The following is a 226560-nucleotide window of genomic DNA, read 5'->3' on the forward strand; positions in this document are numbered from 1 at the left end:
GTTGCTGAAACCTATCCCTTGCGCGAGCTGCGTGCCGCGCAGGAAAAGTTCCTGGAAAAAGCCTTCATCGGAAAAATCGCGATTGATGTCGGTGCGTGAGGCGCCGACATCAACATCTCATTCTCAGTCCTGGGACTGCTTGTCGTGCATGGCGTTGAACATGCGGCCGCGCTCGGCGTAGAGAATGCAGCCGATGGCACAAAGTCCATAGACTGTGTAAGCGAGGCCAAGTGGCTGGGTCGTGCCATCGAAAAGCTGCCCCATGATGTACCCCAGGATCGCGCCGCCAAGCGTCGAAATGGTGCCGATGACGGAGGAAGCGGTTCCCGCGATGGCGCCGAGCGGTTCCATGGCCATGGCATTGAAATTCGCGCCCAGGAAGCCGAAGCTGGTCATGATCAGCGTCGCCAGTATCATGAACGCCCAGAAGTTCTCCAGGCCCAGCAACGCCAGAATCCACACGACAAATCCGAGCGCGGTGTAGACGACCGCGGCCCCATGGGAGAGCCGCCGCATGCCGATGGCTTCCACCAGCTGCGCGTTGGTGAAGGACGCTCCGGCCATGGTGATGGCAATGGCAGCGAAGACGATCGGGAACAGGGTCCCAAGGCCGAAAATGTCGACAAAGATCTGCTGCGACATGGCCAGGAACGAGAACAGGCCGCCGAAAATGAAGGCAGTGCCGACGGTGTATCCAAGGCTTACGCGCGTGGTCAGTGCCGTCATGTAGGCGCTGACGATGGTGGAGACTTCCATCGGGCGGCGGTTTTCGACCGCCAGGGTTTCCGGCATCCTGAGGGCGGACCAGATCATCATCGCGACGCCGGAAATGAGCAGAAGCGCGAAGATCCAGTGCCAGCCGGCAATCAGGAGAACCGCCTGGCCGATGGAGGGCGCGACCACGGGAACGGCCATGAAGACCATCATCACCAGTGACATGACCTTGCCCATGCGCCTGCCGGTGTAGCAATCGCGCACGACGGAAAGCGCCGTGACGCGGGCAGCCGCACAGCCGATGCCCTGAAGGACGCGCGCGATCAAAAGCGTGTTGAGATCCATCGCGAAGATGGCACCGATACTGGCAAGGCTGTAAAGCGCAAGGCCGCCGACCAGGATGCCGCGCCGCCCCAGTGCATCTGTTACCGGACCGAAGAAGAGCTGCGCCCCGCCAAAACCCACCAGATAGGACAGGAGCACAAGCTGGCGGTTGTTCTCCTCAACGATGTTGAGTGCATCGCCAATCGCGGGCAGGGCCGGCAGCATGACGTCGATGGCCATGGCATTCAGTGCCATGATCATGGCGATGATGGCAACAAACTCGGCAAAGGGAATGCCTGGCTCGCGCAGAACTTCGGAAGAAGAGCCTGAAGCACCCTTTTCTGCCGCCGGCGATGCGGCGGCTGTGCCGGAGGGTTCACTGTCGTGTTTCACGGGGTCGGACCAATTCAAATGGGTGGGCTGCCGGTGCAGCCGCAAAGCTTGAGAATGGGAAAGAAGCGGCAGAGCGGCCTTGAATCAATAGCAGACTATTCGCTTGTGCAGCTCAGGTCCAGCGTGCGGCGTCCGTGTCGTCTTCGGTTTTCGCTTCCACCCAGGCTCCGGTGCCGCCTTCCGCAGGGTGTTCCTTCTTCCAGAAGGGGGCACGGGTCTTCAGGTAGTCCATCAGGAAGTCGGCAGCCTCGAACGCGGCCCGGCGGTGGGAAGAGGCAGCGATCACCAGAACGATGTTATGCCCAGGTGCGATCTTGCCGAAGCGGTGGATCACGGTAAGGCCCGTCAGCGGCCAGCGCTCTGCCGCTTCTCCGGCAATCCGGGTCAATTCGGCTTCGGCCATGCCGGGGTAGTGTTCCAGTTCCAGTGCCGCCAGGGTCCCGGCTTCATCCCGGCACAGACCTGTGAATGTAACCAGCGCACCGACGTCCTTGCGTCCTTCTGTAAGACGAAGGCTTTCGGCCTGCAGGTCGAAGTCTTCTGCCTGGACGCGGACAAGCGGGGTCGCGGACATCGTTCAGCCGCCTGTCATGGGCGGAAAGAAAGCGACTTCCCGGGCATCGCCAAGCGCAGCGTCAGTTTCCACATGCATCTGGTCAAGTGCGACGCGAATGGCGTCTTCTTCCTCGAACGCGGCGGCGTGATTGTCATCGAGTGTCTTCAGATGGGAGATCAGTTCAGCAACTGTCGCAACCGATGCCGGAACCTCGATGGTTTCCTCTTCGACGCCGACCCGTTCACGGACCCAGGCGAAATAGCGGATGTTCATGAAACCTCCAGGTGGTGTGCGGTCAGGGCCGGAATGAAGGCACCTATTCCGTTATCAGATGGCCGATGCCGGCCCGGAAATAATCGTACCCCGTATATAGGGTAAGCAGGGCGGCGAGCCAAAGTGCCACGAGGCCTGTTTGCGTCGTATAGGCGAATACGGTGTCGCCCGCCGGGCCAGCAAGCAGAAACGCGACAGCGATCAACTGGACGGTGGTCTTCCACTTGGCAAGCTTGGTAACGGGAACGCTGACCTGCAGTTCGGCCAGAAATTCGCGCAGTCCCGAGACCAGGATTTCCCGGCACAGGATGATGATTGCCGCGATCATGGTCCAGCCGTAGATGGTTCCGTCACCGGCCAGCATCAGCAGGCTGACGGACACCAGCAGCTTGTCGGCAATCGGGTCGAGCATGCGACCGAGTGCGGACTGCTGTTGCCAGGCCCGCGCCAGGTAGCCATCGAAGAAATCGGTGATAGCTGCCAGAACGAACAGCGCAAGCGCAACCCAGCGGGCTGTGTTGCCTTCGAAATAAAAACAGACCGCAACCGCAGGAACCGCCAATATGCGCCCATAGGTGAGGAGATTGGGCAGGCTCAGGACAATATTTCGTTTCATGTCGGCTTTCGGATTTCGGGCTGAACCCGGCGCTTTCGGCCCGGAATACGGGTTCCCGGCAGCACCCTGACTATTCATTTCCGGTGAAGATCCGGTCCTGGCTCAATCGAATATGCTATCGCCGACCTGGTCAATCATCAATTTGGCCTTGCGGATCATCTCGTTGGCCGCAGCTTCCTCGTCCGGCAGCGTGTCTGCACGAATGAAGGTGTGCACCTTGGTTGTCTCGCCAACCTGCTTTTCAATCCGCCCGCTGACCTGCCATTGGCCGTTCGACAGCTGGGGCTGAGCGACGATCAGGTAACCGTCATAGTCCACCGTCGTTGCCTTCGAGGCGCCTTTGTTGTCGTCTCCGGAAGAGCCGAAAAGGGATTTGAACATCTTGCCGAGCATCTGAGGCCTCAATCCGTTTCATTTGCCCCCTTTTACGAGGGGCGGGGAAGGGCTTCAAGGGGAGAGGCCGGAGAAGCTTGCGGGAATTTGCATTCTTCAGCGCAAGGTGAAGGGGCAGAGGCATCTCGTCTGGCCTGCTCACGTGTTCGGCGGCGTGACGTTCCTGCGTTGACCGGCTTGAAGACCTAGCGATCGAGTACGACGAAACCCTGACGTTCGAAGGCTTCGCGCGCGTCGGGGGCCTGGAGATAGGCTAGAAACTCTTCTTCCGCAGGTGAGTCCCGATTGGCCAGATCCGCCACCGGATACACAATCGGCGGATGGCTTTCTGCCGGAAAGGTTCCAACGACAGTCACATTGTCCTCTGCCACGGCGTCCGTGGCATAGACAATGCCGTAGGGCGCTTCGCCCGTTGCCACCAGCGCAAGCGCGGAACGAACATTGTCCGACTGCGCTACCCGTGGTTCCGCATCGTCCCACAGCCCGAGGCTTTGCAGGGCTGCCTTGCCGTAAATGCCCGCGGGAACTGCATCAACCAAAGCCATGGCAAGCCGGTTGTCGCCCAGGATTTCGGGGAGGTTCAGATCGGCCGAAATATCGAGCGGCTTTGCTTCACGGCCATGTGCAATCAGGACGAGGGAATTGTTGAGCAGGTCGAACCGGGTGCCGGCCTCAAGCTGCTCGTCCTTTTCCAGAACATCCATCCAGTCCGGATTCGCCGAGATGAAGATGTCCGCCGGTGCTCCCTGCTGGATCTGCCGCGCCAGCGCCGAAGAGCCCGCAAGTGATATCACCAGTTCGTGTCCGGTGGCTGCTTCGAAACGCTGTTCGATCTCTTCCAGGGCGTCCGCCAGGCTTGCTGCGGCAAAAACGGTGACTTCCCCTGCTGCCGCAGTGGTTGGCTGAGCCGCAAGGCCTGCAAGAAAGGCCGCGCCAGCCAGAGAGCGCAAGCAGGCGAAGAGACTGGAATTGGACATGCAGCTGGTTCCTCGAAAGTGCGATATGTTTCTTCGGGAATATCGCAGGCGAAGTTGCCAAAAGGCAAGCGTTATTTTCCGTCGGGAATATCGCTCAGCAGGGTTTTCAGCTTTTCGATGTGCGGGTCTCCGGCGGCACGCGCCTTCAGTTCAATCGCGCGATACTCCTCGAGAACGGCGAGGCCGGTCTCGGTAATCTGCGCCCCACCGCCTTTTGCGCCGCCGCGGCTGCGTTCCACGAGGGGAGAGCGGAACATGGCATTGAGGGTTTCCACAAGTTGCCAGGCCCGCTTGTAGCTCATGCCCATCTCACGGCCCGCGGCCGCTATCGATCCGGTGCGCTGAATGCGTTCCAGCAACTCGGCCTTGCCGGGGCCCATCATTTCGTCCGGGCCGAACACGAGGCGGATGCGGAACCGGGGACTGCTGTCTTCGTCTTTCATGCGCCGATATTGACCTTGCCGGCTACGCCTGGACAAGGCGCAAATTTCGGTTCCGCGGGTTTGTCCAAGTGTGCCGGCGAGGTCAGCGCCAACGGATTGGCGCAGCGTACAGTGGACCCGGGCAATCCCGGACCGGTGCGCAGGTACCGCGCGCCGGCACGTTTGGTCTACTCGGCAGCCTCTTCCACGGGGCTCTGCCGCGCTGTGGCAAGCTCGCTTGCATCTTCCCAGCCGGGCGCATCGTCGAAGGCAACAACGGGGCGCTGTTTCTTCCGGTTGAGCAACAGTCTGGTGGCGTCCCGCTTGGCATAATGACCCGCCGGATCAGCGGCTGCCTTGGCGAAGGCAATCATGCCGAGGTCGATGTCCGCAAAGACGAGGCCTTCTTCGTCCTGAGCGATCTGGGTGCCGATTTCCTGCCCGTCCGGGGCGTAGATGCGGGTATAGCCGCCGCCAAGCGGGCATAGCGCTTCCTTTTCCGGATCGCCCTGGCAGAGCGCGTCCTGGATGTCCTTGGTGACCAGCGAGCAGGGTGCGAGCACGAAACAACCGCCTTCAACCGCATAGATCATCGACGCCGCGTTGTTGACTTCGTGGCCAAGGGCGTAGGCCGTGCCCTTGTAGAGATGGAGATTGGGCCAGGCGGCACAATGGATCTGCTCGTTCTGGGCATACATGGCGTATTTCGACAGCGGTTGCAGGTGTTCCCAGCAGGCCAGCTGGCCGATGCGGCCGAGGGAGGTTTCGACTACGGCAAGATCAGAGCCGTCGCCTTCGCCATAGACCGTGCGTTCCACATGAGTGGGTTTCAGCTTGCGCCGGCGGTTCACGACCGTGCCGGTCTCGTCGAAATGCCATTGGGCGATATAAAGCGAGCCGCCGTCACGTTCCGAGCAGCCCATGGAAATCTGGATGTTGTTTTTCCGGCAGGCGTCGGCCAGGCGCTTTTCGTGGTCCGAACCGGCGACAATGGAATTTTCGAAATAGCGTCCGGCAAACTGCATCTGCCAGGCGACGGGGCCGAGCCAGATGTAGTTTGGATAACCGGGCAGCCAGGTTTCGCTGAAGGCGACCAGTCTGGCTCCGGCTGATGCAGCTTCCTCGATCAGGCGGACGGCCTTGTCGATGCCGGCATCAAGATCGAGAAAACAGGGGGCGGCCTGGACGGCTGCGACTTTGAATTGCTTGGTCATGTGATGTCCTCCTAGGCCTCCCAGCCTGCCGGAGTGACGACGAGATTACTTTTGTCCCTGAGCCAAAAAACTTGCGTTTTTGGGCAGACTGCCGAAAATCGACCAGTCGAACACGGAAAGGGATATGAGCGGCCAGGCCTCATACAGCACAGTGGACATCGCACCGCGCGATCGCTTCGCCTATTGGCGGGAAGCGGTCTGTGACTCTTATGTCCAACTGGGTTGTGAAGCCGGTGAGGGCCCCGGTTTTGTCGGCAGTCTGGATATCGAGCGCCATTCGGCCCTTTCCGTTTCCAGAGTGTCCGGGACAGCCCACAGGGTGGTACGGCGTCTCAGCGACATCCGGTCGGCGTCGGAAGCCGATTTCCTCGTCAGCCTGCAGACCGCAAACTCCTCGCGTCTGACCCAATTCGGAAAGACATCGGTGCTGCGTCCAGGCGACATGGTGGTCTATGACAGCACCCAGCCTTATTGTCTGGATCTGACGGAACCCTTCTCGCAAACGGTCCTGCAGTTTTCGAAGGCAAGCCTTCTAAGCCGCCTGCCTTTTGCCGAGACGCTTGGCGGAACCTGGATCGACGGCCAAAGCGACATCGGTCGTCTTGTGCGGGAGAGCATCCTGGCGTTTTCAGCCCACCTGAACAGCGGCTCTCCGGTGTTTGCCTCAACGCTTCAGGAAACACTTCTGGACCTGGTGGCAACCGGGCTGGCGGGCAGCCGCAAGAGCGAGCTGGCGCTTTCGTCGTTCGATCGTCAGATCCTGCTCAGGGCACGCAGCTGCATTGCGCGTCGCATTCACGATCCGGAGCTGGACCGGAACCAGGTGGCGTCGGCCACCGGACTGTCGGTACGGCGTCTCAATGCGATCTTCCAGTGCGAAGGGTCTTCGATCGCTGGCGAAATCCGGCAGAAACGGCTGGAGGTCGTTGCAGCGGCGCTGCATGACCCGAGATTTGCAGCGATGTCGATCAGTGAAATCGCGATGCGCTGCGGGTACAACAATCTGCAGCATTTCTCGACACTGTTTCGCAAGGCTTTTGGCCGTTCGCCCCGGCAGTACCGGGGCGAGGAAGAGTGCTCGCGGTAAAGGGTCCCGCGAAGGTAAGATCAGGCAGGGGACTTGGCTGACTTAAGCTCGTCGCGGATTTCGATCAGGACGTCGATTTCCGACGGGCCGGTCTTGACCTCAGGCTCGACGTCGTCCGGCTTTTCAGCCATGGACTTGATCCGGTTGACCGACTTCACAAGCATGAAGACGACAAACGCGATGATCATGAAGTTGATGCAGGACGTCAGAAAGGCGCCATAGGCGAAGACGGCGGCTCCGCTTTCACGAGCGGCGGCAAGACCGGTGCCGGCAGGAACCTCCCCGGACAGAACGACATACATAGAGGTGAAATCGATGCCGCCGATGATGAGCCCGATAATCGGGTTGATCAGGTCATTGACCAGGCTGGTGACGATGGCGGTGAATGCTGCGCCGATGATGATGCCGACGGCAAGGTCCATGACGTTGCCCTTGGCGATAAAGTCGCGAAATTCCTTGATCATATGCATACCCCAAAAGTCTTCGGATCGCTGACCAGAGTGCGCGCGGTAGCACCTTCAACGAATTGGGCTGCGGCGGGGCGTCTTGTCAGAAAAACTGATAATCCTGCTCCGGGGGGCTTTGTCCATCACAAAGTGAGGGCACTGCGACCAGTCCGAGGTGCGGTTCTGCAAGGTTCCGAACGGAAAGTGGCGATCAGCCCAGCTTCCGCTCGCTCCAGTGACGGCGGCAGAGCGAGACATACTTGTCATTGCCACCAATTACGACCTGGTCGCCTTCCTCGACGATCTTGCCGTCCGCATCCAACCGGGCAACCATGGTTGCCTTGCGTCCGCACCAGCAGATGGTCTTGATTTCCTTCAGATTATCCGCAAGCGCCAGCAAGGCGGCGCTGCCGGGGAAGAGCTTTCCCTGGAAATCCGTTCTGAGGCCGAAGCACATCACAGGAATCCGCAGCGTGTCGGCTACCCGGGCGAGCTGCCAGACCTGGTCTTCCGTCAGAAACTGGGCTTCGTCGACGAAGACCGCGTCGACCTTCTTCGCTTCGTCGGCGCGCAGTATGTGATCAAAGACGTTGTCAGCCGAGTTGAAGACATCGGCATCCGCTCCCAACCCGATACGCGATGCGATCCGGCCCTTGCCGCCGCGGTCGTCGAAGGCGGCGATCAGGAGCAACGTGTTCATCCCGCGCTCCTCGTAGTTGTAGGCGGCCTGCAACAGCACTGTCGACTTGCCGGCGTTCATCGAGGAGTAGTTGAAATAGAGTTTGGCCATGCGGAACTTTGGGAATCGGTCTTGAAGTTGCGGGCAGTTTTCAGGAAACCACCCGAAGCCTCAAACACTTTCCGGTTGAAGTCACAGCCAATGTCGCAATTTTCAGGTGCCGGGCGCAGGTCGCCGAAGTCAGTTGCTCGGCGTCTGGGCGATCTCCACGATCAGCGGCAAATGATCGGAACCGATATCGGGGCCAAGCGAAACGTTGACGATCTGGATGTCCTTTGAAACGGCGAACTGGTCGACAGGCGCACCGAGGATCCAGTGCAGGCTGTAGTCGAAGAAGAAGCGCGTCGTCTGCGGCCATCCGTCCGGATAGGCCGTCTTCAGCCCGTTTCGTGTCAGTGTCTGCTGGAACCGGGCAGACCAGGGTGAACTGTTCCAGTCGCCGATCGCCAGAATGTTGCTGCCGTTGTCGGCCTTCAAGGTATCGATGACGTTATCGGCCTCGTCGAAATATCGGCGCTTGTTCTCCCAGCGGATCTTCGAACGCGGGCTGTCGGGATGAATGACCAGGAGATGCAGCGGAGCCGAACCGGTGTCGACGGAGAGCGACAACAGTTCCCTGTCGCCATCGTAATAGACATTTGCCCCGGGAGGGACATCGCCAGAGATGACACGGGTTTCTTCCGACGTCAGCGGAAAGCGGGAATAGACCGCCAGGCCCCCCAGGTCTCCGACCTTCAGGTATTCGGGAAATCCGTTCTTGCCGGCACCGCCGGTCGGCAACCCCAAGCGTTGCCAGCGGCGTTCCTGAAGCCACCACAGCACTTCCTGAAACACCACGACATCAGGCTGCTCCTTTTCCAGAAAGGCCTGCAACACCTTGTCCCCCAGAAACAGGTGTTCAAGGTTGATGGAGACGATCTTGAGCGGACGGTCTCCCGGCGCGGCGGGACCGAGAGGCTTGGTGTTGGCAAGCGTGCGAGCTCCGGTGAACCCGGCCAGGCTGAGAAAGGCGATCACGGCCACGAACCAGGTCAACCGGTACAGCAGACGCAGCCGATGGCGAACGAGGAAACCGGCCGCACCGCCAAGACACCCTGCCAGGCCTGCGGCCAGAAACTGTCGCAGGAAGAAGCTCATGTTGTCCGCAAGCCAGACGTCCGGTGCCAGAAAGGCAAGCAGGCCGAGCACACTGACAGCAATGGCACCAAGGCTGCCGCACCAACCGATCAGGGATAATACGCTATGGATCAGGGAACGCGGTTTAGCCTGGGGCTTTCGAAACATGGCAGCCTGGGTCCGATTTCATGAGAAGGCGGCTGTGCTTAGCACGGACTGTGCGGAAGGTGCGACCTGTTTTGCCGCAAAGTCAGTTCGCCTTTGCCTCGAGCGCTGTCAGAAGCGGCTGAATAAGCCTTTCATAGGCCTTCCAGCGCCCGACGGACGAGCCATAGACCGGTCGGCGTGCCTGCTCTCGGCTGAAGGTGAAGATCTGGGTGGTCTCGTCAGGGGGCTTCAGGCAATCGTCGTCCCAGTCCAGGCCGGTATGGGCGAGCAGGGCCCGACTTTCCGTCTCATTGTCGCTGACAAGGCTTTCATAGGACTGATGCCTCAAGGCGACCGGCAGAACCTCTGACCAGTGGGCCATCAGATCACGGTAGAGATTGAAATAGCGGCCGAGTGAAGCCTGGCTCTCATTGTAGGAATGATGCGGCGGTAGCGGCGTCATGTAGATCGAAAGGCAAGTGTCTTCCGCGCTCCGCGTCACATGCACGAAACTGGCGTTGGGAAAAAGAAGGGCGAGAAGCCAGAGGTTTTCGAAGTTATGAGGCATCTTGTCGATTACACGGTGCGCTCTCTTGTCGATATCCTCCAGATGGGAGAGATAGCGGCGGCCAATGCGCTGAGCGTCCTGCCGTGTCATTTGTCGGGCTGCCTCGAAAAGGCGCGGGTCGTGTATCCGGCCGGACGCCAGAACATGAATCCGATCGGGGATGAACTGAAGCTCCCCCGCGGCCCGTGCGGCGGGGTGTCGGCCGATGATCCGCTCTACCAGGGTCGTGCCCGAGCGAGGCATGCCGAAAACGAAAACCGGCCTGTCACTTGAAAGCGCCCAGTCCTTCCGCTGTTCGAAAAACTCCCGGTCAAAGACGACCTTGCAGGTTTCCACGAAGGCTTTCTGGAGGTCCGGGTCGTGGGCGGGATAAAGACCCGTCCGGTATCCGTCGAAAAAGGAAAATGCCTTGCCGGTGTCGCCTGCAGCGTCGCAGATCTTGCCTGCGGCAAACGCAAGACGGGTGACTTCGGCGGTTGTGGCACCTTGGGGCAGGTTCGAAAGATGCCGTTCAATCCCGTCAAGGACACTCGCCTTGAGCGTTTCGTCCTGAGTTTCGGCAGCCGCGGTCAGGATTGCGGGATCGGAAGGCGCCTCGGTGAAGGCGGTGCGAATATGATTTTCAGCAAGCTCCCGATTGCCGAGCGTCATTTCCAGTTCGAAGAGGCCGAGATGAGCGCGTGGCGACCGCGGATCGGCCTTCAGAGCCTGCTCGAAGGCCTGCCGGGCAAGTCCGGAGCGCCGGAGATCGGCGTAGACTTCACCGAGGACGCGTTGCGCGTATTCAGACCCCGGGGCGAGCGACGCGCCCTTGCGCGCATGAGGCAGTGCGTCTTCGCTGCGCCTCTCGATGTTGAGCGCGCTTGCAAGTGTGGTGTGAACCACTGCTTCCTTTTTCGCGACTTTTGCGGCCTCTTCCAGATGCGGGATCGCCTGCGCGGTTCGGCCGAAGGAGAGGCAGGCGATGCCCAGGCCATACCGTGCACGGGCATTGCGCGGATCGTTCTGGAGCACTGCCTCCAGAAGCGCCTGAGCGCGGTCGAATTGCCCGGCTTGAAGAAGAGCAAAAGCTTGTTCGGTCGGATCTGGGTGCATCTTTGTCCGGTGGTCTGCACCGCACAAGCGGCTGGTCTCGCGAACACACCCGTTTCCAAATAAGGCGCGGAAGACGCGCCGGGTGCCGGTTTGTCGCTACAGCTTGTGATAAACCGGCCTGAAGATGCAACCCTCCGGTGTCAGGTTTCGATCCCTGCAAGCCCGTCGAGCAGCGGGCCAATGTGATCCCGGTACTTTTCGAAGCGGTTCATGGCCCCTGTATGAATGGGTTGCCTGACCTGGGTCATGGAGAAGGTGAAGACCTGCGCCTCATTGCTCTCGTGATGGCGGCAGGCATCGTCCCAGGCCAACCCGGCATGACTAATCAGTAGTGGGCGCTCCCTATCCGGATCGCTCACAAGGGTCTCGTAGGACTGATTGCGGATCTCAACCGGCAGCACCGTGCTCCAGTGCGTCATCAGCTTTCTGTACTGGCCATAATAATGGGCGAGCGATTGCTGGCTTTCACAGTAACCGTGCTTGCCGGGCAGGGGCGTCATGTAGATGGAGACGCAGGTGTCGGCCGGGTTGCGGCTGACATGGCAGAAATGCGCGTTTGGGAACAGGAGGGCGATCAGCCAGAGGTGCTCGAAATTCTGCGGCATCTTGTCGATCACGCGGGCACTTTTCTTGCTGAAACCGTCGAGCAGGGTCAGGTACTTGCGGCCGATGCGCTGGGCGCTCTTGCGGTCAAGGGCCAGGGCGGCGTCGAAGAAGGCATTGTCACCGGTGTGGCCTGCCGTCAGACCGTCGATCTGCTCGTCAAAGAAGCTGAGTTCGCCCGCAGCCGTTGCTTTCGGGTGGGCAGACAGGATGGCCTCCACCAGCGAGGTGCCTGATCGCGGCATGCCGAAGACGAAGACGGGCCTGTCGCTGGTGAGGGCAAAATCCTTGCGGTCTTCGAAAAACTGTTCCGAGAAGACTTCCCGGCAGGTTTCGACGTGGTGTTCCTGCCGGTCTGCATCATAGTGGCCGTAAAGGTCGTCTCGATGCAGGCCGAGGTAATGGAAGGCCTTGGGAATGTCGCCGGTGTCGTCGCAGATCTTGCCGGCGGTGAAGGCAAGCCTTGCCCGCTCGACCTTCGCCATCGGCCGGTCCGCATCGTTCAGCAGGGTCTCGATCTTTTCCAGCGCCTCTTTCTTCAGTGAAAGGTCGGAGAGGTCCCTTGCACTGATGAGCACCGAGGGTTCCTCGGGAGCCAGTTCCAGTGCGCGCCGGAAATGAGTTTCGGCCTCGTCCATCTTGCCGAGCGAGACTTTCAGCCGCGAGAGCGCCAGATGCGCGATCGCCGATGCCTCGTTGATGGCGAGCGCGTTTTGAAAGGCATGTTCGGCCATCACGGGCCGCCGCAGCCTTGCGTAGATCTCGCCCAGGGTGCGGTGGGCGAATTCGGATTTGGCGTCGAGCGCAACTGCCTTGCGCGCATATGGCAGGGCCTCCTCGAAACGGTTGTCGAGGGTGAGGGCATCTGCAAGTGTTGCGAAGATGACGGCTTCCTTCTTCGCGACCTTCGCGGCAGCTTGTAGGTGTTCGATTGCCCGGGATGCGTGACCGTGGGTCAGATAGATGACACCAAGCCAGTGATTGACCTGAGGATCGCGCGGATTGGCTGCATTGAGATCGGTCAGGATCTCCAGCGCCATGCCGTAATCCTTTGCGTCGATGCACCGAAGCGCGGCTTCCAACGGGTTTGACACTCTCAGAATTCCTTGGCTTTGGCAAAATCATTGGCCGGGAGGAAGCGTCGGCTCGACGTCCTATTCATGAAAATGGTCATAGACCAGTTTGGCAATCGCCTCGGAAATGCCGGGAACGGCGGCCAGGTCGTCGACCCCCGCCTTGGAGACGGCCTTGGCCGTGCCGAAGTGGCGCAGCAGGGCCTTCTTCCGCGTCGGACCAACACCCGCGATCTCATCCAGCGGGTTCCTGGTGATGTCCTTCTTGCGGCGAGCCCGGTGGCTGCCGATGGCAAAGCGGTGCGCTTCGTCGCGCAGACGCTGCACGAAATAGAGGACGGGGTCGCGCTCGGGCAGCATGAAGGACTGCCGGCCGGGGATGAAGAATTTCTCCCGTCCGGCATCCCGGTCGGGCCCCTTGGCGATGCCGACGAGCGGGACATCGGTGATGCCGAGGCTTTCCAGCGTTTCGCGGGCCGCTGTCAGCTGGCCCTGGCCACCGTCGATGAGCACCAGTTCCGGCCAGGCCGGTACGCCGGTATCGGCAGGGGCCGTTTCCACTTCGCCCTCATCGGTATCCTGGAGGGCTGGATCGACCGCCTCCGGTTTGCTGTCTTCGCGGGCGTGTTCCTTCAACAAACGGGAGAAGCGCCGCGTCAGCACTTCGCGCATCATGCCGTAGTCGTCGCCGGGGACGAGATCCTCCGACTTGATGTTGAACTTGCGGTACTGGCCCTTGGCGAAGCCTTCCAGGCCGGCAACGATCATGCCGCCCACCGCATTGGTGCCCATGATGTGGGAGTTGTCGTAGACCTCGATCCGGCGCGGCGCTTGGGGCAGGTCGAAAGCTTCCGCGACGCCTTTCAGCAAACGGGCCTGGCTGGAGGTTTCCGCAAGTCTGCGGCCGAGCGCCTCGCGTGCGTTGGTCAGTGCGTGGTCGACCAGCTCCTTCTTTTCCCCGCGTTTGGGGCAGGCGACGTCGACCTTTCGGCCTGTGCGTTCGGAGAGCGCCTGCGCGAGAAGGTCCTGTTCGCTCAGTTCGTGGGAGAGCAGGATCTGCCGCGGAGCGGGTTTGTCGTCATAGAACTGCGCCAGGAAGCTTTCCAGAATATCGGCTTCCTCGAAGGACTTGTCGGCCTTGGGGAAGTAGGCCCGGTTGCCCCAGTTCTGTCCGGTGCGGAAAAAGAACACCTGCACGCAGGTCTGGCCGCCTTCCTGATGGATGGCGAAAACGTCGGCTTCCTCGACCGACTGCGGATTGATGCCCTGATGCGCCTGAATGTGCGACAATGCCGACAGGCGGTCGCGGTAGATGGCGGCGCGCTCGAACTCCAGATCGGCGGATGCGGCTTCCATCTGCTTTGCAAGCTGGGTCTTGATCAACTGGCTGCGGCCGGAGAGGAAGGCCTTGGCCTCCGACACCAGGCCGGCATAATCCGCCGGATCGATTTCCCCGGTGCAGGGGCCTGCACAGCGCTTGATCTGATACTGCAGGCAGGGCCGGGAGCGGTTTTCGTAGTAGCTGTCCGAGCAGGTCCGGATCAGAAAGGCTTTCTGGAGCGCATTGATGGTGCGGTCGACCGCGCCTGCCGAGGCAAAGGGTCCGAAGTACTCGCCCTTGCGCTTGCGGGCACCGCGATGCTTGACGATCGCGGGGGATTCATGATCACCGGTCACCAGGATATAGGGAAAGGACTTGTCGTCGCGCAGCAGCACGTTGAACCGTGGTCGCAGGCGCTTGATCAGGTTGGCTTCCAGAAGCAGGGCTTCCGGCTCTGTCTGGGTGACGACGAATTCCATCGACGCCGTCGCCAGGATCATGCGCATGATCCGGTTGGACTGGCCCTGCAGGCGCGTGTAGCTGGTGACCCGTTTCTTGAGACTGCGGGCCTTGCCGACGTAGAGAACCTCGCCGTTTTCGTCCAGCATCCGGTAGACGCCCGGCCCGTTGGGCAGGCGCTTGACCTCGTCGGCAATGACCTCGACGCCCTTGCGTGCGGGGGCATTGCCGGTCTCCGGCGCGGATACGGCGCTTTTTTCAGAATCAGTATCGTCCTGCATGCCAGACATTTAAGCCGCGCAAGGCAATAGGGAAAGAGGCGGGTACGGCGAAGCGGGGCTCTGCTGCCAATCCGCGGCCAAAAGAGTCTTCAGGAGGTGTGACCCAGCACATAGACGGTGGCGATATACGCACAATAGGCCGCCGTCATGACTGCGCCGGATATACGGCCGAGACAGATGCGCATTCCAGCCAGGAATGTCAGCAGGATCGCACAGGCCAGCATTACCCAGATATCCAGCTTCAGGACTTCCTGCGGCACGTCGATGGGCACGATGACGGCGGTGATGCCGATGATGGCGAGCAGATTGAAGACGTTGGAGCCGATGACGTTGCCAATGGCGACGGCACCATGCTGGCGAATGGCGGCCATGACCGTGGTGGCAAGTTCAGGCAAGGAGGTGCCGAGGGCGATGACCGTCAGGCCGATGACGGCTTCGCTGACGCCCCAGGAGGTTGCGATCGACGTTGCTCCGCTGATGGTGAAATGCGCACCGAGCGGCAGGCCGACCAGGCCGAGAAGAATATAGGCGAGCGCGATCCAGACGGAATCGGGAACGTCCTCCACCTCGTCCAGGCCATCATCGTCTTCCATCGGGATATCGGCAGCAGCGGCACCCGCGGATGCCGCGGCGATGGCTTTCTGCTCTTTCCTGTGCTTCTGCGCCATCATGGTGGAGGCTGCAAGGAAGACACCGAGCAGTGCCAGGAGAATGAGGCCGGCGGTCAGGCCGATGGGCGTGAAGAAACAGAGCGCCATGAAAACAATGGTGACTGCGACCATGAACAGTGCGTTGCGCGTCGCGCCGGTTTCACCACACGGGGTTGCCGCGATCAGCGCGGGCATGCCCAGGACCAGAAGCACGTTGGCGATGTTGGAACCGACCACATTGCCGATGGCGATGCCGCCGGCGCCTTCCAGCGCGGCTTTAAGGGAAATGACCAGTTCGGGAGCAGAGGTGCCGAAGGCGACGATGGTCAGACCGATGACCAGATTGGGAATGCCCAGACGCTGCGCAATACCGACCGAACCCCTGACCAAGACATCGCCTGCGATAATCAGAACAACAAGTCCGCCTGCGAGGCTGATGTAGTCAAAGAGCATTTACGAATTTCCGGTTCGGGTCAGTTTCAATCTTCGAAGGCGGCTTCAATGTGGCAGCGCCAAAGTTCAACTTGGCGCCTTATACGCAATAGATCGGTGAGGGGAAAGCCGCGGACAAGGATCTTTCTACCGGCCAAATGGGGTTCCTGAATGCAAATTGCAATTGTCTTTACGGGTCTTTCATCCTGTCAGAATGTTGCCTCCATTTGTCATCAAAACTCCCCATTCTCAATCCTGATCCGCCACAAACGATCTCCATATCTATTCGTTGGGGGAGAGTGAGGACGCGGCGTTATACCCGTCCAACTCGCAACTGGCCGGCAATTTCCGGCCAACGCACTAATGGATAAAGTGGATCTGGAGTACTCAAATGAAACGTCTTGCACTTGCTGGCATGGCCCTGACAGCTGCGACGGTCGCATCGGCGCCTGTCCTGGCTGCGGATTTGCCGCAGTCGCCGGCACCGGCCTATGAGGCGGTTCCGGCTCCGCAGCAGAGCATCGACTGGACCGGCCTTTATGTCGGTGGCAATCTCGGATGGGCTTTCGGCCAGTTCGACAACAAGGCCGGCAACAACACCGGGCTTGGAGTGGACGCGAACGGCATCGCCGGCGGTCTTTACACCGGTTACAATTACCAGGTGACGCCGAACATCGTGGTCGGCGCGGAAGCCGACTTCAGCCTGACCGACCTGGAAAAGTCCAAGTCCAACGGCGGCCTGACACTGCGGTCCAAGTCTGACTGGAACTCCAACTTCCGTGGCCGTGTCGGTTACGCCTTTGACCGTTACCTGGTCTATGGTGCCGGCGGTCTGGCGATTGCCGACCTGGAAGTTTCCGGCAATGGCGACACGGACAGCAAGACCGCCCTGGGCTGGACCCTTGGCGCAGGTGGCGAAGCAGCCATTACCAACAACATCAGCGCCAAGCTGGAATACGTCTACCAGGATTTCGGCGAACAGGATTTCAACCTGAACGGAACCGGCGTGAGCTCGGATTTCAACAATTCGCAGGTTCGCATGGGTATTGGCTACAAGTTCTAAGCCAGCCTCCCGGCCGACACGGAAAACCCGGTACCGCAAGGTGCCGGGTTTTTTCATGTCTGCTTTCCGGGTCTCTTCGGTCGGCTGCGGCAAAGAGAAGCGGCTGACGGGCGAACGGGCGGCCGGCGTATACAAGACGATACAAGTCGTTACAAGCTTTTCAGAATTTCGCCCCAGTACCGTGTTACTTAAGGGACCTGACGTTAAGTGCCGGTGCCCGGGTGGTTTTCTTCCAATCCACGCCCGGCCCTTCAGGTGGAGAGGCGAATGCGGTTTCTGATGCGCGGACTTGTCGGTCTGGCATTGATGGCGATCATGATCGGGTTTGCCGGTTTTGGCGGCTACCGTCTGTATACTGCCATGACGGCAGAAGAGACCGCGCAGCGACGTCCTGCCCGCGAACGCAGCTATTCGGTCAATGTCGCCGAGCTGACATCGCAAACGGTCGCGCCTGTCACGACCGCCTACGGCCAGGTGGAAAGCTGGCGGACGCTGGAACTCAGGGCCAGCTCGGAAGGCAGGCTTGTGGAGGTTGCCTCCAAGTTTCGCGACGGTGCTGCCGTGGCAAAGGGCGAACTGCTGCTGAGGATCGATCCGGCCAATGCGGAATTCCAGGTGCTGGACGCGGAAGCGGCCCTTGCCGATGCCGAGGCCCAGAAGGCGGAAGCCGCGGAAGCCATTGTCGGTGCCGAGCAGGAACTGGAAGCAGCCCGGCGCCAGCTGGACTTGCGCAAGCAGGCGCTAGAGCGCCAGCAGCAGCTGAGGGACAAGGGTTATTCCACGGCCGTACAGGTCGAGACCGAAGAACTGGCCGTCGCCTCCCTCGAACAATCGCTCAGCAATCGTCTGCAATCGGTCATCACTGCACGCAAGCGCATCGAGCGGATGGACCTGACGGTCAAGCGAGCCCGGCTCGCTCTGGACGATGCCAGGCGTACCCTGGAGGAAGTCACTCTGACGGCCCCCTTCACCGGCTACCTGTCTGAGGTCAACGCCACGCTGGGGCGCCGCGTCAGCTCTTCGGAGACGCTGGCCCTGTTGATCGATCCGGCGGCGCTGGAAGTCCGTTTCTCATTGTCGACCGATGAATTTTCCCGGCTGCTGGATACCAGCGGAAGTCTGGTCAAGGCACCCGTCACCGCAGTCCTGCAGCTGGGAGGCCGGTCCATCGAGGTTCCAGGTACCATTGACAGGGCCGCGGCCGTTGTCTCCGAAGGCGAAGCGGGCCGGACGCTGTTTGCGACGCTGGATCTGGAGCCGGGCACAGTGCTGCGGCCGGGCGATTTCGTGAAGGTGAATGTGCTTGAGCCGGAGCTGACCCGTGTCGCGAAGGTGCCTTCGGCGGCGCTGACGGAAGACGGCCGCATGCTGATCGTTGGCGAAGGGGATCGGATCGAGGAAATCAAGGCGACGATCCTGCGCCGGATGGGCAATGAAGTCATCGTTGCCAATGTCCCCTTTGGCGCCGATTACGTGCGTGAGCGCTTGCCGCAGCTTGGCACCGGTTTGAAGGTTACTCCCCGGCGCAACACCGGTGAACAGGATGCCCCGCAACCTGACGAGCCGGCGACGGCGCAAGCGTTGGAGGCGGGCGAAGCGCGTCTTTCCGGCGACCTGGTGGCGCTGGAACCTGAACGACGCGCGGCGCTGATCGATCAGTTGAACAGGTCCGACATGCCGGAAAACCGCAAGGCCAGACTGCTTGCCCTTCTGAACAAGCCGATGGTGCCGAAAGAGCTGATCGAACGGCTGGAGCATGGCGGCGGTAACAGCGGCTGAACACCGCTGTAAACCCAGCCGTATCCGACCTGATATTCTGATTGGAGTGTCCCGACATGCGTTCTCCTGGCGGATCGCAATTTGCCTCGCTGCTGGACTACATGGTCCGGCACCGCACAGCGGCGAACCTGCTGTTGGCCATGATGCTGATCAGCGGGTTCGCGGCCTCGACGCAGATCCGGACGCAGTTCTTTCCCGATTTTGTCCGCGAGGAAGTGGACGTCGTCGTCAACTGGTCAGGCGCCGGGCCTGAGGATCTCGACCGGGCCGTTGTCGAAATCCTGGGACCGCAGCTGCTTGCCATCAACGGTGTCGACGAAGCCACATCCGTTGCGCGCGAGGGGCGGGCCAGCATCGAACTGGAGTTCGAGGACGGCTGGGACATGGGCCAGGCAACCGACGAGGTGAAGGCCGCCGTCGATCAGGCCCGTTCCAGTCTTCCCGAAGGCATCGACGAACCAGTGGTCACCCGCAGCGTCTATTCCGACCGGGTGACAGATGTCGTCATGTATGGGCCGGTCGATATCGACCAGCTTGCCCGCTTTGCCGAAGATCTCCAGACCGTCTTTTTCCGCCAGGGCGTCACGCGGGTCACCATTCGAGGACTGGAAGACCCGATCATCCGGGTGAATGTCGGCGAGAACATGCTGGTGCGGCATGGTCTGACGCTTGCCGAAATCGCTGACGTTGTTTCGGCGGAGATGGAAACGACGCCTGCAGGCGATGTCGCGGGCAGTTCCGCCCGGCTGCGCACCGGCCAGACCCGGCGCAGCGAGCAGGAACTGGGAGAGATCGTTCTGAAAGCGCCCTCCCAAGGGGAAAAGCTTGAGCTGCGGTCCGTTGCCGACATTGTCACAGAAGGGGTGGAAAGCGGCCGGGCCTATTATCACAAGGGCATGCCGGCGGTGGTTCTGCGGGTCAGCCGGAGCGCCCAGGGAGACACCATCGAGATCCAGCGGGCAGTGGAGCGGATCACGGCGGACTTCCAGCACACCCTTCCAGAGGGTGTTGTCGTTCAACTGACCAACACCCGCTCGCAGGCGATCATCGACCGGCTGGATATCCTGGTCGAAAACGGCATTTTCGGGCTGGCCCTGGTGCTGTTGTTCCTGTTTCTGTTTCTTTCAGCCAGAACAGCCTTCTGGGTGGCGGCTGGAATTCCGGTGGCGATGGCCGCCACGATCGGCCTGATGTATGTCTTCGGGATCACGCTGAACATGATCTCCGTGTTCGCGCTGATCATCTGTCTCGGCATCGTCGTGGATGACGCCATCGTGGTCGGCGAGCATGCCGACTTCCTGCACAGGCGCGGCTATTCGCCAGCGGAAGCCGCCAGCCTTGCCGCAAGGCGCATGACGGCACCGGTCTTCTGCGCCTCCATCACCACGTTGATTGCCTTTGTCGGACTGGTTGCCATCGGTGGGCGTTTCGGCAGTCTTGTCGCCGATATTCCCTTTACGGTGTCGGTGGTGCTGATTGCCAGCCTGGTGGAATCCTTTCTCATCCTGCCGGCCCACATGAACCACGCGCTGAAGGCCAGCAAGAAGAAACACTGGTTCGACCTGCCCAACCGCCTGTTCAACCGGGGCTTCGTCTGGTTCCGGGAAAAGCTGTTTCGCCGGTTCGTCGGCTGGGTTCTCGCCGTGCGGTATCCGGCTATCGGCTTTGCGCTGATGGTCCTGGCGCTGTCGCTCACCTTGGTTTTCGACAAGTCGGTTCGCTGGCGGTTTTTCAATGCGCCGGAACAAGCGGTGGTTTCCGCCAGCATTGCCATGATGCCCGGGGCAAAACGCGATGACACCAAGGCGATGATTGCGGAGATGGAACGCGCGCTTGACGTGGTCAACCAGCGATACAGCGAGCAATATGGTGCCGAACCGGTGGTCTTCGCGCTCTCCACCGTCGGTGCGACGGCGGGGCGCGGCCTCATGGGGGCAGATACAAAGGACGCCGACCAGCTTGGCGGGATTTCCATAGAACTGCTCGACCCCGACCTTCGGCCCTATTCGGCCTTTCAGTTCATCGGCGACTGGCGCGAGGAGATCGTAAATCCGCCGCTTCTGGAAACGATGGCCCTGCGCGGCGAGCGCTCAGGTCCGGGGGGCGATGCGATCGACATCAAGCTCTACGGCAACTCCACGGAAAACCTGAAGGCCGCTGCCGAAAGCCTGAAGCAGTCTCTGGCGCCTATGGAAGGCGTCAGCGCGCTGGAGGATACGCTGGCCTACGACAAGCCGGAGCTGAACCTGACGCTGACACCGCGCGGCGAAGCCCTTGGCTTCACCACGGAGGAAATCGCCCGCATTCTGCGCAACCGGCTGGAGGGCATCGAGGTTGCCGAGTTTCCGATCGGCAGGCGAACGGCGACAGTGAAAGTGCTGTTGCCGGATGAGGAAACGGATGCCGCGTTTCTCTATTCAACGCGGGTGCGCACCGAAGCGGGCACCTATGTTTCCCTGAGCGAGATTGTCAGCATCGACAGCACCTACGGCTTTGCCTCGGTCCGCCGCAGCGACGGGCTGCGCACGCTGCGGGTTTTCGGTGATGTATCGGAGGACAATCCGGCAGCCGCTGCCCGAGTGACCGACATGCTGCAGAACGAGCTTCTGCCACAGCTTGCCGCCGACTATGACGTCGAAAGCGAGATGAGCGGGCTGGCGGAGCAGGAACGCTCGTTCCTCTCCGATGCACTGATCGGCTTTGCCATGTGTCTGGCCGGCATCTACCTGGTACTCTGCTGGATCTTCGAATCCTGGACCCGGCCGCTGATGATCATGATCATCATTCCCTTCGGCTGCGTCGGCATGATCTGGGGTCACTACCTGCACGGCATTCCGCTGTCGATGTTCTCCGTGGTCGGTTTCATCGGCATGGCGGGCATCATCATCAACGACAGCATCGTGCTGGTGACCACTATCGACGAATACGCCAAGGACCATCCCTTCCGGCAGGCCGTGGTCAACGGTGTTTGCGACCGGTTGCGTGCGGTCGTGCTGACGACCGCAACGACTGTGTTCGGCCTGGCGCCGCTGCTGTTCGAGACCAGTCGCCAGGCCCAGTTCCTGCTGCCGACAGTCATCACGCTGGCCTACGGGCTGGGCGTCGGGCTGTTCCTGGTCATCCTTCTGGTGCCGGCTCTGCTGGCGGTGCAGAAGGATTTCGGTCAGGCGATCACCAGTGGCAGGCGCCTGCTCAAGGCTCGGGGCAGGGCACCGCTTTCCGGCGGACAGGTGTGACCGCAGGGGGGACGGTGCAGTGATGGACTGGAGCAAAGCCTGAAACCGGATCGAAATACCTGATCCAATCCCGACGTCTTATCGGAAAAGTATCTGATCAAGGTCAGTTCAATCAATCGTGGAAGGAGACACGCATTGGACCGTCGTTGGCTGGGCGATCGTGCCCTGTCTGTGCCCGTTCTCAGCTTGGGGACGGCGAGTTTCACGTCCGGGCCATGGTCTGGCAATGATGCGGGTGCAGCCCGGCGTTTTGTCGACATTTGTCTCGACGAGGGGCTGAACATGTTCGACACCGCGGACGTCTATTCCGGCGGAAATGCCGAAATGGTGCTCGGGCAGGCAATCAACGGGCGCCGGGACAAGGTGATCATCTCCACGAAGGCGGGTCTGCGGACCGGGCCGAGCGAACATGACGTGGGCAGTTCACGTAGCCACCTGCTGACTGCTGTCGAGGGAATGCTGAGCCGTCTGCGCACCGACTATATTGACCTGTTCCAGCTCCATGCGTTTGACGCAATGACACCGGTCGAAGAAACCATGGAGGTGTTGGATGACCTGGTGAAAGCGGGGAAGGTTCGGCAACTGGGTGTCTCGAACTATGCCGGCTGGCAGTTGATGAAGTCTCAGGCTGCGGCACGATACAACGGTTGGCAGCCGCTGGTGGCGCACCAGGTGTATTATTCGCTTATCGGTCGCGATTACGAATTGGAATTGATGCCATTGGGCCTGGATCAAGGCGTTTCAGCCCTGGTGTGGAGCCCGCTTGGGTGGGGGCGCCTGAAGGGTGGCGGGAAGCACGCTTCAGCAGGCCGGCACAAGGACGCAACCCCGAACTATGCACCGCCTCTTTACGACGAAACCCTTCTTGAGCGCGTACTTGCAGCATTGGGGGAGGTGGCTCGTGACACAGGCAAAAGCGAAGCCCAGATCGCACTGAACTGGCTTCTGCAGCGGCCGACCGTGGCTAGCCTCATCATCGGGGTTAGCAGCGAAGCTCAGTTGCGCAACAACATGGAGGCCACCGGCTGGGAGCTGGATGCCGAACATATGCGTCTGCTTGACGAAGCCAGCACCACTCCCGTTCCCTATCCGTATTGGCACCAACGCGCATTCCCGGAACGCAATCCGCAACCGGTCTGATCATCGTTCCATCCCATGCCTAAGGGGCGGGTGTGAAAGTCCTAACTGGATCAGAAGGGCCAGGCTGCGGCCAATGTCACATGCCGGTTTGCGGGAGCATGCCGAGGCCATGCCATGTGGTCTGATCCCGCTGTCGGGGGCATCAAACCTGCTGAAACGCTTGATTGGCTGGCAGCGTCTGCGAGACAAATCTGAAAGGACGGCTGCTCACGAAAGGTGATGTAACGGATTTCGGCATCGTTGAGGCCGGGCTGGCGAGCACGTTTCCCACCCTGCGGCAGCATCCAGGCATTTCGGGAGCGCCCCACACAGTCCCCGGCCTACGTTGCTTCAATGCCTCGTTGCAAGCAGCCCGGTTCGCGGCTTTGTACTTCGTTTGAGCCCTATGGCTCATGCCTCCCAGGTTATCAATCCGGGTTTACGCAGTGGATCCCTCTTTCGATTTGTGCAAAACCGCATCATGTGCTTAATTTTTACGCGAATATTAACTGGGGACTAACCCCGTCGATTTTGCTATGTATAGTACAGGTTGTTTACCTGTGTGGTTCCAAATGAGTGATCATCAGTTCAATACCTCGGTCAGGATGGGCTCCGAACGGAATTTCGGGCTGGTCTTCGCTGCGGTCTTTTTGCTGATTGGGCTGTGGCCGGTCACTGGTGGCGCCGCGCCGCGATTGCTTTTGCTATGCATTGCGGCTGTTTTTATTGCCCTCGCCATGTTTGCGCCGCAGAGCCTGCGCCTACCCAACAGGTTGTGGTTCAAACTGGGCATGCTGCTAGGTGCCGTTGTGGCGCCGATAGTGATGGCGCTTATCTTTATTTTAGTCTTCGTTCCAATCGGGCTTGCGATGCGAGCCAGTGGAAAGGATCCGCTTTCAAGGAAAGTGGATCCGAATGAAAAATCTTATTGGATTCTCAGAACCGACCAGCCGAAGTCCATGAAACTGCAATATTAGGACAAAATACCGGCACGGTTCCCAGACAAAGCAAGGAATTGCCTCTATGTCGATGATCGCCGAATTGTGGGATTTTTTACGCGAAAGGCGTAAATTCTGGCTTTTGCCGGTTTTCATTGTACTGGCGATTTTTGGTGCGCTGATCGTGCTCAGCCAGGGCTCGGCGGTCGCCCCCTTCATCTATGCGCTGTTCTAGACCAGTGACGGCGATCCTCGGAATCTCGGCGCTGTATCACGACAGCGCCGCGGCACTGCTGGTCGATGGCCGGATCGTGGCCGCCGCGCAGGAGGAGCGCTTTACCCGGCGCAAGCACGATGCAGGCTTTCCCGCCCATGCTATTGCCTATGTGCTGGATGAAGCCGGGCTGGACCTTGCCAGCGTCGATCACGTTGCCTTCTACGACAAGCCCTTCCTGAAGTTCGAGCGCTTGCTGGAGTCCTATCTGGCCTATGCCCCACGCGGTTTCAATTCGTTTCGGATGGCGATGCCGGTCTGGCTGCGCGAGAAGCTGTTCCTGAAGGACCTGCTGAAGCGAGAACTGAGCCTTTTCGACCCGCGCTTCCCCGTGGACAAGCTGCTGTTCGCCGAACATCACATCAGCCATGCCGCCAGTGCCTTCTACTCTTCACCCTTCGAAGAAGCGGTGGTGCTGACCATCGACGGGGTGGGGGAATGGGCGACGACCACGGTTGCGATCGGACGCGGCAAGGATCTGGAAATTCAGCGCGAACTGCATTTCCCGCATTCGCTGGGCCTGCTCTATTCCGCCTTCACCTATTACACCGGCTTCAAGGTGAATTCCGGCGAATACAAGGTGATGGGGCTGGCCCCCTATGGTCAACCGCGATTTCGCGACCTGATGCTGGATCGGATCGTTGATGTAAAGCCGGACGGCTCGTTCCGGCTGGATCAGCGTTATTTCAACTATGCGGCGGGTCTGACCATGACCAGCAAGGCCATGGAGGACCTGTTCGGCCACTCCGTGCGCCAGCCCGAGACGGAACCGCTGACACAGTTCCACATGGATATCGCCGCCTCGGTCCAGGCGGTGACCGAGGAGATCCTGCTGCGCATGACCCGCGCGCTGGCGCAGGAATACGGGATTCCCTCGCTGTGCCTTGCCGGCGGGGTGGCGCTGAACTGCGTGGCCAATGGCAAGATCTTGCGCGACGGCGCCTTTCGCGACATCTGGGTGCAGCCGGCGGCGGGCGATGCCGGGGGTGCGCTCGGGGCGGCGCAGGCCGCGTGGCATATGGAACTGGGCCAGCCCCGACAGGCGCAGCCCGGCGATGCCATGCGGGGTGCCTATCTGGGTCCAGCCTTCGACGACGACCGGATCGCGGCGGATCTGACAGCGGCGGGGGCCAGCTTTACCCGGCTGGACGAGGGCGAGATCCTGGCCCGCAGCGCACAGGCGCTGGCGGATGGCAAGGCCGTAGGCTGGTTTCAGGGACGGATGGAATTCGGGCCGCGCGCCCTTGGCAACCGGTCTATCCTTGGCGACCCGCGCTCGGGCTCCATGCAGAAGTTGCTGAACCTCAAGGTGAAATACCGCGAGAGCTTCCGGCCCTTTGCGCCTTCTGTCCTGCGCGAGCATGTCAGCGAGTGGTTCGATCTGGACGGGGACAGCCCTTACATGCTGCTGGTCGCCGATGTTGCCGAACGTATCCGGCGCCAGATGACGTCCGAGGAGCAGGCTCTTTTCGGCATCGACAAGCTGAACATCCGTCGCTCGGACATCCCCGCCGTGACCCATGTCGATTATTCGGCCCGCGTGCAGACCGTGCATCGCGACACCAACCCGAAATATCACGCGCTGATCTCTGCCTTTCACGACCTGACCGGCTGCCCGCTACTGGTCAATACCTCGTTCAACGTGCGCGGAGAACCGATCGTCTGCACTCCGACCGACGCCTTCCGCTGCTTCATGGGCACCGGGATCGAGATGCTGGTCGCCGGCAATTGCCTGCTGGAGAAGGAGGCGCAGGACGCCTCGCTGCATGAGAATTACGAAAACATGTACGAACTGGACTGACCGGAGGAGCCCTTGCACATCTTCGGCCGCCATCGCCGGATCGCTACCATCTTGTGCCTGATCCCGGCGGGTTACTTCCTGCTGACCGCGATCTTTGCGCTGGTGCATTTTGACGATTTCGCCTCAGACCTGCCCAGGCTGCTGCGTTATGTGCTGGGGCCGCTGGCGATTGCCGCGCTGCTGGTTGGCTGCGCCTGGCTTCTGTCGCCCGACAACGCGCTGACGGTGGGGATTACAGCTTGCTCGATCCTGGCCGGGATGTTCATGTTCGAGGGGTACATGCGCTGGCATAACCTGCCGCAGCGGATGGGGCTGGCCGGGATCGTCGATGGCGGAACCGATCTGGAGCGTTATGGCGGCGCCATGCCTCCGGCCTATACGATCAAGGCCCTGAATGCCAAGTTGGGGACCGAAACTCTGGCCGATGCGGTGCTGGCCGGGACGCCCGGAGCCGAGATGCTGCTGTGCAGCCGTATGGGCGTGCCGGTCACAACACGGATCGACAGTTACGGTTTTCGCAATCCGCAGTCGGAAACCGCCGCGCCGGTCGATCTGATGATCCTCGGCGATTCCTTTGCCGAGGGGATTTGTCTCGACGATGGCCAGCATTTCGTCGACCAGATGCGTGCGGGCGGGGCTTCGATCCTGAACACTGCCAGCCGGGGCGCAGGCCCCTTGTATGAACTGGCGGTCCTTGGCCGCTATGGCCCGCATTTTCGTCCCCGCATCACCGTTCTGGCCTTTTTCGAGGGGAACGACTGGGAAAACCTGTCCGTTGAAACAGAACAGCCGTGGCTGCACGAGGCCCTGGCGCCGGAGGCCGATTTCGGCCCGATCGAGTTGGACGCGGCGCGGCGCGCGGACGCGACCAGGATCATTGCTGGCTGGTGGCAGGGCACTGCTGCCACTCTGGAGGAATATCTGAGCCGCCGGGCCTATTTGCGCAATTTCCTCGCCCTTCAGGAAACCGCCAGCATCCTGGGCCTGCACTACCCCAAGGCGGCCAGCGACAACCCGGTTTTCGAGCAGATCCTGCATCGCATGAAGCAGATCGCGGATGGCTGGCAGGGGCGGGTGGTGGTGGTCTACATCCCCGCTCTCGACCAGTTCGGAGGGGTGTTTCCGCATGGCTTTCTCAGCGCTCCGCTACGCGAGAACGTGGCGCGCGCAGCCGAGAGCGCAGGCCTGGGTCTGATCGACCTGACCCCGACCTTTCGCGACTATCCCTCGCCGCTGGGCCTTTATGCGCCGGATGCGCATCTGAATGCCGAAGGCGCGGCGCTTGCCGCCGGCACGATCATGGCCGACCCGCTGATGGCCCTTCCCTGACGCCGCCATGCCTCCAGCGTTGGAATGCCCCGTTTCTGGCAACGGCGTTGACAGGCAGCCTCGTCATGTCTCCCGGGCTGACGACGCTGGCACGGGCATAGGATCTGAATTGGGACGGCGCGGGGGCGACAGCCCAGGGCACTGTCGAAGGCGGGTCAGGACAAGGCGGCCAGGGCTTCTGCGTGCAGTGTGGCGTTGGCCGCGGCGAGAACCTGACCTTCGGAGTGCAGGCCCAGCTTTTCACCTTTCCAGTCGGTGATCACGCCTCCCGCACCCTCGATAACCGGAATGAGGGCCATGTAATCGTAGGGATGCAGATTCATTTCGAACACCAGATCAATGTGGCCTGAAGCCAGCAGTCCGTATCCGTAGCAGTCGCCCCCGAAGCGGCGCATGGCGACCTTGCTTGAGAGGGCCTCGAACTGCGCGCGTCCCTCGGTGTCGAACGTGTCGGGCGTGGTTGTGTAAAGGATCGCGTCGGCCAGTCGGTGCCGGCCGCTGGTGCGGCAAGGTCCACCATTGAATGTTGACGGTTCACCACGCCGCCCCGTCCAGCGTTCGCCGGTCGGCGGTATCGAGATGATGCCGAGTTCCGGTGTCCCGTTGAAAAGGCAGGCAATGAGCGTGCCGAAGGTCGGCATCCCGGAAACAAAACTCTTCGTTCCGTCAATCGGGTCGAGCACCCACAGGTATTGGGCATCCAGACGTGCGTCCTCGTGCTCTTCGCCAAGAATGCCATGGGCCGGGAACTCCTTGAGGATGCTTTCACGCATCGCGGCCTCGATGGCGCGGTCAGCCTGCGTGACCGGGGAAAGGTCGGCCTTTTGTTCCACGTCCAATGGCTTGCGGAAGTAGGTCATCGCCATGGCGTCGGCCACGTTGGCGAGCCCGTCGGCAAAACGCGCCAGCATCTCCGTTTCGGGCGGCGTCGTGGAGCTTTGCATGGGTTTTCCTTGTCTGCGGGGAAGCTGGCAACGATGGTCAGCCGGCAAATTAACTCTAGACAAAATCCACAAAAATGCAAGACTACACAAATATCCCCAGAACCGCGAACAGAGGACGCGGCAATAACAAAGGGTCTCGGGAGGATCCGATCCGGGGCAGGCACTGGCACACGAACACGTGGATCAACAAGGAGAGACGACAATGAAGACCTGGACGAAATTCACCTTGGCTTCGCTGTTTGCCGTCGGCATGACGGCAACAGCCTCTGCCGACGAAATCACCGTCTACACTGCGCTTGAGGAAGAAGAGATCGCGGCTTATGTCGAGGCCGCCCAGAAGGCGATGCCCGATACCGAGATCAATGTGCTGCGCCTGTCCACCGGCAAGCTGGGCGCGCGTCTTCTGGCAGAAGCGGGCAACCCGCAGGCCGACGTGATCTGGGGATGGGCCGTCAGCGCCATGATGGACCCGCAGATCCTGGAGATGCTGGAACCCTACGCAGCCAAGGGCGTCGACGTTCTGCCTGCCTCCTTCCGTGGTGAAGACGGCAAATGGTTTGCTCCGATCGGCTACATGGGTGCGTTCTGCGTGAACACGGCACGGCTTGAGGAAAAGGGCCTGCCGATGCCCAAGAGCTGGAAGGATCTGGAGAACCCGGACTTCAAGGGCGAGATCCTGATGCCGGACCCGAATTCTTCCGGGACCGGATACCTGCACGTCAATGCGGTTCTGCAAACCATGGGTGAAGAGGCAGGCTGGGCACAGCTCGAAGCCGTCGATCCGAACATGGCACAATATACTTCATCCGGTTCCAAACCCTGCAAGTCCGCACGCGTCGGCGAATACACCGTCGGCATTTCACTGGCTTTCACCGCGATGCAGTCCATCGAGGAAGGCTATCCGCTGGCAATGGTCTTCCCCGAGGAAGGCGTTGGATATGAACTGGAAGCATCCGGCCTGATGGAAAGCTCCGACAACAAGGATGCGGCAAAGGCCTTCCTCGACTGGACGATGTCTGACGAGGCAATCGGTCTCTACCAGCAGTACAAGGCGCTGATCACGGTTCCGGGTGTCGATGCTTCGCAAGCAGCTGAAAAAGCGGGCCTGCCGGCTGATATTTCGACCGTCCTGGCGAAAATCGATTTCGTCACAGCGGCCAAGAACCAGACGGCCGTGAAGGAAACCTGGAAAGAAAAGCTGGGCCGCTGATCGTGCCCGCGGCAGCTTCGGCTGCCGCCAGAAGCGCGCGGGGCTTTACTGGAGGCCCGCGCACCTTTGACAGGAGACCGATCCGCCGTGTACTTGACCGTCCGTAACGCCACCAAGACCTTCGGGTCCTTCAAAGCGCTCGACAATGTCTCGATCGAGATCGATCGACGGGAATTCGTTTGCCTGCTGGGTCCCTCCGGCTGTGGCAAGACGACACTCCTGCGGCTGATCGCCGGGCTGACGGAGCTGAACAGCGGCGAAATCCTTCTGGAGGGGACGGCGCTTTCGAACCTTCCCGCACGCAAGCGGGGCTTCGGGATCGTGTTCCAGTCCTACTCGCTCTTTCCCAACATGACAGTGGCCGAAAACATCGGTTACGGGCAGAAGATCCGTGGCACGCCGCGGTCGGAGATTTCACGACGTGTGACCGAACTTCTGGAGCTGGTGAAATTGCCGCAAGTCGCAGGCAAGTTCCCCGGTCAGCTGTCCGGCGGACAGCAGCAGCGGATCGCGTTGGCCAGGGCAATCGCCGTCGACCCGCGCGTCTTGCTGCTGGACGAACCGCTTTCGGCGCTCGACGCGAAGGTCCGGGCCGAACTGCGAGACGAAATCCGCCATGTTCAGCGTTCGCTCGGGATTCCAACCTTGATGGTGACACATGACCAGGAAGAGGCGCTGGCGCTGGCGGACAAGATCATCTGCATGAACCATGGTGTCGTGGTGCAGGCCGGCACGCCGGAAGACCTCTACCATCGACCGGCGACGCGCTTTGTGGCGGACTTCATGGGGATCAGCAATCTCGTTTCTGCCGCCCCGATCCGGCGTGAATTCCCGGATCTTATGGCAAAGTGGCCGGGGGGAGCGGGGACGGAGCATGTTGCCTGCATTCGCCCGGAACAGATCGGCTTGACCCCGGCGCAGGACGGCAACGCCACGGTGCGCAGCATCAGTTTTCTTGGCAATCTCAGACGGCTTGAGGTCGAGAGCGCGATCGGTCCGCTGGTTGTCGAGACCCACGGGTATAATTCCTGTCACGAGGGCGAACGCGTGAACCTGAGCATTCCACCGGAAGCCTGCACCTGGGTGGCTGACGACATCACCCACAAGCCTGCCGAGAACGCCGCATGAGCGGTGTGGAAACGATGACCACGCCTGCGCGCAGGCAACTGGATGCGGACCGGCTGCTGACACTTGTTTGCGTTGGGCTGCCACTGATTGGGCTCGTCCTCTTCTTTCTCTACCCGATGGTGATCGTGTTCCTGCGTTCCCTGACGGTTGACGATGGTTACGGGCTTGCCAACTACACGAGGGTTCTGGGGTCGACGGGGTTCTGGCGCGCGACCGAACATTCCCTGATCATGGGGGCTGCCACCACAGTTCTCAGCGTCTTCCTTGGTTTCATCATCGCGCATGGGCTTTATCGCTGCGCTTTCCGGGGCAAGTGGCTGATCCGCGGCGTGATCGTCCTGCCGCTGCTGGCCCCCTCTCTCGTGCAGGCTCTTGGGCTGATCTTCCTTCTGGGACGCAACGGCGTCATCAGCCGTGCCCTGGGTGTCGAGATCGAAATCTACGGCTTCTGGGGGCTGTTGATCGCCAACACGCTTTATGCCTTGCCGCAGGCGGTGATGATTATCGGGGCGGCGCTGGTCCTGCTGGACGCGCGCGTTTACGAAGCTGCGGAAGTCATGGGCGCTTCGCCGTCGCGCCAGTTTCGCGATCTGACCTTGCCCGCGGCGCGCTTCGGGATCCTCAACGCGGCTTTCGTCTGCTTTACAATCACGATCACCGATTTCGGCAACGCGGCGGTGATCGGTGGGGACTACTCGGTTCTGGCGACCGAAATCTACTCTCAAGTGGTCGGCCAGCGGAATTTCAACATGGGAGCCGTCGTCGGCATCATGCTGTTGTTGCCGACGGTGGTTTCCTATGCCATCGAGCGTCAGGCGATGAAGCGGCAGCAGGTCGGGCAGATGGCTGGCCAGGTACCGTATCGGCCCTCCTTCGCCCCCGTGCGCGACCCGGTCATGGCGTTCCTGTCGCTTCTGGTCTGCACCGGCATCGTCGCGGTTATCGGCATTGTCGTCTACGCAAGCTTTGTCACCCTTTGGCCCTACAACATGGCGCTGTCGTTCAAGCACTACGACATCACATTGGCCGGGGGGTATTCCTCGCTCTGGATGACCATCGTGATATCGCTCATGGCGGCGTCGGGAGGCACGCTTGCTGTCTTCCTTCTGTGCCTTGGGCTGCGCCGCCTTCCGCGCAGCGTGGCCCAGCCCATCCAGATGCTGGCCGCCATGCCGGCCGCAGTACCCGGGATGGTCCTGGGGCTTGCCTATATCCTGACTTTCAATTCAACCGCGACGCCGCTCTACCTTCTCTATGGGACGGCGGCCCTCATCGCGATCATCAACTTCTACCACTACCACACACAGGGTTTTCTGACGGTGATGACCGGTTTTCGCCAATTGCCCCGGGCGCTTGAGGAAGCTGCAGACAGCCTTGGAGCTGGAATGGCAAGGACGGCCGTCGATATCGTCGCGCCGTTCATCGCCCCAATGCTCGTTTCGGTGTTCTTTTTCCTCTTCATGCGGTCCATGGTAACCCTGTCGGCAGTCGTCTTCCTCACCACGCCTGACCTGAGCGTGGCGGCTGTCACCATCATGCGGCTGGACGATGCCGGTCTGACTTCTCAGGCGGCAGCCTTTTCCACCTGCGTGATGGCAGTCGTCTGTATTGCGCTTTTGAGCATGAAGGGAACGCTGGTGCTGATGGGACGAGGCAACCGGAGCAAGGTGCGGACCTGATGTGGGCGAAAGAACGTCACCGGCTCATTCTGTCCATGCTGAGCGCCAGCCAGCAGGTGAGCGCCAACGATCTTGCGCAGATGCTGAACGTCTCTCGCGAGACGGTGCGCCGCGATTTGCTGGACCTTGAAGAGTCCGGACAGGTCAGCCGCGTCCATGGTGGCGCGGTCCTGCCCGAGCCGCGTTCCGAGGAACCCTTCCGCCAACGGATGACGACGCAGATCCGGGCAAAGTCGGAGATTGCCCGCAAGGCAGCCGGACTGATCCAGCCCGGACAGACGATCCTTGTGGACGCGGGTACCACTACAGCCCTGTTTGCCCGTGAACTGGCCAAGCTGTCGGATCTGTCGGTGATCACCAACTCGATTGATATTGCCACCACGCTGCAAGGGGCGGGCAAGGACGTGCTGCTGCTCGGTGGACGGATGGCGGCCGACGTCCCTTCGACAGTCGGCGAACTCACCCTGTCTGAAATCCGCCGTTTCCGTGTCGACCTGTGCTTTTCGGCTCCGGTCGCGGTGCATCCGGTCAAGGGTGCGTTCTTCTATGACCTGCAGGAAGCCGAAATCTCCAAAGCCATGGCGGCACAGGCGCAGCAGACGGTTATTCTGGCCGACCAGAGCAAGCTTGGAAAAACCAGCAGGGTTCAGGCCTTGGAGGTAGGAGAGATCGGCAGGCTTGTGACAAACAGGGTAGCAACTGAAGAGCACGTAGCGGCCTTCCGCCAAGCGGCCATAGACGTAATGGCTTGAGAAGCGAAAACCGCGCGATAGACGGGACCGGATTGCACAACGCGGTACAGATTTTCTGCACTCGCGCCTGGTTGGGCAAACTGAAGCGTCTATTCAATGTCGTCTTTGTTCAGCTGTTGTGGAGGGAACGGCCATGGCGACATGGGGGATCGGCACCCGTACCACGTTGCCGCTCCGCCCGATTCATCCCCAGCCTGCGTTTCTCCCGACCTGATATGGACAGCCCATGGTTTCAGCTTGCCAGCTCCAGCCATTTTCAGGCCTCATGGACGGGGGCGGAAAGTCCCAAATGGATCAGCCAGGCCGGACAACGGGCGATGTTCCATCCCGGTTTGCGGGCTTCGGACGCTTGCGACATGATACAATTGATACAAACGGCAAGGCCAAACTGAAAAGAAGCTTACGTAGAAATGAGGTCCGGCCTGCCGCCCTTGTCGAGGCGTTGATACAAAGTGAGATCCAATGTTGCTTCAAGACGGAGCGAGTGCTTCTGAAAGTGAAGCCGATAGAAACCGGATCCAGCTGCTCATGGAAGAAGCTGTCGAGGCGCTGAGCGATGGCTTCGTGCTCTACGACAGTGACAGAAGGCTCGTTTTCGCAAACAAACGCTATGCGGAGATGCTGGGTCCGCACAAGGATCTGCTTGTTCCAGGCGCGCGGCTCGACGAGATCGTCGGCAGTGCTGTCGGCAGCGGGCATATTTCATTCGTTCGCAGCCCTGAAGGCGGTTTGCCCGGTGTCCTGGAAACCCTGGCAGCCAGAGGAAAACTGAAGATCGAGATCAAGGTTGCCGACGGCAGCCAGCACAAGATCTATCTCAAGCATCTGAAAGACGGCAGCATTGTCGTGAAGGTTCGCGACATCACGGAACAGCGGACCGCAGAGGCGCGTGCAAGAGAGATCCTTTACGGCGCGGTTGATGCCGTCGACGTTGGTATCGCACTCGTCGATGATGATGATCGACTGGTGTTTGCCAACAAGAAGTTTCGGGAGATTGGCGACCCGGACGGCAGGCTTTTCGTTCCTGGCCGTGCGATGCGCGACATCCACGCCGAGGCCATAGCATGCGGCCTGATCCCGCTCCCGGGGGGCATGAAACCCGCCGAAATGCTCGATGAGCTGGATCGGCTTATACGCCTTGCCATCAAGGGGTATCCGATACCCAACAATCAGGACAGGGAACTGGTCGGCAGCGCCTACGAGACAAATCTGAAAGGGCGGCTGCTCACGATTGAAGACGTCACGGATCGTGTCAGGGCGGAGCGGCGTTTTACGACTGCGGTTGAACGGTTGCCGGTTGGTATCGCCTTTGAAGGGCCGGACGGGCAGTTCACGCATTGCAATGATGCGTTTGCAGCGCCCTTTCACCTGACCGCGGCCGAAATTCTAAAGCTGTCGGATATTGAGCGGATCGACTTGCTGGCACCGCAGATATCGATGGTTGCCGGTCAGGAAGTAGGCGACCGCGCGGCTGAGCTCTTCACCGCTGCGGTGAAGCAGCAGCGCGAGACGCTGGAACCCATGGAGGTTCGCTTCTGGGATGGCCGGCACTACCGTGTCGAGCGAGCCATCTCCGAACACAACAGCCGCGTTGTCGTGGTCACCGACATCACCGCCTTGAAAGAAACCGAGGCCAGAAGCCTGGCCACCCTGAATGATGCCATTCAATCTCTCGATGAGGGGTTGGTGCTCTTCGACAAGAGCCTCAATTTCGTGCTCGGAAACCGGCTCTGGTACGAAATGTACTTCAGTGAATTGGCGCCGCCCGTTGCCGGGGAGAACATTCTCACAATTCTGGGCCGGTTGATCGACAACGGCGTCGTTCTTGTTCCCGAGGGCGAAGACAAGACATCCTATATGTGCGAGCTGACGCTTCTGGTGAAATCCTACCAGAAGAAGCAGGCCATCCATCTTGCAGGTGGACGTATTCTGCTGGCGTCAGCCCACAGAACCGAACTGGACGGCTACCTCGTCTCCTTTATCGACGTGACAGAGCAGCGACGTGCCGAGGAAGAGCAGCGCGAGGCGGATCTGCTTCTGCACAAGATCGTCGAGGCGTGCCCGGCAAACTTTCTCGTCTCCCGCATCGAAGATGGAAAAATCATCTACTGCCCGCCTGCTTCACGGGAGCGGTTCGGCGATATCGACACGACCCTCAATTTCTTCTTGAAGCCGGAGGATCGGGAGCGGTATCTGGAAGCGCTCTTGCCGACGGGAACTCTTGATGATTACCGGGTTCAATTCCGCAGGGCCGATGGCTCAATCATGGAAGGCATCACCGCCGCCCGCGTGACCGACTACAAGGGCGAGAATGTCATCGTGTCCTCCACAAGGGACATTTCGGACCTTCTGGCCATGCAGGAGGAACTGCAGAAACAGCGTGACATTGCCCACCAGAACGAAAAACTGTCCGCCCTGGGTGAGCTTCTTGCCGGTGTCGCACACGAACTCAACAATCCCCTTTCCATCGTTACCGGTTACGCCCAGATGCTTCAGGGAAAGCTGAAGGATCCGGTTCTGGAAAAGCGCATCGACCGCATCGCGGAGGCTGCCGACAGAAGCGCGCGGATCGTCAGGGCTTTCCTGTCCATGGCGCGCCAGCGACCGGCAAATCTGGAACCGTGTACGCTGAACGAAATCGCCTCGGTTGCCCTTGATCTTGCCGGCTACGGGCTGCGTTCCAACGGAGTCAGGATTGAGACGGAGTTTGACGAGGATCTTCCGTCGATCCTCGGTGATACGGACCAGCTGGTCCAGGTCGTTACAAACCTCATTATCAATGCGGAACACGCCCTTTCGCCGCTTGGTGAGGAAGCGGTGCTTGTGTTGCGGACGTTCCACGACGGAAGAGACGGCCAGGCAGTCCTCGAAGTCCGGGACAATGGTCCGGGGATGACGAAGGAAATCAGGGACCGCATCTTCGAGCCGTTTTTCACGACCAAGGATGTTGGTGAGGGGACGGGCGTCGGCCTGGCATTCTGCCACCGGGTTGTCGACACCCATGAAGGCACTCTCGAAGTCAGTTCATCCGTTGGCAAGGGGACGAGTTTCTTCGTGCGACTGCCCGCAATGGAAACTGAGGCTTCAACTGACACCTCGCAGGCCCAGCCAGGCGGAACGCATCATCGCAAACGGGTGTTGGTCGTTGATGACGATGTCGCTGTCAGCGAGCTCGTTTGTGACCTGCTGGCAGATCTCGGATGCCAGGCAATACAGGAAACCAGCGCACGCAAGGCTCTTGCGCGCCTGTCTCACACATCCGTCGATCTGATTATCAGCGACTACAAGATGCCGGGCATGGACGGTGCCGCATTTTACAACAGCCTGGTCGGGTTATCGCCCGGATACAAGGATCGTATCGCCTTCATGACGGGCGATGCCATGGGGAAGTCCGTTCAGACATTTCTGACGGAAAGCGAGCGCCCCTACATTGAAAAGCCCATTTCCAAGAAGGATCTGGCTTGTTTGTTAAATCAACTGGACAGCAGGAAAAACACATCATGAGCGGGGCTCCGGGTGCGAAGCAAATTTTGGTCTGTGACGACGAACCTCATCTTCGCGAAATGGTTGCCGAGTATCTCGCCGAGCGCGGCTATGACGTTGTTGAAGCGCCGAACGCCAACGACATGAAACGGCTTCTGGAGAGCCTGGAGCCGGCGCTGATCATTCTGGACGTGAACATGCCTGGTACGGATGGTCTGACCGCGTTGCGTGACCTTCGAACCACCTCGACCGTGCCGGTGATCATGCTGACCGCAGCAAGTGACGTGATTGACCGCGTGGTGGGGCTGGAAATGGGAGCCGACGATTATGTCGGCAAACCTGTCGACCTGCGCGAACTGGAGGCCCGGATCAAAGCGGCACTGAGGCGCAGAAGTTTTGACGAGACGACTGCACAGCAGAAGGATCGGCAAGCAGGCACAGTTCCCTTTGGCACCTGCCGTCTGGATCTGGACGGGGCGAGGCTGATCGGTGGCGACGGTCAGGAAATAGCGATTACGTCCATGGAGTTTCAACTGCTCAGGGTGTTCGTCGAGAACCGTGGACGCGTTCTCAACCGCGACCAGTTGCTGGAACAGGCACACGACAAGGGCTGGGAACCTTTCGATCGTTCGATCGACCTGCGTATTTCAAGGCTGCGCCGCAAGATTGAACTCAATCCCACAAAACCAGAAACCATCAGAACGGTTCGTGGGTTGGGCTACGTCTTCGATTAAGTGCTCTTCCCGGCGATCCGGGAAACCCCTTAAAGCCTGTTACCTGCCTCGAATTCCAGTTCGTCGGAGCCGGAATTTGCGTCCTGTTGGTCAGCATCCAGGCTTTTTGGCGCATCAATCCTGCCTCAGATCCGCACTGTCTCCTTGTGAACGGTAACAATTGTACCTTTGGTGTGAGCAAGGGCGGGCTTTTTGATACCGGGCGGACATGGAGAAACGCTTTCCCCGGCGCGTGATCCGGCTTTTTAAACTTTTTCAAAAGATATTTTTCTTCAGTCGTTTACACAGGTCATGTCTGGGGTTTTGTCGCCCAGCTCAATGCCCGTTCAGACCTCGCATTTGAAACAATGTGTCGGATATTTCTGTGGGGCGAACGCCCGGATACAATTGAAACACCCGGTGAAACGGGGCTGAAAAGAAAGGTTCCCATCTTTGGTATGTCGGCAAGGTCGCCGACGCCAAAACCAAATGGAGAACTACTATGATGAAAACCACTTCTTTCGCACTGGCTGCTGTCATGTCCACGTTCCTGATCCAGGCAACGCCTGCTTCCGCTGGCCAGAGCTGCTGGGGACTTGAAGGACAGGCGCTTCAGGATTGCATCGACAATCTTGTCGACGAACTTGGCAAGATCGGTCACGAAAGCAATTCCGATACGCAGACAGTGAAGATCAAGAAATCTTCCCGTCAGAAATCTCGTTGAGGCCTAACCTCGACCGGAACTGACAACCAGAAACCCTCGGCGTGAACAAGACGCCATAAGGGTCACCTCTCCTGCGGTGCAATTCGACTGGCATTGATGTGTTTTGGCCTGCTTGCCAGGGTATACCCATCAATCCGTTGAATTGCCCGCAGACAGGTTTTCAAGAAGAAGACATCTAAAACGGCCGGTTGGCCCCCTTCAGGCAAGCTCTCTTCTCCAAGCGTTTTGAAATTTCTACGCCTTTTTTGAATGCCTGCTTTTGCCACTCAATCCAGATTGTTGAGCAACCGAATTCAAGGCACGGTGCTGACCGACTTGTTCGGTTTTCGGTCCGGCGCTCTGCAACAGCCGGCAGCGATCATCAAACCTGGAAAAAGGCCACCCCGTCCCGTGCATTGATGGGGCAAAAGCACTTCGCGCAGCTTCAAAGCCAAAGCCAAAGGAAGGGGCCGAGACATGACTTGGGCCCCTCCTGTTCGGTAACGGCAGGATTATGCGGGGACGGACGGGTATTTCATACCCGCGACTTCCTGCATCAGGCGGATCACCTGTGTGCTGTAGCCCGCCTCGTTGTCATACCAGACGTAAAGGACCAGCCGGTCGCCGTCGACGATGGTTGCCTGGCTGTCGACCACACCGGCATGGGTGGAACCGACGAGGTCGGAGGAGACCAGTTCGGTCGAAGCCGTGTAGTCGATCTGGTCCTGCATCGGCGACTGCACGGAAATCCCGCGCAGGTAATTGTTCATTTCCTCGGCCGTCGTCTCGCGCTTGAGGTTCAGGTTGAGGATGGCCATGGAGACGTTGGGGATCGGCACCCGCACCGCGTTGCCGGTCAGCTTGCCCTTCATTTCCGGCAGGCACTTTGCGACGGCGCTGGCCGCGCCCGTGCTTGTCAGTACCATGTTCAGGGGCGCGGACCGGCCACGGCGATCCCCGCTGTGGTAGTTGTCGATCAGGTTCTGGTCGTTGGTGAAGGCGTGGATAGTTTCCACGTGGCCGTTCTCGATCCCGAACTCGTCGTTGATCACCTTCAACACCGGCGTGATGGCGTTGGTGGTGCAGGAGGCCGCGCTCAGGATCCTGTCATCCGCCGAGATGTCGCCATGGTTTACGCCATAGACGATGTTCTTGATGCTGCCCTTGCCCGGCGCGGTCAGGATCACTTTCGCTGCACCCGGGCATTTCAGGTGCTGGCCAAGACCATCCTCGTCGCGCCAGATGCCGGTGTTGTCGACCACCAGCGCATTGCGGATGCCGTATTTGGTGTAATCGACCTCGGCAGGAGAGTTGGCGTAGATCACCTGGATGTAGTTGCCGTTGGCGATGATCGCATTCTGCTCTTCGTCAACGGTGATGGATCCGCTGAAAGCGCCGTGGACGGAGTCCCGTCGCAGCAGACTGGAGCGTTTCTTCAGGTCGCCGGCCTTGCCGCCGCGCACGACAATCGCGCGCAGGCGCATCTTGTTGCCGGCACCGACGCGTTCGATCAGCATGCGGGCAAGAAGGCGTCCAATGCGCCCGAAGCCATAGAGAACGACATCCTGCGGTTCCTGCAGGATGGATGTCTTGCCGGTGTTGATGCTGGCCAGCTGCTTCTCGAGGAAGCTCTTAACGTCACCGCCTTCTTCCATGTAGCCGTGGCACAGCTTGCCGAGGTCGACGCGTGAAGCGGCCAGGTCCATCTTCAGCATTGCCTTGACGATTTCGAGGCTCTTGGTGACGTCCAGTTCCTGCCCGGTGATCTGCAGGGCATAGCGGTGTGCCTTGAGGATTTCGATGGCGGAGTTGTTCAGAAGACGCCGACCGAAAATCCGGATGTTGATGCCGTAGTCACGGTAGAGATGCCCAACCAGCGGGATCATCTGCTCGGCAGCGGACTGTTGTTCCTTCCAGTTGTCGAAGTGGTTATCCATGGCCGCCATACACAAAACTCCCTTATGGTCTTTCCAGCGCGCTGAGTGGCAAGTCTTTGTCCTGCGCACGGTCTTTAGCTCTTGTGGAAACGTAATGTCCATAAGCAGATTGAAGACTAATCGATTGAAATTTGGGGAGGGTGCTTTTAGTCGCATCCAGGCCGCCGGAGCCGTTACATCTGGAACCTTGCAAGTGCAGATAATCAACTCGGAGAGACTTGGTCTGAACGCAGAAGCGCAGAGCAAAACCTGGCAATTCGTGCCCGTCATCGGCAATTGCGGTCGAATTCGCACTGCGGTTTCAAGCAGACATCGTACTTCAGGCAAGTCCTGCGTTGATGACGTATCGGCTTCCGGAAGTCATGGGGACGCGAAGCCTTTTCACACCCCGAGCTCGCGCAGGCCTTTCTCTATCGTTTCGCGCGCGCCGCTCTCGGCAAACGGGAAGGACGCGAAGAAGACTTCCGAACTGATTTCCGGATCTGCCTGTTTCGCCCGTGCCAGCCATTGCCGGGCTTCTGCATTCTTGCCGACCAGGTGTGATGTCAGGGCCGCGATCAGCGAGATATGCTTGTGCGCACCGGGCATCTGCGCTGCTTTCACGGCAAGCTCTTCCGCCCTCTGCCTGTCGCCCAGTTGCAATTGAACCAGAGCACGTGCCGACACCATGCCATAGGCGAGCGGGTCAAGTGGGCTGAGGTCCAGCGCCAGCGCAAGATCTGCATCGGCCTGCGCTGCCTGACCCGCCATCACGCTTACCAGCCCGCGTGTATAGACGCCCTGTGCGAAACTGGGGCTGAGGCTGGTTGCCCGGTCAAACCAGGCGATTGAATCTTCCAGCCGACCATCGAGCCAGGAGCACCGTCCGGCATTGAAGTGAGCAAAAGGATCGAGCCTGTCGGTCTCCACCGCCTGGTGCGCCAGTGCGCGGGCCTTTTCGACTTCGGCTTCGGGATCTTCCGCAAAGCGCATGAAGGCCGACTGAAAATGTGTGAAGGACAGCCCGCCCATGGCGCCGGAGAAATAGGGATCGCATTCCAGGGATCGTGTGAACAGTTCTGACGCGCGGGCGTTGTCCTGCCGATTGAACCGGTACATGTGATCCAGCCCCAGGTGAAAACAGGCCCATGCATCCAGTTCTCCCGGAGCGCGTCTGCGTGCGATGCGCACTTCGTTCTGCGGGATCTGAACTGCCAGACTGGCAACGACATGGCTTTCGATTTCCGGTCTGAGCTGGTGCAATTCGGGCAGGCTGCCACGATAGTGTTCCGCCCAGATCGTGCCGCTGCTGGTCATGTCGATCAGCGAAACGCCGATCGTGATGCTCTCACCCGCAAGTTCGACCGTGCCGGTGAGCCCATAGCGAACGCCGAGTTGACGGCCGGCGGAAAGCGGGTCCACATCGGGTCCGCGAAAGCGGAAGCTCGATCCGCGTGCGATAACGAACAGCCAGTGCAGGCGCGACAGATCCGCAATGATGTCGGCAGGCAGGGCATCGGCCACGATTTCGTGCTGACCCGGTTCGCCAAAATACTGGAAGGGCAGGACGGCGATGGAAGGCCGCCCGTCGCGCGCGGTCTTCAGCACTTCCTCAATTGCCGGGGCGGCCTGTTCCTCGGTTATCAGGCCCGAACGTGTCGGGGGTGCCTTTGCCTGGACACTGGAAACCTCGGTCTCCGCAACAAACCGGAACCCCTTGCCATGGATCGTCCGGATGACTTTCTGTGTGCTGCCGTTGTCCCCCACTGCCTTGCGCGCAGCCTTGATCCGCGCTGCCACTGCCGTTTCGGAGACGATCCGTCCGTCCCAGACATGCTCTATCAATTCGTCCTTGCTGACCATTCGGTCGCGGTTTTCGACCAGCAGCAAGAGGAGGGAGAGGACTTGCGGCTCGATCGCCACGCGTTCGCCATCACGGCGCAATTCGAAACGCGCGCCGTCCAGTTCAAATCCGTCAAAGGTGAACACCAGGGCGTCGGCTTGCGGCACACGTTCCCCTTTCCCCGAAAGTCTTCATGAAAAGGTCAGTTATATTCATGTTCCCGTCAAGCATTGCCGTAGGGGAAGGCGTATCTCTTGTTCATCGGGAGCACCCGATATTGGTTTGAAACACTGATACATGAACTAGGAGAAATGAAATGCCTCTGGTAACGATCGATGTCATCAAGAATGTTTTTACCGCCGAACAGAAGCACCAGCTGATCGAAAAGGTAACCGAAGCCATGGTCTCCGTGGAAGGCGAAGCCATGCGTCCGGTCACCTGGGTCCGCATCATGGAAGTCGAGCAGGGTGACTGGGCCATTGGCGGCCAGCGTCTGGGTGCTGCGGACGTTCATGCGATGTCGGGCAAGAAAGTCGCCTGACGCTGCCGAAAATCTGTTGCAAGAAGGGCCGTGCCTTGGGGCGCGGCCTTTTGCGTTTTGATCGGAAGATGCCGGTAGGCACTCATGCGCAATCGCGGGCTTGTTGAGGCCCTTGCTTCCATGCTGAACGCATCGCCTGCCGTCAAACCTCAAGGGAAGGGAAATCGTCCTGCAGTCTGTCGGCGTACTTGCCTTCGAAGGTGTGCAGGCCTGCGTGACGGATTTCGGTTTGATAGTCGAGCCAGATAGTGCCACCGCAACCGCGTACCCAGCGCAGGCTGAAGCTCTGGTCCTCATGCAGGAACAACCGACCGCTTGGCGTCGGAAGGTGGCCGAAGAAGTCGTAATATTCCATGTCTGCATGGGCGGGGATCAGCGACATGTCGGGGTAGTTGGTGACGACACCGCGTTCCACCATCGTTTCCGGCACCTTCCGGCTCAGCAGCGTCAGGCCCTGACCTCCGGCGGGAATGGAGATGAAACCATCCCGGTGCTCGGGGTGCCAATCCGTGTTGTCATAGTCGCGAAGCTGGTGATTGTAGGTCATGCTGCGGGAAACGAGCTGTTCCATCGGGCTTCGCTCGGCTTCCGGCAGGGCGGTTTCCGCTTCAATCAGGTGCCGGAGCAGATCCCAGTTGTAATATTTCTGCGGGTAGGACGCGCTGACGAAATCGTCGCCGAAGGCGACCAGGCGCCACACGGCCTCAGGCGTGAATTCCATGTCGGAGTCGAGCATCAGCATGTGGCTGAACTGCTTGTGGGCGAGGAATTTGCTCATAAGGTGGTTGCGGTTGATGACGAGGTTTGCGGCACCATAGGTTTCGAACGCAAACGGCAGTCCGTGGTGCTGAAACTCCTGCGTCAACGCGATGAGGGAGCGGACCGTCGGCAGTTCGACCTGGCCGCGGGTCGGCATGGCAATCATGATGATGAGCGGTGTTGCTCCGTCGGCCTCATTCGCCATTTCCTGTTGCCTCTCTGAAGGTGATGCCGGGGCATGGGTGCCGGGGGTCTCGGGGCGGACCTCGGCAGACTTTCACTGGTTTCCTAAGGTGCTTTCTTTGGAGTTACGAGTTGCGCCGGTCGCAGCTCTTCTGCTTCCTTGAACAGTGAAAAGGTTTGGTTCACGTAGCCGACGACGCCATTGATCTGCTGCAGATAGGCTTGCAGCTCCGGAGTGTGCTCCGCTTCCACCAGCTGGATGGCCCGGGACTGCGGATAGACTTCAAAAAGAACATAAAACAGCGGGTCTCCACGGCGCAGGATGAGAGGGGCGGAGATATCGTGCCATTCGAACGCCCATGTCAGCGTTCTCGGCCAGACGTTGATCGGGAACCTTCCAGGTATCATCAGGCCGGGAAGCGACGATTTCCCGACATGCTGAAACGGTGGCAGCTGCGACATGTAGGTGGGCTCGTCCGCAACGAAGATGTACGGCAGGCGCATCTGCAGGATAGGGCGGTCGGGCGAGCGCCATTCTTCGCGCGGATGAAGGATAATCAGGTGAGCGAAGACATCGTCTCGAACCGAGGACATTGGCCCGTCGGCGTTCACGACCACGGGTTCACCGAAGTCGGTTTCGGCCATCTGAAGGGAGAGGTCGCATGGGCATGGTACTTCGAAAAGCCGGCTTTCGAGCCCCAGGACCGCAGGGCAGGATGTCACGGATTTGGCATGGGTTCGCTGGCGCGGGGCTGAGGACTGTTTCAGCCTTTGCGGTGGCTTGTAGACCAGTTGGGATTCGTTGCCCGCCAGCAGCCAGCCGATCGTTGCCGGCCCGCTGCCTTCAGTGTTTCCGCCGCTTGCATCGACGGTAACGTTGAAACTCAGCACGGGAGCGCCACCCTTGTTATCGCCGGAATTGTGCACTGATCCAGGGCGGGGCTGGGAGCCAGCGATTGAGGCTCTTGTCGAGATAAAGGCCGGTGACGGTATTGTAGGAAACGGTCACGGGCTGGCGGGTAAAGGGATCCGTGACTTGCCGCGTCTGAATTTGAGACACGCCGTAGCCCGGCGAGAAGACCGTATTTGCGTTTGGTACCCGTGACCCCGCGCGCCCCCCGTAAACGGTGTTCATCACCGCGAGCCGTGAGCCGGGATGTCCCGGGTGGATGGTGTTCATTCCCGGTCGGCGGTAGCCTGCGCCACCAGCATAGACGGTCTCCATAGCTGGCTGCCGGAAGCCGGGACGGCCGGCATAGATGGTATTCATCGCAGGTCGGCGATGGCCGGGATGGCCAGCGTAGATGGTTTCCATCACCGGTCGGCGATAGCCCGGATGTCCTGCGTATATGGTGTCCATCGCCGGTCGCCGCGAGCCTGGATGTCCTGCATAAATGGTATCCATCGCCGGCCGTCCTTTGAACGGGGTATATCCTGCGGGGCCGGCGGTGAGGGTTTCGGAGTGCATCTGTCCGGGCCGACTGCCCATGGAGCTGTCGGCTGACGGTCTTCTGGCTGCGCCCAGTTTTACGAGATCTTGATCGATCCCCGGTTTCTTTCGGTCAACCAAAGCTTATCCCTCAAGAACCAAATACTATAAAAGATTTAAGTGCTAAACTGACATAAAGTTACAAAATGCCTCTGCTTTCCGCAACTCCTTTCAGAGCTTCGCCTACGTTCCTGATGACATTGCTCCAGTCACGCGGTTGCTGTTGCCGGAAAAAACGCATGCCCGGATACCAGTCCGAACGGTCTCCTTCAAAGCAGTGATACCAGTGGGGAAAAGTGTCGAGCAGCAGCCAGACCGGTGTGCCGATCGCCCCGGCAATATGTCCCACCGCACTATCGGTCATCACGATGACGTCCAGCGACTGGATCATGGCGGCGGTTTCGGCAAAATCGAAATCGTCACAATCAATGACAAGATCGCCCAAGCCGCCTTCGATGAGCTGGCGGTGGGGCGGCCCTTTCTGCAGGCTGTAGAGTTGAACGAAGGGCAGTTCGGCAAGCGGCAGAAAATCCGAGAGGTGCGCTGCCCTGTCCGCGTTGCCGCCGTAGTCGACGTTTCCAGACCAGAGGATGCCGACACGAAGTGGTGCTCTCGCCCTTGCAAGCAAGGCGTTCCGCCTTTCTGCAAACGCCGGATCGCACTTCAGGCGCGGAGGTGGGTAACGGGACGGATCATCGACACCAAGCAGATAAGGCAGTGACAGAAGCGAGATCTGAAGCTCGCAGCCATACCCAGGGAGCTCTTCAGCATTCTCGACCCAGATGTCGACACCTTGAAGGTTCTGCAGGAGGTGCGACAGGGCCGGGAGACACAGGAAATGGACGCTAGCGCCGGCAGCCTTGAGAGCGGGCAGAAACCGCGCCGCCCAGATGATGTCGCCGTGCCCACCCTCGGGCAGAACCAGGATTTTTCGCTCCGTTGGCGGAGATCCGTCCCAGAAGGGCAGGTGGTGAACGGCGGCCGGAGTGACGCCGGCACCGAAGCGATGCTCCCAAAGCGGCCAGCCACGCCGATAGTCCCTTTGCCCCAGAGCCAGCCAGGAGGCTTCGATAGCTGAACCGGCATCGTCCGGATCGTCGCGCAAGAGCTTCTGAAAGGTGTTGAATGCTTCGCCGTGCCTGCCTGATCTGGAGCGTGCAACGGCCAGGACATAGTCTATCTCAGGATCGTCCGGCTGCAGGTTTTTCAGCTGTTCCGCCACGGCCAAGGCATTTTCCGGGCGCCCGAGGCGCAGGTAGTGCGCAGCAAGGCGGTGCAGGGCGACGATGCTTGGCGGCGTGATGGATGCAGCCCGGGTGAGACAGGCGAGTGCAGCCGCATCCCGCTCCTCCAGAAGATGAACCTCCGCCTGCAGCAGCCAGGCGTCCACAAAGTCCGGAGCGAGCTTCAGGCAGGCATCGGCATAGGCAATCGCCGTGGCACATTGCTCCCGGCCGAAGCTTCGCAGCGCCATTTCGTACAAGTCATCTGCCGTCAGGGGGCCGGGGTCTCTGGTCATCTGGTCTGCTGCGCTGTCCTGTTCACGTTGCTCTGTAGACTTCGTCTATGCCGATAAACTCGATCACCTCGTATCCCTTTCCGGCCATGAAGGAGGGGATCTCGGGACTGTCGGTAATGTTCTCTATGGTCCACACTTCGACCGGGATGGTCTCGAAGGGAAACTCTTCCAGGACAGCCATCTCGCCTCCTTCAACGTCGAGAGACACATAATCGATACGCTCAATTCCCGCGTCTGCCAGTATCTCCCTGATCGAGCGAACCGGTATCTTTGCAATGCGCTCGTCGTGCTCGGGGTGCTGCCGGATCCTTTCCAGAAGGTCCGGAGCGATGTTTGCGAGCAGACCGCCGCTTTGGGTGTAGCCGGCTCGGATTTCCAGGAATTCCGCGAAAGGTGTCGGCGAGCCGACCGCAGCGTTGAGGCAGCTGCAGCCGCGAACGGACGTCGCCTTTGCAAAGTTTGCCGGTGACGGCTCAATCAAAAGCCCGGTCCAGCCAAGTTCCTTTTCGAAGAAAAGGCTGTTTGAACCAGTGAGCCCGTCATATCCGCCAAGTTCCAGGAAAACGCCGCCTGTACGGTGTTTCAGAACCTCGTCGTTCAGGAACTTGTCCTGGCCGGATTGGCTGAAATACTGCTGGTGCATGCCCAGGGCCTTTTCCACGGCCCAGATCTCGTGCCGCAAGCCGCCCCGGCTCGGCCCGAAAACATGTTTCAGCTGACCGACAAGCGTTTCCAGGAGGTCCGTCAGGGCTTGCGGGGAATACTCGCTGTAGAATTCCGGCATGGTCATGAGGCAGTGAGGTCCTGGCTGATTTGAAATTGTTTTGAATTGAATGGTTCAAATTCCTGCGAAAGTTACCTTAGGTTAGTTCAGGGTGCTGCCCAAATTCAAAGGCTTTGATGATCCCGCTGTAAGGGGGGCGCAAGGAGCACGCACTGCAGATGGCGAAAGGTGACGGCGCGAATGAAAGACCAGACATCCGCATCCAGCCTGACCGAGGCATTTCTGGAGTGGTACATCGCCAACCGGCACAGTCCGGATCTGGCCGAGCTGAACGACTATCTGTTGAATGCCGCCTTGTCGGCGCGGGGCTACAACAATCTGGAGAGCGGCGAGACGTTCTTTGTGAAAGAGATCCTGGCCGCCACTGCACCGAGGCTCTGTTTCGACATCGGTGCGAATATCGGACGATACAGTCTCGACCTGTTGAACTATACGTCCGCCAACGTCATTGCCTTCGAGCCGCTGATCTCATCGCATGGAGAACTGGTGCGAAACACGCAGGCCTATGGCGACAGGATTGTTTGCGAAAACGTCGGCGTGGGTAACTTCGACGGCGAGGGGATACTGAATTTCGATGCAACGAACCCTGTTCTTGCCTCCTTTTCTCAGGAGGTGAAGAAGGTGAGTTATGTCACAAACGGGCAAACTGTGAAGGCACGGGTGACGTCGCTCGATAACTATTGCCGGGTAGCCGGAATTACGGCGGTAGATCTTATCAAGATCGACACGGAAGGCTTTGAGACCGAAGTGTTCGAAGGGGCTACCAGGGTGTTTTCCGAAATCAGGCCGCGGTTCATCCAGATGGAGTTCAACTGGCACCAGATGTTCCGCAGCAGGACGCTGAACGACTTCGCGGAATTGCTTCCAGAATACGACGTCTATCAGTTGCTGCCGAACGGCTGGACGCGGCGAGAGCCGAGAGACCCGCTGGCGAATTTCTACCAGTTTTCAAACTTCGTGTTCGTCTTGAACTGACTAGGGGAGTTTCTGCAGACTGCTGATGGCGGTATATGATTTTATCTCGACAATACGAGACCCGAGTTCCGTATTGATCTCCTGCTTCAGTGCCGCGCGTTTGTCATTTGTCTGGTAAATGCGTCGTGCCAGATCCACGAAGCGGTCCTTGCAATCCTGGGATCGGTCGTAGTTGCGGATGTCGTCTTCGAAACTCCACAGACTTTCATTGAGGCTTTTCAGCCGGGCCTTCCAGGTGTGGACCTGGCCCGTATCAGGCATGTGCCGGTCGTAAATCTCGCTGAGCGAAGCCAATTCGAAGCGGACGTGTTCCAGTTTCTCCGGAGCGGATATGCGGTCGACCTTGATTTCAAGGATGGTGATCTTGTCGAGGAGTTCAGCCGGTGAAATCGGTATGTAGATCATCTCGACCAAGACACATGCCCTCATGTTCATCCCGCTGCTTTCAGAACTGTAGCATCAAGTCGCTGGTCCGTTAATTGGCGTGCTTGCAGAGCGGGGGGCAAAGAACCACCCGCCGAACAAAAAAGCCAGCCCTGTGTCACCAGGGCTGGCTGATTGCATGTTGCTGCAGGCAGGCGATTACTGCAGCAGGGCCGGGGCGTTGTCCGGAACGGGGGCAGGCGGCACCTTCGTGTCGGTGAAAGCAGGAACGGCTGCTTCAAAGGTGTCCAGCCAGGCCACAAGTTTCGGATGGGTCTGCCGCCATTCACCGGCAAAACGGATATCAAGGTAGCCGAGGGCGCAGGCGAGCGTCAGCGAGCCAGCGTTGACGTCTGCAGCGGATGCCGGAGCGGGCGGCGTGTTGTCTTCAAAGTGCTTCAGACCACGGTCCATCTTGGCTGCCTGATAGGCGTCCCAGGCCGGGTCGCGGTACTTCTGTTCCTTGAAGCGCTTCTCGTAGACCCGAAGGATGGCCGCATCCATGATGCCGTCAGCCAGTGTTTGGTCCCGCAGGACCGGAAACCGGGCTTCGCCTTCCGGAAACAGCTTGCCGCCGCCCGCCAGGAAGTCGAGGTATTCCAGAATGACGGAGCTGTCGTAGAGGACGTCGCCGTTTTCCAGGACCAGCGCCGGGATCTTGCCGAGCGGGTTCTGGCTGCGCAGACTGTCAGAGGGATCGGCGGTGTTGGCGTCTTCGATCTCGACCTTGCCCTTGAGGCCGAGAATGGACAGGGCGAGCTTCACCTTGCGGCCGAAAGGCGAAGGGGGAGACGAGCGAAGTTTCATCATGGGTCCGAACTCCTGAAAGAAGAAGGCGGTTGGGGTGTCTAAGACGGTCAGCGTGCACCGGGTGGCGGCACGGACAGGCTGCCGGCGCGGCAGCCGGATCTGTCGACTTCGCGGCAGGCCCGGAATTCCAGATCCCGCGTGAGGCAGATGCGCACTTCCTCAAGTTCGCCCCGGTCGCAGGTGACGGCAAGCCCGTCCTCCTTGAGGCCCGGATTGGCAAGCCGGAAGGCTTTCTCAACGGTATCGGGTGCGGCCTTGCCGCGCTTGTCGAGTGTGCGGAAGGCTCCGGGGATGGTGATCTTGTCGAAAGCCTTGCGGGTGAGATCGAAGTAGTCTTCCGGTGTCAGCCCGGAGCAGGTGCCATGCTTGCGCCACTCGTGGAAGACGAGATTGTGGCTCGGCATGATGTCTTCCATCGAAACGGCAATTTGCCGGTCGATGCGCTTTGGTGCGCCGGGGCAGCTTTCCGGGAAACCACGCTCGTATTGGGGCCACAGGCCATGCACGACGAAGCGAAAGGGCTTGGAGACATCACATTGATGCGGATTGGCATCCGCGCCCTGTTGCTTGCAGTAGGTCGGCGACCAAGACAGGGCGAGGACATAGAAATCGAATTTTCCGGACTGATCGGCCAGGGCAGGCATGCTCAGAAGTCCCGCCAGAAGGCAGGCGGACAGTCTTCCGATATGGCCGAGCAGCGCCATGGATCAACCTTCTTGGGGAGGCCGTGGCCTTAGTGCGGGCGCGCCGTGCTGCAATGGTCGCCGTAGACCCGCCACTTGTCCAGAGGAGCCAGGCAGGCTTCCACATTCCAGCTGAGCCCGACGAACCCGGCGTGCTCTTCCACCATGTAGTGGACGGATTGAATGGTGCCGTCCGACAGGCTGGCTGTGCCTTTGCAGTAGCGGCGCTCGATCGGGCTGACGTCATTGCCGCTGTTGTTGACTTCACTGATGCCGTCGATGCTCAAGATCGTGCGGCCGCCGTAATAGTCCTTGCGAGCCCGGGCGACAGTTCCGGCGACGGCGCTTTGAACGGATGCGGCCGTGCAGTCCGGTAAGCGCTTGTCGCTGCCGAACGAGAAATAGACACGGTCGTCATTCGCGGCAGCCGGCGCAGCCAAGCTTGCGCAAAAGGCCAAGGCTGACAGGGTCAAACAGACGGATCGGGCAATACGCACGGCATAAACTCCGGAAATCAAACTGTGTAGGAGACGATGGGGGAGCCGGGTCGGAAGGTCAAGGTTCGATCCCGGTAAAAGTGTCACTGTAGGGGCTTTATTCGCCGATCAGCTGCGTTACGTTCCAGCTGGTGCCGGGTCCCTGGTGCAGGAGGTCGCACAACCAGGGCAGAACCAGACGCATTTCCTCCGCAAGCGTGAAAGGGGCGTTGATCAGTGTCATGCCCGAACCGAGCATTCTGGTGTCCGGGCCGCTCTTGCCGACGTTGAGGTCGAGGCTCAGTACGTCGCGCAGGCCAGCTTCGTCGAAGTCGCCATGCATGCGCCGGATCGCTCTGACATCCTTCATCGGATACCAGAGCGCATAGGTGCCGCCTGGCCATTTCTTGTAGGCCTTCACCACGGCATCGGTCATGCGGAAGAATTCGTCCGTCACCTCGAATGCGGGGTCGATCAGCACAAGGCCGCGTTTCTCCTTGGGGGGCAGAAAACTTCCCATGGCAAGCCAGCCGTCCAGGTGGATGGTCTTGACCTGATGGTCTCCCGCGAACCGCTCCGCGAGCGTCTTGAAATCCGCCGGGTGCAGTTCCGTCAGCGTCAGGCGGTCCTGTTTGCGCATCAACTGCCGTGCGACCATGGGCGAGCCCGGATAAACCTTCAGCGTGTCGCCGTCGTTGAGCGCGCGCACTGCCGTCAGCCAGGGAGCAAGCAATTCGGCTATCTGAGGTGGAATATCGGCTTCAAGCACCTTGCCGATGCCAAGTTGCCATTCACCTGTCTTCTGCATCTCCTGCGAATTGAGATCGTACAGACCGATCCCTGCGTGGGTGTCGAGGATGCGGAAGGCTTTGTCCTTGCGCTGGAAATAGGCAATCAGGCGGGCCAGTACAACGTGTTTCAGGACGTCGCCGATGTTTCCCGCATGATAGGCATGGCGGTAGTTCATTCGGACTGGTTCCCGGAGGCAGGTTCAGCATCGCGCTTGAAGAAGATGACTGCCTTGTCGCCGTGGTCTGCCTTGCCGATTTCCGAGAAGCCGAGGCGGCTGTGGAACCGTATCGAGCCCGGGTTGGCGGGGCGTTCGTTGACTTCGCAGACGAAAACACGACCACTGCCGGCAAAACGTTCAAACAGGGCGCCATAAAGGGCGTCGCCGATCCTCTTGCCCCGAAGGCTTTCGTCGACGCAGATCCGGTCGGTGTAGGCAAAATTTGAAACGCGTTCGCTCAGCCATTGATAATTGCGGCTGTCATAGCCGGCGCCGTCGCCCAGGCACAGCAGGAAACCGGCAGGCGTGTCGTCCACGACTGCAACAAGACAGACAAGGGCGGAATTGACCAGATCGAGCAGTTCTTCGGCTGTCAGTTCGTTGACGGCCGGAACAGCAGCATTGTTCAGCGGCAACAACGCGCCGAGGTCGCCCGGCAGGAACGGTCGGATGGTCAGGGTATCGGATGAAACGGCAAGCATGGGGCACCACGGTGGATTTCGGACCCGCCTTATAGGGGCTTCGGCAGGAAGTGGAAAGATGTCCGCTGGATCCGTTGATTGCAGCTACTGCTGAGGATCAAGGGAAACCGGCACGACTCCAAGTCAGGTCGGGGGAGGCGGTGCCGGCATTGTCGGTAAAAAGAATGTGGGCGCAGCAAGGCTGCGCCCACTTGCTTCATGCTCTCAAGCCTCTGTGTGGCAGGGGCTAGGGGAGCTTATTCTTCGGCAGGTCCGCCATCGTCTTCCTGCGGTGCGTTGCCTTCTTCGAGCGCCTGCAGGTTGACCGCTTTCGGTCCCTTGCCACGACGATCCGGTTCGGTCTCGAAGGACACTCGCTGTCCACTGTCCAGGCCGGCAAAACCGGACCGCTCGACCGCGGAAATGTGCACGAACACATCCGCATCGCCTTCGTCCGGAGTGATGAAGCCAAAACCCTTGTCGTTCTTGAAGAACTTCACGGTGCCAGACTGACGCGGGCCACGCTCGACCGGGGGCATGTCACGCCGCGGGCGCTGCTGACGGAAACCGTCGCCTTCGCCGCCTTCGCGCGGGCCGCCGCCATATCCGCCGCGTCCGCCACCGCCGTAACCGCCTTCACGGCCACCGCCGCCGCCGTATCCGCCACGGCCACCGCCGCCGCCGCCATAACCGCCGCCATCGCGACCACCGCCGCCATAACCGCCGCCTTCGCGTCCGCCGCCGCCGTAGCCACCACGGCCACCGCCGCCGCCGTAACCGCCACCGCCTTCGCGGTCGCCGCCACCGCCGTAGCCACCACGGCCACCACCGCCGCCGTAACCGCCGCGGCCGCCGCCATAGCCGCCTTCTTTATTGTCGTCGCGGCCGTAGCCGCCACCAAAATCATTGTCGCGTCCGCCGCGGTAGCCGCCATCCCGGCCGCCGCCATAGAAGTCTCCACCGAACTCGCTTCCGCCAAAATCACTGCCGAAGTCTTGCGGACCGCCAAACTCGCGCTTGCCGCCGCGCCGACCACGCGACCGCCGGTCCGAATCACCATCGTGCATTACCGAATCACCTTAATTGTTGCGCCCTTTCGGCACATAACGACCAACCTCACCCGCCTTCACAGTCGAGTCACCACACTCAGGCGCACTCCGTGCGTCTGATCAACATTCTGGGATCGGGTTGAAACAATCTTGCCACATCCCTCTCCAGCCGCTGCGTTATCATCATAAGGGCGGGACAGGGAAAATCGCAAGAAAATCCTTGGTGCAGGCGCTAATTGGAAGCGTTTTTCGGAGGCCAGGTGCTTGACCAATTGGACAAGTCAGGTTCCGTACCGTCACATGTTTTCCTGGCCGCTTCTTCCAGCAGCACCAGGCCGGTGCCGTTCCACACCCATCGGTTCCACAAGCCGCATTCGCCAACTCCTGAACCCTTGAAGTAACTTACGAGCTGTTGATCGGCCGGAATCCATCTTGCGTTGTAGATGAGATCCGTTGCGACCGGACCCTTTTCCGACATGCGGGCGACATGCACCTGACGGGCTGCACCGTCCTTGCCGGAAAGGACTGCGACATAGGGGCTGTTGTAGGCGGTTGGAGCCCCACAGGGGATGATGTAGAGCGCGGCGCTGTCGGCAAGCGGCACGCGAACGGCATTCAGGCTGGCGAAGATGGTCGGGTCGATTTCAGAGCACAGGCGGTTGGCAGACCAGACGGCAGCCACTTCCGGCGGGAGCTGGTCGGCGCTCATCAGCGGAATGGCGTGCGGGGCGTCCCTGGCAGGATCGGTGCCGGGGGAGACGATGGCTGCAACGGTGCCGGTGCGGTCCTGGCGATTGTCGAGCCACAGCAGACTGGATTTGAGGCCGAGGAGGGGGACGGGTACCGCAACCGGGTCGGTTCCGGTGGTCGCAGGTACGCTGATGGTGAGTTCCTTGCCCTGGCGCATGGCGTCAAGCAGTGTCGTTGTTGCCGGGCCTGTCGGATACCAGAAGCCTTCTCCACCGAGCGGACGGAAGCCGGCCGGCGGATTGACTGCCGGCTGCATCTCGCGCAGCTGTTCGATCGGCAGGGCCTCGATCGGAATGCCGTCGACCTCGAACTTCAAGGTGCCGTCCTTGGGCAGCTCGGTGTTGGTGGTTACACGGACAAGCGGCTGGGCTTCCGCCTGCCAGTCGCGGACGATGCGCACATCGACCCAGACCGACTGGCTGCGGGTGAAGGAGGAGGCAAAGCACACGCCGGTATTGCCGCAATCGACCGTCCAGCTTTCGAAGCTGGGTGTCGTCCGGCCAGGCTGCGCCATTGTGCTCGAAGCGCCCAAAAGCGCTGCGGCAACAGTCATCAGCAATGTCAACAGTCGTGGCGTCATCAGCTCCGGCTATCCGAATGTGCTTGGCGTCTTCCAACAGGTCCATACATCTTGTACGAAATGCACGCGGCCAGGTGAAGCCGCGATTGACCAGAAACACGACACCGGATGGTGTTGTCCCGTATTTGTTACAATGGGCCGTGCGAGGCCGCTGTTGAAGGAGGCTACCATGGCGCAGGACACGACGAACTCCGGTGGGGATGAAAATCCGGACGACGGCATGCCGCCAATCCAGGTGATGGTGATTGCCGTTACGCCGTTTCAGCAGAACTGTTCGCTCATCTGGGACCCTTCATCCATGCGCGGAACGGTGGTTGATCCGGGCGGCGATGTCGACAAAATCCTGGCAGCCGTGAACAAGCAGGGCGTGAATGTCGAAAAGATCGTACTCACGCACGGCCATATCGATCACGTTGGTGGGGCGGCCGACCTGGCCGAAGCGCTGAAGGTGCCGGTGGAGGGGCCGCACGAAGCCGATCAGATGCTGATCGACAGGGTGGCAGACCAGGCGGTACAATTCGGCGTGGAAGGCGTCAAGCCCGTGATGCCGGATCGCTGGATGGTTGAAGGCGACCAGGTGGAAATCGCCGGGCGGATGTTCGATGTTCTGCATTGCCCGGGCCATTCACCCGGCCACCTGGTGTTCTTCGACAAGGAACTGCGTTTCGCGATTTCCGGCGATGTTCTGTTTGCCGGCTCCATCGGCCGCACGGATCTGCCGGGTGGCGATCATGCGACCCTGATCAAGTCGATCCGCGAAAAGCTGCTGCCGCTTGGTGACGATGTCGCCTTTCTTCCAGGTCACGGCCAGGCCTCGACGATCGGTCATGAGCGTGAGACCAATCCGTTCCTGACCTGAGGGGCGGTGATGCCTTGATCCGGCGAGGGACGGCCCGCTTCGGGCAGCCCTCGGCGGACCGGAAGACTAGATATCTGGTGCTGCCTGAGGTCCGGCTGCGCCGGTAGGGCGACGGCTGGCGACTTTACCTGTCAGAGCAGGCCTCTCAGATCGTCGATGCGATCATTGACCAGCCAGCCGTAATAGTTTTCCTGCGGCCAGCTTTGGCCGCTGCGGCGGTATTTCGCGGCCCGGCCCCAGGGATCGCCGAGATTGTAGAGCGTCGCGGTCAGGCCAGGGTTTTTCGAAATATCCACCTTGCCGACGGATTTATAGGCGGCAATGGAGTCCTGGATGATCGCGGCCATGTAGTGCAGCGAGATGTTCGGGTCCATGGTGGCCTTGTAGACCGCCTCTGAATCGGCTGCTGTCAGCTTGCGGAAGTTGCTTTGCTTGGCAACCCGGTCGGTCATCTTGAGGACCGTGAGCGGGCTCAGCTGGCCAAGGCCGAAGCTCTGGCCGGAATAGAGCGGCTGGAAGAACGCTTCGTTGAAGTTCTTTTTCGGGTAACGGACACCGTCAACCGAACGGCCGCGAAACTTGCTGTTCCAGACGTTCTCGTAACAGGACCAGCGGCGGTCCGAACTTTTCTGAATATGGTCCTTGCGGCAGCGATCGAACTGCGGGCGTTCGACGAACTTGTCGACGTGCTCTCCGTTCAGCTCGAAGTCGAAGCGGATGCCGGCATAGGCAAGAGCCTTGACGTAATAGGACTGGGCACTGTCGAGCGTGTCGTAGTTGTAGGTGTGTTCGCCGACGATGGCGCCGATGATGTGGATGGGGTCGATGCCGTAGCGGGCGGAGACGCGTTTGATGGACCCCATCAGGCGGCGATCGCGCTTCAGAACGGCCAGAACCTTGTCGAACTTGGCATCATAGGATGACTTGGAGGCGGCGGTGCGGCGCGAAGAGGCGAAGGGGATCTTCGGCTGGCTTTTGAACCGGTTGCCTTCCGGCACCACCCGCACGGATTGGGCTTGCACGGTCGTACTTGTCGCGAGGGGCAGCGCCAATGGAGTCAGGAGCAGGCCAAAAACCAGACATCCAGTCACCAGTCTGGAAATTCGGCCGAGATGACGGGTCTTCCTGCACACCATAATTTTTCTGCGCCTGGCTTTATCTTGTGTTTCTCGCCGACCAAATGCGGTCGTGCCGGCGAGCTCCAGTTGGTTCACATAGCTCGCTGGATGCGACTGTAAATAACTCATCTTGCAAAAAGCCCCCAGAAAAAACCACCGCAGCCGCGAAGATGCAACCGGTTCCTGTCTCTAGGGCAGGGACATCAACAAAGAAGTGATACCGGTCACAGCCCGGTGGATTGTTAGGAGCCGGGTGCCGAACGAAAGGCCGCGGCAGGCCCCATGCGCAGGCGGACAGCCTTTGGAACGCCCAGGAAGTCGTAGAAGGCCCGGTGCTGACGCAAGCCGCATAATTCGCGCTGGATGGTGACATGCCAGAGCGCTTCACCGGCTTCGGCAAGCCGGTTTTGCAGGGTTTCGCTATCTGTTTCGGAACCGTCTTCCGCCGATTTCAGATCGGCCAGGGCCGTCTCCAGCTTTTTGGTAAGCCGCGAAAGCGTGGATGCCTTCTCGTTGAGAATCTCGTTCTCGAGCGCTGCCGAGAGCGGATCCTTGTCGGCAGGTCTGGTCAGTTGAGGTGGGCGTACGGTCATGACGTCGGAAGCTGTTGCGGCAATCTCACGCAGGGTCACACGACGGCTCCTTTCAAGGCAAGCCTTTTTCCGCAAGAGCCGACGTCGACTGCATCGCGGTGAGGCTCGGCCTCGGTAGGGGCCGGAAGGTCGATCTGTTTCTCGGGAATTAGTCAATTCAACCGTAACTTTTAGGTGCTACCTACCCGATTACCTACGCATTTATACGGATCATTCCCGACCATGTTTAATGTGCTTGGCTGCATCTTCTATCAGCACAACATCGCGCTTGTGGGGCTCGCAGCTCTCGTTTGTCTGTTTGGATCGGCCGTCACCCTGCGGCTGTTGCGGCGTTGTGTGCGTGCGCAAGGCACGCAACGTCTCGGGTGGCAGTTTCTGGCCGCCGTTGCCGGTGGTGGCGGTGTATGGACCACGCACTTTGTTGCAATGCTGGCGTACGAGCCGACCGCTCCGGTCTCGTTTGATCCGGCTCTGACACTCATTTCGCTGGTGATCGCGATTGTCGGGCTGTTTGTCAGTTTCGTGGTCAGCGGCCTCGGTAGCGGAAAGATCCTGACCGGCATGGGTGGGGCTCTCGTCGGAATTTCGTTTGCGGCCATGCATTACACCGGGATGTTCGCCTACCGGGTCACAGGGCTCGTCGAGTGGGACTTCGGCTACATCGTCGCGTCCGTCCTTTTGTCTGTTGTCCTGTCCGCTGCCGCGATCACCTTGATCTGGCGCACCTACCTGGGCTCTCGTCGGTATTGGGTTGCCGTTGCCCTGATGGTGACCGGGATCGTAAGCCTGCATTTCACCGGCATGACCGCGTTGCGGATCATCCCGATGTCGCAGAATTTCACGGAGGTCGATAGCGGTGCTGCCCTTGCCCTTGCGTTGGCGATTGCCGTTGTCGCCCTGCTGGTTGTCGGCACCGGGCTGACGAGCTTCCTGATCGACAACAACGTGCGAGCGATATCCAGGCGGCAACTGCACCATGTTGCCGCGCATGACGCACTCACGGGCTTGCCGAACCGCACGAGCTTCCAGAGACAGCTTGCCGGAAATCTCGATGGCTATTTGAATCCCGGCAAGAAACTGGCGGTGATCGGGATCGATCTGAACCGCTTCAAGGAAATCAACGACACCTTTGGCCACGCTGCCGGTGACGAGGTTCTGCGCATCCTGGCCCGGCGCATGGAGCAGATCCTGCGCGATGATGAATTCATCGCCCGCCTCGGAGGCGACGAATTCGCAGCCATCAAGCCTTTCAGCGACAGGGATGAAATCCTGTCTTTTGCGAAACGGATAGAGAGCGTTTTCAGCCGTCCGATCGAAATAGGTGCCATGGACGGCATCGTTGGCGCGAGCCTCGGGGCCGCGATCTGGCCTGACGATGCCCAGACGCCGGACGAACTGGTCAACAATGCCGACCTTGCCATGTATCACGCCAAGCATGGGTTTCTCGAAACGATCTGTTTCTACGATGCCAACATCGGTGCAACGGTTCGAAACAGGCGGCAACTGGCAGAAGATTTGAGACGGGCGCTGGAGCGGGGCGAGCTCGAGATCCATTATCAGGTGCAGATGTCGTTGAATTCCAGTCAGGGCATCCGCGGGTATGAGGCCCTGCTTCGCTGGACCCATCCGGTAATCGGCCCGATTTCACCTTCCGAGTTCATTCCCGTTGCCGAGGAAAACGGGTTGATCGCTTCCCTTGGAGCGTGGGTACTCAACAAGGCCTGCGAGGACGCATCGCGATGGGAACCGGCTTACCGGGTTGCCGTGAACGTCTCCGCCGTACAGTTTATGGACACCAACCTGCCACGGCTGGTGCATGAAGCCCTGGTGACGACCGGACTTTCACCACACCGCCTGGAACTGGAGCTGACGGAAACCGCCCTTGTGAAAGACAAGGCCCGTTCGCTGCACATCATGCGCCAGATCAAGGATCTGGGCGTCGGTCTTGCGCTGGATGACTTCGGTACAGGCTATTCTTCCCTTGAAACCTTGCGGACCTTTCCCTTCGACAAGATCAAGCTCGACAGGGCGTTTGTTGGCGAAATGGAACAGGACCGCCAGTCCAAGGCGATCGTGCGCGCCGTTCTGGCTCTCGGAAAGAGCCTGGACATTCCAGTGCTGGCTGAGGGCATTGAGACTGAAGCGCAGATGGAGATCCTGCAACAGGAAGGCTGCGACGAAGGTCAGGGCTTTCTGCTGGGGCGTCCATCGCAGGTCGATCGCCTGATCCAGCACGGAGGACCGGTGCAAAACGAGGTGCGCAAACAGTCTCAACCATCACGCAAGGCGGCAGCGTCGAAGAGTGAAGCTGGCGACAATAAAGACGATGGCCCGGCTTCCCTTCGTTCACCTCTCGCCGCACGCAGTTGAGGCAGGCCTGCAAGCGGCATGTAGAGATGCCGGGACGTGTTACCCGGCGGTTTTTTCCTGTGTCAGGTCCTTTTCAAACGCAATCAGGCACAAGAGTGCACACAGTTTGATGAGGCAGGGCACGCCCGCATAAGTGAGGCTGAGCAGAAAGCCGAGTTGTGCGGTGAGGGCAGTTCCCGGCTGATAACCGAACAGGCCCAACAAAGGCAGCGTGAGGCCGGTGGCAAGGGCGAGACCGGACTTGGACAAGAACGCCATAATCGCAAAAAGGCGCGAAGCCTCCCCCTGTCGCCGGTCCGTGTCGATATGGTCGGCCAATATGGCGGGTGGCAAGGCAAGGTCAGCGCCTAGCGCAAGGCCGGACAGGGCACAGACAAACGCATAGGCTGTCAGATCTCCCTCTCCCAGAAGAGCGGCCCAGCAGAACGTGAAGATGGCGCCGGCCAGTGACATTTGCCACGCCCGCACCTTGCCGAAATGTCGGGCAAGCCGGGTCCAGAGCGGCATCGAGATGACGCCTGACAGGAAATAGACCAGTAGAAACAGCCCTGTGTAGCTCTCGGCTCCCAGCCTGTCGCGGATGAAGAACAGCACCAGGACGGCGGGGATCGCGCTTGCGAAAATATTGAGAAACAGCAGCCCGAAAAACAGACGTCTCCAGCGGCTCCGCAACAGGGACCACCAGCCCATTACCGGACCAACTGTTTGCGGGTTTTCAAGGGGTGCCGACCGCATCCATCGTAACAGGAGCCACAAGGAGACCGCCAAAAGTGGCAGATAGCCAAGGGTGACATAGAGAAATGCCGTTTCGATGCCGGTCCGTGTTGCCAGTGCGGCGGGCAGGACCGATGCAATGAGGAGGCCGGCAAGCCCGAACCCTTCCCGCGCTGCCGTTACGGGGGTCCTGTCGGAGGCGCTGGTTTTCCAGAGACCGCCCAGTGTCTGGTAGTTGATGGTGACGACCGAATATCCCGTGGTGCAGATGAGCACGGAGGCGGCAAACCAGACAAGCGGTGCCTCCTTCCAGGGATGAAACAGCATCCAGAAGCCTGCGCCAAGCAGGATTGCGCCAAGTGCCAGAACAGTCCCGCGCCACCGGTGAAACCGGTCGCTGAGACTGCCAATGAAAGGATCCTGGATGGCGTCGAACAGGCGCAGGGCAAGAAGAATGGCACCAAGTGTCGCGACGGGTTGCTGCAATGTAACGGCATAAAAATCCGGTGCGTGCAGATAGATCGGCAAACCGGCAAATGCCAGGGGAAACGCCATGACCCCATAGGTCGCAAGACCGGAAAGCGTCACGTTTCCTGTATTACCTGACTTTTTTGGCAGAGCCGCAGCGTCGTCCGACAGTCGTGCCGTCACGAACCGGACCCGACCAGTTGCGCGCGCAACTGAGGATCACGCGTGTTGTTGCCCAGCCAGATAGCGAAGAACTTCTTCGTGAATGCCGGATCGGAGATCGTGCCGAGCTTCTGGTTGCCGAGATAGAACTCGGCCTTGCCGCTGCTGGTGCGCACGCCTGTTATCGATTGTCCGGGGGACACATTCGGAAACAGGGCCTCCATCTGGGTTTGCCACTTGGCAAGCTGAGCATCCGAGACGCCGCCCTGCCGGCGGATTTCCTTGACCGAGCTTTCAGCGATCTGCTTGCCCTTGAAGGTGCGCAGATAGGTGAGCTTCAAGGCAAAAGGGGCAGACGGGCTATAGGTGCCCTGTGGGGCATAGAGTTCCGCGTCAAACACCTTGAAGCCGAGGAAGGTCATCCGGCCCTTGCCAACCAGCTCGGCAGACGGAAGCAGCCTGGCCGCTGAACCCAGGTCGGCGAAGGCCGCGCCGGCGGGTGCTGCAACAGCGAATGCCAGGGTGAGCGCGAAGGCGAACCTGCGCCACCGGAACCCTTGTGTCTTCAAATGAGGAAACATCGAACAACCCTCCGCAGATCCTGTCGTGTACCCAGCCTGAAAGGATCTACGGGGGAACCGAGTTGCCGGATTAGTGAAAGCAACCTTCTTTCGGAAAACCGCCACAAAGGAGACGGCCTGGTTTTCATCTCGCCGCTGTTTGGGCCAAAACGACGGCTCTATGTGCGATACGGTCTGATCATGTCTCGCCCGCTGTTTTTTCTCGAAACGGTGGCAAGATTTCCAGCTGTCATGTTTTCTTCGATTTCGCGATGCAGTATAGTGATGGAAAGCATGGGCCTGCTGCGGACGCTGCGTCACTCAAGATGACGGCATCGGGAGCGGATCGGGTCTAGCAGCATGCAGCCGGCGAAATTCTCCGGCACAATTTCCATTTCTCAGGTGAGACCGCATCGTGCGGAACCTTAGGCGTCAGCTTGGACGATTGTCATGAGTGAGATCGATTTCAAACCGAAACTGAAGCAAAAGACGAAAGTGCAGCGGCCGAAGCTCTACAAGGTGATGCTGCTGAACGACGACTATACGCCGCGGGAATTTGTCGTCCTGATCCTGAAGGCGGAGTTCCGTCTGGATGAGTCCCAGGCTGAGGTCGTGATGATGACAGCGCACCAGAAGGGGATCTGTGTCGTCTCCGTCTATCCGCGAGACGTCGCCGAAACCAAGGCTACACGCGCTATCGATGCTGCGGTTCAGCTTGGCTACCCGCTGCAGTTCACCGTTGAGCCCGAGTGAAGCTGCGGCCGGCTAAATTCCTTCGCCAATCGTCATTGACCTTGCAGGCTTAGCTGTGCGCGCTCTGCCGGCAGAGACGATCTTCTTGTGTCAGGTAACTGACAAAAAAGAACTATTTTTTTTGGGGAGACTGCCGGGGCGCAACTTGTTCTCGCCAAATACCGGTCCGGGACGCTGTGCTGCTCAGACTGTGTCTCACCCTTGCACACCGTCATGCCGGAGGTGACTGGCACGAAATCTGCTGAATATGCAATCAAACGCTGCATATATCAGGATTTGTGCCAATATGGAACATTGTGCAAAGACAGTTGCTCCGAAACAGAACATTTCCTTTCGCAAGATCGTTGTAACCGGTGGCCTGGGTTTTATCGGGTCCAAGGTTTTCAAGCGTGTTGCAAGGATGGCGAATGTCGCCGAGACGGTGATTCTGGACCGGGTCTCCTACGCGGCTGATTTTCGCCGTCTGGCACTTATCGGTGAAGCGGGAGATCTTCCCGTCATTCGCGGAGACATCCGCTCGCCGATCGACGTGGCGGCTGCGCTGCATGAATGCGACGCAGTGATCCATCTGGCGGCCGAAACCCATGTGCCGCGCTCGTTCGCCGACCCGGAACTCTTCTTCGACGTCAATGTGACCGGCACTGAAACCCTTCTGAAAGGGGCACAGGACGCCGGTGTGAAGCATTTCATTCATGTCAGCACGGACGAAGTCTACGGTCCTGCGATGGAGGAGGTTCGCGAAACGGCTCCGATGCGGCCGACGACACCCTATGCGACATCCAAGGCCATGGCAGAGGAAGCCGTCATGATGGCTGCGCAAAATGGCCTCAGGTCAACGATCCTGCGGCCGACCAATGCCGTTGGCACCGGACAGAACCCGGAAAAGCTGTTTCCGCGTTTCGTCATGCAGGCCCTGAAGGGCCAGAAGCTGACGATTGAAGGCACGGGGGCCCAGGAACGCAGTTTTCTGCCCGTCAGCGATCTTGCCGCCGCCATCGGTCTGGTGCTCAACACACAGGACGAACAGGTGCTCGAGATCTTCAACGTTTCCGGGGAAGAGGACTTGTCTGTGCTTGAGGTGGCGCGGCGGGTTTGCGAAATAACCGGCGTTTCCACCGGTCTCCATTTCATTCGGGATCGTGTAACCAACGATGCGGCCTACCGGATCGACGACAGCCGCCTGCGGTCTCTCGGGTACAGACAGAAGAGCTCAGTCGATCAGGAGCTGCGGGCGATCTACCGCGAAATGCGGGCCCGTGTCCGTCGCCTTGCCGACGAAGAAAGGTTCTGATGCTGAACCTGCCGACAGAAGCTGCGCTTCCGCCGATCCGCTTTCATGCGCCGCATATTCCACCCGCAACTTACGATGCGGTGGCATCGGCGCTGAGCAGCAAACATCTGCGCTCCGGCGGGAGCTATAGCCGGAAGGCGAAGGCGCTGGTGAGCCAGCATGTTGGCCATGACCGTGTGTTCCTGACCAATTCCTGCACGTCCGCACTTGAAATCTCGGCCCTTGCGCTGGATCTGGGGCCGGAAGACGAGGTCATCGTTCCTTCGTTCACCTTCTGCGCAACAGCGACGGCCTTTGCCCGCAAGGGAGCGCGGATCGTGCTGGCCGACATTGATCCTGCAACGATGATGGTAACGCCGGAAACACTGGAGGCACGGCTGACAAGCCGGACAAGGGCTGTCGTCGTTGTGCATTATGGCGGCGCGGCAGCTCCAATGGCGGCAATCAAGGATCTGTGCGATCGGCACGGGATCGTCATTCTGGAAGATGCTGCCCAGGCATTCGGCGCGAAGCAGGATGGCCGGGCCGTTGGCACGTGCGGTCTGTTTGCTGCCTATTCCTTCCATGAAACCAAGATAATCAGTGCCGGGCACGGCGGCGCGCTGGTGTTGAACAGCGATAATTCCCACCTGCGCGAGCGTGTTGAAGAGCTGTTGGCGCGGGGTACGAACTTTCCCGCCTTCGCAAGGGGCGAAGTCAACCACTATGAATGGACCTCGGTTTCGTCGAGCTTCGAAATGCCGGACCTGAATGCTGCCTTGCTTTACAGTCAGCTGGTGCATTCAAGAGAGATCCTCCTGAAAAGCCGCGCGATCTGGGCGTACTACGAAAAGTCTCTGCGGGATCTGCCGATCGAGATCCTGCGGCCAGGCAAGGGGACAAAGGCGAATGGCTATTCCTTTGCCTTCCTCGCAAGCGACCGGGAAACGACATACCGGATATTGCAGGGGGCTGCCCGAATGGGGCTTGGTTTGCAGTCACACTACAAGCCGTTGCATCTTTCCAGCTTTGCCGGGCGGATTCTGGCGGGCAGCTGCCTTGGTGCGGAAAACACGTGGGGCCGGCTGGTGCGTTTGCCGGTGCACATGGACTTGAGCACGGGTGATGCAGCCCGGATCTGCGAGTTCCTGAAAGCCGAACTTGGCTGAAGCGATCAGTTACTCCCGATTTTCAGCCGAAACCGCCCGGTGCAGCAGAGTGGCCAGGGTTTTCATTGCAAGCTGCAGATGGGACATGAAACCGGCCTGTTCGAAATAGGCGGTATCGCGCGCGAGCCGTTCGGGCAGGATTTCGCGTGCATAGACATCTTCGGCGTCGTTCGCGCCTTCGATCCGGTTCAAATTGGTCAGGGCCCACAGGGTGCCCGGGCTGATCAGGCCGGGCAGGAACAACAGCGATCTTCGCATCTCATCGTCATAGTAACGGGCGACAATGCCAGGGTCTTCCGGTCTCGGCCCGAAGAAGGCCATCTCCCCCGATAGGATGTTGAACAGCTGCGGCAGTTCGTCGAGCTTGGTGTTCCGCAGGAAACTGCCGATGGGGGTGATACGGTTGTCCCGCACCTCGGTGATCGCGCTTGCGTCGCTCGTGCCGGGGCGCATGGTCCGGAATTTCACCATGGCAAAGGTACCACCGCCCAGGCCGGTTCTTCTGGCGATGAAAAACGGCGCCTTCCGGTCACCAAGCCAGACGAGAACGGCGATGCCGGCCAGAAGCGGCGACAGCAGGATCAACAAAACGGCGGCGAATACCTTGCTCATCAATTCGTCATTGTACGGGGATGTCGCTGAAATACGCCCGGTGTGCCCGGACATTCTGCCGGAAACGCGTCAGGAAAACGGTCTTTGAAAAACGAGGCCCCGGACTTGGATAGCCGGGGCCTGATCTGCTCGTGTTATCTGCGGCCGGATGACGAATGCCGGACAGAGGGCTGCGTCAGTCGCGCAGCTTGACGATCTTGTCGTCGCCGCCGTTCGGGGTGTTGTCGTCCGGACCGTCGTCGTCGGATCCGTCGCCGTCAATGTCGATCGGTTCGAACTCGTTCGAAAGCGGCTCGGTAATGCCAAGCTCGGCAGCCGGATCGTAGCCTTCGGTCAGTCCGAGTTCTTCGGCCGGACCGCGGCCTTCCATTGCCATCTGATAGTTCACGATGACCGACTTCAGCTGGACGATCTGCTCGTTGGCAGTGTCGACCTGGATCTTGTAACGCTGCAGACGCTTGTTCTCTTCGATCAGGTCTTCCAGATTGTCGGCGTATTTCTGGTTCTGGTTGCGCTGGTGGTTCAGGTCCGTCAGAGCCGAGTTGTAGCGCAGGTTCAGTTCACGCAGCTTGGCGGTGGTCGCCATCAGCTCGTTGCGGTCTTTTTCGTGGTTCTTCTGTGCACTGTCGAGCAGATGTTCGATTTCCTGCATGCGCTTGAGAAGATCGCGGCTGCGTTCCTTCAGCGTGGAGTTCTCGCGCGCCATCTCCTGCAGAGACTGGGCGCCGATGCGGCGCTGGGACGAGAGGTTTTCGATTTCAGCGTTCAGCGCATAGACCTCGTTGTCGTGCTTGCGCTGTTCTTCCTCAAGCCGGCTCTTGGCGTAGGCCAGTTCCTGATTGGCAACATCCAGATGAGACTTGAGGTCGATGTTGTCGTTGCGGAATTCGCCGACTTCGCGCTTTACCGCTTCCAGCTCGCTGGTGACCTGGTTGTTCTTGCGGATTTCGTCTTCAAGCAGCTTGGCGCTTTCGGACAGGTTCTGCTGCAGTTCCTTTTCGCGGTGACGAACCGCTTCCAGATCCGAACCGAGGCTCTCGGCATGTTTTTCCAGCGTCTCGAACTTGGCCTTGAGGTCGTTGAGCTTGCCGGAGAGATCAGACACCTGGGAATTGGCTTCCACAAGCTTGGCGCTCTGCAGCCGGTATTCCTCGTTGACCTTCTTGTTGTTGTCGCGAATGGAGACGATGTCGTTACGGGCGGTTTCCAGCGCCGTGCGGGTCTCTGTTGCACGCTTGCGCAGGGAATGGACTTCGGCCTGGGCATCTTCCAGCTGGGTGGTGAGCGTCCGGACCTTGTGTTCGGCGTCAAGCAGGTCGGTGGAGATCTTGGCGTTTTCGGATTTCAGCCGGACCTCGGTTTCCACGGTCGTTCGGGAGCCTTCAAGGTATTCGGCCATCAGGCGGATCGACGTCTGGCTTTCCGCAGCGAACGCAGCCATCTGTTCGAAGGTCTGGTTCAGACCGCCGATGCGGGACTTGAGCCCGTCCAGATGGTTCATCTTTTCCTGCATTTTCAGGGCGAACGGGGAAAGATGCTCGATATTGCTCTTTTCAGGAGCCTGCGCGGTTTCCTGAATTTCGCTTGCCTCTTTCACGGTCTCGACCCGCTGCTCCTGGTCACCGCCGGGGCGCGAGGATTTCGAGAAAATGCCCATTCCTGTCTCCTGACTTTCCCGCCGGCGCCGCCCGGCGAAAGATACGCAAAACTTTAACTCTTTATTAACCCATAAGCGCTGGCGGTTTCAACGACTCAGGGCAAGCTGACCGCAGAATACAGTGTGAAGTGTTACCCTCAAAAGACAGATATCCCCGGCATTTTAACGGATTTGCACCTATGGTTAACAATTGTGGCGGGTTGCAACGGCCCGCACATGCCGCAAAGACTGATTGCGGGCCGTTCCGAAGTTGGAAGGAGAGAGGGCATGACACCTGCGTATCTGATCTTCATGACCTTCATGACGCTGGCATTTCTCCTGATGATTGCCGGCTATGTGAGCGCTCTTCTGTTCATCAAGCGTCTCAACCTTCTGGAAGAGGCTGCGTTCTCGCCGCTGAAGGGCGTTGGCATGTGGAAACGGATGTTCACGCCTGGCGGGTTTGGTGACGAGGCTGAGCCCGGACGCCGCCGCATCGCGCGGCTCTATCTACTGGCGCTGTCAGCTTTCGCGATCGCCATCGTCCTGTTTTTCGTTCTGCCGGCAGTCCCCCGTTAAATCCGGGCCGGGTTGTCTCAATCTTCACTGATTGCAGTTGACGTCACTTGCCGTATCCGCCGAAATGCCGGGGATTTCACAAGGTTTCCGCGGAGACAGATATGCGTATTTTCCAGAAGACATTCCTGTTGGGCCTTGCTCTGTTTTTCTTTTCGTACCCCCCTGCCAGTGCCTATCAGGTGTTTCACACCTACAGGATTGCGGGCAGCGATATTCTGGCCGTTGCTGAAGGCAATCATGCCGATGAAGACCCGCTTGTCCTGTCCCTGAAGCTCAACATCGGCAGTGGGGAAACAACCGATCTGGCGATCGAGACAGACGGCGACATTGAAGAATGCAAGCTCCAGCTTGAAACCATCATGGGATCGCACTCGGCCTATGCGGAAATCGTCGTCGACATGAATGCCCAGACCATGAACGGCGTCCTGATGGTCCAGTGTGCAGTCTTTCATGGGCTGTTTCCGGAAAAGCAATAGGCCCGCCCAAAGTATCAATCAGACCGCCATTCCAGACCCGCTCTCGGCTTGCGCTTCGCTTGTCCGGAATGACTGTGGTGTTTCGGGGCAAAGGTTCCTTTCAGCCCCTCCCGCGAAATCTCTAATCCCCCATCTCGTCGATCGTCCAGCGACGGATCGAAGGAAACATGGATCGCATGGCGCTGCGCGACCGCAAGTCAATCGGGGGTAAGACGGATGTACGGAAAGTCGAGGTGCCGCCAGGGCACAACCGCATCCGCGAAAATGACGTTGGAACAAAAGCCCCGGTCACTTGTTTTCCATCGAGTGTTCCAGGCCGTGATCGGTTCGGGAAAGTTCGTTGGGGGGCGAGAGGATGAAAAGAATGACGTCGAGATTGCTTCGAAATTCAACGGCCATGGCGCTTGTCCTGGCGATCGGCCTGCCGCTGCAGCCGGGCCTGCCGCGTGCACAGGAGACGACTGTCGATTGCGCGGCCAATCCGGATCAGGAGGCCTGCAAGAACCAGGAAGCCGCACCTGCGGAAGAAGCGCCGGCCACTGACGTGCCTGCCGAAGAAGCTCCCGCCGCAGAAGCACCTGCTGCGGACGCTCCTGCCGCGGAAGCTCCGGCTGAAGAAGCCCCTGCCGAGCCGGCACCTGAAGAAGGTGCGATGGAAGAAGCTGCCCCCGAAGCTGCTCAGGAAACCCAGACAGAAGAGCCGGCACCTGCCGCGACTGAGCCCGTTGCGACAGAAGATGCGCAGCCTGAGGCGAAACCGACAGTCCCCGTGGAAGAGGCAGCTCCCGCCGAAAAACCTGCCGCTCCGGTTGAAGAAACCGCACCGGTGGAAAAACCCCTGACCGCAGAAGAAACGACCGCGCCGGAGGCAAAGCCGGAAGCGCCTGTCGAAGAAGCTGCGCCCGCAGAAGAGACCTCGGCCGAGCCGGCATCCGAACAACCGGTGGAAGAGCAGCCGGCTGATGCCGGGCAGGCGGATGCCGCGGAGGGCACGGAACCGCAGGTGGAAGAACAGCCAGCGGATGCCGTTTCGACTGAAGCTCCCGCGTCCGAGGAGCCCGTCGAGCAGGAAAGCACCGAGAAGAGCGCCGAGGAAACCGCCCCAGCAGAGCCGGCAGCTGAAGAAACCGCCACCGATGAGGCTGGCGCCGATCAGAAAACCGCCGAACAGCCGCAGGCTTCTGAACAGGTAGCACCTGCTGTCGCCCCGGTCGAAGCCACCGCGGCAGATGAAACCGTAACCGAAGAGCCGGGTGAGCCGATCGCGGCCCAGGCGGCCGCACCGGCGGAAGAACCGGCGGCTGTCGTCTCGGACGACGCCACGGAAGCGCAGCGGGCCGAAATCAAGGCGAAAGAAGAACGCCGCCGTGATGAAGCTCGCGACCGCAGGCTGGAACTGCTTGGTGCCGCGGCTGTTGGTGTCGGCGTCGGCATGCTGATCCCGGCCCTTGGCGGCAAGGTGGTCGAGGATCAGGGTGACCGTATCATCGTTGAGCGGGACGGCGAATATTTCGTGCGCAAGGACGAAAGCAGCCTGCTGCGCTATGGCGATGACGAGTTCCACGCCGAACGCCTGCGTGGCGGCCGCACACGCGAGACCGTCACCCGCACCAACGGTGTGAAGATCATCACCATTCGCGACGAGGGCGGCTATGTGCTTTACCGCTCACGCCTTCTGCCGGATGGCCGCGAGTATGTGCTGATCGACAATCGCGAATACAACCACCGCCGCCGTAACTACGACCGCGAGCTGCCGCCGCTGGAAATCGGCATCCCGCGCGATCGTTACATCGTTCCGGCGGGCCGGGCGAATTATGACGAGATCTATCAGACCTTCACTGCGCCGCCGGTGGAGCAGGTGGAGCAGGCCTATTCCCTGCGCGACATTCGTGAAAATGAACGCCTGCGTGACAAGGTGCGCCGGGTGGATCTCGACACGATCACCTTCGACACCGGCAGTGCCGTGGTGCGCCAGAGCCAGGTTCCGCAACTTGAGGACATCGCCCGCGCATCCCAGGCCCTGATCGATCAGGACCCGACGACGGTGCTGTTGATCGAAGGCCACACGGATGCTGTCGGCTCGGATGTTTCCAATCTCGCCCTTTCAGACCGACGTGCTGAAACCGTCGCCCGTATTCTGGCGGACATTTATGGCGTGTCGCCGGAGAACATGGTCGTTCAGGGCTATGGCGAGGACTATCTGAAGGTCGATACGCAAGGCGCTGAAGAGCGCAATCGCCGCGTGACGATCCGCAACATCACGCCGCTGTTAAGCGCGCGCAGGTAACAGGATAGCGGCGCGGCGCCAGTTTATTGGCGCCGCGTTTCCGGCCACGAACCGGGCCCGGGACAGGAAGGCCTCGTCAGATGTGGGAAGGCACCATCCTTGCCATAACTGACATTGACAATTCCTGATGGCCCGGCTCAAGTGGCCGCACAGATCGGTCCGCGCCGGAATTCTCCGGGTGGTCCGGGATTGATACGATCCGCCTGTCCACCCCTCCATAGGCGAACGGCCCGGCAGGGCGAACGACAGAACCATTTTCGAAGGTCTTCATGCGACTGACACCCCCTTCCATTATCGTTTTCCTGATTTCTCTGGCCCTTTTCGTTGTCGCGGTGCTCCCCATGCTGGGCGTCGCCGTTCCGAGCATCGGCGTTTCCACCGTCCACCTGCTGATCGGTTCCTGGGCCGTGCTGGCTGCCGGCGTGCTGTTCAAGGGCATCTGAGCTTGACGTCTTTCGGCGGAAGGTGAGCGAGCTGCGCTCGCACTGATGCGCTGGGTTCCGGATCAGCGTGCAGCCTTGCTGCACTTGTCCGGAATGACGGTGGGGAGGAAAAGCTCGCCACACTTCTCAGGCGTCCGAGCCCTAGGGAGCGATGGGGCAGCTTTGAAAACGGATTTACCGTCAGAGTTACCCCTCCCTGACCACACCCGGCTGTCATTCCGGACAAGCGTAGCGCAGCTGCGCGCAGATCCGGAACCCAGACATATTTCATGCCAAAGGCATGACCTTGTTTCTTGCAAGGCTTGGCGATGCACGGAATAGTCGCACCATGCCTGCTGCCGTCTACATTCTCGCCTCGAACCGCAACGGCACGCTCTATATCGGCGTGACCACCAACCTGCCGCGCCGCCTCTACGAGCACCAGAACGGCCTGATCGAAGGCTTTTCGAAAACGTACGCGGTTGCCAGGCTTGTTCATGCAGAACTTTTTGAACGGATGGATGAGGCGATCCTTCGGGAAAAACAGCTGAAGAAATGGCGGCGCAGCTGGAAGATCGATCTCATTGAAAGCAGCAATCCGGAATGGCTGGACCTATCGTCGTCGGCGCTTTTGTAAAGTGCCACGCAGACTGCTCGGTTTTCCTGGATACCCGCAGCCTCAACCCCACCCATTCGTTATCCCGGACAAGTGAGGCAACGCCGAACGCAGATCCGGGATCCAGACATAATCTGCGCCAGAGGCGCTCAATTTCTAGGTAGAGAGGACTAAGGAGCAAGCTCTGCTCGCGCTGATGCTCTGGGTTCCGGATCGTCGCGCAGCTCCGCTGCGCTTGTTCGGAATGACGGAGCGGAGGAGAGGCTTCGGTCGCCTCACAGCTTCAGGCTTCCACCGTCATTGCAGGGCTCGACCCTGCAATCCATGCCGTGTCTATTCGACAAACGAAGCTTCTGTGTTGGGCTCCGTCAGGGCATGGATCCCATCGTCAAGCCATGGGATGACGACAAAGCAGGGCGATGCGATCAATCCAAGCGTCGTCATCCCGGTCCGTCGAGCCTTTGATTACCCTCCGAGATTACCCTCCAACCGGGGGATTTCTTTACCGCCCCGGACGCCCGCTTTTCTTCGGTCGTCCGCGGTTGCGTTTCTCCTCGGCCGGATCCTCGTAGGACCCCGCGCCGATCTTTGCCCGCACCAGCGGTTTGACCGGGTCTGACGAGCCGAGGGGGACTTCCGTACGGCCGACGGTCATTTCGTCGAGGGTGTTCTTGCGCACCTTGGCGCTGGGGGCGGGCAGCGCGTTCCGGTCCTTGGCGGCTTGGGCCTTGTCGCGGGCGGTCTGTTTCTTCTTGCCCGAAGCACCTTCCTTGGTGCCGCCGGCGCCGAACTTGCGGTCGCCCTTGTAGCCGCCGGTCTTGCCGTCGACGTCGGACTGGCGGGCCATGGCGTCGTCGGCGACGGCGAGTTCGGTCGCCTGCAGGCGCTTGATCTCGTCGCGCAGGCGGGCGGCGGTCTCGAAGTCGAGATCGGCCGCAGCATCGCGCATCTGCTTTTCCAGATCCTCGATATGGGCCTTGAGGTTGTGGCCGACGAGGTTACCTTCCTCCGCGAAGCCGGCGTCGATGGTGACGTGGTCCTGCTCGTAGACGCTTTCCAGAATGTCGCCGATGGAGCGGCGGACGCTTTCCGGGGTGATGCCGTTTTCCTCGTTGTAGGCGAGCTGCTTTTCGCGGCGCCGGTTGGTTTCGGCGATCGCCCGCTCCATGGAACCGGTCATATTGTCGGCGTAGAGGATCACCTTGCCGTCGACGTTACGCGCCGCGCGGCCGATGGTCTGGATCAGCGAGGTCTCGGAGCGCAGGAAGCCTTCCTTGTCCGCATCCAGGATCGCGACCAGCGCGCACTCGGGAATGTCGAGGCCTTCGCGCAGCAGGTTGATGCCGACCAGCACGTCGAAAGCGCCGAGGCGCAGGTCGCGCAGGATCTCGATGCGTTCCAGCGTGTCGATGTCGGAGTGCATGTAGCGTACGCGCACGCCGTTTTCATGCAGATATTCCGTCAGATCCTCGGCCATGCGCTTGGTGAGCGTGGTCACCAGCGTGCGGTAGCCTTTCTGGGCCACTTCGCGCACTTCACCCAGAAGGTCATCGACCTGGCTGGTAGCCGGGCGGATTTCCACCGGCGGATCGATCAGCCCGGTCGGGCGGATGACCTGCTCGGCAAAGACACCGCCGGACTGGTCCATCTCCCAGGAGCCGGGAGTTGCCGACACCGCGATGGACTGCGGCCGCATGGCGTTCCATTCCTCGAAGCGTAGCGGACGGTTGTCCATGCACGACGGCAGGCGGAAGCCGTATTCGGCCAGCGTCGCCTTGCGGCGGAAGTCGCCCCGGTACATGGCGCCGATCTGCGGGATCGTGACGTGGCTCTCGTCGGCGAAGACGATGGCGTTGTCCGGCAGATATTCGAACAGGGTGGGGGGCGGCTCGCCCGGTTTGCGGCCGGTGAGATAGCGGGAATAGTTCTCGATGCCGGCGCAGGAGCCGGTGGCTTCCAGCATTTCCAGATCGAACATGGTGCGCTGTTCCAGCCGCTGCGCCTCCAGCAGGCGGCCGTGCTGGTTCAGCTCCTCAAGCCGGTGCTTGAGTTCGTCCTTGATCGACTTGATCGCCTGGTTGAGCGTCGGCTTGGGCGTGACATAGTGCGAGTTGGCGTAGATCTTGACGCTTTTCAACTCGCCCGACTTCTGCCCGGTGAGCGGATCGAACTCGGTGATCGACTCGATCTCGTCGCCGAACATGGAAATGCGCCACGCCGTGTCCTCATAGTGGGCCGGGAACAGCTCGATGGTGTCGCCGCGCACCCGGAAGGTGCCGCGCTGGAAAGCGGCATCGTTGCGCTTGTATTGAAGGGCCACAAGATCGGCGATCAGCTGGCGCTGGTCCATGCGCTCGCCAACCTCGATGGCAAAGGTCATGGCGGTGTAGGTTTCGACCGAGCCGATACCGTAGATACAGGACACCGAGGCGACGATAATGACGTCGTCGCGCTCCAGCAGCGAGCGGGTGGCGGAGTGGCGCATCCGGTCGATCTGCTCGTTGATCGAGCTTTCCTTCTCGATATAGGTGTCCGTGCGCGGCACATAGGCTTCCGGCTGGTAGTAGTCGTAGTAGGAAACGAAATACTCGACCGCGTTGTCCGGGAAGAACGACTTGAATTCGCCGTAGAGCTGGGCCGCCAGCGTCTTGTTGGGCGCCAGGATTAGCGCAGGGCGCTGGGTGCGGGAAATCACCTGCGCCATGGTGTAGGTCTTGCCCGAGCCGGTGACACCGAGCAGAACCTGCGTTTGGTCGCCGTTTTCCATGCCTTCCACCAGGTCGGCAATGGCGGTCGGCTGGTCGCCCTTGGGCTCATAGGCGGACTTCAGGACGATCGGCACACCGCCTTCGGACTTTTCCGGACGCTCCGGCCGATGCGGCACCCAGAGCTCGCCGTTCTTGTGCAGGGGGTTACCGCTTTCGATCAACGCGGACAGCGCTTCGACGGTCGCCGTGGCACCCTGGTTGCCGGTCAGCTCACCGTACTTGCTTTCCTTGTTCTTCTTCTTGTTGTCTTTCTGGTGCTGCTTGAGCTGCTTTTCGAGGCTTTCGGCCTCTTCCAGCGACATGTCGAGACCGGCCACCGGGTTGAGGCCGCCTGCCGCGCGTTCGCGGGCGCTGTCTGCCTTGCCGATGGAGGTGCCGCGTGACGACTTGGTTGGCTTTTCCTTTTTCGCACTCACGTTGGCCCCGGCCTTGCGGCCTGACTTCCGTGACGGTGCACCGTCGTTCCGATCCTCTTTTCCCTCACCAGCGCTCCGGGGGGCTGCCTTCCTGGGCTCCGGCTTGTCTGCTTCCTGCGATATTTCCGCTGCCCAATCACTGATCGATCCGGACAGGGGCGTTCCCGAAAGTGACTTCTGGGGAGCTTCGCCGAAGCCGTCAGCAGAGGTCGTGTCGTCGGAGGAGGATTTGGTCGGGCGCTTGCTCATGGCCGCAATATGGTCCGGTTGCACGCGTGAGGAAAGGGGGTGGTTGCGGGTTTGTTCCGCTTTTTGCCACTTCCTGTCAGTCTCCTGACATAAGGCTGTCAGGAAGTCCGCCGACAGGCGGAGGTCGGTGGATGAAGATCAGAAAAAAATCGGCCCGCGAAGGGCAGGTGGTGCGGGCCGATGGAAAAGTTGGACATTGGCCGTCTGATGGGGCCCTGGCCAGTATCGGGCTGGCGTTCGCCCTGTCCGGATAGTGAGAATGACAGGGCGAGATGCCGGGCAGTTCAGTTCACGACCTGGAGTGCGGTCACCAGGCGGTCGCCGGACACTGTTGTCGTGAAGGTGATCAGGACTTCCGATCCGATCATCAGATCTTGCGAACTGAGCGTATCGGTCAGAATAAACCTGGACCCGTCTTCTAGGGAAAACAGGCCTTCGAAGGGATCGATGGACAGGATCGTACCTGCGATTTCATCTGCGAGCGCGGACCGAAGGCTGTGCGGGGGCAAAGTCAGCAACAACGGCGCCGTCGCAATCGCGATGAGCCATTTTGGCATTCACGTCTCCTTGTGCAAAAGGGGCGTCAGGATCCGGTCTCAGGGGCGTCGCGGATCCTGGAAAATGAAGGCGGCACACCGCCAGGCGCCGTCAGGTCGAGGCAAGTTCGCGTCGCTGTGGCATGACGCTGGCTTACGGTTGAACCTCTATGGAGAGGATCGAGTCGACGCCGTTTTCCGAGCCGTTGTAGAGAATGGTGACGGTCTTTCCCGCAGCCAGGGTGTCCGGCACTGCGACGGAGCTGGAAATTGTCTGGAACTGTGTCTTGTCGCTCAGAACAAGCGTACGGGTTGCCGGGTTCCAGGTCTCGACGGTAGCGGTCACGCTGTCGGCAGCTGCGGGCACCAGGCCGGCAGCAAGGAAGGCAGCACCAAGGACAAAGCCGCGAATGGCCATTGCAGATATCCTTTCAAGGACAGAGATGTTTGAAGGTGCAGTGGCTTCGCGGCCATGACGGCTTGTTGCCAATGTCATGACGGCTTGGGTTCTCTATCCATCTCATGCCTTGGGAAGTCCAAAAGCACTGCCTGGTGAGTGGCTTACGCGGGACGCGCTTGACCCTGCTGTCGTGGATTCAACGCTCGGATTGCGGCGGAAATTTGTTCGAAATCAGGGGTGCAAAAAATATTGTCTGACCAGGTTTGCGGCAGGGCTTTGGGCGTCTTTTCGGCGGGAATTTCACCACGTTTGGGCGCGTCGGAGGCCCGGGCACACGCGCCGGAAATTACAGCTTCAAAGGGGGATGTGCCCACGTGAGGCTGTTGTTTCTCTTTGTAAATCTTTTGCGTGCTGCGTAGTTTGCTGAATATTCGAGGTTTCCGTCTCGTGCTATAATCGGCTCCATCAGATCACTGGAAGACAAGCTGCATCTTGCGCGGAGGAGGCGAAAGATGAGACTGAGAACTATTGTTGAAATCACGCTGATGACCGGCATGTTTTACGCGGTAACCCCGGCAGGGGCCGATCCACTGGACCTGACCCATCAGTCGGATCTGACAGCGGCCAAGGTTGTTCTTGTAAGCCTGGATGGCGGGCTTGAGGTGCCGCCGGTGCCCAACATGTCGCCGCGCCTGTCCGGCGCCGTGGAACTGCCGGGGTCATCGACCGACAAGGGCCCGTTGATGCAGGTCGCCGGTCGTTGCGGTTCATCGGAGTATTACTGCGACTCGCCCGGTTTCCTTTATTGCTGCGGCAATTCCTCCGAAGGGTTCTACTGCGCTGCGGATGTCAACGGCTGTACGAAGTAACACCCGGTCGCGTCCGCCTGGCCACGGGCGGGCTAGCGGCAGTCGCAAACGGACATGCGACCCTGCACGGTGGTACGCCACTGGCCGCTCCAGCTAAGGCCGTTGCCAAAGCAGATGTCGGGGCATTTGCCCTGCGCATCGGCGTAGTTCCAGATCGGCCCGGCCTGGATTTCACGTCCCGGGCTGGCCTTCTCACACGAACAGACCGACATCTGCCCCTGTACCGTCGTATGCCACTGCCCATTCCAGCGCGCTCCCAGCCCGCCGCAGACACGCGGACACTTCGCCTGCGCGTCACCATTGTTCCAGATCGGCCCGGCCTCGACGTTGTAGGTCTGTGCGCTGGCGGGAAGTGCAATGAGCAGGAAGAAGAGCGCCGTGAGTAGCGTCGGCAATCGCATCGGGACCTCCGTAGACAATCGATCCACCAGAGCTTCCATTACCTCTCGCCGTGTGTCGACCGGGAAGCTCTGTGTGAACTGGTTTCTCGCACGGTGTGGCCCTGCTTCGGCAGGGCCAGGATCGGAGATCGCGGTGCCCGTGGGGGGGGTATCTGGAAAATTTTGAGGTCAGAGGATTACTGGATCCCCGCCTTCGCGGGGATGACAAGGAGGGTGTGGTGAACTCTGGGGAACAAAGGCAGGCGTGGCCGCGTCACTGATCTTTGTCATCCCGGTTTGGCGCAGCCAGGACCGGGATCCAGTATTCCGTGTTGCCGGTAAGTGGGAGCACAAGAGGTCAGGGGCTTACTGGATCCCCGCCTGCGCGGGGATGACAAGGAGGGTGTGGTGAGCTCTGGGGAACAGTGGCAGGCGTGGCCGCGACACTGATCTTTGTCATCCCGGTTTGGCGCAGCCAAGACCGGGATCCAGTAGTCCGTGTCGCTGGGAAGTGGAAACACAAGCGATCAGAGGCTTACCGGTTCACCGCCTGCGCGGGGATGACAAGGGTAAGCGAGCCGGTCCAGGAAGAAAGCGGGTTCACTCTCCCCGCGGATACCTCTGGCTTTCTTCCACGATGTTCAGGTCCATGTGGTTGCGCATGTAGCGTTCGGAGGCTTTTTGCAGGGGCTGGTAGTCCCAGGGGAAATAGGCACCGTTGCGCAGGGCTTCGTAGACGATCCAGCGGCGGGCCTGGGACTGGCGCACTTCGTCGTCGAAAGCGGCCATGTCCCATTGCTTTCCGGCGATCTCGGCAAAGCGCACGGCGGTTGCGGCATGCGCCGGGTCGGCGGCGAGGTTGGTCAGTTCGTGCGGGTCGTCCGTCACGTTGAAGAGCAACGGCGGGTCGAGTTCGCAGTGGATGTATTTCCAGTCGCCCTCCCGGATGCCGACCAGCGGGGCGTAGGAGGCTTCGGCGGCATATTCCATCAGCACCGGTGCGGTACGGGCTTCACCTTTTGCCAGCGGAACCAGGCTGGTGCCGTCGGTCCAGGGCATGATCTCGCTCATGTCGATGCCGGCGAGGTCGCAGACGGTCGGCAGAACGTCGAGCGTGCTGACCGGATCGGAAATGTGCTTCGGCGCGAGATCCGCGTCGGCAACCATCAGGGGCACGCGGGCCGAGCCTTCGAAGAAGTTCATCTTGAACCACAGGCCGCGCTCGCCCAGCATGTCGCCATGATCTGAAACGAAGAGGATAGTGGTGTCCTCGGTCAGGTCCATCGCGTCGAGCGCGTGCAGGATTTCGCCGATCTTGTCGTCCAGATAGGTGATGTTGGCGAAATAGGCCTGTCGCGAGCGGCGGATGTCTTCTTCGGTGATGTTGAAGTTGCGCCAGTCGTTGGCATCGAAGATGCGCTTTGCATGCGGGTCGTGGTCGTCGTAGTCCATCGCCGGAACCTGCGGCAGCAGGTGCTCGCAGTCCTCGTAGAGATCCCAGTACTTCTGGCGGGCGACATAAGGATCGTGCGGGTGGGTGAAGCTGACCGTCAGGCAGAACGGGCGGTCGTATTTGCCGCGGCCGTAGTCGTGGATCTTACGCACGGCCTGGAAGGCGACATCGTCGTCATATTCCATCTGGTTGGAAATCTCGGCAATGCCGGCGCCCGTGACTGACCCCATGTTGTGGTACCACCAGTCGATACGCTCGCCCGGCTTGCGGTAGTCCGGCGTCCAGCCGAAATCGGCAGGGTAGATGTCGGTGGTCAATCGTTCCTCAAAGCCGTGCATCTGATCCGGACCGACGAAATGCATCTTGCCGGACAGGCAGGTGGTGTAACCGGCGCGGCGCAGATGATGGGCATAGGTCGGGATGTCGGAGGCGAATTCGGCGGCATTGTCGTAGACGCCCGTACGGCGTGGCAGCTGGCCGGACATGAAGCTTGCGCGTGCCGGCGCACAGAGGGGCGAAGCGGTGTAGGTGTTCTCGTAGCGAATCGAACGGGCGGCAAGTTTCTTCAGGTTTGGTGCGTGCAGAAACTCCGCCGGGCCGTCCGGAAACAAGGTTCCGTTCAACTGGTCGACCATCAGGATCAGGATGTTCTTGCGCTTTCCCATGCTGCTTCTCCACCGCGGGTGAGGACCTTGCCGCAAGTGTTAGCTTTTTTTTAATTGAGCGATCAATCAAAAACGGCATAGTATGGAAAACAGGCGTCTTGGTGGCTGGCAATTCTGTCCGGGTCAAGGACGTTCAGGGCAGATTTCTTTCGCGCGGACACGTTCACGCGGCGTCATTTCCATAATGAGGACATCAAAAAGAGGGGACATGAAAATGGGAAATCTTAACAAGCACATCCTGCAGTCCGGGGTCTCCCGGCGCAGCATCCTGCAAGGTGCGGCAGCGATCGGCGGAGCGGCTGTTGCCGGTCAGTTCGCGATCGGTCCGGCAGCCGCGCAACCCAAGAAGGGCGGTACGTTCAGGGTTGGCATCGCCGCCGGCAACACCAGTGAAAACTATGATCCGGGCACCTGGGACAATGTCTTCGTGCAGGTGTTCGCCACGTCCCGTCATGGCTACCTCATCGAGATCACCGCAGATGGTACCCTGGTGGGCGAAGTGGCGGAAAGCTGGGAGCCGTCTCCCGATGCCACGGTCTGGACCTTCAAGATCCGCCCGGGGATCGAGTATCACAGCGGCGGCACGGTCAAGCCGGAAGACGTGGTGGCCTCGATCAACTATCACCGCGGCGAAAACAGCACCTCGGCGGCGAAGCCTTTCGTCGACCCCATCAAGGACATCAGCGTCGACGGCGACAGCGTCGTGTTCACGCTGGAAGCGGGCAATGCCGACTTCCCGTTCGTGGTCAGCGACTATCACTTGCCGATCATGAAATCCTCCGATGGCAAGATCGATCCGACCAGCAGCGACGGTTGCGGTCCCTACAAGGTCACCAACTACCAGCCGGGTGTCATTGCCGAGCTGACCAGGAACGAGAACTACTGGAAGACCGACCGGGCGCATTTCGACGATGTCAAGCTGCTGACCATCGTTGACCCTGCAGCGCGTCAGTCAGCACTCCTGACCGGCAATGTCGATGTCATCGATCAGGTGGACCTGAAGACCGTCGGTCTGTTCAAACGGTCGCCGAACGTCACGATCCTGTCGACCACGGGCACGCAGCACTACACGTTTGCGATGGACACGCGCACGGCGCCCTTTAGCGACAACAATGTACGTATGGCGCTGAAATATGCTGTCGACCGCCAGGAACTGGTCGACAAGATCCTGTTCGGCTACGGGGCTGTTGGGAACGATCATCCGATCAGCCCGTCAAACCGCTTCTTCGCGGACGACCTGGAACAGACCACCTACGATCCCGACAAGTCGAAATACTACCTGAAGCAGGCCGGTCTCGATTCCCTTGACGTCAGCCTTTCAGCAGCTGATGCGGCCTTCGGCGGTGCCGTCGATGCGGCCGTGCTTTATTCAAACAGCGCGAGCAAGGCCGGCATCAACATCAAGCCGACGCGCGAGCCGAATGACGGTTACTGGTCCGATGTGTGGATGAAAAAGCCGTTCTGCGCGGTCTACTGGGGCGGACGTCCGACGGAAGACTGGATGTTCTCCGTGGCCTATGCGTCAGGCGCTCCCTGGAACGATACCTACTGGGAGAACGAGCGTTTCAACCAGTTGCTGAAGACGGCACGTTCCGAGCTTGATGAAACCAAGCGCGCCGATATGTACCGCGAAATGCAGAACCTGGTGCGCACTGACGGTGGTGTGATTATTCCGATGTTCGCCAGCTATGTCATGGCGCACAACGAAAAGGTCCAGCATCCGGAAAAGGTTGCCGCCAACTGGACCCTGGACGGTTTCCGCGCCGTCGAACGCTGGTGGTTCGCTTAACAGAACCAAGACGGCACCTGCAGCCGTTAAGGCGAAGGCGGTGGAAACCGCCTCGCCGGATCGACCTTCAAAGCGCTCCTGTTTGGGGCCTTTCCAACGGCCGGCCGGGCAAGTCCCGCCGGCCGCTTTTTTTCAATTGGACTTTTCCGAAATCAATTGTTGGCGAAAGGCCTCGACGTTGACGATCAGGCCCGGCAGCAACCATTGAAACAGCCGCACCACATCGCCAACCGGCTGCGCGTTGGTGTCCCGGGCAATCGCCGCTTGCAGGATTTCCGGTGTCAGTCCGCCAGGGTTGGGCAACGTCCGGGCAAGGTTGACCGCGCAGTCGTGAACGCGTTCGCAGGCCTTGTCATAGTCGGTGGTTTCGATCTGAGGACGCAGTGCATTCCACGCGAGGCGAAAGTAGCTCGGCCAGCGGGCAAGGGCACGATAGTCGGTGTTCACGAACGGCAGGCCGAGCGTGCGCATGATGTCGTCGTAGACATCTCGTGTCTGGCTGTCGACGTGATGCATTTCCATGAGCACCGGTGCCCCCAGTCGCCGCGGCCCGTGTTCGCCATCGTGGGGTGAAATGGTGCTGTTTTCAGCAAGGTCATGGTTCTCGATCAGAAGCCGGGCAGATGTCGCTATCAGGAGATAGGGCATGTTGCCGTGGGAGAAGACCTCGATCTCGTCTCTTATCCGCTCGAGTTCCTGATCCGCATACCCGCGTTTGCGCAAATCCCTTGTAATTTCCGGAACCGAAAAGGCGGCAACTTCCTGCTCTGCACATGATCTCAGCTCGGTGCAGGCTGCAACGAATTCCCTGCTTCCGGCAAGGTCTCGCAGTCCGCCCCACAAGGTGGCGTAGAAGTTCGGATATTGTGCAAAGGCCATCGTCACCACGCCCATCCATGGCACTTGCAGCACGGCCTTGGTGTCTTCGTAGACAGCGCGCAGCGCTTCGTCGGCACGGATCTCCGGAACCGTGGTCACCTGTGGCAAGGGGGAGGGCTTGCGGCGTTGCAGGGTCTTGCCGGACTGTCCGGCAACCATCGCTGCCAGTGCCTGAAGTCCTGCTTCATAAATGCCGGCAACCACGGAACGTGCCTCATCTTCTGAAGCGCCTTCCGCATCGAACTTTCCCGACCATTCCACTTCGCAGCCGTTGCCGGTCGCAAGGATCCGGAATGTCGAAGTGTAGTCGCGCACGGGAAGGGGGCCAGAGAGTATGCGGTAGCTGTAGGTTCCGGGAACCGTTCCGTCGTCGGTCCGAGCTTCCTGGAGTATCGCGCCGTCCGGCAACGTCAGGTGGCGCACCGTTCCGGAAGGTGTTTCGCTCGTCTTGCAGTCCGCAACGGCCGGATGCCATGCACCGATCTGGTCAAAACCACCTGCAAGCTGTCGGACCAGGTCCGGATGGACCGGCAGGGCTTTTTTTCGGTGAACGTCGATCATCGTCTTCCTCCCGTTCAAGTTTGGGCAATCGTGAAGTGGCGGCTGTTCATTGGTCGGGTTTGGTCGCGTCATCGGGCTGACGCGACCGGGCCGCTTGTTCAGGCGCCCATCTGCTGTGCGTCGTATTGGGTAACCTGCGGGAAATCATGCTCCGGGTCCGCCACGTGCCGCACATACTGGATCAGGGTGTAGATCCCGATGATCCCGATGGTTTCCAGTAGGGCCTTGTCGGAAAAACCGGCCTGCCGGACCGCATCAAGCGTCTGGGCGGTCACCTGGCCGCGATTGCGGACGACTTCATTTGCGTAGTCGAGCAGGGCCTGTGTCCGCGCATCCTCCGCGCGGCCTTCCATTGCGGCCAGCATCTCGGTTTCGCTGCCGCCGTGCATCTGGCCCACTTTCATGTGAACGTTGACACAATAATCGCAGCGATTGAGTGCGGAAACGAGCATGGCTACCTGTTCGATCTCCTTGCCCGTCAGTTCTATGCCGTCGTTGACGCTGGCATTGAGCGCAAGGAAGCCCTTCAGCACATTGGGGGCATTGCCCGTGACCTTGAAGAGATTGATGACGCCGCCGAATTGCCGCTTGGCCTCGTCAAACGCCTCCTTCGTGGCTCCTGTTGCCTGGCTGGGTTCGATTTGAAGCATTTTTGGCATTTGTCGTATCCTTTCGTGTGTCAACTGACCGACCAGTCAAGTGAGGGATAAACGTGCTCGGACGTCCAGTGTTTGCCGCAACCCGCGGCGGTTAGGGTTTAAGGCTGTTCAGATGGGAGAGGGCGCCGGGGGCGAGAAGGGTGATGTGCGACGGGTCGTTCTGCGCCTTGGCCAGCAGAAGCCCACCCTGAATGAGGCCGATGACGACATCCGCTCCCCTGTCGCAATCGATCCTGGCGAGTGAACCGGCCTCGATGAGCTGGTGCAGGATATCGCGGACCGGGGCTTTCCACGTCGTCAGTGCATGTTTGATGGCCTCGCGTACAGGGATATCGACGGCCCCGAGTTCCAGGCTCATGTTTCCGACAAGGCATCCTTGTGCAAAGCCGTACCGGGCTTTCCAGTCCCGGTTTGCCCGAGCGGGAACGTCGAAGAGCTGGCGGAGCTTTTCTTCCGGTGCTGCGTCACTGTCGGCAATGTCGCGGAAAGCTTGTCCGAAAGACGTGGCATATCGCTCGATCGCCGCAGCCAGAAGATCCGACTTCGAAGGGAAGTAGTGGTACAGCGTTCCCTTGTTCACTCCGGCGCTCTTGCAGAGTTCCGTGGTGCCGACGGCACCGAAGTTGCGTCCCAGAAAGAGCTCGGTGGCCGTGTCGATGAGAGTGTCGCGTGTCGTGGTCATGCGCGATTGATATTTCTAACTGACCGATCAGTCAATTGATTGACACTCACCCCAAGTTCACGACGTCGCGAGGTGGGGTCTTGCCGTCGTCAGGTCTGGATGCCTCGAAAACGGCCGAACCGGAACGAGATTGAGCTCTGTCAGCAATGCAACTCCGTGTCGCCAGATTTGATTTAGTTGAAAAAGACGCTTGACCTGGAGTGCACTCCAACCGGTACCTGAGAGAAATCGTTCCGTTCGGAGACTGACATGCGGATTGGCGACCTGGCCGAGAAATCGGGACTTTCGACCGACACCCTGCGCTACTACGAAAAGATCGGCCTTCTGCCGCGTCCCTTGCGGGACGGTGGTGGGCGGCGGGTCTACGATGCAACGATCCTCAGGTGGATCGACTTCCTGGACCGGCTGAAATCGACCGGTATGGGCATCAAGGACCGGCTGCGTTACGCGGACCTGCGTACAAAGGGCGAAGCTTCGTTGACGGAGCGCCGGAAGCTGCTGGAAGCGCACAGGGGAAAGGTTGCCGGCGATGTTGCCCGGCTTACCGAAATGCTGGACGTCCTGGACGATAAGATTGATCGCTACAGAAGGATGGAAGCGGGCGAGACAGTTGATCCGGCCTTCGAAAGCTGCGCCCGGACCGAACACGGTGCGCCGCCAAGCAAGGAAGCTCCGAAACATGAGCACCGCCCTGGAGCGCGGCCGCGCGCTGACGCAGAAACTTAACCCCGACCTGGAAGCCATTCTCAGCGATCGTTACGACGATCTTCTGCCCGGATTTTCCGAAAGCCTGATCGAATGGGCTTACGGCCGGCACTATGCCCGTGAGGGCCTCGACCTGAAAACACGCCAGTTGTGCACGATTGCGGCCCTGACCGTGCTTGGCGGGCAGACGGCTCCGCAACTCAAGATCAACATTGAACACACGCTTGCCGCCGGTGCGGACCGGAAGGAAGTCGTCGAGGCGATCTGGCAGATGGCCGTCTACGGTGGCCTGCCGGCAGCGATCAACGGCCTCAACGCGGCCCGGGAGGTGTTTGAGGCACAGGATGCAGCGTAAGGGGACGTAGTCACACAGCGTTGCCGCCAAGATAAAACAATCCGTGGTCATCCCGGATATTCGCTGCGCTGCGTCCGGGATGACTAAAGACAGTCAGGTGCAAGGTGATTGGATACCGGTGACGCCGGTATCCAGTTTCTGCAGAACCTTCAACTCAGGCTGCTGCGACATCCTGCAGGAACCGGTCGATCCGTGTGGTGACTTCGGCAAGTTGCCGGGTGGCTGCACCGGTGATTTCTTCCACTTCACGGGCCGACAGACTGGTTTCGCTGGAGCCTCGGGAGAGATCGCCGATATTTTCCGATACGCTTGCGGTTTGGCCTGCAGCCTGGGAGACGCCGGTGGAGATTTCCGCGGTGGCACCGGCCTGCTGTTCGACGGAACTTGCCATGGCGGCTGCGGTTTCGTTGACGGACTCCATCATTTCCATGATCGCGCTGATCGCGTCCACGGCGCCGTTGGTGGCCTGCTGGATTTCGGACACCTGGCTGGAGATTTCCTCTGTTGCCTTGGCCGTCTGACCGGCCAGTGACTTGACTTCCGAGGCAACCACGGCAAACCCACGCCCGGCTTCGCCGGCGCGTGCGGCTTCGATGGTCGCATTGAGCGCCAGCAAGTTGGTCTGCTCGGCAATTTCCTGGATGAGCTGGACAACGGCACCGATGCGTTCGGCGGCCGCCGACAGGCCCTTGATCTGGTCGTTGGAAGTGCGGGTGGCTCCTGCAACTTCCTCAACGCGCACGAGGGTGTCGTTGACCTGCCGGCCGACCTCCTGAACGGAAGCGCTGAGTTCCTCGGTGGCGGCCGCGATGGTCTGGACGTTCTGGCTGGCTTGGCTGGAGGCGGTGCTGACGTCTTCGGACTTGCCTGTCGTCGTGCGGGCAATTTCGGAAAGCTGCTCGGCCGTGTTGTCGAGCTGATGCATATTGCCGGTCACCGTGGCGAGAGCCTGCTCGATATCCTGACGGAACGATGCCACAAGCGCATCGACGGTGGCCTGGCGCTGGCGGACACCTTCCTGGCTTGCAAGGGTTTCTTCTTCCAGCCGCATCCGTTCGATTTCCCGGTCACGGAAGGTTGCGACGGCCTGAGCCATGTGGCCGATTTCATCCTTGCGGTTGGCAGCCGGAAGGTCGAGAGCCGTATCGCCGTCCCTCAGTTTGAGCATCGCACCGGTCAGGCCCCGGATCGGGCGGATAATGGCAGTGGAGAGCAATACGACGAAAGCGATGCCCAGAAGCAGTGCCAGGGCAAGCGTAACGGTGATCTGCGTTTGAGCACCGACGGCGCTTGCCAATGCGGTCGCACCGGAATTGGCGCTGATGATTTCTGCCTGTTCCGTCAGGGAGGAGGCGGCGGCGGCAAAGGATTGTTCGCTTGCGCGCAGTGCCGCCGTCGAGGTGACGACTTCGGCAAAAGTGGCTTCAAGTTTCGGCAAGGCATCGCTGCCGGCGGTAACAAGTGCCTTGAGAGGACCATTGAGAAGATCATTCAGAGCCTTGTCAGACGTGTTCTTGCCGGCTGAGGTTCGCACCGTGTCCAGATTGCCCAGTTCGGTACGGGCATCGCTCAGATAGAGCTGGAATGTATCGGCGGCGTCCTGCGAGGATGTGTTCAGATAGTCTGAATAGGCGCTGCGGACGCCGAGCACGCTACGCGCCACACTCTGGGTGTAGTTCGACAGAAGCGCGATATCGGCGCTGGCCTTGTCGAAGTCCCGCAGTTCCTTCGTCAGTTCGTCAATCGGTGCTTCGGCGGCCTTGATGATCGTGTCGGCAAGGGTGATCAGTTCAAGGATGGCCGGTTCCAGTTTGTTTTTCCAGGCGTCCTCTTCCGGCGACTTCAAGTGCGCTTTCAAAAGCTTCTCAAACGACTTGGAGCTTTTGGTGAGGTCCTTGACGCTGTCCTTGATCGTGTCTGTCTTCACCGTGCGGCGAACCGCCTTCGCGTCCTTGTCGAGGGCATCCACCCGGTCCGCCAGTTTCTTTGCCAGGGTCTTGTCTGGTGTTGCCGCAAAGGTTTCGGCTTCCTGCGCCAGCACCACAGTGGTGATGCGCATGTTGCTGAGCCGGGGGCTGACGTTGGACAGGTTGGTCATCTTGCCTTCGTTGGTGATGGCAAGGGCGGATCTGTAGGCGGCAAGGGCCTTGTATTCCTCGAAGGCCTTGTTGGTGGTTGCAACCAGTTCGGAGGTGAGGGTGTCGAGGCTCGCAGCCGCTGTGTCACGGCTTTGCCGTGTGTCGCGCAGCGTCGCAAAGCCTGTCTCCAGATCGCCGACGATGCTCGCGAACTGCGTTGCCGCCTGGGGCTGGCTTTCAGACAAGGCGAGACTTTCCTGCGAAATCAAGCCAATGTCTGCAGCAACCGCTTCCGCCGTCTGGCTGCTGCCGTCGCGACTGAATGTCTGGGCGTGGGACAGCAACCGGGGGACGCTCCCCAGAAGTTCGTTGGCGGTCTTTGCCACCGTGACCGAGTTCTTGACCTCCGAGCTTGCGAACAAGCCCCCCGCACCGACCCCGATGGCGCACAAAAGCATGGCGCCGAAGCCGATCTGCAGTTGAGTCTTGATCGGCCAGTCGAAAAAGGGGCGCTGCCGTGTCGGTTGTCCGGCCCGCTCATGCCTTGTTGCTGAGGGCTCGGTTGCAGTCTTCCTGAAAGGAAGGTTCACGAACTTCATTCTTGAGCTCCGGACGTTGTCTTGCCGAAAGCATTTTGAATTGAAAGTTTTAAGAAGACCCAAAAGAGAGTTGCATTAATTATGGGCGGTCTTTTGTGTGCTTGTTGTGCAGGTAAGACTTTGGAAAGTAGTTTTTTGAAGTCATGCAACTTTTCGAGGTGGTTGCCCTGCAGCAGAGACGAATTGTCTATTGCGTCAATCGCTTGGGGTTGTTTTGTGGCGTTTTCTGAAGACGCGCGTTCAAGGCTGACTGCAGGCGGTCGGTAACGGACTGGTCGATATGTGAGTTGCAGGCCAGGGCAAGTTCGACGGTCTGCAGGGTCAGCAGTTTCTCGATCTCCACCCCTTCCTGTGCCGCAACATAGGGAGCCGAAATCAGGCCACCCAGCCAGAGCTTGGTGTGACCTGACCGCAGCATGTTCGCATTGAGCCCATCTTCATCCACCAGCACAAGATGGGGATGGCCGGCGTCCTGAAGTTCATTGGTGCTGGTCCAGCCGCCGACGGCTCCGGTCGAATAGCCGAAACTGTCTTCCACTGTCGAAAGTTCTATGGAACTGCCCTTCAAGGCAAAAAGGCCGTATCCGTCGATTTCCAAAGGTCCGACCCAGGTGAAATTCGGTTCGCGTTCCTGAGTGCGCCACAGGGCCATGAAACAATGGTTGGCGTTGCTCTCCACCGCGTTCAGCCCGCGTTTGAACGGCCGCATGTGCATCTCGACCGTTATGCCGGCCTCATCGGCGAGATCTTGTACAAGTTGGGTGACAGTTCCCGAGATTTTCCCGTCTTCACCAGGGAAATAGAGCGGTTTGTAGTCCTCGGTATAGATGACGATTTCAGGTTCGCTGGTTTCCACTGCAGAACTGGTGCTTGCTCCGGCAAGCGATAGTAGTGCCAAAAATAACAGTGATAACCTGATGTGCATGAAGGCTCCGGTTCATGCGTCCTGTCTCGAAGTTTCTTGCCGAAAGCTGCGCTTCGGATGCCATAGTATACATATTCGCGACTTCAAGAAGTCAATTCACTTGAGCGGGGCCGGCCTAGTCTATCCTGTCCTGACGGTCGCTGTGGCCGAGGTCCTTCTCCGGCCAAAGCAGGTCACGAAGCCGCTGTTTCAGCACCTTGGCCTCCGGAAAGCCGCCATCTGTCTTGCGGTCCCAGACAAGTTGACCGTCGCAGATGATTGTGAAAATGCCTCCGGTGCCCGGAACAAGGGTGACAGCGCCGGCTTCTTCCGAGAAGGTGGACAGGATTTCCTGCGCCATCCATGCGGAGCGCAACAGCCAATTGCATTGGCGGCAGTAGGTGATGATGATATGGGGCGATGGGACGTTCGTCATGGCGTCCGGCCAGCTCCTCTGTTTCGTTTGATTGTTTCTGCTTGTGCCACAGCTTTCCTCTGACGCGCCAGATACCATTTTGCCGGACATCCTGGAGGCCTTTGAACGGCATCAGGCGCTGCGTCGTGTTTGTGGCGCTCCCCTGTCAGCCCGGCCCCAGCCAGGGCTGACAAACCGTGTGTTCAGGCTGGAGGCTGAGAAGGGTACGTTCTTCCTGCGGCTTCCACGTCTGGAAGCGGCAGGCAACATCGACAGGAAGGTAGAGGCAAGAAATCTGATGCTCGCCGCTGCGACTGGAATTGCCGTGCCGCCGGTATTTTGTGATGCGGAGGCCGGTATTCTGGTGACCCGCGCCGTCGAGGTCAGCGGCAGCCCTGCCGATCTTTCGGAGCAGCCGTCTTATATCCTGGCCCGTGCACTCGGTGAGGCATTGGGGCAATTGCACGGGTCCGGTGTGGCCTTCGAAGGGCTGCTCGATCCGGACAGCGTGCTTCAGACGCAGTGGCAAGGTCTTCAGGACGCAGTTCGGTGCCGGGAGGAAATGGCCGGGCTGGAAATAGTGTTGCGACCGATCGGTGCCGGCACCGCTGGTGGTGCTGGCCCGGTACTTGTTCCGAGCCATGGCGATCCATCCCCCGGCAACTGCCTCATGACATCCGACCAGCTCTGGCTGATTGACTGGGAATTCTCAGGCATGTCGGATCCCGCCTGGGATCTTGCCTACGCCGTTCTGGAGCACGAGATGAGTGCGGATGAGGAACAGGTTTTCCTGCAAGCCTATGCAGCAACGGGCGCTGCGGTGCCCGAGGCCGATTGTCTCGGTGTCATGAAAGCCAAATGTGACGCCGTGTCGGCCCTCTGGGCGCTGGAGCAGGTGGCGGCGGGGCGAGACGAGGACGTGTTTCTTCCCTTTGCACGGCAGCGGCGGGGGCGGGCGCTCCGGCAACTGGCCCGTCTTTCCTGAGCGCCCGGAAACAGCACTGAAGGCTTGAAAGCCGGGATCAGTTGAGCGGATCCGGCCACTTTGGATCAGCCAGGCACTGGCTGTATCTGTTCGACATCCGGTTGCGCAGAGACTGGTTTTCGGGCTCCGCCAGAAGCTGGTCCCAGATGCCGTCCGATTTCAGATATTCAAGCGTACAGCCGCAAGCGGCTTCGCAGATTTCTGTCGTAGCGGTCGTGCCCTGGCAGGAAACCGTGCAATTGCGAACGAAGGCCTTGGCGGAGCGGTCCATCTCCGGACCGATCTGAGTTGCCGTCCACACAAGGCCGAACAGCAAGGGCTGATGCAGCAGATAGACTGGCAGGGAATGGCGGCCCAGGAACCGCGTCAGCCGGCCGGGACGGTCGGCGAATGTCAGTCCGGACAGCGTCTGCCACAGATTGATCTTTCGGAAAATCTTCGAGATGGCGACGCCCGCCAGCGTCACTCCGGCCCAGGGCGCCAGCGGCACATAATCGACACTGGCAAAATCCGGTGTGCCGAGCCCTGTCCACAGCCAGAGCTGGCCGTCGAGGGCGGATGAAGCTGCCCACAAGGGCAAAGAGAAAACGAACGCCGCAGCAAGCCCGGCAAAGACGAACGGAAGGCGCGTGAAGGGAAGGGCGATCACGCTGGACAAGGCAATGGAATGGAGAATGCCGAAACGGACAAAAGTATCGCCGAAAGTGAAATAGGTGACCAGCGACACGGCGGCTGCGGCTGCGACGATCACGGCAAGGCGCCGCCAGAAGGCTTGCCAACGGATGCCCAGGTGGTGGGCGAAATCCAGGCTGACGCCGGCCAGAAGCAGGAAGCTGCCGGCGATCGAGGCGGCGAACACGCGCCAGCCTGTCCCCTGGGCAACAGGCCAGTCGACATAGGCAAACCAGGAAAGGTCCCAGGAGAAATGGTAGATCGCCATGGCGACAACAGCGAGGCCGCGGGCAAGATCGAGCACGGCCAGACGCGTTGAACGCATTAAGGAACTCTCTGAACGATGACCGGTACCGGTTTCGAGCGGTAGTGCCGGTATGGATTAGCTGCTGAACGCCACGACCAGTGTCGTGATCAGGGCCGACGCAGCGAGCATTGCGCCGACATATGGCCATGGAGACGGACGATGGACGGTAAACACGTCTTGGTTCGCCGGGTCTTGCAGCATGCCCTCAACTCCCTTGTCCCACCACGAAGTGGGGCAAGAGTGGGCCAAATGTCCGGCAGCGAAAAGATAGTAAATCAATTGCTAACCGGTTTTCCCAAGGAAAACGACCTGATGTGGACGACCCGGCAAAAATGACCTAGTCGGATTGACCCGCCGAACGTCTTGAAGCCCGGGCGAAAACAGCGCTGTGTCGGCCGTCAGAGGTCAAGCGCGTCGAGACCGGCTTCCAGGTGGTCGGCCAGGAGCGGCATGCCGAGAAGATAGGTTGCTGTCGAACCGACGGCGCGCTCGCGTGCCTCGTCGACCGCTTGCTGGAAGTCTTCAGCCTCGAAATCACCGCGGCCGATCCAGGAGATGGCCACCAGTTCGGCAGCTTCATCCACGTTGAGATCCTCGATCAGCTCCCGCAGTTCCTCGTCGGAGAGATCGTCGTTTTCTTCCTCCGCAAGGCCATCGTGACCGTGACTTTGCTCCAGGGCATCGGCGTCGAATTCGACGTCGCCTTCATGGCCGTCCTCGAACGTATCCTGAAGAGACGATGCAACTGCCCGCGCCTTCTGGGCGAGCAGGCGGATCGTGTCTGCTGAAAGTGTGAGGTCGATGTCCATTGCTGCCTCCGACAAACCCTTCGTTTCTTTATCGATCCACTTTTCGCCGTTGGCAATGGTCATGATGTGAAATCCCTCACTGGCGCCGGTTGCATCGGCGTAATACTACCACTTGAGGGCAAATGCCCCGTAGCGGATTTTGTTCCACATGGCTTGCCGGAAGTTTCCGAACGCACTCGCAAAGACCTGGACTGCGGTTATCCCCGGTATTCAAGGTCGCGCCATGTGACTCTGGTTAATTTCCGATCGATGCCAGCCTTGAACCGCGTGCGGTCTTGCAGATGACATGTGATATTGCTTTACTTGGCGAACGAACAAATTCCTGTCCTTGACCGTGATCAACAGCGGATGCAACGAGCGGGTCACCTGAGGTCGGAGAGGCTGCGGGCGCGTGCACATATGCACTGCGGGGCTGTCTTGGATGAAGGTTCAAAGGGAACCGTCGTTGGGCAGGAAACGTTATCCGGGGGCGGACCGGGCACTGAGGCCCGGCACTCATGTGCCAAGCATGAGGCCGGGTCTCGGCTTTTGAAAGGTCGGTCTTCCAGGCGCTGATCTTGACTTCCTGAAACAGACGGAGCCGCCGCGGCAGCTCGTTGTATGTCAAGCTGTCAGAAGATGGCGCTTGCCGGCCGACCGGCATTTGCCGGTGCCTGGCCGGTTGCCGAGTGCGCGACGGGCTCGGTCTTCGGGACACCGTTCGTGTTGGCCGGGTTTGCCATCGCCGCTGCTGCGACCAAAGCGGTTGCCAGCAGCATGCCCAGAAAGATTGCCTGCAACAGCGGCCGGGCTTCATGCAGGTCGCTTTTGGAGGGGGCGGACTTTCTGGTTTTCTGGTTATCTACGCGTGCCATGGTGAAGATCTGTCAGGTTCGAGCGGTTGTACTTCGGTTTCTGTCAGTCTGCCTGCGCTTGAACGCCGGTCAGGTCCTGAAACAGTCGGCGGGCCAGCAGACGGGTAACGGCTGCCATGGTCAGGAACGCGACCATCGGCAGCACCAGTGACGGCTCCAGTGCGGACATCAACATCAACAGGCCTGCTGCCACTATGAACAGCAAAACCGGTGGGAAGCTTACGTTCTGCGACTTGATGGTCGCCTGTACGGTCGTTGCGTGGGCCATTGGCTCCTCCATCCGCTGGGATGAGTTCAATCTCGTTTGAAATTGCGCCGGCACGCGGACGCGATTTAGACATGCGCCGTGTGTTTTCGTGACTATTTTGCGGCAAATTCGACCTATTTGCTGCCGACTTGGCAAGGCGGCACAATAGGTAGTGTCCATGCTCCGAATGGCGCTGCATTCAAGGGGGGAGACGGTTCTGTTCCCCATTCCGGAAGACTTGATGTGCGAAGGTGGAAAGCTGTGGTTTAGGGTTCTGAATTCGGCCAATTAAGCTTTCGTAAAATTGACAATACAACTTCTCATAAAAACGTATTGCATTGTTTAATTACTGTAAAAACTGACATAACCCAGATATTTTACGATGCGATTTTAGTGTTTGTTTGCATTTCGGAAGCATGCTTGCTCGCCGGGAGATCCGATACAAACAGACCAGGCACGGAATGACGATAAACGCTGCGCAGAGCGCCACGGTGGGCAAGCCGACAGACCCAGTAACGTCGACAGAACCATCGGTCCAGAAGGCCGGGGAGCCGCCGGCCTTGTCGCTGGCGGGTATCCAGTTTTTCATCGCCGATATCAGCAAGAAAACCATTCTCTGGCACGAGATCGGTTCCCAGAGTTTCAATAGCGAAGTGCGGGATCTGCAGGAGGCGCCCTCCAACGAGGCGCTGCGCCACCTGTCGCCAGAGGATCGGAAGACCATTCTCCGCCTCGTCCAGGGTGCGATCCGGGAAGGCCAGGCCGGGCCGTTCGACGTCGGCGGCGGGCCGGACCACCGTATCCCGGGCATTCCGATCGTTGCCTATCGTTACGAGTTGCCGGACGGCAAGATCCTTGCGATCTGCTTTCCCTCCATCGGTGAGAATGACAATAATCCGGGCCGGGTCGTGCTGGGACTGGCACCGATCCTCCAGCATTTCGTTGCGTCCTCCACCCGCGTTGTGCTGCTGGTCGACAATTTCGGCTACGTGCGCTTTGCCAGCGACGGTTTCCTCAAGAGCTTCCAGATCGAGGATGCTCGCCTGATCCTGGGGCGCAACATTGCCCATATCCAGAACCGGGTCGGGCGAACGATCGTCTCCCTGACGCTTGCGGCATTGACGCGCCGGGCCAGTGCGACCGGGCGTGGCAAGTTTCTGCTGGCGTCCAACGACAGCGTCGAACTGAAATATGATGCCATGTACTTCCGTGTCGGCGGCACGGTGGGCGGGGTGCTGTTTTCGGCCGGTCATGCCGGCGGTGATGTCGACTTTGCCAGAGTCTTCGAAGCCTGCAGCGCACCGATCCTGGTGGTCAACATCAAGTCAAAGATCATCATCGCGGCGAACAACGCAGCGATGAAGACCTACCATCTGACATCGGACGTCCTCGACAGCCGCCCGATCACCGAGATGCTGCTTCATCCGAGCAATTATGCGTCCCTGTTGACGTCTGCCAAAGAAGCCTCGGAAGTTCCCCTGTCGGTGCCGGTGACGGTGCTCAATGGCCAGACCAAGAAAAAGCGCTTCAAGTGTACGATCATCGATGAGGACAAGGACGATCCGAAGCTGATCCTTGAAACGAGAAGCTGATCGCGCTCGCCCGGTAGGGGGGACCGATAGAGTATCTTCATGTCGCTGATGCGGCATTGCCGCCGTGGTGTTCCACGGTCCAGAGGAGATCTGCCCCAGGATTTACGCCAGGCTCGTGCCTATGGGAATGAAGGCACTGCGAACGTGACGATGGTGCCGTCCTCGCGGGGATCTGGCGGCGTCCGGCATTCTTCTGGGGGGAATCGCGCTGAAGGGTCGGCCCAAGCCGCCTCCCTTTGAAGAAGACCCACTTCAGGTCGCCCGTTCGCTGAAATTTCTGCTGTCCAAGGGGGCAAACCGCTTCTATCTCGGCTATGGCGGACCGCTTGATGCCGGGGTGATTGAAAGATACGCCGGCAAACTGGCGCAAGCGGCCTGAAAACTCCCGTTCTTCTCCGGATTTGGTCTTGTTTTCCGCAGCGCACGGATCTAGGGTCCGCGCGCTGTTAATCCCGTTTCCCCCTGGAGGACATTATGGGCTTTCTTGCTGACGCATTGGCGCGTGTTAAACCTTCTGCGACCATCACCGTCACCAACAAGGCACGCGAGCTTAAAGCCGCAGGCCGCGATGTAATCGGTCTCGGAGCTGGCGAGCCGGATTTCGATACCCCGGAAAACATCAAGACAGCCGCTATCAAGGCCATCACCGACGGCAAGACCAAGTACACCGCTGTCGATGGTATTCCGGAGCTGAAGGCGGCCATCGTCGAAAAGTTCAAGCGGGAAAACGGGCTTACTTACGAAACCAGCCAGATCACCGTGGGTACCGGCGGCAAGCAGGTGCTCTACAACGCGCTGATTGCAACGCTGAACCCGGGCGATGAAGTCATCATTCCGACCCCTTACTGGGTAAGTTATCCGGACATGGTGCTGCTCGCTGGCGGTGAACCGGTGATCGTGGAAGCGGACAAGTCGACCTTCAAGATCACACCGGAAGCACTCGATGCGGCGATCACATCGCGCACCAAATGGCTGATCTTCAACTCCCCGTCCAACCCGTCCGGTGCGGCCTACACGGAAGCTGAACTGAAGGCGCTCTGCGATGTGCTGATGAAGCACCCCCATGTCTGGGTCATGACCGACGACATGTATGAGCACCTCGTCTATGACGACTTCAAGTTCACCACACCCGCTCAGGTGGAGCCTGCTCTTTACGAGCGCACGCTGACCGTCAACGGCGTGTCGAAAGCCTATGCAATGACCGGCTGGCGTATCGGTTATGCCGGCGGCCCGGCAGACCTCATCAAGGCCATGGCCAAGGTACAGTCGCAGTCGACCTCCAACCCTTGCTCCATTGCCCAGTGGGCGGCGGTCGAGGCGCTGAACGGCACCCAGGACTTCATCCCGAAGAACAACGAAGTCTTCAAGGGACGCCGGGACCTGGTTGTCTCCATGCTGAACCAGGCCAACGGCATTTCGTGCCCGGTGCCGGAAGGCGCGTTCTACGTGTTCCCGTCCTGCGCCGGCACAATCGGCAAGACGGCCCCGTCCGGCAAGGTGATCGAGAGTGACGAGGACTTCGTCTCCGAGCTTCTGGAAGCTGAAGGTGTCGCCGTCGTTCACGGTTCGGCTTTCGGGCTTGGTCCGAACTTCCGCATTTCCTATGCGACCTCGACCGAAGCTCTGGAAGAAGCCTGCACGCGCATCCAGCGTTTCTGCGGGAACCTGAAATAAGCTTTTCGGGCATCGAAAGACTTTCGAATGGGCGGCCAACGGCCGCCCTTTCCTGTTGTGGGTTGCATTTTCCGGTTGAGGAATGCGCGGTTTACAACACAGTTTGAACGCTCTAGCCTTTTCCCGTCAGGTGGAGGGTGAGCGATGGCAAATTCACATCAAAAACAACTGCTTCTTGATCTGTTTGAAAGCCTGCCGTCGATTGTCTTCATTGTGCTCTGGCGACAGACAGGTGATCTGGAGCTTGCAGGCTGGAGTGGTTGCGGTCTTGCGGTTTTCGTTCTTGCCGGCTTTGTGCTGGTCAAGGCGCCCATGCACCCCGTATTGCTCGGTATCAATCTGCATATCCTGCTGGTGACACCGCTTCTGGTCGGCCTGTATCGGTTTGGTGACAGCACTCTGGCAGCATTCCTGACAGGCTATTCGTACAGCGCCGTTTTGTTGACCGTGACGCTTACTGGCGCGGTCTTGACCCTGTTCTCACGCGGTGGATTTGCCGGTGTCCCCAACTTGCCCAGATCAACGCAGTACCGACTATCGTTTCTGATGCTTGCCGTATCACTGGCTGGAACGGTCTGGGCGTTCCAGGCACCGGAAAACAGCATTCTTCCGGTGATCGTCACCTTGACCCTTCTGATTGCCGGTCGCCGGTTTCTGCTTGCCCGTGTATCGGACAGGTCGTCGAATGCTGGTGTGCTTGCCCCAGCTCTGGCGGGCGGTACCGACACTACCGACGGTTACACCTGACCCTGTTGCCATTGCCGCGATTTTGACGTCTTGGCGCGTCATATCACGGGCGTGATCCGCGCCTTTGCTAAAAGCGGATATTCGCAGCCGAACGGGAGTTCTCTACATGCGTATTTTGAAACCGGTTCTTGCCGCCGTGGCCATTGTGTTTGCCATGCCGGCCCTTGCCTCCGAAGACAGCCCAAAGGTTGAAATCGGCAAACTGAGCTGCCTGGTGGAAGGCGAGCACAGTTTCATTGTTGGCTCTACAGCAACACTCGGATGCAGCTTTTCACCGGTCGACGGCGGAGCGGTGGAAAACTACAAGGGGACCGTCCGCGATTATGGGCTGGATATCGGCAAGACCAACCAGGCCACGCTGGTCTGGGGCGTGCTCGCACCTTCCGCAAACCGGAAGCCGGGCCTTTTGGCAGGCACCTACGGCGGGCTGACCGCCGGGGCAAGTGTTGGTGCGGGGATCAAGGCGAACGCACTGCTGGGTGGTTTCGACCGGTCCATCGCGCTCAACCCTTTCAGCCTGGAAAGCCAGACAGGCACGAACCTGACACTGGGTGTCAGCAAGATGACGCTGGAACTGATCAACTAAGCCTCAGCGGCTGCCACTGTGCTGTTTCTCCGCTTTAGTCGCGGCAGCTTTCGTTCGCGCCGGCACAGGGAGTTTCTTCCTTGTCCGGCCGGGTGTTCTGCCGGTTGATCTGCTCGGTGCGGTTCAGACGCTCCGCACCGTCAATCTGTTGCCGGGTGGAGAAACCGGACTGTTGGCGGTTGAGGTTCTGGTTCAGCTGCTGACCGGCAGAAGGCAGCCGCGGCGAGGTCATCATGGGAGGACTGCGCAGCTGGGTCGACTGCGCATGCGCCGGTATTGCCGACGTGGCAGCAAGCAGGGCTGAACAGAGTATCAGGGTTTTGGTCACGCGTGCTCCTTTTGCCCGAGGCCGGTTCAAGTTGGTTACATAGGCCTCCGCGCCTCAATTTCACTATCTGCCAATTCCGGCAGGGCAAAGGCACTGTCTTGGGAAGATCTGAAGGCGGGCCTTTTTCAGTCTTCATCTCAAATTTTCTCCACCGCTTGCAGGCCTGGAGATCTCAGTCGGGAGAGCCTTTGTAAGCCTCTGGGATCGGCGGTGTTTTGGATTTTTGTGCACTTTTGTTGAACTCTCATCGGCCTGGAGACTGAGCCGATACAGAGGCAAATTGCTGCGCTGCCGCGTAAGATTCCCTTGCGTTGCCGCCGATATCGGCGCGACGATGGCTGACCGCCCCTGGTCGATCGGCCGCAGTTTGGGGCTTGGTGCTGTTGAGTACCGGGCAAATGGCCTTCGATCCCATCCGGGCGAGACGCGGCAGGCCGCGTCCCCCAGCCGGCCCTGCCGCGTTGTTACGAGATATCCTCGAACTAACGGGAGGCTCAGCATGGCAATCACTTCAAACGGAAAAGGATCTGCTGCGGGCAGCGCTCCGCGCTGTATCGCCCTAGTGGGTCCGTTCGGCAGCGGCAAGACCAGTCTTCTGGAAGCCTTGCTGGCGCGAACGGACAAGGTGGCCCGGCAAGGTTCCGTCGCGAACGGAAATACGGTGGGTGACGCTTCGCCGGAAGCGCGTGCCCACGGCATGAGTGTGGAACTGAACATTGCGGACGCGGAATTCCTGGGAGATCGCTTCGTGTTCGTCGACTGCCCTGGATCCGTGGAGTTCCTGAGCGAAATGGACGGGGCGCTTTCGGGAGTAGATCTGGCCGTTGTGGTGGCGGAGGACGACGAGCGCAAGGTTCCAGCCCTGCAGCTGATCCTGAAAGCCCTTGAAGCCCGCGCCATTCCGCGGGTTTTGTTTTTAAACAAGATCGACAAGAGCACGCGGCGGGTACGCGATGTCCTGAGCGTGCTGCAACCGGCATCCGCGGTGCCGCTGGTACTGCGACAGATCCCGATCTGGGAAGACGGCCTGGCGACTGGGTTCATCGATCTCGCGCTGGAGCGGGCGCATGTCTATCACGAGAAGGAGGAAAGCACGCAGATCGACATGTCCGATGCGGATCTCGCGCGTGAGCACGAAGCCCGTTTCACCATGCTGGAACACCTGGCCGACCACGATGACGATCTGATGGAGGCGTTGCTCGAGGATATCGCCCCCAACCGCGATCAGGTGTTCGCCGATCTGGTGAACGAAATGCAGGACGGTCTCATCTGTCCGGTTTTCTTCGGCTCCGCAGAACACGGCAACGGTGTCAGCCGGCTGCTCAAGGCCTTGCGCCACGAGGTTCCAGGTGTCGATCTGCTGTCGCGCCGGGTGCTTGGCACGACGTCGCGGGCGATGCTGCAGGTCGTCAAGACGCTGCACACCCAGCACGGGGGCAAGCAGTCGATCGCCCGTGTTCTGGAAGGCGTGGTCTCCGACGGCGATACCCTGTTCCTCAATGGCGACACCGAAATCAAGGTGTCCGGACTGTTTTCTGTCTTCGGCCAGCAGGCGAACAAGATCGCAACGGCTGGCAAGGGCGATCTGGTTGGGCTCGGCAGGCTCGATGATGTCCAGACGGGCGACCTCCTGAGTTTCGAAAACGGAAAGATCGAAAGCCTTCAGGTGCTTGAACGGCGCAATCCTGTTCTGGCGACGGCGATTTCCGCCAAACAGCGCAAGGACGAGGTCCGTCTTTCCGCGGCACTGGCGAAACTGGTTGAAGAGGACCGCTCGCTGATCGTATCGCAAAACCAGACAACAGCCGAAACGTTGCTTGCAGGGCAGGGCGAAATGCATTTGCGTGTTGCCCAGGAACGCCTTGCCGGAAAATACGGTCTGGATATCTCCGCCAATACGCCGCACGTGCCTTATGCCGAGACGATCCGGACAGGCACCAAGGTCCGTGGCCGACACAAGAAACAGTCCGGCGGGCATGGTCAGTTCGGTGATGTGGTGATCGAGATATCTCCGCTGCCACGTGGCGAGGGCGTCCAGTTTTCAGACACGATTACCGGGGGTGTCGTGCCGAAACAATATATCCCGTCCGTGCGTGACGGCGTGTTGGATGCGTTGGGGCAAGGCCCGCTGGGTTTCCCGGTGGTGGATGTGTCCGTCTGTTTGACGGACGGCTCCTATCACTCCGTGGACAGTTCCGACCAGGCCTTCAAGATGGCCGGCATACTGGCAATCCGGGAAGGCCTGCCTGAGTGCAAGCCGGTGCTGCTGGAGCCGATCCACAAGGTGGTGATTGCCTGCCCGAGCGATGCGACCGCGCGGGTGAATGCGATCGTCTCGGCACGACGCGGACAATTGCTTGGCTTCGATGCCCGTCCCGAGTGGAATGGCTGGGATGAAGTGCAGGCGTTGATGCCGGAAGCGGAAATCGGTGACCTGATCATCGAACTGCGTTCGGCAACCGCCGGGGTGGCAAGCTACACCGCCGAGTTCGACCATATGGCGGAACTTTCCGGCAAGGCGGCGGACATTGCCCTGCAGAGGTCCGGCAGACAGGCCGCATGAACGCTAGAGCACTGAAAGCAATGACAGAGGGGCCGGTTGGCCCCTCTGTTGTGTTCGCCTTACTGCGGCGCTGTACTGTTGATCACCTTGTTGTTGCGCTCAGTCACCAGGGCGTTATTTGCCATTGAAAGCCGATTCCGGTTTCCTTCGGAACAAACGGGAGACTGACAATGAATATACTGAAGAAACGCAGCTGGGAGCTTCCGGAACGGGAAGCAACACCGGAGGCCGTTTTCATGAACCGCCGGCAGATCCTTGCTGGCCTTGCCGGGGCTGGTGCGCTGATGGGTACGGGCCTCGGAATTCGCCCGGCCTTTGCGGAAGAGGACCCGAGCGCGGGCCTTTATCCGGTCAAGCGCAATGAGGCCTTTACGCTCGACAGGGACGTGACCCCGGAAGAGTTCACGGCGAAATACAACAATTTCTACGAGTTCGGCACGCACAAGCAGATCTGGCCGGCGGCACAGGAACTCAAGATCCGCCCCTGGACCGTTGTGCTGGATGGCATGATCGACAATCCGCAAGAGATCGGCATCGATGACCTTCTGGCCAAGATGCCCCTGGAAGAGCGGCTCTACCGGCATCGATGTGTCGAAGCGTGGTCGATGGCCGTGCCCTGGTCGGGATTCGCGCTTGCCGAGCTGGTGAAGCTGGCCGGGCCGCAGGCTGGTGCAAAGTACCTGCGTTTTGAAACCTTCCTCGATCCGTCGGTTGCCAGCGGGCAGAAGCAGAGCTGGTATCCCTGGCCCTATGTCGAGGGCCTGACGCTGGAAGAAGCGACCAATGAACTCGCCTTCATCGCTACCGGCGTTTACGGCAAGCCGCTTGCCAAGCAATATGGTGCACCGATCCGGCTGGTTGTCCCGTGGAAGTACGGCTTCAAGTCGATCAAGTCGATCGTGAAGATCTCCTTCACCGACGAGCGTCCGGTCAGCTTCTGGGAGGAGATCCAGTCTTCCGAATATGGATTCTGGGCGAACGTGAATCCGTCCGTGCCGCATCGCCGCTGGCCGCAGTCTTCCGAGCGGCTGCTTGGAACGGACGAGCGCCGCAACACGCTTCTCTACAACGGCTATGAGGAGCAGGTGGCAGGCCTCTACAAGGACCTGGGCAACGAACGCCTGTTCATGTGAGGTGAAGTGACATTACGTCATGCTGCGTCGCAGCATGGCCTGGGCAAAAAAAGAGCCGGGCCTTGAAAGACCCGGCAGTTTATTTTGATTCACTGAAAACAGTGGAATCACCTTCCAGAGGGGAACAGCTGGTCGGAACATCACTGGGAGGAGGACGTGATGTCCGTGTGACCAACAGTGATGCTTATATGCAGTGCACAAGCTGCGTAAACAAGAGGCAGGGGCGCAGATCTGCTATGCATTTTACGCAGAGCTTGACTGAATGGTCAAAAATCAGACCAAAACCCCTTTAATTACAACAGATTGAATTAGTCGGTTTTTGCCAGCGCCTTCAAAAAAATTTTTAATTTCGAGTGAAAAAATCGATTGGTTCACCGAAATAAATGCAAATGCTCTCCCCGTGTGCAGTAATTTTGATGCCTAAATGTTGAGCTGATTTGGCGAATGAAACCTGAGTCTGTCCAGTCCCATGCTTTCCCAGGGGAATAGGGACAATCGGGTCGCTCGGTTGCCGCCTTGCAGGCCGAGTTCCGAGACCTTTTTAGGGGAGAGTATCTGCAAAAACCCCTGTGCGGCCGCTCGTGCAGGCAAGCAGGGTTGCGTCCCGGTCAAGCCGGAGCTGCTTGGGCCAAACGCAATCGGGCAGATAGACGATAGGAGGGCAGGGTTAGAAAACCCAGCCTTCTGCATTTGCCAGCAGGAACTCGCGGAACGCGGTAACACGCGCGGTGTTCTTCAGTTCCGAAGGGTAGACAAAATAGGTGTCGAAGGAGGGCACCTTGTCGTCCTGGTCGGTCATGACAGGCGCCAGGTTCGACGACTTGTCGATGATGTAGTCCGGCAGAATGGCAATGCCCACGCCGGACTGAACTGCACGCTTGATGGCCACGATGTTGTTGGCCTTCAGGACGGACCTGCGCGGGCTTGTCGCGACGCGCCCGGCTGTTTCCAGCCAGTTCATCGAGCGGAGGTAGGCCGGAGCCTGTTCGCCGAACGTGATCAGCCGGTGCTTGTCGAGGTCGTCGATCGACACTGGTGTTCCGAACCGTTGGAGGTATTCCGGTGCCGCATAGACATGGAAATGCACTGTAAACAGCTTGCGCTGAATCAGGTCCGGCTGGGTCGGCTGGCGCAAGCGGATGGCCACATCCGCTTCGCGCATGCCGAGGTCCAGTTCGTCGTCGTCGAAGATCAGGTGCAGGTCGACATCTGGATAGAGATCGATGAAGCTTCTGATCCGTGAGGTGAGCCAGGTGGAACCCAGGCCCACCGTGGTGGTCACGCGCAGGGCTCCGGATGGCTTTTCCTTGCTGTCCGTCAGGCTCGATTGAACCGCTTCCAGCTTCATCAACACGTCGTTGGCAGTCCGATAGAGCAATTCGCCCTGTTCGGTCAGCAAGAGGCCGCGGGCGTGCCGGTGAAACAGCGGAACGCCCAGATCGTGCTCTAGCGCACTGACCTGCCGGCTGACAGCCGACTGGCTCATATGCAGGGTGTCACCTGCATGCGTGAAACTGCCAGCCTGTGCGGCCGCATGAAAAATGCGCAATTTGTCCCAATCCATGCGTGCCCCTCCGCAGGACAGTCAGGCAGCCTATTCGGCGGCCTGCTTTGTCGACGTCACTTCATGTTCGGCCAGAAACTTCTCGGCTTCAAGGGCTGCCATGCAGCCCATGCCGGCAGCGGTTACCGCCTGCCGATAAATGTCGTCGGTGACATCACCGGCCGCAAAGACGCCCGGGATGGATGTCCTGGTCGAATCCGGGGCAGTTTCCAGGTAGCCGTTGGACTTCAGCGTGAGCTGGTCCTTGAAGAGTTCGACCGACGGTGCGTGGCCGATGGCGATGAAGACACCGTCCGTGGAAATTTCCTGGAATTCGCCGGTCGCGGTGTTTTTCAACCGTACGCCGGTAACTGCTTTCGGCATGCCGCCGCCGAGGATCTCGTCGACTTGGTGGTCCCAGATGACATCGATCTTCGGATGCTGGAACAGGCGGTCCTGCAGGATCTTTTCCGCCCGCAGGCTGTCACGGCGATGAACCAGCGTCACCTTGGAGGCGAGGTTGGCGAGATACAGCGCTTCTTCCACGGCGGTGTTGCCGCCGCCAACAACCACAACTTCCTTGTTGCGGTAGAAGAAGCCGTCACAGGTCGCACAGGCGGAAACGCCGGCGCCCATGTAATCCTGTTCCGAAGACAGGCCAAGCCAGCGGGCCTGCGCGCCGGTGGCGATCACCAGGGCGTCCGCCGTGAACACCGTGCCGCTGTCGGCTTCCAGGCGGAACGGGCGCTGGGACAGGTCAGCCTTCACGATGGTGTCGTAAAGGATCTTGGTGCCGACGTTTTCGGCCTGCTTCTGCATCTGTTCCATCAGCCACGGTCCCATGATGGGATCCGCAAAGCCGGGGTAGTTCTCGACATCGGTGGTAATGGTCAGCTGGCCGCCCGGCTGAATACCGGCCACCAGCGTCGGCTCGATCATGGCGCGGGCAGCATATATGGCAGCCGTGTAACCGGCCGGGCCGGAGCCGATGATCAGAAGTTTGCTGTGTTCCGTGCTCATGGGCGCACCTTTATCCTGTTTTCATGTCCCGGCGTTTGCGTTGCCAGGTTGGCCCATCGGGGCGTTGTTCCGGGTTTGCCGTGCGGCCGAAAAATCGCTCAAGATGCGTTGAGCGATCACCGGCGTGGCATCTATCGGCTCGTAGGTAGTGGTTTTCAGCGGACCTGGAAAGGGGTGAATGACACCCATGCGTCGCAAAGTCCCCAAAAACCGGGTGATCTTGTCGTGACCGCCGCTCGGCTCGAATACATGGACCGGCTTGCCGGTGGCTGTGGCCTCACCGATCATGTTCGTGGAATCGGCAGTGGCGATGATCGCATCTGCCTTGGCGAGATAGAGGCCGTAAGGGTTGGGCTCGTCACCTGTCCAGTAGAGGTGATTTCCCGATTTGGCCAACCCTGCCAGACCATAGGCCAATCCGGCCGGCGTGCGGCGGGAGGCTGTGATCATGAAATGCACATTCGCCGCATGTGCGAGCTCGCGCAGGCCGCTCAAAAGGCGGTTCTGGTCGTCTTCGGAAAACCTGTGGTGCCGGCTGTCACCGCCGACAAGAACAGCAACACGGGGCCGTGGAAGACCATCTATCTCGGCAACCTGCCGGCTGCGGAGTTCGGCCAGTGTTGCGGCAGAGAACTTGTGTGGGGACGTCGGTGTTACAAGGACGTTCCGTCCGCGCAGCTTGTCATGCTCGGGTACCCAGATGAGATCCGCTGCATCTGGCCCTATCCGCGGGTCTTTCAGGAACACGGTAAAGGTCTTGCCTCCAGAAAGGCGCTTGACCCGGCGCAGATACGGGACCGTCCGGCGGCCGGACGCGATGGCGATATCAGGGTAGGGCGGGGCAATCGGGCTGCCGGGGCGGGTTTCCCGCTCGCGCAGATCGATCGGACCGAAGGGCATCAACCAGGTAAAGGGTGCGCGCGGCGCTATGTGGCGTTCTTCAACAGGGGCGCCGAGGGCTTCGGCAACACCGCGGCACTGGGCAACATCGCCCGCCTTTCCATCGGTGAGGATCCAGAGGGAAGAAGGGGCTTTCTCCGGCGAAAAAGGCATGTTTTGGAGAAGTTCCCCTATCGTAATCTTTCGAAATCGTGCGCAATTTTGTTATAGTCTTGCACAAACGCGCAAAAAATCATAACTCGGCACACAAATAGAGGTTAGCTTGGGATTCCGGTATCGGGCAAGGCGACAGTCTTGTGAAAGACCCGAATGCCCACAGCATGGCGCGTCATGCGAAGCGCGAAGGAGACAGGTTTGAAAGCGCGGCTCGATGCCATTGATTGGCAGATCCTGAAGGAATTGCAGGATGACGGACGGATGACCAATGTGGAATTGGCCCGTCGGGTCGGCATATCCGCTCCTCCCTGCCTGCGCCGGGTGCGCGCGCTGGAGGAAGCCGGGCTCATTCTGGGCTACCGGACCCTGCTCGACGAAAAGCAGCTCGGTTACGACGTGACAGCGTTTGCGATGGTCGGGTTGCACAGCCAGACCGAGGCGGATCTGATTGCCTTCGAACAGACGGTTCAGAACTGGCCGCTGGTGCGCGAAAGCTACATGCTTTCGGGAGAGGTCGACTTCCTGTTGAAATGCGTTTCGCCGGATCTGCAGACCTTCCAGAATTTCATCATTCGCGAATTGACCGCTGCGCCCAACGTCGACAGCGTTCGTACAGCGTTGACAATCCGCCGCACAAAAGACGAGCCTGTCGTTCCAATCGATTGAAGTCCGAACCGGCTGCAAGAAGGAACAAGACGCCATGGCTGTAAAACGTGTCGTTGCCAACATCGCATCGCCGGATACCGGCAAGGCGCAAAGCTTCTACGGCGACGTGCTGGGCATGGACCTGGCGATGGATCACGGCTGGATCGTCACCTTTGCAGGCGAACGGGGTGCAATGGCCCAGGTCAGCATTGCGGTCGAAGGTGGCGCGGGAACGCCCGTGCCCGATTTTTCGGTCGAGGTCGACAACCTTGAGGAAGTGCTGGAAAAAGTGCAGGCAAAAGGCCTCGACATCGAATACGGCCCGGCAGATGAGCCCTGGGGCGTCAGGCGCTTTTACGTGCGCGACCCCTTCGGGCGCCTGGTGAATATTTTGCAGCACGCGTGAGGCGCTGACTGCCGATGCGGCGGGCAAGGGCGCCAACAAACTCACGAAGCCAGTTTTTTCACTTTTTTCTGCAGGCGCCGGATCAGGGAGATGTCCCTGAGAGCGGCGGATACCAGAGTAAAGGCGACGGTCACAAGCAGGATGGTCGTCAGTGCCGCAACGGGCAGCATCTGGTCATAGTGGTAGCTGTCGAGCGCCTGGTCGACAGGTTCAATGCCGGAATAGAACCTGCTGCGTATCGCGTCGCTGTACGTCGTAATGCCAAAGTTGCCATTTTTCAGATAGCGCAGACCGAAGACGACGAAGAAAACGGCAACAGCCAGGGCGATCAGGTAGCCGGCCATCCGGACGGCGAACACGAAGGAGCTTTCGTGGCGTTGCGCGACGAGGCGCTTGAACATCAGGCGTTCGCGTGCCGTGAGCCTGGAAAACAGAAACCAGCGGTATATCCATAACGGCACCGACGCGATCAACAACCATACGGCAATCGCGTTAAAGACCATTGCAAATCCTCCGACACTTTCCGGTTGTCAGCTTAACGGCTGTGTCGTGGACGTCAAAGGGAAAGCGCAGCTTTTGCTGCGACTTAAGGGCAGTCGCAGAGCGCGTATACGTTGCCGGAGATCGGCGCCAGGCAGGTCCGGGTTCAAAGGGAACCCGGACGTTCAAACGGCCAGGGGCGATTTCCAGGCACGCTGAAACCGGAGTCGGCCCCTGCAAGGAGAGGCCAGACCGGGAAGGCACAACACTGAAAGGGTGGGGTCAGACGAAACGTACGTCGACGATCTCGTAAGACCGGGCACCGCCAGGGGCAGCAACTTCGACGCTGTCGCCGGTGGACTTGCCAATCAGGGCGCGGGCGATCGGAGAAGAAATAGAGACCTTGTTCTGCTTCACGTCGGATTCGACGTCGCCAACGATCATGTATTTCTTTTCTTCTTCGGTGTCCTCGTCGATGAGGGTGACGGTCGCGCCGAATTTGACGATGTCGCCGGACAGCTTGGACACATCAATGATTTCAGCGCGGGACAGCTTGTCTTCCAGTTCCGAAATACGGCCTTCGTTCAGGCTCTGGGCTTCTTTAGCCGCATGGTATTCCGCATTTTCCGACAGGTCGCCATGCGCGCGTGCTTCAGCAATCGCCTCGACGATGCGCGGGCGCTCTACCGCGGTACGTTCCTTCAGCTCATCCTGGAGCATCTTGTACCCGGCGGAGGTCATCGGAACTTTTTCCATTGGTCTCAGACCTTCAGCTTATTGGGTCCCCCTAATCTCGAGGACCGCGCTTTGACAAAAACAAACCAAGCCGGGAAAGGCGCGCTTTCCCGGCCGGTCACGAGTATAATAGCCTTAGCCGAAGTAGGATTGTAAAGGTCTTACTTCAAGGCTCCCAGCTTTATGGGCGGCAATGCCTTTCGCAGCAGCCACTGATCCTGCAAGGGTCGTGTAATACGGTACCTTGTTCAGAAGAGCCGCCCGGCGCATCGACCGGCTGTCGGAGATGGCCTGTGCGCCTTCTGTCGTGTTGAAGACGAGCTGGACCTCACCGTTCTTGATAGCATCAACGATATGAGGGCGGCCTTCAAGAACCTTGTTGATCTTCTTCACCGCAATCCCCTTGTCCTCGAGGAACTTCTGGGTGCCGCCGGTGGCGATGATCGTGAAGCCGCCGGCTTCCAGGCTGCGGACGGCGTCAAGCACGCCGGCCTTGTCTTCGTCGCGCATGGAAACGAACACGGTGCCCTTGTCCGGTACCCCAGTGCCGCAGCCGATCTGGGACTTGGCAAAGGCCTTGCCGAAGGCTGTGTCGAGGCCCATGACTTCGCCAGTCGAGCGCATTTCCGGTCCGAGGATCGTGTCGACGCCGGGGAAGCGGGCGAACGGGAAGACAGCTTCCTTGACCGCGATATGGTCGAGTTTTTTCTCGCTGAGACCGAAGGAAGCCAGGCTTTCTCCCGCCATGATACGGCTGGCGATCTTGGCGACCGGGGCACCGATCGTCTTGGCGACGAAGGGCACGGTGCGCGATGCGCGCGGGTTGACTTCCAGAACGAAGATCTCGCCGTTCTTGATGGCGTATTGCACGTTCATCAGGCCGCCGACTTCCAGTGCCAGAGCCAATGCGGTGGTCTGGCGCTTGAGTTCTTCCAGCATCTCTTCGCCGAGCGAGAACGGCGGCAGGGAGCAGGCGCTGTCGCCGGAATGGATACCGGCTTCCTCGATGTGCTCCATGATGCCGCAGACGAACACGTCCTTGCCGTCGCAAAGGGCATCGACATCCACCTCGATCGCGCCGTCGAGATAGCGGTCGAACAGAAGCGGGTTGGTGCCCAGCACGGTGTTGATCTGGCCGGTCTTGTCGTTCGGGTACTTTGCCCGCACTTCCGCCGGGACCAGCTCCGGCAGGGTGCCGAGCAGATAGGAGTTGAGGGCTTCCTCGTCGCGAATGATCTGCATGGCACGGCCACCCAGGACATAGGACGGGCGGACCACCAGAGGCAGGCCGAGCTGGCCGGCGATGAGGCGACCCTGTTCGACGGAATAAGCGATGCCGTTTTCCGGCTGCTTCATGTCGAGCTTGATCAGAAGCTTCTGGAACCGGTCACGGTCTTCGGCAAGATCGATCATGTCCGGTGACGTGCCGAGGATCGGCACGTCCGCCTTGACCAGCGCCTGCGCCAGCTTGAGCGGGGTCTGGCCGCCGAACTGGACGATGACGCCGTGCAGTGTGCCGTTCTCCTGCTCCTTGCGCATGATTTCCAGCACGTCTTCAGCGGTCAGCGGCTCGAAGTAGAGACGGTCAGACGTGTCGTAATCGGTGGAGACGGTTTCCGGGTTGCAGTTGACCATGATGGTCTCGTAGCCCGCGTCTTCCAGCGCAAAGGCGGCATGACAGCAGCAATAGTCGAACTCGATACCCTGGCCGATCCGGTTCGGGCCACCACCCAGAATCACCACCTTCTTCCGGTCGGACGGGGTCGCCTCGCACGCGGGCTGACCCATGAAGGGAGCCTCGTAGGTGGAATACATATAAGCGGTCGGGGAGGCGAACTCGGCAGCGCAGGTGTCGATGCGCTTGTAGACCGGGTGCACGTCCAGCTGCTTGCGGAGCTTGGCAACGTCCGATGCATCGAGATCGGCAAGGCTTGCCAGGCGTGCGTCGGAAAAGCCCATGGCCTTCAGTTTGCGCAGGTTCGCGGCATCCTTCGGCAGGCCGAGCTTGCGGACCTTTGCTTCCATTTCCAGGATGGCTTCGATCTGTTCCAGGAACCAGGGATTGATGCCGCTGGCCTCGTAGATTTCCTCGACCGTCATGCCAAGGCGCATGGCCTGGGCGACGTTGAGAAGCCGGGTCGGTGTCGGTGTCGAGACGGCAGCGCGCAGGGCGTTGCGGTCGTCGCCCTGATCAAGGCCCGGGATTTCGGTTTCATCAAAGCCGTTCAGGCCCGTTTCCAGACCACGCAACGCCTTCTGCAGGCTTTCGTTGAAGGTCCGGCCAATGGCCATCACTTCGCCGACCGACTTCATGGCAGTGGTCAGGGTTGCTTCGGAGCCCGGAAATTTTTCGAAGGCGAAACGCGGGATCTTGGTGACCACGTAATCGATGGTCGGTTCGAACGATGCCGGGGTCGCGCCGCCGGTGATGTCGTTCTCAAGTTCGTCCAGCGTGTAGCCGACAGCAAGCTTGGCCGCGATCTTGGCGATCGGGAAGCCGGTTGCCTTGGAGGCCAGGGCGGAAGACCGCGACACGCGCGGGTTCATTTCGATGACGACAAGGCGGCCATTGTCCGGATTGACCGCGAACTGCACGTTCGATCCGCCGGTTTCCACGCCGATCTCGCGCAGGACCGCGATCGAGGCGTCGCGCATGATCTGGTATTCCTTGTCGGTCAGCGTCAGGGCCGGGGCGACAGTGATGGAATCACCGGTATGCACGCCCATCGGATCGACGTTCTCGATGGAGCAGATGATGATGCAGTTGTCCGCCGTGTCGCGGACCACTTCCATTTCATATTCCTTCCAGCCGAGCAGGCTCTCGTCGATCAGGACCTGACCGACCGGAGATGCGTCGATGCCGGAGCGGACGATGGTTTCGAATTCTTCCCGGTTATAGGCAACGCCGCCGCCGGTGCCGCCGAGGGTGAAGGCGGGGCGGATGATGGCCGGCAGGCCGATCTCGTCGATGGCGCGCATGGCTTCAAGATAGCCGGCATTGCGGTCGTAACCGACGATCCGGCCGTTCTCGTCGTGAATTGCCGGGGAGGAGGCAATGGCCGCGCGCGGGTTTTCCAGACCGATGACGTCCATCGCAGCCCGGAACTTTTCGCGGTCTTCAGCCTTTTCGATGACATCGGCGCGGGCGCCGATCATTTCCACGCCGTATTTTTCCAGAACACCCATCTGTTCCAGATCGAGTGCGCAGTTCAGCGCGGTCTGGCCACCCATCGTCGGCAGAAGCGCGTCAGGGCGTTCCTTCTCGATGATCTTGGCCACCAGCTCGGGAGTGATCGGCTCGATGTAGGTCGCGTCAGCCAGGTCCGGGTCGGTCATGATCGTCGCCGGGTTCGAGTTGACCAGGATGATGCGATACCCTTCCTCGCGCAGCGCCTTGCAGGCCTGGGTGCCCGAATAATCGAATTCACATGCCTGGCCGATGACAATCGGACCGGCACCAATAATCAGGATGGAAGAGATATCTGTGCGTTTTGGCATCTCGGCTCGCAGCTCGCAGCGGCCTTTCCGGACAGCGGTCTCGCTATTCGGTCTGGCTCGGACATGAGGGTATGACTATGTTGGCTGAGCGCGTCTTATAGGGAAAAGCTGCGCAGGAGGGAACCCCGCCAGGGCGTGAAAGTCGACCTTTTGCGAGCTAAAATCACGACTTTATTCCGGCTTGGCAATTTCGGCGGGCAACGGGATCGTTGTCTGGCCGTCAAAGTCGCCGATCCCTTCCGACAATGCATAGCAGGCAAGGCGGATGGATTTGGGAATTTCAACGGGTCGGCCGTCGCGATTTCCCTTTTCGTAATACTGGATCATGCGCTTCTTCAGGCCCAGACGGTCTGCCGCATCCTTCTGCTTTAGCCCGAGTGCTCGCCGCCAATGGCGGAACTGCTGCGGGGTCATGCCGGGCATGGTGTCTTTGGATTTTGAGTCGGCCATTTCGTCTTATTCCAGAATACCTTGGTTGCGGGCATCCCCTTGCGGGTTCGCTCGTCCGGTACTTCTGACAAAAATAACCTTGCTCATCGCTTGTCAATCGAGAAGTGCACAATGTGCCCTTTTTGCGTCGAAGGAGGTGGTTGAATTTGATGGCAAAATTGACCGTGTGGACAAAAAATTGATATACTTGTTTGGTGCCGTAACGGTTGGTCAAATAAGTGATAAGCTTAGATTTTTCCTTACCTTTTCATAAGGAGTAAGGCTGAATTGATATTCGCGCATAGCGGGTATTGTTGCGTATGTAGCGTTCTTTTTCATCTCGTGGATCGCGATTCGTGAACTTTTTTGCCTACATAGTATCTAAGAGAATTTCACTAATTGTAATAATCCTCAGGGTTAGGAGTAAGCGAACTAAGTAATTTTCCCTTGGTCGTTGCCGTGAGGTAAAGAAAATTTATTGTGGATTTATATATTCAAGAAAAGTCTAGTTATTATATTCAGATTATCGATAATTAATATTTGTTCGTGTTTTGGCTAAAGTGCCCCTGAATAAACATTCGTAGATGCGTGTCCTTTCTCGTAGGTTTTTAGTTTTAGTTTTCGCATAACTGAAACTTCCGTAAAAACTGGGCAATATTCCTAAATTTGGCGTAGATTTTAACTGTCGATCCGGTGTATTAGACTACTGCTTAGTCTCCTATGAGTTTGGCGTTGGGAGCTTCTGAAGCGAAGAGCATTGCGCTTCAAGCTGCGGGGGCTGTACTTGCGGTGCTAGTGGGACCTGATGAACCGGAGGTGGGACCGGCGAGTCGGGAGCGCAGCAAGACCCAGCCAGACTTGGAACAAAAAAGACAAGATCGGGCTTAAAAGTATGAACAATGTAGCAACCAAGATGGTCGTGGTGCCGGATATTGCCGGGCCAGGACAAGAAGTGATGCTTGACGATCGCGCTCTCGCGATCTCGGAAATGTCCGAGCGGTTCGACGTAACCCTCAGGACGCTTCGTTTCTACGAAGAAAAGGGTCTTCTCAACCCGGTTCGCAAGGGCGCGCGCCGTTTCTACGGTCCTCGTGACGTTTCGCGGATGCGGGTAATCCTGCAGGCCAAGAAGATCGGCCTCACGCTTGCGGAAATCCGCCGGGTGATCAAGCTGGTGGAAGGCAACGGCAAACGGGAAGACCAGTTCAAGGAACTTCAGGAAATCTGCCTTGCGCAACAGGAGATCCTGGTGGAGCAGAAGCAGATGCTTGACGAGCAGATCGCAGAAGTCGGTCAGATCCTGACGGCATTTGACGAACTGATCGGATAAAGCTTCCGGCATCAGTTATCAAAAAACCCCGGCGTGCACTGCACGCCGGGGTTTTTTATTTGAGGTAACGCTGCATTCCGGTGGCGGAGAGGCGTTGGCCGGCTGGATCGTCGGCCGAACGCTTGTCTGCAATTCCCGGGGCCTGAGTAGGTCAGGCTGCCGATTTCGCGCTTTCCATCAGGTCGGTGAACCGCTTGAACAGGTAGTGGCTGTCACGCGGGCCGGGGGATGCTTCCGGGTGATACTGGACGGAAAACACGGGTTTGTCCTTCATTGCCAGACCACAGTTGGATCCGTCGAACAGGGACACATGGGTCTGCTGCACGTTGTCCGGCAGACTGTCCGCGTCCACCGCGAAACCATGGTTCATGGACGTGATTTCAACCTTGCCGGTGGTGTGGTCGAATACCGGATGATTGGCGCCATGGTGTCCCTGGTGCATCTTGAGGGTCTTGCCGCCAAGCGCCAGTGCGAGCATCTGGTGGCCAAGGCAGATCCCGAACGTGGGAACGCCCGCATCGACAACCTTCCTGATCATCGGCACTGCGTAGTCGCCCGTTGCAGCCGGATCACCGGGGCCGTTGGACAGGAACACGCCATCGGGCGCCTGGGCCAGGACGTCTTCTGCCGTCGCGGTTGCAGGAAGAACCGTGACCTCGCAGCCGGCGTCAGCCAGAAGGCGCAGGATGTTGCGCTTGATGCCGTAGTCAATGGCAACGACCTTGAACTTGCCGGCCTTTGCCTCGCCGTAGCCCTCGTCCCATTTCCAGGTCGTCTGGTGCCACTGGTGCGACTGGGTGGTGGAAGCGTCCTTGGCAAGGTCCATTCCCACCAGGCCGGGCCAGTTTCTGGCGGCCGTTTTCAGTGCATCGACATCGAAATTGCCGTCCGGCGAATGCGCGATCACGCCGTTGGGCACGCCTTTTTCACGGATCAGCGCTGTCAGCGCGCGGGTGTCGATGCCGCTGATGCCGATCAGGTTGCGGCTCTTCAACCACGCATCGAGATGTTTTGCCGCCCTGTAGTTGGCCGGATCGGTGATGGCGGCTGCCAGCACAACGCCGCGGATGCCGCTGTCTGCGGCCATGTTGACCGTCTCGATGTCTTCATCGTTGGTGCCGACATTGCCAATATGCGGAAATGTGAAGGTGATGATCTGACCGGAATAGGAAGGGTCGGTCAGGATCTCCTGGTAACCGGTCATTGCCGTATTAAAGCAAATCTCACCAACGGCTTGGCCGGTTGCGCCGAGGCCCTGTCCCTCGATTACACTGCCGTCGGAGAGCACAAGCAAGGCGGTCGCCGGGGTCTCGGACCATGCGTCTGCAGTCGTCATGTCTTGTTTCCAGATCTTGTTGGTGACATCATGCGCTGCAGGAAGGGCGTCTGCGGCGGGCTGGAAAGCCCGCAAAAGGCCGCCTGCATTAAGCGCGGGACTCTATGGGAAGCGGCTTGGATCGTCAATATTGATCCTCTGAAAAAAGATCTTTAAAATTCAATGGCTTGGCTGAGAAAATGGAATGGCGCCCCTGAGCGCCGGGCCTCAGCGCGGCAGGGGTGGGGTGAACCATGCGCGATGTGATGCGCGAAAGAATCAACGCTGCCCTGAAAGCGGCACAGGACGAAGGCGACAAGCGCAGGTGCGCGACCTTGCGTCTCGTGCAGACCGCTGTGAAGGACCGTGAGGCTGCTGCCCGTGAAAACGGCAAGGACGGCGTCAACGAAACCGAAGTGATTGAGATCCTTCAAAAAATGATCCGCCAGCGGGAAACTTCCGCGGAAGAGTTCGAAAGCAGCGGGCAGCTCGACCTGGCCGAGCAGGAGCGAGAAGAGCAGGAAATCATCCGTGAATTTCTGCCCGTTCAGCTCAGCGACGAGGAAATGCAGAAGATCTGCGAAGAGACGGTCAAGGATATCGACGCGCACGGTCTGCGTGACATCGGCCGCTGCATGAACGAACTGAAGAGCCGTTATCCCGGGAAAATGGACTTCGTGCAGGCGTCCTGCCTGGTGAAGGACATGTTGCGGGCTGACGGCGGTGAACAGGGCAGCTCCGGGACTGGTAAACAGGACTGAACCGCTGTTGCAGCCGGTGAGGCTGATGCAAAAATCGTCCAGAAGCCGGGCATGAGGCCCGGCACCACTGGAAACGACCTTCAAGACATTCTATTTTGGCGGACTGACCGGCGGCGCCCGAGTGTGCCGGTGGCAGGATGCCGTTTTCTGTAATCCGGACCCGTACACTGTTCCATGCGTTTCGAACCGCGCCTACTCGATGAAATTCGTGCCCGTCTGACCTTGTCGGATGTCGTCGGGCGGCGTGTGACCTGGGACAGGCGCAAGACGCAGCCGGGCAAGGGCGACTATTGGGCGTGTTGCCCGTTTCACCAGGAAAAGAGCCCAAGTTTTCACGTCGACGATCGCCGTAACCGATACAAATGTTTTGGCTGCGGTGCGTCCGGTGATCATTTTACGTTCCTGTGTGAAACCGAAGGGCTGAGCTTTCCGGAGGCCGTCGAGCGCCTTGCCGAACAGTCCGGCGTCGGTCTGCCAGCACCCGATCCCCAGGCGGCGCGGCGCGAGAAGAAGCGGGCAGGGCTTGCCGATATCTGCGAAATGGCGGCGCAGTTCTTTCAGGCAGAGTTCGCGGGCCCGCGTGGCGACACTGCCCGTGCCTATACGCAAAAACGCGGCCTGACGCCCGATACCCTGCGCGAGTTCCGGTTCGGGTTTGCGCCTGAAAGCCGCGATGCGCTGAAGGGATATCTTGCAGCGCGCGAGATCCCGGAAGCTGCGATGATCGAGGCTGGCCTGATCATCAAGCCGGAAGACGGGCGCCCGTCCTACGACCGGTTCCGCGGACGTTTGATGATCCCGATCCAGGACGACCGCGGCCGGGTGGTCGCCTTTGGCGGGCGGACCCTGTCTCCGGACGGACAGCCGAAATATCTGAACTCGCCGGAAACACCCCTGTTTCACAAGGGTGTCATGCTGTTCAACGCCCATCGCGCACGCGAACCCGCCTTCAAAAGCGGCGAGGCAGTGGTGGTGGAGGGCTATCTCGATGCAATCGCCCTCTGGCAGGCGGGCATCCACCATGTGGTCGCGTCCTTGGGCACGGCCTTTACCGAAGACCAGGTGGTGCGGCTCTGGAAATTCGCACCCGAACCGGTGATCTGCTTTGACGGCGATGCGGCGGGTGTTTCGGCAGCGCATCGCGCAATCGACCGGATCTTTCCGGTGCTCAAGAGCGGCTATTCGTTCCAGTTCTGCTTCCTGCCTGACGGGATGGACCCTGATGACCTCATCAAGCAGCGCGGGGTGGCAGGCTTTCATGACGAAGTCGAGCGGGCACAATCCCTGTTCGATGTGGTCTGGGATCGGGAGATTTCCGTTTCACGGCTCGATACGCCTGAGCGCAAGGCGGCACTGGAGAAGCGGTTCGATGATCTGATTGCCACCATTCGCGACGAGCGGGTGCGTCGACGGTATCAGCTCGATCTCAAGTTCAAGCTGTCGAACCTGTTCTTCGAGCAGGCACGCCAGTCCCGGCAGGGGGGCAAAGGCGGCAAGGGTGGTGGCTCCGCCGATGCGGCGTCTCCGCTCGGCACGGCACGCGAACGGGTTGCTGCCAGTCACGATTTCGGCACCGAACGGCTGGTGCTCGGTTTGAGCATGCGCTTCCCGCATCTGCTTGACAGGAACTTCGAGCGGTTTTCCAGGTTGCCTTTTGCCAATGACCTCCACAGGCAATTGCGGGACATTCTGTGCCGGATCGTCGATGATCTGGAAGCGACGCCCATTTCCGACCTGACCAGCGCATTCGAGGAACCGCTTCGGAACATCATGGGTGAAATGATGCTCGAAACCATCGGCATGCAGCAGCAACGTGGTGCGGAGTTTTCCGCGCTGACACATCGCTTCCCGCTTCTGAAATCCAATCCGCCGGAGGATTTCATCGAAGCGGCCTATCTGCACTTTCTCGATGTCCTGGAGCTCAATGCGCTGGAAGACGAACTCTCCTCCGAGCTTGCTACCGCGGACGAGCAGCTCGATGAGCATTCCTGGATGCGCATCCAGGCCCTGACGCAGGACCTCAGCCGGAGGCGAGAGGAATGTGCGCGCGATGAAGCCGACCTTGCCGAGCGCGCCAAAAAGATCCGCACGGCACCTCCTGTGGCCGTGGCAGCACATTGACGGAATGGCTTGCCGGCGGCTTAAACGAAGTTCTGCGGACCTTCAGTTGCGGAAAAGGGAACTTTTGGAGCAGCGACCCGTTTTCTGGCGACGAACCGGCATTGGGCCTGAAAATGCCCTCTTTGGTGTGCGCAGGAGCACAAAAATGGCATTTTCCAATTGACCGGTGACGAATCACACTTGCGAATCGCGTGAGCCGAGCTAAATAGAACCTTTGCAGCCCTCAAGCGCCGGAGCTTTCAAGCCTGCTCGCGGCAAAAGTCTTAATATAGCTGCAACCCGAACGAACACCTTTTACGCATCCGTTTCCGGATGCCGACAGAAAAGGCCGTGTGCTGCGTCGATGCTGAAATATGCCAATGTCGAAAAGTGTACGGTTAATTGGGACTTAAGGGACACGGCTTACAAACCTAACCGCAGTGATTCTTTCAGACGCCGCCGCACCACATGCTGGCGCGCTGGGGGTGAATTGGGTTGAAGCCAAACAAAGGGCGCGGCGTGGCCGGACCGGCCGCGAACTGGAGCACGATATGGTAGCCAAAGCGACACAAGCAGACGACACACAGGAGCAGAGCACGGACGGCCCTGACGGCCCTCTGCTGGACCTGTCGGATGCCGCTGTCAAAAAGATGATCAAAGCCGCCAAGAAACGCGGCTATGTCACCTATGATGAACTGAACGAGGTTCTGCCCTCCGAGCAGGTGTCTTCGGAAAAGATCGAAGACACCATGTCCATGCTTTCCGACATGGGCATCAACGTGATCGATTCCGACGAAGCCGAAGAAGGCCCGGAAGAAGTCGATGGTGGCGATCTGGTCGCCGCAAGCACGACGGCGCTTGCCAAGAGCACCACGAAAGAGCCCGCCGACCGCACCGACGATCCCGTGCGCATGTACCTGCGCGAGATGGGTTCGGTCGAGCTGCTGTCGCGTGAGGGCGAAATCGCGATTGCCAAGCGCATCGAGGCTGGCCGCGAGGCGATGATTGCGGGTCTTTGCGAAAGCCCGCTGACCTTCCAGGCCATCATCATCTGGCGTGACGAGTTGAACGAAGCCCAGGTCCTTCTGCGCGACATTATCGATCTGGAAGCAACCTATGCCGGCCCTGATGCCAAGGCCGGCCCGGCCGTTGCCAATGACGATGTGGCGCCGAGCGAAGGCAATTCGGAAAATTCGGGTGGTGCGTCTGAAGACACCGAAAACGAAAGCGAAGACGGTGACGGTGAGGATGACGACGACGAGTTTGAATCCAACGTTTCCCTGTCCGCGATGGAAGCCGAGCTGAAGCCGGGCGTCCTGGAAACCTTCGACAACATCGCCGACAACTACAAGAAGCTTCGCCGCCTGCAGGATCAGCTGGTGGAAAACAAGCTGGCCAACAAGACCCTGTCGCCAAGCCAGGAGCGCCGCTACAAGAAGCTGAAAGAAGACATCATCGTTGATGTTAAGAGCCTGTCGCTCAACCAGAACCGTATCGACGCCCTGGTTGCCCAGCTCTATGACATCAACAAGCGCCTGATGGGCTATGAAGGCCGTCTGCTGCGTCTGGCCGACAGCTACAATGTCGACCGCACGGACTTCCTGAAACAGTATCAGGGTGCCGAGCTCGACCCGAACTGGCTGCGCAAGGTTGCCAATCTTTCCACGCGCGGCTGGAAAAACTTCATCGCGAAGGAAAAGGAAACCGTTCGCGAGCTGCGTCAGGACATCCAGACGCTGGCCACCGAAACCGGGCTCGAAATCACCGAATTCCGCCGCATCGTTGCGATGGTCCAGAAGGGCGAACGCGAAGCACGTATCGCGAAGAAGGAAATGGTCGAGGCGAACTTGCGTCTCGTGATCTCCATCGCGAAGAAATACACCAACCGCGGCCTGCAGTTCCTGGATCTGATCCAGGAAGGCAACATCGGCCTGATGAAGGCGGTGGACAAGTTCGAATACCGGCGCGGCTACAAGTTCTCCACCTATGCGACATGGTGGATCCGGCAGGCGATCACCCGTTCGATCGCCGACCAGGCCCGTACCATCCGTATTCCGGTGCACATGATCGAAACGATCAACAAGATCGTGCGTACGTCGCGCCAGATGCTACATGAAATCGGACGCGAGCCGACCCCGGAAGAGCTGGCAGAAAAGCTGCAGATGCCGCTGGAGAAGGTTCGCAAGGTTCTGAAGATCGCCAAGGAACCGATCTCGCTCGAAACACCGATTGGTGACGAGGAAGATTCGCACCTGGGCGATTTCATCGAGGACAAGAACGCGGTTCTGCCCATCGATGCGGCCATCCAGTCGAACCTGCGCGAAACGACCACCCGCGTGCTCGCCTCGCTCACTCCGCGTGAGGAACGCGTGCTGCGCATGCGCTTCGGTATCGGCATGAACACCGACCACACTCTGGAAGAAGTCGGGCAGCAGTTCTCGGTTACCCGTGAACGTATCCGCCAGATCGAAGCGAAGGCGCTGCGCAAGCTGAAGCACCCGAGCCGGTCTCGCAAGCTGCGGTCGTTCCTGGACAGCTAAGCTGCCGGGAAGAGCTTGAAACATCGAAGAACCCGGCGGAGACGCCGGGTTTTTTTGAAACTTCGAACCTGAAATCAACCGGCAACTTTGCTGTAAGGGCGCTCTATTGGCCATCACCGCCGACATGGACCGGAACATGGTCGGGATTGAGCCTGCGGACCGGCGGCTTTTCCTGTGGGGGCTTGTGGTCTCCGCCGTGCTGCACGCGCTTGTGGCCTTGATGCTGCTGGAAGGCGTATCCGGCTATACGACCCAGCCCCTACAGGACGTGGTTGAAGTCGAACTGCTGCCCCCGCCGCCGCAGGAGGAAGAGACGCCACCTGCGGAACTTGAGCAACCTGAACCGGAGCAACCGGAGCAGGAAGAGGTGGAAACACCCGAACAACCCTAGCCGCCGGAACAGGAGCAGGCCGAGGAAGCCCCGCCGCCGCCTCCACCACCGCCAGCGTCCGCTCGCGAAGACCTTGCCGAGACGCCCGAACAACCGCCAGAGCCGTCCGTTCTCCAGGAAGTGACCGAGTTCGGCGAAGAAGACACGGGCCTGCAAGGGGAAGAGGAAACGCCGCCGGCATCCGCTGAAAGCGCTTCCACGGAGAGCGAGCAGCAGGCGGAAACCGACGCGCAGACGGATGAGGCCCAGGCGGGCGAAACGGACGCCGGCGAAGGGGAAGGTGAGGGCGAAGGTCAGGAGACCGAGGCTGCCGAAACCGAAGCGCCGCAGGAGGAGGCTCCGGAAGAAGCACAGGATACCGCCGCTGAAGACACCGCTGATGATAGCGAAGCTCCTGACGAGGAGGCCTCAGACGTTGCCGAAACACCCGAACAGCCGGAGGCCCTGCCAGAGGAGACCGTTGGAACCGGCGCGGAAACGGACACGGCTGAAACCGGAGAGCAGCCCGCCGAAGACTTCGGAATTGTCGGACCGATCGCAACAAACAAGACGCCCGCTCCCAAACCACCGAAACCGGTGGCTTCGCCTCAACGCGACCAGGCAGGAGGAAAGCGGGCATCAGGCGGCTCGGAAGGACCTCCAGCCGGAATGATTGCAGCTCGGGAACTTTATTCCCGCGATATTCTGGATGATCCGCAGGCGCGCACGGCCATGCGCGGCATGACCGAGGGCCAGCGGCTGAACCTCTTGTGCATGACCGAGTTGAGAGAGCAGATTGCTTCCGTCAGTTCCTTGCCGCCGGAACTGCTGCCGTCTTTCCGGCCTCGTGGCGGCAACGTTCTGCAGCCGCGTATCGCGGCATTCCGCAGTCTTGGCCGCTGGTTCGACGTTGCTTTCCGCTGCGAGACGGACAGCGGCGTGACGCGTGTGGAGCGGTTCTCCTTCAAGATCGGCAAGGAGATACCGCAAAGTCAGTGGCTGGAACGGGGACTGACGGGGTTCTGACCCCGCCAGTTTGACTGACCTCAGGACTGACGCTTGAATTGCAGCGACGCGTTGGCGATTTCGTGCGCGCGCATGTTCACCGCCCAATTGTAGAACGAAGTCTTGCGAGAGGGGCCGAGTATGGAACTGATGATCACGTGCGACGGGGTCTTCATCGCCAGCGCGGTGAATTCCAGCGGATCATTGCTTTCACTCGTACGGGCACCGACGGTCACTTCGGTGGCTTCGATAAACGGCGGGTCGAGCGTCACCGCTTTCGACGTCGCACCCGCGTCGAAAATGATGTCGGAACCTTCGAACTCCCGTCTGGTCTTGCCCAGTTCCTGAACAAGGTCTACCGGCTGCTGTGCGCTGATCGCCTTCAGTCTGGCAAACCCGAGGATCTCGCCATTGGAGCCCGTGCGGGCAAAGTCGATGGCCATGCGATCGGCCAGACCGGATTGCGGCTGGTTGACATGCCAGGACGCGGGAAAGAAGAAGCCGATGTCCTGGAACAGGGAAAAGTTGCTCCAGTCCTCGATCACGTTCGGCTGCCTGACCTGTTCGGTGCGGAACGACCTGACGGCCATGTTGACGATGTCCGAAAGGGCAGCAAACTCGCTGGAAGGAACAAAGGCCTGGATCAGGATCAGCGTATTGCCATTCACCGTGACGGTGACGAGGCCGCGCAGTTCGTGGCCTTCGGCCCTGACAAAGCAGCTTGCGCGTGCGCGGCGAGCATCGATCGGCTGCAGGGTGTCGACATGCCAGGACGACAGGGAGCAGTAGTATTCGAGCCAGTGTGCGGCCGAGATCTCGTTGTTGAGGAGAATGCCGATCACCTGGACGGAGATATTCGTCGCCTGGGGAGGCTCGAAAACCGCAATGATGGTGGGGCTGTCCACCGTGAGGGGCTGCTCGTTGGCCTGCTTTACCTCCCAGCTTCCGGGAAGCAGAAGCTGGAACGCAAAAGGTGCCGGGCTGATTGCGGTCAGTTCGGCGGCGACATAGTCCTCAGTGGTCATTCCGATTATCACCCTTGGGTGTTCCTGCCGGCGGTCTCGAGTGCAAAACCACCTGTCTAATAAACTCCGACAAAGACCTTGAAGCCCGCCATCGGACCAGCCCCTGCCTTGGCTTCAGCAGTCACGCCATAGGCGTCACCGATTTTTCCTGCCTGCGCGCTGGCCCCGGCTGCAGCCCCGACACCGGCTTCTCCGCGGCCTCCGATTCGAAGGCCGTGGTCATAGGCGCTGTCGAGCGTTCGTTTCGCCGGATCTCCGCTCACCCAGCTCAAAAACGGGCCAAGGGTGTTGTCGTACAGGGTTTTGGGACTGATGTTAATGGTGCCTTCGGCGCTGGCCTGTACCAGAACGAGTTCACCTCCGATTTTGCCTTCCACTCCCGCAAAATCTTCGGATTTTCTGAAGCCGAGACCGCCTTCGGCTGAAGCGGACAGGGCTTCGCCTTCCACCTTGCCACCGACAAGCCCGTTGAGTGTCTTGCCTTCGGCCTTCCCGGTGATGGCGGCAACCTTCGCATTTGCATAAGCTCCAGCGGCATAGTCCCCGTTGATATCGCCGGATATGCCGAGCTTTGCCTCCGCGCTCGCCTCGGTCTTGAAATGACCGCCTTCCGATTCCCAGAAGGTCTTTTCCTTGCTGAAAAGCTCATACTCGTATTCGGCGCTGGCTTCAGCGTTCTCCTTCAGCTGGTCCTTGAGCGACCGCTTCTCGGTTTCCGGCTTCTTGATGCCGTTCGAGTTGTATCGTTCCTTGTAGGGCTTCTCGATACCCGTCTCCGCACCGGCAGAGAACTTGTGCGGACTTTTTGCCGGAGGCGCTGCGCCGCCTGCTCCTCCGCCACCGCCTCCACCACTACCGCCTTGCGTTCCGATCAGAACCGTTGGCAGGCCGGTTATGATTGTTCCGGCCTTTGCGGTCAGATCTGTCATTCGCGCAGCAGGGCTGCCTTCGACCAGAACCGTCCACGCACCCGTAATGATGGGGTCACCACCGGCTGGTGGCGGCGGGCCGACGCAAACGCACATGTCGCCAACACGTGCCTGCGGCAGCTTGCCGGTAAGCACGGTAAAGGCGCCTTTCCATACGATTGGCGCGGGAACGCCCATGCACATGGGGCAGGTATGCAGGTCGGTGAGACGAGCGGCAGGAAAACCCATAAATGAACCGGTCTTAATAAAAACTGCCGGATCATCGGAAAGTTGTTTCACACTGTCAATACTGCTTATCGCGACCAGGAGACGGTTCGTGCATGAAGAAGACCTTCGTTGCTGCAGAACAGGCAAAGGTCACCCGAGTTGAAGCGGCAGTTTTCTTCGAGTGAAAGTTTACGTAACGACAATCACCAGAATTTCATAACCGTCAGTCTATCCTTCTCCTGCTTTCCCGAATGGCAATCGGAGGGATTTCATGAGCGACGTCCAGCAGACCTTCTCCACCGCATCAGTTGCAAGCCTCGATAGTCCGCAGGCCTATATCGAGGAGACACCGATCTGGCGCGATGGTACGGACGTCGACAGTTCCATCCTGACCGGCATGCAGTGGCGTATCTGGTGGCTGGCCTGCGCCGGCAAGTTCTTTGAAGGCATGGTTGTCTTCATGACCGGCATCGCACTGCCGCTGATCGGGCGGGAATTCAAATTGACAGCGGTGGAGCACGGGCTTGTCAGTTCGGCGATCCTGTTCGGCATCCTGATCGGGGCGACAGCACTGGGCGGGCTTGCGGACCGGTTTGGACGAAGGGCGATGTTCATCGTCGAGATGGCGCTCTTCATCGCCTTTCTGCTGGTGCTTTCGATAGCACCGAACCTTTCGATTACCCTGATAGCCCTCTTTGGTGTGGGCCTGGCGCTCGGCTGTGACTATCCGACGGCGCATATGGTGATCTCGGAGAACATTCCGGCGCGGGCGCGTGGACGGATGGTTCTGGGAGCTTTCAGTTTTCAAGCTGTCGGGGCATTGTCGGGTACAGGTCTTGCCTTTCTGACGCTCACCTGGTTTCCGGACCCCGAAGCCTGGCGCTGGATGTATCTGACGGCCGTTCCGCCTGCTCTTCTGATCCTGGCCGGCCGCTTCTTTGTTCCGGAAAGCTCCAACTGGCTGATCGTGAGGGGACGGGTGGCAGAAGCGGAAACCGCACTGCTGAGATTGCTGAACCGGCGCCCCAGATATCCGAGTGAAATTTCACTGAAGGCTGAAACAGCCGGTTCGCCGCATGCGCACAAGGTCAAGTGGAGCCGGTTTTTGACAGACCGGAAACTGCGCAAGGCGACGATCTTTGCGTCGGTTCCCTGGTTCTTGCAGGATCTCGGGACATATGGCATCGGCATTTTCACGCCGGTCATCCTGGCCAGTTCAATTGGCAACAAGCGCGAGCACGCACAGTCGCTCTCAGATCTGGTCTACAACGATCTGCTTGCAGCGAAAGGTGCCGCTCTGATCGACGTCCTGCTGATTGTCGGCATTGTCTTTGCCGTGATGTTCACTGACCGGATCGGCCGTGTCCGCCTTCAGGTGATCGGTTTCATCGGCTGCGCCGTTGGTCTGGCGATTGCGGCTTCAGGCAACCATGCAGGGCCTGTATGGGACGTCCCCCTGATCTTTGCAGGCTTCATGCTGTTCAACTTCATGACCAACATGGGTCCGAATGCGCAGACCTACCTGATTGCCGGCGAGGTGTTTCCTGTCGCCTATCGCGGCACGGGGGCGGGCCTTGCGGCGTCCTTCGCCAAGATAGGCGCGGTTCTGACTGCCTTCCTGTTTCCGATTCTGCTCAAGGACCTGGGAACGGACGTGCTGCTGGCCGGCCTCGTGGTTACCTCGCTGCTGGGAGCGGTGGTGACGTGGGTCTACCGGATCGAGACGCGCGGTGCCGACCTCGGGTGAGGGGGGCGGCTATTCGCTTGCGATGGCGCTTTCCCGTGCAGTCAATCTGTGACGTAGCACCAGCATCGCCAGGGCTGGAACCAGTGTCAGGCCCGCATTGATGTAGAAGACGGAAGCGCCGGACCGCGCGACGGCTTCCCGGGTGAGCAGTTCTTCCGATCCCGGAGCAACAAGACCGGTGACAATTGCGATCAGTCCGGTAAGGCCGCCGCCGATGGCGATACCGGCAGAGGAAATGGTCGGCAGGATGCTGGAGACCAGGTTCTGGTCTTCGCCCTCGGCGATGTACATCAGCGAACGCATCAGGATCTGGTTGCACAGCCCGTGGCCGGCACCGGCAACCACGGCAGCGAGCGCAAACAAAGGCAGCGACGCGGTCGTGATCGCAAGAGCTGTCAGGGTCAAGCCGCCGGCGATCAGGAATGGACCGGTCGTCAGATAGGTCAGTTCGCGCTGCCGCGACGGTGCACGGGAAGAGATGACGGCGAAGATCGACCAGGAGAAGGCGAGCCCGGCGGCAACATAACTTGCCTGCGTCACGCTGAGACCCCAGTAGACCTGGCCGACCGTCGTCACGAAAACCGCCCGCACCGCAGCGGCAGCGGAAATGAGGAACACGATCCAGGTGCCGAGGCCGATCAGGGTCTGCGCCCGGAAGGCATCGCGCGGGAAAAGGCGATGCGGGCTTGCGGCGTCAAAGGTCAGCAGCAGCGCTGCGGTTGCCAGACCGGCTGCAATCGTCAGCGCAAGCGGCAGGGGCGCATGCAGCTCGCCTATCACGGTCAGGAGAAAGATGCTTGCTGCCAGCAGGGCAAGGCGAACCAGTAAACGGACCGGCAAACTTCTGGCCGTGGGGCCGCTTGCGGTGGCCGGGCGGACTGCGTGCGCAGGCAAGGCCGTGTTCATCAGGACGAACAGCAGCAGCACGAAGGGTATGTTGATCAGGAAGGCGGCGCGCCACGACCAGAGTTCGGACAGCAAGCCGGCCGAAACCGGCCCGATACCCGCTGCAACGGCCCAGACCCCTGCCAGCAAGGCAAAGACACGCGGGGCGATGTTGCTGGGGAAGAGATCCGGGATCAGCGAATAGCACAGTGCGATGATCATGCCTTCGCCGAAGCCCTGCAGGGCGCGTCCGGCAATCAGCCCTTCCAGAGATGTCGAGAGACCCGCGAGCACCGATCCACCCGCAAGCAGGAGGGACGCCAGCAGGAAGGGACTGCGGGCACCGAAACGAACCTTTGCTGCGCCAGTGAGGCAGCCCGCCAGGATTGCCATCATTTCAAAGGAGGAAAATACCCAGAAGGCACGGTCCTGCCCGCCAAGATCGCGGATGATGTCCGGCAGGACAGCGGTGGTAACAAAGCCATTGATGGCGTGAGATCCTACCCCGAGTACCAGCGCCAGTGTGCCGGCCGCACGGTCCGGTGAAAAGAGTGACGGGCTGACGGGCGGGAGCGCTGGCGAGCTGATGGACATGGCAACCTCGATAAAGAAAGTATTTTCTTTATATATTCAGCTTCGGAAATAAAGAAAGAGATATATTTTTTTATCTTGGTGCCGGTATGCGTGAGGGGGGAGTCATTGAAGGCCCTTGGTTCATGCCGGTCCAGACCATGTAACCAGGAATGCCGAATTCGCGAAGAGGCCTACTTTGGACGGGCTTCGTTCAGTGCCAGAAAATGTGCGGGAACTGCATCCGTCAGCCAGACGCCGTTCTCCGTTCTGTAAAACGTGTGCCCCTTCGTCTGCATTGCGCTGGCCGCGACCTGAAGAATTGCAGGTTTGCCGTGTCGGCTTCCGACCTTGTGCGCGGTGTCGCGATCCGGTGACAGATGCACATGGTGCCGGGCCATAGGTTTCAGGCCTTCGGCCAGAATGGGCGGCAGAAAACGTGTTGCCGTTCCGTGGAACAGGAACTCCGGAGGCTGTAAAGCGGTGAGGCCCAGTTCAATGTCAATCGAATGCCCCTGACGTGCGCGAATGTGTTTGCCGTCTTTGGAGAACTCGAAGCGTTTCTTGTCGTTGGTCGCGACCACTCTTTCCAGCTGATCCCTTTTGCAATCAAGGCCGAGGGCTCTTAAGGCGTCAAGGACATCAGCTACGGCAGCCCAACCGCCGTCTGACAGGATCAAACCGGCGTCTTCCGGTTTGTGCCTTAGCCAGAAAGACAGGCGTTTCGAGATCTTTGTGTCTGTTTTCATTGTCTTTTTCTTTAAATTATACTGTTTTCAAATTCTGCGATCCCTGCGAAAGCGGGCGAGCGCACCCTCAATCGAGGTGACCTGGTGACAGGACCTGGACAGCCATGGTCTGGAAGGGCCGCGCTGAAACAGAAACGGCGCAGGTTGCCCCGCGCCGTTCTGGCTCATGCCGCGTTGTCGTCCCGAAGCCGGACGAGGTCGTTCATAAGGCCTCCGGTTCCGTTGTGGACCGTGAGCCGGTCGACCTTGCCGGCAATGGCTTCGAGCGCTTCGAGCTCCTTGAGCCGAAGCATGACCGGGTTTTCAGCCATGACCTTGGCCGTGTTGAGAAGCGAACGGGTTGCGTTCGTTTCTTCACGACGCCGGATCACGTTGGCTTCGGCTTCCTTTTCGGCAGCCACCACCTTGTTGAGGATCTCGCGCATTTCGCCTGGAAGGATCACGTCCTTGAGGACGATGTCGGAGACCTCGACACCGATTTCAGCCATGTCGGCCTTGATCTTGGCGGCCGCTTCCGCGTTGACCTCCCCCTTCTTTTCAAGGATCTGGTCGAGCTTGAGCGCGCCGAGCTGCTTGCGGAACACAAGCTGCAAAGCCCGGTAGAGCGTGTCGGTGAAGTCCTTCACCTCGGTTGCGGCCTTCACCGGGTCAACCACACGGTAATCCGCGGAGAGGTTGATCCGGATGGTAACGCGGTCGAGGGTCAAGACTTCCTGACCGGTGACGTCGAGAGCCTGACGCTTGAGGTCGATGACCTTCTGCGTCACGGTTCGGCCTGCCTTCCAGAAGGCATGCACCCCGGCTTCAAGCACCTTGGTGAGCACGCCATCCATGAAGAGGAGGGCGACGCTGCCGTCGGTCACCGGCACGATCACGAACTGCTGCGTCTGACGGGCATCCCCGAGCCGGCGCATGAGCTTCTGCGTGAGGGCCGGGTCGGCAGCTGTGTCGATGACCTCGAAGGTCCACGGGCCGGCATCCGTCCACAGGACAAGCCGCTCGTCCGGACCAAGCACGGTGTGGATACGGTTGTCCCGTTCCACAATCGCCACTTCACCCGGTCCGGTCCGGATAACGGTCAAGTGCTCTTCGGCAACTTGCGGAAGCTTATCGAAGAGCGCCTTCTCGTAGGCCGACCGGAACTGGGGCATTGCCATCGACTGGCGCTCGATCACCAGGGTGCCACGGCCATTCTCGAGGCTGTGTTCACCGGGTCCGAGAATACCCTGGAGCTCTCCCTTGCAGATGTGGAGGGCCCGTTCCGTTTCAGAAATCACTACGCGGGTTCGCCCGCGGATCTTGTCGAGAAAAGTCGTCATTTCGATAATCCTTCCAATGCGCTAAGGCACGTGGTTGTCCTTTCCGGTGTTGAAGATGGTTGGAGGTTGAGGAAACCGGTCGCTCGTCATGAGGCGTCCGGGGTGAAACGATGAGACCCGAAGAGAGCACGAGGTCTCCCGGCGGGCCCGTGGCGAGAGGGCGTAGCAGCGGCAATGCGGGTTCCACCCGTTCGAAAACAGGCGGTTCCGGCAAAGCGGCGGCAGAGCCTTCGCCAAAGGCCGGGCGAAGCGACCTGGCGTCGGCGGTCAGGACACTTTCACCCGAAGGCAAAAGGGCCAGTCCGCGTTCGCAAGACCTCTCCAGGTCCCCTATGGAACAGCTTGCATAGCTGCTGGCGTGACAGGCCAGTTCGGCGTTGGAGGCCGTGTTTTTGGAGAGGGATTCGAACCCCCGTTTAGCGGAAACTAAATCCGGTGCCTTTACCAATTGGCTATCCAAAACTCACAAGACAGGATTCGAACCTGTGACTTTCAGGCAACTTGCCTGACGCTCTAACCCCTGAGCTACATGTGATGGTACCTGATCCACCAGAACAGCATCCGTACATGAGTGGGCAGGGCCTGATCATGCGGGTGGCGAAAAATGGCCGAACCGTTGATGTCTGTGCCAGTATGATGACCGGTGATGAGTTGATACTTCGAGAGCGGGTGCCAATGCAACCGGCAATTTCAAGAGAAGTGATGTTTGTTGCTAATGTGATACAGTATGTAGCATTTTTATCACTTCAACATCGGGCGCCGGCTGTCGCCCTGGGCGGGGACTTTGGTTGGTTTGAAGCGGTTTCGGTGAAGAACCGTAAACCGCAATCTCCTCGACCTCTTGCGCCGGGAAGGCGGCGAAGGCAAACTCCCGGCCAGATTGTGTTTCCGCCCCTGCGAGGACCTATGGCCAACAAACAGTCCCGGTTTCTGATCGATACCTATTTTGCTGCCTTCAATGCAGGCGATACCAAGAAAATGGAAAGCCTGGTTGCCGACGACCTGATCCATGACGTCAACCAGGGCGAACGCCGTGTCGGCAAGGACAAGTTCTGGTCCTTCAACGTTCACATGACGCGCTGCTACAAGGAGCGGCTCAGCGACATCGTTCTGTTCGTCAGTGAAGACGGGACACGGGCTGCTGCCGAGTTCATCGTCCATGGCAGCTATATCGGCACCGATAGCGGATTGCCGCCCGCGAACGGTCAGACCTACAAGCTGCCGGCGGGCAGCTTTTTCGAGATCCGCAATGGTCAAATTGCCCGCATCACCACCTATTACAACCTTCAGGACTGGATCGACCAGGTGACGGAAGGCGCGGGTGAAAAAGTGCCGGAAGAGGCTTGAGCCAAAACCCCGCTTCTGTGTGAGCAGAGCCGGACCGGCGAAATTCATTTGATCAATCAGCTCTCCGTGGTCATTCGCGGGGAGCTTTTTTGTTTCTGAGAAGGGCGATCTCCTCATTGATCGTCGCACACACGCAACCGTGAAGTTCGTTTCATTGACGATTATTATTAGACCAGTCTATTTCTAATTCAACGAACGCCACTGACAATGCGCTGCATCAGCCGGATTAGCGGTGTCAGAAGTCCCTGACGAAAGGAATCCCCTTGGCCAGAATACGCAACGAAGCTGCCTACGAGACCGCGAAGACCCGTCTTCTGGATGTCGGTATGACGCTTATCCGGGAAAACAGCTTCGACGGCATCGGGATCAATGACGTGTTGCGGGAAAGTGGCGTGCCGAAGGGGTCTTTCTACCACTACTTCGACACCAAGGAAGACTTCGGTCTCGAGGTGGCGCGTCACTACCACCGGGATCAGCTCGCTTTTGCAAAGGCCTGCCTTTCGGATCGCAAACGCTCGCCGGTAGAGCGGCTGGAAGCATTTTTCTCCGGTGCCCGGGAAGGGATGAAAGACCGTGGCTACGCCCAGGGATGCCTGATGTGCAACCTGTCGACGGAGCTGGCTGACCAGAAACCGGTCTTTCAGGCGGAACTGGACCGTCATTGGCAGGCACTGACCGGTGAACTTGAGATCTGCCTGCGGGAGACGGACCTCTCCCGGATCGGACTGTCTCATCTCTCCCCGGCACAGGCTGCCGACTGGTTGATGAATTCGTGGAGCGGCGCGCTGACGAGAATGAAGGCAAGCCGCAGCGACGAACCCCTGGCGCTGTTCATGCGCACAATCTTCAAGAAGGAAGGGAAATGAAAATGACCACCCAAAAGACAATCCTGATTACCGGTGCAAGCCGGGGTATCGGGTTTCTGACCGCCCAGAAACTCGTGCAGGAAGGCCATATCGTTTATGCGGGCATGCGGGATCTGGACGGCAGAAACGCGGAAGCGGCCAAGGCGCTCAAGCTTTTTGCCGAAGGTCTTCCGGGCAAGCTTGTTACGGTCGATCTGGATGTCGCTGACGAGAAAGGTGTCGAACGGACCGTCGCGGCGGTCGAGGCAGAGCAGCCGATAGATGTTCTGGTCAATAACGCAGGCGTCATGCCTGTTGGTTTGACGGAAGGCTTCACCATGGAGCAGGCAAAGGATCTGTTCGACGTCAATGTCTATGGTGTCATGCATCTGACGCGGGCGGTGCTTCCAGCGATGCGGGCGCGGAAGTCCGGTCTCGTGATCAGTCTCAGTTCGGTTGCAGGCCGGTTCGGCATGCCTTTCTTCGGCCTGTACTGCGCCAGCAAATGGGCGATGGAGGCTTACTGCGAGTCGCTGCATTACGAACTGGAACCGTTCGGGGTCGAGTCCGTTCTGGTTGAGCCGAGTGGCCATGGCACTGACCTGGTGACCTCCGCGCCGGCTCCGGGCGATGCGGTACGGGTTGGGCAATATGGCGACTATTCCAAGGGACGCGACAGGTTGCTTGGCATGTTCCAGGGCATGTTCGATCAGGGCGAAGCCATCACCGATGCGGGCAACGTCGCGACCAAGATCCTTGAACTGATCGCAATGGATGGATCGCGGCCGATCCGCACCCAGGTCGGGCAGGATATGGGTGTCACCGCCATCAACGAGGCAACCGCACCGATCCAGGCGCAGCTGGTGAGCGGATTGAAGCCGGTCTATCTGGGAGCCGCATCGTGAGCGGCAATGCCCTGATCGTCGGTGCCGGGCCTGGCCTCAGCGCGTCTCTGGCACGGACGTTTGCCAAGGAAGGCTACAGGGTGTCACTGGCTGCCAGAACTCCCGGGAAGCTGGAAGGGCTTTGCGCTGAAACCGGAGCAAACGCCCATGCCTGCAATGCTGCCGACGCGGCCAGTGTGGCGCGCCTGTTCCAGGACCTCGACGAGGCGGGGACAACGCCGGACCTCGTCGTCTACAACGCCAGTGGCCGCGTCCGCGGACCGGTTGCCGAACTCGATCTTGAGGACGTGCATGCCGCACTGGATGTGACCGCCTTCGGTGCGCTGGCCGTTGCACATGAAGCGGCAAAGCGGATGGTGCCAAAAGGGAAGGGCGTGATGCTGTTCACCGGTGCTTCCGCCGGCATCAAGGGCTTCCCGCAATCAGCGCCCTTTGCCATGGGCAAGTTCGCCTTGCGTGGCTTGTGCCAGTCACTTGCCCGGGAATTGTCGCCCCAAAACATCCACGTGGTTCATTTCGTCATCGACGGGGTGATCTACAATCCGGATCGTGGCGCGCCTTATGACGACCCGGACAAGACCCTTCATCCGGATGCAATCGCACGGACGTATCTGGAGATCTCGCGCCAGGACAAAAGCGCCTGGACATCCGAGTTGGAGCTGCGGCCGAGCGTCGAAAAGTTCTGATCCGGTAAACCGAAAGCCCCGGCGCGGCGGATGCCGTGCCGGGGCTTCGCTGTTTTCTTACTCTGCCGCATCCGCACGAGCGCCGAAGTGCCGTGCAAGCTCGTCGGCAAGATCGGTTCTCTCCCAGCCGAAACCGCCGTCTTCTTCCGGTGCGCGGCCGAAGTGGCCGTAAGCAGCAGTGCGCGCGTAGATCGGCTTCGACAGTCCGAGACGCTCGCGAATTCCCCGCGGTGTCAGACGCACCATTTCGCGCAAGGTCTTGCCCAGAGCCACTTCATCCACCTTGCCGGTTCCCTGTGTGTCGACGTAAACGGCGACCGGCTCCGGCACGCCGATGGCATAGGCGAGCTGGATCAGGCATTTGTCGGCAAGGCCGGCGGCGACCACGTTCTTGGCGAGATAGCGCGAGGCATAGGCAGCCGACCGGTCGACCTTGGTCGGGTCCTTGCCGGAAAAGGCGCCGCCACCATGGGGAGCTGCACCGCCGTAGGTGTCGACGATAATCTTGCGCCCCGTGAGGCCGGCATCGCCATCCGGTCCGCCAATCACGAAGCGGCCAGTCGGGTTGATGTAGATCCGGTTATCGGGAACGGTCCAGCCGACGGGCAAGGCATGCAGGATGAACGGCAAAACCGCTTCGCGCACTTCTTCCTGGCTGACATTTTCGCCGTGCTGAGTGGAAACGACCACGGCATCGATGCCGGTCGGACGGCCGTTTTCATAGCGAAGCGTCACCTGGCTCTTGGAGTCCGGGCCAAGGCGCGGTTCGCGCCCGGATTTCCGGGCTTCGGCCATGGTGCGCAGGATCTTGTGCGACAACAGGATCGGCGCAGGCATCAGCTCCTCGGTCTCGTTGCAGGCATAGCCGAACATGATGCCCTGGTCGCCGGCTCCTTCCTCGCCCTTGTCGCCTTCATCGACGCCCATGGCGATGTCGGCCGACTGACGGTGCAGGCGGTTGACCACTTCCAGCGTCTGCCAGTGGAAACCTTCCTGTTCGTAGCCGATGTCGCGGACGGCTTCACGCACCAGGCTCTCAACGGTATCGAGGACCTGGTCGGGGCCACGAACTTCCCCGGCGATGGTGACGTGATTGGTGGTGGTCAGCGTTTCACAGGCAACGCGGGCGTCAGGGTCCTGTTCCAGGAAAGCGTCCAGAATGGTGTCGGATATCCGGTCGCAGACCTTGTCCGGGTGTCCCTCGGAAACGGATTCACTGGTGAATAGCCAGGATCTTTGCGTCATTGCGCGCTCCTTGTCGTTTTGGAAAGGATAGTCCTGCCCGGGGCGGTGTATGGCGCCCGGGCAGGGAGATCGGGAAGGAAGGGGATCAGACAGGCTTGCGGAACAGCTGGATGCCCCAGGCCAGCTGGCCGGCGTCCGCAGCATCGACCCAGTTCATGAGCCCAAGCGCCATCTTGTCGAGATAGTCGGCGGAAGCGCCTTCGTTGCGCAGCTTGTCGTAGTTGGCGAGAAGCTCCTCGCGTACCCGGAAATAGTGATTGCGCAGCTGCTGCGTCATGTCCCGTTGTTCGACGGTTTCAAAGCCCAGTGCTTCTGCCGTCTCGCGGTAGAAGCGCATCGACCCCAGGCTGTTGAGCTGCAGGCGGTCATAAACCGGCTGGAGGGCTTTCGGGTCGGCATCATCGGCCTGCATCGGGTCAGTGAAGATGAAATAGCCGCCCGGCTTCAGCACCCGGTGGACTTCCTGCAGCACCTTGTGGCGCTGGTCGGAGTGCAGGATCGCATCCTGGCTCCAGACAATGTCGAAGCTTTCCGGCTGCTCAGGAATATCCTCGAAGACGCCGTGCTCGACGCGGATCTTGTCCTTGAAACCCTGCTGGATGTTGCGGTGCCGGTTGGTGTCGTTCTGGACATCGGAAATGTTCAGGCAGACCGCGCTGCAGTCACTGGCCTTGACCAGCTTGCGCATCGCGCCGCCATAACCGGAGCCGATGTCGAGAACCTTCGCATCCGCACCAAGATTGGGCAGCATGCCGGCCATCTCGTCGATGGTGAGGTCCGACGCTTCGCGAATGTTGCTGGTGTTGTCATAAAGACCGATGTGAAGGTCCTGGCCGCCCCAGACAAGGCTGTAGAAGGTGTCGGCGTCGTCGCTGTCGTAGTAGCTTTCGGCAACTTCGCGGATATCCGTTTTGCCGTCTTCAGGGCGCGCGCCACCCCAGCGAACCAGGTGCAGGCTGGATTTTTCGGCAATGTGGATGAAGAAATCCGGATCGTTTTCCGCAAAGGTCTCCTGGAAGTCACCATAGGTGCGGACGCGCTCGAAGCCTGCCTCCGACAGGAGGCGGCGCATGTAGTTCTTGCGGATGGGGCACATGTTGAGCGTGTACTCGGCCCCATCGGGAAAACTGTATTTGAAGCGGGCGAGGCCTTCGTCCATATGCACCGGTTCGGCCTTCACCTTCTTTCCGGCATAATAGTATTTGTGCTTGTTGGAATAGCCCTGATCTAGCATCGCATCGTAGTTGCGCTGATCGATGATCAGGATGCCGTCGTGTTTGAGCGCGGCATAGAATTCGGCAAGCGCCCGGCGGCGGTCCAGTTCGTCGTGCAAGTGGGTGAAGGAGTTGCCGAGGCAGATGATGGCGTCGTATTTGCCCTGAATGTCCCGGTTCAGCCAACGCCAGTCAGCCTGTACCGTCTTCAGGATCATGCCGCGTTTCTGGCCGTTCTGGAACGCCTTTGCCAGCATGGCAGCAGAGCCGTCGGCCGAGGTCACGTTGAAGCCTGCGCGCGTCAGCCTTACGGAGTGGAAGCCGGTTCCGGTTGCGACATCAAGCACGGTTTCCTTGCCGCGGGCGCGCAGCACGTCCATGAAGAACTGTCCCTCGCTGTCGGCGCGCGCGTCCCAGTCGATCAACTCGTCCCACTTTTCCACGAACGACATGATGTATTCGCCGCGGTAGAGATCCGTTTCCCGGTCTGCGATCGGATCCCGGCCATAAGCCTGCTCGTCCAGTTGCAATTCGGCATTGGCGGACAGCTGTTGAGCCTGCATGGATAGCGTCTCCTTTTTAAGGCGCGCGATGCCGCACGGAACGGGCCGCAGCGTGCACGCGCTCATGCACCGCCCGGAGGTCGGGCAGCGAGCGTCGGAATGGTTCTGTTACAAGCCCGGCGGGAGGTGCATAGGTGCACTGGACGGAATTTAGCCGATCCTTTGCGCGAAGGATCGAGTGCCGGACTTTTCAGGAAGGCGCACAATGCAGCAAAAGGATGCTGCAGGTGCGGAAGATGGGCTGTTGGAAGCCCTGTCCATCCGCTGGTGAAGCGGTGTGCGCCTTTCGGTCATTGGATGCCGGGACCTTAACAAACACCGGTTTCATTACAACAGCCGGTCTTGGAAAAATCGGGAATGAACCGAAAATTGCTGGTTAAGTCTCTGTAATTAAATAATTCTTTTTTTGTAAAACTTTTCTGACACATCCGTCGGCAGCACACTTCAGGCGTGCTGCCCCCTGTTTTTTTGGCTGGCTTCAGGCGCCCTGATAGTCCGGCATGCGCCGCTCGATCCAGCCCGTGAGGCCCTCGTGAACGTCCCGTGTGGCGGCCATGCGTGCAAACTGCTCCTGTTCGATCCGCAGGCCTTCGGAAATGGTCGTGTTGAGCCCGCGCGTGACGGCGGTCAGGATCCTGGAAGCAGCCAGTGGGGAGTGACGCAGGATGCGCTCTGCGAGGGCAAAGGCCGCCTCCAGTTCGCTGCCGTCGGTGACGACCTGGTTGACCAGTCCGAGCTCATGAGCTCTGTGCGCGGAAAAGCTGTCACCGGTGAGAAGCAGTTCCAGGGCCCGTTTGCGGCCTGCAAGGCGCGGCAGACGCTGCGTGCCGCCGAAGGTCGGCGGGATGCCGATATTGATTTCCGGTTTGGCAAAGAGCGCGCTTTCGCAGGCGACGGCAAGATGAACCGCTTCGGTGATTTCGCAACCGCCGCCGTAGGCCAGACCGTTGACGGCGGCAATGACCGGCTTGGGAAAGTTTTCCAGGCGCGCGGTCATGCGCTGGCCCCGCTGGCAAAAATCGCGCACCGCGACGTCGATGCCCTCCGCGATGGTGCGCGAAAACTCGTGAATGTCTCCACCTGCCGAAAAGGCGCGCCTGCCTGCGCCGGTGATGACGACAACACGAGTGCTCTCGTCCGCTTCCAATTCGTTCAGATGAGCCAGGATGAGGTCGTTCGTAGCGTAGTTGAGCGCGTTCAGCTTCTCGGGCCTGTTGAGGGTAAGCAACGCGATGGGGCCGTGGCGGTCCAGAAGAACAGGGGCAGTCATGGGCTTCGTCCTTGGTTGAAAGTCGATAGAAGGACGCTAGCGACGGTGCGCATTGAAGTATATTCACTGGTGAGTATACTTGATCGATGATCAAACCTGCCGAAACAGCCAGAGAGCGGATCCTGACCGCTGCCAACAAGCTCTTCTATGCGGAGGGAATCCGTGCCGTTAGTCTCGACACGATCGCGGAGAAGGCAGGTATCACCAAGAAGACGGTCTATTACCATTTCAAAAGCAAGGACGACCTGATCGAAGCTTATCTGGCGTCACGTGATCAGCCCAACCTCAATCAGTTCCGGAAATGGTTTGGGAAGGCCGAAGGTGATCTGCCGGACAAGGTGGAGGCAATCTTCCGCCAGATAGCGGTTGCTGCAAGGCACCCGAAATGGAAAGGCTGCGGCTTCCTGCGAACAGCGGCGGAACTTGCCAATATGCCCGGGCATCCGGCGATGAAGGTTGGTGCCGGTCACAAGAAGAAATTCGAGGCGTGGATGGCGGAAGAATTCGAGGCTGCAGGTATCGGCGGAGCACCGCACTTGGCCCGCCATATCGTGCTGCTCCTGGACGGCGCGTTTTCAACCATCCTGGTTCACCGCGATCCTGCCTATGCGGAAGCTGCAGGAGAGGCGGCGCGGGCACTGGTTGCATCGGCGATGCTTGATCGGGCTACCTGACGATCAGCCCCGTCCCCATGAAAGCCTGGTACTGCAAGTCTTGCTGGGGCGGTGGGCTTTCACTCGATCTCTTGCCTTGCTGGGCTACGGCCTAGAAGAAGGCAGGATTGCGGGCGACGATCTGATCGACCTGCTGCAACGTGCCTGACAGATGTTCGCGGACAGCGGTTTCCGTGGCCGTTTCATCACTTGCCTCGATACCGGCCAGGATGAGCCCGTGATATCGCAGGATGCTGGCGGGTTTGCCGGGGTCGGGTAGGTTGAGATTGCGCAACCGGTCGATATGGCCGGAGCGCGACGCTACAAGCTGACACAGGCTGGCAAGCCCGACCGCCTTGAACAGCGACAGGTGAAAGCGTTTGTCGAAGGTGGCAAAGAGGCCGAGATCACCCTCGGCATGTGCCGTTTCCTGAAGCTTGAGGATCTGACGGGCAGGGGCGATGGAAGATTTGTCGTCCTGTCTGGCCAGGGTGCGTGTCACTTCCAGCTCCAGCGACAGGCGCAAGAACTGGGTTTCGCGTGCATGGTCGACGTCGATCTTGGAGACTTCGGTCTTGGATTGCGGATAGATGGTCAGCAACCCTTCTTCTTCCAGCTTCATCATCGCATCGCGCACAGGGGTCTGGCTGACACCGTAATGGCTGGCAAGATCCGTCCGCGACAGGCTGAGCCCGGGCTTGAGGTCAAGCGAGATGATCCGTGCGCGCAGCGATTCCTGGATCTGCTGGCTGACGGAGATCCGCCGGATCCTTTCACCGCTACTGGCGTCTGCCGCCTTGTTCGGGTCATCCAGCAACCGAGCCAGTTCAACCGTCATCGCTGATCCTCTTATTCAAACACACGATTCTTCTCGGGCGAAGATAGAACAGACTTGCAAGAAATGCCCTAATATATTAATGCATCAGATAGCGGGAGGAGGAGCTCCCCGCGCAATCGAGTGGAGGACACCATGAAATTCACCGCCGCTGCCCTGGCAGCTTCGGTCTCCGTCATCGCAACAATGGCGCAGGCAGAGACCTTCAGTATTCAGACCTCTTTCAATGCAGGGGACTTTTCGACCCAGTATCTGACGGAAACCTGCCTTCCGAAAATCAAGGAAATGACCGACGGCCGCGTCGAAATCCAGCTGACGCCGAACGGATCCGTGGTCCCGGCAAGAGAAACGCCTGATGCTGTTGCAGCCGGCGTTTTGGATGGCGACTTCACCTCCGTGAACTACTTTGCAGGCCGCGAGCCGGCCTACGCCATCATGGGCGACCTCATCTCCGGCTACGACACGCCGCAACAGATGATCGGTTTCTGCAAGGACGGTGGCGGCGAAGCCGTGATGCAGAAGGCAGCCGATGCCGTGACCGGTGGAGAAGTGCAGGTCGTTGCCTGCGGACCCTATTCTCGCGAAGCATTGCCGGCCCGCGTACCGATCCGCACGTTCGAAGATCTGGAAGGCAAGAAGATCCGCTCTCCGGAAGGGCTTGCCGCCGCGGTCTTCCAGGCTGCCGGCGCGTCGCCGGTATCCATTCCTTTCTCTGAAGTCTATGGTGCTCTGGAAAAGGGCATTGTCGATGCAGCAGACGCCTCGGCCTACGTCAACAACGACGCGACCGGTCTGCATGACGTTGCCCCTTACCCGCTTTATCCCGGCATTCACTCCATGCCGTCGATGCAGTTCACCATCAACAAGGCGAAGTGGGATGCTTTGAGCCCGGAAGACCAGAAAGCCCTGCGTGACTGGTGGTACGAAGCCATGTTCGCAATGGCGGCTGAAGTCGACAAGAAGGACCAGGAACTGGCCGCGCGAGACGGCGCTGGCGAGAAGATCGAAGTGATCAACTGGGCCCAGGAAGATCGCGACCAACTGCGCGAGATCGCCCGGAAGGAATGGGAGAACTATGCCCAGAAGTCGGACCTTGCCAAGGAAGCGCTTGACGCGAACCTCTCCTACATGACCGAAATCGGTCTCTTCAAGAACTAGGACCCGGCCAGTGACGCGTGCCCTTGCTTTCCACGTTGCAAGGTGAGGGCACGCAGCTTTCTTGCCAAAGCTCCTGAGCGGGCACAGTCTCGATGACCTGGCCTTGTGCCCGGCCGGATTCACCTGTCCGCTTCAGGTCTGCATTCAGGGAGAGATGATGAAACGCCTATTCGCGCGTTATGCCGACGTCATGGACAGTGTCAGCGTGTTCATCGGTCATGGCTGTTCCGTGCTGTTTTTCGCCTGTATCGCGGTTTCCGCGCTCGAGGTGGTGATGCGGTACGGGTTCGACAGCCCGACCGTCTGGTCGACGGAACTTGCCATGACGCTCTGTGCTTCGGCCTGGGTGCTTGCGGTTGGTTATGTCACCCAGCGGCACCGCCATATTTCCATCACCATGATCGAAACGCTGGTCAGTCCACGGGTCTGGCGCGTAATGCGCCTGTTGCAGATGGTGATTGCGGCTGGTGCGGTAATTGTCCTGACCATGGCCCTGTGGGATCCGATGCTGAAAGTTCTGAAGCGCACCGAGCACTCGGGAACCGCGCTGAACTCGATCCAGCCGACCTATCTCAAGATCCTGCTTGTTGCTGGCTGCGTTCTCTACATTCTCCAGCTTGCCGCCAACATCATTCGCTGGTGCCAGCGCACCGAAGGGGAGATCGCCGGTGGGCATTGAACTTATTACCCTTCTGATCGTCGTCGCGCTGCTGGCGCTGATGGCGCTGGGCGTTCCGCTCGGCATCACCACACTGACGGTGTCGCTGGCAACCGCGATCCTCTATTTCGGCGAGCGTGCCGGTTTCTTCATCGTTGCTGCCAATGTCGGCGAGGTCCTGCACAAGTACGAGCTGATCGCCGTTCCCTTCTTTGTCTTCATGGCCAACGTCCTCGAACGATCGGGGATCGCACAGTCGCTGTTCGACAGCATGGCGATCCTGGGCGGGCGCTTCCGTGGTTCGGTCGCGGTCCAGACCTGTGTGGTCGCGGTGGTGCTGGCGGCAATGTCCGGCATCATGGGCGGCGAGATCGTCATGCTCGGCCTGATCGCGCTGCCGCAGATGCTGCGGCTCGGGTATGACCGTAAGCTGTCCATCGGCATCATCTGCGCTGCCGGCGCCTTGGCAACGCTGATCCCACCCTCGGTCGTTCTGATCGTCTACGGTCTTGCGGCCCAGGTTTCGATCACCAAGCTCTTCGCCGCCTCTGCCGTACCGGGGCTGATCCTCGCCAGCTTGTTCATCATCTACATCCTGATCCGGGTGCGCTTCAATCCGGCACTGGCACCGATCTACGACATTCCCGAAACCGGCTTGCCGCTGTTCCAGCGCGTCAAGTTCCTGAAAGGGGTTGTTCTGCCAGGGCTTCTGATCGGTGCCGTGCTCGGGGTCATTTATTCCGGCATCGCCACTGTCACGGAGGCCGCGGCTGTCGGAGCCGTGGGGGCTCTCGTGGTTGCTGCCGTCCGCAATGAGCTTAACTGGAAGATGGCACGTGATGCCATGCGCCAGACGGTGCTGACGGTTGGGTCCATCATCTGGCTGGTGCTGGGGGCTGTCTCGCTGATCGGCATCTACAACCGGATCGGCGGCGGCGAATTCCTGCGCGGCCTGCTGACATCCCTTGATATCGCACCGATCCTGGTCATCGTCGTCATGATGCTGATCGTCATGGTGCTCGGCACGTTCCTGGAATGGATCGCGATCATCTTCATCACCGTACCGATCTTTGCACCGGTGGTGGTGGATCTCGGCTTTGACCCGGTCTGGTTCGGGGTTCTCTTTGCCATGAACATCCAGATCTACTACCTGTCGCCACCTTTCGGGCCAGCCTGTTTCTTCCTGAAATCCGTAGCGCCAAAAGATATCCAGCTGCAGGAAATCTTCGCCGCCGTGCTGCCGTTCATCGCCCTGCAAGCTGTCGGCCTGTTCCTGGTGCTGTTCTTCCCCGATCTGGCCCTGTGGCTGCCAAACCTGCTGGACTGAGGAGGTAGAGATGAAAATCACCGACAAGGATCTCACCCGCCAGGATGAGGATATCGCACCGGGAGAATTCGCGGACGAAGAACGCCGCGACGACCGGTTCGGCAACTGGCCGGAGGTTGTCGGCCTCGTCTTCACCCTCATCGTCATCTGGCTGACCTTTGCCTTCACCGGATAAAATCATGACGCACAAAGCCCCAAAAGACTTACGATCCGCGCGCTGGTTCGCTCCTGACGATCTGCGCAGCTTCGGCCATCGCTCGCGGATGATGCAGCTCGGCTACTCGGAAGAGGACTTCCGGGACAAGCCGGTCATTGGCGTGCTCAATACCTGGTCGGAGCTGAACACCTGTCATTCCCACTTCAAGGAGCGGGTGCAGGACGTGAAGCGCGGCGTCTTCCAGGCGGGAGGCTTTCCCGTCGAGATGCCGTCGCTCTCGGTCGACGAAAGCTTCACCAAGCCGACCTCGATGCTCTACCGCAACATGCTGGCCATGGAGACGGAGGAGATGATCCGTTCTCACCCGCTGGACGGCGTGGTGCTGATGGGAGGCTGTGACAAGACCACACCAGGCCTTGTCATGGGGGCGATCTCGGCAGGTGTTCCGATGGTCTATCTGCCGGCAGGCCCGATGTTGCGTGGCAACTACGCCGGCAAGATCCTGGGGTCGGGGTCCGATGCCTGGAAATACTGGGACGAGCGCCGGGCCGGCAACATTTCCGACGATGAGTGGCTCGGGATCCAGGGTGGTATCGCTCGCTCTGCGGGCACCTGCATGACCATGGGGACGGCTTCGACCATGACAGCGATCGCAGACGCCATGGGGCTGACCCTTCCGGGAGCATCTTCCATTCCGGCGGTTGATGCGGGCCATCAACGCATGGGAGCCGATTGCGGCCGGCGCATCGTTGAGATGGTCTGGGAAGACCTGACACCGGACTGGATCATCACGGACGCCGCCTGCCGGAACGCCGCGGTCGTTGCGATGGCGACCGGCTGTTCCACCAATGCGGTCGTCCACCTTATCGCGATGGCGTGTCGGGCCGGTGTGGAGCTGTCGCTCGACGATCTGGACGCCCTTGGCCGGGTGACACCGCTGATCGCCAATGTCCGTCCTTCCGGCAAGGACTACCTGATGGAGGATTTCTTCTATGCAGGCGGTCTGCGTGCGCTGATGAAGCAGATCGAGGATCGGTTGGATCTTTCCGCCCTGACCATTACCGGCAAGACGTTGGGTGAAAACCTGGAAGGCGCGGTCGTCTATAACGACGATGTCATCCGTCCTCTCTCCAACCCGGTGTACGAGGAAGGCTCGCTCGCCGTTCTGCGCGGGAACCTCTGTCCTGACGGGGCCGTGATCAAACCGGCGGCCTGCGACCCGAAGTTCCATTTCCACGAAGGACCGGCCCTGGTCTTCGACAGCTATCCGGAAATGAAGGCGGCCATCGATGACGAGACCCTGGAGGTCACGCCGGATCACGTCCTGGTGCTCCGCAATGCCGGGCCTCAGGGCGGGCCGGGTTTTCCCGAATGGGGCATGCTGCCGATCCCCAAGGCGCTGATCAAGCAGGGCCATCGCGACATGCTGCGGATCTCCGATGCGCGCATGTCCGGCACCTCCTATGGTGCCTGCGTGCTGCATGTCGCGCCGGAAAGCTACGTCGGCGGACCGCTGGCACTGCTGAAGACCGGTGACATCGTCCGGCTGGATCTCGCCAACCGCCGCCTCGACATGCTGGTGGACGAGGTGGAACTGGAGGCCCGCAGGGCCGCCTGGCAGGCCCCCGTGCCACGGTATGAGCGCGGCTATGGTTATCTCTTCCAGCGTCACGTCACCCAGGCCGACAAGGGCTGCGACTTCGACTTCCTGCAATCCGACTTCGGCCGCACCGCCGGCGAACCCGATATCTACTGAGGACATCATGAGCGACTACACACTTTCCGACGACACCCGCGCGAAACTGAAAAAGGTCTCGACGGCTTCCGTCGCGACGGCGCTCTACAAGCGCGGCCTGCGCAACCAGTTCATTCAGGGCGTGGTGCCGGTAGCTCCGAAAGACGAAAACATGGTCGGTCAGGCTTTCACGCTGCGCTACATCCCGGCTCGGGAAGACCGCAATCCGATCACTGTTTTTCGCAATCCGGACCATCCGCAGCGGGTTGCGATGGAAACCTGCCCGCCGGGCCACGTGCTGGTGATGGATGCGCGCAAGGATGCGCGCGCGGCAACGGCCGGTTCCATCCTGATCACCCGGCTGGCCCTGCGCGGCGCTGCCGGTGTTGTCTCCGACGGTGGTTTCCGGGACGCAGAAGGTATCGGCGCACTCGACATGCCCGCCTATTACGCCAAGCCGTCAGCTCCGACCAACCTGACCCTGCATGAGGCGCTGGACATCAACGTGCCGATTTCCTGCGGCGATGCTCCGGTCTTCCCCGGGGACGTTCTGGTCGGCGACAAGGATGGCGTTATGGTGATCCCTGCACATCTGGCCGACGAGCTTGCGGACGAATGCACCGGCATGGAGAGCTTTGAGGATTTCGTGCTGGAAGAAGTGAAGGCCGGAACGCCGATCATCGGTCTCTATCCGCCGACGAAGGAAGAGAACGTGCAGAAATACGAAGCCTGGCGACAGAAGACCGGGCGGTAAGGGGGCTCACGAGCCGCGATGAAGCCGTCGCGGGTCGAATGGACTGACGTGATCGATGGGCGCTTTCGTTACCCACACCCACGCTACACTCACAACCTCATCCTGAGGAAGCGCGAAGCGCTGTCTCGAAGGATGGGCCGCTTGCTCAGAGTGTGTCGCCCATCCTTCGAGACGCCGCGTGGCGGCTCCTCAGGATGAGGGCGTGGGGGGCAGGATAGGTCTTGACTGACTGTCGCTCCTGTCGATGCATCAGCCCCGCGTTCTTTGCGGGCCAGCCTACCTTGCCGGCATGCCCTTCGCGCGGAAATGGCGTTTCTGGGCGGCGATGCGGAACTGGGCGTTGGCGGCGCCATAGCCCTTGTAGCCGCCGCGGCGTTCGACGATCTCGAAGAAGAAGCCTTCTCCGTAGGTCGGGCTGTACAGCTGGAAATATTCGCCGTCCTCGTCCCGGTCATAGAGAATGCCAGAGTTTTTAAGGTCGTTGAGGAAGTCTTCCTCCAGCCCGAAACGGGCATCCAGATCGTCGTAGTAGTTCGGAGATATTACCAGCGGTGTGAAGCCGTTGGCTTGCAGCGCCTTCACCGTCTTGAAGATGTCGGCGGTTTCGAAGGCGATATGTTGCACACCCGATCCGAAACCTTCCGAGATGAAATGCCCGGCAAGGGTCCTTCGGTTCTCCGCCCCGTTCAGCGTGATCCGCAGGCTGCCGTCGTCGTTTTCGATGGCCTGGCTGCGGACGAGGCCCGCCGGGTCGATGACATCCACCATGGCAGTCTTCTCCGTGTCGAAGATCGACCGATAAAACAGAAGCCAGGTGAGCATCTCGTCATAGTTCATTGTCTCGGCGAGGTGGTCGATGCGGAGCAGGCCGGCATCACCTGTCGCCCCGTCCTGATCAACCGGTTCGAACTCGATTTCCCACACCCGTGACAGATCCTTGCTGTCGTCGACGAAATGAATGACGCTGCCGCCGAGAGCGCGGATCGCAGGGATCTTCAATTCGCCCGGCCCAACCGGTTGTTCGAAGGTTTTGGCCCCCAGGGTCTCGGCACGGGCAACGGTTGCCGAAGCGTCTGCAACCTTAAGGCCGATGTCACAGACATTGGTGCCATGCGAAATGTAGGACGCATGGGCGAAGCCGCGCGGGTCGGTGTTGATGACAATGTTGATGCCGCCTTGCCGCCAGAGTTCGACCTCCTTGGAGACGTGCTTGCCGGCCTTGTGGAAGCCGAGCGTCGTCAACATGGCCGACAGGTCGGTTGCTTCCCTCCGGTCGGCGGCAAATTCAACGAACTCGATTCCTGCAACCGGTACCCTGTCGGGCATTTCGGGAACGGGGATCCGGATGCCGGGTTCGGTTCGCCGGACCTGGTCCATCAGGTAGAGCAGGGAGCGGTAACCATCGACGGCGATGGATTTCGGCGAACCGCCACGGAACTGGTCGTTAAAGATCTCCAGCGACAGCACGCCGTCATAACCTGTTGCCGCAACGGCCCGCATGAAGCCGGTCACGTCCAGATCCCCTTCGCCAGGCATGTTGCGGAAATGGCGGCTCCAGTAGAGCAGGTCCATGTTGAAGTTCGGCGCGTCGGCCAGCTGGACGAAGAAGATCTTGTCGCCGGGAATGGCCCGGATCGAATCGGGGTCAATCTTGCGCGACAGGGTGTGGAAGGAATCCAGGATCAGGCCCACGTTGGGGTGGTCTGCCCTGCGCACGATTTCCCAGGCATCGCGGTGATCGTTGACGAAACGGCCCCAGGCGAGGGCCTCATAGCCGATGCGGATACCGCTCCTGGCGGCAAGGTCACCCAGCTCTGAAAGATCATCGGCGGCACGATCGATGCCACCAAGCGCGATGGGAGATACGTTGGAGCAGATCAGCACAAGATCCGCGCCCATCTCCTGCATCAGGTCGAACTTGCGTTCGGCGCGGGCAAAGGTCCGGGTGCGTTGCGGTTCGGGCATGCCCTCGAAGTCTCGGAAGGGCTGAAACAGCGAGATCTCCAGGCCATGGTCGCGGACCATCTGGCCGACGTCCTTCGGACTGCGGTCGAAGGCCAGGAAGTCGTTTTCGAAGATCTCGACGCCATCGAAGCCGGCAGCTGCGATTGCGCTGAGCTTTTCGGCAAGGTCGCCTGCGATGGAGACGGTGGCGATGGCGGTTTTCATGGGGACCTTCCGTGGGTTCAGTAGCCCATTATGCGGGGCAGCCAGATGACCGTTTCCGGTACAAATGTGAGGAGGAGCAGCACCAGCACTTCAACGAAGAAGAACGGCAGGATGGCCATGGTCAGCCGGGCCATGCCGACCTGGGCGATGCCTTCGGCGACGAACAGACAAAGGCCGAGTGGCGGGGTGATCAGGCCGATCATCAGGTTGAAGATGACAAGGATGCCGAAGTGGACCGGGTCCACGCCCATGCCGACCGCAATCGGATGCAAGATGGGCACCAGCACCAGCATGGCGGCGATGCCTTCCAGAAACAGTCCGACGAACAGGAACAGGAGAATGGTGGCAATCAGGAACGTGGTCTTGCTGTCCACATTCAACAGCACCCAGTCGGTCAGCAAGTTCGGAACGCGGTTGTAGGTCAGCAACCAGTTGGCGGCTGAGACCGCGGCAATGATGATCAGGATGACCGCACTGTCGCGCATGGCTTCGGAGAAAAGTCGCGGCAGGGAAGACAGCTTGATGTTTCGGTAGACGAAGATGCCGAGGAAAAGCGCATAGGCGACAGCGAAACTTGCCGCCTCTGTCGGTGTGACGACGCCGAGCAGGATGGAGCCGACCACGAACACCGGCATCAGCAACGGCAGTATCCCGCCGAGAATGGCCTTGCTGGCCGGCTCTGCGGTCAGCTCTACTGCCTGATCACCGTGATCGACCTTCACGGTCAGCATTACGAAGACGGAGAGGAAAATCGCCAGCAGAATGCCGGGAATGATGCCGGCAAGGAACAGCGCCGGCACCGAAACGCCGGAGACGATCAGCGCGTAGATGATCACCGGAATGGACGGCGGAATGATGGGCCCGATCACGGAGGAGGCCGCCGTCAACGCAGCAGCGAAGGGGCGGGAGTAGCCGTGTTTTTCCATCTCCGGAATGAAAACCCGGCCGATGGCGGATGTGTCGGCAACCGCGGATCCGGAAAGACCGGCAAAGATCACCGATGCCCAGATGTTGACGAGCGCCAGACCGGCGCGCAGCCGGCCGACCAGAACATTGGCGAAGGCAATGATGCGGCCGGTGATGCCGCTTTCGTTCATGACCTCGCCTGCCAGCACGAACAGCGGAATGGCAAGCAGGGGGAAGGAGTTCATTCCCTTGAACATTTCCGTTGCGACCACGCGCAGGGAATAGGGCGCTTCGCCATAGCCCATGAACACCAGCAAGGCTGCAATGATGGCAAGAGCGATTGGAACGCCGGTCGCGAGCCCGATGAGAAGGATTGCGTAGATCATGCCTGCACCGCCTTGATGGCCGAGATGCGTTCAAAGAACTTGAGAGCGGCGGCCACGGCCAGCAATGCTCCACCGATGGCGATCGCATACTGCCAGGTGCCGACCTTGGCGACCCAGACCAGCGACTCGATGCCAGTGGTTTCCGCAAGCCAGTTGCCGGCTGATTTCAGGCCCGAAGCGTCAAGGTTGCCTCGGCGAACGGCGAAGGCATGCCCGGAGAAGGCGAGGGCAACACCGGTTGCAAAACTGACCAGGTCGACGGCCGCGAAGAGTTTTTCACGAACGGAGACGGAGAGAAAATCGGTCAGCACCGTGAAGCGGATATGCCTGTCCTGCAGATAGGCAAGCGCGAGACCGAACATGACACCGTAGATAGTCAGATAGATCGGCAGTTCCTCGCCCCAGGAAACCGACTGGCCTACCGTGTAGCGGCGGAGCGAATTGACGAAGATGATGGCAAAGACGAGGGCCATCGACAGGCCGGCTCCGAGCGCAAAGAGGCGCCGGGCAAATTCGTTGACCGTTTTCATGTTCCAGGTCCTGCTTGTTCAGCTTTTGGCTATTCAACTGACTTTGATTGAACAGCCAAAAGCTGATCTTTTCCAACATTCCAGAACCCCGGGCGGCAAACCGCCCGGGGTCTTGACCGGATTACTGGCTTGCAGCAGCAACGGATTCCTGCAGGCGGTCGATCCAGACCGCATCCTCACCCAGTTCGCCGCGCAGATATTCGACGACCGCCGGCTGTGCCTTTTCGGCAAAGGCAGCGATTTCGTCAGCGGTCGGAGAATAGACCTGCATGCCTTCTGCCTGAACCTTGTTGACGCCTTCAGCCGTGCTCCACTGCTGGATGGAACGGCCCATGTTGCCGGCAATGCGCGCCGCACGGGCAACCACGGCCTGCTGGGCCGGAGTGAGCGACTGGTAGAATTCGTCGGAGATCAGGATGAAGTCGGCGGCATAGACGTGGCCGTCAAGGGTCATGTATTTCTGCAGCTTGTGGAGACCGTTGTTGTAGATCACGCCGACCGGGTTTTCCTGGCCGTCAACGACACCGGTGGAAAGCGCGTTGGGCAGTTCGGTCCAGGCGATCGGGGTCGGCTCGCCGCCGAGGCCTTTCACCATTTCCACGTAAAGCGGGATCGGCTGCACACGGAACTTCAGGCCTTCCATGTCCGCAGGTGTCCGGATCTCGCGAGTGCCGTTGGTGAAGTTCCGGAAGCCGGTTTCGCCATAAGCCAGCGTGCGCAGGCCGGTCTGTGCAAGGCAGTGTTCGGCAAGGGCATCGCCGAAGTCACCATCCAGCACGTCCCAGGCAATGGTTGCGGAAGAGAAGGTGTAGGGTATGTCCAGAACGGACGCAGCCGGGCAAGCCTTGGACATGGCGCCGGACACCAGCACGACCTGGGTCAGGTTGTCCTGGGCCTGGGCGACCAGCTCGTCTTCGTTGCCCAGCGCACCGGCCGGAAACAGTTCCACCGTCAGATCGGTTTCACCTTCAACGATGTTCTTGAAGATATGAGCGGCAGCACCTTTCTTGGAGGCGGTCCATTCGTCCGGGTCGACATGGGCCAGACGGATTGTCTGAGCCTGGGCCGCCGCGGCGAGGCCGACTGTGAGAAGGGCAGTAGCTGCCAGGGATGAGAATTTGAAACGCATGACTTCCTCCCGTTTGCGTAACATTTTCAAAATGACCTCTTCCGCTTTCGTGATGATGTGAAACCGGAAGGGGTTAAGCGTCCGCGGTCTCCCGCGGCATTTCATCGAAGGCGTCGAACGCCGCCTTCATCCGGACCGGATCGGCACGCCGACCGGTAAAGAGTTCAAAGGCCCGTACAGCCTGGAACACCGCCATGCCTGACCCGGGCAGCACCCTGCAGCCGAGCCGTCTCGCGCCAGCCAGAAGTTCGGTTTCGAGCGGGAAATAGACGATGTCCGCAACCCACATGTCGGGCTTGAGCAGCGCGAGCGGGAACGGTGTTCCGGGTGTCTTGGCCATGCCAACCGGGCTTGCGTTGACGATGCCGGACAGGTTGGCGCAGCTTGCGGCATCAAGGGTCGTGACCGGTTCCACGGTCAGTCCCTGACGATTTGAGCGAACCTGCCGGGCAAGTTGCTCTACGCGCACGGTGTCGACGTCGAAGATCTTCAGGTGCTGGACACCGCAATCCGCCAGCGCGTGGGCAACTGCAACGCCGGCTCCACCAGCGCCAATGAGAAGCACCGTCTTCAGGGACACGCCGATCATGTTCTGGCGAAAACTCTCGGCAAATCCCCATAGGTCGGTGTTGTGGCCAATGCGTTTTCCATCCCGGAACACGATGGTGTTGACCGAGCCGACAGCCGCCGCGTTGGGCGATAGCTGATCCAGCAGCGGGATCACTTCCATCTTGAACGGGTAGGTCACGTTGAGACCGTTGAAACCGGTCACCTCGGCCGCGTGCACAATAGCTTTCAGGTTCTGTTCGTCCTCGGGAAGCGTATCGACATCGATAATGCGATAGACGCCGCGCAGGCTCTGGGCTGCTGCTTCGGTCATGTGCATTTCCGGCGTCCTGGAACGGGCAATACCCCTTCCGATCAGGCCGGCCAGTACGATGTTGCTTGCTGCTTCCACCCAGGTTCCTCCCAGAAACCTCATTTGGCAGCCCCGTTTTCGGGGTCTGTATGCCTGGAGACCGCGTCTCCTGAGATTCAAAATGTACTAACCAGTTAATTCAGTCAAGCGAAATGTACTGTCCGGTTAATTTGGGCTGGTAACCCGTTCCGGGCTGGTTTAGAAAAAGGCATGTCGATCAATGAGTCTGAGCTGCCGGAAAAAAATTCTTCGCGGGGTCGCTGGAAGCAGGACCCGGAGGGAGTGCGTGCGAATATCCTGGCTGTCGCCCTGGAGGAATTCTCCGCGAACGGTCTTTCCGGTGCGCGCATGGATGAAATCGCGGCCAAGACGCGCTCGTCCAAGCGCATGATCTATTACTATTTCGGCGACAAGGAGAGCCTCTACCTCAAGGCTCTGGAAGCGGCCTACAAGAAGGTGCGCAAAGGCGAAGAACAGCTGGAGCTGAACCATTTGCCGCCAAGGGATGCACTGTCGAGGCTTGTGGCTTTCACTTTCGATCATCATCGCGAAAGCCCGGCGTTCATCCGTCTGGTCATGATCGAAAACATTCATCATGGCCGCTATCTCGAGCAGTCGGACGAGATCAAAAGCCTGAACGAAGCGGCAATTTCCCAGATTGCCGGCATTTATGCAAAAGGGGTAGCCGAAGGCGTCTTCCGCGATGGCCTGACGCCTTTGAGGATCCATTGGCTGATCTCGGCCATGAGCTTTTTCAACGTCTCCAACGCCACGACCTTCTCCATGCTGTTTGGTCCGGAATTGCAGTCGGCATCCGGTCAGGTTTCCCTCAAGGGCGATGTCTGCGAAACGGTAATGCGTTTCGTCGCTGCCTGATGCGCGAGCGCCAGCAAGGCCCTTCCGTACCCATCCTCTAGTTTCTTGCCCTGATCCGGAGGCCGCACAGCCTGTGGTGGCAATTGACAGCGCAAAAGAAACTATATAACTAGAAATATAGTTATATTAAACGAGGCGCAGATGGATCTGGAAATTGCAGCGCAAGGGTTTGCGGCACTGGGCTCGGAAGCCCGGCTGCAGGTGGTGTTGACCCTGGTGAAAGCCGGGCAGGGTGGTTTGACGGTCGGCGATATTCAGACCCGCACGGGCATGCCTGCGTCAACGCTTGCGCATCATCTGAAGTTTCTCGCGTCGGCAGGCCTGGTGTCCCAGGAAAAGGACGGCCGCTCGGTCATCAACCGGGCAGCCTATGGCCATCTGGAAAACCTTGCCGGTTACATCCTGAAAGAGTGCTGCGTGGACGAAAAGGGTTGTGAGTGCCCAACCCCGCAAAAGGAGACCGTCGATGTCTGATGCGATGAACAACCTTCAGCCAAGCGGCAGCGGCGCAAGCTGTTGCGCTCCAAAGACCGCCTGCTGCAGCACGCCGGCTTCGAAATGGTCCCTGAAATCTCTTGCCGTTTCGAAATACCTTCTGTCGACCTGGACGATTGTCGTCGGCGGTCCGTTGCTGGTGCTGTTGCTGGACCAGCCGCACTTCGTCGCTTTTGTAACCTTCGCGCTCTCCGCCTTCGCGGGCACATTGCCGTATATTGCTTTTGCCGTCGCTTTGATCGCCTGGCTCAAGGCGGCCGGCGCAGAAGCGTTTGTCGGACGTGCGTTCGAGGGACGCGAGACACAGGCGATCTTTCTCGCAGCCCTGTTTGGTGGTCTCGCACCTTTCTGTTCCTGCGAAGTCATCCCGTTCATTGCCGGTCTTCTGGCGGTTGGTGCGCCGTTGTCAGCCATCATGGCGTTCTGGCTTTCCTCTCCATTGATTGACCCGCCGACATTGCTGATCACTGCCGGTGCACTGGGATGGCCCTTTGCCGTCGGCAAGGCGGTCTTTGCGGTGGCGCTGGGTCTTTTCGGCGGTTTTTCCGTCGCACTTGCGCTGCGTAGCGGCTTTCTGGCCAATCCGGTGAAAATCGGGGCGGCGACCGGTGGCTGCGGCTGTGGCGCTTCTGCGAAGACAGGGCGGCCTGTCTGGCAAATCTGGAAAGAGACTGAGCGCACCGACAAGTTCCGGATCGAACTGAAAGCCAATGCACTGTTTCTGATCAAGTGGCTGGCACTGGCGTATGTGCTGGAAGCAGCTCTCGTCACCTATGTCCCCGCAGACCTGATTGCGCGGGCTGTTGGCGGCGACGGGCTGGGGGCAATTCTTCTGTCCGCATTGATCGGCATGCCTGCCTATCTCAACAGCTACGTGGCACCGCCACTTCTGGCTGGTCTGATGGACCAGGGCATGAGCGCCGGGGCCGCGATGGCGTTCATGATTGCAGGCGCTGTCAGCTCGATCCCGGCAATGGCTGCTGTCTGGTCACTGGTCAGGCCGCAGGTCTTTGCCGCTTACATCGGTATGGGATTTGCGGGGGCAGTGCTGTCCGGTCTTGTTTTCCAGCTGATCTTTTGAGGGAGTGACAATGCGCACGAACGTTTCTGTCACGGTCAGAGCGGATGAGGTTCGCAGCAAGTTGCTGGTGCCTGTCGGCTTGCCGACGCCACACCAGATGCCGGTCAGTTTCGAGATCAAGGGCGGAAAGCTGGGCCTGGCCGGAGAAATCACCACCGGCCAGATGGTGGCCGTGGTGTCGGTGGAACCCGGGGCGGACGTTGTGGTGAATTACGAATACCGCGACGAAGGGCCGGGCTATCCTGATGCGGTGTTTGCGCCGCTGCGAAACCGCTTTACCCGGGCAGCTCAAGATCTCGTCTATGATGCGATCAACATTGCCGACAGTCAGCCCGACGGTCACGCCGCCATTCAGGCGCTCGTCAACGCGGCGGCCGAAAAGTTCCGGTATGCCCATCCTCAGGTTCGTTTCAATGAGGGATGCGAAGAAGTGCCCTATCTGTCGTGCGGGCTGACGGAAGGGTCCTGCGTCGACATCAACACCTATCTGATCGCCAGCCTGCGTGCCGCCGGCTTTGAAGCCGGTTACGTGACCGGATATTTTTTCCCGCAAGAAAAGAACGGCTTCTGTGACGATATGCACTGCTGGGTGGTGACACGTCATCAGGGTGTGGTGCTGGAGTGGGACATTGCCCATCATCTGAAGATGGGCACACGGGAGATCTGCTGCGGGCTCAACCCGAAGCCGGGTGACCGGGTCGCACTGGCCCATTCCATGGGGCTGACATTTCCAGAACTCGGCATCTTTTGTGAAAAACTGATTGCAGAGCCCGTCTGGCTTTCGCCGGACGGGCTTGAAAAGGCAGAGATCACGATCCGACGAGATATCGTCTGACGTCGCCAGGGGTGGAGGTCTCTCACCCCTTCTTGCGGCTGAAGACCATCTTCTGGTTGGCGAGGCGTTCCGATGGGCCGATCCAGGCCCAGGCCAGAAGTGCCGGCTCCAGTTTGGACACGGTGATCCGATGCATGTGCTCCGGCGGGTTGAAGATCATCGACCCGGGCGCATAGACCCCCTGGTGATTTTCCGAAACCGATCCTGAAACGCAGATATAGCTTTCCGATATGCCGCTGTGAGCGTGGGCCGGATAGGTGCAGCCCGGTGCGAACAGGACCAGGCCCAGAATGACGTCCGTCGTCAGAACCGGTCCGTTCGGTCCGCAGATTTCCGCGTAGGCATACGTCTTGTCGAGGCCGCGCGGCACCTTCTCGTAGCCATACTGCCAGATGAGATGGTCCCGGACACTTTCGATGGCACGCACCAGCGGAGCGGTCCGCTCCTGCTTGCCCTCGTCAAGGGCACGCCGGAGATGTGCCGTCACGGGTTTGTGGGCCGGGGCATCGAAACGCATTTCCGGATCGGATTTCAGCACCCGCCCAATTGCCTCGCGCACCGCGCGCTGATGGGCCCGGATCTTGTCGCTGCCACCAGACGAGAGGAACCGGTAGGCCTCGTAGAATTCCCGCAGAAGATAGCCCCAGTCCGGGAACTCGGCGAGGCGGCGGCTGGCCAGAGGCTGTTCTTCCGAAATGTTATTTTCCAGCACGGCTTGTCCTCCCGCACCCTGATCACGATCTGCCTGAGCCTATCGGAACGGAGCGTAGCGGCTTCTCTCTTTACGGCAACCGAAAATACATAACCGGCATGCGCGGTTTGCGTCAGAACGTCTCTTGCACTCGCCGGACAGGCAGATAATCTGGCCCTCCATTCCGCAGGACAGAATTCATGACAGTTGTGATTGTTGGAGCCGGTATTTCCGGACTTTCCACCGCTTGGGCCCTGACAAAACGAGGCGTGCCGGTCACGCTTCTGGAGCAGGGACCTATCCCCAACCCGCTTTCGGCCTCCGGTGACCAGCACCGTATTATCCGCCGGGCCTATGGCGGTCAGGGCGGCTATCAGCGCCGCATCGGCGATGCTTACGCGGCATGGGACGAAATGTGGGACGACCTGGGTGAGAAGCACCTCGCCGAAACGGGATTCATGCTGTTGTCGCAGGAACCGGGCGATGGCGGCGAGGTCTATAGGGACGGTCTGGTCGAGGGCGGTTATCCGTTCGAGGACCTGACACCGGAAGAAACGGCAAAACGGTTTCCTTTCGTAGATCCGGCCACGATCCGTTATGGCGCTGTCAGCGATGAGGGCGGCGTTCTGCTGTGCCAGAAAATTGCCGCCGGGGTGCGCGACTGGCTGATCGCCAAGGGAGCTGATGTTCGCGAAAACGCACAGGTGACTGCCGTCGACACATCCGCGGGCACTGTGACCCTTGCCGATGGCAGTACGGTTTCCGGAGAGCATGTGATCGTGACGGCCGGTGCCTGGACGCTGGGGCTCTTCCCGAAGCTGGACATCAGCCTGACGACTTACCGGACCGCGGTTGTCTATCTGACGCCGCCTGAAGATCTGCGCGTGGCCTGGGAACGATCGCCGGCGATTCTCGATCCGGGCGGGCCGATCGACGGTTACATCCTGCCTCCGGTCGCCGGAACCGGCCTCAAGTTCGGGGCGGGTATTCACAAGTACAAGGCTCCACCGAACCAGGATCGGACGCCGGTTACAGGCGAAGGCGAGACCCTGCGCGACTATTTCTCTCCGCCGTTCGGCCGGATCAAGGAATACCGCGTGGATGACGTCGTCACCTGTGCCTACACCTTCACCTCCGATGAGCATTTCTTCGCAATGAGCGAAGGCAAGGCTACTGTCGTCTCGGCCTGTTCCGGACATGGCTACAAGTTTGGTGCCGTCGTGGGCCAGAAACTGGCGGAGGGCTTTACCGGCAACGACATGGACGTTGCGCGCGTCTGGCTGGAAGCACGCGATTAAGTCATCCGGCGTGAAAAAGAAGGCTCCGGCTTGCGAGATTGCCGGAGCCTTTTCTGTTTCGGCTAGTGCCGGGAAGATACCATCCGCATCATGATGCCATCCTTCAGGGCGATATGATGGTAGAACGCTCCCAGCACATGCAGTGCGATCAGCACGATGAAGAACGGCTTGCTCAGTTCGTGGATTTCTTCCGCAGTGTGGATGCCGCCGTACCAGGCCAGAAGTCCGGTGATCGGTACCAGCAACACGAGCAGATAGAGCAGGCCGTGGACACCTCTGGCGGCCAGTTCCTGGGCTCTTGAAGTGGGGAGCGGGGCAGGGACGCCGAATTTTGCCCGCACCAGAAGACGGATGACAGTCAAGGCCAGAACGGCAATGCCAACCCAGATGTGGGCATTGCCCAGAAAGGCGGTTGCCGCATCCGGCATGCCGCCGTCGCGCAGCGCGTGTTTGAGATCGCCCATGCTTTCGCCGAAAATCAGCTGAAACAGGATCAGGGCGGCGATCACCCAGTGCAGAATGATATGGATCGGGCTGTAGGACGCTGGCTGTGTCGTGGACATGGCGCGCTTTGGCTCCTCGCAAAGAAAAGAAATGCCAAATATTAGTGTCACGACCGGGCAGGCAGAGGTATCGGGGTTTTGTACTATTTGGTAACAGGTCCAGGCGGGTTTGCGACAATTGGAACAAGTTGACCTGTACCCAGCGGGCAGGCGGGTTTTGAAGGACGGGAGGCATCATGCCAGCTGATATCAGAACGCTGACGGGCGAGGAGTTGACAGCTGCGCTGAACGATCTTGCGCGCCTGAGGATATCCGTCTTCCGCAGCTGGCCATATCTCTATGAGGGGTCTCTGGAGTACGAAGCCGGATACCTGCAACGCTATGCCCGGACGGAGGGAGCCGTGATTGTTGGTGCTTATGACGGCAGCCGACTGGTTGGAGCGGCGACAGGTGAGCCGCTCGGTGCCGAACTGGAGGCTTTCAAGACCCCTTTCCTCAAGCAGGGACTGGATCCGGAGAACGTCTTCTACATGGCCGAATCCGTTCTGGATCCTGCCTACCGTGGCCAGGGCATCGGCCATCGCTTTTTTGATGAGCGCGAAGCGCACGCCAGGCGGCTCGGCTTCGGTGAAGCAGCCTTCTGTGCGGTGATCCGCCCGGATACACACCCGCTGAAGCCGGCGGACTACGCCCCGCTCGATCCGTTCTGGCGCAAGCGCGGTTACGAAAAGCTGGAGGGTGTCGTCGTGACGTTTCCCTGGCGCGATGTCGGCGAGAACGAAGAAACCGACAAGCCGATGCAGGTATGGCACCGGAACCTTTGAGCGAACCCGGCAGCCCGCTGACCGGTGAACGAAGCTTTGGACAAAAGAAAACCGGGGCCTGGAAACCAGACCCCGGTTTTCTTGTTTCCGACGCGTGGTTACTTCAGCGTCCAGCGGATGGTGACATTCGCGCTGATGGTTTCCTCGCCCGCCTCGATCGGTACATCGGCGGACTTGGCCATCATCATGCCCTCGGCCCGCATCATGTAGGGGCGCGGCATTTCGGTGCCGGTTTCCGTGATGTCGGCAATGGTGCCGAGATCGACACCGGCAGCGGCCGCAAAGATGCCTGCCTTGTGCCGAGCATCCTCGACGGCCTTCTTGCGGGCTTCATCCAGTATCTCGTCGGCATTGCTGACTTCAAAGCGGATGGAATCGACCGAGTTTGCACCGCTTTCGACGACAAGCGTCAACAGCCCGCCAAGCTTGGCCAGATCGCGGATCTTGATCTCAACGCCGTTGCGAACCTCATAACCGGCAATATCCGGTTGGCTGCTGGAGTTCTTGGAGTGATCGTAGCGCGGGTAGATGCCGAACCCCTTGGTCTGGATGTCCTTGGCTTCGATGCCGTTTGCTTTCACCGCTTCAATGACCTTGGCGATTGCAGCGCTGTTTTCAGCCAGAACGTCGGCAGTGGATTTGCCGGTGGTGACGACGCTTGCGGAAATGACGGCCATGTCGGGGGCAACGGAAACTGCACCGCGGCCCTGCATGGTGATCGTGCCGGCCGGTGCCGGGGAATCCTGCGCGACAGCCGGTGCGGCACTCACGAGCGCGGCACTGAGGCCAGCGGCCAGAACAGCCTTGCGCAGCAGGGAGACGGAGGGGAAAAGAGGGGCATTCATATGAACTTATCCTTGATGGAAACAGTTTGTTCGATGGCCGGACACTCGCTTGTGATTGCGGCGGCGTAATGACGGTTGTGTTCATCTGCCGTTCATCGGCAAAACCCGGCAGATGTCCTCGAAAGTCGTTTGAAAATCTTCCCCGGAGGCCTAACCCGTGGTGCCGGTCTTGCCCGACAGGCCGCCGACCTCGCCGGTCTGCGACAACAGAATCGCAATCGGCCTGGAACCTTCGAAACGGGCGCAGACGATCACGATCATCACCGTCAGCGGGACGCACAGAACCATGCCGACAACACCCCAGATCGCCCCCCAGAAGGCCAGCGACAACATGATGACAAGGCCTGACAGATTGAGGTTGGATCCCATCAGGCGCGGTTCGACCAGATTGCCGATGGTGAACTGGATGAGGCCGAGGCCCGTCGCAATCGCAATGAAGGGACCCAGCGTATCGTAATAGACCACCGCCAGGAGGCTGGGAAAGATCACGCCGATCAGCGAACCGATGGTTGGAATGTAGTTGAGCAGAAAGGCAATGAAGCCGAACAAGGCCGCGTAAGGCAGGCCGATGGCGATCAGAACAAGGCTGGTCAAAACGCCCGTGGCAACCGAGACGGCGGTCTTGATCGAGAAATAATGCATGATCGAGCGGTTGATCTCGGCCCGCATGGCAAACGCGGCTTCCGCCCGCTCGGGCGAAGGAAACAGACGTTCGAACTTGCGGTCGAATGTCGACTGCTCGAACACCAGGAACAGGACATAGATGAACACAAGACTGGCCGACCCGGCCAGCGTCGTCACCAGGCTCGCCCCCGCGGTCACCATGCGCGGCACGATGGAATCGGGCAGAAGGTCCTTCAACTCGATCGGGTCATTAAGGTGCAGTTGGGTGGATGCCTGGGTGAAGAGTTCTTCCAGCCGCCGCTGATAGGTTGGTGCGTCCAGTGCAAGCTGGGTGAGATTGACGGTCACGATGTCGAGCACCACGGTGCTGGCAAAGAAGATCGTCAGCAGCGCCAGTGAAAACGACACCAAGCGGGGCAAGCGCCAGCGGCCAAGCGGAATATGCGCAAAGACATGTGCCAGCGAGTTGATCATGTACCAGACGATCAGGGCGATCACGAACGGCAGGATGAGGGAACGCCCGACCACCAGCAGCCAGCCGATCATGCATACAAGCAGGACACTCAGCGTGGCGGTGAGAAGCGGTGATCGCATGGTGGCTCCGGCGGGCGAGTTTGGCAGGTCTATTCCCCGGGCGACTCGTCAAAGGCCCGGCTGCCTCATTTAGACCCGATGGCGCAGGCGAACGGAACCGCTTTTTCCATCAAGGCGATCCAGACCTTTAGAGAAATGCTTCCAACGCTCCACTTTCCCAACCTTTTTCACCCTGCCGTTGCAAAGCACTTGCCCCGGAGATTGGCCATGGTATAGGGAACCAGACGCAGGGCCTTGCAAAGGCTTCGCCCTGCCGTGGGCCTGTAGCTCAATTGGTTAGAGCCGTCCGCTCATAACGGATTGGTTGGGGGTTCGAGTCCCTCCGGGCCCACCATTTTTCTTTTCTCCCACTCGCATTTGCCGGCCAAAGAAAGCTGGTCTTCTTCTGTTGACGTGCAGTCGCGGAATTGCTCAATCGCTGGCGTCTGCCTGGCGCTGTTGCGGCATTGGGGAGGACCGGCAGTTCGCCGTTCACGATCACCGCAGCGGCGCTGGACCAGGATGTGGCGCTTGTCGATGCGGGGCTGAATTTCGGCGTGACTGACAACCTCAACATCACTGCCGACTACACCGGTTCCTTCTGTGAGCGCCGGCAGGACCACACTTTTGCGGCGAAACTCAGGGCAAGGTTCTAAGAAGGCGGGCATGGGTTTATACGGTCTTGTCGATCCCGTTAGCAATGGCTGACGAAAACGAAAGATGCCCCCGATGCTGGACGAGGCCATGTTAGGCGCTTAGCTTTAATCGGACGGCCAGAGGGTGTCCCATGTGGGCCACATCGTCGATCAAGTCAGCCACGTGCTGCAACGATGAACGGATGTGCACACACTCGACGGTCTTCATGATCGGACATGAACGGGAATGTGAGTTTGACTTCCTACACGCAGGTAATAGCGCATTTCGAGAACGGTGAATTTGCAAAGGCGCAGCATGCCGTTTCCGCCTGCCTGCAGGAGACTTACGCGAATATTCATCGCTTCGCCCTGAGGGAAAACCTTCAAAACATATATGGCACGAAGGTTTCGGTGATTGTCGTTTCCCATCGGGGCGGCCTTGAGGCCTGCGAGGTTGGCCGGGGTATCGAAGAGTTCATCCGTCGCCCGGACGTTGAGTTGATTTTCGTCGGCAATGGGCCTGGAGCCGCTGAGGGGACATCCGGCCCGTATGCTGACAAGGCGCGGGTATTCGGCTTGCCGGAGAATATCGGCTGTTCGGCGGCGCGAAACGTTGGTGCCTACGTCGCACGGGGGAGCTGCCTTCTGTTTCTGGACGATGATGCATCGACGGGCGCGGCAGATCTTGATCTGCTTGCCGGCACCTGTATCGAGCGCGGGGCCACGGCTGTGCGCGGGCGCATTGCGCCGAAGTCCGGTGCCGGATTGACGGGCAACCACTACAATCTCGGTGACAGTCTGAAGCCGGCGCCGCCCACTACTGAGGGGTTTTCCGCCTGGCAGGCGGCAACCTTCGAAAAATACGGCGGATTCGATCCGCTTCTGGCGGGGCACGAGGGCATGGATCTTTGTTGCCGGATGCTGGGCGAGACGGATGCGGAGCAGTTCCTGTATCAGCCCGGCGCAGTGATGCGTCACGACTATGCCGGAGACGACCGGCAACGGTTGCAGAAGGTGGAGAAGCTTCAGCTTTCGGACAGGTATCTTGCGTATAAGGGGATCGACAAGGACCGGGTTGCCGTCGCCTTCAAGGAGGTTGAGAAGGCGGATGCTGTCTGACACGTCAACGAAAGCGCCGTTCGCACGCGGGAACGCGGTCAAGACCTTTCCGGGCAAACTGCATGGATAGGCCTGACGAAACCTGGCTGAGCCAGCGCTTCTGTTCCAATCCGTTCGACCGGATCGAGACCCAGCCGAACCAGGACATTCACTTTTGTCCCGCAGCCTGGCAACCGGCTGCAATCGGCAACCTGTCTGACGATCCTGAAGCCGCCTGGAACTCGCCCAAGGCCCAGGAAATACGGCGATCGATCCTTGAGGGTGACTTCTCGCATTGCTGCCATCTGGAATGCCCGCGTATCACAGGGCGTGATCTTCCCGCGCGCGAGGAGATCCTGTCGGAAAAAGACCCGTCTCCTGCGGTGGCCTACTATCGGGAGATCATCAAGACTGGCAGGACCCGACTGGACAAGCCTCCAGCGTGCGCCAGCCTCGGTCACGACCTCAGCAGCAACACGGCCTGTCCTTCGCGGGCGGCAAAACCGGTTCAACTGAAAAAATACGATGCCGACCGGCTCGACTGGATTGTCAACGAACCGTATGCGCGCTTTCTGTCACAAGCCGACCGAATAACCATCGGCCGTGAAGGCGAACCATTTGCCAGCCGGCACTTTCTGAATTTCCTGAAGACCTATTGCGCGGAGAGAGAGCCGAGAAAGGCGCTGGACCTCCACACCAATGGCCTGCTGCTGACGGAAGCTGTCTGGAACCGGCTCGATCTTTGGGGGCATGTCGGCAGCGTTCATGTGTCTGTCGATGCCGCGACCCCTGAAACCTATAATGAACTGCGGCCAGGCAGGCAGTTGGTTCAGCTCATGCCCAATTTGTCTTTTCTCGGCCATTTGCGCAGGCTGAAAGCCATAGACTCCTTCCAAATGGAGTTTGTCGTCCGGCAGGAAAACTACACAGAGATGCCGGACTTTGTCCGTCTTGCACGCCGGGTTGGGGCAACAGGTGTTCTGTTCCTCCGGGTTCACGATCAGCAGGTTCGGGCGGAAGGTGAAGGTCCTGCGGTCGATGTCGCTGACCCTCGCCATTCTGATCATGAAGCGTTGCAGTTGATCCTCGAAGACCCGGTTCTGAATGCGCAGGACGTCGAATTGGTTGATCTGGGACTTGCCCCACGGCACAGGGACGTTTCCGGGGCAGCGTGCTCAGGCGCAACGCCTGATCTGGTTCGGCAAGGCTGAAGTCCATGGTGCATCATCTCATCCTGCTTTCATCGGGAAGAAGCGGCACGCATCTGCACCAGACCATGATGCGGAACGGACTTGAAAAGGCTGTCGTTCTTGGGGAGCTGTTCAACCCGTCGTCCCCGTTTGGTCTTGAAGCCCAGGCGCCGGACTTCATCGCAATGCTGGAAGAAGAAAGCGGCATTGAGGTCGACCCGGGCAAGGCAAGAGCGCTGGCCAACTTTTTCAGAGACGATCCTGTCTTCATGCTGAGTGCGCTCGCCAGGGTTTGCGACCGCCTTGGACAGGACTATCTGTGCTATTCGATCCTGCCGAAGCAATTGGCCGGCAGGTCGATCGAAGACATTCTGTTCCGGTTTGACTGCTCCTGCACCTTTCTCACAAGGCAGAGGTTTGCCAGATATGTCTCTCTCGTAAAGGCGCGGCAGCTCGGGGCCTGGAAGTGGGTCGATACCACGTCCCTGAAACCGGAAATAACGATGGAAGGGTTTCTGGAAGACGCCCGTTCCACTGACGACTGGTTTCAGTTCCTGTCGGAAAGGGCGCTGACTGCGGGGCTGGACGTTCGGCACCTTTCCTATGGCACTGATCTCAACCAACCGGCCCGGACCGCCTTTTACAGCCTGCAGCGGAAGTATCAGGGCATCTGTGAGCTGTCGGCCTTCGATTTCAGCCTGATCCCGGATTTCAAGCAGGAGCGGGAGGCCGATCCTTTCCGGTCGATTGGCAACGGCGAGCACATGCGGGATGCACTTCATCAAGCCTCCTTGCTCGATTATGCCTTTGCCGAGCCCGCCGTCTTTTCAGCGGATGGTTATGTCTGATCCCCTTTCGGCAGCGATTGAACATAGCCTTCCGGCGACGTGCCGATGGTGAACTCGAAATCCGGCGACCAGCTCTCCCGGATGCGGGCTATCCGGCGTTGGAGATAGAGGTCCCAGTTGGCCGAGGCACCACATCGGGGAAGATCCGACGACATCGGCAGGGTTTCGAAAAAGAGGCCTCTGCTTCTGAGTGCGGAGAAGTATCTGGGCGGGCACACGACGACGATCGTTTCAAACTCCGCGAGCTTCTCCAACTGGTTTTTCAGCGCGCTGGACAGGTGATCGCCTGCCTCATCGAGCGCCCAGACAAGCGCGACTGTTCCTTGTCTGCGGTGTTCCGACAAAAGGGCTGCGCTGTGCTTGGTGTTGGTCTCAAGTTTCCGGATGCTGCCGAGGGCAACCTGTAGTCCGATCTTGCGAAGGCGGCGTTTGAAAGACACGGTTCAACGCTCCTCCAGGGGATTTGCGGGAAGCTGAGCGACCGCCTGCAACAGATGCGCAGTCTGCAGCGCACCGTTCCACCAGCCGGACTTTCTGAGGCACGACCGAGCCAGCGATTGGCGGAAATCGGGATCGAGCATCTGCACAAGATGGTCTCCGATTGCGTATGGATCCTCGGCAGGTGAGGTGAGGTTCCACCCTGCGCGCGCGCCATACTCCGCGCGGGCTTCCTGCACATCCATGATCGGGTTGCTGTTCGGAATGAAGATCGACGGCAGCGCGGCGGCAATGTTTTCGTGAAAGGTATTGTATCCGGCCGCGCAGACGGCAAAGTCGAAGGCTTTCAGGTACTGCCCGAGCGGATAGACCTTCCGCATCACCAGGCGCTCATGGAAATCCGCGTGCTCCTCGAAATGAAGCGGGGACCTGACATCGACCGCGATCACCTGCTGGTGCCTGTCCAGAAACTCCAGCAGACGTGCCCGGGGAAGGGACATGTCGAAATTTGCTTCCGAGCCAAGTTGCACGAGACAAAGGATCGCGTCGTCCGGCAGGTTCAGCGCCCGCCTTGCGGTGGTTCTGTCAAAGAGCTGATCTCTTGGCGTCATCAACACCGGGTCGACCCGGGTGACGCTGTTGGGGTTGGGGCGTGAATAGCCTTCGTCCAGGGGCGCGCAGAGTTCCCCGGGTTCGATGATTGCGTCGAAGAAGCCTTCCCGGGAGATGCTGTTGGGCTGGGGCGTGCGCCAGAGGCCGCGCCGGATCCAGACGCTGGTGGCGCGGCCGTAGCTTTCAACCGCGTCCACGAAACCTGCGTACGGCAAGTTGCCGTCAAACAGTGTGAGGCAAGGCTGGTAGTGGCTGAGCGCCTCGCGCATTTCCTGAAAGAAATAGCTGTTCCAGGCTTTGAAATCCAATTCCAGTCTCTGCCGGAAAGGCCGGAATTCGGCGAGATATCCCATGGATCTTGCAATTTCGATTGCTTCGGAAAGCGAGAAGAAAACGACATTCGCACGCGGGCCTATCGCCCTGGCGATGGCAAGCTGCCGGGAGAGATGCCCGAGGCCGACGCCGTTGGAAGTGATCGTGAGCACGACCGGGGCAGGGGCGGGTCTGCGTGTTTTCGGGGCAGGCAGGGCGGCGACGGAGGGTTTGGCGATTTTTTCGAATTTCGCGGTGAACTGGTCCAGGCTAAACCGTTCCTCCACAAATGTGCGTGCTTTTCGGGAGGTTGTTTCATAGAGCTGAGGATCCGTTCGAAGCTGCTCATAGACCAGTGGTGCTTCGTCCGGCTCGGCATAAAGGCAGGCATCGGAAAAACTGGTTTCCATATAGCGCGGAACGACGCAGGGCAGTCCGGTGGCAAGGGCTTCGAGCACACAATATCCGAACGCCTCGATCAACGCTTTGGAATGAAAATAGCTGTAGATGTCGAGCCCTTGAAGAAATCCGGAAATCGGTCCCTTCGAGAACGGCAGAACCTGCCAGTTGGACGGCAGGTCCTCGAACTGGTCCACGAAGCTCTGCGGCAGGCCCATCATGCGGAAGGCAAAGTCCGTGGATTGCGGATAGCAGGTCGTGGCAACCGATAGAGACGGCCATTTGTCGGCGCTGGGGCGACTGTGGCGGCCGATGACCAGAGGGGATTTCGGTTCCCGGGGTTGTTTCTCCGGATAGTCGGCCAGATCGATCAGATTGGCCCAGCTGCCCTCATGAAGGGCGTGGGACAGGCCGTTCATCGCAAGGTCTTCGCGCACGATCTCGCTTACCGGCAGGAGTTTGAGCGAGTGGCCATACCAGTCGGCGATGAGCGTCGACCAGTGATCTGCCGGAAAGGCACGTTGTCCGTCGCGGTTTCGTATCGTCTGGTGCACGACAAGGTAGCAGGCATCCGCATCGAAACGAGTGCGGCATTGCACCCGTTTGTCCAGCAAGGTCGGGTGATACAAAAGCGCGACCCTGGACCGCGGTCTTTCGTTCTGCGGAACAATGACGGTGCCGGTAGCCCTGATCTCGGAGAGCACGGATGCGTTCAAGGTCCGGTTTCGGGAAAAAAAAGTGGAACACAGCGGTATGATACCGGCTCTCAGCCCGGCTTTCTTGCAGGCGCGAAGATCATATTTGAGCGATGTGGACGTCCCGCCGGGAAAGCGCAGGTCGGCCAGGTAAAGGACATCAAATTCCATGTGCCGGTCGGCTCCCCAGGAAATCCATCAAACGATCTTGCCGGAAATCACGATGGGGAGCCACCATAGAGCCGCCAGGACTCCAGTCCGCGGTTGAAAAGAGGGCCCGGAACACCATCCAGCGTGCCCTCGTAGTATCCGGCAGACTGCAGTCTGGTCTGGATTTCAAGGATGGTATCGCGCGACCAGCTGCGGGCGTCGGAGGAAATCTTCGCAAGTGTTTCGCCGCTGTCCACCGTCAATGCGGACAACAACAGTTCCGATGCCTTTTGTGGTGATTTGTCGGTGTGGAATCCTTCGTCGTAAATCGCAGCGGCGGCAAGGGCGCCTTCCGCGTATCCCTGCTGCGCGGCCAGTTCGAAATAGGCTGCGGCGTCTTCGGGGGTCTTGTAAATGCCTTCCTTGGCAAAGACGCCCAGATTGTAGGTCGCTCTGGCGGCACCTTCCGAGGAGGCGTATTCCAGAAGGGTGATTGCACGCGGAACATCGCGCGCCCCACCTGTGCCGTTATAGAGGGAAACTGCAAGGTTGATTGCCCCATCGGCGCTGCCGTTGGCGAAGGCCCGTTCGAACAACTCGCGGGCTTTCAGCAGGTCCTTGGGAAGCCCCTGGCCGAGTTCGTAGAGAAGGCCAAGGCTGACGAGTGCCCGGGTGTCCCCGGCAGCTGCTGCCTGCTGATAGAGATCGACGGCAATCTTGGTATCGCCGGCGGCTGCCCGTGCCCGCGCAAGCAGGGCCTTGTAGTGCGGCACATCCGGATAGTCCTTGACGGCCTGCTCGCAGGAATGAATGGCCGCCCCGGAGTTCTTTGCCAGAAGGTTGAGAGAGACGCCGCGGTAGATGACGGTTGAATCGTTCGGGTGTGTGGTGAACCGCCTGCAAAGTTCGGATTGCGTCAGATTGTTCGGATTGTCGGGCATCATCTGGGTAACAAGCGTTTTGGCCTGTTCCAGATACTGCCCGTCCGGAAACCGCTCGATGTAATACTGCAGCAGCGCCCGGTTACGGGAGGCGAGGGCGTTGGACCAGATTTCCTCTTCCAGACTTGCGAGGCCGACCGATGGCGTCGGCAGGACGCCGTTCGTGTCCTTCAGAGTTCTTTCGAGGATCGTTTGCGCTTCATCGACAAACCTGCCTTCCGGATAGCGCTGCAGGTACAGCTGGATCAGCCTTGGGTCTTCCTGCTGCACCGACAGCTTCCACAGGCCCGCTTCAAGGTCGCCGTCCGACTCCGGGCCCGGCTTGAAATAGAAATCGGGTTTGACCGAGAACTGTACGTAAGGAACCTGGGCGCCACCGGTTTCCTTGCGTACGTTCTGGTTCACGTCCGCCAACACGGACAGGACCTCGCGGCCGGAGGAGTGCATGTAGGACAGGAGCGCCGTCGCGTAGGGACTGTTGTCACCCGCGCCATCATAGGCAACCTTGCCCGGTTGTGTGGCGTAGCCGATCAGAAACCCGCTGACATCCGGCGGTGGTGCCAGGCCCACTTCCAGGCTCTTGATGCGGTCCTGAAACGGGTTGTTCTGGCAGGCGTCCAGGAAGACCATCTTGAAGGCGCTGCTGCGCCCGACAAGCTTGAGCAGCTCATCGAAATGGATGCTGTCGCTGACAAGCGTATCGATGTCACTGATCCGTGAATCAACCGGAATGAGATAGTTCTTGCCCGCCAGTTGAACGCCATGCCCGGCGTAATAGACCAGCACGACGTTCGCGTTGCGCCGAATGGTTGCCTGGGAGAACTCTTCGGCCTTCTTCAAGAAGGACTCCTGCGTTGCATCCAGGATCAAGGTGACGTCGAAGCGAAGGGTCTGCAGGGTTGCCGCGATACTCTCCGCATCATTACGCGCATTGGGGAGTTTCTCGCCATTGTAGTTGGAATTGCCGACGATCAGCGCCATACGCGTGTCAGTTACTAGCTGCTGGGCTCGTGAGGTTTCAGGTAAGGAAACCGAGACAACGAGTATCAAGCCTGACAGAAGCAGGACCTTCTCGAGAAGTTGCCGGACCAAATGCAATTTCATGGTTTGGAACCGCATTCCGCTCAAATTGAAATCATGGACGCCAGATTGACTTCGACCGCCGCGATGGTCTCGGTCAGGACAGCTCGCTGTTGCTGCTGCAGGTTCGTGATGACAGTGTCCTGGGACCGAACGATCTGAATGCGCTGAACCTTGCTGATGCCTTCGCGGACCGCTTCAAGAGCTGCTTCACCGCTTTCGGCCTGCTCGACTTTCACAACCATTTCGCGGACAATCGGCAGGGCCGACTGCGCAACAGCGCTTCCGTTTTCCGCTTCACGCGCCAGCCGGTTTTCCAGATCCTGCAGGACTTCGGTAATGCATCGGACCGGTTCGATGCCGCGCAATACCTTCTGCTTACAGCGTTCGCAGGCGTTATTGACCCGAACACGGTTGTTCAGGAACCGCTCGAGAATGGCTCGTTCCCGGGCCACGGTTGTCGGTTCTCCATCGCCTTTCGGAATGAGGAAAAACGGTCTGACCGCTTCCTTGCCGGAGCCTGCCTTGACGCTTGGGGATTCGCTTTCGTAAGCGGCGATGGTGATCGGCTTGCCGTTTGGATTTTCCAGCTTGCTGCCTGCGGCTGACGGGTCAAAGGACTCATCAAAGGGCAGCATCGTGCTCCTCGAAAAAATCTGCTGTGCGTCCGAAAGCTGCCAGGACGTATTCTTGACAGGATCGTTCAGGGCCTGCGTGCTGGCCTTGGCCGAACTTGTCGCGCCTGTTAGCCAGGCCACCAAAATAGACGCAATAAATGATAGGAAACCGAGCATCTTACGCTTGGTAATCTCTGCCATACTTCACCGAATTTTTAAAACTGACTTAGCGTTCTATGACACTTTCATCAGATAATTGAAAAATTTGCATTGTCGGCGACACACTACATCCTATCAAGTGCAGAGGTTTAGTGAAGCAAAAATTCGCGCCACCGCCTGCCTTGCGATCGGGCTTCCCGCCCAATGGGGCTACTGTGAGAGCTTTAAAGCCGTGGTGACCCGGTGTGTGTGCGTTTGAATTTTGCAGGTGAAGCGTATTGCTCCGGCCGAGACGGGGTTTCCTGTCGCGAAACAACGGGATAGGGGCAGGCCAGGTGGCCTGCCCACTATTTTGGGAATTTTCGTCCGGTGGCAATATGAAGGCGCCTGGTCGGTGAAATTTCACCAGACGCTCCGTTTGCAGGCGGGTTCAAATTGTGGTGATTGCCCCTGCCTTACCTGCTCGACAGGAAATCTTCCGCCAGCTCCACCCAGAAACTCGTGCCGATAGGCAGGATGTCATCATTGAAGTCGTACTTGGGGTGATGCAGGGGCGGGTCGCGATCGGTTCTGGCAGTGCCTAGCATGAAGTAGCAGCCGGGCCGTTCTTCCAGGAAATAGGCAAAGTCCTCGCTGCCCATGAACGGACGGGTGAGGTCTGTGACTTTTTCCTCTCCGGCAAATCGTCTGGCAAGGTCACGCAGGTAGCCGGTCTCGGCCGTGTGGTTGATCATCGGCGGATAACCGCGCTCATAATCGACCTCGGCCCGCATGCCGTAGCTGGCGGCCTGTCCTTCGGCGATCATGCGGATACGCCGTTCCAGCTCGTCGCGCACATCCGGTTCCAAAGCGCGAACCGTCAGGCTCATTTCGGCCCGCTCGGGGATCACGTTGCTGGCGATCCCGCTGTTGAAGGCACCGACCGTGATCACGGCAGACTGCAGCGGGTGGATGTTGCGCGCGGCGATGGTCTGCAGCGCCATGATGATGCTGGCGCCGCACACGATCGGGTCGGATGCCGCCTGCGGTTCTGCGCCGTGGCCTCCATGGCCGACAACGGTAATCTTGCACTCGTCGGCAGCTGCCATCATCGGGCCGTCCCGGAAGGCAAATTGGCCGAAGGGCAGGCTCGGGTCATTGTGAAGGCCGAATACGGCATCGCATGGGAAGCGCTCGAAGAGCCCGTCGTCCATCATCAGCCTTGCGCCGCCGAAGTTTTCTTCCGCCGGCTGGAAGATCAGATGCACCGTTCCGTCGAACTGCTTGCGTTCCGAGAGGATTTTCGCGGCGCCGAGCAGCATGGCCGTGTGGCCATCGTGGCCGCAGGCGTGCATGACGCCGGGATGGGTACTGGCATAGTCCGCCCCGGTTTCCTCCAGGATCGGCAGGGCGTCGAAATCGGCCCGGATGCCGATGCTCTTTTGCGAGGTGCCATTGCGCAGGGTTGCGACAATGCCGGTTTTTGCCAGGCCACGCGTAACCTCGTACCCCATCGCAGCCAGTTCATTGGCGACGTAGTCCGAGGTCTTGAATTCCGACAGGCCGATCTCGGGGATCGTATGCAGATGGCGCCTTGTGGCGACGATTTCGGGAAGGAAGTTGGACGACTGAACGGTCATTTACGCACCACGGCTGGGGATACGGTTTTCCAGGAAGCGGAACAGCAATACCAGAATCCCAGTGAGACACATATAGATCAGTGCAAGCAGCAGCAGAGGCTCATAAGTGAGATATGTATCCTGCCGAACTCTTGAAATGATCGCATAGACATCGACCACCGTGATGGTCGCGACAAGTGGTGTCGATTTCAGCTGCAGCACGGTTTCGCCGCTCAAGGTCGGCAAGGCACGGTAGATGGCGCGCGGTAGCCAGATGCGGCGGAACATGGTGAAGCGGCCCATGCCAAAGGCACGCGCGGCTTCCAGTTCGCCCCTTGGCACACCGGCAAATGCTCCGCGCATCACTTCCCCCTCATACGCGGCAAATGACAGCATCAAGGCCGTGAAGCCATATGGCCAGGCCTGACGCAGATAGGGCCAGAACATCGACTGCCGGATTTCCGGATACTGCGCGAACACCGAGCCGAGGCCGTAGTAGAGCAGCCAGAGTTGCAGAAGCAGTGGGGTGCCGCGGATCAATGTGCAGAAACCGCGGGCCAGCCAGGCGAGCGGTCTTGGTCCGGTGACCTGGACAAGGCCCAGGCCTATGGCAAGGAGAAAGCCGACGGCAGCCGTCGAAAACAGCAGAAACAATGTTTCCCAGATGCCGTGGAGCAGCTTCCATTGGTATTTCGGCAACCAGTCCCACCGCAGGAACCAGATCGCGCAGAAGACGATGCCTGCGAAGACGGCAAGCAGGAAGATCCTGTGCGGTTCCAGCAGTCGGCGTGGCGGCGGCGGAACATAGGCGGGCATCGTGATCTTGGTTTCGCTCATCTCACACGGGCCCCGCTATGCCGCGCCTTGCGCGTTTTTCAATATGGGCGATGACGCGGTTCGAAACCAGCGTCAGCGTGAGATACATCACGCCGGCGGCGCAATAGAACAGCATGTAGGCCTTGGTGCTGCCGGCTGCCTGGCGGGTCACAAGCGTCAATTCCGAGAAGCCGACCACGGCCAGAAGGGCAGTATCCTTGGTGGCGATGAGCCAGAGATTTGAAAGACCCGGAATGGCATAGGGCAGCATGGCCGGCAGGGTGATGCGGCGCAGTGTCTTGAAGGGCGACATGCCGTAGGCACGGGCTGCCTCTATCTGTCCGGGTGGTACTGCCTTGATGGCACCACGCAGGACTTCGGTCGAGTAAGCGCCCTGGACGACGCCGATGACGAAGATGCCGGCGGCAAGGCCGCTGATGTCGACCCTTGGCAGACCGACCAGCATCAGCAGCGAATTCACCGCGTCTGTACCGGCATAATAAAGCAACAGGATGAGGACAAGCTCGGGAACGGCTCGGATGACGGTGGTGTAGACCTCAAGCAGGTCGCGCAGGATCGGGCCGCCGTAAAGCTTTCCGAAGGCGCCGCCGATGCCGATCAGCAGACCCAGGCCAAAACCGCCGACGGCGAGCTGCAGCGAGGCTGCGAAGCCGGCGAGTAGAACTCCGCCCCAGCCCGGTGGCGACAGGGCGAGCAGATCGAGATTGAGAAATCCGGAAGGGGCAGCCATCGGCAGCGGTCAACCTTGCTTTGAAAGTGTCCGCCCGCGCCCGAGGGCGCGGGACGGTTTCCTAAGGGTGATCCGGCCGCTTAGCCGCCGTAGATGTCGAAGTCGAACCAGTTCTTGGAGAACGTTTCATAGGTCCCGTTTTCGCGGATCGCCTTGATCGCGGCGTTGACCTTGTCCTTCAGTTCCGTGTCGCCCTTGCGCAGGCCGACGCCAACGCCTGCACCGAGGATCGCCGGATCGTCCTGGACGTTGCCCTTCAGTTCGCAGCAGGCACCCGCATCGGACTTCAGGAAGGCGTCGAGCGCGATGGCGTCCGCCTGGACGGCGTCGAGGCGGCCAGCGGCGAGATCCTGGTTGGCTTCATCCTGGGTCTGGTACTGCTTGATCTCGGCAGCGCCTTCGCCGAAATACTTCTCGGCATAGTCGGCATGAATGGTCGAAACCTGAACGCCGATGATCTTGCCGGACAGGCCTTCCGGAGTCGCGTCGAAATCGTCACCCTTCGCACCGATGATGCCGGTCGGAGTGTTGTAGTACTTGTCGGAGAAATCGATGGTCTTCAGGCGCTCTTCGGTGATGGACATGGAGCCGATGATCATGTCGATCTTGCCGGATGTCAGGGCCGGGATGATGCCGTCCCAGGCAACAGGCGTGACGACGCAGTCGAGTTTGGCTTCCGCGCAGATCGCGTCCATGAATTCGATTTCCCAACCGATCCACTTGCCGCTGGAATCGGGCGAGGTGAACGGCGGGTAGGGCTCGGCTGCGACGCCGACCTTTACTTCCTCAGCCATGGCGCCGGTGAAGGCGGTGGTGGCCAGTGCGGCGGCTGCGAATGCTGTCTTCAGAATATGTTTCATGCTGTTCCCCTGTTTTTTTAGACTTCTCATGCCGGACCTTCCGGCAGGACCTCCCCGCGAAACGTCTGCGGGAGGGTCTAGTTGATCGAGCTGATGAATTTCTTCAGCCGCTTCGATTTCGGGTCGCCGAACACCTGGTCCGGCGGTCCCTGTTCCTCAATGATGCCGTTGTGCAGAAAGATGACGTGACTGGCGACTTCCCGCGCGAATTTCATCTCGTGGGTAACCAGGATCATTGTCCGCTGTTCACGGGCCAGATCGCCGATGACGCCCAGGACCTCTCCGACCAGTTCCGGATCGAGAGCGGATGTCGGCTCGTCGAACAACATGGCGAGCGGCTGAACGGCAAGAGCGCGGGCGATGGCTGCACGCTGCTGCTGACCGCCGGACAGGAAGGCCGGATAGGCATCCTGCTTCTCGTGCAGTCCGACACGGCGCAGCAAGGTTTCGGCGATGCCGACGGCCTCGTCGCGTTTCATGCCCAGAACGTGGATAGGTACTTCAATCACATTTTGAAGCACTGTCATGTGCTGCCACAGATTGAAGCTCTGGAAAACCATCGCAAGCTGGCTGCGAATGCGCTCGATCTGCCTGCGGTTGGCAGGGCGCAGGCCATGGTGGCCGTCGTTTTTCAGGTCGATTGTCTCACCATGGATGGTGACCGACCCGGCGCTGGGCATCTCAAGCATGTTGATGCAGCGCAGAAAGGTTGATTTGCCGGAGCCCGATCCGCCGATGATCGCAATCACGTCGCCCTGCCGGGCCGTGAGCGAGACACCCTTGAGCACCTCAAGAGCTCCGAAACGTTTAAAGAGGTCGCATACCTCGATGGCTGGCGCCGCTGGTTCCATCCTACCGCCATTGCCCGGCCTGAGCCGGTGCACTGTTGTTTCTGTTCCCCGCTGACCTCGTCTTTTTTGCCGGTGCGGCGTCAGCTCTCCGCCCGGTAAGTGTTGTCAGCTTTGCACTTGTCTCGTAATTATTCAACCGTATAATAACGAAAAAATCGATGCCGGTGCGTCATGCGACCGGAGATCATGGCGGAGGACACAAGAATGGCGCAGGAGGCGAAAGCGATGGCTGCAGCATGGTGCCTGACTTCGCCTATGAACCCGCCAGTGCGCGGAATTCTGCCGGTCCGGAGCCTGCCATGAGCCGTCGTCCGTTCCATCGCGCAAGTGAGGCCGAGAGACGTCAGGATCTCATCCGGGCGACGCTGGATTGCATTTCCGAATTTGGTCTGCGCGGCGCGACCGTTCGTGAAATCGCGGCACGCGCCGGTGTCACCCCCGGCCTGATCCGCCATTATTTTTCCAGCAAGGACCAGATGCTGCAGGATGCCTATCGGGAAGTCATGACCGGAATGACATCCACTGTGGCGGCGGCTGCCGATGGTGATCAGCAGAGCCCCAGGGCACGACTGCACGATTTCATCGTGGCCAACCTGACGCCGCCGGTTGCCAACGCACGGACGTTGTCGCTCTGGGCTGCTTTCATCAGTCATGTGCGCGTCGATCCGGCCTTTGCCGAAATCCACCTCGAGAGCTATCTCGCGTTTCGGTCTGTGCTGGAAACCCTTGTCGCCGAGGTGCTGGCCGAATCGGGTGAGCCACCCGATGCAAAGCGGTGCCGGGAGCTGGCAATTGCGATCAACGGCGTGATCGACGGTCTGTGGATCGAAGGCACGCTGGTGGGCCACCTCTTTTCCGAAACGCCCCTTCCGGGCGTTGCCATCCGGTCCGTCGAGGCATTGCTTGGCGGAATAAGCCTTGCCGCCAAACCACACTCTAACTGAGAGACCGACTATGCGTTATGCGTCGATCACCGACCGCCTTGCCCACCTGGGCTCGGGAAAATGGACTGTCCACATCAAGGCGCGCGAAATGGCGGCTGCGGGCGTTCCCGTTATCGAGCTGACGATCGGCGAGCCGGACATCCTGCCCGACGAAGCCTTGTTCGAGGAAGCCAACCGGGCGATGAGGGCCGGCCGTATCCGTTATTCCAACGGCCGGGGCGAGCCGGGTATCGTTGCTGCATTGACGGAAAAATATCGCAAGCGCCGGCCTGACGTGAACGAGCAGAACGTCCTGTGTTTCCCAGGCACGCAGACTGCCCTTTTTGCGGTGATGCTGGGCCTTGTGGAGGCCGGCGACGCCGTTCTGGCAGGTGATCCGCTATATGCCACCTACGAAGGCGTTATTGCCGCGACCGGCGCGCATATGGTGCCGGTGCCGCTCCGCCCTGAAAAGGGTTTTCACCTTCAGGCGGAAGATCTTGAAAAGGCAGTCACTCCGGACAGCCGGGTGCTCCTGCTCAATACACCGCACAATCCGACCGGGGCGACGCTGACGGCTGGGGAAATTGCCGCCATCGGTGAGGTTTGCATCAAGCACGACCTCTGGATGGTCTGCGACGAGGTGTATGAAAAGCTGATCTTCGAGGGAAGTTTCGCTTCCCCCTTCGACCAGCCGGCGCTGGCGGACCGGACTATCGTGGTGTCCTCTATCTCCAAATCTCACGCCGCCCCCGGCTTCCGGTCCGGCTGGGCAATCGGTCCGGAAGAATTCTGCACGCGGTTGCTGGCGGTTTCCGAAACCATGCTTTTCGGCGGACAGCCGTTCATCGCGGACATGACGGCCATGGCGATTGCCGGAGATTTCGACACTGCCGAGCGCATGCGGGAGAGTTATCTGCGGCGGGCGAAGCTCATCATCGGGCATCTGTCCGGACACGGTGCCCTGAAGCCCATGATGCCGGAAGCTGGCATGTTCCTGCTGGTGGATGTCAGTGCAACGGGACTGGATGGTGCCACCTTTGCCGAAAGGCTGCTGGAGGAAAAGCAGGTCGCGGTCATGCCTGGGGCCTCCTTCGGTGATCAGGCGACGAATTTCATCCGGTTGTCGTTGACGGTGGCCGATGAAACGCTTTCCGAAGCAACAGACCGCATCGCGGCCTTTGCGGACAGTCTCGGCAAGGACGAGGAGAACCGCAAATGGGCGTAGTGACCAAAACGGTCGGTGAGGCTTTGATCGATATTCTTGAGGCCAATGGCGTGGAAGCCGTCTTCGGCATTCCCGGCGTGCACACGGTCGAGCTTTATCGGGGGCTGGCTGCCTCCGAAATCCGCCACATCACCCCGCGCCACGAACAGGGGGCCGGGTTCATGGCGGACGGATATGCCCGCGTAACCGGGAAACCCGGTGTCGCGCTGGTGATCACCGGCCCGGGCCTGACCAATACGATTACCGCGATGGCCCAGGCCTATCAGGATTCCGTGCCGATGCTGGTGATCTCGGGCGTCAATGTACGCGCAAGCCTTGGCCATGGCCGGGGCAAGCTGCACGAGTTGCCGGACCAGCGCGCCATGATGGCACCGCTTGCGATGATGACACACACGTTGCTGGAGCCCTCGGACCTTCCGGCTGTCATGGACCGTGCCTTCGCGATCCTGCAGTCGCGGCGTCCGGGGCCGGTCCATATCGAAATTCCAACCGATGTGATGGTGGAAAAGATTGCCGTTGGAGACCTGCGCGCATCAAAAGCCTGCGGCCCGCGGGCGGCTCAGGCACACGTGCGAGAGCTTGCCGAAAAATGTCGCAAGGCCCAGCGCCCGGCGATCCTGTGCGGTGGCGGTTCCGTTGCTGCCGCAGACAAGATCCGATTGCTGGCGGAGCGGATTGACGCGCCGCTGATCACCACGGTCAATGCGCGGGGCATGTTTGCGGGGCATCCGCTCTCCGTTCCGGCCAGCCCGAGCCTTGCCGCCGTCCGGGACCTGCTTGCAGCCTCCGATCTGGTGATAGCGCTCGGCACGCAGATGGGCCAGACGGATTACGACATGTATGCCGATGGCGGCTTTCCGGAGCTAGCTGATCTGGTGCGGGTGGACATCGATGCAGACCAGCTTGCCCGGGGTCCTGAGGCTGCGCTGCCGGTCCTCTCCAGTGTTGACCAGTTGCTGGACGACCTTCTGCCGCTGCTTGAAGGTCCCGGTACGGAGGCGGAGGGTGCTGCACGGGCCAAGACTTGCCGAGAGGCGGTTTCAACCTGGTTGAGCCCCAAGATGCAGGCGGAAATCGGCGTTCTGGAGACGATCCGCGAGACGTTGCCCGGCTGCATCATCGTCGGTGACAGCACGCAGGTCATCTATTCCGGCAACTTGTCCTTTGAAGCAGGCCGGCCGCACGGCTGGTTCAACGCGGCAACAGGTTTCGGTGCACTTGGATATGGCCCTCCGGCCGCGATAGGTGCCAGCATCGGCGAACCTGACACACCTGTGATCTGCCTTGTGGGTGATGGCGGGCTACAGTTTTCGCTTGCCGAAATCGGCTCTGCCAGGGATTGCGGAGCCAGGGTGATTTTCCTGGTCTGGAACAACGACGGTTATGGCGAAATCCGCACCTACATGCTGGATTGCGGGATTGAGCCGGAAGGCGTGACACCATCAGCACCCGATTTTGGCAAGATCGCCGAAGCCTATAGTTTGCCGTCCGTGCGTCTCGATGACGTGTCGGAACTCGGGACCGCTCTGAAGCGGTTTTCAGACCTGTCCGGCCCAAGCCTGATCGAAATCCACGAAACAGGCACGCGCGGGGCCACAGTCTGACGCGAGACCCTGCCGGCTTTGCTCAACTTGAGGCCGGCAAGGACAGCCTGAATTGCGTTCCCCTGCCTTTTACAGACTGGCAGGTGAACGCAAGCCCGTGTTCACGCGCAAGGTCGTGACAGACCGAAAGACCAAGGCCATGTCCGCTGGACGTGCTGCCTTTTTCGTAGGCCTTCAGGAAGGTTTGCTGTTCGGTCTCGGTCAGGCCTGGTCCCGTATCGAGCACACAAAGCTCCAGTGCCTGTCCACGGTTTCGGACGCCAATCAGGACCTTGCCTTTTTCGGTGTATTTGACCGCGTTGGAGACCAGATTGCTGGCGATGCGCATCAGGACCATGGGCGGCACGGCGGTCTTGCGGGTTGATGTAACCCGTCGCAACTTCAGGCCTTTTGAGATCGCTTCCTCGCCAAACATCTGCTGGACCGTGTCGAGAACAAGCGAAAGTTCGTAGCTCTCGGTTTCCGCCGGTTCTGCGCGGGTGATGGCGATGTCTTTCTGGGTGTGGTCTTCTTCGCCGGTTGGATCGGCGCTTTCGGCTGTCTCTGTGCCATCGTTCCGCGGTGCCGTTTCCGTCAGGTAGGAATTCGACAGGGCCTCCATGTAGTCGAATGCCTCTGCGAGACGTTGGCGAACCGACGGTTCCATATGGTCGGCAAGATGGTCGAAGCTGAGCCTCAGTGAAGTGATCGGCTGTTTCAGATCATGGGAAGCGGTCGCCAGTTGCCGCTGTCGCAGGCTGGCCAGATCGCGGGCGCGCGTGTAATTGCGCTCGGCCACGAGCAGCTCCCGACTGCGCTTTGCTTCCGCTTCAAGGGCAGCGATTTCGGCCTGAACGGCATTTGCGTGTTTGTGGCGCAAGGCAACGATATGGGCGGTCAACCCGGTCATGGTGGCAATCAGCAGGCAGGAGAAAATACCCTTGACCGTGCTCGCAACTGGCAGGATTTCAGTCTCGAGGCCAACGACCATCAAGGCAATCAGCCCAACGACCAGCACGGTGCCAAAGGCTGAAACCAGTTCCGAGCTGACATGTGCCGCGCCTTCGCTGCGTCGCCAGCTGCGGCCTGCCAGGAAAACGGAAATGAACATCAGCGCCAGCAGCAGATAGCCGAAAAACGCGACATAGGTGCCGGGCGAAAAGAAAGACAGCCCGAAACCGGCTATCGACAGGGCGGAAAGGGCTGTCAGGCCGATGGAAAGTCTTGTCTCGCGGCCCGCGGTGGCGACAGAGCGGCCGGAAATGACGAAGCCGAGGCCGGATAGGGAAAACAGCAGGAAGAAGCCTGTCGGAGACTGGAGTTCAGGTCTGTCGGGAAAGAAGAACCGGAACCAGAGGCCGTCAATATAAGCGATGAAAGCAAGCCCGAGCCCGAACTGGACGGCGTAGAGCATGCCGATCCAGTTTTTCATGGCCAGATGAAAGCCAAAGAAGAAAATCAGGCAGGAGATCGTGAAGGCGTAGAACGCCGTATGGGTGATGCCAGACGCAAAGGCTGAGGCTTCAAGCTCCACCGGTGTTTCCAGCGCCATCTTGAAGGACTGGAAAGGCCCGAACTTGAAATTGACCAGAAGGGTGACCCGCTCTTGCGGTGCAATCTCGAAGACAGGCGTGCGCAACCTTGTGACCGAGTGGTCTTCCGGTGCGAAGGGTTCGAAAATCGAATAACTGATCAGGCTTTCGGTAAAGCCGCTTTCGCGGATGACATAGGCATCCAGTTCACTGACCAGCGGCAGGTCGATCGTCAGCACGAAAGGGTCCGGCGCACGGCCATCGTTCAGTGTTGCGTTGACGATCTCGACAGCGGCCCAGGCTTCCGGTGCATAGTTGCTTTCTAGCAGAGAGGCCTTGAGGGTCGGAGAGAATTTGCCGGAGCGGAACCGGTTCAGGATGTCGGCAAGAGATGCTGTCGGATCGCTCTCATAGACCAGATGCGGCTTCAGGTCGCCAATCCCCTGGCCGGGCTCGAGGCGCACAGTTTCTGCCCGGGCGATGCCGGTCACAAGAAGGCTGAAAAACAGAAGGGCCCACAGGTGCAGAATTCTGGTCATTTCCCCAAAGGCATGTCAGATAGAAGGACTGCAGCTGCTGGATCGAGAGCCGTGAAAGATCAAAGATATAGTGCCATCATTGCAGACGATCACGCAATCGTTCGCTCGGGTTTGCGCGACGCTCTGGAAAAACCGGGCCTGATCGAACCGGAGGGGATCAACGTGCTGGCGGAAGCCGGCGACGGCCTCAGCGCGATAGCCGAAGTGCGCAAGCAGCGGCCAGACCTCCTGTTGCTGGATGTCTCCATGCCGATGGCAGGCGGCGTGGAAGTGCTGATCGAGGCAAGGCGCTGGTCGAAGGAAACCAGGGTGGTCGTGCTGACAGGCATTTCCGCTGTCGGGCTGATATCGGATCTCATCGAGGCCGGGGTCGATGGCCTGTTCTCGAAAGCCTCGGACAATGCCGAGTTCTACCAGAAACTGCCGGGTATCCTGCGCGGACAGCGGCATATTTCGGACGTGTTTCTGAAGATCCTGGAAGAGACGCCCGCGCCGCCGGTTCTGACGGACCGGGAGCGGCAGACGCTGAACCTGATCCTCGCGGGGCGATCCAACAAGGAAATTGCCGAAGGGCTCGGTATCAGCGTCAAGACCGTCGACAAGCACCGCACCAGCCTGATGCAGAAGCTGAACGTGCATTCGGTGCCGCAGCTGATGGCCAAGGCGCTGAAGGAAGGCATGATTGATCCATCGCGGGAACTTTGACCGGAGAATGCCTGTTCTGGCCGGAATGGGGGATCGGCCCCATGGCCGACAGTCAGCCGCCATGCGTTACTGCTGCAAGTGACCCGCAAAAGGATTGTGCCATGCGCCCCTATTTCAGACTTTCAGCCGCCTCGCTTGCCGCGATACCCGTTGCCAGCATGCTGATCACGGGCTCGGTCCAGGCGCAGGATGACGGTTTTCGGGAGATCCGTGTTGCTCCCGGCACGGCGGTCGCCGCCAATTTCATGGATGTGCTGATGCCGTTTCTGCAAGGCCATCCGGAGAGTGACGAAGGCAATGCTGCGCTCGACCTGAAGGTGCGCAAGGCCGACAGCGGCTACAGTGTCGATATCGTCATGACGGGATATCTTGATGACAGCCTTTCCGGTGAGCATTACAGGGGCACCGTTGTTCACACGGCGACGGGCGAATGGGAGCTTCTGGAGATGAAGGTCAAACCCTTGTGCGCACGTGGTGTGAATGTCGGCGGGATATGCACCGCATCCGCAGCACCACCTGCCATGTTCCGGTCTTCCGGCGCCGCTGACGGTCGGTTGATGTGCGTCAGCATTGCGCAGGACGATGTTCTGAATGTACGGCAGGGCCCCGGAACACGGCATGCCGTTACCGGCGCTCTTGCGGCGGGAACCTGTAATGTGGAACTTTCCGAGAGCTGTGAGGGAAGCTGGTGTGAAATCCGTTCGGGCTCGGTGTCCGGATGGGTGAATACCCGTTACCTTGAGCCCGCCAATTGAAAGACATATCGACGAGCCCCATGCCTGTCAGAAATCAGCATCAGCGCAGATCTGCCAAAAGCCTTCTCATCGGAGGCTTGCTGATGTCTTGCGCAACTGTCGCGGTTCTGGCCAGCGGCTTGCCGGAGCCGACATTCCTGGAAAGCGGCAGCAACGACCTGATCCGCTTTCAGAAAGGCGAGGTGCCGGCACCGCCGGTTACGCTGGAGGCCGCCCCGTCAGCCGCTCCGGAACCGGTAGAACCTGCCGAGATGCGTGCGCCCGAGCACCGGCTGATGGACAGCGAGGGGGCTGCTGCCGAGATTGCCCCTCCGCCGCCAGCGCGGCCGCAGTCACCGGCGCTTGCTCCTGCACCCTCCGACGCCCCATCCTGGACGGACCGCATGGATCTGGAGTTAGATCCGGCCATCGGCCGGACTGCCCCCCAGAGGGAACGGATTGCGCCGGCTGCAGCGCCGAAACAAAATTCGCAAAAACGGGAAGCCACTGGTGCGGACGCCCAAGGCTTGAACTCTGCCATCGAAAAGTCCGCCGCAAGGCGTGCGCAGGAAGCTGTGCCACTGGAGGAAGCCGCAGATGCCGATGATGCGATTTCCGCGCGGCTGGTGACGGTCTGCCTGACCAATCCGGACGATGCCAGCGGTGCCAAGGGCTTTGATATCCGGCGAGATGGTCCGCCGCGCTATGTTGCCGATGTCGGCGCGACGGCCTGTGCCCGCTTCGAGCCAACACGCCATACGATCTATCTCTGGAAGACCAACGACCTGGGTGCGCTGTCGCTGATCCTCTCCAGCCGTCTCGATCTGGTCGAGGCAGACGGGACGCAAGTTTCCCTGGACTGGTTGCGGGACCGATAACCGGCCCGACAGCGCAAACGCGCAGCCACCAGATTTATTCTCGAATTTGTCAGTCGTCCGCAGGACTCTGAGAATGAGTGGATCCCGGCTCGCGCTCCGCTTGGCCAGGATGACGAGGGAGAAGTTCCCCGAATGTCATCCCGGGCGAGCAGCGCGAGACCCGGGATCGGGGAGGCACAGGCTTCTTTTGTTTTTCGGGTGCCCATTTCGCTGGCCCTCGGCTCCCCGGTCCCGGATCTTCGCTGCGCTGCGTCCGGGATGACGAATGGAGGGGTGACCATGGGAGAGTTGACCATGGGAGGGCTGACCAATGGAGGGATGGCGCATGAAGTGACGGCGCAGGACGACGGTCAATTGAGGGGGAGAATAACAAATGGAAACCGGCAGGCGGGCCTGCCGGTTTCTGTGCGGGCTGTGGGGGAACCTAGCGCTCGGCGACGTCCGCGAGACGGACGAGGGTCAGGAATTCAGACCGGTAGCCGAAGCGATCAGAACCCCTGTTTTCACTGGCGAGTTTTTCAATCGCCTTGAAATCCCAATCTCCCAGGTGATCGGTGCCTTTCAGCTTCTGCCCGAAGGCGGCAACTGACGCGGCAAAGAGGGTTTCCGACATCGGAATACCGCTTGTATCTGCCATGACCGGTGTCTCGATCAGGGTACTTTCCTTGTCTCCGGGCAGCTTGTAGCGCAGCTTCACGAAGGCGAGTTCACCCGAATAGGAAGCACGAACGGGTTCGATCGTCTCCTTGGGGCCGTAGCGCAGGTCCGAGAACTTTTCCGCCGGCGAGCCGACAGGGGTGATTTCATAAAGGGCCGTGACGTTGTGGCCCGCGCCGATATCGCCGGCATCGACCTTGTCGTTCCTGAAATCCTCTGTTCTGAGCGCCCGGGTTTCGTAACCGATCAGGCGGTATTCGGCGACGGTCTCCGGGTTGAACTCAACCTGTATCTTGACGTCCTGGGCGATCATGGAGATGGAGCTGACCACCTGGTCCACCAGCACCTTGCGGGCTTCGGACAGCGTGTCGATGTAGGCGGCAACGCCCTGTCCGTTCTGCGCAAGGGTCTGCATCAGTTCATCGTTGTAATTGCCGCGTCCGAAGCCGAGAACGGAAAGCGCCGTGCCGTTTTCCCGCTGTTCAGTGACATAGCGTTTCAGGCTGTCCGGGTCGGAGAGGCCGACATTGAAGTCGCCGTCGGTGGCCAGGATTATCCTGGTCTGCTCGCCGTCGCCGGTCATTGTTTCGGCCAGAGCGTAGGCTCCTTTCAGACCTTCATGACCTGCCGTTGAGCCACCGGAGGTCAACGCGTTGATCTTTTCCAGGATCCGGCTCTTGTCGGTAACCTTGGTCGGCTCCAGCAGAACACCGGAGCTGCCGGCGTATGTGACGATCGCCACTTCGTCCTCGTCGCGGAGCGTGGACAGCAGCAGGCGGAAGGATTGCTGCAACAGCGGCAGCTTGTTGGCATCGGCCATGGAGCCGGACGTGTCGATCAGGAACACGAGGTTCTGCGGGGGAAGGTCATCGAGCGGCACCTTGTAGCCCTGGATGCCGACCTGCATCAGCCTGGTGTGTTCGTTCCACGGGGTGTCGATCACGGAAACATTGGTGGAGAAGGGGTGACCGCCCTTTTCGGGCACGGGGTAACTGTAATCGAAGTAGTTGACCATTTCTTCCACGCGCACGGCATCCGGGTTTGGCAACCGGCCGCCGGACAGCGTGCTGCGGACATAGGAATAGGAAGCGGTGTCGACATCGACGGAGAAGGTCGATACCGGTTCCGCGCTCGTGCGTTTCAGCGGGTTTACTTCTGCGGATGCAAACCGTTCCCTGTCTGCAGGTTGAACGGTTGGCATTGCCGGTGGTTCTGGCTGAGCCACCTTTCTCGGGGCAGAGCCGCCGCTGCCGGAGGAAAGTGACATCAGGCCGCCGGTGGTTGCCTCCGAGCCAATCATTAGTCTGTCCTGAAATGCCGGGGCCGGGGCCGGGGCAGGCTGGGGGGCTACGGCCGGACGTGAGATGTCCGCGATGACGGAGTGGCTTTCCTCCTGTTTTCTGCGCTGGGTTGTCGAAACCGAGGCATCATCGTCTCGCTCACCTGCGATGTTCATCCGGCCGGCTTCTTCCGCCGGGCTTGTGAGCTTTTTCCCGAGCTCCTGCCAATCGATGGTTTGCGAGGCGATGCCGGCGAAGGCGATTGTCATCAGCGAAGCGGAGCTGATCAGCAAGGTTCTGGGCATGTGTTTGCCAAACATGAGACAAATCCTTTTCGTCGCCCGGAGGAAAGGTCCGGGTGTCGGGGTGATGGGGAAAGGTTGGGTAATGTGCCGGGCAAGAGCCGCGCCCTCACGGCGCGGCCTTGGTGTGTTTACCGGGTGTTACCGGAACACGATGCGGTAGCTTGCGCCCTTGCGGCAGACCGAGGTGCTGGAGTCCGCGTACCAGGTTTTCAGCAGGTTCCAGCGGCCGTTGGATTTCAGCTTGCGGAACTGGACCCGGACAAAGGTGCTGGCGTTGTTCACGCCTTCCAGGTTCCGGGTGACCTTGTAGGTGCCACCGTGGGCGATGACGCGGTTGGAAATGTTTTCCGAGCGCCAGCGGTTGGAACCGAGGTCACGGTAATCGAGATCGTAAAGCTGGATCGGCTGGCCGGTGTTGTTTTTCACCGTGATGTTGACCTTCTTGCAGATGTCGAACAGGGCGGCTGCCGGGGTCACGGCTCCGAGGGAGGCAACGCCTGCAATGGCGAGAACGGTGGCGGCTGCTGCGGTTTTGGCAAGGGCTTTCATTGGTCAATTCCTTTCTCTTGAATAATCTCCTTTCGGAGGAGGTATCGATCTTTCGATGAGAGAAAGGTGCCAGAACGAGCGGGGTGTCAGTATGGGGTCGATACCCCAATCGCGCGTCTGGTGAGGTACCTGAAAGCGGGCCGGTCACCGCAACCAGCGGGTTGAAGACACGTTTCGATATTTGGTCTATTGCTGCTTCGTCGCCTGCTTTGAAAAAACGATTTCGAGATGACGATTTCATTCCCGGACCGGCCGTACCGGTCGACCTGAGGCCCCGGCTTTTTCGGGCGCCCGATCAGCCCTGCCAAAACTATTTAAACGGATTGCCTGGAGAAGGAGTGCCCATGATTTCGAGATGCCTGGTGTTTATCCTGTTCTGTCTTGCCGCAACGGTGGCGAAAGCGGCCGATGTGTTTCCGTCGAACGCGGAAGGTTGCGACTATCATTTGCGGGGTCAGATCGTCTCGGGTGATGCGGAAAAGCTCAAGGTTCTGCCGATCAACTCGCAAGGCATCACGCTGTGTCTCGATAGCCCCGGGGGCAGCTTTGCCGAAGGAAAGCGGCTGTTCGACACGATCTGGGACCAGGATATCGCAACCATGGTGCGTTCGGGAGAACGGTGCGAATCCGCCTGTTCGCTGGCTTTCCTTGGCGGCAGCATGCGGATCGGGACAGCCGTGATCCGCTTTCAGATGCGCTCTCTGCGTCCAGGGGGCAAGCTCGGTTTCCATTCACCCAGCCTCAACCTGCCGAACGAGAACAGTTACCCTGCCAGCGAAGTCCAGACTGCCTTTGCGATTGCGCTGAAGGCTGCCGAATCCTTTTTCGATATCAAGCTGAGCGAAGAGCACGACGTCGAAGCCATGACGGATTTCCTCTATCAGCGGATCCTCGGCACGCGTCCCGAAAACATGTTTCACATAGAGAGCATCGGCGATGCGGTGCTGGCCAATATCACCGTCACCGGACTGACACCACCAGCCTCGATTACGGAACGGGAAATCGCAAATATTTGCGACAACGCCTATGCGGCCAATCTGATGGATGGTCGGCCGGGATATACGACCAGTTCACAATACTACGACGAAATCCTGATCGGTGATCCGGATGGCGACCGGAAAGTGGTGCTGACTAGGCGGGGAGAGGACCTGATCGGCAAGGTCTTCAACTATGATACTCCGAGCAAATTCTCGGCGCTTGGCTGTTTGGTCCGGATATCCGACGACTGGAAACGGTTCTGGGATACCGATTACAGCCCGCTCAGCGTCCGTTTCGAGCAGTATTCCGTTGGTGACGATTTCGGTGACGGGGAGGCCGAGGAATTTTCCGCGCCTTACTGGTATCTGCTGCCGGCTTCCCTGAAGCTTGACCAACAGGCAGAAAGAAACGTTGCGGGGCAGAATGACAATGCGCCCGCGTCTGCACCTGCTGCGTCAGGCGAGGGCGGTTTCGTTCGCCTGAGCGGCTATGATCTTTATGGCGGAGATCTGCCGGATGGTGTGCTCCGCAACATGAGCGCGGAGGACTGTATCTCGTCCTGTCGTGCCAGAAGCGGCTGTGATGCCGTGACCCACGACCGGTGGAACCGGATCTGCATTCAAAAGTCCGTCGGTGACAGCAATGGCAGGCTCTATCTTCTTTCCAAGGCCGACACCTATGTGCAGCGGGCTGCCGCCGGGTCTCTCAAACCCAATCTGAGCGTGCCTGTCCAGACGTTTACCAAACAGAACAAGGGCTTTCCCGGACAGCCGGATGAAAGCCTGCAGGCGGGATCGGCCGGCCAGTGCGAGACGCTCTGCACGGAACGCACCTGCCTCGGGTTCAACTGGTCTGCCGGGTCTGGAAGATGCGATCTGTTCGCGCGGCCGGGTGTCTATTCAGATGCCGAAGGTATCGTGGCCGGGTTCATGGTTCAGCCGGCCCAATAGGACCATCCAGTAGGACCGCCCAACAAAACAGGCCCGTCCGCGGTTCCGTTGACCGCGGACGGTGTCTGATCAGACTGCCTTCTGTCCGACGAAGCGGCCGGCACCTTCCGGAAAAGGCAGGGCCTTGTGGGCGTCGGCGAAGGCCTTGAGCTTTTCGCCGACTTCCGCTCCCGGCAGGGAACTGGCGCGGGTGTTGAGATCGACATGGAGCAGAAGGGTTTCCATGGTCGCGGCAAGTTTGCCGTCAGCGTTTTTCAGGAAGTGAAACAGCTGCATCTTCTTGCCTTCCCCCTGGAGCACCTGGGTCGTGACCGTCAGGCGTTCGCCCGCCAGAAGCTCGTCCAGATAGCGCAGGTGATTTTCAACGGTGAAATAGCTCTTGCCGGACGCGATATAGTCGGCATCCGCGCCGATCAGCTCCATGAACCGGTCGGTTGCGGCAGCACCTGCTTCCAGGTAGTGCGCCTCGTTCATGTGGCCGTTGTAGTCGGTCCAGCTCTGCGGGATCTGGCGGTCTCCCGTGATCGGCAGTTCAGCCTCCGCCGGTGCCGCCAAAGCCCGTTCATGGGTATTGAGAACGCCGCCTGCACCGCTGCCGCTTTTCTTCAGTGCTCGCATCATGCCGACGAGATTGTCGTCGCGCAGGCGTTCCAGCTCGCGGATGGAGCGATGGCCGGACTGGGCATCGGACTGACCGGCGATCAGGTCGACCAGCTCGTCGGTGAATTCCGGCACGTCCATCAGTTTGGTCCAGGGCCAGGAGAGGCATGGACCGAACTGGGCCATGAAGTGCTTCATGCCGGCTTCCCCGCCGGCGATACGATAGGTCTCAAAAAGGCCCATCTGCGCCCAGCGCAGACCGAAGCCCATGCGGATTGCCTCGTCGATTTCTTCGGTCGTGGCAATGCCGTCCTTCACCAGCCAGAGCGCCTCGCGCCAGACAGCTTCCAGGAACCGGTCGGCAATGTGGGCGTCGATCTCCTTGCGGACATGAAGCGGGAACATGCCTACACTGCGCAGGACCTCGGCCGCGCGAGCGGTTTCGGCCGCATCACCGACAAGTTCCACCAACGGCAACAGATAGACCGGGTTGAACGGGTGGGCGACGACGGCGCGCGCGCCTTCGCTGGTCAGTTCGGACGGCTTGAAGCCGGATGTCGACGAGCCGATGACGGCGGTCTTGGGCGCGAGCTCCGTCAGGCTGCCCAGGACCTTGTGCTTGAGGTCGAGGCGTTCGGGAACGCTTTCCTGCACCCAGTCAGCACCAGCGGCTGCCTCGGCAAGATCTGAATGGAACGACAATTTGCCTTCGTCCGGCAGGCGCTTGTCATAGAGCGCGGGCAGGCTGCGGCGCGCATTGTCGATGACTTCGCCGATCTTGCGTTCGGCTTCCGGGTCGGGGTCGAAGACGGCAACGTCCCAACCGTTCAAAAGGAAACGGGCGGCCCAGCCGCCACCGATCACGCCGCCGCCGACGATGCATGCTTTTTGGGTCATGGTGCAAGTGTCTCCGTGTGGCCGTCGATGGCCAGGATCTGTCCTGAAATGCGGGCGCCTGCTTCGGACGCCAGAAAGTGAATGGTGTTTGCCACATCCTGGGCGGTGACCCAGGTCTTGAGTGAAACACCCTTGACGTAGCTTTCTCGAATGGCCTCTTCGGTCTCGCCGCGCGCTCTGGCTTCCATCGCGACGACCCTATCCATCCGCTCCCCTTCCACCGCGCCCGGGCAGACCGCGTTGACGCGAATGCCGTGGGGGCCGAGCTCCATTGCGAGCGTCTTGGTGAGGCCGACAATCGCCCATTTTGCGGAGGCGTATGGCGAGCGGAACGGGTAGCCGTAAAGTCCGGCGGTCGACGAGGTGAGCGTGATCAGACCGTGCCCCTGAGCTTTCAGCACTCTGGCCGCCCAGCGGCAGGTCAGGAAGGCTCCGTGGAGATTGGTCGCGACGCAGCGTTGCCACTCCGCGAAGTCCAGCGTCTCGATCGCCCCTGCAGGGCCGCCCGTGCCGGCATTGGCGCAGACCACGTCGATGCCTTTCCAGCGGTGTTCAAGGTCGTTCAGGAACGCGGACATTTCCGCTTCGCTGGTGACATCGGCAACAGCAGCGATCGCCTTGCCATTGGCTTGCGAGAATGCGGAAACGGCTGCAGGATCCGCATCACAGATCGCGACTTCGTCTCCGTCCGCCAGGAACCGTTCCGCAATGGCGCGGCCGATCCCGGACGCTCCGGCCGTGACGAGGACCCTGCGGCTCATGTCAGGCGCTCACCGGCGCGCGTTTGGTCAGGCCAAGCTTTTCACGAACGGCCTGCGGGCCGATGATCTTGGCGCCCATGCCTTCGACAACGCCGACGGCCTTCTCGACCAGCTGTGCATTGGTGGCAAGCACGCCTTTTTCGAGGAAGATGTTGTCCTCAAGGCCAACACGGACGTTGCCGCCGGCCAGGATGGAGGCCGCCACATAGGGCATCTGATCTCGGCCGAGGCTGAAGGCCGACCAGGCCCAGTCATCCGGAATGGCGTTGACCATGGCCATGAAGGTGTTGAGGTCGTTCGGCGCGCCCCAGGGCACACCCATGCAGAGCTGCACCAATGCCGGAGAAGCAAGCGTGCCTTCCTTGACGAGCTGCTTTGCAAACCAGAGGTGGCCGGTGTCGAAGGCTTCGATTTCCGGCTTCACGCCCAGTTCGGTCATCATGGCCCCCATGGCGCGCAGCATGCCGGGGGTGTTGGTCATGACATAGTCGGCTTCGGCGAAATTCATGGTGCCGCAGTCGAGCGTGCAGATTTCAGGCAGGCACTCGCGGATATGGGCCATGCGCTCCGTTGCGCCGACCATGTCGGTTCCCTTTTCAACCAGCGGCAACGGGCTTTCTGTGGACCCGAACACGATGTCGCCGCCCATGCCTGCGGTGAGGTTCAGCACCACATCCACATCGGCGGCGCGGATGAGATCCGTGACTTCCCGGTAGAGGTCGAGCCGGCGGGAGGGAGTGCCGGTTTCCGGATCGCGCACGTGGCAATGGACGACGGCGGCCCCCGCCTTGGCGGCATCGATGGCGCTGTCGGCGATCTGCTTCGGGCTGCGCGGCACATGTGGAGACTTGTCCTGGGTACCGCCCGACCCGGTGACGGCGCAGGTGATGAAGACTTCGCGGTTCATGGTCAATGGCATTTGGTTCTCCTGGATCAGCGACAGTTCAACCGGAACCGATTGAACTGCCGGAAACTGATTGTTTTTAACGTGTCAGGTCATCTTGTTGGCGTTCATGCCGAAGCTGGATGATCTAGCGGCCCTTCCAGACCGGGTCTCGCTTTTCGGCAAAGGCGCGGGCGCCTTCCTTCTGGTCTTCAGAGCGATAGAGCTTTTCGACCGTTTCGAACTGGCTTCCGGTGATGCGGTTGAGCGCGTCCTGGAATTTCATGTCTTCTGCCTCGCGCACGATTTCCTTCAGCGCCGCATAGACAAGCGGAGGACCGGAAGCGAGCAGCTCGGCCAGTTTCCAGGCTTCCGCCATCAGGTCCTTTCCAGGATAGATGTGGTTGATCAGGCCCCAGCGGGCGGCTTCCTCTGCTTCGATCCATCGGCCTGTCAGCAGCATTTCCATGGCGATGTGATAGGGAATGCGCTTCGGCAGCTTGATGCTGGCGGCATCGGCCACGGTGCCTGAGCGGATTTCCGGCAGGGCGAAGGAGGCGTGCTCCGCCGCCAGGATAATATCGGCAGACAGGGCAAGCTCGAGCCCGCCGCCACAGCAAATGCCGTTGACGGCAGCTATGACCGGCTTGTTCAGGCCGCGCAGTTCCTGCAGGCCGCCGAAGCCGCCCTTGCCGTAATCTCCATCGACGGCATCGCCTCCGGCGGCCGCCTTCAGGTCCCAGCCGGGGCAGAAGAATTTTTCCCCGGCACCGGTCACGATGGCAACACGCAGGTCCGGATCGTCCCGGAAGTCGGTGAAGACGTCTCCCATGATCCGGCTGGTCATCAGGTCAATGGCGTTGGCCTTTGGCCGGTCGAGCGTGACAGCCAGTATGTGGCCGCGTCTTTCGGTCTTGATGGGGCTTTCCATCAGTTCCCTCCCATTCTTACCAGTGCATCGGCGGCGACGGCATAGTCCGCACCGCAGAGCAACGGGTTGATTTCTACTTCTTCGACCGGTGCCGACAGAACAAAGCTCTGTACTGCCTGCACAGCTTCAACAATCGCTTCCAGATCGCAAGGCGGCTTGCCGCGATATCCGCTCAGGACACGGCCGATCTTCAGATTTTCAAGGGCCTTCTTGATCTCGTCCTCGCCTGCCGGAACGATCAGCGAAGTGCTGTCTTCCAGAAGTTCGGTCAGGATGCCGCCTGCTGCGAGCGTCAGGACGTAGCCGTGAGCCGGATCCCGCACAATGCCGACAAGCAGTTCGCCAAGGCTGGCAATGATCATCTCTTCCACCAGAAACGACGAGGTCGGCATCCCGCTTGCGGCGGAGTGAACCTCGCAAGCCGATTGCAGATTGAGCGCGACTGCTCCGGCTTCGGTCTTGTGGGCAATGCCGGTGCCCTTCAGCACCACCGGGTATCCGATGTCTTCGGCAGCCTGGGCAGCCGCTTCCGGTCCATCTGCAAAAGTGCTCGCGGGAACCTTGAGGCCATGCTTTTTCAGCAAGGCTTTTGCCTCGTGCTCGGAAAGAAGGCGGGGATCAGCGACAGGCTGTGGAACCCGGATCGGTTCCGGCGAAAGTGGTCTTGCCAGAAAGGCAGCCGCCTCAATGGCCGTCAGTGCATCGTCCAGCCCGCAGAGAGGCACGAGACCACGCTTCATCAAATCGGCTGCAAAGGTTTCCGGCATGGTTTCGGGGAGCGAACTCAGGATCGCCATCGGTTTGCCGGAAGCTTTCATCGCCGCTTCCACCGGCTCGATCACCTTCAACCAGTCTTCCGGGTTACAGCGATCCATTCTCGGAATATCGAGAATGACGATGCCAAGGGCGATGTCCGCCTGCATCATGGCAGTGTAGCACCGGGTCATGGCCTCGCCGTCACCCCAGATGTAGGTGTGGTAGTCGAGTGGATTGGCGAGAGCGACCTTGGGGCCGAGGGCTTCTGACAGCGCGGTTCTTTGCGCGGGAACGAGTGGCGGGAAAGTGATCCGGCGGCCGACGGCGGTGTCGGCAATCAGGCTGGCTTCACCACCCGAGCAGGACATGGACACGATGTTGGTGCTCGGCAAGGGGCCTGCGACGTGGACCAGCTTCAGGGTTTCCAGAAGGGCCGTCAGGCTGCCGACCCGGGCAATGCCCAGCCGGTTGAAGAGCGCGTCGGACCCAGCCGTGCTACCGGCAAGGGCGGCCGTATGGGAGACAGTTGCCGCTTGGGCTGCCTCGGATCTGCCGACCTTGACGGCCACAACCGGCTTGCCGAGTGCGTGCGCCTTGCGCGCGAAACCTTCAAAGGCTGCAAGATCGTCGAGCCCTTCGATGTGCAGACCGATGGCAGTGACCCGGTCATCGTCCAGGAGGGCGCTGCCAATGGCGGACAGGCCCGTCTGGGCCTGGTTGCCGGCGGTCATCAGATAGGCAATCGGCAGGCCGCGTGTCTGCATGGTCAAGTTCAGCGCGATGTTGGACGATTGCGCGATGATCGCAACGCCGCGGTCGACCGGGGTCAGGCCATGCTGATCCGGCCACAGGGCCGCGCCGTCGAGCGCGTTGAGAAAGCCATAGCAGTTGGGGCCGAGGATCGGCATCTCGCCTGCCGCCTCGATCAGGGCGGCCTGAAGATCCGCGCCGTCGGCAAGCTCCCGAATTGCTTCGCTGAAACCGGAGGCAAAGCAGATGGCGCCACCGGCACCGAGGCGTGCGAGCGAGCGGACAATCTCGACCGTCACGTACCGGTTGACGCCGATAAAGACCGCGTCGGGGGCGGTGGGAAGATCTTCCACGGTGGCATAGGCCCTGCAGCCGTCGATCTCTTCACGGCTTGGGTGGATCGGCCAGAGATCACCCTCAAAACCGGCCTTGCGGCATTCCCTGAGCACGTTCCGGCACCAGGAACCGCCACCGATAACAGCGACCGTGCGTGGCCGGAGCAAGCGTTCGAGTGAGCGCATGGATCAGGCTCCGAGCGGGCGGAAGATGTCGCGGCTGATGATGTGGCGCTGGATCTCGCTGGTGCCATCCCAGATCCGTTCCACGCGGGCGTCGCGCCAGAAGCGTTCGATGGGGAAGTCGTCCATCAGACCCATGCCACCGAAGATCTGCAGCGTCGTGTCGGTGACGCGCGCCAGCATTTCGGTCGCGTAAACCTTGGCACTCGCAATCTCGCGGTTGGCGGGCAACCCCTGGTCGAGACGCCAGGCTCCGGCAAGCGTCAGCCAGTCGGCAGCATCGATTTCGGTGATCATGTCGGCGACCTGGAAGCTGACGCCCTGGAACTTGGCGATCGCCTGGCCGAACTGCTTGCGCTCGGCGGCATAGTTCACCGCATAGTCGAAACAGCGGCGGGCGCGGCCAACGCTCATGGTGGCAACCGTCAGGCGGGTGGCATAAAGCCATTCGTTCATCACCTCGAAGCCACCGTCGACCTCACCAAGGACCTGGCTGTCCGGCAGGCGGCAATTGTCGAAGTAAAGAATACAGTTCTTGTAGCCCCGGTGGCTGACGGAGCGATAGCCGTCACGCACCTCGAAGCCGGGTGTGCCCCGGTCGACCAGAAAACAGGTGATGCGCTTCTTGGGGCCTTTTGGTGTTTCGTCAACGCCGGTCGCCACAAACACGATGAAGAAATCCGCGTGTTCGGCGCCGGAGATGAAATGCTTGGAGCCGGAGACCACCCAGTCGCCGCCGTCGCGCACTGCCTGGCATTTCATGCCGCGCACATCCGAGCCGGCGTCGGGTTCTGTCATGGCCAGCGCATCCATCTTCTCGCCGCGCACGGCCGGCAGAAGGTAGCGCTCGATCTGCTCGCCCTTGCAGGCCATCAGGATGTTCTGGGGGCGACCGAAAAAGTGGTTCAGCGCCATCGATCCGCGCCCCAGTTCCCGTTCCACCAGGGTGAAATCAAGATGGCTGAGGCCCGCGCCGCCCACTTCTTCCGGGAAGTTACAGGCGTAGAAGCCGAGATCGATACATTTGCGCTTGATCTCCTCGCCGAGTTCGGCGGGAACCTGGCCCGTCTTCTCGACAAGTTCTTCATGCGGGTAAATCTCGTTTTCAACGAAGGACCGGACCGTGGAGACGATCATCTCCTGTTCTTCGCTCAGCCCAAAATGCATCGGAATCTCCTCTTGCCTCAGGCCGACGAGAGTGAGACAAACGGGCTTGCCCCATTGTGCAATTTTGGTTTGAAATCATGCCGATTTCACAAAAATCGAATTCGGTTCGAAAAATCTGCGTGCTGTTGTTCGAAAGCTTTTCGAACCACTGCCTGGCGAATGCGATCGAGCCGTTCCGGGCAGCGAATACGATCGCCCGAAAGCAGCTCTATTCCTGGCAGCATGTGAGCCTTGCCGGAGGGACCGTCACGTCATCCAGCGGTCTGCCGGTGGCGACGTCTGCCTGGTCGGAGGCAAAGCCTGGTGGCGATTATCTCTTTATCATGCCGAGCTACGGTTTCGAGGCCTTTGCAGGTCCGTCAACCGTGCGCGCCTTGAAGGCCGCAAGGCAACGGTTCGGCACGTTGGTCGGCATGGATACCGGCGCATGGCTGTTGGCGGCCGCCGGTTTGCTGGAGGGACGCAAGGCAACGATCCACTGGGATGAACTGACGGGATTTGCCGAAAGATTTCCGGATGTCGATGCAGTGGAGGACCGTTTTGTGCTTGATGGCAACATCTGTACCTGCGGCGGGGCGTCGACAACGTTCGAACTGGCGCTGGAACTGATCAAGCGGCATCATAGCCCGATGTTCGCGCTCGAGGTGGCGGCCCTGTTCATGTATGGCGACAAGCTGGACATGCACGATCCGCACAAGCGTTTGTCGGCGGATGCCCTGGTGCGCAGCGCGACTGCGCTGATGCGGAGAACCATCGAGGCACCGATGCCGATTGAAAATCTTGCCCGGCAGCTGAAGGTGGACCAGCGTACCCTTGAGCACCGGTTCCAGCGGGAAATGTCGATGACGCCACTGGGGGTCTACAAGGCGATCCGCCTGCGCGAGGCGCGCCGGCTTGTGGAATTGACCATGCTGGGGATTGCGGAAATTGCAGAGCGTTGCGGCTATCGCAACGCGAGTGCAATGACCCGAGCCTACCGGCAGGAATTCGGCCAGTCGCCACGTGAGCACCGGCGAAGCAGATAGTCCCGGCCGATAAACGAGAAAGGCCGCGCTAAACGCGCGGCCCTTTCTTGGAAGGTTTGAAAAGTCCTTACTTGTGCGGGAAACCGGCTTTTGCGGTACCGTTCCAGTCGCCCTGGAAAGGCAGGATATGCAGCGGCTTCTTCGCCCTGGCACCATGTGCCCTTGCATCGGCAACCTGCTGCTGGGCAATTGTCAGCCGTTCTTCGCCATTGTAACTGCCGACAACCGGCAGGATCAGCAGATTGCCACTGCGCGCTTCAGCCAGAGCCTTTGCATTGACGGTCTGCTGGATGCGGACGGAAACAGGCTTGTCGCCATTGAGATCGCCGCGGGTGTCGTCCGGGTCGATGGCGAAGGCGTTGCCGGCCAGCGCACCGGATACAAAGGCTGCGGTCAGCAGGGTCGACAGAATTTTCTTGGAAGTACGCATGATCTTGCTCCATGTGTCTGTTTAAACTCATGAATGACTGCAGAGCCCTGTTTGCTCCGCAGGCTGTTCATGCCGGGAACAACGACACGAATGCTGATCGGTTGCGGCGGTGGCGGTAATAACATCAACACAAAAACATGAGGCCCTGTGAGAGAGGCCAGGCCTTGCGAGGCGCGTGTTTCCACACCACGCACGCGTTCATCAAAGTCATTCGGCAAGCGGTGCCCGGGTCACCGACCCGTGAAAGGCGCGGGAGCCGGAGAGGCCGTTTTGTATCTGTTTTTCAAACCGCGATGACAAGGTCTTGAGCGCGCTTCTGCCAACACCGTCACGTCTTACATCTCGTCCAGAAACAGCAGAACAGGAATGTCACGATGGCCTGCACCAAGGACGACTTCACCAGAGACCTTCAGAGCGAAATCCCGCATTTGCGCAGATACGCCCGTTCTCTTACGCGAAACCCTGAAGCCGGTGATGATCTGATGCAGACGTCGCTGGAAAAGGCGCTGCGGCATCACGCCAGCTTCCACTGCGGTACGCAACTGCGCCGCTGGCTGTTCACGATTGCCCGTAATGCCTATCGCGACGAACGCAAATGGCTTGCCCGGCGCGGTGACCACCTGCCCATCGAGGACTGGCTTCAGGAAACCCAGGCAGCGCCCGCTCAGGAAAAGCATCTGGAGCTGGAAGACGTTGCCAGGGGCATCGCCGGACTTCGACCGGAAGACAGGGATGCTCTCGAATTGCGGGTGTTTTCGGGCCTGTCCACCGGGCAAATTGCCAAGCAGACGGGTGTGGCCGTCGGGACAGTGAAAAGCCGGCTCTCCAGGGCGCGGCAGACATTGTCCGTGTAGGGCAAGCCGCTCCGTTTAGTTGGCGGAAGCATCGCCCAAAAGATCGACAAGAAGCTTTGCGACATGCTGCAAGCCGGTGTCGTTGGCGCGACGCCGGTGCCAGGCCAGGTGCAGGGGAAACCCTGAAACGGGGATCGGTGGCGCGAACGAGATCAGATCGCCTGCGAAGGGAAGAATGCGTGAGGGTAGCATGGCAATCATGTCCGATCCGCGCAGGAGATCGGGCACCATCTGGAAAGATGGCACCACTAGACCTACCCGGCGCGTGCGACCAATGCGCGCCAGCTCGCCGTCGAGCGGTGTCCTGATGTCTCCCTTGCCGGAGACAAGTACATGCGGAAAAGCCAACCAGCTATCGAGATCGAAGTTGCTTGCCGCAGGATGTTCCTGTCGCATCGCAACGCGGTAACTTTCATCAAAAAGCTCTTCCCGGTGGAGCTCTTCATCCTCTCCTGGAAACACCGAGACCGCGATATCGGTGTTTCCATCGAGAAGGGCGGTCCGTGCCGCCGGAGCACCACGCCAGGGCTGGAGGACCAGATCGATACCAGGTGCGGTTGCCTGAAGCTGCCTTTGCAGTGAGCCGATGACATAGAGCGCCGGAAAGTCGGTCATGATTATGCGCAAGGTCTGGCGTATGTCCTTCAGCGGAATGGTCTTCGGTGTCAGGAGGTCATCTACTCCTGCCAACAACGACTTTAACGGCGCGCGCATGGACACCGCCTTTGGGGTCAGGCGCATGGTGCCGTGCCCGCGCTCCAGCAGCTCGTCCGCGAACAGGTGCCGGCAGCGCTGCAAGGCAGCAGACATGGCTGGTTGGGACAGACCTATCCGGCTGGCAGCGCGGCTGACGTGTGCTTCGTCCAGCAGCGCATCAAGAGCGACAAGGAGGTTGAGATCGACAGAACGTAAATTCATGAAATCAATAATATCATAGATCAATTATCGATTGGATCGATTTTCGTTCCTCTCTCATTGTCCGTTGGGTTCAACAAGAGGAAAGAAAATGGGCAAGACACTCGTACTTCTGTTTCATCCGAACATGAAACGCTCCAGGGCAAATGCGGCTCTGGCGTCAGCAGCGGCCGACCTCGATGACGTTGATGTTGTTGATATGCAAGCCGTTTTTCCGCAGGGGCTGGATCTCTTTCGTGACGCTGAAGGAGAAGCGGCCCGGCTTCTGGAGGCGGAGCGGATCGTTCTGCAGTTTCCCGTGCAGTGGTATTCCACTCCGCCGCTTCTGAAAGCCTGGGAGGACGCAGTTCTGACGCGGATGTTCTACATCGCCTATGAGGAAGAGGGACTGAGACTGGAAGGCAGGCCATTTATGCTTGCGGCGACCGCAGGCAACGTTCGGGAGGCCTACCAGCCGGGTGGTGCCAATCTCTTTTCCATGGACAGCCTGTTCGCACCGTTGAAGGCGACCGCGCATCGCTGCGGTCTGGTTTGGTACGAGCCCTTTTTACTCTACAGGGCCGACAAGCTTGGGCCTGACGAATTGAAGCAAGCTGGAGCCGATTATGCCCGCGCGTTGTCGACCTGGATCGAGAAGACCCCGGCAAGGGAGGCCGCGTGAAACGGATCATGGCTTACAAGAGATTTGATAGCCTCAAAAGCAGCGTCCCCTGGTGGTATTCCATCAGCGCACGTGCCTTGCCGTGCGGGATTCTCTTCCAGTTCCTGACGGCGGGGCTGTCTTTGTTTCGCGATGACAGCCTGTGGGCCTTGCATGAAGTTTCGGGTCTCATCCTGGCGGTGTTTCCCGGTATTCTGCTTGGAGGGAGCCTGTTGGTATCCCGGCTCGGGCGCTTTGGCTGGTGGGCGAGCCTGACAGGCTTGCTTTACCTGTTTCAGATCGCGCTTTCGGCCGGTGCCGAGCCGGAGTTGATCGCGTATCATCCCTTCAATGGGGCACTGTTGCTGACGGCCAGCCTGATCCTTCTGATGAAGGTTGAACGGCGTTTGGGGAAGGCAGCTTCCGGACAATCCATCAAAGACCCCGTCTGAATAATCGCTCTCCGTCTTTTTGGCCGGTTGCCTTGAACACCCGACTAAGGAGTTCTTTCACGTGTCTGCTATCTGTCAGGCTTAAAAATGGCTGCTTATCTCGCCCTTGTGAGGCAGACCAAACCTCAGGCCGCAACCCTGGCGGTGACACCGGCAAGCCGGGCGGTCAGACGTTCGGTTCGATAGTCCGACCAGTTTTCCGCGGTTTCCTCCTCGTCTTCCCCGATCTCGGGGAAGGCGGCGGACAGGACCGCGCTGGTGATGTCGTTGCACCAGCCTTCCGCGGGATTGTATTCCAGAACCGCCTGAACCTTCTCGAGTTGCCCGGCCTGAAGATCCTCGATGATCCTGTGCAGGCTCATGTCTGCCAGATCGGTTTCCGGTGTGTAGAAGCAGTTTTCGAGTTCGCAAATCACTGAATAGAACGACATGTCGAGGTTCAAAGCCAAAAAAGCCTCCATCTAAAATACGTTGAAAGTGTATACGCAATTTGCGTACATGTCAATTCTTCTTCAACCGGCTATATGACAAAAGCGTATGACTGCCCTGAAGTGTTGGCGCCGCGTCCAGACGTGATCGGTCGCGGTGGTCCGGTCACGCGAAATGCGCGAGGGGGCGGGCCGTGTTCCGGCCTGAGAAGAAGTGGAGGCAGGGGCGGCGGTGCTAGACGACCTGCCGGATGACGCTCAATACCTTGGCTATGATGCGGACTTCCGTTGCCTCTTCATCGTGCTCGTTGAAGATGACCGGCTCCTGAAAGCGCGGATCATTGGATTCCGGTTGCAGTTCTATCTGGCCGTTCCGGCGGATGATCCGCTTGGCAGTGCGTTCGATGGTATGGCCGCCGTCTCTGGTCCGCTCCACGACGGCAAGGTCTCCCGACTTGATCTCAATGCCTGCTTCCAGGTAGTCGACGCACAGGATCAAATCGCCACTCCAGGCAATCCGGTTGAGGCTTTCGCCGTTGATTTGCAAAAGATATTGGCTTTCGCTCGGAAAGCGAAGGTCTCCCGCGAAACTGGTTTTCTTGGTGGCATCCGTCTCGAACAATCCGGACTCCATCCAGAGGCCGGCAGCCACCTGGCCTTTGACCTCCAGAGGCGTGGCGGCTCTTGACGGTGCACTGGAGGCATCCAGATCGGTGATGGAATCGGGGGCGAGCGCAAGAATATCTTCCCGGGTGATCGGTTGCTCGCCCTTGCCCAGGAGGACAGGAAGAAGCTTCGCCACGAAATCCGACGGCAGTGCAGGTTTCAGGTAGTCGGCGCTGAAGTAGCGCTGGATGGAAGAGGCATTCTGATAACCCATGGCCCGTGCGATGGCGCGGATCGACAGGCCACTGCGGTCCTTCAGTTCCACAAGCTGGCGGGAGACTGCAGATTGTTCGTCCATATCCATAATTCGGTCACCAGGTCACGTAAGATGCATACGTATTAGCAGTAAAAACGTACGGAGTCCAGTTGATATGTGTACGCATTAAGCGTACGAAATTTGAGTCATCAAGTGAATGCGTGGGAGTGACGATGGAAGTTCAGACAATCCTTCGACAAATGGCAGAGGAGACCGGCCGATGAGGGACCTGAAGGACGAAATTGAGGAAGCGCAGGCAAAGGTCGCGCATCTGAGGATCAGGGCGGAAAGACCGAGTGCCCGCCTGGAAGACGAGTTCGCGCTGGAAAAGGCGCGCAACAGGTTGCTGACTCTGGAGTTGCGGAACCTGAAGCAGGGCAGGGAAGTGCGCGGCAGTTCCAGCCCGAAGGGCAATCCGGGTGTTGTCGGGAGCAGACAGCACATGAGGCAAGCACCTTTCGCAAAAAGAACAAATAGCGAACATTTGCCGCGTACGGCCAGGGAAAAGGCAGAAGCGGCTTTTGCAGCGGTGCAAGGTATCGCTGTGGAAAAGAAAGGTCGGGTCTGATGGCTTCGGGAGGACTGGTCGACAGGATCGCTGCCGAGTATGGCGTTCATTTCATCAGCCACACCAGACGGGTGCATGGGCGGCACCAGTCGAAGGCTCGCAGAACTTGCCAGACCCTGCTGACGAAACACGGGGCGGAACATCTGCGCCTCGTCTTCGGTCTGATCAACACCGCGGAGAACCGGGGGAACTGGTCAGCGCCATGCTTTACTGCCGTTTCCTGGCTTGTCCTGAACAAGCCGGACTGGGTGGAACGGCGAGGTTTTCTGGACCAGTTCGACAGGATCGATCTGGAGGCGTTGCTTGGCAGTGCAAGGCAAATAAACCCGTCCGCTCCCACCCTTACGCTCGCTGTTCTGCTCTCTTACGAACTTGACAAACTCCTGGAAACGGGCCGGGAGGGGATCGCTGCATGAGTACTATTGTCAGTTGGTGTCGGTTGATTACACTGCGGCCGTCAATCATCGGCTGTATTGAGTCGCTCAGGGATTGCACGCTTGGCTTGCCGCGCTCGCGGGAGCCGGCGCCAGACGGATCTTTCACCGGTATTTTGAGAGAGGGGGTTTTGAACATGAACGGTTACCTGACGAAGGCTCAGATTTTTGCCTTTGAACGCGGAGCGACCGCGTGCCGGGAAGGCAAGTCCCGTGAGGACAATCCTTATCCGCCCAAGGCCGATTACTTCGGTTTGTGGGAAGAGGGCTACCAGAAAGAGCGTGAGGGCCAGGGCAAATAATCGCCTCAGGCCTGCATCTTTGCTGCCGTGGGGCTGTTTGAGCGGCCGCGCGTTTCTGTGCCCACTACAGTTTCAAGAGAGACGATATGGAAACAAGCGTACCTGACCAGATCCTGGCCCGGTTGACGGAGGCTGTCGAAGTGATTGCGGTGACCGGCAAGGGTGACGGACCTCGAGCGGTCCTGGCCAGCTGGCCCGAATGCCAGGGCAAGATCGCCCGGCGCCGGCGGACCTACCCGCCCCGGGCGATCAGCCGGGCTGAAGAGGCGATCACCTGGTTCTCCCTGATCGAGGACCCGGATGCACGCCGCGCCCTGCAGTTCGAAGTGATGTGCAAGGCGGGCGGCGGCAAGTTCTCCCGGATCTGCGAAAAATATGGCTGGAAACGCTCGACGGTTACCAGCCGCAACAAGGCCGTTCTGCGCCGGCTGGCGAAAAGGCTTGGTGAGGAAAGCTCCGTCGATCACTGAACGGTTCGACGCCGGACCGGAGGCGGGCTGGTGCCTTGCTGATCCGGAAATCGGCTTTTGAAAGAAGATGTCATCCCTCCTGCGTTGCTCCAATGCAGGAGGAATGCACGACTTGAAAGAGGGGCTTCGCCCTTGTTCTCAAAAGGTTTGCAGCAGGTTTTGCAATCGCCCCTTTACGGTTGTCGGAAGTTTGAACTACAACTTTCCAATTGCTCGTCCCCCGCGTCGACGCCGGGACATTTGGACAGATGGTTTGGAGAAATTGATGACCGACTTGAAAACACTGACCCTTCACGACTTTGAAAAGCTGCTGGATCAGGTGTTCGAGGTCAGGTCGGTTCCGGCTGATATCCAGTTGTCGCTCGTGGAGGTCAAATTGATGGGCTCCGGCGAGCGGCAGGGAGGGGCTTTTTCCACGTTGTGGCAAGGTCCGCAGGAGCCATTGCTGGAGCAATCCATCTACAGGCTCTATCGGCCGGATTTCGGCGAGCAGGACGTGTTTCTGGTTCCGGTCGCGCAGAAGGAAGCCGGTATTCAGTATGAAGCCGTGTTCACCTGATCGCATACTGACTGACAGGCCGGTGGCCGCCGCAGTCTGATGGCCGGGCTCGGTTCTTCAGGTTTGGCAGGGGTGTTCCATGAGATCATAGACGCCCTTGTCTTCCCGCTTTTCGAAACCGAGGCGGTGATAGAGCCGCATGGCAGGATTTTCCTTTTCGACATGAATGGAAAGCGCTTTTCCAGCTTCTCGCGCCTCATCCATCAGATCCTGCAAGACGGCGCTGCCAAGGCCTTGTCCCTGTACTTCGGGTATCAAGGCGATGTCGATAATCCGGTGTTCGCGGGTCCAGCGTTCCAGGTAAAGCCTGCCAACAGGTCTGGCGTCTCGTTCTATCACCAGCCAGAGGGCGTCAGGATAATGCTCCTGATAATGTCGGTGCTGGGCTTCGAATTGCATTGCGATAAAGGCCTGCTTTTCGGCTTCCGTCCATGGAGTGCGCGCAAGCTCGGCCTCGCGCGTCGAACGGTATAGGCTTGCCAGGAACGGAAGATCACCCGAATGCAAGGCCCGGTAGGTGATGCCCCGGGCCGCCGCGCGTGCGCGCGGGGCCAGGGACATGGCTGTCTGCGGCATCGGCAGATCGATCGCAAATGCAGTCGTCATTCGGTGTTCGGCGTGACGTCCCGTGTCAGCGCGCTTACGGAAAGCGGTCCGCCCAGGGACGTCCAGGTCGCCGACCAGTGATCAAGCGATATCTGAGGCAGGTAGGAAGCCGTGCTTGACGCCGGATCGAGGGCGAAAAGGCTCAGGAGCGTATTGGCGTTCGGCTGAAGTTTGAGCGTGCTGCCGCCATCCACATGGGCGATGACCCGTGGAGCCGTCCAGGAGGTTTCCAGGGAACTGGTCTGGTAGCTTGCGTAGACCGGGCAGTCGGATCCGGAGCCAGTCAGCGCAACCAGATAAATTCCTCCGTTGGAGGAGTTGGAAGCGGCCATGCTGCCGACAGGCGCATCAAACGTTGCAAACAGTGCCCAGTCGGAGAAGTCGAGTGAACTGACTTCGTCCTGAGCTTTCATGTAAATATTTTTTCCGATGCGGGCAAAGATGTGAACGAGCGCATTGCCGTCAATGCAAAGGACAAGCTGTTCGAAGCCGGTCAGGCCGCCGCTGATATCTTGCCAACCTTCCCAGCCCTCCGGCAGAAGCGGCCTGTCGGTGGACTGGAAGTTCAGATAAGGCACGCCGTCCGAATTGATGCCGGTGAGAATGATGCGGCCATCGGCGTTCTGGGTTGCGGCGAGGCTCCGCAGCGCCCCGGCCATTTGTTGCCAGTCCGCCCAGGGCTGGCTCGGCGGAATTTCGACGGGTACCGTAACTTCAATTGGTGTCGTCGTGCCTGGCGGGACTACCGTGATGGTTTCCATCTGTACGGTGTTGTTGTTCTGGAAACGCCACCAGATGGCGTTGTCCGGCGCCGAACTTGTGACGAAAATGTTCTGCCGACCGGTGACGCCGTTGATCAGCAACGTATCATTGAAACCTGGAACACCGGCAGGTTTGCCGAGGTCAAGCGGGTCAGCAAAACGCTGTGGCGCGTTTTCGTCCCGGTTTTCCCGGATATAGGCCAGGTTTCCGGACCCGCTGTCTTCCGCAAGCAGGGCGACATAGCCTTCCTGGGTCACGGATGCGTTGAGCCGTTCGGTGGCAAAGCTTGAATTCGTTAGCTGAGTAAAGGAGGCGCTGAAAGCGCCGTTCTCAGACGCCTGATCCTTGTACTCAAGTGCTCCGTTCGGTGTGACTGCGGCAAAGAAAATCCGGAAATAGACCGGATCGGCCGTCACGTTCCCTTCAAATTCCTCGGGAACTGCTTCTTCGACTGACATGATGCGTTTCCTCTTGCTGATCTGAAGCCGGCGGCCTGGCCTGTCCGGCAACGTCCTGCATTGGTTAGCCGCGGGAGGGATAAAGCCCCTGGAGCGCAATAATGAAGTTCAGCGTCAGATACGGCTGAACATTGTCGTGTGACTGGCTGCCGCCGGTGGCGGACAGTGTTTCCATGGCCATGTCGACCTGGTTCGTCTGAGTGTCCGTGTGGTAAAGCGAATCCAGGCCGGAGCTGGAAAAGGAAGTCGATGACGAGGGGCCGGGAACGCCGCCGCTGCCGTTGGTTGCTCGTACCGTATGAGAATGTGAGGGGATCTGCGCTTCTGTCAGGGTGACGGTCGTAACACCAACCTTTTCCCCCAGTCTGCGGGACGTGAGGCCAGGGCCTCTGCCTGGATGCATCGGGGCGCGGCCCTGCAGATCCGGCAGACCCATGGTGCTGCGTCCATCGCCGCCGTAGGTCGTTCCAATAAGAGAGAACAACGCCGTGTTCTGGGAGATGGGAAGGAGCTGGCCGTCACAAAAGGCCCAGCTTCGAGGGGCGAAATTGCCCGCGAAAATTCGGATTTCAGCGATAAAGGGTTCCGACATGGTTCGCCTCCTAATGCCTGCTGGGGTAAACGCCGTAGAGCGCGATGATGAAATGCACGCATATTGTCGGCATCAGGTTCGTGTGCGACTGGGAGCCGCCAGTGTTTGAAATCATGTCTTGCGCCATGGAGATGTCCTGACTGGCATCGGCGTAGAAGCTCACGCCTGCGCCGGCTGCCGGAACATGCGTCGCCGGCGACGTCTGGTCGGCCAGGCCGGTGTTGGCATTGAAGCCGTGCGAGTGACTGGCAAGTTGGTTGCCCGTGAGCGTTTCCTTTTCCGAACCGCTCTTGGAGCCGAGCCGCCGCGGGCTGAGGCCGGGGCCGGTGCCCGCGTGCAGCGGAATTCGTCCGCGCATGTCCGGCAGACCGAATGTGGTTCGGCCATCTCCGCCGTAGATGGTTCCAAGGAGTGAAAACAGGGCGTCGTTCTGGGAAACTGCCAGCAGCTGACCGTCGCAGTAGGCCCAGCCGCGCGGTGCGAAATTACCTGCAAACATGCGGATTTCACCGACGAAAGGTTCAGACATTCTATGTCCTTTCGGAGATTAGTTGCGGGACGGAAACAGGCCTTGAAGGGCGATGCAGAAATTGAGCGTCAGGTAGGGCTGCATGTTGTTGTGCGCCTGCCCGCCACCTGCGTTGGTCACGGTTCCTGATCTCATCTGTGTCATCGTGCCAACTTCGTAAGGCCGATAGGCCTTGTCCGGTGCGATTTCGGAGCCAAACAGAGACATGTTGGGCGTTCTGCTGTTTCCGGCAGTGGCGACCGCTTTCACCGAATGGGAATGTTCCGGGATTTCCGCTGCCGTGAGCGTGACGGTTTCCGCTCCCCCCTTCTGGCCGAGCTGATATCCGGCGCCCTCGTGGATCGGCGTCCGGCTGCGCAGGTCGGGCAGGGCGAATGTCGTCCGCCCATCTCCGCCATAGGTCGTGCCCAGCAGCGAATAAAGCGACTGGTTCTGGTTGATCGGCAAAATCTGTCCGTCGGTAAAAGCCCAGCCACGTGGCGCGAAATTGAAGCCGACAATCCGTATTTCGGCGAGAAATGGTTCTGACATGTTTCCTCCCGTTGCTTCCGAAGGAAGTTTCGGTCTTGCAGATGTTGTCTGGATTTCCTGCTTTTGCGAATCACAGGTTGTATGAAAGAGAAATTGGACTCAAATTACACTACAACCTTCACATACATATATTTCAGAATGCAATTAGAAAATTCTGAAATCAGTTCCTGGATTGTTGAGTGTTCGTCACTGTAGATAGTGGTAAAGATCGCCAAATTTTGCAATTTTTAAGAGAATTATTCGCCCTAAAGAGGATAAAATTCAATTCTGACCAAATCTTTCAACCATAGTTAGAATTTGTCAGAATTGAATCCTTTTTCCTGACGCAGATGTGGTCAGTCAAAAATGTGATCGGATTTGCGCTTGAATTCTATTTAAGTTTGAGCGTAGTAGAATTTAAACCAAAGATTGTTTTAGTAAAAATCACGCCAAGGTTGTATTTGGCGGCTAACAAAAACCGGGCCTTCGAGCCTTGGCTCTTTCTTTTTGGGGTGCAGCGACAGTGGTTCGCTCTGTGGTGATTTGATGATTTGTGACGTATGGGGAGCCAGGCTCGGCAAAGCCGCGTGCGCAGGCGTCTGGTTGCGCTTTGTACAGCTGGCGTTTCTGATGCTTTTTCTGGGAGCCATGCCTGACGACGCGAGGGCGGCCTACACAGACTGTCCAAGCAATTCTGTCCCGCTCGATCCTCTCGTGTTGAACCTCACACTGGATGAATGCACGCGGGAAAGTGGCATTGGACCTACTACGGCGGACGACGACTGGATATTGATCCAGGATCAGGGTTCTGGAAGCAGTCTCACCAATTTCGATATCAACAACGGTCCAAACGACCCGGGGAATGTCCTCTCGTATTCCGTTACCAATGGAACGGATACCATCAACGTAACGTCGCCAGGTACTCAGACGATCGATTGTACCACGACATGCACAATCACCGGATCCTACGGTGCTACAGGCATTAATTTCACCTATCTTGATGCCGGTTCCAGCGGCGAAGTTACTCCACCGACGACGCCTCCAACATTCACCCAGGCATTCGCCCCCAGTACGATCGTGGCAAACGACACCTCGACCGTCACATTCACGATCAACAACTCTGCGAACGGTGTGGACGCGACATCTCTCGATTTCACCGACAACTTGCCTTCGGGAGTGACCGTGGCCTCTCCGTCGAACGCTGCCACGACGTGTACCGGTGGCACACTCACGGCTACCAGCGGATCGGGTGTAATCAGTTACACTGGCGGAACCGCCGCGGCGGGTGCGACTTGTACCGTCAGTGCCGATGTGACGTCTGCAAGTGACGGAAGTTACGTCAACACCACAGGTGATCTCACATCGTCGCTGGGAAATTCCGGGACGTCATCTGCCACGCTGACGGTCGCCTCTCCTGAAATCAACGTTCAGGGCAACGGGGTAAGCATCGTCAGTGGGGACACGACCCCTTCGGCGGCAGATGATACCGAATTCGGCAGCGTTTCTGTTTCAAGCGGTACAAACGCAAATACCTTCACAATCCAGAATACGGGTAATGGAACGCTCTCACTGACCAGTGTGACATCCTCTGACAACGCACAATTCGCGGTGTCGGGGACAACGGCCGGTTCGATACCGTCTTCGGGATCTGTAACCTTCACGGTCACCTTCGATCCGTCTGCGACGGGTTTGCAAACGTCAACGATTACGATCGTCTCGAGCGACGCGGACGAGAGTCCCTATACGTTCAGTGTTCAAGGAACAGGCATTACACCCGAGATCGACGTCCAGGGAAACGGTGTCAGTATTGCCAGCGGGGATACGTCTCCGAGTGCGGCGGACGATACCGACTTCGGGAGTGTTGCGGTTTCGAGCGGATCTGTGGCGAATACGTTCACCATCGAGAACACAGGAACCGACACGCTGACGCTTACAAGTGTAACGTCGTCGGACAACACCCAGTTCGCCATTTCCGGAACGACAAGCGGATCGATCGCATCTTCGGGGTCTTCGACCTTTACCGTCACTTTTGATCCCAACGCCGGTGGGAACCAGACTGCTACGATCACCATCGTTTCCGATGACATCGATGAAGGGACTTACACGTTCACGGTACAAGGGACTGGTATCGCGCCAGAGATCAACGTTCAGGGGAACGGGACAAGTATCGTCAGTGGCGATACGACGCCGTCCGCAGCGGATGATACCGACTTCGGCAACGTTTCGGTTGCGAGCGGATCCAACGCAAATACGTTCACGATCCAGAACACCGGAACAGATGCACTGACGCTGACGAGCGTGACATCTTCGGACAACACGCAATTCGCGATATCCGGCACGACCAGCGGCTCGATCGCCGCGTCGGGGTCTGTGACCTTCACGGTCACTTTTGATCCCAATGCCCTGGGAACGCAGTCGTCGACAATCACGATTGAATCCAACGATCCCGACGAAGGAACATACACCTTCACCGTGCAAGGCACGGGTGTGGCTCCGGAGATCAACGTCCAGGGGAACGGCACGAGTATCGCCAGTGGTGATACGACGCCGTCGGCTGCCGACGGCACCGACTTCGGCAGTGTTTCGGTTTCCAGCGGTACCAATGCGAATGTCTTCACGATCCAGAACACGGGTACGGACACGCTGACGCTGACGAGCGTGACATCCTCGGACAATACGCAATTTGCGGTGTCCGGCACGACGAGCGGTTCGATCGCAGCCCTGGGGTCTGTGACCTTCACGGTCACTTTTGATCCCAACGCGCTTGGAACCCAAACGTCGACAATCACGATTGTCTCCAACGATGCCGACGAGGGAACCTACACGTTCTCGGTACAGGGCACGGGAACGTCCACTCCGAGTTTCACGCAGTCCTTTGCTCCTGCGACTATTCTGTCAGGTGGAACCTCGACGGTTTCCTTCGTCATCAACAACTCCGCCAATGCGGTCGCGGCGACCTCGCTGGATTTCACTGACAATCTCCCCGCAGGATTGACAGTAGCCACGCCTGCAAACGCCTCAACCACCTGTACCGGGGGAACGATAACGGCGACGACAGGTTCTGGTGTGATTTCCTACACGGGAGGCACCGTTGCGGCCGGGGGCAGCTGTTCCTTGAGCGCGGACGTTACCGGCTCCACAGATGGTTCCTTCGCGAACACAACTGGAGACCTGACCTCCAGCCTTGGAAACTCCGGAACGTCTTCAAGCACTCTGACGGTTGCTACTCCCGAAATCGACGTGCAGCGTCCTGCAGGAAACTCTATTGCGGATAACGGAACGGATGCTCAGGGAACAGTAAACGTGGGAGACCAGCAAACACTGGTCTACACGATCGAAAACACGGGTACCGCGACGCTTACCCTGACCGGAACGCCAACCAGTGCCTCGGCAAGCAATGTTTCGGTCGATTCAATCTCCGCGCCAGGGCTCACAACGCTCGCGGGCGGCGCATCGACTACCTTCACTGTTCTCTACACGCCGAGTGCAATTGGCAATTTTTCGTTCGAACTCGATATTCTCAGCGATGACGCCGACGAACCCACGTATGACATCCTGGTGAGCGGTACCGCGATTGGCAGTCCGGAAATCGAGGTTACATCGTCGACAGGCAATGCCGTATCGGACGGGGGGACAGACACCGTTCCCGGAATTGTCATGCCGGGAACAACGTCGACCATCACTTACACGATCACGAACACCGGGTCGGCCGTCCTGAACCTCACAACTCCAACGGTTGGTGCGAATGTTACCGGCACAAGCAACGTCACAGTCAACAGCTTCACATTGAGTTCCAACACCGTAAGCAGCAGCGGCGGAACGGCGACGCTGGCTGTGGCCTATACGCCAACAGCGCCTGGAGCGTTCGGGTTCGACTTCAACTTCGCCAATGACGATGCGGACGAAAACCCCTTCAACGTATCGGTGAGCGGGACGGCAAGCGGGGCGGCGGCGGCGCTGTCGGTCGTGTCGGGGTCCGGACAAAGTTCCGAAGTCGGAACCCGGTTCGAGGCAGTTCTCGTCGCGAGAGCGACAGACGTCAACAACAACGCTGCTGCAGGTGTCAGTGTAACCTTCACTGCGCCGGCTGGTGGCGCGTCACTGACATTTGCGAGCACGGGCACCAACACGGAAACGGTGACCACGGCTGCGGACGGAACGGCGACCAGTTCCGCCATGACCGCAAACGCAGTTGCCTCGTCCTATAACGGTGGTGGTGGTCTCACGCCATATTCGGTGACCGCGAGTGCCACGGGGCTGAGCAGCGTCAGCTTCTCTCTCACCAATGACCGGGATGCATCGGCCGATATCCAGAAAACAAAGGAAGTGATTGCCTCCTTCGTGACAAGCCGGGCCAATGCGATCGTGTCCGGACAGCCTGACATCGTCTCGCGGTTGACCAGCGGCCCCTTTGGGCGGCAGCGTGGGCGCAACGGCTTCAATTTCGACGTTACACCCACCTCGCAGTCCGGAAACTTCCAGTTCTCCCTGCGAGCCTTTGCCAATTCTCTTCAACAAGGTGGTGGCACAGGAAACAGTGCGGCAATGGCAGGAGCCGGGAGCGGCGTTCGCGTGGCGAATGCCGAGCCCGAACGGTACGCGGTCTTCGACAATTTCACCTCCTCCGGCACGATGAGTTACACGGCCGTCGGTCAGCAGGTGATGCAGGATGATACCCTCGCGATCCTGAGCGGCACCAACGGAGATGCACCTTCAGGCGGCGAGGGCAGTGCCGAGTGGCAGTCGGGATGGGATTTCTGGGCCCAGGGAACGTATGCAATCACCGACAACAACAGCAGCAACAGCAAGACCGGGCTGTTTTTTGCCGGGGTCGACTATCGCTACAAGGACCGGGCCGTCCTGGGCTTGTTGGGGCAGCTCGACCTGACCGAGGAAAGAAACGGCGCCGCCGATACCTCCGCCGACGGCGTCGGCTGGATGGCTGGCCCTTATGCTGTTCTCCGGGTTCATCAGAATTTCTATCTGGATGGGCTGGCGACGTATGGCCAGTCCTACAACACCGTGAACGCGCTAGGGCTTTTCGAAGATGATTTCAGAACGCAGCGGTTTCTGTTGCAGGGCGGTTTGACAGGCGACTTCAAGCTCAGTGAAACGACCAGGGTCAGTCCATTTGCCCGCATCACCTATTACTACGAAGAACAGGAAAGCTACACGGACACATTGGGGCGGCTGATCCCGTCGCAGGATTTCGATCTGGGGCGGCTCGAGTTCGGACCCAAGGTCTCCTGGGACCTGCAGTTGAACGAGCTGCTGTTCTCGCCGTTCCTGTCTCTCTCCGGGATCTACGACTTCAACAAGTTGCAGGACGATACCCCGACGGATGCGACGCTTGCCTCTTCCGATGAAGATCTGCGGGCACGTGTGGAAGCTGGCGCGGGCCTGCTGGTGCCTGGCCGTAACATCCAGATTTCCGGAGAAGGCTTTTACGACGGGATCGGGACGTCCGACTTCCGCTCGTATGGTGCGACGCTTAACGTCACCATTCCGTTCTGATGTGATCAGATCAGCCTCCGGCAGTTGCCGGAGGCTGATGGTTCTGGCGGAAGGATCAGGCCGCCTGGCCGGAAACGCCGGTGATCATGGAGACGATTTCGTTCTTGTCCGTCTCGCTGGTCTTGCGAACGCCGATCTGCTGACCACGGCGCAGGACGCAGATGCGGTCGGAGAGGCGGAAGACCTGATCCAGACTGTGGCTGATGATCAGGATGGCGAGGTTCTTTTCCTTCAGCGATGCGACCAGCTGTTCGACCTTGGCCGTTTCCGCGACGCCGAGGGCAGCCGTCGGTTCGTCCAGCAGAACCAGCTTGCTGGCCCAGTGGGTGGCCCGCGCAATGGCTATGCCCTGACGCTGGCCGCCACTGAGGTCTCGAATGACAGAGGCGGCGGAGGGGATGCGGACATCCAGCTCGTCGACCAGTTCCTGGCATTCCCTGCGCATGCGCTTCTTGTCGAGCAGCCCGAAGGGCGGCTTGGTCAGTTCACGGCCGAGGAACATGTTCATGTAGACCGGCTGCTGGTCGGCAAGGGCGAGGTCCTGGTAGACGACCTCGATGCCGAGACTGCGGGCCGAGCTGGCGTCTGAGAAAGATGCCGGCGTGCCGTCCAGCAGGATGTCACCCGAGGTTGGCTTATGGACGCCGGAGATGATCTTGACCAGCGTCGACTTGCCGGCACCATTGTCGCCGACAAGAGCAACGATCTCTCCCGCGTGAAGGTCGAGTGAGAAGTTCTCGATGGCGACGACGCCACCGAACGCCTTGTGGATGTTCTTCAGGGACAGAACGGGATTGTCGGCGGTCATTGCTGGAACGCTCCCGGCCAGGAGACGGCATCTCCGAAGCCATTTTCGATTGTGGTGACGGCAGGCGTGCCAGCGCTGACGCCGGAAATGCCGACGACAAGCGCCCGTGTGACGAAGGCCTGACCGCGGAAGCCGAAGACCACCGTGTCACCGGCGCGCACGGGTTTGGGCGAGGTGGCGTCGATCATCGCGTAATAGTCGATGGCGGAATAGTCGGGTATTTCGACTTCAAGCAGATCAGACTGGCGGGAAGTCGGCTCCGAGGAGACGAGGGCCTTGACCGGGTACTTCGGGAAGACCGGATCGATGTAGAGGCCACCACCGAAGCAGTAGGCCTTGCCACCGTGGTGGTGAGAGACTTCCGAGAGATAGAGCACGGCCGGATCTTCCGGCAGGTCTTCCACTGCATGAAGAGGTGTCGTGCCGTGGAGACCGTTGCCCGGTTCGCACTGGGTGGCACCGGCTTCGGCAAGGGCGCCGAGCACTGCGGAGGACGTGGTGCCAGGAGCGTTGATCTCGATACGGCCGCGACCTGCAGCTGCCAGTGCTTCGGCGGCGCGGGCGAGGGTCGACAGGTTCGGCGTCGGTTTGACCTTGCGCGTTTCCAGATCGAAAAGCAGGGCGGGGAAGGTCGTGATGCCGGCAAAGGCTCCACCTTCCAGGGCATCAAGCTGTTCAGCCACGGCGACAATGTCTTGCGCGTCGAAGCCGCCTTCATGGCCACGATAGAACGTGTCGCCTTCGGTCTGGATCCGGGCGAGCAGGTTCTGTGTCCTGCCGGCGGACTTGGCGGCAGCGGCAGCTTCCTGTGCCTTCTCGGACGAGAAGACCGTCCAGTAATCCGGTTGCAGTTTCGCAGCGGCAAAAGCGGCTTCCTGCCTCGGAACCTGGACCAGGTGGCCGAGATGCCCGGTCTTGAGCCCCGCCCGGTCGCAGGCGAGAGCGCAGGCCATGTCGACCGCAACGGATCTTTCGATGCCGCCGCGCATGACCGCCTGGCAGAAACCGGAATGGCGTCCGACCTGCTTGGTCATGGCGAAGGTTTTCAGGCCGTGCTTGTCAGCCTCTCCCTTGAAAAGGCGAGCGTTGCGTTCGACCGCGTCCAGATCGAGAACATAGGCATTGGCAGGGATCTTGCCGGCCTGATGCAGCGCCATGGCGGCTTCGATGAAGGCCGGGTTGCGGCGCATGAGAACGTCGAGAAACATCGTGGTCCTCCGGGTTACCGGCTGGTGTCGCGCAGGGAGACGGCGACTGCGACGAGAATGATGAGACCGCGGACGATCATCTGGTCGGAGACATCAAGCCCCATCAGGATCAGTCCGTTGTTGAGCATGCCCATGAGCAGCGAGCCGAGCAGGGCGCCAATGACGGAGCCCTTGCCGCCGTTGAGGGCGGTGCCGCCGACGATAACGGCTGCGATGACCGTCATCAGGTCGCTTTCGCCGAGCGTGTATTTGGCAGCCTGAAGGCGTCCGGCGTAGAGCAGGCCGGCAAGCCCGGCCATGGCGCCGCACAGCGTCAGCACGCTGAGGCGGATGCGCGGAACCTTGATGCCGGAAACCTGGGCGGCCCGGGGATTGTCGCCTGTTGCCACCACATGGGCGCCAAACCGGGTGTTGCGGTAGACGATATGGCCGATGACGACGGCAGCGATGGTCCAGATGACCAGCGAGGGGATGGAGAACAGGCTGCCGGAGCCGAAGATGCCTGCGAAGGTGTCGTTCAGGACCGGGATCGAGCGCAGGTCCGTCATGGAGCGGGCGATACCGGCGAAGAGGCCCATGGTGGCCAGCGTCACCAGGAAGGACGGCAGGCGCAGATAGGCGACAAGGACGCCGTTCATGGCGCCGATCAAGGCACCGGCTCCGATGCCGGCGATGACGCCGACGACCAGCGGGTAGCTTTGGAGGGCAAGCGCGGCGGCGAGAGCCGAGACAGCAACGACTGAGCCGAAGCTGAGGTCGATCTCCCCGGCGGACAGCGCGAAGACCAGACCGATGGCCATGATCGTTGCCGGTGCGGTCTGCAGAACGATGTTGGTCAGGTTGCGGGGCGACAGGAAGCCGACGTCGTGAAGAGTGAGAGCAAAGAAAAGAAAGATTCCGAGAAACCCGAAATAGATCACGCCTTGCTTGTAATCGAGTTGTCTTAGTCTCGAAACCGCCTGGGTCATGGATTGCCTCAAGTTCGAAGAGGTAGGTGACGGCAGGCCGCAAGGCGCGGCCTGCACGGAAAGGGATTTACTTGGCTGCTTCGGCAACGCTTTCGGGCGGATCCATCTTCATGGACTTGTTCCAGCCTTCGGTGACATTATCCGTACCAACCGTGATGGCGTCGACCACCAGGAACGGATCGACGGACTTGCCGAGAAGGCTGGCCGCAGCGGACCGGGCCGCGTAGACGCCGATGCTGTAGGCTTCGTCCGCGATGATTGCCGCGGTGTTGCCACCCTTCAGCATGTCGAGGGCAACCGGTTCGTTGAGGTCGATGGTGACCACCTTGGTGGTGTCGTTGCCCTGCTGGCGCAGAACCGAGAGGACGCCGAGTGCGGGTTCTGCCCACGGCGTATAGATGCCGCCGAGATCCGGGTTCCGTGACAGCATTGCCCGGGCGATGTCTTCGGCGTTCGCGGGATCGGTCATTCCGGACTCGATGGCGATTTCCATGTTCGGAAACTCGTTTTCGATGGTCCATTTGAACGCCTGGTCACGCTGGTTGGTGACCGGGAAATCCGCATCGTGGAACATGTAGCCGACCGTACCCGTCTCGCCCATGGACGCAGCGAGTGCCCGAGCGGCCTTTTCGCCGATCTGAACCAGGTCGGCGGAGACGACGGTGACATAGTCCTTGCCATGGGTGAAGCCGTCGACGGCGTTGTCGACGAAGACAAGCTTCACGCCGGCATCGCGGGCGATGCCGTAAACGGTCTGTGCTGTGGTCGGGTCGATCGGCAGGGATACGATGATCGACGGCTGGTTGGCCATGATCGTCTCGACGTCGGACTTCTGGCGGGCAGAGTCGAAACCGGCGTCGGTCTCGGCAATGACCTTGATGCCGAGCCGTTCGAACTCGTCCTTGGCGCCGCGCGCGACCGCGTTGGACCAGTCGTAAAGCTCGTGCCAGGCAAAGGCGGCCGTGTAATTGCCTTCGGCCACTTTCGCGACTTCGGCATCGGTCAGTTTGAGCGTTGCGACCGGCGTCGGGGCTTCGCCCTTCGGGCCAACCGTTTGCGGGCGGTCAGCAGCCGAGGCCATGGCGGTCATGCCGACCAGCAGTGTCGACGCCAGGAGTGTCTGTAACTTGAACATGCGACTTCTCCGTAAGGTTCGGTATTAACCGTCGGAAAGACGGTGTTGCTTCTCGGAGGTCCGTGCGGGTTTTTAGAATTGTTGTGAGGACCTGTTGGCCGGCAGGCTGTGATGGGCAGCCTGCCGGAATGCCGGGTCAATTCGCGGAGGTAACGCTTGCCGGCGGGTCGATGTTGAGGGACTTCTTCCAGCCCTCGGCAACGTTGTCTGCAGTCACGGTGATGGCCGGTGCCGCGATGAAGGGCGGAACGTCCTTGTCGACGAGGCGCAGGGCTGCGGCAGCTGCCATGGCGCGGCCGAGTTCATAGGCTTCGTCCGCAACAATGGCTGCAACGTTGCCGCCGCGGACCATGTCGAGAGCTACCGGTTCGGACAGATCGAGCGTGACGATCTTGGTGTCCTTGTTGCCGTTGGCACGCAGGGCTGCGAGCACACCTTCGGCCGGGCCGGCCCAGGTCACATAGATGCCGCCGAGATCCGGGTTCTTGAGCAGCATGGCGTTGGCGATTTCCTCAGCGCGAGCAGGGTCGCTGATGCCTTGTTCCGCAACGATCTTGATGTCCGGATAGTCGTTTTCGATGGTCGACTTGAAGGCGTTGTCACGCTGGTTGGTCACGTAATAGTCGGCGTCGTGGAAAATCCAGCCGACGGTGCCCGTGCCGCCCATGGCGCTGGCGAGCGCGTCGGCGGCCTGTTTACCCATCTGGTAGAGATCGTCGGTCACGATGGCCGCGTAGTCGCGCGGGTGCTCATAATCGGCAGGCAGGTTGGACAGGAATACCAGGGAAACACCGGCATCGCGGGCTTCCTTGAAGGCGGCGGCGGATGTGACCGGGTCAAGCGGTAGCGAAAGGATGATGTTGGGTTCCTTGGCCATGGCCGTTTCAACGTCGCTGCGCTGCTTGGCGGCATCAAAGCCGGCGCTGGTGGTTGCGACAACCTCAATGCCCAGGCGCTTGAACTCGTCCGTTGCACCGGCTGAGACCGCGTTCACGAAATCGGACTGGTCGTGCCAGAGCAGGGCGGCCTTGTACTTTGCGTCCTTGATGGCGGCGACGGCATCGTCGGGAACCGTCACTTCGGCGGAAAGCGTCGCCGCTTCGCCCTTGGGACCGACCGTCTGGGCCATAGCGGAGACTGACATCAGCCCGAGAAGGGCGGATGTCGCCAGATGTTTGACTAGCAGTTTCATTTCTAACCCTCTGTTATGTTTGGTTCAGTCTGCTTCTTCTTCCAGGCCGCAATAGTCGGCCACGAACAGCGCGAAAGCCCTGACGGCTGCCAGATAGCTTTCCACCTCGATGCGCTCTTCGAATGTGTGTGCGACGCTGATGTCCCCAGGTGCGCAATAGACCGCGGGACACCCGATCTCGTTGACGAGAAAGGGAGATTCCGACCAGTAGGGCGCACCGCCGATGGCGCCGCCGGAGAGGTTCCGGCCGTTCGTGGCGACCTCGACGCAGCGGGACAGCTGCTGGGCGGCGGGCGTCTGGCGGGAGATCTCGACGGGTGAGCCGCCGAAGCGGTGATCACGGCCGGCGGGGTACGCAATCCCGATGCCGATGCCGTCGGCGACCGGCGCTGAACGGACGACCGCTTCAAAGGCGGCGACCGCCTCATCCAGCTTCTCGCCGGGGCGGAGCTTGCGGATCAGGGAGAGCTTGCATTCGCCCGGAACGGCAATATAGCCGCCGCCATTGATATGCGTGACGAGGATGGAGGAAGCGCCGACCAGATCGTGCTTCGGTCCTGCTGCCAGTTCCGCCTCATGTTGCCAGAGGTTGCCCAGAATTGCGTGGGTTGCCTTGAGGGCATCGACGCCCAGCTTTGGCGTACCGAAATAGGCGGATTTGCCGGTTATGGTGATATCGGCAATGAAGAAACCGATCTGGGCCGTATAGACATCCAGCCTGGTCGGTTCGACATAGACCGCGAAATCCGGCTTTGCGATGGTGCCGTCCTTGACCCTTTTGACGAGATCGTGAGCGCCGGCGCTGACGCCGGTGCCCGGTTCGCCGCTTTCCTCATCGCCGATGAAAGCGAAGGAGAGGCCGCCGGCGGGACGGTAGCCCGCCTTCTGCAAGAGCCTGAGGCCGCCAAGTGCGGCGCAGATGCCGCCCTTGAGATCGCAGGCGCCGCGGCCCCAGATCTCACCGTCTATCAAGGCGCCGCCGAAGGGGCTTTCCTGCGGCTTGCCCTGCCAGGCTTCCTGCCAGCCGCGCACATGCACGGTGTCGGTGTGGCCGACGAAGAGGAGGCGGGGGGCATCGTCACCGGTGACCGGCTGGTGCTGGCCCCAGACGTTGAGGCGACCAGGCAGGAATTCGCCGGAACCGGTTTCAAGTCCGAGCGTTTCCATTTGCGATTTCAGGAAGGTGGCAAAGCCGGTTTCGTTGCCGGTGACGCTGTCAATCGACAGAGCGCCGCGAAGGAGATCGATGTCGGCGTCCCGGTCCTGCGTGGCCAACAGCTTTTCATGCAGGTTTGAGGAAATCATCAGGCCGCTCCCTTCTTGAAGGTTTCGATGGACGGCGGCGGAACGGCGATTTCAACGCCCTTGAGGCCTTCGGTGAAAAGCGACAGGTGCAGGCGGGAGAGGGCGACGGAGGCGCCGCCGGCAAGGGCTGCGTGATTGCCGAGGGTCGACTTCTCGATCAGGACAGGGCGGGGGAAGCATCTGGAAATGAATTTGCGGACATTGCCGAAGAGCTCGTCCCGCGTGCCGATGGAACCGCCGATGACGATGCAGGACGGGTCCATGACCGCTGCCAGCGCTGCCATGACGCGGGCGACCTGGCGGGCGATTTCTTCCAGCGTTTCTGTGGCGGCAGTGTCGCCTGTGTTTGCGGCGTCGAAGATGTCCGGCACGTCCAGTGTTCTGCCGGTCTTGCTTTTATAGAGATCGGTGATGGCGTGGGTGGCGGCGACACGTTCCAGGGCACCGACTTCCAGGCTTTCCGGTTCGAACGGATCAGCGCCGAAGGGCAGGTAGCCGATTTCACCGGCAGCGCCGTTCATGCCCCGGTGGAGCTGGCCGCCGATGACGATGCCCGCACCGATACCGGTGCCGATGGAGACGTAGATCAGGTCGTCCTTGTCGCCGCGTTTGGTGAGCCAGTGTTCACCCAGGGCGGCAAGGTTGACGTCGTTTTCGATAAAGACCTCGATGCCGAGGATCTCGCGCCAAAGGCCGGGGGCGTCGATGTCGCCGATGCCGGGGATGTTCGGGGCCATGCGGATGTGGCCGGTAGCCGGGTCCGGAGCGCCTGGTACGCCAATGACGGCGACACGAGGCAGCTTGAGCGAGGGGCTGGCTTCGGTCGCTGCCCGGCGGATGAGGTCCGCGACCTGATTGACGACGGCAATGCCGCCCTGCCTGTCGGTCGGCTCCACCAGCTCCGAGACGACGGCCCCGGTGAGGTTGCAGATGGCAACACGGATCTTGGTGCCGCCGAGATCGACGCTGGCAACGGATGCCGCATCCGGCACGATTTCATAAACCACGGCACGGCGGCCGATATGGCCTTCGGTCTGTCCAACCGTGCGCACCCAGCCTTCTTCTTCCAGATTGCCGACGATTTCCGAAACCGTCTGTTTCGACAGGCCGGTGATCTTGGAGACGCTCGCCCGGGAGATCGGGCTGTAGCTGGCAATCGCCTGGACGATGGCACTCAAGGACATGCGTCTGGAGATGTTCGAGGGGTCTGCCAAGGCTACGCTCCATTAGTTCGTTCTGTCACCGAACTAATTAGATTTTGAGACACGAGTCAAGCGGTGCATTGAAAAATCGGGAGAGATTGAAAGCAGGTTGAGGGGGGCGGCGAGAGAAAAACGATGTCTGAGTAATCGAAAAGACAAGCGAGTGAAGGCAGTTGCGGGTGGGGCGGCAAGAGCCGAAAAAAATGATCCGATGCGCACAACGGAGGCAGTCACCAAGTTCCTGTTTGCAAGGGTGCTTTTGAAAAATGCGGTCTAAACAGTGGCTTCAGACTTTAGGACGACGTGGACAGCTTCGACAAAACCGGGCAAAAAGGGGCATCCTTATTTTACCGTGGATCAGTGTGCCCAAGAGGCCTGGTACCGGTTTTACGCTTCTTCCCAAAACCAAAGACAATTTCAGCAAGGCGCAGGCTTTTGCATCTGGTGCTTCGAGCGCCGGGGCCAAGGACCGGCGATGGGGAAGCCGCGGACCGTGTCTTGAACTGACCTCCAGACGACTTGCAGGAAAGTGCGACCCATGACTTTGCCAGAAGGGGGCGGCAGCGCGCTGAAGTGGCCGACAGCCAGAGCGCGCCGGAAGGTGTGCGCGGAGTTTTGCGCGCATATTGCCGCCGGATATTCGATCGACAGTTTTCCGGACGCCGACCGCCGGACGATCCGCTATTACGCCGAACAGTTTCCCGAGGACTTTCCGCCCGCAAGGCTGGAAGAAGCCGCCCGGCGCGGCCTTCTGGAGTGGGAGCGGATCGGCAAGGACGGCGCCAGGGGAGAGCTGGCGAAATTCAACGCCAGTGCCTGGACCTTTGCCATGAAGAACCGTGCCGGCTGGCGGGAGCGGACGGAGCCGGAAGCATGGCCGGTCTGGAGCGAGCCGGAAGACAGCCAGACACTCGAGACATTGAAACCGCGCAGCTCGGAGGAAATCGCTCTGGGCGTGATGGCATTGCTGACCGGAAAGGATATGCCAAAGGATGGCGACGGCCCTCGAAACGCTGATTGACCACATCGACCGGATGCCTGCGGACGAGCGGGTTGCCTTGCAGAAACAACTGGATGAGGCGGGGGTGCTGGACCAGTTTTCCGTCTGGCGGCCTCAGGCCGGACCTCAAACGGAAGGCTATTTCTCAAAAGCCGATCTGACGCTTTACGGCGGCGCGGCAGGCGGCGGCAAGACGGACCTGATTGCCGGGCTGGCGCTGTTTGCCCACCACAAGGCAGCGATTTTCCGTCAGTCGCTCAAGTCCCTGAAGGGCTTGAGCGAGCGCATGAACACGCTGATGCGCCAGGCGGGCATGGGCAAGATTTCCGGCAATCCGCCAAGGTGGACCGGGCCCGACGAGCGGCTGATCGAATTTGGCCACCTGGGGCTGCCGGGGGCGGAAGAGGACTGGCAGGGGCGCGACCATGACCTGAAGGCCTTCGACGAGGGCGCGCAGATGGACCCGCGCAAGATCATCTTCGTGCTCGGCTGGCTGCGCACGACACGGAAGGGCCAGCGTTGCCGCGGTTTGATCGCCACCAATCCGCCGCTGGGCGGGCATGGGGACTACCTGAGCGACTGGTTCGCGCCCTGGCTCGATCCGCTGCATCCGCTTTACGGCAAGGTGCAGCCGGGCGAGATCCTGTGGGCGGTCTTCATTGACGACGGCGATGCCATACGCACGGTGTGGGTGGACGGGCCGGAGCCGGTGGAGATCGAAGGCGAAGTCCGGACGCCGAAGAGCCGGACCTTCATTCCGGCACGGCGGCAGGACAACCGCTTTCTGGGAACGGACTACGATGCCCAACTCGACCAGATGCCCGAGCCGATGCGCACGGCGCTGAAGACCGGAGATTTTCTGGCGGCCCGACAGGACCACGAGTGGCAGGTGATCCCGTCCGGCTGGGTGGACCTTGCCTTCGAGCGATACGACCAGGGCATCGATCGGGACGAACCGATGACGGTGCTGGCGGTGGATGTTGCCCAGGGCGGCAAGGACCGGACGGTGCTGCAGCCGCTGCATGGCCGGCGATTTGAAACCAACATCGTGCGCAAGGGCACCGACACGAAAGACGGTGCCGATGTCGGTTCGCTGATCATCCGCGAGCGGCGCGACAATGCAATGATCGTGGTGGACTGCACGGGCGGCTGGGGCGGGGACACGGTTGGCTTCCTGAAGCGGGAAAACAACATTCCGGCGGAAAAATGCGTCTTCTCCGCCCAGTCGGGCGAGAGTGCGAAGGACAGCAGGATCCCGTTCTACAACTTGCGCGCCGAACTTTACTGGCGCTTGCGCGAGGCCTTGCACCCCAAGAGCGGGCTGGGGCTGGCAATCCGGCGGTCGGCGACGGTGAAGGCGCAGTTGACGGCGCATCGCTGGAAGATGCGAAACGGAAAAATCCTGATTGAGAGCAAGGAAGAGATCAAGGAACGGCTGGGCTCTTCCCCGGACGAGGCGGATGCGATTGTCGAGGCATTGGGATGGAAGCAGAAAGCGGAGCTGAAGAAGGTTCTGAGAACCGGGGCCGAAAGCCGGATGGCGCCACTGGGCGACCCGCTGGACGGTTTCTGATCCGCGACCTTTGCCTGCGGGACGCCAGTTTCATCGCGGCCAACATGCGCGATCAGGACCTGCGCGAAATCGCCTGTCTGTGGAAGGACTGGGACACGCGCGCGCTGGCGGCCTGCGCGTTGCAGACGGCGGTGCCGGGCATGGTGTGGTCGCTCTGGTACGATGGCCAGCCGGCGGCGGCCTATGGCTTCAGCCGGGCGTCCGCCTTCGATCCGGACCACTGGCAGGCCTGGGCCTTCGGCACGGATCGATTCCGCCGATGTGTGCCGGCAATCACACGGCACTTGCTGGATATCCGGCAGATTGTGGAACGGGATTGCCGGCGGCTGCAGGTGATTACGCTGGAAAATCATGACATTGCCCATGGCTGGATCGAGGCGCTGGGCGCAACGCGCGAAGGGCGGCTGAGAGCCTATGGCCGGGGCGGCGAGGACTTTTATGTCTATGCCTGGGCAAGGGGGGACAAGCGGCCATGAGCGTTGTTCGAAACCGGGAAGGCTGGTAGCGTCCGGCCATTGCTATTTTGACGTTTTTATCTGGAGGCTCAGCCTTGTCTTCACCCAAGGACGATCTGCCGGTCGGGCAGATGACGAAACATTTTGCAGGCAATATCTCTCAACTGAATGCCATCGTTCTGTCCGACTATCGCAGGACCGAGGAAAACATCGGTTATCACAAGGGCCGCCTGGACCAGGGGTTCAAGCTGCTGGTCCTCAAGCACTTGCCGTTGCCGGAAGTGTTCGAGTTTCAGGGCACGACCTTGCGATCGGGCGGGCGGTATGGCCTGCCGGAGGAAACGCAGGAGGCGGACAGGCGGCGCGCGACCGTGCATGACGGCATTCTGGCGGACCGCGGCGCTGCGGGATACCGCGATCTGCAGACCCGCGCCCTGAGCCTTGCAACCGTGACCGGGCCGAAGCGTCTGGTGAAGGTCATGCCCACGATCCGGCATGACGAGCATATGGCCCCGCGCGATCAATATCCGATGGGCGGCGGTTTTCTGCAGTGGGACCTGAAGAAGCCCGGCTTGCCGTTTTTCTGCGCGGCGCATTTCAAACCGGGCGGCATGGTGGTGACAGCGGACGGCACGTTTCAGGTGAACTCGGACAACTTTCTGGCCGATTATCCGCAGCGCGAGAAGCTGCAGAAGTATCTGCAGACAGTCTAGATTTCATACCACATTTAGACAGTGCGGGCAGCGAAGCGGATGCGGTAGTCGGTTGGGCGCAGGCCGAGTTTCTTGCGGAAGTGGTGGCGGAGCGCGTGGGCGCTGCCGAAACCGACGCGGGCCGCGATTGTTTCCATGTCGTCGTCGCCCCGGCTGAGGATCTCCTTGGCGGCTTCCAAACGCTCCTGAACCAGCCACTCGCCCGGTGTCAGCCCCGTTGCTTCGGTGAAGCGGCGCTGGAAGGTGCGCGGGCTGAGGCGGCAGAGGGCCGCCATGGTTTCAATGGTCCAGGCTGTCTGCAGCGCCTGCCTGACCCGCTCCAGAACCGGTGCGATTTCGTTGCCCTCGCGATGAGCGACGGGGCGTTCCAGGAACTGAGCCTGGTCGCCGGTGCGGTGGGCGGGAACGACGAGGCGGCGCGCAACGGAGTTGGCCTTGTCTGCCCCGTAATCCTGGCGGATGATTTCGATCATCAGATCGATGCCAGCAGCGCTGCCCGCAGACGTGTAGATCCGGTTTTCCTGACGGTAGAGCGAGGCCTCGTCGACGGTGACGGCGGGGTGCCGCTCGCGCAGCTTTTCCGCGTAACGCCAATGGGTGGTGGCGGAGCGACCGTCGAGCAGACCGGTGGCTGCCAGCACGAACGCACCGGAACAGATGGACAAGAGCCGCGCGCCCCGGCTGTGTGCCTCGCAAAGCCGGTCGGCAAGCGCTTGGGGAACCGGGTAATCCGCCCCTTTCCAACCGGGTACGACGATGATGTCCGCCTCGGCTATGCGTTCCGGGCCATGGTCTGGCAGGAGTGTCAGGCCGCCATGGGCGCGTAAGGGGCCTTCCTCGACCGGGCAACTGGCGAAGCGGTACCAGTCGGAGCCGAATTCGGGGCGGGCCAGACCGAATATCTCGGCGACGATACCGAACTCGAACGTGCAGAGCCCATCGTACAGCAGGGCGACAACAAGCGGCCCTTCCAGAGCTGAGGGGGCCGCGGTTTGAGGGACTGGATCTTTTGTCATGATATTTACGTATATAGTCAATCGCGCCAATTGCCAATCGGCGTTCATACGGCGACAAACAGCGGGAAAGGAGACCTTCATGACCAACAATGTCACCGCTGTTCCGGCCGCACCGAGCGATCTCGCCAGGGAACATTTTGCCGCTGAATTTACCTTCGAGGCCGATTGCTGGGATGTGCACGACGCCCTTCAGGGCGAGCCTGGCTTTGTGTTGCTGGATGTGCGCAGCCCGGCGCTGTTCGAAAAAGGCCATGTGCCCGGCGCGATCAACCTTCCCCACGGCAAGATCATCCGTTCCAAGATGGCCAGGTGGCCGGAGGAGACATTGTTCGTGACCTATTGCGCCGGCCCGCATTGCAACGGTGCCGCACGGGGGGCGTTGCGGCTTGCGGAACTGGGACGCCCGGTGAAGATCATGGCAGGTGGCGTGACCGGCTGGATCGACGAAGGTTTTGAGCTGGCAACCGGTAATTCATGAGCTGAGCCGCAGCAAGAGCCCCTGCCTGCCTGACCCTGCCTGCTTTGGCCGGTCAGGCGGGGGCATTACCAGCAGCATCGGTCGAAGAGAAACGATAGCCAGGGCCGCGGCAAGGGAAGCCTTCAGGAAAGCTCCAGCGGCAGGTTGCAAAAATTCACTGGATCAACCACAATCCTCTCAGGAACAAAGAATGAACATTTTCTAGGGAATTTGGACGCAGGACCCATGGCGGATTTTGAAGATTTGACCGGCTGGCGGGAAGAGCTGGCCGCATTTGAGAAGACGGAAGAAGGCAGGGCCTTCTTTGCCGGCAACAAGCGCTACGGTGGCCGCAAAGTTCCATATGAGAACGTCGTGCAGATGGTTGAACTGATCCGTGGTGATGAAGAGCTGCACGAGGCTTTGAAGAAGACACTCTGGTTTGCTCAATACGTCGAGGAACATGACCTTGAGGCCTATGACGAGCAGTATCAGGAGCTTCATCCTATTGACGCTTACGATACCATTATTTTCTTCGGACGTTGGTACCTGACGAAATCCCGGATTCACGCAGACAAAAGCAACCTACTGATCGCTGCAAATTTGGCGGATGACGTCGAGGCCGGGAATGTGACCGACCTCCGAACAGAGGAAGCGATGGATTTCACGAGGAAAAAATATTCTCCGTTCGTCTCCTTTCCGGGGGAGGAGACGTGATGGAGAAGGTTGTTGCGATAGATGCCAGTGAAATCAGCCCGATCATGAAAAACTTCGGGCTGGAAGGATTGATCGCCACCGCAAAACGGGGCTGAAAGAGCTTTGGAACAATTGATGAACATTTGAGACGAGTTTGGAAACAGGACCCATGGCTGATTTTGAAGATATTACAGGCTGGCGGGAAGAGCTGGCCGCATTTGAGAAAACGGAAGAAGGCAGGGCCTTCTTTGCCGGCAACAAGCGCTACGGTGGCATCAAAGTTCCATATGAGAACGTCGTGCAGATGGTTGAACTGATCCGCGGTGATGAAGAGCTGCACGAGGCTTTACGGAAGAAAATCTGGTTTGCGGCCTATGCCGAAAAGCATGATCTGGAAGTTCACGATGATGAGTTTGTAGAGCTGAACCCGCTCGAGGCTCATGACACCATTATCGATTTCAGGAAATGGTACCTGATGAAAGCTCCGGTTCGCTTTGACAAAAGGGACATGATCGTTGCGACATGGCTGGCCATCGATCTTGAGGAGGGCAAGCTGACATCACTCAGAACTGAACAGGCCCGAGACTTCATCAAGGAAAATTATGCGCGCTATATCTCCTTTCCGGGGGAGGAGACGTGATGGAGAAGATTGTTGCGATAGATGCCAGTGAAATCAGCCCGATCATGAAAAACTTCGGGCTGGAAGGATTGATCGCCACCGCAAAACGGGGCTGAAAGAGCTTTGGAACAATTGATGAACGTTTGAGAGGGATTTGGAAACAGGACCCATGGCTGATTTTGAAGATATTACAGGCTGGCGGGAAGAGCTGGCCGCATTTGAGAAAACGGAAGAAGGCAGGGCCTTCTTTGCCGGCAACAAGCGCTACGGTGGCATCAAAGTTCCATATGAGAACGTTGTGCAGATGGTTGAACTGATCCGTGGTGATGAAGAGCTGCACGAGGCTTTACGGAAGAAAATCTGGTTTGCGGCCTATGCCGAAAAGCATGATCTGGAAGTTCACGATGATGAGTTTGTAGAGCTGAACCCGCTCGAGGCTCATGACACCATTATTGCATTTGAACGGTGGTACCTGATGAAAGCTCCGGTTCGCTTTGACAAAAGGGACATGATGGTTGCGACATGGCTGGCCATTGATTTGGAGGAGGGCAGGCTGACATCACTCAGAACGGAACAGGCCCGAGACTTCATCAAGGAAAATTATGCGCGCTATATCTCCTTTCCGGGGGAGGAGGCGTGATGGAGAAGATTGTTGCGATAGATGCCAGTGAAATCAGCCCGATCATGAAAAACTTCGGGCTGGAAGGATTGATTGCCACCGCAAAACGGGGCTGAAAGAGCTCCGGAACAATTGGTGAACAATTGAGATGAATTTGGACCTAGGACCCATGGCTGATTTTGAAGACATTACCGGCTGGCGGGAAGAGCTGGCCGCATTTGAGAAAACGGAAGAAGGCAGGGCCTTTTTCGACAAATACAGTTCGTGGAGCCCAACAAGACCCCGGGCACCCAAATTGCCATATGAAACAATCCTCCATTTCGCAGAGTTATTCCTCAGGCATCCGGAAGTTCTTGAGGCGCTGAAGAAATCAGGTGCTTGGCGCGATTATCTGAATGCCAATCCGGATTTTGGCCGGGATGATGAGGGGTTTGATGAGCTTTGCCCGTGGGCGGACAACGAAACCGTGTACGACTTCGAACGCTGGTATGCGATGAAAACGCAGATCCCCTATGACGGTAACCTCGATCCCGGCCGGCGCTTAGCCTACAGGGTTGCGATCGGAGAGCTTCCATCCCTGGCGGCTCCGGAGACCCGGGCTTACGCTGAAAAAGAGCATTCGACGGATATCGCCTTTTCAGACAAGGGGGCGAAATGAGAGAGAAGGTTATTTTTCCGGACGTAAGCAGACGCAGTGCTTCTGTCGTGTGCAAGAGTGTTTCGGAACAATTGATGAACATTTGGTATGGATTTGGACACAGGACCCATGGCGGATTTTGAAGATATTACCGGCTGGCGGGAAGAATTGCAGGCATATTACGAAGAAGGGGGGCAAGAGGCGGTCGATTATATCTATCGACATGATCCAGAGGTCTTCCTTGTGAGTACCAGGCTCTCCCAAGTGCAGCGTTTTGCTGAACTTCTGCTAAAAGACCCGGAACTTAGAGACGCGACTGCTCAGCAAATGGAGTGGTTGAAAGTTGTTGACGCCAATGGGGGAGCCGTTGGCAGGGGGGATCCGGAATGGGACAACCGGCCACTAGAGGCTCACATACTCATGGGAGACTTTTACGAATGGTACTGCCTGAAATCCGGGTATCCTCACGAAGCCAGGCACCTGTATAGTTTTGGTATGTTTACTGCCTGCGATGTCCTTGCGGGAAAATACGAATCTGTTCGGTCAAAGGCGTGTGTCGAATTTTTGCTAGATAGTGGTTACATCGAGCAAGACGAAGGAGGCTTGTGATGAGCAAGCAAACAGTCGTTGCACTCGACCATGCCAAGGTCGGGACGTTGCTCGCCTATACTGTCGAAAAAAAATTACCAAAAGAACAAATGAGGAACAAAGTATTTTCTGTTCTTGATGCCGTTGCTGGATTGGGCGACAAGGTTCTCTATGTACCAAGCGTTGGAACAACAGAACTCACAAACAATATTGCGATTGAATATCTGCCGCATTTCGATGGCTGGTTGAAAAAAAGAACTTACAACAACAAGATCCTCACAGCATCCGAGGTGAAATCCGAGCGGGCCAAGAAGAAATTCGATCCGGATAATAGGCGAAACTCGTCCAGAGGGGGGTATGAAGGCTGGGATATGGATGTCCGGCAGTTCATGCTGAATAGAAACAACAGAGAGAAGTACGATTTTCTCGTTATTAGTGCGGACGGTGCTTTTCTAGATAACAAATTCAATGCCGACAATGCACTTGAGCGCATGAAATTCAGACGGATGAGTTTCAAATCCCTGATGATCTCGATGCTCACCCATCCGGATGTACCGCTGACACCGCAACAGCACGACACAATTGTTCACGCAGCGAACTCGACTAGCCAAAAATTTGGTGCTTTTCACAATCTAGAGCAAAGTCACCCGAAGATTCCTGAAAGCTTCGAGGCAGCGCTCGAGATTAAGAACGCTCACCGACCGATTGAACTCAACGTTGGCAAGCGGTTTAAGAAGTTGGTCAAGAACGGCGCGCCGGTTTTCGTTCTTGGTCTTGCCGCGCCGGTGATATTCAACAAGGTTCAGGCACGTGCGGACGAGCGGAACATACCGTTTGCGCAGGCGGCAAGAGAGCTGGGGCTGGAGTTTACAGAGGACGATCTGAAGTCCATGGCGGCGGAGGCGGGCCTCGACCTGGCCGTTTCGCTGACGCCTGTCGGGCCGTTGAAAAAGGCCTGGGACGTTCTGGGCAATCTGGACGACATTATCGCCTTGACCCAGCTTTATGGCGAAGCCTATCCGGACAACCTGGTGATCCGGAAAATGGCGGAAATTGCTACAACTGTGGAAGGTTCGGAAGCATTTGGCGCCTATGTTTATGGCCGGGACGCGCTGACAGGCGCGGTGGGCAGCGCAATCGACTGGGCGTTTGCCGGCAGCGAGGATGAGGAAGAGGCCTTGCAGGCGCTGCAGGGGATACAGAACGCGCTTGAGGCCGGCGGAGCCGTGGAGCAGGCCGCAAGCCGCGGCGCAACACGCGAACAATTGACTGACACCCTGACGAGAGACGCAGAGCTGCGCCGTGGACAGGTCAGGCAACTGTTGTCGGCGGCCCCGATGGCGGCGACAGATGCGCCGCTTACGGCACCGCGGCTGGAGGATGACAGTCTTTCTTCTGAAACCATCCTGATGGATGGCGGGCAAGTGCCATTGGGCGAGAAGCCGGTTTTGCCAGGCTCTTCCGCCATTCTGGCCCCTGGTTTTGAGGAGGCGCGCCAAAACGGCGTGTCTGAGGGCAGCGTGTCTGGAGCCGGCGGAGTTGGGGCCGAAGTGGGCACGGGCAAGCTGGACGGCGTGAGTGCCACAACGGCGGCCGATGTTGCTGACGCCTCAGCCGGTTTGGCTGCATCTGCTGATCTGGCCCGGAAAAGTTCCTATGACCGATATCGGCAGATCGGCAGAACTGCCGCGGAAGAGGCGGAAGCGCTTGCGGATTACGAAA

The 226560-nt window shown here is 59.7% G+C and carries 212 protein-coding genes and 3 tRNA genes (2 of these 215 cut by a window edge); 99 read left to right on the forward strand and 116 right to left on the reverse strand.

Annotation, left to right across the window (positions count from 1 at the left end; genetic code table 11):
* Window positions 1–99: the 3' portion of an alcohol dehydrogenase family protein gene (locus FIV03_RS13430; protein ID WP_152509892.1), read on the forward strand. 978 nt of this gene lie to the left of the window's left edge; only the last 99 of its 1077 coding nucleotides appear in the window; its start codon lies beyond the left edge, outside the window; its stop codon occupies window positions 97–99.
* 24 nt (window positions 100–123) lie between these two features.
* Here FIV03_RS13430 and FIV03_RS13435 read toward each other — a convergent pair whose 3' ends face one another.
* From FIV03_RS13435 to FIV03_RS13470, 8 genes are all read right to left on the reverse strand, one after another.
* Window positions 124–1347, reverse strand: coding sequence for a multidrug effflux MFS transporter (locus tag FIV03_RS13435; RefSeq protein ID WP_173013987.1), 1224 nt, complete (start codon window positions 1345–1347; stop codon window positions 124–126).
* 196 nt (window positions 1348–1543) lie between these two features.
* Entirely contained in the window at window positions 1544–2005 is a 462-nt protein-coding gene (locus tag FIV03_RS13440; RefSeq protein ID WP_055655859.1) for a molybdenum cofactor biosynthesis protein MoaE, read from the reverse strand.
* Between the two features lie 3 nt (window positions 2006–2008).
* The gene (gene moaD / locus FIV03_RS13445) at window positions 2009–2260 is read right to left on the reverse strand and encodes a molybdopterin converting factor subunit 1 (protein ID WP_152509894.1); all 252 of its coding nucleotides are present in this window, start codon (window positions 2258–2260) and stop codon (window positions 2009–2011) included.
* A 43-nt stretch (window positions 2261–2303) separates the two neighbouring features.
* Window positions 2304–2876, reverse strand: coding sequence for a CDP-diacylglycerol--glycerol-3-phosphate 3-phosphatidyltransferase (gene pgsA / locus FIV03_RS13450; RefSeq protein WP_022998065.1), 573 nt, complete (start codon window positions 2874–2876; stop codon window positions 2304–2306).
* Window positions 2877–2978: 102 nt separating this feature from the next.
* Window positions 2979–3269: an HlyU family transcriptional regulator gene (locus FIV03_RS13455; RefSeq protein ID WP_152509895.1), complete on the reverse strand. Its 291-nt coding sequence runs from the start codon at window positions 3267–3269 to the stop codon at window positions 2979–2981.
* Window positions 3270–3454: 185 nt separating this feature from the next.
* Window positions 3455–4246: a molybdate ABC transporter substrate-binding protein gene (gene modA / locus FIV03_RS13460; protein WP_152509896.1), complete on the reverse strand. Its 792-nt coding sequence runs from the start codon at window positions 4244–4246 to the stop codon at window positions 3455–3457.
* 71 nt (window positions 4247–4317) lie between these two features.
* Complete coding sequence (locus FIV03_RS13465; protein WP_152509897.1) at window positions 4318–4689, reverse strand: winged helix-turn-helix domain-containing protein; 372 nt, start codon at window positions 4687–4689, stop codon at window positions 4318–4320.
* Between the two features lie 167 nt (window positions 4690–4856).
* Window positions 4857–5882: a carbon-nitrogen hydrolase family protein gene (locus FIV03_RS13470; RefSeq protein ID WP_152509898.1), complete on the reverse strand. Its 1026-nt coding sequence runs from the start codon at window positions 5880–5882 to the stop codon at window positions 4857–4859.
* A gap of 124 nt (window positions 5883–6006) precedes the next feature.
* On the opposite strand from FIV03_RS13470, the gene FIV03_RS13475 reads away from it, so the two are divergent.
* Window positions 6007–6969, forward strand: a complete 963-nt coding sequence (locus tag FIV03_RS13475) for a helix-turn-helix domain-containing protein (RefSeq protein ID WP_152509899.1) — start codon at window positions 6007–6009, stop codon at window positions 6967–6969.
* A 20-nt stretch (window positions 6970–6989) separates the two neighbouring features.
* Here the strand turns inward: FIV03_RS13475 and mscL are convergent, their stop codons facing one another.
* From mscL to FIV03_RS13510, 7 genes are all read right to left on the reverse strand, one after another.
* Window positions 6990–7433, reverse strand: coding sequence for a large conductance mechanosensitive channel protein MscL (mscL, locus tag FIV03_RS13480; protein ID WP_152509900.1), 444 nt, complete (start codon window positions 7431–7433; stop codon window positions 6990–6992).
* 193 nt (window positions 7434–7626) lie between these two features.
* On the reverse strand, window positions 7627–8205 hold the full coding sequence (locus FIV03_RS13485; RefSeq protein WP_022998058.1) for a thymidine kinase: 579 nt from the start codon (window positions 8203–8205) through the stop codon (window positions 7627–7629).
* A 129-nt stretch (window positions 8206–8334) separates the two neighbouring features.
* Window positions 8335–9438 (reverse strand): endonuclease/exonuclease/phosphatase family protein, encoded by a 1104-nt coding sequence (locus FIV03_RS13490; protein WP_152509901.1) that lies wholly within the window; start codon window positions 9436–9438, stop codon window positions 8335–8337.
* A gap of 82 nt (window positions 9439–9520) precedes the next feature.
* Window positions 9521–11080, reverse strand: a complete 1560-nt coding sequence (locus FIV03_RS13495) for a tetratricopeptide repeat-containing sulfotransferase family protein (protein WP_152509902.1) — start codon at window positions 11078–11080, stop codon at window positions 9521–9523.
* 140 nt (window positions 11081–11220) lie between these two features.
* Window positions 11221–12777: a tetratricopeptide repeat-containing sulfotransferase family protein gene (locus FIV03_RS13500; RefSeq protein WP_152509903.1), complete on the reverse strand. Its 1557-nt coding sequence runs from the start codon at window positions 12775–12777 to the stop codon at window positions 11221–11223.
* Window positions 12778–12837: 60 nt separating this feature from the next.
* Window positions 12838–14817: an excinuclease ABC subunit UvrC gene (gene uvrC / locus FIV03_RS13505; RefSeq protein WP_152509904.1), complete on the reverse strand. Its 1980-nt coding sequence runs from the start codon at window positions 14815–14817 to the stop codon at window positions 12838–12840.
* 89 nt (window positions 14818–14906) lie between these two features.
* On the reverse strand, window positions 14907–15920 hold the full coding sequence (locus FIV03_RS13510; RefSeq protein WP_152509905.1) for a calcium/sodium antiporter: 1014 nt from the start codon (window positions 15918–15920) through the stop codon (window positions 14907–14909).
* 370 nt (window positions 15921–16290) lie between these two features.
* Here FIV03_RS13510 and FIV03_RS13515 point away from each other — a divergent pair, with 370 nt between their 5' ends.
* From FIV03_RS13515 to FIV03_RS13545, 8 genes are all read left to right on the forward strand, one after another.
* On the forward strand, window positions 16291–16962 hold the full coding sequence (locus FIV03_RS13515; RefSeq protein ID WP_152509906.1) for an outer membrane protein: 672 nt from the start codon (window positions 16291–16293) through the stop codon (window positions 16960–16962).
* Window positions 16963–17229: 267 nt separating this feature from the next.
* Window positions 17230–18741: an HlyD family efflux transporter periplasmic adaptor subunit gene (locus FIV03_RS13520; RefSeq protein WP_152509907.1), complete on the forward strand. Its 1512-nt coding sequence runs from the start codon at window positions 17230–17232 to the stop codon at window positions 18739–18741.
* A 56-nt stretch (window positions 18742–18797) separates the two neighbouring features.
* Complete coding sequence (locus tag FIV03_RS13525) at window positions 18798–21977, forward strand: efflux RND transporter permease subunit (RefSeq protein WP_152509908.1); 3180 nt, start codon at window positions 18798–18800, stop codon at window positions 21975–21977.
* 135 nt (window positions 21978–22112) lie between these two features.
* Window positions 22113–23117 carry an aldo/keto reductase gene (locus tag FIV03_RS13530; protein ID WP_152509909.1) on the forward strand — a complete coding sequence of 335 codons (1005 nt, stop codon included), beginning with the start codon at window positions 22113–22115 and terminating at the stop codon, window positions 23115–23117.
* A gap of 551 nt (window positions 23118–23668) precedes the next feature.
* Entirely contained in the window at window positions 23669–24073 is a 405-nt protein-coding gene (locus tag FIV03_RS13535; protein ID WP_152509910.1) for an SxtJ family membrane protein, read from the forward strand.
* 46 nt (window positions 24074–24119) lie between these two features.
* Complete coding sequence (locus tag FIV03_RS31580; RefSeq protein ID WP_173013837.1) at window positions 24120–24269, forward strand: DUF5989 family protein; 150 nt, start codon at window positions 24120–24122, stop codon at window positions 24267–24269.
* Between the two features lie 4 nt (window positions 24270–24273).
* Window positions 24274–26109 (forward strand): carbamoyltransferase, encoded by a 1836-nt coding sequence (locus FIV03_RS13540; protein ID WP_286202292.1) that lies wholly within the window; start codon window positions 24274–24276, stop codon window positions 26107–26109.
* 12 nt (window positions 26110–26121) lie between these two features.
* Window positions 26122–27438 (forward strand): SGNH/GDSL hydrolase family protein, encoded by a 1317-nt coding sequence (locus FIV03_RS13545; RefSeq protein ID WP_152509912.1) that lies wholly within the window; start codon window positions 26122–26124, stop codon window positions 27436–27438.
* Window positions 27439–27593: 155 nt separating this feature from the next.
* Here FIV03_RS13545 and hisN read toward each other — a convergent pair whose 3' ends face one another.
* Window positions 27594–28382, reverse strand: a complete 789-nt coding sequence (gene hisN, locus FIV03_RS13550) for a histidinol-phosphatase (RefSeq protein ID WP_152509913.1) — start codon at window positions 28380–28382, stop codon at window positions 27594–27596.
* A gap of 202 nt (window positions 28383–28584) precedes the next feature.
* Between hisN and FIV03_RS13555 the strand changes: the two genes are divergently transcribed.
* From FIV03_RS13555 to FIV03_RS13585, 7 genes are all read left to right on the forward strand, one after another.
* Complete coding sequence (locus tag FIV03_RS13555; RefSeq protein WP_152509914.1) at window positions 28585–29592, forward strand: ABC transporter substrate-binding protein; 1008 nt, start codon at window positions 28585–28587, stop codon at window positions 29590–29592.
* Between the two features lie 87 nt (window positions 29593–29679).
* Window positions 29680–30720: an ABC transporter ATP-binding protein gene (locus tag FIV03_RS13560; RefSeq protein ID WP_152509915.1), complete on the forward strand. Its 1041-nt coding sequence runs from the start codon at window positions 29680–29682 to the stop codon at window positions 30718–30720.
* Window positions 30717–32399 (forward strand): ABC transporter permease subunit, encoded by a 1683-nt coding sequence (locus FIV03_RS13565; protein ID WP_152509916.1) that lies wholly within the window; start codon window positions 30717–30719, stop codon window positions 32397–32399. The genes FIV03_RS13560 and FIV03_RS13565 overlap by 4 nt, the downstream gene beginning before the upstream one ends.
* A complete protein-coding gene (locus FIV03_RS13570) occupies window positions 32399–33151 on the forward strand; it encodes a DeoR/GlpR family DNA-binding transcription regulator (protein WP_152509917.1) in 753 nt (250 codons plus the stop codon). Before FIV03_RS13565 ends, FIV03_RS13570 begins: the two co-directional genes overlap by 1 nt.
* Before the next feature lie 462 nt (window positions 33152–33613).
* On the forward strand, window positions 33614–36655 hold the full coding sequence (locus FIV03_RS13575) for a PAS-domain containing protein (RefSeq protein ID WP_152509918.1): 3042 nt from the start codon (window positions 33614–33616) through the stop codon (window positions 36653–36655).
* Complete coding sequence (locus tag FIV03_RS13580; protein ID WP_152509919.1) at window positions 36652–37368, forward strand: response regulator; 717 nt, start codon at window positions 36652–36654, stop codon at window positions 37366–37368. The genes FIV03_RS13575 and FIV03_RS13580 overlap by 4 nt, the downstream gene beginning before the upstream one ends.
* 481 nt (window positions 37369–37849) lie before the next feature.
* On the forward strand, window positions 37850–38071 hold the full coding sequence (locus FIV03_RS13585) for a hypothetical protein (protein ID WP_062487708.1): 222 nt from the start codon (window positions 37850–37852) through the stop codon (window positions 38069–38071).
* A 491-nt stretch (window positions 38072–38562) separates the two neighbouring features.
* Here FIV03_RS13585 and FIV03_RS13590 read toward each other — a convergent pair whose 3' ends face one another.
* Window positions 38563–39996 carry a glyceraldehyde-3-phosphate dehydrogenase gene (locus FIV03_RS13590; protein ID WP_152509920.1) on the reverse strand — a complete coding sequence of 478 codons (1434 nt, stop codon included), beginning with the start codon at window positions 39994–39996 and terminating at the stop codon, window positions 38563–38565.
* A gap of 372 nt (window positions 39997–40368) precedes the next feature.
* Window positions 40369–41976, reverse strand: a complete 1608-nt coding sequence (locus tag FIV03_RS13595) for a winged helix-turn-helix domain-containing protein (RefSeq protein ID WP_152509921.1) — start codon at window positions 41974–41976, stop codon at window positions 40369–40371.
* 149 nt (window positions 41977–42125) lie between these two features.
* Here FIV03_RS13595 and FIV03_RS13600 point away from each other — a divergent pair, with 149 nt between their 5' ends.
* Window positions 42126–42350 (forward strand): tautomerase family protein, encoded by a 225-nt coding sequence (locus tag FIV03_RS13600; protein WP_152509922.1) that lies wholly within the window; start codon window positions 42126–42128, stop codon window positions 42348–42350.
* Between the two features lie 142 nt (window positions 42351–42492).
* Here FIV03_RS13600 and FIV03_RS13605 read toward each other — a convergent pair whose 3' ends face one another.
* The 5 genes from FIV03_RS13605 to FIV03_RS13625 all read right to left on the reverse strand — a co-directional run bounded on the left by FIV03_RS13605 (window position 42493) and on the right by FIV03_RS13625 (window position 47090).
* A complete protein-coding gene (locus FIV03_RS13605) occupies window positions 42493–43314 on the reverse strand; it encodes a hypothetical protein (protein WP_152509923.1) in 822 nt (273 codons plus the stop codon).
* Between the two features lie 83 nt (window positions 43315–43397).
* Window positions 43398–44183: a hypothetical protein gene (locus FIV03_RS13610; protein WP_152509924.1), complete on the reverse strand. Its 786-nt coding sequence runs from the start codon at window positions 44181–44183 to the stop codon at window positions 43398–43400.
* A 16-nt stretch (window positions 44184–44199) separates the two neighbouring features.
* Window positions 44200–44697, reverse strand: a complete 498-nt coding sequence (locus tag FIV03_RS13615) for a hypothetical protein (RefSeq protein ID WP_152509925.1) — start codon at window positions 44695–44697, stop codon at window positions 44200–44202.
* Between the two features lie 223 nt (window positions 44698–44920).
* The gene (locus FIV03_RS13620) at window positions 44921–46300 is read right to left on the reverse strand and encodes a tetratricopeptide repeat protein (protein WP_152509926.1); all 1380 of its coding nucleotides are present in this window, start codon (window positions 46298–46300) and stop codon (window positions 44921–44923) included.
* A gap of 22 nt (window positions 46301–46322) precedes the next feature.
* On the reverse strand, window positions 46323–47090 hold the full coding sequence (locus tag FIV03_RS13625) for an FkbM family methyltransferase (protein ID WP_152509927.1): 768 nt from the start codon (window positions 47088–47090) through the stop codon (window positions 46323–46325).
* A 174-nt stretch (window positions 47091–47264) separates the two neighbouring features.
* Between FIV03_RS13625 and FIV03_RS13630 the strand changes: the two genes are divergently transcribed.
* The gene (locus FIV03_RS13630) at window positions 47265–48059 is read left to right on the forward strand and encodes an FkbM family methyltransferase (RefSeq protein WP_152509928.1); all 795 of its coding nucleotides are present in this window, start codon (window positions 47265–47267) and stop codon (window positions 48057–48059) included.
* On the opposite strand, the gene FIV03_RS13635 is transcribed toward FIV03_RS13630, so the two are convergent.
* The 8 genes from FIV03_RS13635 to FIV03_RS13675 all read right to left on the reverse strand — a co-directional run bounded on the left by FIV03_RS13635 (window position 48060) and on the right by FIV03_RS13675 (window position 54300).
* The gene (locus FIV03_RS13635) at window positions 48060–48494 is read right to left on the reverse strand and encodes a DUF6165 family protein (RefSeq protein ID WP_209009969.1); all 435 of its coding nucleotides are present in this window, start codon (window positions 48492–48494) and stop codon (window positions 48060–48062) included.
* Window positions 48495–48641: 147 nt separating this feature from the next.
* On the reverse strand, window positions 48642–49292 hold the full coding sequence (locus tag FIV03_RS13640) for a glutathione S-transferase family protein (RefSeq protein WP_152509929.1): 651 nt from the start codon (window positions 49290–49292) through the stop codon (window positions 48642–48644).
* Window positions 49293–49339: 47 nt separating this feature from the next.
* Window positions 49340–49996, reverse strand: coding sequence for a ribonuclease T2 (locus FIV03_RS13645; protein WP_152509930.1), 657 nt, complete (start codon window positions 49994–49996; stop codon window positions 49340–49342).
* A 29-nt stretch (window positions 49997–50025) separates the two neighbouring features.
* Window positions 50026–50472 carry a hypothetical protein gene (locus FIV03_RS13650; protein WP_209009970.1) on the reverse strand — a complete coding sequence of 149 codons (447 nt, stop codon included), beginning with the start codon at window positions 50470–50472 and terminating at the stop codon, window positions 50026–50028.
* A 97-nt stretch (window positions 50473–50569) separates the two neighbouring features.
* The gene (rlmJ, locus tag FIV03_RS13655) at window positions 50570–51418 is read right to left on the reverse strand and encodes a 23S rRNA (adenine(2030)-N(6))-methyltransferase RlmJ (protein ID WP_152509931.1); all 849 of its coding nucleotides are present in this window, start codon (window positions 51416–51418) and stop codon (window positions 50570–50572) included.
* On the reverse strand, window positions 51415–51942 hold the full coding sequence (locus FIV03_RS13660) for a GNAT family N-acetyltransferase (protein WP_152509932.1): 528 nt from the start codon (window positions 51940–51942) through the stop codon (window positions 51415–51417). The genes rlmJ and FIV03_RS13660 overlap by 4 nt, the downstream gene beginning before the upstream one ends.
* 236 nt (window positions 51943–52178) lie before the next feature.
* Window positions 52179–52988 (reverse strand): cold-shock protein, encoded by an 810-nt coding sequence (locus FIV03_RS31860; RefSeq protein WP_286202293.1) that lies wholly within the window; start codon window positions 52986–52988, stop codon window positions 52179–52181.
* A 214-nt stretch (window positions 52989–53202) separates the two neighbouring features.
* Window positions 53203–54300: a DUF1176 domain-containing protein gene (locus tag FIV03_RS13675; protein WP_209009971.1), complete on the reverse strand. Its 1098-nt coding sequence runs from the start codon at window positions 54298–54300 to the stop codon at window positions 53203–53205.
* 169 nt (window positions 54301–54469) lie between these two features.
* Here FIV03_RS13675 and FIV03_RS13680 point away from each other — a divergent pair, with 169 nt between their 5' ends.
* Window positions 54470–55159, forward strand: coding sequence for an MBL fold metallo-hydrolase (locus FIV03_RS13680; protein ID WP_082444573.1), 690 nt, complete (start codon window positions 54470–54472; stop codon window positions 55157–55159).
* A gap of 131 nt (window positions 55160–55290) precedes the next feature.
* Here FIV03_RS13680 and FIV03_RS13685 read toward each other — a convergent pair whose 3' ends face one another.
* Both FIV03_RS13685 and FIV03_RS13690 read right to left on the reverse strand, forming a co-directional pair.
* The gene (locus FIV03_RS13685; RefSeq protein ID WP_209009972.1) at window positions 55291–56295 is read right to left on the reverse strand and encodes a DUF1402 family protein; all 1005 of its coding nucleotides are present in this window, start codon (window positions 56293–56295) and stop codon (window positions 55291–55293) included.
* A 224-nt stretch (window positions 56296–56519) separates the two neighbouring features.
* Window positions 56520–56909, reverse strand: coding sequence for a DUF6665 family protein (locus FIV03_RS13690; RefSeq protein ID WP_209009973.1), 390 nt, complete (start codon window positions 56907–56909; stop codon window positions 56520–56522).
* A gap of 183 nt (window positions 56910–57092) precedes the next feature.
* Here FIV03_RS13690 and FIV03_RS13695 point away from each other — a divergent pair, with 183 nt between their 5' ends.
* Window positions 57093–59240, forward strand: coding sequence for a bifunctional diguanylate cyclase/phosphodiesterase (locus FIV03_RS13695; RefSeq protein ID WP_152509933.1), 2148 nt, complete (start codon window positions 57093–57095; stop codon window positions 59238–59240).
* Between the two features lie 39 nt (window positions 59241–59279).
* Here FIV03_RS13695 and FIV03_RS13700 read toward each other — a convergent pair whose 3' ends face one another.
* Both FIV03_RS13700 and FIV03_RS13705 read right to left on the reverse strand, forming a co-directional pair.
* A complete protein-coding gene (locus tag FIV03_RS13700; RefSeq protein ID WP_209009974.1) occupies window positions 59280–60542 on the reverse strand; it encodes an MFS transporter in 1263 nt (420 codons plus the stop codon).
* Between the two features lie 59 nt (window positions 60543–60601).
* Entirely contained in the window at window positions 60602–61165 is a 564-nt protein-coding gene (locus FIV03_RS13705) for a chalcone isomerase family protein (RefSeq protein ID WP_152505820.1), read from the reverse strand.
* 429 nt (window positions 61166–61594) lie between these two features.
* Between FIV03_RS13705 and clpS the strand changes: the two genes are divergently transcribed.
* The 3 genes from clpS to FIV03_RS13720 all read left to right on the forward strand — a co-directional run bounded on the left by clpS (window position 61595) and on the right by FIV03_RS13720 (window position 64336).
* Window positions 61595–61897, forward strand: coding sequence for an ATP-dependent Clp protease adapter ClpS (clpS, locus tag FIV03_RS13710; protein WP_022998009.1), 303 nt, complete (start codon window positions 61595–61597; stop codon window positions 61895–61897).
* 286 nt (window positions 61898–62183) lie between these two features.
* Window positions 62184–63188, forward strand: coding sequence for an NAD-dependent epimerase/dehydratase family protein (locus tag FIV03_RS13715; protein ID WP_173013838.1), 1005 nt, complete (start codon window positions 62184–62186; stop codon window positions 63186–63188).
* Entirely contained in the window at window positions 63188–64336 is a 1149-nt protein-coding gene (locus tag FIV03_RS13720; RefSeq protein ID WP_152509935.1) for an aminotransferase class V-fold PLP-dependent enzyme, read from the forward strand. The genes FIV03_RS13715 and FIV03_RS13720 overlap by 1 nt, the downstream gene beginning before the upstream one ends.
* A gap of 9 nt (window positions 64337–64345) precedes the next feature.
* Here FIV03_RS13720 and FIV03_RS13725 read toward each other — a convergent pair whose 3' ends face one another.
* Complete coding sequence (locus FIV03_RS13725) at window positions 64346–64948, reverse strand: sugar transferase (RefSeq protein ID WP_173013839.1); 603 nt, start codon at window positions 64946–64948, stop codon at window positions 64346–64348.
* 175 nt (window positions 64949–65123) lie between these two features.
* Window positions 65124–66605 (reverse strand): hypothetical protein, encoded by a 1482-nt coding sequence (locus FIV03_RS13730; protein ID WP_022998005.1) that lies wholly within the window; start codon window positions 66603–66605, stop codon window positions 65124–65126.
* A gap of 267 nt (window positions 66606–66872) precedes the next feature.
* Here FIV03_RS13730 and FIV03_RS13735 point away from each other — a divergent pair, with 267 nt between their 5' ends.
* From FIV03_RS13735 to FIV03_RS13750, 5 genes are all read left to right on the forward strand, one after another.
* Window positions 66873–67163: a hypothetical protein gene (locus FIV03_RS13735; protein ID WP_152509937.1), complete on the forward strand. Its 291-nt coding sequence runs from the start codon at window positions 66873–66875 to the stop codon at window positions 67161–67163.
* A 101-nt stretch (window positions 67164–67264) separates the two neighbouring features.
* Window positions 67265–67639 carry a hypothetical protein gene (locus FIV03_RS13740; protein WP_152509938.1) on the forward strand — a complete coding sequence of 125 codons (375 nt, stop codon included), beginning with the start codon at window positions 67265–67267 and terminating at the stop codon, window positions 67637–67639.
* A gap of 364 nt (window positions 67640–68003) precedes the next feature.
* Window positions 68004–69926 (forward strand): OmpA family protein, encoded by a 1923-nt coding sequence (locus FIV03_RS13745; protein WP_152509939.1) that lies wholly within the window; start codon window positions 68004–68006, stop codon window positions 69924–69926.
* 269 nt (window positions 69927–70195) lie between these two features.
* Window positions 70196–70369 carry a hypothetical protein gene (locus FIV03_RS31585; protein WP_022997999.1) on the forward strand — a complete coding sequence of 58 codons (174 nt, stop codon included), beginning with the start codon at window positions 70196–70198 and terminating at the stop codon, window positions 70367–70369.
* A 328-nt stretch (window positions 70370–70697) separates the two neighbouring features.
* On the forward strand, window positions 70698–70985 hold the full coding sequence (locus FIV03_RS13750) for a GIY-YIG nuclease family protein (RefSeq protein WP_152511931.1): 288 nt from the start codon (window positions 70698–70700) through the stop codon (window positions 70983–70985).
* A gap of 481 nt (window positions 70986–71466) precedes the next feature.
* On the opposite strand, the gene uvrB is transcribed toward FIV03_RS13750, so the two are convergent.
* From uvrB to FIV03_RS13765, 3 genes are all read right to left on the reverse strand, one after another.
* Window positions 71467–74397, reverse strand: a complete 2931-nt coding sequence (gene uvrB, locus FIV03_RS13755) for an excinuclease ABC subunit UvrB (protein WP_152509940.1) — start codon at window positions 74395–74397, stop codon at window positions 71467–71469.
* Between the two features lie 284 nt (window positions 74398–74681).
* Window positions 74682–74954: a DUF1344 domain-containing protein gene (locus FIV03_RS13760; RefSeq protein WP_152509941.1), complete on the reverse strand. Its 273-nt coding sequence runs from the start codon at window positions 74952–74954 to the stop codon at window positions 74682–74684.
* A 133-nt stretch (window positions 74955–75087) separates the two neighbouring features.
* Window positions 75088–75351 (reverse strand): hypothetical protein, encoded by a 264-nt coding sequence (locus FIV03_RS13765; RefSeq protein ID WP_152509942.1) that lies wholly within the window; start codon window positions 75349–75351, stop codon window positions 75088–75090.
* 494 nt (window positions 75352–75845) lie between these two features.
* On the opposite strand from FIV03_RS13765, the gene FIV03_RS13770 reads away from it, so the two are divergent.
* A complete protein-coding gene (locus tag FIV03_RS13770) occupies window positions 75846–76202 on the forward strand; it encodes a hypothetical protein (protein ID WP_152509943.1) in 357 nt (118 codons plus the stop codon).
* A gap of 32 nt (window positions 76203–76234) precedes the next feature.
* Here FIV03_RS13770 and FIV03_RS13775 read toward each other — a convergent pair whose 3' ends face one another.
* Complete coding sequence (locus FIV03_RS13775; protein WP_209009975.1) at window positions 76235–76603, reverse strand: mannan-binding lectin; 369 nt, start codon at window positions 76601–76603, stop codon at window positions 76235–76237.
* 579 nt (window positions 76604–77182) lie between these two features.
* A complete protein-coding gene (betC, locus tag FIV03_RS13780; protein ID WP_152509945.1) occupies window positions 77183–78700 on the reverse strand; it encodes a choline-sulfatase in 1518 nt (505 codons plus the stop codon).
* A 214-nt stretch (window positions 78701–78914) separates the two neighbouring features.
* Here betC and FIV03_RS13785 point away from each other — a divergent pair, with 214 nt between their 5' ends.
* Complete coding sequence (locus FIV03_RS13785; protein WP_035909848.1) at window positions 78915–80489, forward strand: ABC transporter substrate-binding protein; 1575 nt, start codon at window positions 78915–78917, stop codon at window positions 80487–80489.
* Between the two features lie 132 nt (window positions 80490–80621).
* Here the strand turns inward: FIV03_RS13785 and FIV03_RS13790 are convergent, their stop codons facing one another.
* From FIV03_RS13790 to FIV03_RS13800, 3 genes are all read right to left on the reverse strand, one after another.
* Window positions 80622–81929 (reverse strand): SRPBCC family protein, encoded by a 1308-nt coding sequence (locus FIV03_RS13790; RefSeq protein WP_173013840.1) that lies wholly within the window; start codon window positions 81927–81929, stop codon window positions 80622–80624.
* Between the two features lie 98 nt (window positions 81930–82027).
* Entirely contained in the window at window positions 82028–82588 is a 561-nt protein-coding gene (locus FIV03_RS13795) for a carboxymuconolactone decarboxylase family protein (protein WP_152509947.1), read from the reverse strand.
* Between the two features lie 91 nt (window positions 82589–82679).
* Window positions 82680–83270 (reverse strand): TetR/AcrR family transcriptional regulator, encoded by a 591-nt coding sequence (locus FIV03_RS13800; RefSeq protein ID WP_152509948.1) that lies wholly within the window; start codon window positions 83268–83270, stop codon window positions 82680–82682.
* Window positions 83271–83519: 249 nt separating this feature from the next.
* Here FIV03_RS13800 and FIV03_RS13805 point away from each other — a divergent pair, with 249 nt between their 5' ends.
* Both FIV03_RS13805 and FIV03_RS13810 read left to right on the forward strand, forming a co-directional pair.
* Window positions 83520–83996: a MerR family transcriptional regulator gene (locus tag FIV03_RS13805; protein WP_152509949.1), complete on the forward strand. Its 477-nt coding sequence runs from the start codon at window positions 83520–83522 to the stop codon at window positions 83994–83996.
* Window positions 83950–84330, forward strand: a complete 381-nt coding sequence (locus tag FIV03_RS13810) for a carboxymuconolactone decarboxylase family protein (RefSeq protein ID WP_062487764.1) — start codon at window positions 83950–83952, stop codon at window positions 84328–84330. The genes FIV03_RS13805 and FIV03_RS13810 overlap by 47 nt, the downstream gene beginning before the upstream one ends.
* Before the next feature lie 154 nt (window positions 84331–84484).
* On the opposite strand, the gene FIV03_RS13815 is transcribed toward FIV03_RS13810, so the two are convergent.
* The 3 genes from FIV03_RS13815 to FIV03_RS13825 all read right to left on the reverse strand — a co-directional run bounded on the left by FIV03_RS13815 (window position 84485) and on the right by FIV03_RS13825 (window position 88347).
* Window positions 84485–87007 (reverse strand): HAMP domain-containing methyl-accepting chemotaxis protein, encoded by a 2523-nt coding sequence (locus FIV03_RS13815; protein ID WP_152509950.1) that lies wholly within the window; start codon window positions 87005–87007, stop codon window positions 84485–84487.
* Window positions 87008–87194: 187 nt separating this feature from the next.
* Window positions 87195–87905, reverse strand: coding sequence for a transporter substrate-binding domain-containing protein (locus FIV03_RS13820; RefSeq protein WP_173013841.1), 711 nt, complete (start codon window positions 87903–87905; stop codon window positions 87195–87197).
* Between the two features lie 142 nt (window positions 87906–88047).
* Window positions 88048–88347, reverse strand: a complete 300-nt coding sequence (locus FIV03_RS13825; RefSeq protein ID WP_152509952.1) for a SelT/SelW/SelH family protein — start codon at window positions 88345–88347, stop codon at window positions 88048–88050.
* A 79-nt stretch (window positions 88348–88426) separates the two neighbouring features.
* On the opposite strand from FIV03_RS13825, the gene FIV03_RS13830 reads away from it, so the two are divergent.
* Window positions 88427–89311 carry a phosphotransferase gene (locus tag FIV03_RS13830; protein WP_173013842.1) on the forward strand — a complete coding sequence of 295 codons (885 nt, stop codon included), beginning with the start codon at window positions 88427–88429 and terminating at the stop codon, window positions 89309–89311.
* Between the two features lie 37 nt (window positions 89312–89348).
* On the opposite strand, the gene FIV03_RS13835 is transcribed toward FIV03_RS13830, so the two are convergent.
* From FIV03_RS13835 to FIV03_RS13850, 4 genes are all read right to left on the reverse strand, one after another.
* Window positions 89349–90308 (reverse strand): heparan-alpha-glucosaminide N-acetyltransferase, encoded by a 960-nt coding sequence (locus FIV03_RS13835; protein WP_152509954.1) that lies wholly within the window; start codon window positions 90306–90308, stop codon window positions 89349–89351.
* Between the two features lie 380 nt (window positions 90309–90688).
* Window positions 90689–91162, reverse strand: coding sequence for a DUF3775 domain-containing protein (locus tag FIV03_RS13840; RefSeq protein WP_022997978.1), 474 nt, complete (start codon window positions 91160–91162; stop codon window positions 90689–90691).
* A gap of 548 nt (window positions 91163–91710) precedes the next feature.
* On the reverse strand, window positions 91711–91953 hold the full coding sequence (locus FIV03_RS13845; protein WP_152509955.1) for a hypothetical protein: 243 nt from the start codon (window positions 91951–91953) through the stop codon (window positions 91711–91713).
* A 43-nt stretch (window positions 91954–91996) separates the two neighbouring features.
* Window positions 91997–92221, reverse strand: coding sequence for a hypothetical protein (locus FIV03_RS13850; protein ID WP_145915727.1), 225 nt, complete (start codon window positions 92219–92221; stop codon window positions 91997–91999).
* A gap of 440 nt (window positions 92222–92661) precedes the next feature.
* Between FIV03_RS13850 and FIV03_RS13855 the strand changes: the two genes are divergently transcribed.
* The 4 genes from FIV03_RS13855 (at window position 92662) to FIV03_RS13875 (ending at window position 96799) form a co-directional block, all read left to right on the forward strand.
* The gene (locus tag FIV03_RS13855; protein ID WP_209009663.1) at window positions 92662–93792 is read left to right on the forward strand and encodes a hypothetical protein; all 1131 of its coding nucleotides are present in this window, start codon (window positions 92662–92664) and stop codon (window positions 93790–93792) included.
* 474 nt (window positions 93793–94266) lie between these two features.
* Window positions 94267–95466 (forward strand): pyridoxal phosphate-dependent aminotransferase, encoded by a 1200-nt coding sequence (locus FIV03_RS13865; protein WP_152509957.1) that lies wholly within the window; start codon window positions 94267–94269, stop codon window positions 95464–95466.
* 144 nt (window positions 95467–95610) lie between these two features.
* Window positions 95611–96213 carry a hypothetical protein gene (locus FIV03_RS13870; RefSeq protein WP_152509958.1) on the forward strand — a complete coding sequence of 201 codons (603 nt, stop codon included), beginning with the start codon at window positions 95611–95613 and terminating at the stop codon, window positions 96211–96213.
* A gap of 106 nt (window positions 96214–96319) precedes the next feature.
* Window positions 96320–96799 carry a DUF992 domain-containing protein gene (locus FIV03_RS13875; protein ID WP_152509959.1) on the forward strand — a complete coding sequence of 160 codons (480 nt, stop codon included), beginning with the start codon at window positions 96320–96322 and terminating at the stop codon, window positions 96797–96799.
* A 34-nt stretch (window positions 96800–96833) separates the two neighbouring features.
* On the opposite strand, the gene FIV03_RS13880 is transcribed toward FIV03_RS13875, so the two are convergent.
* Entirely contained in the window at window positions 96834–97127 is a 294-nt protein-coding gene (locus tag FIV03_RS13880; RefSeq protein WP_145903515.1) for a hypothetical protein, read from the reverse strand.
* A 499-nt stretch (window positions 97128–97626) separates the two neighbouring features.
* Between FIV03_RS13880 and FIV03_RS13885 the strand changes: the two genes are divergently transcribed.
* Window positions 97627–99690: an elongation factor G gene (locus FIV03_RS13885; protein WP_152509960.1), complete on the forward strand. Its 2064-nt coding sequence runs from the start codon at window positions 97627–97629 to the stop codon at window positions 99688–99690.
* A gap of 170 nt (window positions 99691–99860) precedes the next feature.
* On the forward strand, window positions 99861–100823 hold the full coding sequence (gene msrP / locus FIV03_RS13890) for a protein-methionine-sulfoxide reductase catalytic subunit MsrP (protein WP_152509961.1): 963 nt from the start codon (window positions 99861–99863) through the stop codon (window positions 100821–100823).
* Between the two features lie 667 nt (window positions 100824–101490).
* On the opposite strand, the gene FIV03_RS13895 is transcribed toward msrP, so the two are convergent.
* Genes FIV03_RS13895 through FIV03_RS13905 form a run of 3 tightly spaced genes read right to left on the reverse strand, consistent with a single transcriptional unit; the run spans window position 101491 to window position 104439 of the window.
* Window positions 101491–102387: a LysR family transcriptional regulator gene (locus FIV03_RS13895; protein ID WP_022997966.1), complete on the reverse strand. Its 897-nt coding sequence runs from the start codon at window positions 102385–102387 to the stop codon at window positions 101491–101493.
* Window positions 102388–102417: 30 nt separating this feature from the next.
* On the reverse strand, window positions 102418–103386 hold the full coding sequence (gene trxB / locus FIV03_RS13900; protein ID WP_022997965.1) for a thioredoxin-disulfide reductase: 969 nt from the start codon (window positions 103384–103386) through the stop codon (window positions 102418–102420).
* 21 nt (window positions 103387–103407) lie between these two features.
* A complete protein-coding gene (locus tag FIV03_RS13905) occupies window positions 103408–104439 on the reverse strand; it encodes a mitochondrial fission ELM1 family protein (RefSeq protein ID WP_152509962.1) in 1032 nt (343 codons plus the stop codon).
* Between the two features lie 201 nt (window positions 104440–104640).
* Here FIV03_RS13905 and FIV03_RS13910 point away from each other — a divergent pair, with 201 nt between their 5' ends.
* Together FIV03_RS13910 and FIV03_RS13915 are read left to right on the forward strand one after the other, a co-directional pair.
* The gene (locus FIV03_RS13910; protein ID WP_031268195.1) at window positions 104641–105108 is read left to right on the forward strand and encodes an Lrp/AsnC family transcriptional regulator; all 468 of its coding nucleotides are present in this window, start codon (window positions 104641–104643) and stop codon (window positions 105106–105108) included.
* Window positions 105109–105142: 34 nt separating this feature from the next.
* On the forward strand, window positions 105143–105493 hold the full coding sequence (locus tag FIV03_RS13915) for a VOC family protein (protein ID WP_152509963.1): 351 nt from the start codon (window positions 105143–105145) through the stop codon (window positions 105491–105493).
* A gap of 41 nt (window positions 105494–105534) precedes the next feature.
* Here FIV03_RS13915 and FIV03_RS13920 read toward each other — a convergent pair whose 3' ends face one another.
* The 4 genes from FIV03_RS13920 to FIV03_RS13935 form a co-directional block, all read right to left on the reverse strand.
* Window positions 105535–105996 carry a hypothetical protein gene (locus tag FIV03_RS13920; protein ID WP_152509964.1) on the reverse strand — a complete coding sequence of 154 codons (462 nt, stop codon included), beginning with the start codon at window positions 105994–105996 and terminating at the stop codon, window positions 105535–105537.
* Between the two features lie 259 nt (window positions 105997–106255).
* Window positions 106256–106729: a transcription elongation factor GreA gene (gene greA / locus FIV03_RS13925; RefSeq protein WP_152509965.1), complete on the reverse strand. Its 474-nt coding sequence runs from the start codon at window positions 106727–106729 to the stop codon at window positions 106256–106258.
* A 114-nt stretch (window positions 106730–106843) separates the two neighbouring features.
* Window positions 106844–110206 (reverse strand): carbamoyl-phosphate synthase large subunit, encoded by a 3363-nt coding sequence (gene carB / locus FIV03_RS13930; protein ID WP_152509966.1) that lies wholly within the window; start codon window positions 110204–110206, stop codon window positions 106844–106846.
* A gap of 171 nt (window positions 110207–110377) precedes the next feature.
* Window positions 110378–110656, reverse strand: coding sequence for a helix-turn-helix transcriptional regulator (locus FIV03_RS13935; protein WP_022997958.1), 279 nt, complete (start codon window positions 110654–110656; stop codon window positions 110378–110380).
* A gap of 871 nt (window positions 110657–111527) precedes the next feature.
* Here FIV03_RS13935 and FIV03_RS13940 point away from each other — a divergent pair.
* A complete protein-coding gene (locus FIV03_RS13940; protein WP_022997956.1) occupies window positions 111528–111965 on the forward strand; it encodes a MerR family transcriptional regulator in 438 nt (145 codons plus the stop codon).
* A 151-nt stretch (window positions 111966–112116) separates the two neighbouring features.
* Here the strand turns inward: FIV03_RS13940 and carA are convergent, their stop codons facing one another.
* Complete coding sequence (gene carA / locus FIV03_RS13945) at window positions 112117–113301, reverse strand: glutamine-hydrolyzing carbamoyl-phosphate synthase small subunit (RefSeq protein ID WP_152509967.1); 1185 nt, start codon at window positions 113299–113301, stop codon at window positions 112117–112119.
* Between the two features lie 245 nt (window positions 113302–113546).
* Between carA and FIV03_RS13950 the strand changes: the two genes are divergently transcribed.
* From FIV03_RS13950 to FIV03_RS13970, 5 genes are all read left to right on the forward strand, one after another.
* A complete protein-coding gene (locus tag FIV03_RS13950; RefSeq protein ID WP_168692442.1) occupies window positions 113547–114041 on the forward strand; it encodes a GatB/YqeY domain-containing protein in 495 nt (164 codons plus the stop codon).
* Window positions 114042–114215: 174 nt separating this feature from the next.
* Window positions 114216–116162 carry a DNA primase gene (gene dnaG, locus FIV03_RS13955; RefSeq protein ID WP_152509969.1) on the forward strand — a complete coding sequence of 649 codons (1947 nt, stop codon included), beginning with the start codon at window positions 114216–114218 and terminating at the stop codon, window positions 116160–116162.
* Between the two features lie 530 nt (window positions 116163–116692).
* The gene (rpoD, locus tag FIV03_RS13960; RefSeq protein WP_055656729.1) at window positions 116693–118681 is read left to right on the forward strand and encodes an RNA polymerase sigma factor RpoD; all 1989 of its coding nucleotides are present in this window, start codon (window positions 116693–116695) and stop codon (window positions 118679–118681) included.
* Between the two features lie 106 nt (window positions 118682–118787).
* Entirely contained in the window at window positions 118788–119072 is a 285-nt protein-coding gene (locus FIV03_RS13965; protein WP_152509970.1) for a hypothetical protein, read from the forward strand.
* Window positions 119073–119192: 120 nt separating this feature from the next.
* Window positions 119193–120077 (forward strand): DUF930 domain-containing protein, encoded by an 885-nt coding sequence (locus tag FIV03_RS13970; RefSeq protein WP_152509971.1) that lies wholly within the window; start codon window positions 119193–119195, stop codon window positions 120075–120077.
* A 20-nt stretch (window positions 120078–120097) separates the two neighbouring features.
* Here the strand turns inward: FIV03_RS13970 and FIV03_RS13975 are convergent, their stop codons facing one another.
* Both FIV03_RS13975 and FIV03_RS13980 read right to left on the reverse strand, forming a co-directional pair.
* Window positions 120098–121081, reverse strand: coding sequence for a hypothetical protein (locus FIV03_RS13975; protein ID WP_152509972.1), 984 nt, complete (start codon window positions 121079–121081; stop codon window positions 120098–120100).
* Between the two features lie 56 nt (window positions 121082–121137).
* Entirely contained in the window at window positions 121138–122238 is a 1101-nt protein-coding gene (locus FIV03_RS13980) for a PAAR domain-containing protein (RefSeq protein ID WP_152509973.1), read from the reverse strand.
* Window positions 122239–122488: 250 nt separating this feature from the next.
* Here FIV03_RS13980 and FIV03_RS13985 point away from each other — a divergent pair, with 250 nt between their 5' ends.
* Entirely contained in the window at window positions 122489–123964 is a 1476-nt protein-coding gene (locus FIV03_RS13985) for an MFS transporter (RefSeq protein ID WP_152509974.1), read from the forward strand.
* A gap of 9 nt (window positions 123965–123973) precedes the next feature.
* Here the strand turns inward: FIV03_RS13985 and FIV03_RS13990 are convergent, their stop codons facing one another.
* From FIV03_RS13990 to FIV03_RS14010, 5 genes are all read right to left on the reverse strand, one after another.
* Window positions 123974–125443, reverse strand: a complete 1470-nt coding sequence (locus FIV03_RS13990; protein WP_152509975.1) for an MFS transporter — start codon at window positions 125441–125443, stop codon at window positions 123974–123976.
* A 170-nt stretch (window positions 125444–125613) separates the two neighbouring features.
* Window positions 125614–126168, reverse strand: a complete 555-nt coding sequence (locus FIV03_RS13995) for an RNA 2'-phosphotransferase (RefSeq protein ID WP_152509976.1) — start codon at window positions 126166–126168, stop codon at window positions 125614–125616.
* A gap of 164 nt (window positions 126169–126332) precedes the next feature.
* Entirely contained in the window at window positions 126333–127487 is a 1155-nt protein-coding gene (locus FIV03_RS14000) for a slipin family protein (protein ID WP_152505854.1), read from the reverse strand.
* Window positions 127488–127876: 389 nt separating this feature from the next.
* Window positions 127877–127949: transfer RNA gene (locus tag FIV03_RS14005), tRNA-Leu, on the reverse strand.
* Window positions 127950–128022 (reverse strand) — tRNA-Thr (locus FIV03_RS14010).
* A gap of 371 nt (window positions 128023–128393) precedes the next feature.
* Between FIV03_RS14010 and FIV03_RS14015 the strand changes: the two genes are divergently transcribed.
* From FIV03_RS14015 to FIV03_RS14030, 4 genes are all read left to right on the forward strand, one after another.
* Window positions 128394–128834 (forward strand): ketosteroid isomerase-related protein, encoded by a 441-nt coding sequence (locus tag FIV03_RS14015; protein ID WP_022997944.1) that lies wholly within the window; start codon window positions 128394–128396, stop codon window positions 128832–128834.
* 263 nt (window positions 128835–129097) lie between these two features.
* Complete coding sequence (locus FIV03_RS14020; RefSeq protein ID WP_055655691.1) at window positions 129098–129700, forward strand: TetR/AcrR family transcriptional regulator; 603 nt, start codon at window positions 129098–129100, stop codon at window positions 129698–129700.
* A gap of 2 nt (window positions 129701–129702) precedes the next feature.
* Entirely contained in the window at window positions 129703–130584 is an 882-nt protein-coding gene (locus tag FIV03_RS14025) for an SDR family oxidoreductase (protein WP_209009664.1), read from the forward strand.
* A complete protein-coding gene (locus FIV03_RS14030) occupies window positions 130581–131270 on the forward strand; it encodes an SDR family NAD(P)-dependent oxidoreductase (protein ID WP_152509978.1) in 690 nt (229 codons plus the stop codon). The genes FIV03_RS14025 and FIV03_RS14030 overlap by 4 nt, the downstream gene beginning before the upstream one ends.
* Window positions 131271–131327: 57 nt before the next feature.
* Here the strand turns inward: FIV03_RS14030 and metK are convergent, their stop codons facing one another.
* From metK to FIV03_RS14045, 3 genes are all read right to left on the reverse strand, one after another.
* Window positions 131328–132515 carry a methionine adenosyltransferase gene (gene metK, locus FIV03_RS14035; RefSeq protein ID WP_152509979.1) on the reverse strand — a complete coding sequence of 396 codons (1188 nt, stop codon included), beginning with the start codon at window positions 132513–132515 and terminating at the stop codon, window positions 131328–131330.
* Window positions 132516–132600: 85 nt separating this feature from the next.
* Window positions 132601–134292: a methyltransferase domain-containing protein gene (locus FIV03_RS14040; protein ID WP_152509980.1), complete on the reverse strand. Its 1692-nt coding sequence runs from the start codon at window positions 134290–134292 to the stop codon at window positions 132601–132603.
* Window positions 134293–134770: 478 nt separating this feature from the next.
* On the reverse strand, window positions 134771–135562 hold the full coding sequence (locus tag FIV03_RS14045) for a crotonase/enoyl-CoA hydratase family protein (protein ID WP_152509981.1): 792 nt from the start codon (window positions 135560–135562) through the stop codon (window positions 134771–134773).
* Between the two features lie 86 nt (window positions 135563–135648).
* Here FIV03_RS14045 and FIV03_RS14050 point away from each other — a divergent pair, with 86 nt between their 5' ends.
* Window positions 135649–136236, forward strand: a complete 588-nt coding sequence (locus FIV03_RS14050; protein ID WP_152509982.1) for a TetR/AcrR family transcriptional regulator — start codon at window positions 135649–135651, stop codon at window positions 136234–136236.
* Window positions 136237–136327: 91 nt separating this feature from the next.
* Here FIV03_RS14050 and FIV03_RS14055 read toward each other — a convergent pair whose 3' ends face one another.
* On the reverse strand, window positions 136328–137053 hold the full coding sequence (locus FIV03_RS14055) for a GntR family transcriptional regulator (RefSeq protein ID WP_152509983.1): 726 nt from the start codon (window positions 137051–137053) through the stop codon (window positions 136328–136330).
* A gap of 132 nt (window positions 137054–137185) precedes the next feature.
* Here FIV03_RS14055 and dctP (FIV03_RS14060) point away from each other — a divergent pair, with 132 nt between their 5' ends.
* The 6 genes from dctP (FIV03_RS14060) to FIV03_RS14080 all read left to right on the forward strand — a co-directional run bounded on the left by dctP (FIV03_RS14060) (window position 137186) and on the right by FIV03_RS14080 (window position 142839).
* Window positions 137186–138208, forward strand: a complete 1023-nt coding sequence (gene dctP, locus FIV03_RS14060; protein WP_152509984.1) for a TRAP transporter substrate-binding protein DctP — start codon at window positions 137186–137188, stop codon at window positions 138206–138208.
* 157 nt (window positions 138209–138365) lie between these two features.
* On the forward strand, window positions 138366–138887 hold the full coding sequence (locus FIV03_RS14065) for a TRAP transporter small permease (protein WP_031268181.1): 522 nt from the start codon (window positions 138366–138368) through the stop codon (window positions 138885–138887).
* Window positions 138877–140193: a TRAP transporter large permease subunit gene (locus FIV03_RS14070; RefSeq protein ID WP_055655680.1), complete on the forward strand. Its 1317-nt coding sequence runs from the start codon at window positions 138877–138879 to the stop codon at window positions 140191–140193. The genes FIV03_RS14065 and FIV03_RS14070 overlap by 11 nt, the downstream gene beginning before the upstream one ends.
* Before the next feature lie 10 nt (window positions 140194–140203).
* A complete protein-coding gene (locus FIV03_RS31590) occupies window positions 140204–140368 on the forward strand; it encodes a hypothetical protein (RefSeq protein ID WP_173013843.1) in 165 nt (54 codons plus the stop codon).
* 4 nt (window positions 140369–140372) lie between these two features.
* Window positions 140373–142106 carry an L-arabinonate dehydratase gene (gene araD, locus FIV03_RS14075; protein WP_152509985.1) on the forward strand — a complete coding sequence of 578 codons (1734 nt, stop codon included), beginning with the start codon at window positions 140373–140375 and terminating at the stop codon, window positions 142104–142106.
* A gap of 7 nt (window positions 142107–142113) precedes the next feature.
* A complete protein-coding gene (locus FIV03_RS14080; protein WP_152505859.1) occupies window positions 142114–142839 on the forward strand; it encodes a ribonuclease activity regulator RraA in 726 nt (241 codons plus the stop codon).
* A gap of 276 nt (window positions 142840–143115) precedes the next feature.
* Here the strand turns inward: FIV03_RS14080 and FIV03_RS14085 are convergent, their stop codons facing one another.
* The 5 genes from FIV03_RS14085 to FIV03_RS14105 all read right to left on the reverse strand — a co-directional run bounded on the left by FIV03_RS14085 (window position 143116) and on the right by FIV03_RS14105 (window position 148941).
* The gene (locus FIV03_RS14085; RefSeq protein ID WP_152509986.1) at window positions 143116–145008 is read right to left on the reverse strand and encodes a bifunctional sugar phosphate isomerase/epimerase/4-hydroxyphenylpyruvate dioxygenase family protein; all 1893 of its coding nucleotides are present in this window, start codon (window positions 145006–145008) and stop codon (window positions 143116–143118) included.
* A 17-nt stretch (window positions 145009–145025) separates the two neighbouring features.
* Window positions 145026–146300 carry a TRAP transporter large permease gene (locus FIV03_RS14090; protein ID WP_152509987.1) on the reverse strand — a complete coding sequence of 425 codons (1275 nt, stop codon included), beginning with the start codon at window positions 146298–146300 and terminating at the stop codon, window positions 145026–145028.
* Window positions 146297–146830, reverse strand: a complete 534-nt coding sequence (locus FIV03_RS14095; RefSeq protein ID WP_152509988.1) for a TRAP transporter small permease subunit — start codon at window positions 146828–146830, stop codon at window positions 146297–146299. The genes FIV03_RS14090 and FIV03_RS14095 overlap by 4 nt, the downstream gene beginning before the upstream one ends.
* A 121-nt stretch (window positions 146831–146951) precedes the next feature.
* Window positions 146952–147959, reverse strand: coding sequence for a TRAP transporter substrate-binding protein DctP (gene dctP, locus FIV03_RS14100; protein ID WP_031268177.1), 1008 nt, complete (start codon window positions 147957–147959; stop codon window positions 146952–146954).
* Window positions 147960–148032: 73 nt separating this feature from the next.
* Complete coding sequence (locus FIV03_RS14105) at window positions 148033–148941, reverse strand: shikimate dehydrogenase (protein WP_152509989.1); 909 nt, start codon at window positions 148939–148941, stop codon at window positions 148033–148035.
* A gap of 147 nt (window positions 148942–149088) precedes the next feature.
* On the opposite strand from FIV03_RS14105, the gene FIV03_RS14110 reads away from it, so the two are divergent.
* The 4 genes from FIV03_RS14110 to FIV03_RS14125 all read left to right on the forward strand — a co-directional run bounded on the left by FIV03_RS14110 (window position 149089) and on the right by FIV03_RS14125 (window position 152165).
* Window positions 149089–149754 (forward strand): TetR/AcrR family transcriptional regulator, encoded by a 666-nt coding sequence (locus FIV03_RS14110; RefSeq protein WP_022997922.1) that lies wholly within the window; start codon window positions 149089–149091, stop codon window positions 149752–149754.
* Between the two features lie 141 nt (window positions 149755–149895).
* The gene (locus FIV03_RS14115; RefSeq protein WP_055655668.1) at window positions 149896–150228 is read left to right on the forward strand and encodes a metalloregulator ArsR/SmtB family transcription factor; all 333 of its coding nucleotides are present in this window, start codon (window positions 149896–149898) and stop codon (window positions 150226–150228) included.
* Entirely contained in the window at window positions 150221–151330 is a 1110-nt protein-coding gene (locus tag FIV03_RS14120; protein ID WP_173013844.1) for a permease, read from the forward strand. The genes FIV03_RS14115 and FIV03_RS14120 overlap by 8 nt, the downstream gene beginning before the upstream one ends.
* A 10-nt stretch (window positions 151331–151340) precedes the next feature.
* On the forward strand, window positions 151341–152165 hold the full coding sequence (locus tag FIV03_RS14125; protein ID WP_152509990.1) for a transglutaminase-like domain-containing protein: 825 nt from the start codon (window positions 151341–151343) through the stop codon (window positions 152163–152165).
* Between the two features lie 22 nt (window positions 152166–152187).
* Here the strand turns inward: FIV03_RS14125 and FIV03_RS14130 are convergent, their stop codons facing one another.
* Window positions 152188–152877: a dimethylsulfonioproprionate lyase family protein gene (locus tag FIV03_RS14130; protein WP_152509991.1), complete on the reverse strand. Its 690-nt coding sequence runs from the start codon at window positions 152875–152877 to the stop codon at window positions 152188–152190.
* A gap of 179 nt (window positions 152878–153056) precedes the next feature.
* Between FIV03_RS14130 and FIV03_RS14135 the strand changes: the two genes are divergently transcribed.
* On the forward strand, window positions 153057–154154 hold the full coding sequence (locus FIV03_RS14135; RefSeq protein WP_152509992.1) for an FAD-dependent oxidoreductase: 1098 nt from the start codon (window positions 153057–153059) through the stop codon (window positions 154152–154154).
* A 62-nt stretch (window positions 154155–154216) separates the two neighbouring features.
* Here the strand turns inward: FIV03_RS14135 and FIV03_RS14140 are convergent, their stop codons facing one another.
* A complete protein-coding gene (locus FIV03_RS14140) occupies window positions 154217–154717 on the reverse strand; it encodes a cytochrome b/b6 domain-containing protein (protein WP_152509993.1) in 501 nt (166 codons plus the stop codon).
* A 176-nt stretch (window positions 154718–154893) separates the two neighbouring features.
* On the opposite strand from FIV03_RS14140, the gene FIV03_RS14145 reads away from it, so the two are divergent.
* A complete protein-coding gene (locus FIV03_RS14145) occupies window positions 154894–155481 on the forward strand; it encodes a GNAT family N-acetyltransferase (protein WP_152509994.1) in 588 nt (195 codons plus the stop codon).
* A 98-nt stretch (window positions 155482–155579) separates the two neighbouring features.
* On the opposite strand, the gene FIV03_RS14150 is transcribed toward FIV03_RS14145, so the two are convergent.
* Both FIV03_RS14150 and FIV03_RS14155 read right to left on the reverse strand, forming a co-directional pair.
* A complete protein-coding gene (locus tag FIV03_RS14150) occupies window positions 155580–156326 on the reverse strand; it encodes an SIMPL domain-containing protein (protein WP_152509995.1) in 747 nt (248 codons plus the stop codon).
* A 150-nt stretch (window positions 156327–156476) separates the two neighbouring features.
* The gene (locus FIV03_RS14155) at window positions 156477–157544 is read right to left on the reverse strand and encodes an AI-2E family transporter (RefSeq protein WP_152509996.1); all 1068 of its coding nucleotides are present in this window, start codon (window positions 157542–157544) and stop codon (window positions 156477–156479) included.
* A gap of 257 nt (window positions 157545–157801) precedes the next feature.
* Between FIV03_RS14155 and FIV03_RS14160 the strand changes: the two genes are divergently transcribed.
* The 5 genes from FIV03_RS14160 (at window position 157802) to FIV03_RS14180 (ending at window position 161294) form a co-directional block, all read left to right on the forward strand.
* Window positions 157802–157878: transfer RNA gene (locus FIV03_RS14160), tRNA-Ile, on the forward strand.
* 73 nt (window positions 157879–157951) lie between these two features.
* Complete coding sequence (locus FIV03_RS14165; RefSeq protein ID WP_152509997.1) at window positions 157952–158179, forward strand: hypothetical protein; 228 nt, start codon at window positions 157952–157954, stop codon at window positions 158177–158179.
* 234 nt (window positions 158180–158413) lie between these two features.
* Window positions 158414–159277: a glycosyltransferase gene (locus FIV03_RS14170; RefSeq protein ID WP_173013845.1), complete on the forward strand. Its 864-nt coding sequence runs from the start codon at window positions 158414–158416 to the stop codon at window positions 159275–159277.
* A gap of 62 nt (window positions 159278–159339) precedes the next feature.
* Window positions 159340–160467: a hypothetical protein gene (locus tag FIV03_RS14175; protein WP_152509999.1), complete on the forward strand. Its 1128-nt coding sequence runs from the start codon at window positions 159340–159342 to the stop codon at window positions 160465–160467.
* Between the two features lie 5 nt (window positions 160468–160472).
* Window positions 160473–161294, forward strand: a complete 822-nt coding sequence (locus FIV03_RS14180) for a hypothetical protein (RefSeq protein WP_152510000.1) — start codon at window positions 160473–160475, stop codon at window positions 161292–161294.
* Here the strand turns inward: FIV03_RS14180 and FIV03_RS14185 are convergent.
* From FIV03_RS14185 to FIV03_RS14225, 9 genes are all read right to left on the reverse strand, one after another.
* Entirely contained in the window at window positions 161285–161734 is a 450-nt protein-coding gene (locus FIV03_RS14185; protein WP_152510001.1) for a hypothetical protein, read from the reverse strand. The genes FIV03_RS14180 and FIV03_RS14185 overlap by 10 nt on opposite strands.
* 3 nt (window positions 161735–161737) lie before the next feature.
* Window positions 161738–163921, reverse strand: a complete 2184-nt coding sequence (locus FIV03_RS14190; protein ID WP_152510002.1) for a glycosyltransferase — start codon at window positions 163919–163921, stop codon at window positions 161738–161740.
* Between the two features lie 47 nt (window positions 163922–163968).
* The gene (locus tag FIV03_RS14195; RefSeq protein ID WP_173013846.1) at window positions 163969–165945 is read right to left on the reverse strand and encodes a caspase family protein; all 1977 of its coding nucleotides are present in this window, start codon (window positions 165943–165945) and stop codon (window positions 163969–163971) included.
* Window positions 165946–165965: 20 nt separating this feature from the next.
* Window positions 165966–166559 (reverse strand): hypothetical protein, encoded by a 594-nt coding sequence (locus FIV03_RS14200; protein WP_077292291.1) that lies wholly within the window; start codon window positions 166557–166559, stop codon window positions 165966–165968.
* A 593-nt stretch (window positions 166560–167152) separates the two neighbouring features.
* Complete coding sequence (locus tag FIV03_RS14205; protein ID WP_152510004.1) at window positions 167153–168316, reverse strand: M20 aminoacylase family protein; 1164 nt, start codon at window positions 168314–168316, stop codon at window positions 167153–167155.
* On the reverse strand, window positions 168317–169132 hold the full coding sequence (locus FIV03_RS14210) for an ABC transporter permease (protein WP_062487980.1): 816 nt from the start codon (window positions 169130–169132) through the stop codon (window positions 168317–168319). It lies immediately after the preceding gene.
* 1 nt (window position 169133) lies between these two features.
* Window positions 169134–169862 carry an ABC transporter permease gene (locus FIV03_RS14215; protein WP_023000374.1) on the reverse strand — a complete coding sequence of 243 codons (729 nt, stop codon included), beginning with the start codon at window positions 169860–169862 and terminating at the stop codon, window positions 169134–169136.
* 80 nt (window positions 169863–169942) lie between these two features.
* The gene (locus FIV03_RS14220) at window positions 169943–170722 is read right to left on the reverse strand and encodes a transporter substrate-binding domain-containing protein (protein WP_023000375.1); all 780 of its coding nucleotides are present in this window, start codon (window positions 170720–170722) and stop codon (window positions 169943–169945) included.
* A 77-nt stretch (window positions 170723–170799) separates the two neighbouring features.
* On the reverse strand, window positions 170800–171573 hold the full coding sequence (locus FIV03_RS14225) for an ABC transporter ATP-binding protein (protein ID WP_152510005.1): 774 nt from the start codon (window positions 171571–171573) through the stop codon (window positions 170800–170802).
* A gap of 299 nt (window positions 171574–171872) precedes the next feature.
* On the opposite strand from FIV03_RS14225, the gene FIV03_RS14230 reads away from it, so the two are divergent.
* From FIV03_RS14230 to FIV03_RS14240, 3 genes are read left to right on the forward strand one after another with little or no spacing between them, the layout of a single operon-like run.
* The gene (locus tag FIV03_RS14230; protein ID WP_031269085.1) at window positions 171873–172517 is read left to right on the forward strand and encodes a TetR family transcriptional regulator C-terminal domain-containing protein; all 645 of its coding nucleotides are present in this window, start codon (window positions 171873–171875) and stop codon (window positions 172515–172517) included.
* Between the two features lie 10 nt (window positions 172518–172527).
* Window positions 172528–173724, forward strand: a complete 1197-nt coding sequence (locus FIV03_RS14235) for a pyridoxal phosphate-dependent aminotransferase (protein WP_152510006.1) — start codon at window positions 172528–172530, stop codon at window positions 173722–173724.
* Window positions 173715–175328, forward strand: coding sequence for a 5-guanidino-2-oxopentanoate decarboxylase (locus FIV03_RS14240; RefSeq protein ID WP_152510007.1), 1614 nt, complete (start codon window positions 173715–173717; stop codon window positions 175326–175328). The genes FIV03_RS14235 and FIV03_RS14240 overlap by 10 nt, the downstream gene beginning before the upstream one ends.
* Before the next feature lie 22 nt (window positions 175329–175350).
* Here the strand turns inward: FIV03_RS14240 and FIV03_RS14245 are convergent, their stop codons facing one another.
* Window positions 175351–177378 (reverse strand): sensor histidine kinase, encoded by a 2028-nt coding sequence (locus tag FIV03_RS14245; protein WP_152510008.1) that lies wholly within the window; start codon window positions 177376–177378, stop codon window positions 175351–175353.
* Window positions 177379–177429: 51 nt separating this feature from the next.
* Here FIV03_RS14245 and FIV03_RS14250 point away from each other — a divergent pair, with 51 nt between their 5' ends.
* From FIV03_RS14250 to FIV03_RS14260, 3 genes are all read left to right on the forward strand, one after another.
* The gene (locus FIV03_RS14250; RefSeq protein ID WP_077292299.1) at window positions 177430–178083 is read left to right on the forward strand and encodes a response regulator transcription factor; all 654 of its coding nucleotides are present in this window, start codon (window positions 177430–177432) and stop codon (window positions 178081–178083) included.
* Window positions 178084–178124: 41 nt separating this feature from the next.
* Entirely contained in the window at window positions 178125–178838 is a 714-nt protein-coding gene (locus FIV03_RS14255) for an SH3 domain-containing protein (protein ID WP_152510009.1), read from the forward strand.
* A gap of 83 nt (window positions 178839–178921) precedes the next feature.
* Window positions 178922–179695, forward strand: a complete 774-nt coding sequence (locus tag FIV03_RS14260) for a hypothetical protein (protein ID WP_152510010.1) — start codon at window positions 178922–178924, stop codon at window positions 179693–179695.
* Window positions 179696–180119: 424 nt separating this feature from the next.
* Here the strand turns inward: FIV03_RS14260 and FIV03_RS14265 are convergent, their stop codons facing one another.
* Window positions 180120–181952 (reverse strand): VWA domain-containing protein, encoded by a 1833-nt coding sequence (locus FIV03_RS14265; RefSeq protein WP_152510011.1) that lies wholly within the window; start codon window positions 181950–181952, stop codon window positions 180120–180122.
* A gap of 123 nt (window positions 181953–182075) precedes the next feature.
* Window positions 182076–182486, reverse strand: coding sequence for a hypothetical protein (locus FIV03_RS14270; RefSeq protein WP_075282626.1), 411 nt, complete (start codon window positions 182484–182486; stop codon window positions 182076–182078).
* A 344-nt stretch (window positions 182487–182830) separates the two neighbouring features.
* Between FIV03_RS14270 and FIV03_RS14275 the strand changes: the two genes are divergently transcribed.
* Window positions 182831–184414: a PAN domain-containing protein gene (locus FIV03_RS14275; RefSeq protein WP_152510012.1), complete on the forward strand. Its 1584-nt coding sequence runs from the start codon at window positions 182831–182833 to the stop codon at window positions 184412–184414.
* A gap of 69 nt (window positions 184415–184483) precedes the next feature.
* Here the strand turns inward: FIV03_RS14275 and FIV03_RS14280 are convergent, their stop codons facing one another.
* From FIV03_RS14280 to FIV03_RS14305, 6 genes are all read right to left on the reverse strand, one after another.
* Window positions 184484–185911, reverse strand: a complete 1428-nt coding sequence (locus tag FIV03_RS14280) for a carnitine 3-dehydrogenase (protein WP_152510013.1) — start codon at window positions 185909–185911, stop codon at window positions 184484–184486.
* Complete coding sequence (locus FIV03_RS14285) at window positions 185908–186672, reverse strand: SDR family oxidoreductase (RefSeq protein ID WP_152510014.1); 765 nt, start codon at window positions 186670–186672, stop codon at window positions 185908–185910. Before FIV03_RS14285 ends, FIV03_RS14280 begins: the two co-directional genes overlap by 4 nt.
* 1 nt (window position 186673) lies before the next feature.
* Complete coding sequence (locus FIV03_RS14290) at window positions 186674–187591, reverse strand: 3-keto-5-aminohexanoate cleavage protein (protein WP_031269089.1); 918 nt, start codon at window positions 187589–187591, stop codon at window positions 186674–186676.
* Between the two features lie 112 nt (window positions 187592–187703).
* Entirely contained in the window at window positions 187704–188486 is a 783-nt protein-coding gene (locus FIV03_RS14295; protein ID WP_152510015.1) for a carnitinyl-CoA dehydratase, read from the reverse strand.
* Window positions 188486–190513 (reverse strand): acetate--CoA ligase family protein, encoded by a 2028-nt coding sequence (locus tag FIV03_RS14300; protein WP_152510016.1) that lies wholly within the window; start codon window positions 190511–190513, stop codon window positions 188486–188488. The genes FIV03_RS14295 and FIV03_RS14300 overlap by 1 nt, the downstream gene beginning before the upstream one ends.
* A 3-nt stretch (window positions 190514–190516) precedes the next feature.
* Window positions 190517–191677 carry an acyl-CoA dehydrogenase family protein gene (locus FIV03_RS14305; protein WP_023000392.1) on the reverse strand — a complete coding sequence of 387 codons (1161 nt, stop codon included), beginning with the start codon at window positions 191675–191677 and terminating at the stop codon, window positions 190517–190519.
* Window positions 191678–191754: 77 nt separating this feature from the next.
* Here FIV03_RS14305 and FIV03_RS14310 point away from each other — a divergent pair, with 77 nt between their 5' ends.
* Window positions 191755–192702, forward strand: a complete 948-nt coding sequence (locus FIV03_RS14310; protein WP_152510017.1) for a helix-turn-helix domain-containing protein — start codon at window positions 191755–191757, stop codon at window positions 192700–192702.
* Window positions 192703–192769: 67 nt separating this feature from the next.
* Here the strand turns inward: FIV03_RS14310 and FIV03_RS14315 are convergent, their stop codons facing one another.
* Window positions 192770–193132, reverse strand: coding sequence for a hypothetical protein (locus tag FIV03_RS14315; protein ID WP_152510018.1), 363 nt, complete (start codon window positions 193130–193132; stop codon window positions 192770–192772).
* Window positions 193133–193506: 374 nt separating this feature from the next.
* On the opposite strand from FIV03_RS14315, the gene FIV03_RS14320 reads away from it, so the two are divergent.
* Window positions 193507–193986: a sigma-70 family RNA polymerase sigma factor gene (locus FIV03_RS14320; protein ID WP_152510019.1), complete on the forward strand. Its 480-nt coding sequence runs from the start codon at window positions 193507–193509 to the stop codon at window positions 193984–193986.
* 15 nt (window positions 193987–194001) lie between these two features.
* Here FIV03_RS14320 and FIV03_RS14325 read toward each other — a convergent pair whose 3' ends face one another.
* Window positions 194002–194904, reverse strand: coding sequence for a LysR family transcriptional regulator (locus FIV03_RS14325; RefSeq protein WP_152510020.1), 903 nt, complete (start codon window positions 194902–194904; stop codon window positions 194002–194004).
* A gap of 88 nt (window positions 194905–194992) precedes the next feature.
* Between FIV03_RS14325 and FIV03_RS14330 the strand changes: the two genes are divergently transcribed.
* Together FIV03_RS14330 and FIV03_RS14335 are read left to right on the forward strand one after the other, a co-directional pair.
* Window positions 194993–195562 carry an NAD(P)H-dependent oxidoreductase gene (locus FIV03_RS14330; protein WP_152510021.1) on the forward strand — a complete coding sequence of 190 codons (570 nt, stop codon included), beginning with the start codon at window positions 194993–194995 and terminating at the stop codon, window positions 195560–195562.
* Window positions 195559–195993 (forward strand): DUF6220 domain-containing protein, encoded by a 435-nt coding sequence (locus FIV03_RS14335; RefSeq protein WP_286202189.1) that lies wholly within the window; start codon window positions 195559–195561, stop codon window positions 195991–195993. Before FIV03_RS14330 ends, FIV03_RS14335 begins: the two co-directional genes overlap by 4 nt.
* 125 nt (window positions 195994–196118) lie before the next feature.
* Here the strand turns inward: FIV03_RS14335 and FIV03_RS14340 are convergent, their stop codons facing one another.
* Both FIV03_RS14340 and FIV03_RS14345 read right to left on the reverse strand, forming a co-directional pair.
* A complete protein-coding gene (locus tag FIV03_RS14340; protein ID WP_152510022.1) occupies window positions 196119–196442 on the reverse strand; it encodes a hypothetical protein in 324 nt (107 codons plus the stop codon).
* A gap of 214 nt (window positions 196443–196656) precedes the next feature.
* Window positions 196657–197385 carry a S24 family peptidase gene (locus FIV03_RS14345; RefSeq protein ID WP_173013847.1) on the reverse strand — a complete coding sequence of 243 codons (729 nt, stop codon included), beginning with the start codon at window positions 197383–197385 and terminating at the stop codon, window positions 196657–196659.
* A 178-nt stretch (window positions 197386–197563) separates the two neighbouring features.
* Here FIV03_RS14345 and FIV03_RS14350 point away from each other — a divergent pair, with 178 nt between their 5' ends.
* The 5 genes from FIV03_RS14350 to FIV03_RS14365 all read left to right on the forward strand — a co-directional run bounded on the left by FIV03_RS14350 (window position 197564) and on the right by FIV03_RS14365 (window position 199676).
* Entirely contained in the window at window positions 197564–197911 is a 348-nt protein-coding gene (locus FIV03_RS14350; RefSeq protein WP_152510024.1) for a hypothetical protein, read from the forward strand.
* Complete coding sequence (locus FIV03_RS14355) at window positions 197911–198327, forward strand: hypothetical protein (RefSeq protein WP_152510025.1); 417 nt, start codon at window positions 197911–197913, stop codon at window positions 198325–198327. The genes FIV03_RS14350 and FIV03_RS14355 overlap by 1 nt, the downstream gene beginning before the upstream one ends.
* A gap of 155 nt (window positions 198328–198482) precedes the next feature.
* Window positions 198483–198647 (forward strand): hypothetical protein, encoded by a 165-nt coding sequence (locus tag FIV03_RS31595; RefSeq protein WP_023000400.1) that lies wholly within the window; start codon window positions 198483–198485, stop codon window positions 198645–198647.
* A gap of 86 nt (window positions 198648–198733) precedes the next feature.
* Window positions 198734–199117, forward strand: coding sequence for a DUF6362 family protein (locus FIV03_RS14360; RefSeq protein ID WP_075282637.1), 384 nt, complete (start codon window positions 198734–198736; stop codon window positions 199115–199117).
* Window positions 199118–199382: 265 nt separating this feature from the next.
* Window positions 199383–199676, forward strand: a complete 294-nt coding sequence (locus FIV03_RS14365; RefSeq protein WP_031269092.1) for a hypothetical protein — start codon at window positions 199383–199385, stop codon at window positions 199674–199676.
* 57 nt (window positions 199677–199733) lie between these two features.
* Here the strand turns inward: FIV03_RS14365 and FIV03_RS14370 are convergent, their stop codons facing one another.
* From FIV03_RS14370 to FIV03_RS14390, 5 genes are all read right to left on the reverse strand, one after another.
* Window positions 199734–200282, reverse strand: a complete 549-nt coding sequence (locus FIV03_RS14370; protein ID WP_286202190.1) for a GNAT family N-acetyltransferase — start codon at window positions 200280–200282, stop codon at window positions 199734–199736.
* Entirely contained in the window at window positions 200279–201502 is a 1224-nt protein-coding gene (locus tag FIV03_RS14375; protein ID WP_152510026.1) for a hypothetical protein, read from the reverse strand. Before FIV03_RS14375 ends, FIV03_RS14370 begins: the two co-directional genes overlap by 4 nt.
* 64 nt (window positions 201503–201566) lie before the next feature.
* Window positions 201567–202094, reverse strand: coding sequence for a tail fiber protein (locus FIV03_RS14380; RefSeq protein ID WP_152510027.1), 528 nt, complete (start codon window positions 202092–202094; stop codon window positions 201567–201569).
* A gap of 10 nt (window positions 202095–202104) precedes the next feature.
* Entirely contained in the window at window positions 202105–202623 is a 519-nt protein-coding gene (locus FIV03_RS14385) for a tail fiber protein (protein ID WP_152510028.1), read from the reverse strand.
* Between the two features lie 18 nt (window positions 202624–202641).
* Window positions 202642–203154 (reverse strand): tail fiber protein, encoded by a 513-nt coding sequence (locus FIV03_RS14390; protein ID WP_152510029.1) that lies wholly within the window; start codon window positions 203152–203154, stop codon window positions 202642–202644.
* A gap of 627 nt (window positions 203155–203781) precedes the next feature.
* Here FIV03_RS14390 and FIV03_RS14395 point away from each other — a divergent pair.
* The gene (locus FIV03_RS14395; protein WP_173013848.1) at window positions 203782–208647 is read left to right on the forward strand and encodes a choice-of-anchor D domain-containing protein; all 4866 of its coding nucleotides are present in this window, start codon (window positions 203782–203784) and stop codon (window positions 208645–208647) included.
* A 55-nt stretch (window positions 208648–208702) separates the two neighbouring features.
* Here the strand turns inward: FIV03_RS14395 and FIV03_RS14400 are convergent, their stop codons facing one another.
* The 7 genes from FIV03_RS14400 to FIV03_RS14430 form a co-directional block, all read right to left on the reverse strand.
* Window positions 208703–209455, reverse strand: coding sequence for an ATP-binding cassette domain-containing protein (locus FIV03_RS14400; RefSeq protein WP_152510031.1), 753 nt, complete (start codon window positions 209453–209455; stop codon window positions 208703–208705).
* A complete protein-coding gene (locus FIV03_RS14405; RefSeq protein WP_152510032.1) occupies window positions 209452–210663 on the reverse strand; it encodes an alanine racemase in 1212 nt (403 codons plus the stop codon). The genes FIV03_RS14400 and FIV03_RS14405 overlap by 4 nt, the downstream gene beginning before the upstream one ends.
* Before the next feature lie 14 nt (window positions 210664–210677).
* Window positions 210678–211631 (reverse strand): ABC transporter permease, encoded by a 954-nt coding sequence (locus tag FIV03_RS14410; protein ID WP_031269094.1) that lies wholly within the window; start codon window positions 211629–211631, stop codon window positions 210678–210680.
* Between the two features lie 67 nt (window positions 211632–211698).
* A complete protein-coding gene (locus FIV03_RS14415) occupies window positions 211699–212766 on the reverse strand; it encodes a substrate-binding domain-containing protein (protein ID WP_152510033.1) in 1068 nt (355 codons plus the stop codon).
* Between the two features lie 136 nt (window positions 212767–212902).
* A complete protein-coding gene (locus tag FIV03_RS14420; protein ID WP_173013849.1) occupies window positions 212903–213958 on the reverse strand; it encodes a substrate-binding domain-containing protein in 1056 nt (351 codons plus the stop codon).
* A gap of 24 nt (window positions 213959–213982) precedes the next feature.
* Window positions 213983–215263: a M20/M25/M40 family metallo-hydrolase gene (locus tag FIV03_RS14425; protein WP_152510034.1), complete on the reverse strand. Its 1281-nt coding sequence runs from the start codon at window positions 215261–215263 to the stop codon at window positions 213983–213985.
* On the reverse strand, window positions 215263–216477 hold the full coding sequence (locus FIV03_RS14430) for an ROK family transcriptional regulator (protein ID WP_082444494.1): 1215 nt from the start codon (window positions 216475–216477) through the stop codon (window positions 215263–215265). Before FIV03_RS14430 ends, FIV03_RS14425 begins: the two co-directional genes overlap by 1 nt.
* A 526-nt stretch (window positions 216478–217003) precedes the next feature.
* Here FIV03_RS14430 and FIV03_RS14435 point away from each other — a divergent pair.
* The 4 genes from FIV03_RS14435 (at window position 217004) to FIV03_RS14450 (ending at window position 220206) form a co-directional block, all read left to right on the forward strand.
* Entirely contained in the window at window positions 217004–217486 is a 483-nt protein-coding gene (locus FIV03_RS14435; RefSeq protein WP_152510035.1) for a hypothetical protein, read from the forward strand.
* On the forward strand, window positions 217458–219038 hold the full coding sequence (locus FIV03_RS14440) for a terminase (protein ID WP_152510036.1): 1581 nt from the start codon (window positions 217458–217460) through the stop codon (window positions 219036–219038). The genes FIV03_RS14435 and FIV03_RS14440 overlap by 29 nt, the downstream gene beginning before the upstream one ends.
* A gap of 44 nt (window positions 219039–219082) precedes the next feature.
* Window positions 219083–219514 carry a hypothetical protein gene (locus tag FIV03_RS14445; RefSeq protein WP_152510037.1) on the forward strand — a complete coding sequence of 144 codons (432 nt, stop codon included), beginning with the start codon at window positions 219083–219085 and terminating at the stop codon, window positions 219512–219514.
* A gap of 74 nt (window positions 219515–219588) precedes the next feature.
* On the forward strand, window positions 219589–220206 hold the full coding sequence (locus FIV03_RS14450; RefSeq protein WP_152510038.1) for a hypothetical protein: 618 nt from the start codon (window positions 219589–219591) through the stop codon (window positions 220204–220206).
* 14 nt (window positions 220207–220220) lie between these two features.
* Here the strand turns inward: FIV03_RS14450 and ftrA are convergent, their stop codons facing one another.
* Window positions 220221–221222, reverse strand: a complete 1002-nt coding sequence (gene ftrA, locus FIV03_RS14455; RefSeq protein WP_152510039.1) for a transcriptional regulator FtrA — start codon at window positions 221220–221222, stop codon at window positions 220221–220223.
* Between the two features lie 79 nt (window positions 221223–221301).
* Here ftrA and FIV03_RS14460 point away from each other — a divergent pair, with 79 nt between their 5' ends.
* The 7 genes from FIV03_RS14460 to FIV03_RS14490 all read left to right on the forward strand — a co-directional run.
* Window positions 221302–221700 (forward strand): rhodanese-like domain-containing protein, encoded by a 399-nt coding sequence (locus FIV03_RS14460; protein WP_023000422.1) that lies wholly within the window; start codon window positions 221302–221304, stop codon window positions 221698–221700.
* Between the two features lie 225 nt (window positions 221701–221925).
* Window positions 221926–222396: a hypothetical protein gene (locus tag FIV03_RS14465; protein WP_152510040.1), complete on the forward strand. Its 471-nt coding sequence runs from the start codon at window positions 221926–221928 to the stop codon at window positions 222394–222396.
* A gap of 148 nt (window positions 222397–222544) precedes the next feature.
* On the forward strand, window positions 222545–223015 hold the full coding sequence (locus FIV03_RS14470) for a hypothetical protein (RefSeq protein ID WP_152510041.1): 471 nt from the start codon (window positions 222545–222547) through the stop codon (window positions 223013–223015).
* A gap of 148 nt (window positions 223016–223163) precedes the next feature.
* Window positions 223164–223634: a hypothetical protein gene (locus FIV03_RS14475; RefSeq protein WP_152510042.1), complete on the forward strand. Its 471-nt coding sequence runs from the start codon at window positions 223164–223166 to the stop codon at window positions 223632–223634.
* A 148-nt stretch (window positions 223635–223782) separates the two neighbouring features.
* Window positions 223783–224271 (forward strand): hypothetical protein, encoded by a 489-nt coding sequence (locus FIV03_RS14480; protein ID WP_152510043.1) that lies wholly within the window; start codon window positions 223783–223785, stop codon window positions 224269–224271.
* A 108-nt stretch (window positions 224272–224379) separates the two neighbouring features.
* On the forward strand, window positions 224380–224859 hold the full coding sequence (locus FIV03_RS14485; RefSeq protein ID WP_023000427.1) for a hypothetical protein: 480 nt from the start codon (window positions 224380–224382) through the stop codon (window positions 224857–224859).
* Window positions 224859–226560, forward strand: partial view of a hypothetical protein gene (locus FIV03_RS14490; protein ID WP_152510044.1) — the 5' portion only. 548 nt of this gene lie beyond the right edge of the window; only the first 1702 of its 2250 coding nucleotides appear in the window; the start codon lies at window positions 224859–224861; its stop codon lies off the right edge, out of view. Before FIV03_RS14485 ends, FIV03_RS14490 begins: the two co-directional genes overlap by 1 nt.

It is taken from the genome of Labrenzia sp. THAF187b, from assembly GCF_009363375.1.
Classification (GTDB): domain Bacteria; phylum Pseudomonadota; class Alphaproteobacteria; order Rhizobiales; family Stappiaceae; genus Roseibium; species Roseibium algicola.

Bases quoted from the DNA above. Each gene is read 5' to 3' on its own strand.
- FIV03_RS13440 (WP_055655859.1), bottom strand. From the start codon at position 2,005: ATGTCCGCGACCCCGCTTGTCCGCGTCCAGGCAGAAGACTTCGACCTG.
- moaD (WP_152509894.1), bottom strand. From the start codon at position 2,260: ATGAACATCCGCTATTTCGCCTGGGTCCGTGAACGGGTCGGCGTCGAA.
- pgsA (WP_022998065.1), bottom strand. From the start codon at position 2,876: ATGAAACGAAATATTGTCCTGAGCCTGCCCAATCTCCTCACCTATGGG.
- FIV03_RS13455 (WP_152509895.1), bottom strand. From the start codon at position 3,269: ATGCTCGGCAAGATGTTCAAATCCCTTTTCGGCTCTTCCGGAGACGAC.
- modA (WP_152509896.1), bottom strand. From the start codon at position 4,246: ATGTCCAATTCCAGTCTCTTCGCCTGCTTGCGCTCTCTGGCTGGCGCG.
- FIV03_RS13465 (WP_152509897.1), bottom strand. From the start codon at position 4,689: ATGAAAGACGAAGACAGCAGTCCCCGGTTCCGCATCCGCCTCGTGTTC.
- FIV03_RS13470 (WP_152509898.1), bottom strand. From the start codon at position 5,882: ATGACCAAGCAATTCAAAGTCGCAGCCGTCCAGGCCGCCCCCTGTTTT.
- FIV03_RS13475 (WP_152509899.1), top strand. From the start codon at position 6,007: ATGAGCGGCCAGGCCTCATACAGCACAGTGGACATCGCACCGCGCGAT.
- mscL (WP_152509900.1), bottom strand. From the start codon at position 7,433: ATGATCAAGGAATTTCGCGACTTTATCGCCAAGGGCAACGTCATGGAC.
- FIV03_RS13485 (WP_022998058.1), bottom strand. From the start codon at position 8,205: ATGGCCAAACTCTATTTCAACTACTCCTCGATGAACGCCGGCAAGTCG.
- FIV03_RS13490 (WP_152509901.1), bottom strand. From the start codon at position 9,438: ATGTTTCGAAAGCCCCAGGCTAAACCGCGTTCCCTGATCCATAGCGTA.
- FIV03_RS13495 (WP_152509902.1), bottom strand. From the start codon at position 11,080: ATGCACCCAGATCCGACCGAACAAGCTTTTGCTCTTCTTCAAGCCGGG.
- uvrC (WP_152509904.1), bottom strand. From the start codon at position 14,817: ATGCAGGACGATACTGATTCTGAAAAAAGCGCCGTATCCGCGCCGGAG.
- FIV03_RS13510 (WP_152509905.1), bottom strand. From the start codon at position 15,920: ATGCTCTTTGACTACATCAGCCTCGCAGGCGGACTTGTTGTTCTGATT.
- FIV03_RS13515 (WP_152509906.1), top strand. From the start codon at position 16,291: ATGAAACGTCTTGCACTTGCTGGCATGGCCCTGACAGCTGCGACGGTC.
- FIV03_RS13520 (WP_152509907.1), top strand. From the start codon at position 17,230: ATGCGGTTTCTGATGCGCGGACTTGTCGGTCTGGCATTGATGGCGATC.
- FIV03_RS13525 (WP_152509908.1), top strand. From the start codon at position 18,798: ATGCGTTCTCCTGGCGGATCGCAATTTGCCTCGCTGCTGGACTACATG.
- FIV03_RS13535 (WP_152509910.1), top strand. From the start codon at position 23,669: ATGAGTGATCATCAGTTCAATACCTCGGTCAGGATGGGCTCCGAACGG.
- FIV03_RS31580 (WP_173013837.1), top strand. From the start codon at position 24,120: ATGTCGATGATCGCCGAATTGTGGGATTTTTTACGCGAAAGGCGTAAA.
- hisN (WP_152509913.1), bottom strand. From the start codon at position 28,382: ATGCAAAGCTCCACGACGCCGCCCGAAACGGAGATGCTGGCGCGTTTT.
- FIV03_RS13555 (WP_152509914.1), top strand. From the start codon at position 28,585: ATGAAGACCTGGACGAAATTCACCTTGGCTTCGCTGTTTGCCGTCGGC.
- FIV03_RS13565 (WP_152509916.1), top strand. From the start codon at position 30,717: ATGAGCGGTGTGGAAACGATGACCACGCCTGCGCGCAGGCAACTGGAT.
- FIV03_RS13570 (WP_152509917.1), top strand. From the start codon at position 32,399: ATGTGGGCGAAAGAACGTCACCGGCTCATTCTGTCCATGCTGAGCGCC.
- FIV03_RS13575 (WP_152509918.1), top strand. From the start codon at position 33,614: ATGTTGCTTCAAGACGGAGCGAGTGCTTCTGAAAGTGAAGCCGATAGA.
- FIV03_RS13580 (WP_152509919.1), top strand. From the start codon at position 36,652: ATGAGCGGGGCTCCGGGTGCGAAGCAAATTTTGGTCTGTGACGACGAA.
- FIV03_RS13585 (WP_062487708.1), top strand. From the start codon at position 37,850: ATGATGAAAACCACTTCTTTCGCACTGGCTGCTGTCATGTCCACGTTC.
- FIV03_RS13590 (WP_152509920.1), bottom strand. From the start codon at position 39,996: ATGGCGGCCATGGATAACCACTTCGACAACTGGAAGGAACAACAGTCC.
- FIV03_RS13600 (WP_152509922.1), top strand. From the start codon at position 42,126: ATGCCTCTGGTAACGATCGATGTCATCAAGAATGTTTTTACCGCCGAA.
- FIV03_RS13605 (WP_152509923.1), bottom strand. From the start codon at position 43,314: ATGGCGAATGAGGCCGACGGAGCAACACCGCTCATCATCATGATTGCC.
- FIV03_RS13615 (WP_152509925.1), bottom strand. From the start codon at position 44,697: ATGGATACCATTTATGCAGGACATCCAGGCTCGCGGCGACCGGCGATG.
- FIV03_RS13620 (WP_152509926.1), bottom strand. From the start codon at position 46,300: ATGACCAGAGACCCCGGCCCCCTGACGGCAGATGACTTGTACGAAATG.
- FIV03_RS13625 (WP_152509927.1), bottom strand. From the start codon at position 47,090: ATGACCATGCCGGAATTCTACAGCGAGTATTCCCCGCAAGCCCTGACG.
- FIV03_RS13630 (WP_152509928.1), top strand. From the start codon at position 47,265: ATGAAAGACCAGACATCCGCATCCAGCCTGACCGAGGCATTTCTGGAG.
- FIV03_RS13635 (WP_209009969.1), bottom strand. From the start codon at position 48,494: ATGAACATGAGGGCATGTGTCTTGGTCGAGATGATCTACATACCGATT.
- FIV03_RS13640 (WP_152509929.1), bottom strand. From the start codon at position 49,292: ATGATGAAACTTCGCTCGTCTCCCCCTTCGCCTTTCGGCCGCAAGGTG.
- FIV03_RS13645 (WP_152509930.1), bottom strand. From the start codon at position 49,996: ATGGCGCTGCTCGGCCATATCGGAAGACTGTCCGCCTGCCTTCTGGCG.
- rlmJ (WP_152509931.1), bottom strand. From the start codon at position 51,418: ATGAACTACCGCCATGCCTATCATGCGGGAAACATCGGCGACGTCCTG.
- FIV03_RS13660 (WP_152509932.1), bottom strand. From the start codon at position 51,942: ATGCTTGCCGTTTCATCCGATACCCTGACCATCCGACCGTTCCTGCCG.
- FIV03_RS31860 (WP_286202293.1), bottom strand. From the start codon at position 52,988: ATGCACGATGGTGATTCGGACCGGCGGTCGCGTGGTCGGCGCGGCGGC.
- FIV03_RS13675 (WP_209009971.1), bottom strand. From the start codon at position 54,300: ATGACGCCACGACTGTTGACATTGCTGATGACTGTTGCCGCAGCGCTT.
- FIV03_RS13680 (WP_082444573.1), top strand. From the start codon at position 54,470: ATGGCGCAGGACACGACGAACTCCGGTGGGGATGAAAATCCGGACGAC.
- FIV03_RS13685 (WP_209009972.1), bottom strand. From the start codon at position 56,295: ATGGTGTGCAGGAAGACCCGTCATCTCGGCCGAATTTCCAGACTGGTG.
- FIV03_RS13695 (WP_152509933.1), top strand. From the start codon at position 57,093: ATGTTTAATGTGCTTGGCTGCATCTTCTATCAGCACAACATCGCGCTT.
- FIV03_RS13705 (WP_152505820.1), bottom strand. From the start codon at position 61,165: ATGTTTCCTCATTTGAAGACACAAGGGTTCCGGTGGCGCAGGTTCGCC.
- clpS (WP_022998009.1), top strand. From the start codon at position 61,595: ATGAGTGAGATCGATTTCAAACCGAAACTGAAGCAAAAGACGAAAGTG.
- FIV03_RS13715 (WP_173013838.1), top strand. From the start codon at position 62,184: ATGGAACATTGTGCAAAGACAGTTGCTCCGAAACAGAACATTTCCTTT.
- FIV03_RS13720 (WP_152509935.1), top strand. From the start codon at position 63,188: ATGCTGAACCTGCCGACAGAAGCTGCGCTTCCGCCGATCCGCTTTCAT.
- FIV03_RS13725 (WP_173013839.1), bottom strand. From the start codon at position 64,948: ATGAGCAAGGTATTCGCCGCCGTTTTGTTGATCCTGCTGTCGCCGCTT.
- FIV03_RS13730 (WP_022998005.1), bottom strand. From the start codon at position 66,605: ATGGGCATTTTCTCGAAATCCTCGCGCCCCGGCGGTGACCAGGAGCAG.
- FIV03_RS13735 (WP_152509937.1), top strand. From the start codon at position 66,873: ATGACACCTGCGTATCTGATCTTCATGACCTTCATGACGCTGGCATTT.
- FIV03_RS13740 (WP_152509938.1), top strand. From the start codon at position 67,265: ATGCGTATTTTCCAGAAGACATTCCTGTTGGGCCTTGCTCTGTTTTTC.
- FIV03_RS13745 (WP_152509939.1), top strand. From the start codon at position 68,004: ATGACGTCGAGATTGCTTCGAAATTCAACGGCCATGGCGCTTGTCCTG.
- FIV03_RS31585 (WP_022997999.1), top strand. From the start codon at position 70,196: ATGCGACTGACACCCCCTTCCATTATCGTTTTCCTGATTTCTCTGGCC.
- FIV03_RS13750 (WP_152511931.1), top strand. From the start codon at position 70,698: ATGCCTGCTGCCGTCTACATTCTCGCCTCGAACCGCAACGGCACGCTC.
- uvrB (WP_152509940.1), bottom strand. From the start codon at position 74,397: ATGAGCAAGCGCCCGACCAAATCCTCCTCCGACGACACGACCTCTGCT.
- FIV03_RS13760 (WP_152509941.1), bottom strand. From the start codon at position 74,954: ATGCCAAAATGGCTCATCGCGATTGCGACGGCGCCGTTGTTGCTGACT.
- FIV03_RS13765 (WP_152509942.1), bottom strand. From the start codon at position 75,351: ATGGCCATTCGCGGCTTTGTCCTTGGTGCTGCCTTCCTTGCTGCCGGC.
- FIV03_RS13770 (WP_152509943.1), top strand. From the start codon at position 75,846: ATGAGACTGAGAACTATTGTTGAAATCACGCTGATGACCGGCATGTTT.
- FIV03_RS13775 (WP_209009975.1), bottom strand. From the start codon at position 76,603: ATGCGATTGCCGACGCTACTCACGGCGCTCTTCTTCCTGCTCATTGCA.
- betC (WP_152509945.1), bottom strand. From the start codon at position 78,700: ATGGGAAAGCGCAAGAACATCCTGATCCTGATGGTCGACCAGTTGAAC.
- FIV03_RS13785 (WP_035909848.1), top strand. From the start codon at position 78,915: ATGGGAAATCTTAACAAGCACATCCTGCAGTCCGGGGTCTCCCGGCGC.
- FIV03_RS13790 (WP_173013840.1), bottom strand. From the start codon at position 81,929: ATGATCGACGTTCACCGAAAAAAAGCCCTGCCGGTCCATCCGGACCTG.
- FIV03_RS13795 (WP_152509947.1), bottom strand. From the start codon at position 82,588: ATGCCAAAAATGCTTCAAATCGAACCCAGCCAGGCAACAGGAGCCACG.
- FIV03_RS13800 (WP_152509948.1), bottom strand. From the start codon at position 83,270: ATGACCACGACACGCGACACTCTCATCGACACGGCCACCGAGCTCTTT.
- FIV03_RS13805 (WP_152509949.1), top strand. From the start codon at position 83,520: ATGCGGATTGGCGACCTGGCCGAGAAATCGGGACTTTCGACCGACACC.
- FIV03_RS13810 (WP_062487764.1), top strand. From the start codon at position 83,950: ATGAGCACCGCCCTGGAGCGCGGCCGCGCGCTGACGCAGAAACTTAAC.
- FIV03_RS13815 (WP_152509950.1), bottom strand. From the start codon at position 87,007: ATGAAGTTCGTGAACCTTCCTTTCAGGAAGACTGCAACCGAGCCCTCA.
- FIV03_RS13825 (WP_152509952.1), bottom strand. From the start codon at position 88,347: ATGACGAACGTCCCATCGCCCCATATCATCATCACCTACTGCCGCCAA.
- FIV03_RS13835 (WP_152509954.1), bottom strand. From the start codon at position 90,308: ATGCGTTCAACGCGTCTGGCCGTGCTCGATCTTGCCCGCGGCCTCGCT.
- FIV03_RS13840 (WP_022997978.1), bottom strand. From the start codon at position 91,162: ATGACCATTGCCAACGGCGAAAAGTGGATCGATAAAGAAACGAAGGGT.
- FIV03_RS13845 (WP_152509955.1), bottom strand. From the start codon at position 91,953: ATGGCACGCGTAGATAACCAGAAAACCAGAAAGTCCGCCCCCTCCAAA.
- FIV03_RS13850 (WP_145915727.1), bottom strand. From the start codon at position 92,221: ATGGCCCACGCAACGACCGTACAGGCGACCATCAAGTCGCAGAACGTA.
- FIV03_RS13855 (WP_209009663.1), top strand. From the start codon at position 92,662: ATGACGATAAACGCTGCGCAGAGCGCCACGGTGGGCAAGCCGACAGAC.
- FIV03_RS13865 (WP_152509957.1), top strand. From the start codon at position 94,267: ATGGGCTTTCTTGCTGACGCATTGGCGCGTGTTAAACCTTCTGCGACC.
- FIV03_RS13870 (WP_152509958.1), top strand. From the start codon at position 95,611: ATGGCAAATTCACATCAAAAACAACTGCTTCTTGATCTGTTTGAAAGC.
- FIV03_RS13875 (WP_152509959.1), top strand. From the start codon at position 96,320: ATGCGTATTTTGAAACCGGTTCTTGCCGCCGTGGCCATTGTGTTTGCC.
- FIV03_RS13885 (WP_152509960.1), top strand. From the start codon at position 97,627: ATGGCAATCACTTCAAACGGAAAAGGATCTGCTGCGGGCAGCGCTCCG.
- msrP (WP_152509961.1), top strand. From the start codon at position 99,861: ATGAATATACTGAAGAAACGCAGCTGGGAGCTTCCGGAACGGGAAGCA.
- FIV03_RS13895 (WP_022997966.1), bottom strand. From the start codon at position 102,387: ATGGATTGGGACAAATTGCGCATTTTTCATGCGGCCGCACAGGCTGGC.
- trxB (WP_022997965.1), bottom strand. From the start codon at position 103,386: ATGAGCACGGAACACAGCAAACTTCTGATCATCGGCTCCGGCCCGGCC.
- FIV03_RS13905 (WP_152509962.1), bottom strand. From the start codon at position 104,439: ATGCCTTTTTCGCCGGAGAAAGCCCCTTCTTCCCTCTGGATCCTCACC.
- FIV03_RS13915 (WP_152509963.1), top strand. From the start codon at position 105,143: ATGGCTGTAAAACGTGTCGTTGCCAACATCGCATCGCCGGATACCGGC.
- FIV03_RS13920 (WP_152509964.1), bottom strand. From the start codon at position 105,996: ATGGTCTTTAACGCGATTGCCGTATGGTTGTTGATCGCGTCGGTGCCG.
- greA (WP_152509965.1), bottom strand. From the start codon at position 106,729: ATGGAAAAAGTTCCGATGACCTCCGCCGGGTACAAGATGCTCCAGGAT.
- carB (WP_152509966.1), bottom strand. From the start codon at position 110,206: ATGCCAAAACGCACAGATATCTCTTCCATCCTGATTATTGGTGCCGGT.
- FIV03_RS13935 (WP_022997958.1), bottom strand. From the start codon at position 110,656: ATGGCCGACTCAAAATCCAAAGACACCATGCCCGGCATGACCCCGCAG.
- FIV03_RS13940 (WP_022997956.1), top strand. From the start codon at position 111,528: ATGAACAATGTAGCAACCAAGATGGTCGTGGTGCCGGATATTGCCGGG.
- carA (WP_152509967.1), bottom strand. From the start codon at position 113,301: ATGACGACTGCAGACGCATGGTCCGAGACCCCGGCGACCGCCTTGCTT.
- FIV03_RS13950 (WP_168692442.1), top strand. From the start codon at position 113,547: ATGCGCGAAAGAATCAACGCTGCCCTGAAAGCGGCACAGGACGAAGGC.
- dnaG (WP_152509969.1), top strand. From the start codon at position 114,216: ATGCGTTTCGAACCGCGCCTACTCGATGAAATTCGTGCCCGTCTGACC.
- rpoD (WP_055656729.1), top strand. From the start codon at position 116,693: ATGGTAGCCAAAGCGACACAAGCAGACGACACACAGGAGCAGAGCACG.
- FIV03_RS13975 (WP_152509972.1), bottom strand. From the start codon at position 121,081: ATGACCACTGAGGACTATGTCGCCGCCGAACTGACCGCAATCAGCCCG.
- FIV03_RS13980 (WP_152509973.1), bottom strand. From the start codon at position 122,238: ATGGGTTTTCCTGCCGCTCGTCTCACCGACCTGCATACCTGCCCCATG.
- FIV03_RS13985 (WP_152509974.1), top strand. From the start codon at position 122,489: ATGAGCGACGTCCAGCAGACCTTCTCCACCGCATCAGTTGCAAGCCTC.
- FIV03_RS13990 (WP_152509975.1), bottom strand. From the start codon at position 125,443: ATGTCCATCAGCTCGCCAGCGCTCCCGCCCGTCAGCCCGTCACTCTTT.
- FIV03_RS13995 (WP_152509976.1), bottom strand. From the start codon at position 126,168: ATGAAAACAGACACAAAGATCTCGAAACGCCTGTCTTTCTGGCTAAGG.
- FIV03_RS14000 (WP_152505854.1), bottom strand. From the start codon at position 127,487: ATGACGACTTTTCTCGACAAGATCCGCGGGCGAACCCGCGTAGTGATT.
- FIV03_RS14015 (WP_022997944.1), top strand. From the start codon at position 128,394: ATGGCCAACAAACAGTCCCGGTTTCTGATCGATACCTATTTTGCTGCC.
- FIV03_RS14025 (WP_209009664.1), top strand. From the start codon at position 129,703: ATGACCACCCAAAAGACAATCCTGATTACCGGTGCAAGCCGGGGTATC.
- metK (WP_152509979.1), bottom strand. From the start codon at position 132,515: ATGACGCAAAGATCCTGGCTATTCACCAGTGAATCCGTTTCCGAGGGA.
- FIV03_RS14040 (WP_152509980.1), bottom strand. From the start codon at position 134,292: ATGCAGGCTCAACAGCTGTCCGCCAATGCCGAATTGCAACTGGACGAG.
- FIV03_RS14045 (WP_152509981.1), bottom strand. From the start codon at position 135,562: ATGACTGCCCCTGTTCTTCTGGACCGCCACGGCCCCATCGCGTTGCTT.
- FIV03_RS14050 (WP_152509982.1), top strand. From the start codon at position 135,649: ATGATCAAACCTGCCGAAACAGCCAGAGAGCGGATCCTGACCGCTGCC.
- FIV03_RS14055 (WP_152509983.1), bottom strand. From the start codon at position 137,053: ATGACGGTTGAACTGGCTCGGTTGCTGGATGACCCGAACAAGGCGGCA.
- dctP (WP_152509984.1), top strand. From the start codon at position 137,186: ATGAAATTCACCGCCGCTGCCCTGGCAGCTTCGGTCTCCGTCATCGCA.
- FIV03_RS14065 (WP_031268181.1), top strand. From the start codon at position 138,366: ATGAAACGCCTATTCGCGCGTTATGCCGACGTCATGGACAGTGTCAGC.
- FIV03_RS31590 (WP_173013843.1), top strand. From the start codon at position 140,204: ATGAAAATCACCGACAAGGATCTCACCCGCCAGGATGAGGATATCGCA.
- araD (WP_152509985.1), top strand. From the start codon at position 140,373: ATGACGCACAAAGCCCCAAAAGACTTACGATCCGCGCGCTGGTTCGCT.
- FIV03_RS14080 (WP_152505859.1), top strand. From the start codon at position 142,114: ATGAGCGACTACACACTTTCCGACGACACCCGCGCGAAACTGAAAAAG.
- FIV03_RS14085 (WP_152509986.1), bottom strand. From the start codon at position 145,008: ATGAAAACCGCCATCGCCACCGTCTCCATCGCAGGCGACCTTGCCGAA.
- FIV03_RS14090 (WP_152509987.1), bottom strand. From the start codon at position 146,300: ATGATCTACGCAATCCTTCTCATCGGGCTCGCGACCGGCGTTCCAATC.
- FIV03_RS14095 (WP_152509988.1), bottom strand. From the start codon at position 146,830: ATGAAAACGGTCAACGAATTTGCCCGGCGCCTCTTTGCGCTCGGAGCC.
- dctP (WP_031268177.1), bottom strand. From the start codon at position 147,959: ATGCGTTTCAAATTCTCATCCCTGGCAGCTACTGCCCTTCTCACAGTC.
- FIV03_RS14105 (WP_152509989.1), bottom strand. From the start codon at position 148,941: ATGAGGTTTCTGGGAGGAACCTGGGTGGAAGCAGCAAGCAACATCGTA.
- FIV03_RS14110 (WP_022997922.1), top strand. From the start codon at position 149,089: ATGTCGATCAATGAGTCTGAGCTGCCGGAAAAAAATTCTTCGCGGGGT.
- FIV03_RS14115 (WP_055655668.1), top strand. From the start codon at position 149,896: ATGGATCTGGAAATTGCAGCGCAAGGGTTTGCGGCACTGGGCTCGGAA.
- FIV03_RS14120 (WP_173013844.1), top strand. From the start codon at position 150,221: ATGTCTGATGCGATGAACAACCTTCAGCCAAGCGGCAGCGGCGCAAGC.
- FIV03_RS14125 (WP_152509990.1), top strand. From the start codon at position 151,341: ATGCGCACGAACGTTTCTGTCACGGTCAGAGCGGATGAGGTTCGCAGC.
- FIV03_RS14135 (WP_152509992.1), top strand. From the start codon at position 153,057: ATGACAGTTGTGATTGTTGGAGCCGGTATTTCCGGACTTTCCACCGCT.
- FIV03_RS14140 (WP_152509993.1), bottom strand. From the start codon at position 154,717: ATGTCCACGACACAGCCAGCGTCCTACAGCCCGATCCATATCATTCTG.
- FIV03_RS14145 (WP_152509994.1), top strand. From the start codon at position 154,894: ATGCCAGCTGATATCAGAACGCTGACGGGCGAGGAGTTGACAGCTGCG.
- FIV03_RS14150 (WP_152509995.1), bottom strand. From the start codon at position 156,326: ATGAATGCCCCTCTTTTCCCCTCCGTCTCCCTGCTGCGCAAGGCTGTT.
- FIV03_RS14155 (WP_152509996.1), bottom strand. From the start codon at position 157,544: ATGCGATCACCGCTTCTCACCGCCACGCTGAGTGTCCTGCTTGTATGC.
- FIV03_RS14175 (WP_152509999.1), top strand. From the start codon at position 159,340: ATGGATAGGCCTGACGAAACCTGGCTGAGCCAGCGCTTCTGTTCCAAT.
- FIV03_RS14180 (WP_152510000.1), top strand. From the start codon at position 160,473: ATGGTGCATCATCTCATCCTGCTTTCATCGGGAAGAAGCGGCACGCAT.
- FIV03_RS14190 (WP_152510002.1), bottom strand. From the start codon at position 163,921: ATGGAATTTGATGTCCTTTACCTGGCCGACCTGCGCTTTCCCGGCGGG.
- FIV03_RS14195 (WP_173013846.1), bottom strand. From the start codon at position 165,945: ATGAAATTGCATTTGGTCCGGCAACTTCTCGAGAAGGTCCTGCTTCTG.
- FIV03_RS14200 (WP_077292291.1), bottom strand. From the start codon at position 166,559: ATGCTGCCCTTTGATGAGTCCTTTGACCCGTCAGCCGCAGGCAGCAAG.
- FIV03_RS14205 (WP_152510004.1), bottom strand. From the start codon at position 168,316: ATGACCGTTCAGTCGTCCAACTTCCTTCCCGAAATCGTCGCCACAAGG.
- FIV03_RS14210 (WP_062487980.1), bottom strand. From the start codon at position 169,132: ATGAGCGAAACCAAGATCACGATGCCCGCCTATGTTCCGCCGCCGCCA.
- FIV03_RS14215 (WP_023000374.1), bottom strand. From the start codon at position 169,862: ATGGCTGCCCCTTCCGGATTTCTCAATCTCGATCTGCTCGCCCTGTCG.
- FIV03_RS14220 (WP_023000375.1), bottom strand. From the start codon at position 170,722: ATGAAACATATTCTGAAGACAGCATTCGCAGCCGCCGCACTGGCCACC.
- FIV03_RS14225 (WP_152510005.1), bottom strand. From the start codon at position 171,573: ATGGAACCAGCGGCGCCAGCCATCGAGGTATGCGACCTCTTTAAACGT.
- FIV03_RS14230 (WP_031269085.1), top strand. From the start codon at position 171,873: ATGAGCCGTCGTCCGTTCCATCGCGCAAGTGAGGCCGAGAGACGTCAG.
- FIV03_RS14235 (WP_152510006.1), top strand. From the start codon at position 172,528: ATGCGTTATGCGTCGATCACCGACCGCCTTGCCCACCTGGGCTCGGGA.
- FIV03_RS14240 (WP_152510007.1), top strand. From the start codon at position 173,715: ATGGGCGTAGTGACCAAAACGGTCGGTGAGGCTTTGATCGATATTCTT.
- FIV03_RS14245 (WP_152510008.1), bottom strand. From the start codon at position 177,378: ATGACCAGAATTCTGCACCTGTGGGCCCTTCTGTTTTTCAGCCTTCTT.
- FIV03_RS14255 (WP_152510009.1), top strand. From the start codon at position 178,125: ATGGCCGACAGTCAGCCGCCATGCGTTACTGCTGCAAGTGACCCGCAA.
- FIV03_RS14260 (WP_152510010.1), top strand. From the start codon at position 178,922: ATGTCTTGCGCAACTGTCGCGGTTCTGGCCAGCGGCTTGCCGGAGCCG.
- FIV03_RS14265 (WP_152510011.1), bottom strand. From the start codon at position 181,952: ATGTTTGGCAAACACATGCCCAGAACCTTGCTGATCAGCTCCGCTTCG.
- FIV03_RS14270 (WP_075282626.1), bottom strand. From the start codon at position 182,486: ATGAAAGCCCTTGCCAAAACCGCAGCAGCCGCCACCGTTCTCGCCATT.
- FIV03_RS14275 (WP_152510012.1), top strand. From the start codon at position 182,831: ATGATTTCGAGATGCCTGGTGTTTATCCTGTTCTGTCTTGCCGCAACG.
- FIV03_RS14280 (WP_152510013.1), bottom strand. From the start codon at position 185,911: ATGACCCAAAAAGCATGCATCGTCGGCGGCGGCGTGATCGGTGGCGGC.
- FIV03_RS14285 (WP_152510014.1), bottom strand. From the start codon at position 186,672: ATGAGCCGCAGGGTCCTCGTCACGGCCGGAGCGTCCGGGATCGGCCGC.
- FIV03_RS14290 (WP_031269089.1), bottom strand. From the start codon at position 187,591: ATGCCATTGACCATGAACCGCGAAGTCTTCATCACCTGCGCCGTCACC.
- FIV03_RS14295 (WP_152510015.1), bottom strand. From the start codon at position 188,486: ATGGAAAGCCCCATCAAGACCGAAAGACGCGGCCACATACTGGCTGTC.
- FIV03_RS14300 (WP_152510016.1), bottom strand. From the start codon at position 190,513: ATGCGCTCACTCGAACGCTTGCTCCGGCCACGCACGGTCGCTGTTATC.
- FIV03_RS14305 (WP_023000392.1), bottom strand. From the start codon at position 191,677: ATGCATTTTGGGCTGAGCGAAGAACAGGAGATGATCGTCTCCACGGTC.
- FIV03_RS14310 (WP_152510017.1), top strand. From the start codon at position 191,755: ATGCCGATTTCACAAAAATCGAATTCGGTTCGAAAAATCTGCGTGCTG.
- FIV03_RS14315 (WP_152510018.1), bottom strand. From the start codon at position 193,132: ATGCGTACTTCCAAGAAAATTCTGTCGACCCTGCTGACCGCAGCCTTT.
- FIV03_RS14320 (WP_152510019.1), top strand. From the start codon at position 193,507: ATGGCCTGCACCAAGGACGACTTCACCAGAGACCTTCAGAGCGAAATC.
- FIV03_RS14325 (WP_152510020.1), bottom strand. From the start codon at position 194,904: ATGAATTTACGTTCTGTCGATCTCAACCTCCTTGTCGCTCTTGATGCG.
- FIV03_RS14330 (WP_152510021.1), top strand. From the start codon at position 194,993: ATGGGCAAGACACTCGTACTTCTGTTTCATCCGAACATGAAACGCTCC.
- FIV03_RS14345 (WP_173013847.1), bottom strand. From the start codon at position 197,385: ATGGACGAACAATCTGCAGTCTCCCGCCAGCTTGTGGAACTGAAGGAC.
- FIV03_RS14350 (WP_152510024.1), top strand. From the start codon at position 197,564: ATGAGGGACCTGAAGGACGAAATTGAGGAAGCGCAGGCAAAGGTCGCG.
- FIV03_RS14355 (WP_152510025.1), top strand. From the start codon at position 197,911: ATGGCTTCGGGAGGACTGGTCGACAGGATCGCTGCCGAGTATGGCGTT.
- FIV03_RS31595 (WP_023000400.1), top strand. From the start codon at position 198,483: ATGAACGGTTACCTGACGAAGGCTCAGATTTTTGCCTTTGAACGCGGA.
- FIV03_RS14360 (WP_075282637.1), top strand. From the start codon at position 198,734: ATGGAAACAAGCGTACCTGACCAGATCCTGGCCCGGTTGACGGAGGCT.
- FIV03_RS14365 (WP_031269092.1), top strand. From the start codon at position 199,383: ATGACCGACTTGAAAACACTGACCCTTCACGACTTTGAAAAGCTGCTG.
- FIV03_RS14370 (WP_286202190.1), bottom strand. From the start codon at position 200,282: ATGACGACTGCATTTGCGATCGATCTGCCGATGCCGCAGACAGCCATG.
- FIV03_RS14375 (WP_152510026.1), bottom strand. From the start codon at position 201,502: ATGTCAGTCGAAGAAGCAGTTCCCGAGGAATTTGAAGGGAACGTGACG.
- FIV03_RS14380 (WP_152510027.1), bottom strand. From the start codon at position 202,094: ATGTCGGAACCCTTTATCGCTGAAATCCGAATTTTCGCGGGCAATTTC.
- FIV03_RS14385 (WP_152510028.1), bottom strand. From the start codon at position 202,623: ATGTCTGAACCTTTCGTCGGTGAAATCCGCATGTTTGCAGGTAATTTC.
- FIV03_RS14390 (WP_152510029.1), bottom strand. From the start codon at position 203,154: ATGTCAGAACCATTTCTCGCCGAAATACGGATTGTCGGCTTCAATTTC.
- FIV03_RS14395 (WP_173013848.1), top strand. From the start codon at position 203,782: ATGCCTGACGACGCGAGGGCGGCCTACACAGACTGTCCAAGCAATTCT.
- FIV03_RS14400 (WP_152510031.1), bottom strand. From the start codon at position 209,455: ATGACCGCCGACAATCCCGTTCTGTCCCTGAAGAACATCCACAAGGCG.
- FIV03_RS14405 (WP_152510032.1), bottom strand. From the start codon at position 210,663: ATGTTTCTCGACGTTCTCATGCGCCGCAACCCGGCCTTCATCGAAGCC.
- FIV03_RS14410 (WP_031269094.1), bottom strand. From the start codon at position 211,631: ATGACCCAGGCGGTTTCGAGACTAAGACAACTCGATTACAAGCAAGGC.
- FIV03_RS14415 (WP_152510033.1), bottom strand. From the start codon at position 212,766: ATGTTCAAGTTACAGACACTCCTGGCGTCGACACTGCTGGTCGGCATG.
- FIV03_RS14420 (WP_173013849.1), bottom strand. From the start codon at position 213,958: ATGAAACTGCTAGTCAAACATCTGGCGACATCCGCCCTTCTCGGGCTG.
- FIV03_RS14425 (WP_152510034.1), bottom strand. From the start codon at position 215,263: ATGATTTCCTCAAACCTGCATGAAAAGCTGTTGGCCACGCAGGACCGG.
- FIV03_RS14435 (WP_152510035.1), top strand. From the start codon at position 217,004: ATGACTTTGCCAGAAGGGGGCGGCAGCGCGCTGAAGTGGCCGACAGCC.
- FIV03_RS14440 (WP_152510036.1), top strand. From the start codon at position 217,458: ATGGCGACGGCCCTCGAAACGCTGATTGACCACATCGACCGGATGCCT.
- FIV03_RS14445 (WP_152510037.1), top strand. From the start codon at position 219,083: ATGCGCGATCAGGACCTGCGCGAAATCGCCTGTCTGTGGAAGGACTGG.
- ftrA (WP_152510039.1), bottom strand. From the start codon at position 221,222: ATGACAAAAGATCCAGTCCCTCAAACCGCGGCCCCCTCAGCTCTGGAA.
- FIV03_RS14460 (WP_023000422.1), top strand. From the start codon at position 221,302: ATGACCAACAATGTCACCGCTGTTCCGGCCGCACCGAGCGATCTCGCC.
- FIV03_RS14465 (WP_152510040.1), top strand. From the start codon at position 221,926: ATGGCGGATTTTGAAGATTTGACCGGCTGGCGGGAAGAGCTGGCCGCA.
- FIV03_RS14470 (WP_152510041.1), top strand. From the start codon at position 222,545: ATGGCTGATTTTGAAGATATTACAGGCTGGCGGGAAGAGCTGGCCGCA.
- FIV03_RS14475 (WP_152510042.1), top strand. From the start codon at position 223,164: ATGGCTGATTTTGAAGATATTACAGGCTGGCGGGAAGAGCTGGCCGCA.
- FIV03_RS14480 (WP_152510043.1), top strand. From the start codon at position 223,783: ATGGCTGATTTTGAAGACATTACCGGCTGGCGGGAAGAGCTGGCCGCA.
- FIV03_RS14485 (WP_023000427.1), top strand. From the start codon at position 224,380: ATGGCGGATTTTGAAGATATTACCGGCTGGCGGGAAGAATTGCAGGCA.